This is a genomic window from Shewanella sp. FJAT-52076, from assembly GCF_019457455.1.
Classification (GTDB): Bacteria; Pseudomonadota; Gammaproteobacteria; order Enterobacterales; family Shewanellaceae; genus Shewanella; species Shewanella zhangzhouensis.
The window spans coordinates 1162229-1392914 of the sequence record NZ_CP080415.1 but is presented as its reverse complement, the minus strand read 5'-3'; the positions used below and the strand labels follow the sequence as shown (position 1 = coordinate 1392914).

Below are 230686 nucleotides of genomic sequence, written 5' to 3'. Positions count from 1 at the left end.
GCCTTCTCAAATACCCCAAAGCTGCCGGCCCTGTCTTCGTGCCAGTGGGTCGCGAGCACGGCTTTTACGGTTAAGCCTTTAGCCTTTGCCCATTGAAGCAAAGCCTCAGCATCGGCATCCGTCCAGGGCGTATCCACCACAAAGGCCTCTTTGCCCTCCACGAGTACCAGGCCATTGGCGGAGACCTTGCCAAAGCCTTCCACCTCATTCTCACTCTGGTGCAGGAAAAGCTGCTCTGACAGGGGCGTGATTTCCAGTGCCTGGGCATTGGCAATGGCCCCTATCATCAACGCAGCACACCCGCGTATCGCAATTCTCATGGACACTCCTTTATCAGAAAAACAGCGCCGCACGAGGCGGCGCTATTCAAACATCATTGGGTTAACAAGCGGTGTCGGCTCAAAACGTCTTATCAGGCGTCGACATGCTCACTGCCATTATGGCTATGGTGCGTCTGGGTTAAGCGGCGCATCAGCGGCAATACCGCCAGTGCAATCAGGGTACAACCCAGGGCCGCAAATCCCAGCTTATTAAACAGGCTGGTGTAGATGGTAAGGGTTTCCAGCGGGTCAGTAATCCCCTGGGGCACGCTGGCAAAGTTGGCCACCACACCGCCCAGATATTGGCTGATACCCGTTGCCACAAAGTAGGCGCCCATCATAAAGCCGCCCATGCGCTCGGGCACATAGCGGGCAATCATGGCAAGGCCCAGTCCACTCACCAACAGCTCGCCCAGAGAATAGGCGCCGTAGCCCCAAATCATCACCCAGCTGGAGGTCTTGCCGTTTACAGCAAACTCACCGGCCACACTATAGATAAAGAAACCCGCGGCCACCACGGCAAACCCGAGGGCAAACTTGGCCGCAATGGACAGGTCTTTGTTGTTTTTGCCGCCCCAGGCATACGCCCAGGCAAGGATGGGGCTTAACACCATGATCCAGATGGGATTAAGCGCCTGAAACTGTGCCGGAGACCAGGTCCACAAATGCTGCCCCATCACCACAAAGTCCCAGTCGACGTTTCGCAGCGCAAAGAGCGCCAGCGAAGTGGACATCTGCTGGTAAAAGATAAAAAAGAACACGGATTGCAGCGTCAGTACCAGCGCGGCCAAGAGTCCTGCCCGCTCGCTCTCTTCACTGGTGCGGATAAGGTGGATAAAGATGCCCAGCACAACCAGGCCCGCGCCGTACACAAATACCCGGGCGATATCTTCAAATTCGAGGATAACCGCTGACACAACCACCGCCAGCAATGATGCTCCCAGCACTGCCGCAAGCTTGCTTTTGTCCACCGGCAGCAAGTCTGGCTCAGAGCCGTAATCATCCAGGGTGTGGCGCATCATCATGTAGTTGCCAATACCCACAATCAGGCCCACAAAACACACGGCAAAGGCGGCGTGCCAACCAAAGCCGTCGCCATAGTTGGCGTTGACGTAGTCTTTAATCCAGGGGGTGAGCAGCATGGAGAAGGTCGAACCTACGTTGACCGCCATGTAATAGATGGTGAAGGCGCTGTCGATTTTGGAGTCGTCGCCATCGTAAATTTTACGTACCAGGTTACCCGCATTGGGTTTGAATAAGCCGTTACCCACCACGATAACCCCGAGGGCAGAGAACAAAAACCAGGTATTATCGGTCGGCACGGCCATCAGGGCGTAACCCAGCGTCAATATCCCCGCACCCAGCAGCATGGTGCGCTTGGTGCCGAGCACCTTGTCCCCTACCCAGCCACCGATGGCGGGCGCCACATAAATGAGTGCGGCGCAGGCGCTCCACACCAGATTGGCGCGCTCATCGGCAAAGCCAAGGCGCTGCACCATAAAGTAAACAATCAGTGCCTGCATACCGTAGAAGCCAAAACGCTCCCACAATTCAATCAGCGACACCGTCATAAAGGAACGGGTCTTGGAGACCTGTATTTTCCCTGTTGTCATAGCCAAATTCCCATCTTGATTATTGTTGTGATCCAGCCCGAGTATAGGGGGAGCATGGCGGCAAACCAATCAGAATTTGTTCACTTGCACGGCAAACAAAGGTGACAAATGGCACAGATAAAAAAAGCGCCTGGTTGGCGCTTTTTTATGTGAAGAACTCTATTACTTTTTATGTTTCATCAGGGATTTAAGATCGGCGAAGGGATTGTACGTTGCCGCCTCTTGTTTGGCCTCCTGAGTGCTGCCATAGCGAATAAGCTCTTCAAAGCGAGAGTGCTCATTATCGTGGCAGTAAAGGCACAGGAGTTCCCAGTTGGAACCGTCGGGCGGGTTGTTGTCGTGGTTGTGATCCCTGTGATGCACTGTCAGTTCCGACAGGTTTTTATGGGTAAATTCACGCGCACAGCGGCCACACACCCAGGGATACAGCTTCAGCGCCTTTTCGCGATAGCCACCTTCACGTTTTTCACGGTATTCGCGCTCTGCGGCCAATACCTTATCGAGTTTACTTTGGGTCATAAAAGTCGGATTACAGCTTCTGATTGGCGCAGCATAACGCGCCAATCAGCCCGGTGCAATCGGTGTGCTTCAGCTATCCGGATTAACCGCTTCACTCACTGACAAATGCAGGTAATGCAGATACTTTTCATATTGAGTCACCGCATCGGCCTGCAACTGTTCAACCGTGTAGCCGAGCACGTCGTAGTGTTGGCCACCGTGCTCCAAAAACACTTCCACCCGGTAGAAATCTTCGTCCGTCTCTTCAACGCCATGGACCGGCACTTTGGAGTACTGCCTAAGCCGCAGACCATAAACAAAGTCGGGATGATTGTCGCTGGCAATCAGCAACCTGACCCTGTCGTCCTGCTGAACAACCCGGGCGTCTATTCCTTCGTTCACAAAAGCCGAAGCCACTTGCTTGAGTGCCTGGCGCGCCGGGCCACGGATAAAGGCACGGGCATCCTTCGCCGATGGCTGATTAACAAGCACCTTTAGCCGCTCCCGCCACTCAACATTGGCACTGGCATATTGCACGCTGGTGTGGTGCAACTGCACACTGGAGAGCTTAAGCCAGTCATCCTGAAGTGCCTTGAAGAGCCCAAGGCAAATCAGCAGCATCACCAACAAAAACGGCATGGCGCTGGCAATAGCTGCCGTTTGCAGCGCCTGCAATCCACCGGCCAGCAAGAGCACAGAAGCCACCACCCCCTGCATCAGCGCCCAAAACACTCGCTGCCACACAGGCGCCGACATATCACCGCCGGAAGTAAGGTTATCAATCACCAGACTGCCGGAGTCGGAAGATGTCACAAAGAAGGTCACCACCAGACACAGGGCCACCGCCGATAGCAAGGATGTGAGCGGCAGTTGCTGGAAGAACACAAACAGCGCCACAGATACATCACTGGAAACCGCCTCGGCCAACACACTGTTACCCTGATGCAAAATCTGATCTATGGCCGAATTGCCAAATACCGTCATCCACAAGAAGGTAAAGCCGCTGGGCACAAAGAGCACCCCCAGCAGAAACTCACGAATAGTACGGCCACGGGATACCCGGGCGATAAAGGTGCCCACAAAGGGCGACCAGGAAATCCACCACCCCCAGTACAGCAGGGTCCAGCCACCCAGCCAGTCGTTTTTCTGCTGATAGGCGTATAGGTTAAATGTTTTCCCAACAATATCAGAGAAGTAGGCACCGGTGTTTTGTACAAAGGCCTGCAGCAGCGCCACAGTTGGCCCCACCAGGAGCACCACCAGCATCAGCAGCACCGCCAAGAAGAGATTCAGCTCGCTGAGTCGCTTAACCCCCTTATCCAGCCCGGAGAACACAGACACTGTGGCTATCAGGGTAATGACCACTATGAGCCCCACCTGCAGGGGCGCACTCACCGGGATTTGGTCACCAAAGAGAAAATTAAGCCCGGCATTTACCTGCAGCACCCCAAACCCCAGGGACGTAGCGACACCAAACATGGTGCCAAGTACCGCAAAAGCATCCACCGCATGGCCGATAGGGCCGTGAATACGTTCGCCAATCAAGGGATAAAGCGCGCTTCTTGGCAGCAGCGGCAATTTATGCCGATAGGCGAAGTACGCCAGACTCAGGGCCACCACAGCATAGATGGCCCAGGCATGGATACCCCAGTGGAAGAAGGTGATTTTCATCGCCTGCCTGGCGGCCTCGATAGACTCAGGCGCAGCATCCGGGGGGGCTATCAGGTGCATGACAGGCTCTGCCACCCCAAAAAACATCAGCCCTATGCCCATGCCCGCCGAAAACAGCATGGCAATCCAGCTCTTGTAGCTGTAGTCGGGCTCGGCATGATCCGGGCCAAGCTTGATATCACCGAAGCGGCTGACCATCACGAAAACGATAAAAACCAGAAAGACGGCCACCGCGAGCACGTAAAGCCAGCCGGCTTTGACTTCAAGCCAGTGCTGCACTGCGCCAAACCATTGTTGCGCCTGTTCAGGCCAGATGGCACCAAGGGCCACCAACAGAGTGATAAGAAAGAGAGAGCCGAAAAAAACCGGCGGATTAATACTGTATTTGAGTGCCATTGTAGCTCCCTTGGCTAAGACAGAACGTCGTCCCTGGTAACACTGATAGAAATAGCTGAAATGTCGGGCCAGGTCCTGCACAAATTGCTGGAGAGGCGACGCAGGATACCACAAAAGCCCCTAAAAAGGCGGCCATAACCCGCTTTTAACGCCAACACAGGATATGAGTCACGCTCTTCCCGCCATCTAAAAAGGTAGCGCGTCAGGGATATTTTCGCTTGCTGCCCCCCATTGACTTTCCCTGACAAGGCAAGAAATACTGTCAAATAAATAAAACAACATGTTCAATATCAATCCAAGCTCGCCGGAGTTCTGTGGTATCCCCAAGCTGCGATTGCTCAATCCGAGGCCGCTATGCTCTTTGCCAATCCACAGGAAGCGATAGACTTTCTAGATAAACATCCCCAGGTTCAGCACGTCGAAGTGTTTATCATTGACCCCAACGGTATTCCCCGGGGCAAGCTCCTGCACCGTCAGGAAGTGCTGTCTATGTATCGTCACGGCCGTCCTCTGCCCAGCACTATTCTGGGACTGACGGTTCAGGGTGACGATGTTGAAGATACCGGGCTCGTTTGGGAAGTGGGTGACGCCGACTGTCTGGCATTTCCCATTGAAGGCGGTTTGCTGATGCAGCCATGGCGCAACCAGCCCACCGCTCAGGTGCATCTGGCTATGCATCCCGACGCCGGATTGCCGGCAGCGGTGGCCGATCCCCGCCTGGTGCTGTCCAGGGTAATAGCATCCCTGCAAGCGGATGGTTTTTATCCTGTAATGGCGGCGGAGTTGGAGTTTTTCCTGCTTGATCAGCGCTTTGATGCCAATGGCAAACCCCAGCCAGCAATGCAAAGCGATGGTCACAGACCAACCCAAACTCAGGTGTATGGCATTTTGGAGCTGGAGCGACTGCAACCCTTCCTGGATGACCTTTACCACGCCTGTGAGGTGCAGGGCATTCCTGCCCGCACGGCCATTTCAGAGTACGCTCCCGGTCAGGTGGAAATCACCCTTGAGCACAGATTCGATGCGCTGCAGGCCATGGATGAAGCGGTGCGCTACAAGAGATTGGTCAAGGGTGTGGCTGCGAAGCACGGCATGCAGGCCTGTTTTATGGCCAAACCCTTTGGCGAGCTGGCGGGCAGCGGCATGCACATGCACGTCAGCCTGGCCGATGCCGATGGCAATAACCTGTTTGCCAGCGACAACCCCGAAGGCACACCGGAGTTGACCCAATCCATTGCCGGTATGATGGCCACCCTGGAGGATGCACAGCTGCTGTTTTGCCCCAATGCCAACTCCTTCCGCCGTTTTCAGAGCGCAAGCTACGCCCCCATCGCCAAGACCTGGGGCGTGAACAATCGCACCGTGTCCTTCCGGGTCCCCGGCGGCCCGGCGGCAAGTCGCCATGTGGAGCACAGGATCTGTGGCGCAGACGCCAACCCTTACCTGGCCGCTGCGGCAATTTTGGCGGCTTGCCACCATGGTATTCGTCATAGGTTATCCCCCGGTGAGGCGATTGTGGGCAATGGTTATCAGGGCGAGCACCAGACCCTGCCCACCGACTGGTTGTCGGCGCTGACCAATTTCGAGCGCTCCGGGTGGATGAAGTCCGTCTTGGGTGAGGATTTTCACCGGATTTACGGAAAAATTAAACGCGCCGAATATCAGCAATTTATGGCAGAGGTTGGCCAGCAGGACTGGCAGTGGTACTTAACCCACGCCTGATAATGGCTACCTAAAAAGCAAAAAGCGCCCTCGGGCGCTTTTCTATTGGGGGCTGTGTCAGTCCCACACCAGCTCGCTGAAGTGCTTGCGGCACATGGACTCGTAACTCTCGTTACCACCAATGGCCACCTGAGCACCATCGCGCACCGGATTACCGGCACCATCGCGGCGCACCACCATATTGGCCTTGCGGCCACAAAAACAAATGGTTTTCAGCTCCACCAGCTTATCGGCCCAGGCCAGCAGATACTGACTGCCAATAAAAAGCTCGCCGCGGAAATCACTGCGAAGGCCATAACAGAGCACAGGAATATCGAGCTTATCCACCACATCAGTAAGCTGACGCACCTGGGTTTTAGATAAAAACTGGCTCTCGTCCACCAGTACGCAGTGCAACTGCTGCTGGCTGTGGTGAGTGGCAATCAAATCCATCAGGTTATCTTCACTGCCAAACGCAGTGGCATCGGCCTGAATACCAATACGTGAGGCTACCTTGCCCACGCCATATCTGTCGTCGATGGCAGCGGTCAGCACCAGGGTGTTCATGCCCCGCTCGCGGTAGTTATAGGAAGACTGAAGCAGCGAGGTGGATTTGCCGGCATTCATTGCCGAGTAATAAAAATAGAGCTGAGCCAACGCGAAGATCCCCTGATAAAAATGCCGGGCTATCTTAGCGCAGCCCCAGCCCCAGTGCCAGTTCCGGCAACAATTCAGACTTATTTAAGGCCGCCTCGTTAGCCTAGCCAGTCATCAAAAAACCACAATCACAACAACAAGCAGGAAGAAACCATGCATAAAAGCCTTATCGCCCTTGCCGTAGGCGGCGCGCTCTTGTTGGGCGGCTGCGCCCTTGGTCCATCCCAAAGCGCCGTTAACAGTGGCGATGTAGCCACCGCTGTAGCAGGTATCAGTGCCGACAACCCCTTCTTCGCGCCAAGCGCATTGCAATATCAGGCGCCCGATTTTACCGCCATCAAGGACAGCCATTTCGAACCGGCACTGCTCCAGGGCATTGCCGAGCACAAGGCTGAGATCCTCGCTATCGCCAACAATCCAGCGCCTGCCAGCTTTGAAAACACCCTGGTGGCCATGGAAAAAAGCGGCGCCCTGCTGACCCGCACCTCCAAAGTGTTCTATAACCTGGCGGGCACCGACTCCAACCCCAGCCTGCAAGCACTCCAGGCCAAGATGGCACCACTGATGTCTGCCCATTCTGACGACATCAACCTGAACCCCACCCTGTTTGCCCGTATCGAGAGCCTGTACAACCAGCGCAATGACCTTGGGCTGACCAAAGAAGAAGTGCGCCTGATTGAGGTGTACCATCAGCGCTTTGTGATGGCCGGCGCCAAGCTCACCGAAGCGCAGAAGACCCAAATCCGTGCTCTGAACGAAGAACACTCCAAGCTTACCGATGAATTCCAGCAGCGCCTGCGTCGTCTGACCAAGGAAATTGCCGTGGTTGTTGACAGCGAAGCCGAGCTGGCCGGTCTGTCTGACAGCGCTATTCGTATGGCAGCCGCCGATGCCAAGGCCGCAGGCCATGACGGCAAGTTCTTACTGTCTATCACCAACACTACCCGTCAGCCGGTGCTGGCACAGCTTGAAAACCGCGAGCTGCGTAAGCGTGTATTCGAAGCCTCAGCCAACCGTGGCCTTGAAGGCGAGAACGAAACAGCCTCTCTGGTTGCCCGTCTGGCGCAGCTTCGTGCCGAGCGTGCTGCCCTGCTGGGCTTTGACAACTGGGCCAGCTACCGCCTGGCGCCACAAATGGCCGGCAGCCCAGAAGCCGTGTACGAGCTCTTTGGCACCATGGTGCCAAAAGTCGTGGCCAACACCCGCAAAGAAGCCGCCGACATTCAGGCGATGATTGATAAAACCGGTGGCAATTTCGAGCTCAAGCCATGGGACTGGGCCTTCTACGCCGAGAAAGTGCGTCAGGAAAAATACGCCCTGGATGAAGAGAGCCTCAAGCCTTACTTCGAATTCAACCGTGTACTGGAAGATGGCGTGTTCTACACCATCAAGGAACTGTACGGCCTGACCATGAAGCCGCGCCCGGATCTGCCGGTGTACCATCCGGACGTGAAGGCCTATGAAATGTTCGATGAAGACGGCACCAGCCTGGCCATCTTCTACGCCGACTACTTTGCCCGCGACGGCAAGCGTGGCGGCGCCTGGAAGAGCTCCTTCGTGGATCAGTCCGGCCTGCTGGGTAACAAGCCAGTGGTTGTGAACGTGATGAACATCAAGAAGGCACCGGACGGCGAGCCGACCTTTGTCAGCTACGATGAAGTGACCACCATGTTCCACGAAATGGGTCACGGCACCCACGGCATGTTGTCCAAGGTGAAATACCCAACGCTGGCAGGCACCAAGGTTTCCCGCGACTTCGTTGAGTTCCCCTCCACCTTCGAAGAAGACTGGGCTGCCCATCCCAAGGTACTGGCCAACTACGCCCGTCACTACCAGAGCGGTGAGCCACTGCCCAAGCCATTGCTGGACAAGCTACTCAAGTCCCGCAGCTTCAACCAGGGCTTTGACACCCTGGAGTACATGGCCGCGGCCCTGGTGGATCTGGAATGGCACTCTCTGAAAGCCGGTGACAGCCTCAAAGATGTTGCCAGCTTCGAAGCCGCAGCGCTCAAGAAGCACGGTGTGGACATTGAAGCCGTGCCGCCACGTTACCGCTCTACCTACTTCGCCCACGCCTTCCCGGGCGGCTACAGCGCCAGTTACTACGCCTACATGTGGTCTGAAATTCTGGCAGCCGACGCCTACGCCTACGTGCAAACCCAGGGCGGCCTGAACCGTGAGATAGGTATGAAGTACCGCAAGGCCATCCGTGAAGTGGGCAACAGCGTGCCGCCGATGGAAGCCTACATCAACTTCCGTGGTCAGGAACCGACCACCGACGGTCTGCTGGAACGCCGTGGCCTGAAGTAAGCCGTGGCCTGAAATAAGCAACCTGAAATAAGCAGCGGCCTGATTTGCGCCGCGCTTTGGTAAGCGAAACCTCAGCCACAAAAAAAGCCGCTCAATTGAGCGGCTTTTTTATTGTTAAACGTCTTGCCAAATCACTGATACTCAGCCCTTACCGGCCTTGATTCTAAGACCAATCACTGCCAGCACAAAGAGGACTGAAGTCGTGCCAAATCCGGCCCACACCGACTCGGTAAAGCCCATCACCGTGTAACCCACCAAACTGATGACAGCCACAATCAGCGCGTAGGGCAGCTGAGTCACCACATGGTCGATATGATGGCAGCTGGCGCCGGTAGACGACAAAATCGTGGTATCCGAAATGGGCGAGCAGTGGTCACCAAATACAGCGCCAGCCAACACGGCGGCAAGCATTGGCAACATCATGGCGGTGTGGCTGCCCATGGCCATGTCGGCGGCAATCGGCAGCATAATGCCGAAGGTGCCCCAGCTGGTACCGGTGGCAAAGGCGGTAAGCCCCGCGAGGATGAACATCGCCGCTGGCAGCAGCGCAAAAGGAATATTGCCGCTGGCAAGACTTGCCATAAACTTACCGGTTTCCAGCTCGCCGATAATGCCGGCAATGGTCCAGGCAAACAGCAGGATATAGATGGCAGGCACCATGGAGCGGGCGCCCTGGGTGAGCGCTGTGATAATCAGCTTGCTCTCAACCTTTTGCATGATGGCCTGCACCAGCGTTACTCCGAGGCCCACCAGCGCACCGAAGAACAGCGAACCGCCCACATCGGTTTTCTCAAAAGCGCCAATCAGCGAAAACGGCAGCTTTTCGTCAGCGAGAGCCGAAGCGCCGCTTTGGATCATAAAAAACAGGGTGGCAAATACCAGAGTGCCGATGGGCACGAAGAGCCCCGCGATACGGCCGCTGTCAGCCTCCGGCAGTTCGGCACTGGCGCCCGGTGGCGTGCCCTTGGCTTCATCGTACAAATTACCGCGCATGGCGTTTTGCTCATGGGTCTTCATCGGGCCCACATCCAGCCCCATAAAGGCCACACACAGCAGCAGCAAGAGCGCGAAGATGGCGTAGAAGTTCATGGGGATCATCTGGATAAACACCGACAGATGGCCCGCATCAGCCATGCCGTGGCTGGCGAGGATGCCGCCAATCAGCGCAATGATGTAGGCGCCCCAGCTGGAAACCGGTGAAATCACGCACACAGGCGCGGCGGTGGAGTCCAGCAGATAGGCCAGCTTGGCGCGGGAAATATAGTAACGGTCTGTCAGGGGACGGGAAATGGAGCCCACCACCAGACTGTTGAAGTAGTCGTCGATAAAGACCACGCAGCCCAAAAACATGGTCAGCAACTTGGCATCGCGCTTATTGCGGATGCGTTGTCTGGCCCAGTCGGCAAAGGCTCGGGCAGCACCGGATACGGTAATGAGGGCGGTGATCATCCCCAAAAGCAGCAAAAAGCCGAGAATATATAGGTTCCAGCTATTGAGCGCGCCATCGCTCCACACCAGATTGGTAACCCGGTGGGCCAGAAATTCGCCACTGGCAAGGGGGGCAAAATCATTCAGCAGCAGCGCGCCGACCAGAATACCCAAACCAAGGGACAAGAGTACTTTGCGGGTCAGTACCGCCAGTACAATAGCCACAACCGGCGGCAGCAGGGAGAGCGCCGAGTCGGCATAACTTATCAATGTCATTGAAATATCTTCGCTTTAAACGAATGGAGGGCGACTGAACTGGTGGGAAACGGCAAAGATACCCAAAAACACCTGTCCTATCAGTAGCGCTCCATAGTAATTACTACCTCTGTCATCCCGACAGAAAATACTATGGCAGTGCCGTTTCTTTCGATAACGGCCCCAGCGGAAGGCGGTGATACACACATCCACTTCGGCGCCAATGCCCTTTCACAGCCCGTCAACGGCATCACCCTGTTGACTGTTACTGATGCTTGGCGCACCTCTACTCAGGACGCCTGTGTGCAGGCGTGCGGCACATAAAAACACAAGCGGCCCGGGGGAAGCTACCCCCAGGCCGCATATCGTGACCAAAATCACAAATTAAAGCAAGTCTATCAGCTTGGGCACGGCCTCAAACAGGTCGGCTTCCAGGGCATAATCCGCCACCTGGAAGATAGGCGCTTCGGGATCTTTGTTGATAGCGACAATCACCTTGGAGTCTTTCATACCCGCCAGATGCTGGATGGCACCTGAGATACCCACGGCAATGTACAGCTGAGGCGCCACAATCTTACCGGTTTGACCCACCTGCAGATCGTTGGGCACAAAACCTGCGTCAACCGCGGCGCGGGATGCACCCACGGCGGCGCCGAGTTTGTCGGCCAGTTTTTCCAGCAGAGCAAAGTTTTCACCGCTGCCCATGCCGCGGCCACCGGAAACGATAATACCGGCGTTACCCAGCTCAGGGCGCTCAGAAACCGTCAGCTCCTGGGATACAAAGGCACTCTTGGCAGTGAATACCTTGTCGATGGCTTCGATAGCAGCGCTGCCACCATTGCCGGCGGCATCGAAGGCACTTGGGCGAACTGTCATCACCTTCTTGTCATCGAGGCTCTCTACGGTTGCCATGGCGTTACCGGCATAGACAGGACGCACGAAGGTATTGGCATCAACCACTTTTACCACTTCAGATAGCTGAGCCACATCGAGCAGTGCCGCAACCCGTGGCAGCGCATCTTTACCCGTGGAGCTGGCGGCAGCCAGAATGTGGCTGTAATTGCCAGCCAAATCCAGCATCAGCGCGGCCAGGTTTTCACCCAGATGCGCAGCATAGGCAGCATTGTCGGCAACCAACACTTTGGCCACACCGTCGATGGCGGCAGCGGCGTCAGCAACAGCGCCACAATTGTGGCCTGCTACCAGCAGATGAACCTCACCACCGATGGCCTTGGCGGCACTCACAACCTTGGCGGTATCCAGTTTCAGGCTGGCGTTATCATGTTCTGCAAGGACGAGAATGCTCATATCAGATCACCTTTGCTTCGTTTTTCAGTTTTTCCACCAGCTCTTCGACAGAAGACACCTTGATACCAGCCTGACGGGTTGCAGGCGCAGCCACACTCAGCAGCTTTTGATGCTGTTTCAGGGTCACACCCAGATCGGCAGGGCTCACGGTATCCAGCGGTTTACGCTTGGCTTTCATGATATCGGGCAGTTTGGCGTAACGAGGCTCATTGAGGCGCAGGTCCGAGGTCACGATGGCTGGCATAGGCAGTTTGAGGGTTTGCAGGCCGCCGTCCACTTCGCGGGTCACCAGCAGCTCACCGCCTTCTACCACCACTTTGGAAGCAAATGTTGCCTGAGGGGCATCCATCAGCGCGGCCAACATCTGACCGGTTTGGTTGTTATCACCGTCGATGGACTGTTTACCCAGCAGCACCAGTTGTGCCTGCTCTTTGTCCTGTACGGCTTTTAAAATCTTGGCAATGGAAATGGCAGGCAGGTTGTCGTCGGCTTCGACGTGAATGCCACGGTCAGCACCCAGGGCCATGGCAGTACGCATTTGCTCCTGCACTGCCTTGCTGCCCACGCTCACCACCACGATTTCGCTGGCATGACCCGCTTCTTTGAGGCGAACTGCTTCTTCAACGGCAATTTCACAAAAGGGGTTAATCGCCATTTTGAGGTTAGCCGTGTCCACGTCTGTGTTATCGGCCTTCACCCTCACTTTCACGTTGGCATCCACCACGCGCTTTACAGGCACCAGTATCTTCATAGGGTTTCCTTCCTGCACCTTCTTTGTTGGGGACGTGATGCACGCCACTGTATGGGTGAGCATCACACAATAGCGCAACTTTAAGTGCTGTTAACGTAAACGTCAACCTGTCTCAAACGAGCGTTTGCGAGTTTGATTGGTTTATCACTGGCCAGATTTATGAACACACTCTATGTCGGCCTGCTCTTTGCGTGGCCGCGTTTGAGGGTAACGGATGATGACAACAAGATATGACGGCCTGATGATGGAAGGCGGCGGTTTATCGGGCGTAATTCACTTTGTGCTTCACTTTCTACTTCTCTGTGTACTTAGCTCTACTTAACTCTGTACCTCACGGCTACCTCACAATGAGGCTCTGCAGTAAATGGTCCGGTCTCTTAATAGGGACCACACGCGCACAAGCGAGGCAATATCACTGGGTTGGGGAATTGAATTTTACAGCGGGGGTGTGCTCCCTCCCCCTGAAAACGGATATAAAGAAGCAATTCGCTCACAATTACTCGTGCGTTCTCGTGCATTCTCGTACGTGGTTCCCATACGACTTTAGGGATAGCGTACCTTATCTCATCCGGTAAACCCGTCGCCTTTATTATTGGCTGTATTGGCTGGACCAAGATGCCAGATACATTTGCAACGGACAGTTTTCACGCTTTACCACTGCTGCAAAATGGCAAAGAACACATTTCCCAGGATAAAAATAATCCTTTTGACAAACATCACTTAATAATTTCAGTTTTTTAATTGCAGATTGAATTATTTATTTCTATTATTTCATTCGATGTGAAAATTAACTTGTTATTTAAATTGGGAAGCGAGTTTACCATGAGCGAATTCCTCGAAATTTTGACCCACGGTCGTCGTCTGAAAGCAGCTGTTAAAGATTTGTCTTTGGATGAGCTGCGTGATCTTGGCGCCAAACTCGAAAAAATCATTGCTGAGCGCGAAGCCGAAGCCGAAGAAGATTTGAAAGCCAACGCCGAGCGTATTGCCAAAATTGAAGAAATCCGCAAGCAAATGGCCGAAATCGGTCTGTCTGTTGAAGATTTGGGTGTGACTGCTGCAAAACCTGCCGCGAAGAAACGAGCCCCCCGTCCACCAAAATATAAGATTGTGGTTGATGGTGAAGAAATCACCTGGACCGGTCAGGGCCGCATGCCAACGGTATTCAAGAACGCCGTTGAAGGTGGTGCATCCATGGATGACTTCCTTATCTAAGCTGTCATCCAAATTAAAGGCCGATCCCCATCGGCCTTTTTTATTACCTTAAGAAAACCTTTTTACATTTCTTCGCTGCCATTCTGCCGCAAATTCCGCTAACCTTTCAGCTACTTTTGCCTAAAATAACTGCGACGCTTTCATAATGATAAATAACAATAATTTGGCAGTGCTGCTGATAGGTTTGACGCTTGTCGCCACCGACAGTCACGCAAAAACATTACTCACCTCGGACCCTACTCCCCTCATTGCACTGCAAGGCGCCAAATTACACCTGGCTCCAGGGCAAATCCTGGAACAAGGCACACTGCTGATTGAAGACAACCGTATTAAAGCCGTGCTGACAGGAAACGACATTCCTGCTGGTGCACGGGTAGTAGAAATGGCTGGCCTGGATATCTATCCTGGGTTTATCGATCCCTTTACCCAATATGGCATTAGTTTTGATTATCCCACTGAAACCAAAAGTACGCCGGTATATGAAATAAAACGCATCGGGGGTAATGCCGCCAACGGTGCCGTGCACGCAGAGAAACAATGGTCGCAGTATTTCGCCCCTGATAACGAGGCGGCATCAAGCTGGATAAATAATGGTTTTACCAGTGTGCAATCGGCGAAATTGGACGGAATTTTCCGCGGTCAGGGTGTCCATGTTTCGCTTGCCGATAAAATTGCCAACGATCTGGTGTATCGCGCCCAGGGTAATCATTATCTCTCTTTCGATAAAGGCAGCTCAGCTCAGGACTACCCAAGCTCACTGATGGGCGCCATGGCCCTTATCCGCCAGACCTTTATGGATGCGGCCTGGTATAATGAAAATCGCAGTAAACTCTCAGCAGCGGCATCAGCGAGCCAGCTCGAATTTAACGCAGCCCTGCAGGGACTGGGAAACACTCAAGCACAATATTTTATTTTTGATACGCCCGATCTGAATAATCAGCAGCGCGCATCGGCGCTGATGCATGAATTCAAATTAACAGGTGCGTTATTGGGAAATGGCCGGGAATATGCCCGGATTGATGAAATAAAAGCAAAAGGTTACCCGCTGATATTGCCACTGAATTTTCCAGCTGCACCGGATGTCAGCCAGCCCGGTCGGGAATATCAGTTAAAACTGGCAGATTTACGCCATTGGGAAAGAGCCGCCGGCAATGGCCAGGCTCTGGAGCAAGCCGGTATTGGTTTTGCGCTCACCCTTCATGGTATCGAAGACAAAAAGGATTTCTGGCCAAGATTACAAAAAGCAATCAAAGCGGGGCTGAGTGAACAAACCGCACTGGCGGCACTCACCACCCAGGCAGCCAGTATTGCCGGCATAGCCGATACTGCAGGCAAACTGAGCCCGGGCTTTGTGGCAGATCTCGCCATTTATCAGGGCAATCCCTTCAGTGACGGCAAGCTGGTGAGCGTGTTTTTGCAGGGGCAGGAAAAAGTCATTGTCCCGCGGGAGCAACTCGCAGTGACCGGCGACTACACGGTCACAATTAACGACCAGACAGTGCCAGTCGAGGTGTCTTATGACCAAGGCCTGAAACTCAAGGTTGCGGATAAATCGGCGCCATTAACGGGCACAGGCTCGGCGTTCACTACCCGCATCGAACTGCCGGGACTCGATGGCAAGCCCAGACTTACTCTCGATTTTCACGCGCTTAAAGCAGTTGCCTACGCCAACGACGGCAGCCAAACGCCTCTGATGCTGGTCAAGATAGATAACAACAGCGACACCGACTCAGAGCCTGCTGTATCCGAGCCCAAAGCAAGCAGCTATGTGGGGAAACTCACCTTCCCCAACGTTGCCTTTGGCCGCGATTCTTTGCCAGAGCAAGACAAGGTGCATATTCAGGGGGCAACAGTCTGGACCTCTGAGTCCCAGGGCGTGCTCGAAAACGCCGACATCATCATCAGCAAAGGTAAAATTCTCTCCATCGGCACTGACTTGATGACGCCACCCGGCTACCAGCGCATCGACGGCACAGGCAAACATGTGACAGCCGGTATCGTAGATGAACACTCACACATTGCCCTCAATGGCGGCACCAACGAAGGCACAGATGCGGTCACCTCAGAAGTCCGTATCGGGGATGTATTGGATCCGGAGGACGTGTCGCTGTATCGCTCCCTCGCTGGGGGCGTAACCACGGCGCAGCTCCTCCACGGCAGCGCCAATCCCATCGGCGGTCAGAGCCAGTTAATTAAACTGCGTTGGGGCGAAAACGCCGAAGATCTCAAGTATCAGGGGGCCCAGGCCAGTATCAAGTTTGCCCTGGGTGAAAACGTTAAACAGAGCAACTGGGGGGATGAATTCACCATTCGCTTCCCCCAAAGCCGCATGGGTGTTGAGTCTGTGATGGCTGATGCCTTCGATGCCGCCCGTGAATATCAGCGTGACATCAAGGCCTTTAATGCCCTGGATAAACGCAGCCGGGCAGAACGTATCAGCCCGCGCCCCAACCTCAGACTCGAGGCTGTGGCAGAGGTGCTGGATAAAGGGCGAGACGTCCATATTCACTCCTATGTGCAATCAGAGATCCTGATGTTCCTTCGTCTCGCCGAAACCTACGGTTTCAAGGTGAAGGCCTTTACCCATGTGCTCGAAGGGTACAAAGTGGCCAAAGAACTCGCCGCCCATGGCGCAGGCGCATCCACCTTCTCCGATTGGTGGGCCTATAAGTTTGAGGTGTACGACGCCATAGTGCAGAACGCCTGCCTGATGCATCAGGCAGGAGTACTGACCAGCCTCAATTCCGACAGCTTTGAAATGCAGCGCCGTCTCAATCAGGAAGCGGCCAAGTCGATGATGTACTGCGACATGTCTGCAGAAGATGCCTGGAAGATGATCACCATCAACCCCGCCAAGCAGCTGGGTATCGATAAGGAAACCGGGTCGCTCAAGGAAGGCAAGGTGGCCGACCTGGTGCTCTGGGATGCCAACCCCCTGTCAGTCTATGCCCGCACCGAAGCCGTGTGGATTGATGGCAAACGCTTTTATGACAGGGAAACAGACAAACAAATGCAGGCAGCCCAGGCAAGCGAGCGCCAGGCATTGGTGGCAAAAATCCTGTCACTGGATGAATCCGAAAAAACCGGTGAAAAGTCAGAACAAAAACAAGAGCCGTTATGGCATTGCGATAGCCACTACATCGCCTTTGGTACCCGCGCCACTCATCTGGGTAACCAACATCAGCATCAAGGAGCACACTAATGAGAATCCTGACCCTATCCCTGCTCCTGACAAGCGTTTGCGCCCTGGCCCACGATATGGTGCCGGGTACGGCGCAGCAGCAAGCCATCCTGATTACCCATGCCACAGTGCATACCGCATCCAATGGGGTGCTTGAGAACACCAACGTCTTGGTTGAGAACGGCCGTATCACAGCCATGGGCGAGCAAATTGAGGCTGCCGATGCCAGAGTGATAGATGCCACTGGCAAGCACCTCTACCCCGGGCTGATTGCCCTGGATACCCAGGTGGGTATGGTAGAAATTGAGATGGTGCGTCCCACAGTGGACACCCAGGACGTAGGCCTTAACAATGCCGAGCTCAAGGCCTCGGCGGTGTTTAACCCTGACTCAGAGATTATCCCGACCCTACGCAAAAACGGCATTACACACGCACAAATCGTGCCCCGTGGTGAGCTGCTTGCCGGGCAAAGCGCTCTGGTGAATCTTGACAGCTGGACAGTGGAAGATGCCCTAATCGACTCGCCCAGGGCGCTGCACCTCTACTGGCCCGAGCTTGGCAATCTGCCGGTAAAAGATGAGGATCGCAGCAAGGCACTCGCCGCCCACGGCGAGGCCCTGGCGAAAGTCGATACCCTCTTTAGTGAGGCCAGCGCCTTTGTCGCCCGTAAAGCCGCAGAGCCCAGCCTTACCCACAGACGTTTTGAAGCCATGGCACCGCTCTTTCGTGGCGACGCGACCTTGTTCCTCCATGCCAATACCGCTGGCGCCATCGGCGAAGCCCTCGCCTTTATTGCAAAGTATCGACTCAAAGCCGTGTTGGTGGGTGGTTATGAAGCCTGGCACCATGGCGATGCCATTAAGGCCGCGGGCATTGCCGTGGTATACCCATCGGTATTCAGCCTGCCCAGATACCGGGACGACAATATCGACGAAGCCTTCAGCATTCCGGCCCGCCTGGCGGATGCCGGTATCGATTTTGCCATTGGCTACAGCGGCGATTGGGATGCACGCAACCTGCCCTATGCCGCAGGCTACGCCGCAGCCCATGGTTTAGGGAAAGAAGCGGCGCTCAAAGCGGTCACCCTCAATGCCGCCCGTATCCTGGGTGTCTCTGATATGGGTGCCATCGAAGTGGGCTACAGAGCCAACCTGGTGCTGTCGGCCGGTGATATTCTCGACCCCCTGAGCAGCCGTATTGAGCGGGTATTTATCGATGGCCGTGAGATAACCCTGAAAACCCGCGCCGATCAGCTTTATCAAAAGTATCTGAAGCGATAGAATTTTGGCATTCAAGGCGGGGCAGGAATGTCTCCGCCCCGCTCCCGAAAGGACCCCATCATGACCCCACACCCGTTGAAAGCCGCCGCAGCCATCGCGGTTGCCCTGTTAATGTCTGCCTGCGCTTCTGATTACCAGTTCTCCAGCAACCTGGACCCCAAAGCGTTCAATGAGTATTTCAAGGCTGGTGAAGTGACGCTCTTTGAAGGTGAAAACCAACCCTCAGGACGTTATGAAATTCTGGGTCTGGTGGATGGTGAAGCCTGTCAGGCCACGCCTCAGGACATGCCCGCGACCCTGGCGGATGCCCGCACAGACGCCAGACGAAAAGCCGCTGATAAGGGCGCCAACGGTCTTATCATCAAAAACTGCACCCTCATCACCGAAGCAGGTGGTGGCTGCGAAACCCGCAGTCTGTGTGTGGGACAGGCCATTCGTCAGGCAGCGCCCGCCAACTAAGCTATGAAAGCCTTTGAAAATACCATTCAGGCCGTGGCAGTGTGCCATACCCCGTACCGGCAAAAATTCGGTATCCCACGGCAACCCGGGCTGGTGAATGCCCACGGGTTTGTGGAGCTGTTGCCCCCCTTTAACGACCCGGACACAGTGCGCGGGCTTGAGCAATACTCCCACCTGTGGCTGCTGTTTTGCTTTCACGAAAATCTGGCCCAGGGCTGGAAAAATACCGTGCGGCCACCGCGCCTTGGTGGCAATGAAAAGCTGGGTGTCTTTGCCACCCGCTCCACCTTTCGTCCCAATGGCATAGGCCAATCTGTGGTGCGTCTGCATGGCATAGTCAAACGTAAAGGGAAATTGTGCCTTGAAATCAGTGGGATGGATTTGCTTGATGGCACACCCATCATAGATATCAAGCCCTATATTCCCTTCTCGGATGCCATTGTGGATGCCCGTGGCGGCATGGCGCAGGACGCCCCGGTACTGATTGAAGTAAGCTACAGCGAGCTTGCCAACATACAAATCGCTACCCTCGGCCAAGGCGATGCCCGCCCGGATTTGGCGGCATTGATTGACGGGGTACTGGCCCAGGACCCTCGCCCAGCCTACAAAAAGGCCAAAGACGATCCCAAGTTGTATCAGGTCGCCCTGTACGATCTGGACATCTTCTGGTGTATTCAGGACGGTAAGGCCCATGTGCTTGAGCTCAAACCCACCAAGGTTGGCCAATCCCATGACTGCTGATGATTTTCGTGAGCAGCATAAAAAGCGGCTCTCCTGGATGCCCTGGCTGTATTTTTCACTGAAAGAGAAACACAAGGCCTGGGCTCTGCCCTGGCAGGCGGATATTCAGACAAGGCTGATGCAACTGGAAACCGTGCACATCGGCAGCCAGTGTTTTGTGGCCCCGGAGGCCGAGCTCTTCGCCGAGCCCGGCCGTGATATCCGCATCGGGAACCAATGTATGATTGCCGCGGGCGTGTTTATTCACGGTCCGGTTGAGATGGGCGATGAAGTGGCCATCAACCACGGCAGCTCGCTGGATGGTGGCCGTGTGGGCATCAAAATTGGCAGCAGAACCCGTATCGCCAATAACGTGACCATCTATGCTTTTAATCACGGCATGGCCCCCGATGAGCCCATCTACACTCAAAAGGTCAGCTCCAATGGCATTGTGATAGGCGAAGATGTGTGGATTGGCGCCCAGGCTGGCATTGTGGATGGCGTGACCATAGGCAATCATGCCGTAGTGGGTATGGGTGCTATAGTGACAAGAGACGTTGCGCCTTACAGTATAGTCGCAGGCAATCCCGCCAGGCCAATTGGCGACAGGCGCGACAAAAAGTGAACTAATCAAGGATGACGCAGTGAACAAGGATGAACAGCTTGCCCAAATCCCCTCCTCAAAACCTTTGCCCGCCATGCGCAGACGCTTGTGGCAGAGTTTTATGTGTATTGCCCTGCTTGGCATCCTCACAGGGATAGTTGCCCTCGGCGCCATCCATCAGCAGGCCAGCGAGTTTACCCAAAGCCAGCTCGGGTTGGCCCATTCACGTTATCTGGTACGCGATGCCTTAATGCAGCAGTTGGGGCTTGAAAATCTTGGCCGTGACTGGCACACCCTGCCGCCTTCGTCCCGTTCGCAATTACTCGGCGAAATGCGCGCCCGTCAACAGGGACTGGTCGGCGCCCTCGCCAACACCCCTGGTACGGAGCGAGACATGGCCATCCGGGTATTGCAGGGGCTTACCAGCCTGCAACCCGAGGGGCAAAACACCCCCGTTATCGGCGGCCTTGCAGAGCTCAGCCGGGATTTAGCCATCAGAGTCAGCTCCCTGGATGTCGGTAAGGCACAGCAAGTGCTGACGGACATAGAGCAGCGGCGCTGGCAGTTAACCATGACTGTGATGTTTTTATCACTGCTGTGTATCCTGCTCACCCAGTTTTTGGCCTGGCATCTGCTGGGCAGGCACTTTATCCGCCCGCTGATAGAGCTTGGCAGGCAGATAGACAACCTCTCGGCACATCGCAAAAATAATACTGCCCAGGTTGAGCCCGCCAATCAGGAAGTTAAAGATATCTCTGAAAACCTGCGCCACATCCATCGCCAGTTACAACACCAGCAACAGAACCCCAATGTAGACCAGCGCACAGGCCTCGCGTCTCGCAGTGCACTGAACCATCATTTGCAGCAGGAATGGTTGCGGGGCTTAAGACGCAACGAATCTGTGTCCATGTTGCTGCTGAGTGCCGATCCCGTGATGCTGCAAAACGGCCACGAACTGGCCGAACTGCCGCCCAACAGCCTGACACAACTGGTAAGTATCGCGGTCGAACACACAGCACGGGCGCAGGATTATCTGGCTCACTACGAAGGCAATAAACTCGCCATAGTGCTGTCCTGCACCGACCTTGAGCAGGCCATTAAACTTGCCCACCAGCTTTGTTATCGCGTTCATCAGACCCACATCCCTACCCCCATGCTGGCCACCCATCCCTGGGTGACTCTGTCAGTGGGCGTCGCCTCGCGCATCCCACGCTCCACCCATGGCTGGGATATATTGCTGCAGGAAGCGGAGGAAGCACTACTGCAGGCAAGGGCTCAGGGTGGGAATCAGGCCCTGGTTGCGCCCTGTCTTTTACCCGACAGCAGTTGGCTGGCCACTGAGGCAATTTATTGAGGTAATACCGGCGTCAAACTCGCGTCTGGTCAGGGTTTTTGCTGCATGCTGAGCGTGACAACACAGATGCAGGTGATACAATGCAGGCCATTCTTTTCAACTATGGACACCGGGAATGCGAGTCAGCAAATACCTGCTATCGACACAGAAAGAAACCCCAGCCAATGCCGAGGTAGTCAGTCATCAACTCATGCTGCGTGCGGGCATGATCCGCCGCAATGCGTCAGGCCTTTACAGCTACCTGCCCACAGGTTTGCGGGTACTGCGCAAAGTAGAAGCCATTGTTCGTGAAGAAATGAACAAGGCCGGCGCCATTGAGATCCTGATGCCCATGGTGCAGCCGGGTGACTTGTGGGTCGAAACAGGTCGTTGGGATCAGTTTGGTCCCGAGCTTTTGCGCTTTACCGACCGCCACAATCGCGACTTCGTACTGGGCCCAACCCACGAAGAAGTGATCACCGACCTTATCCGTAAGGAAGTGAGCTCGTACAAGCAGCTGCCGCTGAACCTGTACCAAATCCAGACCAAGTTCCGTGATGAAGTACGCCCACGTTTCGGCGTGATGCGCTCACGTGAATTCCTGATGAAGGATGCCTACTCCTTCCACCTGACTCAGGAAACCCTGGACGAAACTTATCAGGCGATGTACACCGCCTACAGCAACATCTTCAGCCGCATGGGTCTGGCATTCCGCCCCGTGCTGGCCGATACCGGCTCCATCGGTGGCAGCGTATCCCACGAATTCCACGTACTGGCCCAGAGCGGTGAAGACCTGATTGCCTACTCTACCGGCAGCGACTACGCCGCCAACATCGAGAAGGCCGAAGCCCCGCTGCCAACCGAACCCCGCGCCGGTGCAACTGAGGCGCTGCGCACCGTGGACACTCCCAATGCCAAGACCATTGCCGAGCTGGTCGAGCAATTCGGCGTGGCCATTGAAAAGACTATCAAGACATTGATTGTCAAAGGTGCTACCGAAGACGCCCCACTGGTTGCCCTTCTGGTCCGTGGCGACCATGAGCTCAACGAAATCAAGGCCGACAAGCTGGAACTGGTTGCCTCTCCGCTGGAGTTTGCCGGTGAAGCGGAAATCCGCGCCGCCGTGGGTGCCGGTACAGGTTCTATCGGACCTGTTAATCTTAAGATGCCCATCATCGCCGACCACAGTGTGCTGGTGATGAGTGACTTCGCTGCCGGTGCCAACGAAGATGGCAAGCACTTCTTCGGTATCAACTGGGAGCGCGATCTGCCGCTGGTTCAGGGCGCCGATATCCGCAACGTGGTAGAAGGCGAGCCGACTCCCGATGGTAAAGGCACCTATGCCTTCGCCCGTGGTATCGAAGTGGGTCACATCTTCCAGCTGGGTAACAAGTACTCAGAAGCCATGAACGCCACAGTGCTGGACGAAAACGGCAAGTCACAGATCATGCTCATGGGCTGTTACGGTGTGGGCGTAAGCCGCATCGTCGCTGCTGCCATTGAGCAGAACAATGACGACCGCGGCATAGTATGGCCCGAAGCTATTGCACCGTTCACCGTAGGCATTCTGCCAATGAACATGCACAAGTCTCATCGGGTTACCGATACCGCCGAAGCCCTGTACAAAGAACTGACCGAAGCCGGTTTCGAAGTGCTGTTTGACGACCGTAAAGAGCGCCCTGGTGTGATGTTTGCCGATATGGAGCTGCTGGGCATCCCCCACACAGTGGTCATCGGCGATCGCAACATAGACACAGGTGTCTACGAGTACAAAAATCGCCGCACCGGTGAAAAGAGCGAAGTGCCATTTGCAGAGCTCGTGAGCTTCCTCAAAGCCCAGTTTCAGCACGGCTAAGGCTTGAAACATTCAATAAAGGCACCCTGCGGGGTGCTTTTTTTTTGCCTGCAGCATTGCCAACACTGTCGACGAACGGCTTTAATTAGCCTAAGGGAAAGAGTTAACTATCAAGCTATTGGAGAACGCCTTGCCGTCATCGACTGCGCTGGTTTTAGGGGGAGGTGGTGCCCGCGCCGCATATCAGGTGGGGGTACTGAAGGCTATCGTGCAGTTTTACCCGCGAAATCACGGCATTCCCTTTCGTATTGTCTGCGGCACCTCGGCAGGGGCCATCAATGGCACCTCTATTGCCACCCACGCGTCCTGTTTTCATTTGGGTGTAAGAAAGCTTGAATGGGTCTGGCGCCACTTTGAAACTTCCAAAGTTTATACCAGTTCAATCCCCGGGGTGATGAAGCATCTGGGCCGTATGGCACTCAAGGGCCTGCAACACGACAAGGTCAATACCGACGCGGGCAGTCTGCTGGACAATGAACCCTTAAGGCGGCTGTTAAACGAGCTTATCGATTTTGGCCGCATCGACAGAAACATTCGCTCGGGGGCACTAACAGCCCTGTCGATAGATACGTCCTGCTACAACAACTCCCGTTCAGTGACCTTTTTTCAGGCATCAAGAGATCTGGACAATTGGTATCGCGCCAGACGCAGTGGAGAGCGCACCCGGCTCAATACCGAGCATCTGCTCGCAAGCTCCGCCATTCCCATGGTGTTCCCGTCCATAAAGCTCAAACAACATTACTATGGCGATGGCTCGGTGCACCAATTGGCGCCGTTGGCAAGCCCCATACATTTAGGGGCAGAACGTATTCTGGTGATAAACCTCGACAGTCCCCACAAGCAAGACACCCGCGAGCTTGAGCATCATCCGAAAACCGCCACCATCGCAGGCCACCTGCTGGACACCATCTTTTCGGACACACTCAACAGCGACCTTGAGCGTCTGGAAAGGATTAACAACACCCTGAAGCTGATTCCGGCAGAAAGCCGGGACAGATTACAGCTCAAACCCATACACACGCTGGTTATCAAGCCCAGTGAAGATCTCACCGTACTTGCTGCCCGCTATTATCGTGAAATGCCTTTCGCTGTCAGAACCCTGCTGGGGCTTATTGGCATCAACGAAGACTCAGACTCCAGTATCGTGTCCTATCTGCTATTTGAGAAGGCCTATACCAGTGCCCTGATAGACCTCGGCTACCAGGATGCCATGTGCCAAATCGATGAAATAAAGGCATTTTTCAATATCAGCTGACCGCTGCCAATAAGCGCTGGCGAAGGGCGCTTTAGGCAGCACCCACAGCAGATTGAGCTTCCTGTGGCGTGCTTCTCGCCTTCAACGCTGTAAGCCACTTGTTAAATAGAACCACGCGGTAGCCTGAAGACAGAAATCCCCTGCTTGTGCCAATAATCGGCAAGCAGCGGGCTTAAAAAAGCTGCCTATCCGCACCAATCATCAGCCCTGAAGCAGCAGCGCCTCGGCCTTTTCCACCCGCCTGGGTTTACCAAGTAAAATCAACACGTCACCGGCACGAAGCTGCCAGTCCTCGCTCGGACTGTCGAACTCCTCTCCCCCACGGCGAATGGCTCTGAGTTCGACCCTGAGCTTGGCCCAGGGGATGTCACCGAGGCGCTGCCCCACCACACTGGCGCCCCTTGGCAGCGCGACGGCATGCAACAGCTCCAGGGTAAAGTCGGTTTCTGTGCCCGAGAAAAAGCCATGCAGGTACTGATAGTGATTGCGCCGCTCAAATTCGAGCCGCTTTAAAATCCGCGTTAGAGGAACACCACACTGATACAGCACCTGACTGACCAGCATCAGGCTGCCCTCCAGGGTCTCTGGTATCACCTGGCTGGCGCCGGCTTGTTCCAGGAGTTTGAGTTCACTGTCATCCCGGGTGCGAACCAGAATCTTCGCCGTAGGCGCCAAAGTGCGGCACAGGTGTATCACCTCATCCACAGCGCGGCTTTCACAGAAAGTGAGCACTATCATCTTTGCCTGACTGATGCCTGCCTGCTTTAAAATGGCACGCTTGCAGACATCACCAAAATACACAGGCTCGCCGGCACGCTTGGCTTCCTGCACCCGGGTGGGGTCAAGATCCAGCGCCAAAAATGGCACAGCTTCGGCCTTCAAAAAGCGGGCGATGGTTTGGCCAACCCGGCCATATCCCAGGATAAGTACCAGTTCTGTACCCTCTTCCACCTTGGGAAGATGGGGATCGTCTTTAACCGAAGGTTTTAACCCCTGCAGCCATTTGCTGATGTTCACCGCATGGCGCACCAGGGTTGGCGCCAATGCCATGGAGATCACGGCGACCATCACCAGCACTGTGCTGACCTCGGGCTCCAGCAGCTGATAATTCACCGCCAGTGCCAGCACCACAAAAGAAAACTCCCCCACCTGCGCCAAAATAAGGGCCGACACCGAGGAGATACGGAATGGTTCACCGGCAAGCTTCAGGAGCCCATGAACCACCAGCGCCTTGCCACTGATCACTGCCAGCAGCACCAGCAGGATTTGCCACCAGTAAGCCATCACTAACTGGAAATCCAGCAGCATGCCGATGGAGATAAAAAAGAGACCCATCAGGAGATCCCGGAACGGCCTGATATCGGCCTCCAGCTGGCGCCTGTACTGACTCTCCCCGAGCAGCATGCCTGCCATAAAGGCACCCAGCGCCATAGAGAGCCCAAGCCATTGGGTAAAGGCACCTGTGAGCAGCGCCACCACCAGCGCTGAGAGCACAAAGAGCTCATTGGAGCGGGAACGCGCCACCTCATCAAATACCTTGGGGAGTGCCCACTTACCAAACGCCATCAGAGCAATAAAGGCCACTGTGCCTTTGAGCAAAGCAAACATCACATTATGAAGGGCAAGCGTGCCATCAGCCTCGCCAAGCAAGGGGAGCAGGATGAGTAATGGCACCACAGCCAAATCCTGAAACAGCAGCACACTCACGGATAACTCGCCATGGCGTCGCCGCAGCCATCCCTGTTCATTCAGGAGTTTAAGTACTATGGCCGTGGAAGACAGCGCTATGGTTGAGCCAATTACCAAGGCCTGTACCGGCTGCTGCCCGAGGGCCATGGCTATCAACATGGTGATAAGCGTGGTGACCAGCACCTGAGCGCTGCCAAGGCCAAATACGGTACGGCGCATGGCCCAGAGTTTAGGCACTGAAAATTCCAACCCCAGGGTAAACATCAGGAGCACGACCCCAAGCTCGGCCACCGAATGCATCTGGTGCTGGCTGAACCAATCAAATCCGCCGGGGCCGGCAACCACACCGGTGAGCAGGTAAGCAAGAATGGCGGGCAAACCCAAACGTCTCAAGAGCGCGATGGCTGCAATGGCGATAAGCAGCATCAACAAAATCTTGAGAAGTATGCCCTGTTCCATGAAGTTTCCTTGTCAAATTACCGGCACGGGAAAATTTGCACTGCCATAACAAAGATTAACTGAGTGACATACAAAGACAAATTTATTTAACAGCTTTTACGGCACAGATTTTGCTTTATTTAAATCAGATGAGTCCTGAACCGCCGGAGTAATAAATATGGACTTTGGTATTGCCGCACAAGTATATCCCGATGACTACCACTTTGGCCGCAGCGCCGCCGTGGCCGACATCCATGATGGCCCCGATCAGCTTGCTCTGGTCACCATAGTTCAGCAGCTTCATGCAAGCCTGGATCCACGGACCGTTTTTGCCTGTTTTGGCAAAGTCCTGGGCCAGTATTTGCCGCTTGCCGGCGTTCAGGCGCAATTTGCCGAGATGCAGCTCAGCTGGGGCAAACGCATTGGAGTGAGTTTGAAACGGCATCTCAACACTGAATCCTGCCGTGGTGCCGTGCTGGATTACCGTCTCGATACCCCGCTGACACCGGCACAAATTCGCGTTTTACAAACGCTGGAGTCGATGCTCATCCAACCGCTGCTCAATGCGATTCAATACCAAAAGATGTCTGAGCAGGCCATGTTTGATCCCCTGACAGGCCTTGGAAACCGTAACTTTTACGGCCAGGCCATCAAGCATGCGGTGGCAAGGGCAAGCCGTCATCAGGACAAGTTATCCCTGATCATTCTGGATCTGGACAACTTCAAACAGCTCAATGACACCCACGGCCACCAGTTTGGTGATGCCGTGCTCAGGCAATTTGGCGCCCTTATCAAGTCCGCCATCCGCAATACCGATCAGGCCTTTCGTATCGGCGGCGATGAGTTTGTGGTGCTGGTGAGGGGCGAGCTGGACTCGGCGACTTTGCTGTGTGAGCGCATATTAAGCAAACTGGCCAAAGGCAGTTTCTTTTCCCGCAACCGGATACACACCAGCCTCGGTGCTGCAGAGATTCAGGCGGGAGAAAACCAGGATAACCTTTACGAACGGGCCGACAAGGCCTTGTATCAAGCCAAGGCCGCCGGCCGCAATTGCTATCGCCTCAGTCTTCAACACCCTGTCAAAGACTGACAATAAGTTGACAGTGGTCGCCCAGGGATGGGCAAGATGCTCCTTCCAAATGACTTAAAATCCCCGTAACTGAATACGCCGCAGAAATTCGGTCATCACCCTGTCGTAAAGCAAGTCTCCGAGGTATTTATCTTCCACGCCGTGATCAACGCTGGGATTGTCATTTACTTCAATCACATAGGCTTTGCCGTTCACTTCTTTCAGGTCGACGCCGTAAAAACCACTGCCAATTAAATTGGCCGCCTTTACTGCGGCATCCACCACTTGACTGGGGACAGACTTCATGTCCAGGGCATCGAATCCGCCGCTGCTTACCCGTCCACTCTTGTGGTGCTGGTAAATTTGCCAGTGACCACGACTCATGTAGTAACGGCAGGCGTAGATAGGCTGACGGTTAAGTACCCCAATACGCCAATCAAACTCGGTCGGCAGGTATTCCTGGGCCAGGATCAAACTGCTGTGCTGGAAGATACGCAGCGCCTCTGCTTCCAGCTGTGCCCGCTCTTTCACCTTAACGACACCGAGGGAAAAGGCGCCATCGGGCACCTTAAGTACAGCAGGCAAGCCGATTTCAGCGATGAGCGCATCCTGCCAGCCTTCATCGGATGCTTTAAAAATCATGCTCTTTGGCGCAGGGACCTTGTGGCTGGCCAGGAGCTCGGATAAAAACACCTTGTTGGTACACTTCATGATGGACTCGGGATCATCCATCACAATAAGCCCCAGTTGCTCGGCGCTTTTGGCAAAACGGTAGGTGAAGTTACTGATATTCGTGGTGGAGCGAATAAAGAGGCCGTCAAACTCTCCCAGCCTTGTAAGTTCATGTGGCCCAATCAGCTCAAGCTCCATCCCCAACCGGTTGGCGGCCTTGATAAAGCGGTTCAGTGCCCCCTTGTTGGAGGGCGGCATTTTTTCCCGCTCGTCCACCAGCATTGCCATCTCGTAGCGAAACTTACGTGAACGCCGGGGCTTACGCCACACCTTCTGTGAAAACACCTCAAGAGAGTTGGCAAAAGCATCTTGCTCTGCATCGCTCAGCGCTTGGTAGGGAAATGGCTGAATACTGTCGACCTGCCACTTTTCCTGTAACTTCACCAGTTTCACTTCCAGCACAGGCACGGTAAAACGTTCAAAGATCTTGCGGCCTATGCGCTCGAGGGCGGGGATATCGCAGTAACCAAAAAACAGTTTGAAGCTGAGTTGGGTCAACTCGGCACTCAGTTTTTCAAGCCCCCCCTGAGGCAGGCTGAAAAAACGGTCCTGAGACAAGTCATTGATGGTCATGACTCTGGGTAAGACCCTGTGGCCGCGGGCTTCGGCCAGCAGCGAGCAATAATAGCCGTTGGAGAGGTAGTCGTAGTTGCGGCACAGGTTCAATACCTGCACATTCTTGCTGTTGCCCCAGGCCCCCATGGCCAGATACTCATTCACCGTCACCATCTGCTCGCTGGGCAGATAGGGGCGCCAGTCCTCCTTGTTATCCGTCACTATCAACAGCTGCGCCATAATTGAACTTGCCTCCTGTCACTGAACTGGATTTAATGAGCCTATCCTATTGTGGATGGCCATCACCATGGAATATCGCCTCGCGAGCCTAGCCCAACTCGACGCCCTTAATGCCCTCGAAAACAGTGCTTTCGAAGGAGACCGCATTTCGCCAAGACAGATGCGCCGGTTCATACAATCCCCCCATGCCTGCCTGATGTTGGCCCTCGATGGCAGCACACTGGCGGCCTACGCACTGGTGCTTTTTCATCGTGGCACTCACCTTGCCCGGCTCTACTCACTTGCAGTCAGCCCCGATTATCGCGGCAGGGGATTGTCCCGGGAACTTCTTGGCCGGGTTGAGCAAATTACGGTGGAAAAAGGCTATATCACCTTACGCCTGGAGGTACGAAATGACAATCTGGCGGCCCGGAATCTGTATCAAAAAATGGGTTATAAGGTGCTGAAATCCTTGGTGCATTATTACGACGATCTCGCCGACGGTGTGAGAATGCACAAGCGATTGGAGCCGCCCGGCCCAAGCACTACTCTGTCCATGCCACTCTACGTACAAACCACTCCGTTCAGCTGTGGCCCCGCTTGTTTGCAAATGGCGTTTGCGGCACTGCGCCACTCATTTCAGCCCAGCAGACTGTTGGAGCTGCAATTGTGGCGCGAGGCCACCACCATTTACATGACCAGCGGCCATGGGGGCTGCAGCGCCGAAGGGCTGGCATTGGCAGCGGTGAATCGGGGCTTTGACGTTACACTCTTCAGTCAGTCTCATACTATTCCTTTTATCGACAGTGTCAGGGATGAGAACAAAAAGGCCATTATCAGCCTGGTGCATGAGGATTTTGTTGGGCAGCTGGCACAAAAAGGCGTGAGCGCCTTGCCGCGGGCACCGACGCTGGAAGAGCTTGAGGGCTATTTGCAACTTGGGGCCGCAGTGCTTCTGCTTATCAGCACCTACCGTTTCAACGGTGAAAAGGGACCACACTGGATTGCCCTGAGTGGCTGCAACCCTGAGTATTTTTTCTTTCACGACCCCTTTGTCGAGCATCAAAAGGATGCTGTGTCCGCCGCCTATGTGCCCGTCAGCCGGGCAGAGCTGGCGAAAGTGATGGGATTTGGGCGCAAAAAACAAACCGCCTGCGTGGTGCTTTACCCAGACAAACAGCACTGAACACTGCTCGGTGTCAGAGTCTGAGGTTTCGGCGGGGAGATATTCACTGTAGCAAGAACAGTCAGTTACGTAAAAGCCTGATGGTCAGCCAGTCTTCATTGTCTTGCGGCTGTGACTTCTCAAGGGCCGTCTTTTCAACCCATACCCCGGCAGCTGCCACCAGCGCCCCGTCGCAGCAGAGCATGGGGATGGATGTTCTGAGCCAGGGCGGTACGTCAAACTCCTGCCAGAGCTTCTTTAATTCCCGCTGCTTACCCCGGCCCACCGGCCAGGCCTTGGTGCTGCCGGGTAAAGCATATACCAGCGTCAGGTTGCCTGTGAGAGCCCCTTGAGGCACTCTGGCTTGCCAAAAACACCCGTCCAGCCCTTCATTCTCTGCGCCTGTTGGCAGCAACTGCAGCTTACCCAAAGGGGTAGCAATACCCTCAGCCAACATCTGCTGCGTGACTGGGGCTTGCACGGCAGACGTTTGGATGACAGACGTTTGAGTGACACAGGCTAGTGAATGACTGCCGTTATCAGCTTCAGTATCGGCGTAAAGCCAGCACTGAAACCGTCTTAAGCGGGTGTGACCAAAACGCAGCGAGACAGCGGCATCCGCCTTGGCGGCAAAGAGCTGGGTTAGTGCCTCTTCCAGTTGAATTTTTGATGGTGGGGGAAGAGCCGCAGCCTCAAGGAAACCACGGACCAATTGCGCCTGCCAGGCTTTTGATAAGGCAGCCGCTGGCTCCAATGCCAACCTGTATACGTCAGTTAAAGGGCAGCGGCTGATAAGCGGTGTCAGACGCTCACTGACCTCTTCATCCAGGAGCATTTGGGTTTGGGCGCACAGCTCAGCGCTGCGACTTGCTGTCGCGCCTATGGCACTCCAGCGGGATTTGAGTCGCGGAATAATGTCCGCTCGCAAAAAATTGCGGTCGAAACGGGTGTCCTGATTGCTTTCATCTTCGATGTGGCTAAGGCCAAGCGCCGACGTAACTTCCTCAAGGAACTCACGGGATACCCCCAGAAAAGGCCTTACCTGAAATGCGCCGCCATCGAGGGACTGTTGTTGCCCCATGGCCGCAAGTCCCCTGGGGCCCAAACCCCGGGCCAGTGCCAGAAGCAGGGTTTCCAACTGGTCGTCCTGATGATGGGCGGTAAGGAGCACGTCGCCTTCGGCCAAATGGGACATTAAGGCAGCATATCTGGCGCTGCGGGCCTCGGCCTCCAGGCTTAAGCGGGCACCTTGCTTTACCCTGACCTTTTCCAGCACAAAATCCAGTCCATAGTGCGCGGCGCGACTCTCGCAGTGGCGGGCCCAGACATCGGCATTGGGGCTTAAGCCATGGTGCACATGCACCAGTAGGCACTGGGCGCCGGGATGGATTTTTGCGTAATGGGAAAGGGCGCAGGCCATAAGCTCTGAGTCCAGCCCGCCGCTGTAACCCAGCACCAGTTTGGAAGGACTCATGCCAGCAAGCGCGGCCTCGATTAACGAGACCAGCGAATCAAGCTTTGCAATTGCTGGCAACGAGCTTTGCATGCCTTTCATCTTAGAACTGGATCCGAATTTTATCCGGGCCTATCAGGGTTTGCAGTGCCAGCACCAGGTCATCGGAGGGGTTAACCCGCCACTCATCGCCCAGTTGCAAGCGGCCGCTGGCATCAGCGCGGCTGAAGTTCACAATCAGGGGCACGGCGCCGCCCTTCCAGGGCGTAATCACGTCAAAAAACTTGTCCAGCATGGGCTCAGTGGCCTGCTGTGACGTCAAATCGACCTCAAGCGCCTTGGCGAAATGGCTTCGGGCCTCGCTGATATCAATGATATTGCGGGCGGTCATGCGGTTGCCGCCGGAGAAGTCATCGAAGCTCACTTCCCCTTCGCAGATAAGAATGCGGTCTTTTTCCAGCAGATGACCAAACTTTTCAAAGGCTTCAGTAAAGAGCATCACCTCAAGGCGGGCGCTCTTGTCATCCAGGGTCAGAAGCCCCATTTTGGAGCCCCGTTTGGTGAGCATCACCCGGCTGGCCACCACCAAACCGGCGGCCTTGACGGTTTTGCCCCGCTCGGTGGGGTGAATATCCTTCAGCCTGCCCGAGGTGTAGTTCTTCAGCTCTTTCAGATACTGATTGATGGGGTGGCCCGTGAGATACAGCCCCAGGGTTTCCCGCTCACCTTCGAGCCAGATTTTGTCCGGCCAGGGGGTGCACTCAACAAATTGCTGCTTGGCGTCTTCCTGATGATCGTTCAGGAGACCAAACATATCGTGCTGGCCTGTGGCCTGGGCCTTGGCGTGTTGATCCGCCGCCTGCATGGCATCTGGCAGTGTCGCCATCATGGAGGCCCGGTGCGGCCCCAGGCTATCCAGTGCCCCAGAGTAAATCAGCTTTTCAATCACCCGCTTGTTAAGTTTTTTCAAGTCGATACGGGCGCAGAAATCGAACAGGTCGTTGAAGGGGCCGTCTTTGCGGGCCTCGAGAATGGCCTCCACCGGCCCCTCACCCACACCCTTGATGGCACCGATGCCATAAACGATGTTGAGGTCTTCATCCACGGTGAACTTGAACAGGCCCTTGTTCACATCCGGCGGAATGATTTTAAGCCCCATGCGATCGCATTCATCCACCAGGGTTACAATCTTGTCGGTGTTGTCCATATCCGCCGACATCACCGCTGCCATAAACTCAGACGGGAAGTGGGTCTTGAGCCACAACGTCTGATAGGACACCAGAGCATAGGCGGCCGAGTGCGATTTGTTGAAGCCGTAACCGGCGAACTTTTCCACCAGGTCGAAGATCTTCATGGCGAGCTCGCCATCCACGCCATTTTGTACCGAGCCGGCTTCAAAGCCTGCTCGCTGCTTGGCCATCTCTTCAGGCTTTTTCTTACCCATAGCCCGGCGCAGCATGTCGGCGCCGCCCAGGGTGTAGCCCGCCAGCGTTTGGGCAATCTGCATCACCTGCTCCTGATAGAGGATGATGCCGTAAGTGGGTTCGAGTATGGGTTTGAGGCTCTCGTGCTGCCAGGTGGCATCCGGGTATGAAATCTCTTCGTGGCCGTGCTTACGGTCAATAAAGTTATCTACCATGCCCGACTGCAGTGGGCCCGGACGGAACAGGGCAACCAATGCAATCATGTCTTCGAAGCAGTCGGGCTGCAGACGCTTGATAAGGTCTTTCATGCCGCGGGATTCAAGCTGGAATACCGCTGTGGTCTCATAGCGTTTGAGCACGCCAAATGATTTGCTGTCATCCAGCGGAATAGCGGCAATATCCACCGGCGGCTTACCAAGCTTAGCCAGTCTGGGGTTAATCATCCCCAGCGCCCAATCGATAATGGTGAGGGTTCTGAGCCCCAAAAAGTCGAACTTTACCAGTCCGGCGTATTCCACATCGTTCTTATCGAACTGAGTAACCGGGTTTTTGCCCTCGGAGTCACAATACAGCGGCGAGAAATCGGTGATTTTGGTGGGCGCAATTACCACGCCACCTGCGTGTTTACCGGCGTTTCGGGTCACGCCCTCAAGCTTACGCGCCATGTCGATAAGGTCTTTCACTTCCTCATCGGCGTCGTAGGCCTCCTGAAGACCGGGCTCGACCTCGAAGGCCTTGGCCAGAGTCATGCCCGGCTCGGGTGGGATCATCTTGGAAATACGGTCTACAAAGCCGTAGGAGTGCCCCAGCACCCGGCCTACGTCACGCACCACCGCCTTGGCGGCCATGGTACCGAAGGTAATGATCTGCGACACAGCCTCGCGGCCGTAAAGCTCGGCCACGTGGTCAATCACCTCATCGCGTCTGTCCATGCAGAAGTCGACGTCGAAGTCGGGCATGGAAACCCGCTCGGGGTTCAAAAAGCGCTCGAACAGCAGGTCGAATTCCAACGGATCAAGGTCGGTAATTTTCAGGGCATAGGCCACCAAAGAGCCCGCGCCCGAGCCCCGGCCCGGTCCCACCGGAATGCCGTTATCCTTACCCCACTGGATAAACTCCATCACGATAAGGAAGTAACCGGGAAATCCCATCTGGTTAATTACCTGAAGCTCAATATCGAGGCGCTCGTCGTATTCCTTGCGCTTCTCGGCTCTAACCTCAGGGTCGGGGAACAGGAATTCCAGCCGCTCTTCAAGGCCCTCTTTGGAGCGCTCCACCAGAAAGTCTTCGGTACTTAAATCACCGGTGGGGAAGTTCGGCAGAAAGTATTCACCGAGGCGCACGGTCGCGTTACAGCGCTTGGCGATCTCCACCGTGTTCTCAATGGCCTCGGGAATATCGGCAAACAGCTCGCACATTTCGTCTTCACTGCGAAGATACTGCTGCTCACTGTATTTTTTAGGGCGGCGATTGTCAGCCAGAGTAAAACCATCGTGAATGGCCACCCGGATTTCGTGGGCTTCAAAGTCTTCCGGACTCAAAAACACCACCTGATTGGTAGCCACCACGGGCAGTCCCACCTCGGCAGCATGCTTCACCGCCATGTGCAGATAGGTTTCTTCGTCGGCCCGGCCAGTGCGGATAAGCTCGATAAAATACCGGTCAGGAAAATGCTGCTGATAAAACTGCGTTAAGCTGGTGGCCTGGGCTGCATTGCCCTTGATAAGCGCCTTACCCAAGTCCCCTTCTTTGGCGCCGGAGAGCAACAAAATGCCACTGTTGTAGGTCAGCAGCCATTCCTGGTCGATTGCCACCCTGCCCTGGACCTGGCCCCGCAGATAAGCCTGACTGATAAGCTGAGTCAGGTTTTGATAACCCTCGTTGTCCATCGCCAGCACTGTGACGGCACAAAACTCGTCTTCAAACCCAGGCACCAGCATCCAGAAGTCGGCACCAATAATGGGCTTAATCCCTTTGTCATGGCAGGTGCTGTAAAATTTCACCAGACCACAGAGGTTATTCTGATCCGTCAGCGCGATTGCCGCCATGCCTTCGGCCTCGGCCTTGCCTAAAATGGGCTTAACCTTTGCCAGACCATCGGTCATGGAAAAATCTGAGTGAACGCGCAGATGAACAAAACGGGGTTGTGACATGAATATTGGGCTTTGGGTTTGCTCTGAAATCAATAGGGAAAGATAACATGGCAGTTAAGGTCAACAAAAGGCTTAACTGGTGGTTTGAATTGACGATGGGGCCTTTTTATACGGGCTAATCAAGATCCACAGTCAATGACCATAGCCCATTTTGCCACTCCCACTGAAATGCCCACGGCGATACTTGAAACTCCTCCTGTTCCCCCCAAAAATGCCAGCAACTGCTTCGCTGAACCTATGATACTCGCATCCAATTGATGGATATCCGGCGCATCCTGAGTGACAAATATTTGCGTATGCCAGATTGAAAAGTCCTCAACCAACGACAGTAAAATCTCCAAGAGCATAGGGTCAATAGCGCTTCCCCTGCGTTGCATCAGTTTGTTCGCCAGATGGCCCACGACGGTTGAAATATCGATGAATTCATCCATTAAGAACAAATGACTGGCAAGATCACTTAAATCCTGAATGACGTTTTGAAAAGATTGAGGATTTGATGTTCCAAGCTTTAGCAACTCAATGTTGATCTTACAGTCATTCAAAATTGCTGCGAGATCACGAATGTCATCCATTGAGATGCCGTGTATCACAGCAAAATCGCGGGCAGAGATGTGTTTGATGTCATGCCTTTTTGGCAGTACGCCTACATCCGAGTCAGAAAAATCGAATAAATCATCTTCCCCAAACAAGGCTATATCTTCTTCTTTTCGAAGCTCAGGACAAAACAGCGTCGCATTTTGGATGAGTTGTAGAGTCGCATCCTGGGAGGTTTTCTTGAGTCTTTGACGCTCGCCTTCTGACTGCTCTTCCATCAATCCGGTGAAGACTTTAAGGAGACTTCTGAAACTCTCAGTGGTGTTTTCAAGCTGTCCCAACTTACTTCTCATCACTGACAAGTCACGCATGGTGACCATAAAGAACGAGACATGGCCTTCTTTCGCCATAACAGGATGAATCGTCCATACGACCTGAAATGTTGAGCCATCTTTACGATAAAAGGTGGTTGCACCTCTGCAGTATCTCGCCGTTGCAATGCACTGATTAATTCTGTCAACGAACTGCTGATTGGTACGCTCACCTACCAGCCGAATAGCCGGCATTCCCATTAACTCGCGAAACTCATAACCCATTAAATTGCACGCTGAAGTATTGGCGTATACAAAGTGTAAATCTTCAGGGTCACCTGCCAACATACAAATCGCATCAAAACTTTGCTCGAAAAGTTGATGTATCAAGCCCAGCGGGTCGACGTGACTGACCAAATTTTCAAGACTGACTTTTTGCATGACATAACTCCGAGGCGGTCATCATAATCTTCCAAGTATGGATGCTCCGGGTTATCTGTAAATTTAAGTCCGGAATGAGATATGCCAATCTGGACAGCCTTGCTGGACAAGGGGATAAATAGCAGGCTAGTTTCCTTAAACGCACGTAGCTGCCCAAACACACTATTACCGCCGCAGCGTAAGGACACTCCATGGCAAATCAGGAAATAAGCAAGTTAAAACAGCTTTTTATCAGCCGCCTCCAGGTGCTTTCACACATACTGAATACGGCAGAAAAACACCTTGGAACCCTCGATGACGCTGTGAAACAGCGACTGGCGCCGGACATGCATCCATTGGCGGTGCAGGTAATCTTTGCCTGTAATCAGCCGAGGGGATTTTCGCAGTGGTGCAAGGGACTTACCGTGGATAATCTGCCGGCAGGAGAGTACAGCCCAGCTGAGCTTAAGCGACTGATTTCAGAAACTGCGGCCATGGTGGAGCAAATCCAGGTTGATGATGCCCGGCTGGACGAAATCAAGCGCATCGGGTTGGGCCCGGGGCGTTACTGTGAATTGCCGGGGTGGGACTATGTAAGTGACTATCTGCTACCCAACCTCTACTTTCACATCAACACCAGCTACGCCATCCTGAGGCACCTTGGGGCGCCGCTGGGCAAAGCTGACTATATGGCGTTTTTGCTGCCCCATGTAAGGCAAGAATGACGCCCTCTTAAGGCAATCCGTTAAATCGAACGGGAAAGCTGAACGCTAAAGCAATGCCAGAATGACGTTCCACACCACTTGAGCCAAGCAGTAACAAAAAAAGCAGCCCGGGCTGCTTTTTTTGTATGTCTGATTAGCTGTTGGCTTCAAGCCACTCCCGCACCGGGCGAAAACTGCGCCTGTGTTCGGGCAACACACCATGGGCACTGAGCGCCTCAAAGTGTGCCTTGGTCGGGTATCCCTTGTGCCCCGCGAAGCCGTACTGGGGATATCTGGCATCCAGCTCTTCCATCTCACGGTCACGGGTGACCTTGGCAATCACAGACGCGGCGCTGATAGCGGCTATCAGGCCATCGCCTTTTACCACCGCATGGGCCGGTAATCCAAAATCCGGTGTGCGGTTGCCATCCACCAAGACAGACTCGGGGACTATAGCCAATCCGGCAACAGCACGCTGCATGGCGAGCATGGTGGCATGGAGAATATTAAGCTCATCGATTTCCCTTGGACTGGCGCGGCCTACCGAGACCGCCAGCGCCCTATCCATAATTTCAAGATAAAGGGCATCACGCTTTTTTTCCGACAGCTTTTTGGAGTCATTCAGGCCGGCAATGGGCTTGCTTGGATCCAGAATAACGGCGGCAGTCACCACATCGCCTACCAGCGGACCACGGCCCACTTCATCGACGCCGGCGACCCGTCCCTGTTGCAGCAGCAATGCCTGCTCAGCACTTAGGTTTTTATACACTGCCATCAGAGCACCTCTGAAGTGCTGCCCAGCGGCGCTTTGGTACCCATCAGCGCATCGACCGCATCCGCTGCCCGCTCGCTGGCGTTTTGCCTGAGGCTGCGATGCATGTCGGTAAACTCAGCTATCAGAGCCCTGTTATCCCGGTTCATCATGGCAACCACCTCAGAAGCAATCTTCTCTGGCGTGCAATCGGCCTGAATAAGTTCCGGCACCAGATCTTTACCGGACAGGAGGTTGGGCAACGAATAACGTTTAATCAGCATCATGCGGCTGGCAATGCTATAGGTCAGCGGCGCTACCCGATAGGCGACGACCATGGGGCGCTTAACCAACATGGCTTCCAGGGTGGCTGTGCCGGACGCCAGCAGTATGCCGTCACTGGCCGCCATAATTTCACGGCTGTGGCCATCAAAGAGCTGAATTTCGAGCCCGGGGGCATGGGCTTCGAGGGCGGCGAGGAACTGCTCGCGGCGCTTCTCATTCACCAGAGGGGTGATAAAACGCACATCGGGTAGCGCCTCTTTAATGGCAACAGCGGCCTTGATAAAAGGCTCACTGAGCATCTTGAGCTCACCGCCGCGGCTGCCGGGGAGTATCGCCAGATATTCGGCGTCCCTATCGAGCCCCAGGATGTCGCGGGCATCATCTTTATTCAGCTCAAGGGGAATATCATCCGCAAGAGTATGCCCCACGAAGGTACAGGGCACCTGATGCTTGTCGTAAAAGGCTTTCTCAAACGGCAGCAAGGACAACACCATATTGGTGGCCTTGGCTATCTTGAAGATACGCTTGGGACGCCAGGCCCACACGGAGGGGCTGACGTAGTGCACCGTCTTGATGCCCTGTTGCTTAAGCTTAAGCTCGACACCAATATTGAAATCCGGCGCATCTATACCAATAAAGCAATCGGGTTTAAGTGCGAGGAGCTGAGAGACCAGAGAGGAGCGTACCTTCAGGAGTCTTGACAGGCGGGAGAGGACTTCGACTATCCCCATCACGGCCAGCTCTTCCATGGCGAACAGGGACTCGAATCCGAGCGCCTCCATACGGGGACCGCCGATACCGACAAAGCGGGCGTCGGGATGTCTGGCCTTGAGGGCTTTAACTAAACCGGCACCTAAAATATCGCCGGAGAGTTCTCCGGCGACCATGGCAAATACAAGTGGCTTGGATTGGCTCATGTTTTCTCTTAACGACCCATAATCCGTTATCGAATAATGCCGCGGCTGGAGCTGGCAACGAAGTCCATCAGTTGCTTCACTTCCGGTACAGTGGCGATTTCGTCGGCCAGTGCCGCAGTGGCTTCTTCCACGGTCAGATTGCTGCGATACAAGGTCTTGTAGGCGCGGCGCACGGCAAGCTGGGCTTCTTTGGAGAAACCACGACGCTTTAGACCTTCGCTGTTCAAACCACGGGGAATCGCTGGCTGACCAGCAGCCATCACGAAAGGCGGCACATCCTGAAGCACCAGCGAGCAGCCTGCCGTAAAGGCATGGGCGCCTATGTGCACAAACTGATGTACACCGGTCATCCCACCCAGAATAACCCAATCACCCACGTGGACGTGTCCGGCGATAGACGCATTGTTGGCCATGATAACGTTGTTGCCCACCACGCAGTCATGGGCGATGTGAACATACGCCATGAACAGGTTATTGGAGCCGATGCGGGTTTCGCTGTTGTCCTGAATTGTGCCACGATGGATGGTCACGTTTTCACGGATGACATTGTTATCACCGATGATAAGCCTGGTGGGCTCGCCGGCGTATTTCTTGTCCTGACAGTCTTCACCGACAGAAGCAAACTGGAAAATCCGGTTGCCTTTGCCTATCACTGTCGGGCCTTTAATCACCACATGGGAGTGAATGATGTTGTCGTCACCGATTTCGACTCCGGGGCCAATATAGCTCCAGGGGCCAATGGTCACGTTGTTGCCAATTTTCGCGTCGGGATGGACGAAGGCTAATTCACTTATCACTTGCTAATCTCTCTGCGGGCACACATGATTTCTGCGCTGCAAACCAGCTCACCATCCACTTTGGCCTCACCATAGAACACACCAATCCCGCGGCGTTCTTTAATCATTTTCACTTCAAAGTGCAGCTGGTCGCCCGGCTCAACAACCCGTTTAAAACGGGCATTGTCGATACCGGCAAAATAATAAAGCACATCCGGCGATGGCTCGCTGCTCATGGTTTTGAATGCCAGAAGGCCAGTTGCCTGGGCCATGGCTTCAAGGATCAATACACCAGGCATCACGGGAGCGACAGGGAAATGCCCTACAAAAAATGGCTCGTTGATGGTGACGTTTTTGATGGCGTGCAAAGATTCACCAGCGGTGAAGTCCAGTACACGGTCAATGAGCAGAAACGGATATCTGTGAGGCAGATACTTAAGTATCTCTTTGATATCCATGGTGTTCATTTGATTAGACACGAATTTTGTTCCTCAGGATGCACTGGCTCGCAAGCGGCTGTGCGTTACTTTTCTTCTTGCTGTTTGCCTTCCAGCACCTTCACGCGCTGGAATAGCTCATCCAGTTGTCTGAAGCGCACTGTATTACGGCGCCACAGCTTGTTTTCCATGGCTACAGTGGCGGAAGAATACACGCCAGGCTCACGGATAATACTGGTAACGTTGGTAGCGCCACTGACATGGGTGCCATCGACGATACTCAGGTGGCCGGCAACGGCACTGTTGCCACCAAGTATACAGTATTTGCCAATAGTCACACTGCCGGCGATGGTGGTGTTGCCAGCAATCGCAGTGTGGGCGCCAATCACATCGTTGTGTGCGATTTGCACCTGATTATCGATAATAACGCCATCGTGAATTTCAGTATGGGACAGGGCGCCCCGGTCAATGGTGGTGCTGGCGCCGATTTCTACATTGTTGCCAATGCGCACACCGCCGGTTTGGGGGATCTTAACCCAATTGCCCCGCTCGTTGGCGTAACCAAAACCATCTGAACCAATAACTGCACCCGAATGAACGATACAGTCCATGCCCAAATGTACATCGTGGTAAACGGTGACGTTGGCCCAAAGACGGGTTCCTGAGCCTATGATGGAATCCTGCCCCACCACGCTGCCGGGACCTATCTGCACCTTGTCACCCAAAATCACATTGGCACCAATGACGGCATTGGCACCAATGCTGACTCCCTCACCCAAACGGGCGCTGGGGTCAATCACAGCTGAAGCATGGATACCTTCAGCTGCATTTGGGGTTGTATCAAGCAATTGCGCGACCCGGGCAAAACCGACGTAGGGGTCTTTGAGAATGAGGGCATTGCCTTCATAGGTGTCAGCATCTTTCGGGGCCAAGAGTACAGCGCTCGCTTTGGTTCCTTCCAGCTGAGCACGGTATTTACTGTTTGCCAAAAAGCTGATTTGTCCGGCACCTGCATCTTCAAGGGTGGCCACTGAGGAGATCAGTAAACTGCCATCGCCCTTGAGTTCTGCTCCCAAATGTTCGGCCAATTGGCCCAGAGTCACTTGCTTCATTTATTACTTGGCCTTGCCCAGCGCTTCTACTACCTTGCTGGAGATATCAAGCTGAGGCTTGGCAAATACCACGGCACCGCTCTGCATCACTACATCGATTTGTTCCTTTTCGGCGATATCTTTGATGACTTGCTGAACCTTAACCAGGATCTTGTTCTGCTCTTCGGCCTGACGACGACGCACGTCTTCCTGCAGGGCTTTGCCCTTCAGTTGCAGATCTGCCTGCAGAGCTTCCATCTTGCGCAGAGCCTCAGTTTTCTGAGTTTCGCTCATCAGCGCTGCATCACGCTGGTTTTTCTCCATCAGGCTGCGCAGATCACCCTGCAGCTTTTTCACTTCGGCTTCACGGTCGCCAAACTCTTTTTCCAGCGCCTTGCCAATCGCTTCACGCTGAGGCAGCTGTTCAAACACGGCACCCATATCAACGACAGCAATTTTCTCTGCGTTGGCAGCCAGTGGCGCGCCAATCAGCATCAGAGTTACGAGTGCACGGTTAAGCATCTTGTTCAAAATAAACTCCTTGTTGTGGTGTTTTGTCACAATCGTCGCCGAGTGTATGTGTTTTAGAAAGTTTTGCCAATATTGAAGGAGAAGATCTCGGTTTCGTCGTCTTCGTACTCTTTAATTGGCCACGCAAGGCTGAATACCATGGGTCCCATGGGTGACAACCACTGTACGCTCATACCCCATGAAGCCCGCAGGCGGCTTGGGTCACTGTAGTCTTCGAGCTTGGAAAATTCCTCAGCTGGCAAAGAGCGATACTTGTCGTAATCAAACTCGGTATCCCAGACGTTACCGGCATCCACAAAGAAGCTGGTACGTACTGAATTGGTGTAGGCCTCATCCAGGAATGGCGTTGGCACGATCAGTTCCAGACTGGCTGTGGCCACGGCGTTACCACCGATGGAGCGACCCTGGCTAACCTGAATTTGGTTAGGATCGCCCGGCAAGCCGCAACCATCTCCACTGGGGTCTGGAGAGCATGGCTCACTGCCACGTACTACGTAGAATGAACGTGGACCCACTGAGTTGGACTTAAAGCCTCGCAGGCTGCTGGAACCACCCGAGTAGTAGTTTTCCCAGAATGGCAGGATCTGGTCATTACCGTTGAAGTCACCGTAACCATTACCGTAACCGATGCGGGCACGGCTCAGCACCACAAAGCTGTGGCTTCGGGTCAGCGGGAAGTAGAAGTTGGTATCAAAGTCTGCCTTGAAGTACTGCAGATCCGAGCCCGGAGTCGACATCTTGCCTGACAAGCGCTGGCTGGAGCCATCAGTCGGGAAGGTACCGCGGTTCAGGGTGCTTCTGTACCAACCGGCGTTCAGCTCAAAGTTATTGAAGCTGAGGTCGGAGTTAGGATCGTCTTCATCACGGTAAATGTTATAGAAGCGCAGCGCCTGTTCGTACGCCGAAATTTCCGAAATGGTGTTGTGACGGAAACCAATACCAAAGTTCAGTCGGTTGTACTCATTCACCGGGAAACCGCTGCTAAGGGCAACACCGTAAGAGCTATTTTTATAACGCTCAAGGTTGGCCTCGTTGGCATCGAATTCGTTCCAGTAAATGTTTCCACCCAAACTCACACCGTCTTTAGTGAAGTAAGGATCTGAGTACGACAGGCTGACGTTCTTGGAATACTTGTTGGTATTGATGTTGATACCGGCCTGGTTACCCGTGCCAAGGAAGTTGCTCTGCTGCACACCAAACTGCAGGCTGATGCCCGACTCGGTGCCATAACCAATACCGGCGTTAAAGGAGCCAGATGGCTGCTCTTTCACTTTAAAGGCCACGTCTACCAGATCATCAGTACCGGGAACCTGAACGGTTTCAGTATCGACGGTTTCAAAGAAGCCCAAACGGTTCAACCGGTTTTTCGACAGTTCAACGTTGGCGGAGTTGAGCCAGGCGCCTTCCATCTGACGCAGCTCACGGCGCAGCACTTCATCCTTGGTCACAGTGTTACCGGTGAAGTTAACGGAGCGAACATACACACGCTTACCGGGGCGCACGTTCACATTGAGGGTCACCTCTTTGCTTTCGTCGTCAATTTCCGGATAGGTCTTCACTTCGGGATAGGCATAACCGAAACGCCCCAGATACTTGGAGTACATTTCTTCGGTAAAGGTCACGTCGGCGCCGTTGTACTGATCGCCCGCCTTGATAGGCAGAATGGCTCGCATCAGTTCTTCGCGGCCCATCAGATCGCCGGTGAGGTTAACTTCCTTCACCTTGTACTGCTCACCTTCATCCACGTTAATAGTGATGTACAGGCCCTTGCGATCGGGTGTCATCGCCACCTGAGTGGATGTCACATCAAAGCGGATATAGCCGTTGTTGTGGTAGTGGGTCTTGATGGTTTCAAGGTCCGCCTGCAGCTTTTGCTTCTGGTAGCGACGCTCACCAAAGAGATCCCACCAGGCCACATAGTCTTTGAGCTCCAGCATGCCAATCAACTCGGCGTCGGAGAACTTGCTGTTGCCCACGATATTGATCTGACGAATTTCGGCCGCCAGACCTTCGGTAAATTTGAATTTCAATTCGACGCGGTTGCGGGGGAGGTTAATCACCTGAGCCTCAACCTTGGCACCGTATTTACCCACACCGTAGTAGAAGTCCTGCAGACCTTTTTCGATACCGGACAGCATGGTGCGATCGAGGGCTTCACCCACCTTCACACCACTGCTATCAAGGCTTTCCTGCAGCTGCTCGTCTTTGATGTCCTTGTTACCTTCAAACGTCACCTCACTGATGGTGGGACGCTCTTTGACGGTCACAACGAGGACGCCGTCATCATTGGCAACCGAGACAGTATCAAAGTTGGTAGTGGCATAAAGGCTCTTGATGGCCTGCTGCAGTTTCAGCTGGTCAACGGTATCACCTACCTTGATTGGCAGGCTGAGCAAGGCAGCACCCAGTGCAACACGTTGCAAACCTTCTACTTGAATGTCGGTGACTGTGAATGGCGCAAAGGTCTCAGCCAGACCTGTCCCTGAATATGATGCGCCTAGCAGCATCATAGAGGCAAAAAGCTTATTCAATCTCATAGAGCACTTCTGATTATTTGTCTGTCCTTGCTCAGAGTCGGGCAAAATCATTGAAAAGGGCGATACTCATCAACATTAGCAGCAGGGCTGCCCCAAATCTGAATCCTATTTCCTGTACCTTTTCGGGTACAGGCTTCCCGGTGATCACTTCCACAAAGTAATACAGCAAATGGCCCCCATCGAGCACGGGTAAAGGCAACAGGTTAATGATGCCCAGGTTCACGCTGATAAGAGCCAAAAATCCCAAAAAGTACACCAAGCCGTAGTTGGCGCTATTCCCGGCGCCCTGAGCGATTGAAATTGGACCGCTCAGATTCTTCACCGACACATCTCCGGTAAAGAGTTTACCTATCATCTTCACACTCACCACAGTCAACTGCCAGGTCTTGTCGGCAGCAACAGCCAGTGAGTCTAACACGCCATATTTCAACTGAATACGCATGGATTCAGGCAGTTCGCTGGCCTGGGGTGTAATGCCAATTAAGCCAACGTCCTTACCCTGGGCGTCTTTACCGAGTTTCGGCGTGGCGGTCAGCTGTTTTTGCTCGCCACCACGTTTGATAGTGACTTGCAGCGGCTTGTTGGCTGAGGTCTGAATTGTGGCCACAAACCATTCCCACCCGCCATAGCTGACGCCATTGATACCGACAATCTCGTCTCCGGCTTTGATCCCCGCTTCATCGGCGGCGCTGCCTGGCGTCACAGCCGCCACTAAGGGCAACACCTGAGGCCTCAGCATACCCAGCCCAAGAGTGCTGATAGCCGACTCTTTTTCAGGGTCAAATTTCCAGTTGCGGGTATCCAGGGTGTAGGTGCGCTCGCCACCGCTCTGCCCTTCCAGGCGAGCCAAAGGTGCCAGTGTCAGGCTCAGGCTGTCATCCCCTATGTGGCCAACCAGGGCGAGGTTAACCTCTTCCCAGTTGCGCACCTTCTGTCCTGAGACCGCAAGGATTTGCATGGGTTCCGTGACTGTGATGACAGACGCCGAAGAATTTTGGTGGGTAGCATTAATCACCGGCTTTAAGGAGGGCACGCCAATCAGGTACATGATGTAGAGCGCAAACACGGCGAAAATGAAATTTGCCACCGGGCCAGCTGCCACAATAGCGATGCGCTGCCAAACGTTTTTGCGATTAAACGCTTGGGACTGGAGCGTTGCAGGCACGTCGTCAACGCGCTCATCCAGCATTTTGACATAGCCACCCAGTGGGATCATGGCGATGACATACTCGGTACCATCCTGGCCAACACGACGCCAGATGGGCTTACCAAAACCGATGGAGAAACGCTCCACCTTCACGCCACAGCGCCGGGCAATATAAAAGTGTCCGTATTCGTGCGCAGTGATCAGTAAACCCAGCGCAACGATGAAAGATGCGGCATTCCAGAGGATGTCGTACATGTCTCTCCTTCGAGTAAATTCCTATTGAACCCGGCTAATCAGTTGGTTCGCCAGTCGGCGCGCCTCCAAATCCAGCGCGAGTATGGCATCCAGTGAGTCCAGATGCGTCTTGGCTATCTTACCCAGACATTCGCCATTAATCACAGCGATATCAGTAAATCCAATCCGTCCGTCCAAAAACGCAGCCACCGCCACTTCGTTGGCGGCATTGAGCACAGTGGTCGCCTCCTGGCCTTGATGGCAGGCATCCATGGCAAGTTTCAGGCACGGGAAACGGCTGTAATCCGGCTCACAAAAGCTTAAGTGTCCGACTTTGAAAAAGTCCAAAGGTTCCACACCGGCTGAAATTCGCTGCGGATAGGCCATGGCATGGGCAATGGGAGTACGCATATCCGGGTTACCCATTTGTGCCAGCACGCTGCCGTCACGGTACTGGACCATGGAATGAATGACACTTTGCGGATGAATAACGACCTTGAGCTCATCTCTGGCGGTGTTGAACAGCCAACGGGCCTCAATAAACTCCAGCCCCTTGTTCATCATGGTGGCCGAGTCTACTGAGATTTTCGGGCCCATGGACCAATTGGGATGCTTACAGGCCTGAGCGGGCGTCATGGCGGCCAGCGTGTCCAGCGGCGATGTTAAAAACGGGCCACCGGAGCCGGTCAGTAAAATGTGGGAAATACCGGCTGCTGATAAATCACAGTAACCGATTTCTCGCTGTACCTGCTCTGGCAGGCACTGGAATATCGCATTATGTTCACTGTCCACCGGTAAGAGCTGGGCGCCGCTCTTCTTGGTTTCCTCGATAAAGAGTTCACCGGACATGACCAGTGCTTCTTTATTGGCAAGCAACACCCGTTTACCGGCACGAACCGCAGCGAGGGTTGGCAGAAGTCCCGCAGCGCCCACAATGGCGGCCATAACCGTATCTACTTCGGCGGCCGTCACCAGCCCAATCAGCGCATCATCACCGCTGGAAACCTCAATCCCAAGTCCCGTCGGCAAAGTATCGGCCAGGCGTTTTGCCGCTGACTCATCCACCATGTGGGCGTAACGAGGGCGATGCTCAATGCAAAGCTCCCGCATCCGTTCCACACTGGTGGCTGCCACCAAGGCAAATGCCCGATAACTCTCCGGGTTACGTTTGATGACATCCAGAGTACTTTTACCGATAGAGCCTGTGGCCCCGAGGATCACCATATTTTGCATGATTACATCCAGAAGGCGATGTAGATAAGGGTAAAGACCGGCAGCGCCGCCGTGAGGCTATCGATGCGGTCAAGCACCCCACCGTGACCGGGCAAAATGGTTCCTGAATCTTTAATGTTGGCCACCCGCTTGAACATGCTCTCGGTTAAATCACCGAGCGCCGAAGCCAGTGCAGTAAAGAGGGTCACGGCAATCACCAGTCCCAACTCCTGCTGGGGTGACAGACTCATCACAATAGCCACCACTATCATGGTGGTAAGCAAGCCACCCACCAGGCCTTCCACGGTTTTGGCGGGGCTGACATTGGGCGCAAGCTTGGTACGCCCCAGAGCCTTACCAACGAAGTAAGCCCCCGAGTCTGCAGCCCAGACTACCAACATCACCAAAAAGACCATCACACCACCGAAGTAGGGTGATGCGGCGGTACTCAGGGATTTAAGGGCAATGAGTGCGACAAAACAGGGCAGCAGCGTCAGCTGCCCAAACATGGATTTCAGCATATGGCTGCGCTGCCACAGGCGAGCGCTTTTGGGATAGGTCACGACCAGCGCCATGGCAATAACCCACCACAATCCGCCCAGCAATGTCACCGCCAGAAAAATGGGGTGCAATTGCCCCGAATGCCACACCTCGGATGCCGGCACCAATATATTCAGGGCCACCAGCAAAATGCCCAGGGTCAGCGTAAAGCTCCACTGGGTCATCTGACAACCGGCATCAATAATTCGTCCCCACTCTTTTGCGGCAATTAAAAATACGCCCACCAGCGCCCAGGCAAAAATGGATGAAGGCAAATAGAAGATGGCGCCAAATACCAGTGGGATAAGCCAGATTGCTGTTATTATTCGTTGTTTTAGCAAAAAACGTCCCTCGTAAAAGATGACTTAAGCACGCAAGGCTTCGATTTGACTTCCGGTCAAACCAAAACGGCGCTGGCGGCTCGCAAATAAAGCGATAGCCTCTTTGAAACACTGCTCGTCGAAATCCGGCCACAGGGTGTCAGTAAACACCAACTCAGCGTAGGCCGCCTGCCAGAGCACAAAATTGCTGATGCGGTAATCGCCACCAGTACGGATCATTAAATCAACTTCGCCCTGATTTTGCATGCATAAATGCTGACTTAATGCCTCTTCGGTAAACTGACTGCTGTCGATTTCACCAGATGCCAGCTTTTGTGCCAGCTGCTGTGCTGCCTGGAGTATGTCCCAGCGCCCGCCATAGTTGGCTGCAACGTTTAGGACAAGGCCAGTGTTCTTGGCTGTTTTCTCTTCGGCGTCGCGAATTTGCTGCTGCAGCCTGTCCGAGAAACGGCTGGTATCACCGATGATGTTCAACCTGACCCCATTTTTACTGAGCAGCTTGATTTCCCGTTTAAGCACAGTGAAAAACAGCTCCATCAGCAAGCTGACTTCCGCATCGGGGCGACGCCAGTTTTCGCTGGAGAAGGCAAACAGGGTTAACGACTTGATGCCCAATTGGCTTGCCGTACTCACAGCCCGGCGCACGGCCTTAACGCCCGCCTTATGCCCCATTACTCTGGGTTTGCCCTGTGCCTGTGCCCAACGGCCATTGCCATCCATAATGATGGCCACATGCTGGGGCAGAGACTGGTTGACCAACCCTGAGACATCACCGAGTTGAGCATCCAACGCCAAATCAGCGGCAATTTCCCTATTGGAAGACATCGATATACAACCCTATAAATAAACAAACGCCGTGTAGTATACCCCTACACGGCGTCTTAACTCTAGCTTGCTGACCGGAGGGTTAGACCTCCATCAACTCCGCTTCTTTGGCAGCCAGGATCTCGTCGATCTTCTTAATGTGCAGATCGGTGATTTTCTGAACTTCTTCTTCGGAGCGACGTACGTCGTCTTCGGTACACTCTTTCTCTTTTTCCAGCTGCTTGAAGCTGGAGTTGGCATCGCGACGTACGTTACGAATGGCTACACGGCCCTGCTCTGCTTCGGCGCGAACCACTTTAACCAGGTCACGACGACGCTCTTCAGTCAGTGGAGGCAGCGGAATGCGGATGGTCGCACCGGCAGACATGGGGTTCAGACCCAGGTCTGAGCTCATGATGGCTTTCTCTACCGCTTGAATGGCGCTGCGGTCAAACACGTTTACCGCCAGAGTGCGAGAGTCTTCAATGGTTACGTTACCCACTTGCTTCAGGGGCGTCATGGAACCGTAGTAGTTTACCTGAATGGTATCCAGCAGACTTGGGTGGGCACGGCCAGTACGGACCTTGGCCATTTGGGCCTTGGTGGCCTCTACACACTTGCCCATGCGATCCTGAGCATCTTTCTTGATATCTTCAATCACGTTAAATGTCCTTTTCGGTCATTAATGTTCGCAAACTTGTCGCTTATTTCTTGATGATGGTGCCTTCACCTTCACCCATGATAACACGGCGCAGGGCACCGGGCTTGTTCATGTTGAATACCAAAATAGGCATATCATGGTCACGTGCCATGGTAAAGGCAGATAAGTCCATCACTTTCAATTCTTTGTCGAGAACTTCAGCATAGGAGAGTTCATCGTATTTGACGGCTTCCGGGTCCTTCATAGGATCGGCGGAGTAGACGCCATCAACTTTGGTGCCTTTTAACACGACATCGGCTTCAATTTCAATGCCACGCAGACAGGCCGCCGAGTCGGTGGTGCAGAAAGGATTACCAGTACCGGAAGCGAATATCACCACACGTCCGGACTTGAGCAGGCTGATAGCCTCGGCCCAATTATAATCGTCACACACCCCTTTCAAGGGAATGGCAGACATCAGACGGGCATTCACATAGGCACGGTGCAAAGCATCGCGCATTGCCAGACCATTCATCACGGTCGCCAGCATACCCATGTGGTCACCCACCACGCGGTTCATACCTGCCTTGGCAAGACCTTCTCCACGGAACAGGTTACCACCACCAATCACTACCCCGACCTGGATCCCCAGTTCTACCAGTTCTTTGATTTCCTGAGCCATACGATCCAGTACGCTGGGATCAATACCGAAGCCCTCAGAGCCCATCAGGGCCTCACCACTTAACTTAAGAAGAATGCGTCGAAATGCTGGTTTTGGATTGGTGCTCATGATTTTTATCCTGATTATAACAAGACCGCAGCGGCTGCTGCGGTCTTGGGGTACTTACCTAGCGGCGATTAGGCCTTTTGAGAAGCAGCGATTTGCTTGGCCACTTCGGCCGCGAAATCTTCTTCTTTCTTCTCGATACCTTCACCCACTTCCAGGCGGATGAAGTTAGCAACAGTAGCGCCTTTCTCTTTCAGGAATTCGCCAACAGTCTTCTTAGGCTCCATGATGAATGGCTGACCGGTCAGAGAAACTTCACCGGTGAACTTCTTCATACGGCCTTCAACCATCTTCTCGGCGATTTCTTTTGGCTTGCCTTCGTTGATGGCGATTTCAACCTGAACTTCACGCTCTTTGGCAACTACTTCAGCAGGTACGTCTTCTGGGTTTACGTACTCTGGCTTGGATGCAGCAACGTGCATGGCCAGATGCTTCAGAGTTTCTTCGTCAGCGGTACCGGTAACAACTACACCGATACGGTCGCCGTGGCGGTAGGCAGCAACGTTTTCACCGTCGATGTACTCAACGCGACGTACGTTGATGTTTTCACCGATTTTGGCAACCAGTGCAACACGAGCTTCTTCAAACTGTGCTTTCAGGTCTTCAACGGATACTTTACCGGCAGCAGCCACTTCCAGAACCTGGTTAGCGAAAGCCAGGAAGTTAGAATCTTTGGCTACGAAGTCAGTTTGGCAGTTAACTTCCAGCAGAGCAGTGAAACCAGCACCTTGCTTGATCAGGATGGTACCTTCAGCAGCGATGTTACCGGCTTTCTTGGCAGCTTTTGCAGCGCCACTCTTACGCATGTTATCGATAGCAAGCTCGATATCACCGTTAGTCTCTTCCAGAGCCTTTTTACAATCCATCATGCCGGCGCCAGTGCGCTCACGCAGTTCTTTAACCAGGGCAGCAGAAATTGCCATTGTTAAATTCCTCTTTGAGTTTCGGCAATCATTTGCCGAGTAAGCAGGTATAAAACAGGGGCCCACGGGCCCCTGTTAACCAATCATAGATCTTGGTTAATAAGGGAGATGAAGCTCATCAACCTTATTATTCGGCTTCAACGAAACCGTCTTGCTCAGCTTGTACAGCCAGATCCTGACCACGGCCAGCTTTGGCAGCAGTGGCAGCAGCTTCGGTGTACAGGCGGATAGCACGCATAGCGTCGTCGTTACCTGGAACGATGTAGTTCACGCCGTCTGGAGAAGCGTTGGTATCAACCACAGCAACTACTGGGATACCCAGGTTGTTGGCTTCTTTGATGGCGATGTGCTCGTGGTCGGCACCGATCACGAACAGAGCATCAGGCAGACCGCCCATGTTCTTGATACCACCCAGAGACTTCTCGAGCTTTTCCAGCTCGCGAGTGCGCATCAGGGCTTCTTTCTTGGTCAGCTTGTCGAAAGTACCGTCAACAGACTGGGTTTCCAGCTCTTTCAGACGCTTGATAGACTGACGAACGGTTTTCCAGTTGGTCAGCATACCGCCGAGCCAGCGGTGATCAACATAGTACTGGTCACAAGAAACAGCAGCTTCTTTGATAGCTTCGCTGGCAGCGCGCTTGGTACCAACAAACAGGATTTTACCTTTCTTGGAAGCTACGTTGCTGATGAAAGCCAGAGCTTCGTTGAACATTGGTACAGTGTGCTCGAGGTTGATGATGTGTACACCGTTGCGGGCACCGAAGATGAATGGCTTCATCTTTGGGTTCCAGTAACGGGTCTGGTGACCGAAGTGAACACCGGCCTGGAGCATGTCGCGCATTGAAACTGTAGTCATTTTGAATACCTTAAAAAGTAAAAGGGGTTTGACCTCCACGCGTCCCATGACCTCGACCCCCGGCCTTTGACCGGAAGCACCCCGAGGCATGTGCCGACACGTGTGCGATTTAGTATTTACAGATTAGCCATGTATAATGGCAGCCATATTTCACTCACCACTGCCCGGGTTCTCCCCACGCGGTGTTTTTGAGAGTCAAACATAACGGCGCGCTTTATACCATAAATCAGCCCGCAACACAAATTTTTGCGGGCTGATTTATGGCACGTCAGCGCCCCAATTCCCTGTGATACTAGGTGAGAAAACAACTGCATGAGTATAGTCATCAAGACCGCCGATGAGATAGAAAAAATGCGCGCCGCAGGTAAGCTGGCCGCAGATGTTCTTGAAATGATTGCCCCCTTTGTCAAGGCTGGCGTCACCACCAATGAACTCAACGATATTTGCGCCAAATACACCGAAGAACAGGGTGCCATTTCCGCGCCGCTCAACTATCACGGTTTTCCCAAGTCTATCTGCACCTCTGTCAATGAAGTGATCTGTCACGGCATTCCTTCTGACCAGCCACTGAAAGACGGCGATATTCTCAATATCGACATCACCGTCATTAAAGATGGCTACCACGGTGACACCTCCAAGATGTTTTTCATCGGTGACGTGTCTCCCAAAGACAAGCGTCTGTGCCGCATCGCTCAGGAAAGCCTGTATGCCGCCATTCGCAAGGTTCGCCCCGGCATGAAGCTGGGTGAAATCGGCGCCACCATCGAAAAAGTGGTCAAGGGTGCCAAAACCGGTCTGGAGAAGTACAGCATTGTCCGTGACTACTGTGGTCACGGTATTGGTGCCACGTTCCATGAAGAGCCTCAGGTGGTGCACTACAAAAACACCGACAATACCCTGCTGCGCCCTGGCATGTGCTTTACCATTGAACCCATGATTAACGCCGGTCGCCACCAAACAGTGCTCGACAAAGACGATGGCTGGACTGTGACCACCATCGATGGCAAAAACTCAGCCCAGTACGAACATACTCTACTGGTGACTGAAACGGGTGTAGAAGTGCTCACCCTGCGCAGCGAAGAAGATTTCCCCCGTATTATCAATCACAAATAAGGTAATCCATGACGACGGCTCAGCAGGCCAAAGCCTCTTTGCAGGCGCTGAATCAGGAACTGGCGCTGGCCTTCGCGGCCCGTGAAGATGTAGTCGAACTGGTCAGGCGCCGCTGCCGGGTCGTCGATGAATTACTGCAAACCGCCTGGAGCCAACATGGCCTGGCCAACTTCCCCATCGCGCTGGTTGCGGTGGGGGGATATGGTCGTGGTGAGCTGCATCCCCACTCAGATATAGATTTGCTGATGTTGGTGGATGAAAAGCTCCCCAAAGAAGCGGAGTTTGTCCTCGGTTACTTTATTGCCTTTTTATGGGACGCGGGCCTGGAAATTGGCCACAGCGTCCGTACCATCAAAGATACTCTTACCCTCGGCCGGGACGATATCACCATCGCCACCAATTTGTTGGAGGCGCGCTTTCTCGCCGGCAAAGAGCCCCTGTTTGATGAGCTGTACGATGCCATCCGCACCCAGGATTTTTGGCCATCCAGCGATTTTTTTGTGGCCAAGCGGGATGAGCAGCATGCCCGACACACCAAGGCGAGCGCCTTCGATTTGGAACCCAACGTCAAAAGTTGCCCGGGTGGCCTTCGCGACATCCAAACCGTGGCCTGGGTTGCCATGCGTCACTTCAATGCGTCGCGCCTCGAAGAGCTGGTCGGTTACGGTTTTCTTGAGCCGATAGAACTTGAAGAGCTTCTGGAGTGTCAGCAATTTTTGTGGCAAATCCGCTTTGCCCTGCACATCGCCTCTGGACGGGACGAAAACCGCTTACTGTTTGACCTGCAGCGCCAGGTCGCTGAGCTCCTGGGCTACGAAGACAAGACCCAGCTTGCGGTCGAACAGATGATGAAGCTCTACTACCGCACGGTTCGGCGGGTGATGGAGCTCAATGAGATGCTGCTGCAGCTGTTCAAACGCGCAACATTGGGCCACACCAAAGCGTTGGAAATTGTGCCGATAAACGACAACTTTCAGCGCCGTGGCAGCTTTATTGAGGCCCTTTCCGCCAATCCGTTCGTGAAGCCGGAAGACATCATGGGGCTGTTTCTGCTGATAGCCCGCAACTCCAATATACGGGGTATCTACGCCCCTACCCTGCGCTCAATGCGCCAGGCACGCAAGGCGCTCACCCAGCCACTGATGGAATACCCAGAATGCCGCCAGGTGTTTATGGAAATCCTGCGCCATCCGCGGGGAATTTCGGCGTTTTCCCTGATGCACAAGCACGGTATTCTGTCGGCCTATTTGCCCGCCTGGCGCGCCATCGAAGGCCAAATGCAGTTCGACCTCTTTCACGCCTACACAGTGGATGAACACACCCACAGGCTGCTGCTCAATATCGAACGCTTTTCGCAGCCGGAGCAAAAAGATGAGTTCCCCCTGGGTTCTGTGCTGATTAACCAGCTGCCGAAAAAAGGTCTGCTGGTGCTCGCGGCCATCTTCCATGATATCGCCAAGGGCCGCGGCGGCGATCACAGCAAGCTTGGCGCCGTGGATGCGCTGGCGTTTTGCAAGTCCCATGGCCTGAACGATCACGATGGGCGCTTGGTGAGCTGGCTGGTTGAAAACCACCTGGTGATGTCGGTGACAGCCCAAAGGCGGGATATTTCAGACCCCGATGTGGTGGCCGACTTTGCCGGCAAGGTGCGCGATGCGGTGCACTTGAGTTATCTCTATTGCCTGACGGTGGCGGATATCTGCGCCACGAACGAAAAAACCTGGAACAACTGGAAAGGCTCACTGCTGCGGGACCTGTACTTTTCGACTCAAAGGGTTCTGGCGCGGGGGAAAGAAAAACCGGTGGATATCCGCGCCCGGGTGCGGGAATACCAAGCCAAGGCCAAAAAAGAGCTGCTTCGCCGTGGCGTGAAGGAAAAAGAGCTTGATGCCCTGTGGGCGAGATTCAAAGCCGATTACTTTTTGCGCCATCAGCCCAATCAAATCGCCTGGCATGCCGAGGGCATTCTCAAACACCGCCAGGATGAGCCGCTGGTGCTGATTTCCAAGCACACCACCCGGGGCGGCACTGAGTTATTTGTTTACTGCCGCGACAAACCCAAGCTGTTTGCCACAGTGATGGCGGTACTGGATAACAAAAACATCAATGTCCACGACGCGACGGTAATGACATCCAAGGACAACTATGCCCTGGACAGCTTTGTTATCCTTGAGCAGGATGGCGAACCCCTGATGCAGTTGTCGCGCATTCAGAGTATCCGCAAGGGCCTTGAAAAGGCACTTGCCAGTGAAAACCCCAGACCGCCAAAGTTCCGTAAGCTTTCCCGCAAGATGAAACCTTTTAACGTACCAACACAGGTCAGTTTTCTGCCGGGTAGCCGTCATGGTACAAGTATGATGGAACTTATCGCTCTGGATATGCCCGGCCTGCTCGCAAGAGTGGGTGACATTTTCTACCGCTGTGAGATAACCTTGCTGGCAGCAAAAATCACCACTATCGGTGAGCGGGCTGAAGACTTTTTCGTACTGCAAACCAATGACGGTCAGGCCCTCAGTGAAGAGGAGCAGCGACGGCTTAAAGAGGCACTGGTCAGTGCCCTGTCCCAGACAATTTTTTAACACCTTATCAAAACGGGAGAACCCACATGGAGGCTTTACGCCAGCGTATCGAGGCGGCTTTTGAAGCTCGCGCAACCATCACCCCAAGCAGTGTCGAGCCAGGCGTGCGTGCCGATGTTGAGACAGTCATCAACATGCTCGACAAGGGCGAACTGCGCGTGGCCGAGAAAATCGACGGCCAGTGGCATGTTAACCAATGGCTGAAAAAGGCCGTACTGCTGTCGTTCCGCATTTTTGACAATGGCGTTATCGAAGGCGGTGAAACCAAGTACTTCGATAAGGTACCCATGAAGTTTGCTGACTACGACGAAGCACGTTTCCGCGCCGAGGCCATCCGCGTTGTGCCCCCAGCTGCCGTTCGCAAGGGCTCGTTTATCGGCAAAAACACCGTGCTGATGCCATCTTACGTTAACCTCGGTGCCTATGTTGACGAAGGCACCATGGTTGATACCTGGGCCACCGTGGGCTCCTGTGCGCAAATTGGTAAAAACGTGCACCTGTCAGGTGGCGTCGGCATCGGCGGCGTACTCGAGCCGCTGCAGGCCGGTCCTACCATCATTGAGGACAACTGCTTCATCGGTGCCCGCTCTGAAATCGTGGAAGGCGTGGTGGTAGAAGAAGGCTCTGTGATCTCCATGGGCGTGTACATTGGCCAGAGCACCCGCATTTACGACCGTGAAACCGGTGAAATCCACTACGGCCGCGTTCCTGCCGGTTCAGTGGTGGTATCAGGTACCCTGCCCTCTTCCTGTGGGAAGTACAATCTGTACGCCGCCATCATAGTGAAGAAGGTAGATGAAAAGACCCGCGGTAAAGTCGGTATCAATGAACTGCTGCGTATTGTCGATTAAATAGTACACAATATAAAAAAGCAGACTCAGGTCTGCTTTTTTATTGTCTGAACTTATCCACCGCAATGTAATGGCGGTGCATTACACCAATCAATTTTCAAACACTTGCCAATCTGCATGCAAAAGTATCCCCCACCAGGCTCCATGGGGGATACAGCACGGTGGATAGTCACAAATTCATACAGAATGACATACTTTATGTGTCGATTTTGTGTAAGGAGAGAGCTGTAATCTAGGGGTGTCTGTACAACGAGGAGAGTACAAATGAAGATACAACACGCCTTTGCCGCACTGACTTTAGGATGTCTGAGTCTGGGTGCTACCGCCGCCATGAGCCCCGATGTGGAAAACAAGCTGATTGCAGTATGTAAAACCGGATTGAGTGACAGCCAGGTGCAATTCCATTCGACTATGAAAGAACACCGCATTAACGAAACCCGTGTGTTCCCCCGTTTGGTTTGCAACGGTGAAACCTTCTATGACTTCGCCGTATCCAACGGGTCAAACCGCACTGCCGAACGCATTGCCCGCTACCTGCCAGGTAAAGTCACCATCAAAGATTTGGCCATGAATCACGCCGATGAAATGCTTTATGTAGAGTTCGACAAGTAGCACAAAAAGGCGCCGAGGCGCCTTTTTGGTGGGTGCTGCGTTAAAACACCACGGTTTTGTTACCGTAAACCACGACCTTATCGGCCAGTACCAAACCCAGCGCCCGGCTCAACACCGATTTTTCCACATCCCGTCCTGCCCTTGCCATCTCCGCTGCACTGTAATTGTGATCAACGTGAATGACATCCTGCTTAATGATAGGACCTTCATCCAGACAATTATTCACAAAGTGAGCCGTAGCCCCGATTATCTTCACGCCACGCTCCCAGGCCTGCCGGTAGGGATTGGCACCAATAAAGGCCGGCAAAAACGAGTGATGAATATTGATGATGCGATTGGGATATCGCGCAACAAATTCCGGCGTCAGAATACGCATAAACTTGGCCAGCACCAGATAATCCGGGGCGTAAGGCGCAATGACCTCAGCCAGCGCCGCTTCATGTTGGTGTCTGTCCAGCCCTTCGTGGCTGACATAATGAAAAGGAATCTCAAATTTCTCTGTAAGCGGTTTGAGTTTGTCGTAATTACCCACCACGGCAGCAATATCCACGTCCAGAGCGCCATAATAGGCCTTCATCAATAAGTCACCCAGGCAGTGCGCCTCCTTGGTCACCAATACCACCACTCTTTTGCGCCCGGCCGGCTTCAGGCTGGTGTGATGGTGTGCCGGCAGCACCTCATCGAGCGCGCCAAGTAAGCCGGCTTCATCTACCAGGCCTTCGAGCTCGGTACGCATAAAAAAGCGCCCTTCGGTATTATCGACAAACTCGTCGTTTTTGATGATGTTGAGGCCATTTTCAAAACACACGCCCGTGATTTTGGCGATAAGCCCCTTGGCATCGGCACAATCGGTAATCAATACCCGGCGATCTGATGGTTGCAACACACACTTCCCCTATTCGTTGTATTTTGGGCAGCATGCCACAGGCACAGCATTAATAGCGAATTACGCTGATTTTTATCAGCTATCAGGCAAACACACGGGAGGAAACAGGGAAAAACGCAAAAAATTGGCAGTAAATTTCAAGATTTCACAACAGACGGCTTAGCTACGGGTATCCAGATAACGCTGCAGCAGCTTTCTTAAAGTCTCGGCCTTGGTGCCAAACACCAACTGAACGCCACTGCCCACCACGATGACACCTTTGGCTCCCAATGACATCAACCTTTGCCTGTCTACCTGGGTGGGATCGGCAACGCTGATCCTAAGACGGGTAAGGCACGCAGAGAGATCGGCAATGTTTCCGCCGCCGCCCAGTGCTGAAACGATGGCGAGCAAATTGCGCTGCTGGCCCGTATCGGCTTCAAAGCGGCCGGGAGTCTTCAGGTTAAAGGCCAGAATACAGGCCCGGAACAGGATGTAGTAAATCACAAATGTCAGCGGCCCCAGGAACCAAATCCAATGGGTATTACTCGATTGGGGAAACAGGAGTACGAAATCCACCAGACCATGGGAAAATACCACACTGTGGTGAATATCAAGCAAAATGGCGATGCTGTAAGCTAGGCCAGTCAGCAGGGCATGGCACAGGTACAGGAGTGGTGCCACAAACAAAAAGGCAAATTCTATCGGCTCGGTCACCCCGGTCAGCCAGCTGGCGGTCGCCGCCGATAACATCACCCCAGCCACCCGGTTGCGTTGATTCTTGTCGGCGCAGCGCCATATCGCCAGTGCGGCAGCGGGCAGTCCCCACATTTTAATCAGGTAGCCACCAGCAAGGTTACCCGCAGAGGGATCGCCGGCAAAATATCTCGCCATCTCCCCCCGTACAATGTCGCCATCACGGGCATACTGACCCACTTCCAGATAAAACGGCGCATTCCAGATATGGTGAAGCCCAAGTGGCAGCAATAACCGCTCAACCATGCCGTAAAATCCAAAAGCAATCGCAGGCTCCTGATACACGGCCCAGTCAGATAAACGCTCAATGAATAAGGCAAGTGGCGGCCAGATAAACGCCAGCATCACGGCGAGCAACATGACCAAGGGGATCATTATCAGCGGGGCGCTGCGTCTGCCTTCAAAAAACGAAAACACGGCAGGCAGCCTGAGTTTTTCACTGAGTCGCACCGCAACACAGGTGATCCCCCCCACCAACATTCCGCCGGCTATGCCGGTATCTATGGTGGGCGTACCCCAGACTATGTGGGAGGGCAAATGATAGACCTTGGCTGCCGCTGCCAGAGTAGACAGCAGCACGCCGTAACCAAAGGCAGCAGAGAAGGCGGCAATACCCTGATCGCGGCAGAAACCAATGGCGACGGCAATGGCAAACAGCATGGGCATGATGTCGAAGATGAGCTTGCCCACACTCAACATCAACACATTGAACACATCCGGAATAAAGGGCAAGGGATTGGTTGCAATCCCTATCATGACGCCCGCTGCCGGCAGTATGGCGATGGGAATAAGCAGCGTTTGCGACAGCCGCTGGGCAAACCTGAACCAATGACGGTTCAGGCGGGTTAGTCGTTCAGGCCGTGCTGAACTTGCTGGTGCCATTGCGTCAGCCACGTTTTGGCCTCTAATTCCGGTTCCATGGTTTCCATTGAATCTATGCGCAGCAGCGGCAGGACCTGTTTGGCCCCCAGCTCTGCAAAGAGTGCATCCAACTTTTCGCCGGCACCACAAAACTCGCTGTAGCTGGAATCTCCCAGGCCAATGACGCTGTAATGAAGACCGGGTAGATAGGGCGCGGTGGATAGGATGCGGTAATACCAGGATTGGATGTCTTCCGGTAAATCACCGCTGCCAGTGGTGGACGACACCAGAATCAATAATCCTTCATTACTGGGAGTGAAGGCGTTCAGCTCATGGGATTGCCATAGCCGCACGCCATAACCCAGAACTGCGAGTTCGTCTGCCAGGGTTTCAGCCACAAACTGCGCGCTGCCATAAACAGTACCGAATGCCAGGTCAACGTGTTTCATTTCGGGGTAAATCTCCCGGTTTAATTTAAAATAATCAGTAATATGGACTCAAACATACGCGAAAGCACCAATCACAGGCAAGTTATCATATTCATTGGCGACATTTCCGTTATTCGTGCTACCTTGTTAAGGGTTCTGCTTCAAGCCCTTTTCGGGGAAGGACAGATTTGAAGCACAGATAACCATGGACGGATGCTCATTTACGGGAAGCACGCCATGCAACCGAGCTGCCGCAAGAAACAGCACAAAGCCTGTCAGCACAGACGAAGCCGTTACTTTCAAAGTCAAAAAATCTGGCCCGATGTTCCCCATACTCAAGTGGCAGGTTTTGTCAGCCTTGCCGAAATCAAAGCAAGGCTGAAACAAACAGGCTGATCAGGCAATAAGCATGGATGGCGATAACGCCAAGGTTGCCTCGTCCCATCCCAGCCCGGAAAACACATCAAGCCACTCAGGCTCCAATTCAGTTTCAATGGCGATAGGCACCCCCGTAAGTGGGTGTGTCAGCTCCAGTCGTTTCGCAATCAGCCACAAGCGATTGACCCCAAAGTGCTCGCGGAAAAAGCGGTTTTGCTTGCCATCACCATGGGTTGTATCACCCACGATAGGATGGCGCAGATGCGCCATATGCCTGCGTAGTTGATGTTTGCGTCCCGTTTGGGGCTGCAGATGCATCAGGGCAAAACGGCTGCTTGGATAACGTCCGGATGAATAGGGAATTTCACTGTTCAGCAGTGGCCGGTAAGCCGTAATCGCCTCTTGGGCAGGCTTATCGGGGTCAACGTCTTTATCAGCTAGCTCATCAAGTTCTTCTTTGAGAGCGTAATCAAGTACGCCTGCGTCAAACATATTGCCGCGAACCAATGCCAGATAGTGTTTGCGGATGTTGTGGCTGGCAAACTGACCGCACAGGCTATTGGCCACCTCGCTGGATTTGGCAAAGAGCAATACACCCGATGTAGGCCGGTCAAGACGGTGAACCGGAAACACATGACAACCCACCAGATCCCGTGTCAGCTGCATCGCAAACCAATGTTCCTTTCGCGCTAGATATGTGCGATGCACAAGCAGCCCGGCAGGCTTATGAATGGCCACCATGGCTTCATCTTCGTAGAGGATTTCAATGGCAGGCGCCGTGTCGGCAAATGCCAACTCAAAAGTACCGGCCTGTACTGTTTCATTTTCCATTAACGGCATCATCCAGATTTGCAAGGATAATCAACAGGGTTTCTTTGTCTGCGTGAGTGCCCCAAACATGCTGGGCCATAGGCAATACGGACATCGCCGAGGGAAGAGCTTGTCCTGTCTCCAGAAGCGTGCGAAACCGTGGCAAAAAGATAAACTGCAGCCACTCTTCAAACGCCAATAAGTCACAACCGAATGGGGCCTGACTGGCCAGGGCTTGTGCGGTTGGCATCTCATCCCGCCACAGTAACGCGGCTTTGAGCGCATGCTCCAACTCGTCGAGCAGTGAAATCAGTTTAGTGTCGAACATGGGCAAACTGGCAGCGGACATGGGGAAAGACTCTGCTGAAAAGGGCAATTGTACCATCTTGCGCCACTTAACCCTATAATGACGCCCCATCGGAACACTCTCTTTTACAGGCCGCTTTCAGATGGCAGAAATCACCAGCATCAGTCAATTTCTTTCCACCGCCAAGACCCAGTTTCAGGTGTACGATCTGGGGCGCCGGGTGCAACATATCGACGCCATGGCCTTTGCCCAAATTGAAGCATTGCAGGCCCCCTACCCTTACCCCATTCAGGGGCACGCCAAAATGGCACTGGTATTTTGGGATGCCAGCGAACAGCACTTTGTGTGGTTTATCAGTCTGCCGCTGGATGAGCGGGGCCTGCTGAGCCCCGCACCGCGCAGCCAGTTCATTCAAATGATTTTGGAGGCGCTTGGTCAGGATTTGACCCGAACGCTGAGCGAAGATGAGCAGCAGAAGATGGCCAATCATCCGTTCAGCTTTAAACCCACTCAGGAGAAACTGGCTATTTTTAATGCGTTGGTGCGCCGTCATCTGGGACGTGCGGCCTCCAGTCAGTATGAATTTGCCGCTCAGTATCTGTCAGGCCAACTGCCGGCAGAGTCCTGGCCGAACGTGGGGTTTCAGGGGCTCGCCGACATCTGTGTCAGACTCGGTGAGTTGGACCATGCTGCCATAGTGGCCCGTGCCCTGAACAATGCGCCTATGGAAGTTCAGATAGCCCTCTGTCAGTGCCTCGAACATGTGCTGGTATCTGATGAAGTAAAAGACGCGCTCTTGGCGGGCCTCGAAGAATACAGGGATGCACGTCTCATCTATTTTTTGCGCGCCCTTGGCAGCCAATCTGATGCCTCTGTGCAAGCCATCGCCACCCTGACCGAGAAGCGGCTGCTAACCGAAGAGGTGCTGATCTGCATCGCAGGACGCAATTGGTTGGCGCTGCGGGATGATGTGTGTCGCAAAAACTTCCTGGAAGCGCTGGCCTTGATGCCGCAAGACTTTTTCAATCAAGTCTTTGCTGATATTGTGGCTATCCCGGCACTGCGCACGTCCATGCTGATGGCTATCCGGGACCCGAATCGCAGCGATGCCCTGTCTCTGGCCATCGGCGGACTCTTCAAGGCGACCAAATCATGATGACCGACTTGCTTTTACTCCTTGGCGTTGCTTTGATTGCAGCGTTTTTCTGGCAATTGAGACAAATGGCAGAAATTGCCCGCATGTTCGCCGAAAAAGAAGCAAAGCGCCAAAACGTGCAATTACTGGCAATTGCCCAGCTCAGTGCCAAACCAACTTTGGGAGCCAGTACCGGAATAGGTTGGAAAGCAAGTTATCTGTTTGAGTTCTCGACCGATGGCATCAATCAATATCGGGGCCAAATTCATATGCTGGGCAAAAAGATTCAGAAAATTGAATGGCCGATTTTTCCCGAACCTGAATGGCATCAGGCGCCTACAGCAAGGGGTTCATTGGGTGGGGGCTGCGGCAGCAAAAGTAATTGTAGTTCCGGAAGCTGTCGCTGAGTGTAAGCCTTAAGCCGCGCGAATGCCGCTATTTCCATAGGGAAAACAACCCTCATCGGAATGTCAGTCAGGAGTTCGTTCGCAGGTTAAATCGAATAACGCATCGAAGAGCGGGCACCGGCCCGCTCTATTTTTAGTGCCAGGAATGGCGACTGACATAACACCGATGCAAGCAATCGATTCCGGATAAGAGCGCGTTAACCAACACAAAGCGTTGCTCTTTACCAAGCTTTGCCTTCAATTGGCGACACGACTTGCCTCTAGCACTTAGCTTAGCCGCTCTCCCAGTGTAAGCCGCTCTCCTGGCGTAAGCCATTTCATCGTGTAGTGAATCAGTGCGCTTGGTTAACATCAGCGTAAGAGAGCGATAAGACGAGATGCTGAGATGCGGATAAGTTGAGACGTTGATGGAAAGCTGTCTCCAACCTGTCCGTACCTGATTAAACAGGCAAAACACAGAGGCTGAAAATAAGAAAGGGTGCGGCCCTTTCGGACCGCACCCATCTGTTTCCCTGTTAAGCCATCCAGCTATTATTGTGCTCCCTGCACCATCCATGCGTATGCGTTGCTTCCTGCGTCGTCCTTGGCTTTCCTTTGCTTGTCCCTGTACTTGCGTACTTTCCATCTCACTCGGTTATCCCTTGACCGAGCCTGCTCCATCCGTGAGCGTGTCCTGACTTCATCCCTGACGAGTTTCCATACTCAACCGTCCGTGTTTTGCGCCATCCGGGGCACTCAAACTTTCCTTCCTGGAGAGCTCTGGCGTCCTTTGCCGCTATTCCAACATCCTGTTGGCACATCCTGTGATTTACTTCCTTGTCCGATACATCCTGCATCGGTGCTCCGTTCCTGGAGACTTTCCTGTCATCGTCCTGATTTGGCATCCTTTGCCAGCATCATTCCCTCGACAATTTGAATTTTACTGATTGCAGCGAGTTTAGGGATGGGGTTTACACGATTGTGATCACTGACGCAAAAATGTCACAGGACGAAATCAAATCTATTTGCATGTTTTCATTCATTATTTAATTTCCATAAGGAAATTCATCCCATGCGCAAACCCGCATATCTTACATAAGGTGTGAGAAATATCTCACACGGCATGTAGTCAGTTTGTCTTAACCCCCGGACAGTACTCAGCAGTCTGACTATCGACAGCGCCAATTAACAGGCAAATGGAAAACTGACGCAAAGAAAAAGGGCGCGTCTTAAAGGCGCGCCCCATTTTTACCTTGTTAGCCATCCCGCTAAGTTGTGCTCCCTGCACCATCCATGCGTCTCGTTGCATCCAGCATATCCTTGGCATCCTGGCCATGTTCCCTGTACTTTCGTACTCAATCCTTTGACCGGTCGCTTCCAGCTACCGTTCCTGCTGCATCCCTGAGCGCTATCCTTATCGCGTCCTGCTTACTGATCCTTTCAGCACTGATTCCATTAACCGCTAATCCTTAACGGTGCTGTTCATCCTGAACCTGTCCTGAATATCCTGCTGTCATCCTGACTCAGGCATCCTGCCTGTCCTTACGGCCACTGCGTCCCTGACCTGCCTGATACCCTGCGCATCCTGCCGGGCGCGGCACCTTCATTGGCACCGATGGAATTGGAACATCCTTATTCAGCGTGTGAGTCATTCCCTGACTGCAAATAAAGTCTAACAAATACGGGGGAGGAACACGGTGTCACACCCAGGCACTGGATGCTGAATGATGGGCTTAAAACACCTACACATCTGGTAACTTGATGTTTTTAAAGGAGGCAGCCCCAAGCGGGTAGTCTATATCGGAGAGATTTAGCCATTTTGTCCTACGCCGCGTGTGAGATATGTCTCACACGGACTGTAGAGATCTGTATCAGTCACATGTGTTGCGTTTTTTGCCGGAAATAAAATCCCACAGCATTACCCAATCACCCAGAAAGCTGTACCAAGGATGACGAAATGTCGCAGGCCGGTTTTTTTCAATAAAAAAATGACCTATCCAGGCAAAGCCATATCCCACTACCGGCAATAACCAGGCCCACTGCCACTCACCTGAAATCAACAGAATAAGCAGAAGTAACAGCACCAAGGATGATCCCAGGTAGTGTAAGGCGCGGCAAAGCGGATGGGCGTGTTCACTGAGATAATAGGGGTAAAACTCGCTGAAACTCTGAAACTTAGGCTTCATTGGATGGCCTGCGATAAAACATCAACTCACCTTCCACTTTATCAAAGTGAATGGGACCAAGGCTTTCAAAACCATTGGATTGGAAAAGATGCTTATGCGATGGATGGCTGACAAATACCCCTATGCCATCCAACTCAGGTTGATCGTCACACCAGGACTGCACTGCTTTGAGCAGTTGCTGGCCGTGCCCTTTACCCTGCTCTGTTGGCGCCAGCGCAATAAACTGCAAAATGCCACAGGCCTTACCGGGCAGATGCTCCAAAATTTGGGCCTCTTTTTTCAAGATCATCTGGGTGGACTGCCACCCCGTGCCCAACAACATTTTCAGGCGCCAATGCCAATTTTTAGCTTCCCCCAGGGGCGCGTGTTGGCTAACCACGCAGGCAATACCTATCAGGCGGTCTTCATCAAACCAACCCACCAGGGTTTGCTCCTGTTGCCACAGCTCGTTAAGCTCTTCACGAATGGCTGCCCGGAGCTTTTGCTCGTAGGATACCTTGTCTTCGTACCCAAGGGTTTGCATGAAAAACGGGTCATCATGGTATGCGTTATAAAGAATTGAGGCGGCAACTCTCAAATCTTCGGCGGTGAGATAAACAGCGCGAAACCTTTCCTGAGTCTGGTGTTCCACTCTTGTTATTCCTTGATCCAGATCACACACAAACCAATGTAACAAGCCTTAAAAAAAGTGCAATTATTAATCGAGTTTGCCTTTTTAACGCGAGCAATCAATTATTAACCCATGGTGTCAGCCGGAGGATTAAGATGGATACAACTCCCGTGGATCTCAGTCATTTATTTGAACAGTTGGGGCTGGACAGCAATGATAAGGCCATCAGCCAATTCATTGATAATCACACAATAGGCGCCGACCTGGCCATCTGGCAGGCCGACTTCTGGACGCCGGCACAAGCCGGATTTTTAAAAGAATCGCTTGAAATGGATGCCAACTGGTCAGAACTCATTGACCTGTTGGACACCCGGCTACGTAAATAGATCAGCCCTTGCGATAGGCAGTTTCACCCCAGCCAACCAAACGGTTATCGTGCAGTACCACCGGTGTGCATTCTTCTTTGGTGGTGCTGCCATCACCGTGTAATCTGTGGGTGCGGTAAAAAAACACCTGCACTTCTTTACCATCGGCCTGCCAGGCTTCATGGAAATCCGCTTTACCCATCAATGTCAGTACCTGGGATTTATCCATCCCCAAGCTGAGCTGCGTCAGATGATCTCTGTTAACCTGCTGCGTTTTTTCCCAATCCTGATAACTGCTGACACCGTCACCCACATTAACCACGCAACCACCGAGCACCAGACTCCCGGCTAACATTAGCCCCAAATAAACTGCTTTCATTCCTTTTCTCCTTATGATGACCGCTGTGGTAAACTCACAGCCATAGCGGTCAAGGGTCAGCAAGAAACAAGCCAAAATATAAGCAATTGTTTTATAGGTAATTTAATTTTTTGCTTGTGGATCTATTAAGGAATTTCACTAACTATGAGTCAAATTGAGCAGGTGCTGGCAGTTGCCCGTTCTTTGGAACAGAAAGGCCTGGAGCCCAGTGTGGCCCTCATCAAGGCCAATCTGGCGCAGGCCGTCCCTATGCCGGTCATCATCAAGGGCTTGACTCAGTACAAGCAACTCAGTCATGCCGACAAAGCAAAACTGGCAACACCCATCAGCGAAGAGCCCAGAACAACAGCACCGTCTGAGCTGGATGCACTGCGTCAGCGGGTAGCCATGCTTGAGACCTTATGTCAGAACCTGAATGAGCGCCTCAAATCGCTCGAAGAGGGTAAACACTGATGTTCGTTTGCGAAGTGCGTTTTGAGTGTTTTGCAGACACCACCATCAGTGCAGCTCAGCATGCCATCAATCACCTGCTCGAAGCCTGGCGTGCCAACGGACAAATTCTCGGTCGCGAGTTTGCGGTCAGCTTTAACGACGGCGAGTTTAAGGCGCGCCTGATGTTGCCGGCACAGGATAGTCTGGCTAACCGCCATAACAGCCCGTGGGCCAAAGCAGCCTTAAAAGGACTCACTGATGCCAAGATACTGCCGCCAAGGGAAAAACTCTTAGGGCAGGACATCAATGCCAATGAAAGCGCCACCCACACACCCGAGTGGCAACTGCTGTACACCAGCTATGTGCACATGTGTTCACCGGTGCGCAGCGGCGATAACATGCTGCCAATCCCGCTCTACAAGCTGCCGGCAACCTTTAATGGCGATCACAAGCAATTGATCCGCTGGCAGACCGAGTGGCAGGCCTGCGACGAGTTGCAGATGGCCTCTGCTACCAAGGCGGAATTTGCGGCACTGGATGAGCTTTGTAGTGTCGGCAGCGATCTGTTTCGCCGCGGCTGGGATCTCCGTGGGCGCATCGAATACCTCACCAAAATCCCCACCTACTACTACTTGTATCGGGTAGGCGGCAGCAGTTTACAGGATGAGCTGGCGCGGCCCTGTCCCCGCTGTGGCAGCACAGACTGGCGTTTGGATGAGCCACTGCTCGACATGTTCCATTTCCGCTGCGAGCCCTGTCGTATTGTCTCCAATCTGTCTTGGGATTATCAGTAAACCGGATAGACATCAGGTAAATCTGCCAACCTTGACCAACAAAACGTGGCCAACAAAAAAGGCGCCAGAAGGCGCCTTTTTGATGCTTCGGATTTACTATTCAGCGGCCCGTCAGGTTTTGCCACATCCGCTTGAGACTGGCGAAAATGCCCGGATGCGAATTTACTGTAACCGCTGACTCCTGATGGCGCTGAGGCGGCGCTACCCTGGGGGTTAGCTGCAGCAAAAACGCTTCGAGACTCTCTGCCAATTGCTCATGGGGCTCCTGCCCTGCAACCTCACGCCAGACACTGCCATCGGCATTGTTTACCGAGACCATCTCATCCACGTCGCCAATCAAGCCGACAAACCAGGTCTGGGGCTGCTTGAGCTGCTTTTTCATCATCAGATGGCCGAGTATGTTTTGCTGCAACAACACAAAATCGTCTTCGTTCCAAATTTGAATGAGCTCCCCTTCGCCCCAGGGGGAATCGAACTGCAACGGACCGGCAAATACATGTCCATAAAAATCGTTGATATCGCGGTGTAATTCGATATCCATGGCATGGGATACGTTGTCGAACACCGCGACTTCTTGCCTTGAAACCATCTGCCAAGGCTGGGGCTCGTCGCTGACGGAAAGTGCGTCATCAGCCAGGCAAGGAGAGGGCCTGCCGTGGGTAAAACAACGGGGCAGTTCACCCAATCGCTCCACGAAGGCGACTTTATAGATTTCGTGAAATTTTGTCAGTGCAGCCAGACAAGACACTTAAGAACCGTCCAAACTAGGTTATAATGTGCCCCTATTTTGACACGGAAAGATGTTTGATGACACGAAATCACGATCCCTATAGTGGTGCCGCCGAGCTTGAGGGGCTGACCCTGGGTCAGACCACAGAGTATCAGGCCGAGTATGCGCCATCACTGCTGCAAGGGGTTCCCAGAAAACTCAATCGGGATGCCATCGCCCTCACAGGCACGTTGCCTTTTCACGGAACCGATCTCTGGACCGGCTATGAGCTGTCTTGGCTGAATGCCAAGGGCAAGCCCATGGTGGCCATTCTGGATGTTCAACTGGATGTAAACAGCGAAAACCTGATCGAGTCCAAGTCCTTTAAACTGTACCTCAACAGCTTCAACCAGACCCGCTTTGACTCAGTTGACGATGTCAGCCGTACCCTGGAAAAAGACTTGGCCCAGTGTGCCAATGGCGAGGTCAAGGTCAAGGTGATTGAGCCCAAACACTTTGGTCTGGCCCGGATAGTAGAGCTGCCAGGTACCTGTATCGACGATCTGGACATCGAAGTCGATAACTACGACTTCAATCCGGACTATCTTGAAAACAGCACTGACGACAAGCAATTGGTGGCAGAGACACTGAACTCCAACCTGCTCAAGTCAAACTGTCTTATCACCTCGCAACCGGATTGGGGCAGTGTGATGATCCGTTATCAGGGTCCCAAGATAGACAGAGAGAAATTGCTGCGTTATCTCATCTCGTTCCGCCAGCATAACGAGTTCCACGAGCAATGTGTTGAGCGTATCTTTACCGATCTTAAACACTATTGTGGTTGCAGTAAGCTGACGGTATTCGCTCGCTACACCCGCCGCGGTGGGCTGGACATCAATCCGTTTCGCAGTGACTTCGAGCACCTGCCGGAAAACAATCGTCTGGCACGCCAATAAGGCACGTAAGCGTTAAGGCAACAAATAAAGCAGCCATCTGGCTGCTTTATTATTGGGAAACGATTGAAGCTACGGCTTGAGCATGCTTTATAGCGGAATTCAAACATTAAAACGGAGCTTAAGCGTTAAAACGGAATGTGGGAATCGCACTCGCTCAGCAAGCTGTGTAATGAGCGCTGTGTCAGCGTCAGTTCTGTGCCAACTGCACTAAAGGCTCCGAGGGTAACGGCCACGCGATAATCACTGTCTATGTGTCCAAGCCAGGATTGCCACTTGATACCCCCTGTGTCCTGACCGACAAGTTTTGGCTCAAGACCTTGATAAAAATGGGTAAAGCCTTCCATCTCCGTTAGAGTTGCCAGTTCAAGGTCGAAGGCAAAGCTATGCAATCCCTCAGCGAGCCCCCTGCCGGTTGCCTTGATGTACGACTCCTTTAACGCCCACAAATCAAAAAAGGCATCCCGCTTACGGGCATTATCCAGTGACACCAGATAAGCCTGTTCCGGCGCCGAAAAATAGTGGCGGTAAATGGCGTTAATGTCGGTGTTGGTGCGTTTTCGCTCTATATCCACGCCAAGATACAAATCATTGTTATATTCGCTGCTGCCATCTTGCCCACTAATCACCCCCAGCAGCAGCCGGTCACCACTGTGGCTGAGGTTAAAGGCAAAGGGTCCGCCTTGTGTCCGTCGCAATTCCGGCTTGCCCTGAGGGCCGTAATCGAAACGAAAGGCGTCGGGAGCCGTCTGGGTCTGGCGCGCAAGCTCGGCTCTGAGACAGAGCCTCACCAGGCGTTGTCGCAGGGACAAACCGGGCAAGGTCGCTCTGCCAATGCGTGCCAGCTCATCATCGCTGAGCCAGTGACTGCAACGATGCGCCAACTGCTCAATCTCCTCCCCCACATCCTTAAGCCCGGGCAATGTCACCAGGGTCAGGGTCAGGGTCAGGGTTAAACCGCGGTTGGTAACAGAATTGGGCATTGGCTACTCGCGTGGGTGATAAAAAGGCATAAAACGGCCGACAGAGTATAACCGAGACCAACCGGGTTTCGGAGGCCTTTCACCTGAACCCAAGGCCCTTGTGTCCCGGATGTTCACCACCTGGCGCCATTCAGGATGTTCTACCCCGTCCCTGGCGCACAAACCCAAGACATAAAAAAGCGGCGCCGGGGGAGGTCCACAAAGCGCCGCAAAGGTTTGGGAGAGATGCCTGTAAACAGCTGCTGACAAACAGCAGACCTAGTCGTCTTTATCCTCTATGGTGCGCAGCAGGCTTTGCTGCACCGCAGGGGGAACGACCTCATAGCGGGCAAAGCTTAAGGTGAACTCCCCTTCGCCAGAGGTCATGGACTTAAGCCGGGTAGCATAGTCATCCACGGTGGACAGGGGCGCTTCGGCCAATACCTTTACCTTGCCATCACGGCGGGCTTCGGTGCCACACACCATGGCTCTGCTGGAGCTGAGGTGCCCGGTAATGTCGCCCACATCCTCGGCCCCCACCAGAATTTCCATGGATACCAGAGGCTCCAAAATCACCGGGTTTGCCTGCAAAAAGGCGTCATAGAAGGCTTTTTTACCGGCCATCACGAAGGCAATTTCCTTGGAGTCAACGCTGTGGTGCTTACCATCGAGCAGGGTAACCCGCACATCTTCCACTGGATATCCGCCAAGACGGCCCACCTTGAGTGCTTCCCGCACGCCTTTTTCCACAGCAGGAACAAACTGGGTGGGCACGGCGCCGCCAACTACTTTGGAAACAAATTCAAACCCTTGTCCCCGTGGCAACGGCTCAACGGTCAGCTCCACTTCACCAAACTGCCCGGCGCCACCGGACTGCTTCTTGTGTCGATAGCGGGCCGTTGCCGCTTTACACACGGTTTCCCGGTAAGCCACCGCCGGCTTACAGGTCTCCATATCGACCCTGAACACGCTCTGGGCTTTTTCCAGTGCAATCTGCAAATGCAGATCCCCTAAACCACTCAGCACCGTCTGGCCTTCCGCATCGTTTTGCGACACCGCCAGGCTGGGGTCTTCAGCAATCAGTTTGGCCAGCACCTCGGCAATTTTCTGCTCATCGCCGCGGCGTTTGGGCGATACCGCCAGACCAAAAATCGGCTGGGGCATTTTCAGCTCCCGCAGATGGAATTCATCTTCGTCGTGGCTGTCGTGCAGTACCGAACCCACTTCCAGCTCATCAATTTTGCAAAGCGCGCAGATATCGCCGGGAATGGCCTTTTCGACCTCAGTGGTTTCGGCGCCCTGAAGCTTGATAAGGTGAGCCACCTTCACCGGCTTGCGGTCGGCACCAATAAAGAGCCGCATACCCGCTTCCATCATCCCCTGATACAAACGGAACACGGCCACCCGGCCAAAATAGGGGTCTATACCCACCCTGAACACCTGTGCCAGCACATGATCGTCGGGGCTTTGGGTCACATCAACCGGCACGGCCTTGTCGCCGAAGCCTTTGATAAACTGTGGGGGATTGGCCTCCAGCGGACTGGGCATCAGCTTAACCATGATTTCAAGCAAAGAGCCGATGCCGATATCAAGCTCTGCACTGGTAAAGCAAATAGGCACCAGATGCCCCATTCTGAGCGCCGTCTCCAAAGGCTCATGGAGCTGTTCGGCACTGAGCATTTCACCCTGCTCCAAATACAAGGTCATCAGGGCTTCATCTTCTTCAAGCACTGTGTCCACCAGCTCATCCCGTGCAGAAGCAGCCTGGGAAAACAGCGTGGGGCGGGTATCTTCGCAGTGCAAGTAGCAGTCAACCACGTCGTTTCCATCGGCAGACGGCAGATTAACGGGCAGACAACGGGGGCCGAAGGTGGTTTGCAGCTCTTCGATAATGGCGGGCAACTTATCCAAATGCCCATCGATGTGGTTCACACAGATACACACCACCTTGCCCTGTGCCCGTGCGGCTTCAAATGCTCTGGCGGTAACCGGCTCTATGCCAGTGGCGGCATTCACCACCAGCAACACAGATTCAACGGCGGGCAATGGCAGCAGGGCGCGTCCGAAAAAGTCGGGTAATCCGGGGGTATCAATAAGGTTGATGTGGTGTTCGTCGAAATCGAGATTGAGGAAGGATGGTTCGAGACTATGTTGGTGGGCTTTTTCCTGGGCAGTGAAATCGGCATGATTTGTGCCCTTATCCACCCTGCCCCGCTGGTTTATTACCCTGGCACCATAAAGCAGTGCCTCAAGCAACGAGGACTTACCCGCTCCGGTATGCCCAAGCAAGGCAAAGTTGCGGATCCTCGCGGTCTGGTACTCAGCCATAACGGCCTCCTTGTGTCACATTCTACTTGGCTACAAAAGCAGTATAGTTCTGAGAATGAACACAGGATTTGACTGAGGTCACAAGACCAACCAGCAGGGTGGGAAGTTAAAGACTATTTTGTCTCTTCAGGAACCGTGCCGCGGATCACTTCATCGACATAAGATTGAGCGTTGTCTTTCTCCTGCTCACGCTGTTTGCGGGTAGTACAACGCTTGGACGGCAGGTTGGAGCCCGTCACTTTAACGGTATCGCATCTGTATCCGGCCTTACCCAGCGCTTCCTTACGCTGCTCAGCAAGCTGACGCTCTTCGTCAGTCAGACTGCTGTCTGAACTGGCGCAGCCCACCAAGGTGGCCGATGCCAACAAAAGCCCTGCAACAAATGCATTCCGTTTCTGTAAAAACATAATATCTCTCCCTAGAAAATGAATTTTGCATCAGTTCAGGACCGACGCGAACCCTAATAGCAACATACATAAAACACAAATACAACAAGCGGAACAATTAGAAACAATTAGACTTATGCCCGCACAATGAGTCCCGCCTGATTGTATCTTCTCTCTTCCTCAGGTAATCTGCTTCACCATTGAATTGCGCCAGCTGCACTGACGGGGTTTGTGCCAATTACCTACACTGCATACCGGGTCATGCCTGTATCCGGTTCCGGTAGATTATGCACTGAATGCAAAGTCCGCTTTACCGTCAGCAAGCAGATAAACACCATCCAGGGACAGTCAAAAACACGATGGGAACCACAGCCGCATGAGTGCGGATAAATCAGCGCCGCCAATCAAAACCGGCGCCAGGCACCGCAATGCCACCACCACGGTGGAGATGCGCCGTTTTATTCAGGAGTCGCCGCTGCCGGTGGCCGAACTCGCACGTTTGCTCAATATCACCCCGGCCACGGTGCGCAAGTGGAAAAACCGCGCCACGGTCGCAGACAGTTCCAATCTGCCCCACCATCTCAACACTACCCTGACCCCGGTGCAGGAGTACGTGGTCGTGGGACTCAGATACCAGCTCAAGCTCACCCTGGATAAACTGCTCGAAGTCACCCAGCAGCATATCAATCCCGGCGTGTCCCGCTCGGGGCTGGCCCGTTGCCTCAAGCGCCACGGTGTATCGCGCCTGGGTGATATCACCCCCGTCGATGCCCTGCCAGACAAGCACTTTGCCCTGTTACCCGTGTTTCGTGACAGCGGCACCGAAAACTATGCCCTGAATAGCCACACCCTGGCCCAAACCCTGGCACTGCCCGCCGAAGACGAGCATACCGTTGTGCAGGTAGAAGCCATGCATGTGCCCATCGAACAGGACGGCTCATATTCGGTGCTGATTGGCATGGCCACTGCCCATGACTGGGTGTACGTGGATATTTACCCGGACACAGAGGCCGACGCCGAATTCAAAGCGGCCGACCGTTACATGAGCCATGTGCTCAATCAGGGGCCATTCCAGCTGAAAAAGCTGCTCGCCCGCAATTATCAAACCTTCCTGGCGCGCTTTCCCGATGTCCGCGGCGCCAAGACCCGCAAAAAGACGCCGGAACGCCCGGCGCCAACAGGAGTTGCCCAATGAGCGAGTCCAAGACTCAGGACGCGCAGGATCTGCGCCTTAACAAGCGTCTCAAGGACACCCCCATTGCCATCGTCGGCATGGCGAGTCTCTTTGCCAACAGTCGTTATCTGAACGATTTTTGGGATCTTATCTGCGACAAAATCGACGCCATCACAGAGGTACCCGCCGATCGCTGGCAGATTGATGACTACTTCGATGCCGATAAACGCTCACCGGACAAGAGCTACTGCAAACGCGGCGGCTTTATCCCACCAGTCGACTTCAACCCCATGGAGTTTGGCCTGCCGCCCAATATTCTGGAGCTCACCGACAGCGCCCAGCTGCTGTCGCTGATTGTGGCCAAAGAAGTATTGGAAGACGCGGGCGTCAGTGAAAGCTCGGCCCACGATCGCGATAAAATCGGCATTACCCTGGGCATTGGCGGCGGCCAGAAAATCAGCCAGAGCCTCAATGCCCGGCTGCAATATCCAGTGCTGAAAAAAGTATTTCGCGAGAGCGGTATCAGCGATGCCGACAGCGAGATGCTGATTCGCAAGTTCCAGGACCAATACATCCACTGGGAAGAAAACTCCTTCCCGGGGAGTCTGGGCAACGTGATTGCCGGGCGCATTGCCAACCGTTTTGATTTGGGCGGCATGAACTGCGTGGTGGATGCGGCCTGCGCAGGCTCCCTCGCTGCCATCCGCATGGCCCTCACCGAGCTGACCGAAGGCCGCGCCGACATGATGCTCACCGGCGGCGCCTGTACCGACAACTCCGCCTACATGTACATGAGCTTCTCCAAAACCCCGGCCTTCACCGTGGATGAGCAAATCAAGCCCTTCGATGCCGACTCCAAGGGCATGATGATTGGCGAAGGTATCGGCATGGTTGCCCTAAAGCGCCTCGAAGATGCCGAGCGCGACGGCGATAAAATTTATGCCGTAATCAAAGGGGTTGGCGCCTCCAGCGACGGCAAGTTCAAGAGTATTTACGCCCCGCGTCCCGAAGGGCAGGCCAAGGCGCTGCGCCGCGCTTACGATGATGCCGGATTCCCGGCCCATACCCTGGGTCTGATGGAAGCCCACGGCACAGGCACGGCCGCCGGGGATGTGGCCGAGTTTTCCGGTCTGAGTCTCGTGATGGGCGAAAGCAGCGACGAAACCCAGCACATTGCCCTGGGCTCCATCAAGTCGCAGGTGGGCCACACCAAGTCAACAGCAGGCACCGCCGGGCTTATCAAGGCCGCACTGGCACTGCACCACAAGGTGTTGCCGCCCACCATCAATGTGAACAAGCCCAATCCCAAGCTTAATATCGAAGCTTCGCCCTTTTATCTGTCCACCGAAACCCGTCCTTGGCTGCCGCGCCCCGACGGTACGCCGCGCCGCGCAGCGGTAAGCTCCTTTGGCTTTGGTGGCACCAATTTCCATCTGGTGATGGAAGAATATCAGCGCGACCACGACCGCAAGCCCTATCGTTTGCGTGCCACCCAGGTGCCGCTGCTGTTTGCCGCCGCCACCCGCGAGGCACTCTGCGACGAGCTCAAGGCTCTCAGTGATCGCCTCTCAACCAGCGAAGAAACCTTCGAAACCCTGACCGCCCCTTTCACCCTCAAGGGCGAAGCCCCCAAGGCCGAATGGCCGCGTCTGGGAGTTGTGGCCGCCGATGCAAAGGCCCTGAAAGCCTGTTTGGACGATGCCATAGCAAGGCTTGCCATCCCATCAGATGACTGGCACACCCCGGACATGAGTTTCCGCGCCCAGGCCATGGCGAAACAGGCCAAGGTCGCGGCCCTCTTTGCCGGTCAGGGCAGCCAGTATCTCGGAATGGGGGGCGAGCTTGCCATGCTCTACCCCGAGATGCGCGCCGAATTTATTGCCGCCGATGAGATTTTCCACCAGCGCGGATATCCGGGCCGTTATGGTACTGGCGAGCTTTCAAGCCGCGTGTTCCCCATTCCCAAGTTCGATGCCGATGCCCGCAAGCAAGACGAAGCGGCGCTCACCAATACCCGCATCGCCCAAAGCGCCATTGGCGTTGTCAGCATGGGCCAATTTGAAATCCTCAAGGCCGCCGGGTTAACCCCGGATGCGGTGGCAGGACACAGCTTTGGCGAGCTTTCTGCCCTGCGCGCCGCCGGTGTGATTGACCAGGCCAGTTACTATCGCCTTGCCTTTGCCAGAGGCGATGCCATGGCATCAGTCCCTGAAGGCAAGGATGCAGGCACCATGGCGGCGGTGATCCTGCCGGATGCCAGCCACAGAAGCACCCTGGACACATTGCTTACCCAGCACGGGGCCGTGGTGATTGCCAATCACAACAGCCCCACCCAGCTGGTGCTCGCAGGCCCCACGGACGCGGTGAACCAGCTGGTGCAGGCACTTGCCGACAAAGGCATTCGCGCCATCGCACTGCCGGTGTCAGGCGCCTTCCATACCCCTTTGGTTGGCCATGCCCACGCACCTTTTGCCAAGGCCATCGACAAAGAAACCTTCAGAGACGCCGGTGCCGTACTCTATGCCAATGCCTCCGGCGACAAACGTCCCACCGATGGCAAAAGCCTCAAGCAGAGCCTCAAGGCCCAGATGCTGGAGCAGGTGCAGTTTGAGTCGCAAATCGAAAGCCTCTACCGCGATGGTGTGCGGGTCTTTATTGAATTTGGCCCCAAGAACACCTTAAGCCGCCTGGTGGATGCCATCCTTGGCGAGCGGGCAAAGGAGTGCCTGATTCTGTCGCTGGATGCCCAGGCTGCACTCAGTCAGGGCCGCGCCGACAGCAAGCTCAAGCTGGCGGCGGTTGAATTGGCCACCGCAGGATTTGCCATCACCAACCCGGACCCGTACCGCGAGCAGCTGTCCCACAAGGCCATGCCGAAGTCGCCGCTTACGGTAAAACTCAGCGCCAGCAACTACCTGAGTCCGGCCACTGCCGCGCGCATGCAGGCCTCCCTCAAGGACGGCCAAGTCAGCAAACAAACCCAGATTGTCGAGAAAATCGTGGAAAAGACCCAATACATTCCCCAGGCCAATCCCGTCCAGCCCACTGCCGCTGCACAGGCAAGCAATGAGAGCCACCCTGCCCAGGGTGCAGCCTCCCCGGTTGCCCCCACACAGCTTGCAGGAGCTCCGGTTACAGGAGCTTTGGTTACAGCAAGCGGCACTCTGGAAGCACTGTTTGCCGCCCAGCAGCAACTGGCGGCCCTGCATCAACAGTTTCTGACTATTCCTGCCCAATACGGCGAAGGGGTGCAGTCGCTGATGCAAAAGCAGCTGGAACTCGCCAGCGCCGGTCTGCCGGTCCCAGCCGCCACTGAACGCGCTCTGGAGCTGTTCCACCAGCATCAGGCCGACACCCTGAAGATCCACAGCGACTTTATGCGGGCTCAGGCCATCGGCAGTGAGCAGATGCTGAGTGCCCTCTCGGGGCAGACTCTGGTAAGCCAGACACCAACGGCCACTGTCACTCAGGCATCTGCACCTGTGTATTCAGCTGCCCTTGCCGCGCCTGTCACTGCCGCTGCGCCTGTCACTGCCGCTGCGCCAGTAACGGCCGCAACTGTTACTCCTGCACCTGTTACTCCTGCACCTGTTGCCCCAGCACCTGTAGCCCCGGCGAAAGTGGCCCCGGCGACAGAAACTGTGGCTGCCAAAGCTGCAGCGACAGCGGCCTCACAAATTCAGGACATCATGCTGCAGGTGGTGGCCGCCAAGACAGGCTACCCCACTGAGATGCTGGATTTGTCCATGGATATGGAAGCGGACTTGGGTATCGACTCCATCAAGCGGGTGGAAATCTTAGGCACAGTGCAGGATGAATTGCCCTCGCTGCCTGAGCTGGATGCCGCAACGCTTGCCGAGTGTCGCACCCTGGCCGATATAGTCGCGTACATGCATGCAGTGGCGAATGCGCACAGCGTGGCGGGCACATCAGGCCCTGCAGTGCAAGCTGCTCCCGCAGTGCAAGCGGCGCCAGCCGCCACTGCAGCCGCAACTGAAGTAGCAGGCAGCGATATCACCGCCGTGATGTTGCAGGTGGTGGCCGCCAAGACTGGCTACCCTACTGAGATGCTGGATTTGTCCATGGATATGGAAGCGGATTTGGGTATCGACTCCATCAAGCGGGTGGAAATCCTCGGCACAGTGCAGGATGAATTGCCCTCGCTGCCGGAGCTGGATGCCGCAACGCTCGCCGAGTGCCGCACCCTCGAAGATATAGTCGCCTACATGCAAAGCGTGGCTGGCACAACAGCGCCTGCAGCAGAAGCTGCTCCCGCAGTGCACGCAGCGCAAGCGCCCGTGTCAGCAACTGCAAGCGGCGATATCACCGCCGTAATGCTGAAAGTAGTGGCCGACAAGACGGGTTATCCCGCCGAGATGCTGGATTTGGCCATGGACATGGAAGCCGACCTGGGTATCGATTCCATCAAGCGGGTGGAAATCCTCGGCACTGTGCAGGATGAGCTGCCTTCGCTGCCCGAATTGGATGCCGCAACCCTCGCCGAGTGCCGCACCCTCGCCGACATAGTTGCCTACATGCACAGCATGACAGGCGCCGCCGAAGCCCCTATATCTCAGGCACCTGCGCAAGCGTCAAACCAGACCGTCCATAGCAGTCGCGATATCACCGCCGTGATGCTGAACGTAGTCGCCGACAAGACAGGTTATCCCGCCGAAATGCTGGAACTTGCCATGGACATGGAAGCGGATCTGGGTATCGACTCCATCAAGCGGGTGGAAATTCTCGGTACAGTGCAGGATGCACTGCCAACCCTGCCGGAAATTGACCCCAGCACCCTGGCTGAATGCCGCACTCTGGGCGATATCATTGCCTGCTATTCACAGGACGGCGCAAAGGAAACCAGCCTCGACAGCAAGGTAGCAGCCCAGCAACCAGCGGCTGACGCGGACACGGGTACTGAAGTGGAAGTAGACATCGCCGTCTCCGCACTGGCGGCTGCCCAGGACATAGTTGCCACCGCATCTGCCACCGCTTCCGATGCAGCTTCCGATAGAGCCGCTGCCGTTCCTGCCGCAGCGGCTGGGGCAACACTGCCGGCCCCAAGGCCACAACAAGTGCTCGACACCATGCTCACTGTGGTGGCCGAGAAAACCGGTTATCCGGTGGAGATGCTGGACCTGGCCATGGACATGGAAGCCGATCTGGGTATCGACTCCATCAAACGGGTAGAGATTTTAGGCACGGTGCAGGAGCGCCTGCCGGGTCTCGCCGAAGTGGATGCAGCCACCCTCACCGAATGCCGAACCCTGGGGCAAATCGTCGAAAGCTTCTCCCTGCCAAACCAATTTGTGGGCACAGATGCCAGTGCAGATACCGAGCTTGCCCCGCACACGGGGGTTGCCCTAAAAAAGCTGCCGGCGGCAGATAGACTCGAGGCCGCGTCGGCCGCAGAGCTGTTTGCCGCCAATGGTCGGGTCATCATCCTCGATGATGGTCACAATGCCGGTGTACTGGCTGGCCGCCTCGATGCCAAAGGGCTGGCGGTCACTGTCGTTCGAAGCGACAGCCTGGGCCACCAGTCGGTATTGGATGCCAGCATAGATGCCCGTACGCTTTCCCAAGAGGGCGACATGGACACCGAAATCCAGTCGCTGCTCAAGGAGCTTGAGCCGGTGTCGGCCTTTATTCATCTGCAGCCTGTCATGGCCGCAGATGAAGGCACTGCCGACGGTAAGACGGTTGCCCGCTTCAGTGACGAGGCGTTTTCTCAGGTATCACTGGCGTTTTTGTTCGCCAAGCACCTGGCCGCGGACTTTGCCGCGAACGGCGCCCACAGACGCGCCTTTATCACAGCCGCGCGCATGGACGGCAAACTGGGTCTGTCTGGTGCCGATGTGGAGCTGAATCAGGGCGCCCTCTTTGGCCTCACCAAAACCCTGGCCCAGGAATGGCCCCATGCCCACTGCCGGGCACTGGATGTTGCGGCCCAGTTGGATGCCACCGCACTTGCCGATGCCGTCATTGACGCCCTCTATGGCGCCGATGACCTGCTTGAATGGGGTATCGCCGCAGATGGCCGCTTCGGTGCTTTGGCAACCGATGCGCAGCAAATTTCAGCAAAAACAACGCTAAACAGCACAGATAAAATACTGGTGACCGGTGGTGCAAAAGGGGTAACCCTCGACTGCGCCCTGGCACTGGCCGCGCGTACCCAGGCCCACTTTATTCTGGCCGGACGCAGCAAGGCGCTGAGCCTCACTGAGTTCCCGGTTTGGGCAAGAGGGGTTGCGGCGACTGAGCTTAAGCAAGCTGCCATTCAGGAGCTGCTGGCCGGTGGCAAACGCCCCACGCCCAGGGAAGTGGATGCCCTGATTGCGCCCCTTGCCAGTGCCCTTGAAATTCAGCAGGCACTGCAAGCCTTCAGCGGCCTGGGTGCCAGCGCCGAATACCTTTCCATGGACGTGTCATCGGCCGAGTCCATCGCCAACGCGCTTGGCCCCATACAGGCACTGGCGCCTGTTACAGGCCTTATCCACGGTGCAGGCGTACTCGCTGACAAGTTTATTCAGGACAAGACCCTGGATGAGCTCAAGCGGGTGGCAGGCACCAAGGTAGAGGGTCTTAAGGGCCTTCTGGCAAACCTTGATGAGCTGAAACTGGTGGCGCTCTTTTCCTCCGCTGCGGGTTTTTATGGCAACAAGGGCCAGAGCGACTACGCCATGGCCAATGAAATCCTCAACAAGGCCGCCCACCGTTTGGCCCACGCCAGGCCGGATTGCCGCGTGGTGGCCTTCGATTGGGGCCCATGGGATGGCGGCATGGTGACCGACAGCCTGAAAAAAATGTTCCAGGAGAGGGGCGTGTATGTCATCCCCCGGCCACTGGGTGCAGCCCTCTTTGCCGAGGCCGTGCTTGGCCGCGCCGAATCCCAGATTCTGGTGGGCTCCAGCATGCAGGGCAATGCAGAGAAGGCAGGCGCCGACCTAAAAAAGCCTGATGGGCACAGCGGGATTACCCTCGGTCGCACCCTGCGCCGCCAACAACTGGCGATCCTTGAGGATCATCAGATTGGCGGTAACGCTGTGCTGCCTACCGTCTGTGCCCTGGATTGGATGCAAGCCGCTGCAACGCGCCACTTTGGCGGGCAGTGGCAGCCCCATGATTACCGACTGCTCAAGGGCGTGGTATTCGACAGCGATGAAAAAGCCCTGACCATGGTGCTGTCGGTGACAGACACAGGCCTGTCTGCGCTTATCAGCTGCGACGGCCGCCTCCAATACGAGGCAAGGCTTGAAGCCCCCAGCCCACTATCATTGCCAGCCGAAGCCCTTGCTGCCGATATCGGGCAGTCGTCGGACAAGCCGGTTGCCACAGGTGAGCAGCTCTATCTGGATGGCGCCCTGTTTCATGGGCCAGCACTGCAGATGATGGGGGATGTGAGCTGGTTTGATGATAAAGGGCTTGGCTGCTCAGTGACGCTGCCTGCCAATACCCTGTCAACAAATGCCGAACCGGGACAGGCTGCCATTGTCCAGCAGGATGCCTTGCTGCAGGCGCTGCTGGTGTGGGCGCGGCTTAAATACGATGCCGCCAGCCTGCCGGCGAGCCTTGGGCGCGCGGTGCAACACCTCGAGTTTGCCCCCGGTGAGCAGGGCCAGCTTCGCCTGTGGGTGAAGAGCCACTCATCGCGCCAGCTCTGTGCCGATGTCGCCCTCTATAATGCGCAGGGGCAGCTCGCCTCGGCGATGGAAGGGGTCAAGGTCACTATCAGCAAAAGCCTGAATCAGGCGTTTTTGTCCGCCAAAGGCCAGGAGAGTTAATGTCAGTGAAGACGCCCCCCCTGAGACTGGCGCTGTGCCGGGTGCAACGCTGCCCGTCCGATGCCTTGAGGGTTACCGCCAACGAACCCGATTGGCACGCCCTGATTGATAAGGCGCAAAAGGGTTCAACAATCGCACTGGGTGCAGACGGCACCCTGTTGATGCTGCCCGCACTGGAGGCCGCCAAACAGCGCCTGCACCCGCTGGCACTGCTGCAGGCGCTGGGTTCGGGCAAAAATGCCATTCACACCGCCCTCGCCCAGGCCGGGCGCGCCCCGGCGGATGCAGAAATCCTCTTTGAACCCGTTACACTGGAGTGCGTTATCCGCCACGCGGAGCAACTCGCCAGCCGTACCCATCCGGTGTACGGCAGCTATTGGAGCCACCCACGTTATCAGGCGCGGGTGGTGGCGCTGGTGAACACCCCGGACCAGTCCAGTAACGAACAGTCCAGTAACGAACAGCCCAGTAACGAACAGCCCAGTAACGACCAGGCCAGTGCAGACGAAGCAAGCAGCAAGTTGGCCAGCGGCGAAACCCTGGTACTTACCCAGGGCTCGGCGCGGCTGACGCTGGGTCTCAATGGCCCTGAAGCAGCCCCCACCAGCCCCAACACACAAGCGCAAAGTGCGCTGCCCTGGCTGCTGCCACTGGCGCTGCCCAGTGCCGACTGGTCCCATATTCAACGGCGGCTCACCCAGGTACAGGCAAGTCTCAATGCCCTCAAGGATGACTCGGCCAAGGGCCGGGCGGCGCTGGCCAAACTCATTGCCGATGCCTTCGATGAAATGACCCCGGGCTGCCGGGCGCTGGTGCTGGTTGGCGACAGTGCCAAGGCCCTGGCCGCCGAGGCCGCCACCCTGTCGTGGCGGATAGCCGAAAGCCTGCGGGACGACATTGAACTGGTCACCCCCGCAGGCAGCGTGTTCGCCCCAAGCCCGGCTACGGCCAACGGGCTCGCCTTCGCTTACCCCGGTGTGGGCGTTGCCTCTGCGTCCATGCTCTCAAGCCTGCACCTGCGCTTTGCCGAGAGTTTTGATGCCCTGGATCAGGAAAGCCGCGAGCACGGGCTTGACGGTCTCAATGCCCTGCTGCAACCAAGAGAGCTGGAAGATAACCCCAGCCTCGCCGAACAGGCAGTGGCCGGCGTGGGCGCCAGCTATCTGATGGCAAGGGTGCTGATGACAGAGCTTGGTATCAAGCCCGCCCTCGCCCTTGGCTACTCCATGGGCGAAGCCGCCATGGTGGCGAGCCATGGTCTGTGGCAAGACCCCTTTGCCATGGCGCAGGACACCCTCAGCAGCGAGCTCTTCAATGAGCAGATCTCAGGGGAGCTCAGGGCAGTGCGTGCCCTGTGGCAGCTCGATGAGGAATCAGCGGACGACAACCCGGCCCCCAAGGCGGCCAAATCCCGCTCCCGTAAAAAAGCCGCCGCCAGCAGTGCGCTCAAATGGCAAAGTGCCGTGGTCAGGCTCAGCGCAGACGACATACGCCCCCATCTGGCAGACTTCCCCCGGGTCAGCATCGCCATCGCCCAGGGGCCCAGTACTGTGCTTGCCGGAGACGAAACCGAGCTTAAGCGCCTGTGCAAGACCCTTGGCAAACGGCCGCTCACCACGGGACTGGTCACCGCCATGCACACCCCGGCCGCCGCCGCCATCAAAGCGCAGCTGCAGGCATTTTATCTGCGCCCACTGGCAGAACGGTCCGGCGAGGCCAGGGCAGCGTTGCCCGTGATGCTGAGCGCAGGCGCCGATGCGCCGCTGCTGTTTGCTGATAAACCCGAGACCAATACAGTCTCCGATGATGCCTCCAATGCTGTTTCCGAGGCTGTTTCCGAGGCCATTGCCGAAGCCATCGCCACTACCTTCAGCGAGCCGCTGGACTTCACCGCCCTGGTGCTTCGCGCCGCCAAGGCCGGTGCCAGACTCTTTGTGGAAGTGGGTGCCGGACGGCAAACCAGTGGCATCATTCAGGCCATTGCCGACGCCCGCCTGATGCGCCTCAGCGCCCACCCCTGCGATGGACAGGATGGCAAAGCGCTGCAAAAGACCCTGGCGCGCCTGATTGCCCACAGTATTCCGATGAATTTATCCCGCCTGCGCCCTGCTGAAGCAGAGGCGCCGCGCACCGCCCAAGAGACAACGCCTTGAGCCAACATACAAAAAAGAACACCCAGCCCCAACACGCACAAACAAGCAAAGGCGCCTGCCCCATTGCCATCGTCTCCATGGCGGGGCGTTTTCCCGGTGCTGACGACCTGGATGCTTTCTGGTCGCTGATAACCGAGGGCAAAGATGCCCACAGCCCAATTTGCCGGGACAAACTCGGCGCGCCTGTGGCGGCCTATCTTGGTGAACAGGGTAAGAGCGACCGCTTTTACTGCGACAAGGGCGGCTACCTGAGAGACTTTCGTTTTTCACCCGAAGGTTACGCCAAACCAGCGGCTGCCATGGCCGCCCTGGCATCCCAAGTGGACGAGCATCAGCTGTGGGCCCTGGATGTGGCGAAAATGGCACTGCAGAGTCTTGACTCCGGGGTGGATAAACGCCGCTGCGGCGTGGTGATGGGCACCCTGTCGTTTCCCACCAAGGCCTCCAACCGCGCCTTTTTGCCCCTGTACCACAAGGCGGTGGAAAATGGCCTCAAGGCCCGCTTGCCCGGCTTCCCGCCGCTGGAGCCCTTCGATGGACAAAGCACCCTTGGGTCACAGCCCTGGTTACAGGATACGGCCGCCGATGCCTCGGCCCTTATCAGCGACTGTCTGGGGCTTGAGGGCGTGAGCCTGAGCCTGGATGCGGCCTGCGCCAGCTCCGTGTATGCCATCAAGCTTGCCTGCGACTATCTGGCCACCGGCAAGGCCGATGTCATGCTGGCCGGTGCGGTGAGCGGCGCCGATCCCTTTTTCATCAGCATGGGCTTTTCCATTTTCCATGCTTTCCCGGAGCATGGCCTGAGCGCCCCCCTCGATAAGCACTCCGGCGGCCTGTACGCCGGTGAAGGTGCCGGGGTACTGGTGCTCAAACGCCTGGATGACGCCAAACGCGATGGCGACACCATCCACGGCATTATCCGCGGTGTTGGCCTGTCCAACGATGGCCGCGGCCAGTTTGTGTTAAGTCCCGCCAGCAAGGGCCAAATCAAGGCCTTCGAGCGCGCTTACGAAGACGCAGGCATAGCCCCCGGCGCCGTGGAAGTGGTGGAATGCCACGCCACAGGTACGCCCCTTGGCGACAAGGTGGAGCTGAGCTCCCTGGAAAGCTTTTTTGAGTCGCGCCTCGATGGCAGCACGCCGCCCCTTATCGGCTCGGTAAAGTCCAACCTGACCCATCTTCTCACTGCCGCAGGTATGCCCGGCATCATCAAGCTGATGCTGGCGATGAAGCATAAACTTCTGCCGCCCACGGTGCGCCTAACCAGCCCAATCAGCTCCCCCAAGGGGCTTTTTGGCGACGACCAGATGGTCACCTCTGCCCGCCCCTGGCCTGCAAAACCGCAAAATAATGCCGCCGTGGCCGGTTTGTCGGTATTCGGCTTTGGAGGCTGCAACGCCCACCTGGTGCTGGAATCCCCCGATGGAGCAGAAGCGCTTCAAGCATTGAGCAGTCCTGACGTCAGCCACTCAGCCAGCGACAGCTTTGCCATCGACGGCCTCGCCGGACACTTCGGCGCCGCAACCCATGTGGGCGAGCTTGCGACCCTGATAACAGACAACAAACACGCCCTTGTGCCGCTGCCCGAGGGGCGCTGGAAAGGCCTCGAGCACCTGAGCGCCGAGTCCCATGACTCTGCGACACTGCATGTTGGCGGTTTTATAGACGGATTCGAGCTGGACTTTTTGCGCTTCAGGCTGCCGCCCCACCCCGGCGACAGACTGGTTGCCCAGCAGCTTTTGCTGATGAAGGTGGCCGACGAGGCCATCCGCGATGCGGATCTTGCCCCCGGCAGCAAGGTGGCGGTGCTGGTTGCCATGGAAACCGAGCTTGAGCTGCATCAGTTCCGCGGCCGGGTTAACCTGCACACCCAGATTGCCGATAGCCTCACCCGGGCCGGCATAGTGCTCAGCGATGATGAATATCAGGCGCTGGAGCAACTTGCCATGGATGCGGTGCTGCCCTCAGCAAGCCTGAATCAGTACACCAGCTACATAGGCAATATCATGGCCTCCCGGGTGGCCTCCCAGTGGGACTTCAGCGGCCCGGCCTTTACCCTGTCGGCGGGCGAACTCTCGGTTGCCCGCGCGCTGGAGGTGGCCGACAACCTTTGCGCCACCCAGCAGCTGGACGCCGTGGTGGTGGCGGCGGTGGACTTGGCCGCCAGCGCCGAGAAGGTATGGCACTATGGCCAATCCTTAAGCGCCATGGGTCTGCCTCCCGGTGAAGGGGCAGGTGCCCTGGTATTGAAGGCAGGCAGAGCAGGCCGTTATGGCGCGCTCACGCCGCCAACATTCAGCCGCCCCAACCAGGCCGATTTGCAAGGCATCACAGAGCACAGCCCCAGCTGCAAGCTTGGCCGCATGCTTAACGTCAGTGGCCACAGCGCCAGTGCCCGCCTGGGCCACAGCTTTGCCGCCGCCAATATGGCGAGCCTGCAACATGCGCTCCTGTCTTTGACACTGAAAGGCCATGGGGCAGAGTCGATAGCAGCTGTACTGCTGGATGGCGCCATGCACAGCGCCCGGGTCGAGCTTCGCCAGACAAAGGCACAACAAGCTGCCCTCAGTCAGCGCCTCACAGAGGGGCTGCCCGCCCCCGCAGGCAAGCAGCTGCTGCAGCGCATACAGCTCGGCGGCAGAGATATTCGCGGCCACATACTCAGCGGCGAACTGCCCCATGAAGCTTCTATCCGCGCCAAGCTCGCACAAAACACTGCGCTTACAAGCAATGCGCAAATAAGCGCGGCGCCAAACGCCACTGAACAGCCGCCTTCGCAGAAAGATACTGAAGTACCAATGACACAAAATAAAACACCCCAGTCGCCCGGCTATCAGCCATCGAGCCCCGGCATCAGCGCCAATAACGGCTCCAATAGCGGCTCCAGTCTCAACATCAGCCAGACCGGACCTGTGGTCCAGAATCGTCTGGCAGCCATGGCGGCCCATCAGGCATTTTTGCAAAGCCGCGAAGCCGGGCTCAAGCTTGCCCGCGCCCTGATGGCCGATATCACCGGCGACGCAGCCGGTATCTGCAATGCCACCATCGCCGCAGCGGTGAGTGAGCAAAAGCCGCTCCAACTCACTTTGCCCAAGGCCCAGCGCAGCCTTCCCGAGGTAGAAGTCAGCCTTCCCAAGCCAGAGCTGGCAACACCAGCCGAAGTTGCACTAAAGCCGCCTCGCCAAGCGGCACAAAAACCATTAAGCCAGGCGGTTAAAGATTGCATCTGGGATTACGCCGATTTGGTTGAGTACGCCGAGGGCGATATCGCCCCGGTGTTTGGCCCCGATTACGCCATTATCGACAGCTACCGACGCCGGGTGCGCCTGCCCACCACCGACTATCTGCTGGTGTCCCGGGTCACCAAACTCAACGCCAAACTTGGCGAGTACAAGCCAAGCACCATGACCACAGAATACGATATCCCGGTGGACGCCCCCTATCTGGTGGACGGGCAAATTCCCTGGGCGGTGGCGGTAGAATCGGGCCAGTGCGATCTCATGCTTATCTCCTTCCTTGGCATCGACCTTGAAAACAAGGGCGAGCGGGTCTATCGCCTGCTGGATTGTACCCTCACCTTCCTCGGTGACCTGCCCCGTGGCGGCGATACCCTAAGGTACGATATCTCCATCAACAACTACGCCCGCAATGGCGACACCCTGCTGTTTTTCTTCTCCTACGAGTGCTTCGTGGGCGACAGGCTTATCCTCAAGATGGACGGCGGCTGCGCCGGTTTCTTTACCGATGCCGAGCTTGCCGATGGCAAAGGGGTTATCCGCACCGAGGATGAAATCAAGCAGCGCAGCGCCGCCATGGCTAATCCGCGTAGCTTCACGCCGCTGATTGCCTGCGATACAACCGCCTTTGGCTACGATAAGGTCTCGCGCCTGCTCGCCGCCGATGTGGCGGGCTGCTTTGGCCCAAGCCACGATCTGGGCTTCCATCAGCCATCCATCTGTTTTGCTTCTGAAAAGTTTTTGATGATTGAAGAAGTGAGCAAAGTGGATATCAAAGGTGGCGCCTGGGGCCTTGGTCTTATCGAAGGCCATAAGCAGCTGGAGCCGGATCACTGGTATTTCCCCTGTCATTTCAAAGACGATCAGGTGATGGCAGGCTCGCTTATGGCCGAGGGCTGTGGTCAACTGCTGCAGTTTTACATGCTGCATCTGGGGCTGCACAAGCTCACCAAAAACGGCCGCTTCCAACCATTGAAGGACGCGCCGCAAAAGGTGCGCTGCCGTGGTCAGGTACTGCCCCAGTCAAACCGCCTAAGCTACCGCATGGAAGTCACCGACATAGGTCTTACCCCCTCCCCCTGGGCCAAGGCCAATATCGAAATCATCCTCGACGGTAAAGTGGTGGTGGATTTTCAGAACCTGGGCGTGATGCTCAAGGAAGATGATGACTGCACCCGCTACGGCGCAACAAACCAAACAGCTGCCGTCAGCAACAACAAGGCACTGCTGGAAGGCCGTCAGGCGTCCATCCATGCACCGCTGATGACCCATGAGCCAGACCTGAATGCCACCCCCATCAAGGGTGTGGTGCCGGTGAAGCATATCGAAGCGCCGGTGACGAAAGACTATTCGCCAAAATCGGCAAATCGCATCCCGGATTCAGTGCCTTTCACCCCCTGGCACCTGTTCGAGTTTGCCACCGGCAATATCGAAAACTGCTTCGGCCCCGAGTTCGCTGTGTACCGTGGCTTGATTCCGCCGCGCACCCCCTGCGGCGATTTGCAGCTCACCACCCGGGTGGTGGAGGTTAAGGGCAAGCGCGGCGACTTCAAATCCCCGGCATCCTGCCTCGGCGAATACGAAGTGCCGCCAAAGGCCTGGTATTTTGCCGAAAACAGCCATCCGGCGCGCATGCCCTACTCTATTTTGATGGAAATCGCCCTGCAGCCAAACGGCTTTATCTCGGGCTACATGGGCACCACTCTGGGCTTCCCGGGGCTTGAGCTGTTTTTCCGTAATCTCGACGGCGAAGGCACCCTGATTAAAGACATCGACCTTCGGGGCAAGACCATCAGCAACGACTCGCGCCTCTTAAGCACTGTCATGTCCGGCACCAATATCATCCAGACCTTCAGCTTTGCGCTGGCGGCAGATGGCGAGCCCTTCTATGAGGGCAAGGCGGTGTTTGGTTACTTCAAGGCCGAGGCGCTCACCCACCAGCTGGGGCTGGATAACGGCAAGGTCACCACGCCCTGGATTGAGGAAAAGAACCTCAGCCCCGACATCAGCTATAACCTGCGCGACAGCGCTTGCACCCTGTATCGGGCCGCCCCCGGCAAGCCCCATCTGCGCCTGCCCGGCGGCCGCCTGAACTTTGTGGACAGGGTGGATATCGTCCGTGCCGGCGGCAAGGCAGGCCTTGGCTATGTGTACGGCGAGCGCACCATTGACCCAAGCGACTGGTTCTTCCGCTTCCACTTCCATCAGGACCCGGTGATGCCGGGCTCTTTGGGGGTTGAGGCCATTATCGAGCTGCTTTCAAGCTTCGCCCTGGATGCGGGTCTTGGAAATGAGTTCCAAAATCCGCGCTTTAATCACTGCCTGAGTAAAGTGAAGTGGAAATACCGTGGCCAAATCAGCCCTTTAAACAGGCAGATGTCGCTGGAGCTGCACATTACCGCCATCGAAAGGGAAACAGGCCGCGTCACCCTCAAGGCCGACGCCTGGCTTGCCAAAGATGGCCTGCGCATATACGAAATCAGCACACTGGCGCTGGCGATTGAAGAGGCCTGAGCGGCGATGAATACGCCGGGCCCTAAAATCTAGAATCTAGAATCTAAACGCTTTCCGCGCGGCTACGGCCGCCAACAAAACAAGAATGACCAGCGGTATAAACCGCCCAAACAGAGAATACAGATGAGCACACCTTTCAAGTGGCCCTGGGCCATAGACCCGGCCCTCAGCGTGAGTGGCGATGCAAACATCAAAGCGGCGCTGCTTGCACTGGATAAGCCTGTGTACATGGCGCGTCTGCCCGGCAGTGAGCTGGGCGTCAGCCACGAGGCAGCAGACCAAGGCAAAACGGGCTCCCTTGAGGTCGCCGCCTTTGCCGCGCCCTTTGCCGCCTTTGAACTTGGCAGTGCGGATTTTCGCCGCTGCCACGGGGTAAAATACGCCTACTACGCCGGCGCCATGGCCAACGGCATCGCCTCGGAAGAGCTGGTGATTGCCCTGGGTAAAGCAGGCATCCTCTGCTCCTTTGGCGCCGCAGGTCTCGTGCCCGCGCGGGTTGAAGCCGCCATCAAGCGCATTCAGGCCGAGCTGCCCCAGGGCCCCTACGCCTTTAACCTCATCCACAGCCCCAGTGAGCCAGCGCTTGAGCAAGGCGCGGTGGAGCTCTATTTAAAGCACGGCGTACACACGGTGGAGGCCTCGGCCTTTTTGGCGCTCACCCCGCACATAGTGCGTTACCGCGCCGCGGGCCTGAGCCGCGATAACGATGGCAATATTGTCATCAAAAACAAGGTCATCGCCAAAATCAGCCGCACCGAGGTTGCCAGCCACTTTATGAAGAGTGCGCCGAAAAAAATGCTCGATGCCCTGGTCGCCGATGGCCATATCAGCATTGAGCAGGCCGAGCTTGCCTTGCTGGTGCCCATGGCCGACGACATCACCGCCGAAGCCGACTCCGGCGGCCACACCGACAACCGTCCGCTGGTGACTTTGCTGCCGACTATTCTGGCGCTCAGAGACGAGCTGCAAACCCAGCACGCCTTTGCCACCCCCATCCGCGTGGGCGCAGGCGGCGGCATAGGCACCCCGGATGCGGCGCTGGCCGCCTTCAACATGGGCGCCGACTTTATCGTGACCGGCTCCATCAATCAGGCCTGTATCGAGGCCGGTGCCAGCGAGCACACCCGGAGGCTGCTCTCCACCACAGAGATGGCCGATGTGACCATGGCTCCTGCCGCCGACATGTTCGAGATGGGCGTGAAGCTGCAGGTGGTAAAGCGCGGCACACTGTTCCCCATGCGCGCCAACAAGCTGTACGAGATTTACAGCCGCTACGACAGCATCGAAGCCATTCCGGCCGACGAGCGCGCCAAGCTCGAAGCCCAGGTGTTTCGCGCCAGCCTCGATGATATCTGGCAAGGCACGGTGGAGCACTTTATGGCCCGCGACCCCAGCCAGATTGAACGCGCCCAGGGTAACCCCAAGCGCAAGATGGCGCTGATTTTCCGCTGGTATCTGGGGCTCTCCAGCCGCTGGTCGAATACCGGTGAGGCTGGCCGTGAGATGGATTATCAAATCTGGGCAGGACCCGCCTTGGGGGCCTTTAACGGCTGGTCGAAGGGGACGTATCTGGATGATTACCGCGAGCGCCGGGCTGTGGATTTGGCTTTGCACCTTTTGACCGGTGCGGCGTATTTACATCGGGTGAATACCTTGAAGTCTCAAGGAGTGGTGTTGCCAGCTTCGGTGGCACGGTATCGACCGTTGGAGGCTTTAGCCTAACTTCGTGGGGCTTAGTGCGTAAGCCAAACTAACGCTCAATGTGCATGGCGCCAGTCGGATAGTCGGTGGTCAGTTGCACTGGGCGGTATGAATGACAAAACCAGCCATAGCGCTGGTTTTTTGTTTCCTCGCATTTGCTGATGGGTGCAGGGGAAAACCTGCGTGTTTTTTATTAAATTAAGTCGCTTTGCAAGCGACTGGAAAGTCGTGGAGCTTCGCCCCACACCCGACCAAGAGGGGATCTACAGCAATCCCCTCTTGGATCTCCCCTGCCGCCCCGACGAAGCGGAAAGCCCCTTCGGGTTTATGCTGAAAATTGGCTAACGCGCCAGACGCTCATCCCTGATTCGACTGGCGCTGCTTCGGCATCCATGCCTCGCTACGCCATTTTCAGCAACACCCTCGGCCGCTTCAATGGGGTCAAGAACAGGTGCAACCGGCAAGCAAAGTGTTAAACCTGTACCTATTTTCGAATCCAGCGAGTATTCCTTGACAGTAAAATCAACCGTCTATTCGCTTCTTGAATTAGCTTAACTAATACTTAGTCATCCCTCCCAAAACCGCCAACAATTATCGGTGTCTTTGTTTTTCTGCTTGAATTCTAAGAATTACAACCATTCCTCAAGTGTTGACTCGAGTTTCTTAAAATAGAGTCGCAATTGCTGGAAATCATCTTCGTCAATGCACTTTGCATGTGCATCTGGTCTACCTTTGTTGTTAATCTCTTCAAGCATCAAGATTAGTTTGGTCTTATCTATCCCAAATACATTCTCGAAAGTTGCCCATTCCCTTTTAATCACATTGATTAATTCAAGGAAGAACAACGGAGAATTATCTCGATCAAGCAATCCAGATAGATCGTAGTTTAGCAGGACGGGTCTTCTCCCCTCAGGCACAGATGCAATTACAGCACTCTTTGATTTAATCGCGCCAAGAGATATCTTTAGCGAGTTTCTTACGAGAATTCGTAGTCCCTTCTCTAAGCGATTCCGCCTGATTGAGAGTTCTTGCACCTTTTCATCGTCGGTCAAGTTCAGCCTCTCATTTTGGTGCTTCTTGCGAAGCAACTCGGAGGCTTCTTCAAGATTGAATGAATAACCTGACGGTCCTTTCTGGATGAGTCCATATCCAATTAGATGCCGCGTGTAGGACGCATGCTCATTTGCAAATGCATTGAAGTTATCCATGTCCCCCTGAGCTAGGAAGCAGAGCATTTCATACTCATCCGGATACCACTCGGCCAAAACATGAATCATCATTTCCAAGTAGTCTTGAGAATGTGCTCTGAATTCAGCCTTGGACAGGTTATATAGCGCCTTGTCGATAACCACAGGCCGTTCTGTCGATGCCAACCGGTTGATTTGACTACATGCTTGGCGAATCAAGAACGGGTGTCCGCCATAATCTTCTGTTAATTTCGCGGCTATTAGCGCATCAAATTTCAACCCCATGTAGTCACCAAGGCGCGTTACCATTTGGCTCACTTGCTCGACCGTAAATGGAGGTACATATTGACTTGAAATTGAAGCATATATTGGGTTGTCATGCCCAACCAGTGATGGAGCCTCAATACAGCTTGGATTCGTTCCAACCAGCATGTAGCAAAATACAGCAGGATGCTTTTGGTAGAAGCCACGCATCGTCTGCCAGAAATATATAAAGTCCTCTCCTTCCCTCCATTGAATAGAGGCTCCTGTTTTTGGTGTAATCCTTTCTATTTCATCGAAAATAAAAATTGCACAAGCAGCCTTCTTTGATGTGTGAATTTTTAAGATATCCTCTTCAAAGCTATCCGCGGCAGATTTGGGGTCGTACCTTCCAGACGTATCAATTTTTACCTTTGATCCCTTTGCATCGCGATACAATCGAACAAGGCGTTCGAGTAGCTCGTTCCATCGCAGCCCATGAACCGATGGACTTTCACAATCTAATGAAACAACACAGTCTCCACTGGACTCCAAGCGGCGCTGAATTGCATACACAATCGACGTCTTACCACTCTTCCTAAGGCCAAAGAGACTTGTGTGCTCTCCGGATTGAAACCGATTGACGATCTCGTTTATAAGATTTGAACGACCAAAGAAATAGGTATCTTTCTTCAATGGTGACAAAAATGAGAATAAGTCCCGTGAATAGAAATGCTTCCTGAATCTATTCTCCAGCAGTGAAAGCGCATCATTATCCGTCATCTCGACGTAGCTAACCGGAATAATGATTTGGTGCTCAGGATCTGACTTCAGAAGACGCTCAACTTTTCTCTCTACATCATGAGCTCTGCTAATCAGAACTGCACAAACTGTCTCGGCCCGCATTTTCGGCAACCGCGTGTACACTTGTTCGAAGAAATCTAGTGACCTCGGTTCAAAGTTGTCATAGTCACTAAATACGCATACAACCTCCCGCTCGATATTGAACATCTCGGATGTCTTCAGAGTGGGTTTCATTAGGAAGTAATTGTAAGTTGACTGCGCGACACGCAACGCTTCACCAGAATTAGTTAGATACCAACCCCTAGAGAGCGATTTCAATATTCTTTGCTCTTCGGGATTGAATCGAGTCATATCGAACTGTTTATGGAAACCTGGATTAGTAATCGCCTTGTCAATCATTGAAATTTATCTCTTCTAATTAATACAAAACACCGATAGTGAGCCTAAAAATGTATCCATTCGAACTATCGAAATAGCCCAAACTTGCGGTCTCGCTCCCATCGGTCGATAAAGTAAATTCAATTCCCTTCGAAGCCGATTGGGATGTTGGGCTGAGTGAAACGGGCGAGCCAAGGCATGGATGCCGAGGCAGCGTCAGTCGAATCAGGGATGAGCGTCTGACGCGGTGGCCGTTCTCAGCCCATAAGCCCAAGGTGCTCGGATTCATTGGGGCGGCGCGGGCCTGCTTTCTAAATGTGTAAGAGGGGAGTCTCTGCAGATCTCCTTTCCCCGGGTGTAGGTTGGCGAGTGTCGCGCAGCGACTGGCTAACGAGCGAGAGCCATGCATGGCGAACTGGCCGTTGTGCATGGAAGCATTTGACCCACGACTTCCCGTCGCTTGCAAAGCGACAAACAAAAAGCCAGAAGCGGCGGCTTCAAAAAGTCCAATTTCGGGGGAGAGGGAAAACGGAAAGCGAGGTAAATCCCTTTGAAAGCGTATCGAATCGACGGCCATCATCCCTAATCAGCACCTTTGTCAGCATCAAAACGAAAACTCTGGTTACACACTTATATCAGCCATGCCTTAACCATTGTTTTCGCTTGATTATTCATCAATGGCATCCACTGTATAACATGCAGTAAAAAGCAGCAATACCAACCGTGCCAAAGTCCAGACAACTATACTTAACGGGATAGAAAGTGGTAGGAGCACAGCAAAATGAACACCTCATCCCATGGCCTGCGGGCCGTTAAAGTGATCGCCATCGCCGTGAACGACATGGCACGGGCAACCCATTTTTACAGCGAGGTGCTGGCGCTGGAACCGGCAATGGAAAAGGGCCAGCTGAGGGGCTATCGCCTCGGGGAGCTGGTATTGATGTTAAAGGACGAGTGGTATGGCACCCCCACCAGCGAACCCAATCCGCGCATCACCATAGAGTGTGACCATGCGCCGGACACCGAGGCCTATCTACGGGCGAGGAGCGTGACCATAGCCGACCCCGTCACTGTGGTGGAAGAAGGCTATCTGGTGGGCAGTTTTCTTGACAGCGAAGGCAACAAGCTCTGGTTCTGCTCGGCCAATGGCTAAGCACAGTGGTTGAATGCTGAAGGTTGAAGGTTGAAGGTTGAAGGTTGAAGGTTGAAGGTTGAAGGTTGAAGGTTGAAGCATCAGGAAAGACCAGAAAGCACATCAGGGCGAGCCTTTGGCTGAGATGGCCGCAAGGCTCGCCGCTTTTCTCTATACTCTGGCGCCAACCTCAGGCGCCGAGCGCCGCTATAAACTCACGCGCCGAGCGCGGCTATCCAGTCGTCGGGATTGGCCAGGATAAACTCATAGCTGTCGCCGCCGCTTAAGGTGATGCGCAGCGCATCCCGGGTCACGGGCAAAATGCCGCCGCCCTTGCCGAGGCACTTTTCCACCTTGGCGATATCCGTAACCGCCAGCTGATAAGGGCCCAAGCCAAACTGGCTGTTGTAGGGGGTAAAGGTCAGCGTTGAGTCAGCCAGGCTGAGCCTGCCATCGGCGCGGGCCACACCCCGCTGCACGGCGGCGGTGGCCGATTTGGTGGGGCTGATTTGCTGAGAAGAGTGATTCCTTTCCGAGTGGGGCATGTCTGTCTGAACCTCTGTGTGAATCTCTGACTGAACCTCTGACTGGATCATGGCGGCGGCCTCCTGATTGCCGGTGCTTTCGCTGTTCTACAAGAACACTTTTATACAAGCCCCTGTTATACAAGAGTTTGCTTTCCGTTTGGAGCCTTACGGCAAAAAACGCCTTTATTGGCGACTTTCGTTGGATGCCATTGGCCTGCCCTTGTCCGGGCGTTTACGCCCAGCTTTATGCCCGCCTTTATTTCCCGCCCGGCTGCGGTTCCTGTCTCAGGGACTATCATTAAAGGATGCCTGAAAGCATGCTTAAGAAAATGCCAGGAAGAAGTCATACAGGGCGCGCTGAACACTTTCGACTGTCAGGACCTGAGTCCTCTAACCGCCCGCGAAGCTTGGTCGTTCGGGCACTTTACCTTACCCGCCGTTGCCAGGAGCACGGCTAAGGAACAAGCCATGTCATCCCTCTCTTCCGAGACCCTGAACACGCTCAAAAGTAAGCTGCAAGGCCAACTGGTACTGCCGGACGACCCCGACTATGACGAGGTACGGGAAATCTGGAACGCCATGATAGACAGAAAGCCCGCATTGATAGTCCGCTGCCAAAGCAGTCAGGATGCCGCCGAGGCCCTGGCGGTGGGCCGGGACCACAATATGCTCATCTCCATTCGCGGCGGCGGCCACAACATTGCCGGTAATGCGGTGTGCGATGGCGGCATGATGATTGACCTGTCGCTGATGAAAGACATTGTGATAGATACCGCCAAGCGCATTGCCCACGTGGGGCCGGGCTGCACCCTGGGCGACTTTGACGCCGAGGCGCAAAAACACGGCCTGGCCACGCCCCTTGGCATTAACTCTACTACTGGGGTGGCGGGGTTGACCCTGGGCGGCGGCTTTGGCTGGCTTAGCCGCAAGTACGGCATGACGGTGGATAATCTGCTGGCGGCCGAGGTGCTGCTGGCCGATGGCCGTTTGGTACGGGCCAGCGAAACCGAAAACGCCGATCTCTTTTGGGGCCTCAGGGGCGGTGGCGGCAATTTTGGCATAGTCACCCGCTTTGAGTTTCGCCTGCACCCGGTGGGGCCGGACTTGCTGAGCGGCCTGATGGTGTTCCCCTTCGAGCACGCCAAAACCGTGCTGACCCGCTTTGCCGCCTTTACCCAAACCATACCTGACGAGCTCAGCGTGTGGATGGTGACCCGCAAGGCGCCGCCACTGCCGTTTTTGCCCGAGTCCGCCCACGGTAAAGAGATGGTGGCACTGGCCATGTGTTACTGCGGCGATCCCGCCGAAGGCGAGCGATTGATAGCCCCGCTGCGGGAGTTTGCCCCCATGATAGGCGAGCACATTGGGGTGCAGCCCTTCCAGGCCTGGCAGCAGGCGTTCGACCCCTTGCTGACCCCGGGCGCCCGTAACTACTGGAAGTCCCACAACTTTACCTCGCTGGCCGAAGGCGCCATCGACTGCATTCTGGAATACGCCGCCTGCCTGCCCTCACCCCAGTGTGAAATCTTTATCGGTGTGATTGGTGCCCAAACCGGCCGGGTGGCGGCCGATGCCATGGCCTACTCCAGCCGCGATGCCAACTATGTGATGAACGTGCACGGCCGCTGGGACAGTGCCGATGACGACCAGCGCTGTATCGGCTGGGCAAGGGAGTTTTTTGCCAAGTCCAAACCCTTTGCAAGCGCCGGTGCCTATATCAACTTCCTCACCGAAGAAGAAGCAGACCGGGTGGAATTTGCCTACGGCGAAACCTACCAGCGCCTTGCCAAAATCAAGGGCAAGTACGACCCCCATAATCTCCTGCGGATGAATCAGAACATCAAACCGGCATAAGCAGGACTTCCATCTCCCCGGCAGCCCCAGGTGCACTACACTTGGGGCTGCCCTTCACGCACTTCATATCATCTGCAGTAAAGCCAAGAATCTGGACAACCTCAAAAGCAGCGGAATGCACCATTCCCCCCTTAGAAGCCGCTTTGGGAGTTGGGCTGAGAGAAACGGGTAAGCCGAGATAGGGATATTGAGGCAGAAACCGTCGAGAAGGGGTGAATGTCGCGAAGCGACAAGCTTATGAGCGCGAGGCAAGGAAAGCCGAGCCGGGATGAATTTATAGGGATGTCAATTCGCGAGTCGGTTTCGGTGGTCGTTTCCAGTCCATAAACCCAAAGTGCTTGGCTTCGGCGGGGGCGTCATTCGGGATGCAAGGGGCTTTGGACGAGCAAGGTCCCTTACCCGGGTGAAGCCTGGAGGGCTTCGACCTTAAGTCGCTTACAAAGCGACAAAACCAGCTCTCGTCAGCTGGACTGACGTCCCTGAATACGTATGCAGCTTATGTCCCCCGACGCAAGCCTCCGCTAAGGTGGTCACAAATAAAAATGACACCTTACAAGGAATGATGAATGCGCTATTCACTGCTGCTGTTGGCCATGGCCGCCAGCCTGCCATTGCAGGCCAAAACCTTAATCCTCAAGTCCCCCAATGGCGAGATTGAAGTTAAGGTCAGCGACGATGACGCCCCCCACTATGCCGTGCTGTTTCAGGGTAAGCCTGTGATTGGCGCCTCCAAACTGGGGTTTGACTTCACCAATGCCGCCAACTTCCGCGGCGGTTTTGATATCTCAGACAGCCAAAGGGCCACAGTAGACAGCAGCTGGGAGCAGCCCTGGGGCGAGGCGCGCATCATTGAAGACAAGCACAATGAGCTTGTGGTGAGCTTTACTCACCCAGACAGCAAACAAGGCTACAAGGTGCGCTTTCGCGCCTTTAACGACGGTGTGGGCTTTCGCTACGAGGTGAATGCCGATACACCGCTGAACATCGGCCGCGAGCTCACCGAATTTGCCGTTGAGGAGGCCGACAAGGCTGAAGCCTGGTGGATCCCCGGCCGTGGCTGGAACCGCTACGAGTATCTCTATCAGCACAGCAAGCTTGCCGATGCCGCCCTGGTGCAAACGCCTTTTACCCTTAAGAACAAGGATGGAGTGCATATTGCCATCCACGAGGCGGCCCTGGTGGATTACGCCGCCATGACGTTGAATCAGCGCCGTCCCGGCACCTTTGTCTCTGAGCTGACGCCCTGGTCAGATGGGGTGGCAGTTAAAACCAACGGCAAATTCAACACCCCCTGGCGCACGCTGCAAATCGCGGCCAATGCCACAGGGCTGATTAACTCGCACCTTATTCTTAATCTTAACGAGCCCAACCAGCTTGGGGATGTCTCCTGGGTTGAGCCCGGTAAATACGTGGGCATTTGGTGGGGCATGCACATTAACCAAAACACCTGGGGCAGCGGCAGCAAGCATGGCGCCACCACAGATGAAACCAAAAAATACCTGCGCTTTGCCGCCGACAATGGCTTTGATGGGGTATTGGTGGAGGGCTGGAATATCGGCTGGGATGGCGACTGGTTCCACAATGGCGATCTGTTCAGTTTTACTGAGCCCTTTGCCGATTTTGATATCAAGGCCATTGCCGATTATGGCCGCGAGGTGGGCGCCAGACTCATAGGCCACCACGAAACCTCCGGCAGCGTCAGCAACTACCGTAAGCAGTGGGATGGCGCCTTCGGTTTGTACCAGAAGATGGGCGTCAGTCAGGTAAAAACCGGCTACGTGGCCGATGGCGGTAACATCAAACGCATCGATGAAAACGGCCTCGAGCGCTTCGAGTGGCACGATGGCCAGTTTATGGTGGGCGAATACCTGGATAACGTGAAAACCGCCGCCAAATACCAGATAAGCATCAATACCCACGAGCCCATCAAGGACACGGGGCTGCGCCGCACCTACCCCAACTGGCTCGCCCGTGAGGGTGCCCGTGGTCAGGAATACAATGCCTGGGGCAATCCGCCCAACCCACCCGAGCACGTTGCCATGCTGTCGTTCACCCGCATGCTGGCAGGCCCCATGGACTTTACCCCGGGTATCTTCGACATGGGCTTTAACGGCCTTGGTGACAACACCAATCGCCCACAAAGCACCCTCGCCAAGCAGCTGGCCCTGTATGTGGTGCTCTACAGCCCTATTCAGATGGCGGCCGACCTGCCTGAGAACTACTTAAAACGTCCCGACGCCTTTCAATTTATCAAGGACGTACCCACCGACTGGGAGCAGAGCATTGCCCTCGATGGCGAGGTGGGCGACTTTGTGGTGATGGCCCGTAAAGAGCGCAATGCGCGCCAGTACAGCGGCAACGACTGGTACCTGGGCGCAGTGACCGACGAGCAGGCCCGGGATGTGACAGTGAAGCTGGATTTCCTCGAGCCCGGCAAAACCTTTGAGGCGCAGATTTATCAGGACGGCAAAGACGCCGAATGGAAATGGCGCCCCTACGAGATTGACATCAAAAAGCTCAAGGTACGCAAGGGCGATACCCTCACCCTGCATCTGGCCGACGGTGGCGGCGCGGCGGTACGCTTAAAAGCGCTGTGAGCGACGGGCGCCTCGCGCTGAGCTGAAAAAAACGCCGCAGGCAAAACCTGCGGCGTTTTTTATTAAAGCGTTAACTCAGCCATTAAAAGCGGAAGTTCGCCCCTACATAAAAGCCGTCCTCCAGGTCACGATTTCTGTGGTCATCGTACTGGATGCGGATTTGGCGATAGCCCGCCTCAAAGCCAAGATTCGGGTTCAGCTCGTAACCCACCGCCGTGCTCCACTGATAGTGGCCATCGACACCGGAAAAACTCAGCACCGAGGGGCTGACAAAGCCGGTGGCCTTGAGTGACAGGCCGTTACCCAGAGCCAGTTGATACTTGCCCCCCAGGGACAGCATGCTGCCATTGGGGCTGTTATCCAGCCATACACGGGAGGCCATTGGGCCAAACTCAAACCGGTGCGGACCGGCGCTGTGGCTGAACAGCAGCGCACTCTGCAGCAGGTGATTATCACCGTCCACATACAGGTATTCGCCTTCGAGTCTGGCGCTGGGGGTAAGCTGGCCGCCAAGGGATACAGAGGCGCGATCGTCATTCAGCTCCATACCCATATCGATGGCATGGGCGGCGCTGGAAAGCACGCCGAGGCTCAGCAATAAGGGGGTGGCGATTGAAAAAGTACGTTTCAGGGTCATGGATGTCTCCTTTGCCTTGGGAAATACCCGGGCGCAGCCATGGCGCGGCGGGTTTGGCCCAAGTGTCGCGGCGACATCCTTAACAAAAGATGAATGAATGCCCTGTTTAATCTTTTATAAACAAGATATTACATTTAAACTTCAGCTAATTAACCCCGGCGTTAACAGGGCGTTCGCAAAATGGGCATCCCCGGCAGCCGGAGGCGCTGCCCCTGAAACTGAGTCCCTGAAGATCAGACCACGGCCACATCCTGCTCAGTAAGCTGCTCAACATTCTGCTCAACATTCTGCTCAACAGTGACAGTGCAGTCGATGCGGGTCACCTTGCCATCTTCAATGATGAAAAAGGCATCCTGGGGCAGGTCCTGACGCCAGCAGTCTTCGTAGCTTAAATCCAGCAACATGCCCCGCAGCGCTATGCCGGTAAGGGCATGGCTGACCACCACTATGTCGCCCTGTGGCGGCAACTGCGCCAGCCAACTGGCAAGCCGACTCCTCACCTCATCAAAGCTTTCGGCCTCGGGGGCGTGCAGGTACCAGTCCCCTGCCCCATCAAGCTCGGGGTGCTGACTCCTGATGCTGGGCACGGTTCTTTGCTCCCACAGCCCCAGGGAGAACTCCATCAGCCGCGGCTCTTTGATGATGGGCGTTTCGGCGCTGCCAAGGGCGGCGCGCACAATCTCGGCGGTCTGTACCGCGCGGCCAAGGGAACTGGCGTAAAAATGAAACTCTGGCCCCAGATAGGATTTCAGCGCCGTGCCCACCGCCCGGGCCTGGGCGCGGCCCTTGGGTGTCAGTGGCGAGTTGCAGTGGCCCTGCAATTTCTGCTCAACGTTAAAATGGGTTTCCCCGTGCCTTAATACAAAGAATCGTCTGCCCATGGTCGGCTCCTGCTACATCAACTGCTGCAAAAGTTAACCGAATCTGCGCAGCGGAACAAAAACCGGGTTTTGGGTCATTTCTGTCCCCACTGGGCCCATGCCATCGGCCAGGATGCGACCCTGAGCAAAATTGGCGCACAGACGGCGCAGGAATGGCAATAGAAACGGCACAAAGATGAAACCTGGGTGTTGCACTAAAAAGAGGCAAAGCTCCCGCTTGAGGTGCTTAAAAGCATAGTGACGACATTAAAAATCTATATCTATCAATACTCTGAATTCAGGCACAGCCTTTGCTTTGTCAATGTGGATGTCACTACTTATGGAGTATTAGGGATGAATATCAAGCTTGATGATTTAAGCCACCCGGCAGTTGCCAGATTGCTGCACGAGCATCTGGAGGACATGTACGACAACTCCCCCGCAGACAGCGTACACGCGCTGGATCTGGCCCGTCTCAAGCAACGTGATATCCGTTTTTATACCCTGTGGCAGGGCAATACCCTCGCCGCCTGCGGCGCCGTGAAGCAGGTGGACTTTCACAGCGGCGAAATCAAATCCATGCGTGCCACCCGAGCACTGCGCGGTCGCGGCTTTGGCCACGCCATGCTGATGCATCTGGAAAATGAGAGTCGCCGCCTCGGCTTCAAACGCCTGTATCTGGAAACCGGCACCGCCGATTACTTTCTGCCGGCCCAGCGCCTGTATCTGGCCCACGGCTTTGAACAGTGCGCCCCCTTTGGCCATTACCGCGAAGACCCCCACAGCCTGTTTATGACCAAGGCCCTGTGAACCAGATGAAAAGGTTCACCATGCCCTGACAAGAGTCAACAAGCCGCTGACAGGTTCACCAGGCCCTGACACGAGTCAACAGGCCGCTGGGGCTTGGTGAAACCTTATGCTATTCACTCAGTTAACCCGCCTTTTTGCCCGGCATCAGAGGTAAAGGCTTTTCCCGCCTTCATTAACAAGATACCCTTGCCGTTAACAATAACGCGTCTCAACTCATTGGCTCAAAGAGAACCTCTGGTGATCCGGCAGATCAGAATGCGCTGCAACTCGCGGCCCACAGCATCGTTTTTCAGTCGCTCAATGAGCACCAGAGTACGCCATGGCTGGTATCTGTTGGCGGTGGCGCTTATCTTCACCTTCAGTTTGCACGCCCATGCCATTGAACCCTCGCTCTTTACCCCACCGCTGTTTCAGGTAGAAGCCAATCACAAGCTGCAAAGTAAAGAAATCCTTAAACTGGAAACCGACCCACAGGGCTTTATCTGGGTTGGGACACGCAGAGGCGTGTTCCGCTTTGATGGCTATGAATATCTGCCCCTTGAGAGTGCAAACAATCCGGCACTGTCAAAGCTGCATGTACGCTCCCTGCTGGCCGATGGCCAATTTTTGTGGATTGGCACCATGACTCAGGGGGTCTACCGGGTCGATTTAAGCACCCGGCAGTCCACCCAATTTGCCCGCAGCCCCGAGACGCCGGGCAGCATAGGCGGTAATCAGGTCAATGCCATCAAAAAAGACCGCAATGGCAGACTCTGGTTTGCCCATGACCGTGGCCTGGACAGCTGGAGCGAGCAGAGCGCGCAATTCACCCCCTATCTTTCCCTCGATAAACCCGACGATCGTTATCACAACTACCTGCTGGATATCGAATTTGATGCCGAGGGTAAACTCTGGCTTTCCACCGCCATGGGACTGGCCTGGATGGACAAGGGCGCCGCCGGTTTCGCGCTGTTTGCCAGTGAGGGCGAGTTGCTGCACAAGGTGGTGCTGCGAAGACTGTACCTTGCCAGCGACAACCGCCTGTGGCTCACCAGCCAGAATCAGGGCACATACCTCTTAAGCCCGGCCACCCGGGAAGTGCTGCTTAGCGAAGGCGATGGCGATGAGACCCGCAAGGTCATCAACACAGGCATTGCCGAAACGTTTGAAGCCGATGGCAGTCGCCGTATCTGGCTCAGTGGCACCAGGGGCGTCGAAATTCGCGATGGCGAATCCGGCAGGCTTATCAAACATCTGCAGGGAAATCTGCTGGACCCTCAGGGGCTTGCCGGCGATTTGATTTACTCCATCACCAACTCGCCCTCGGGCACCCTGTGGTTTGGGGTATTGGGTGTAGGGCTGCAATATCATCCGCCCCAAGCCCGGGGATTCTCGTTGATTGACCGCTTTGCCCCAGCACTGAAAGACCTGTTTTCAACCAATATTCATCAGGTGCTTAACCTGGGTGAAGATGAGTTACTGGTGCTGACTGAGCAGCAGGCGAGTCGACTTAATCTCAGTAGCGGCCACACAGCGCCGTTCAGCGACGATGCGAAAGTTCAACAAAAACTGCTGGTTTCCGCCATCAAAGACAGCGAAGGCAACTTTTGGTTTGGGGGTGACAGCGGCAACCTGATAGCCACCACCGCCGATGGCCATTGGCTTAACGAACTGCAATTGCCGCTAACCAAAAACGACGGGGTGTTCGTGAAAAACCTCGCCCTTGGACAAGAGCCAGTACTCTGGGCCGGTAGCGACAGGGGGCTGGTCAGGGTGTCCCTCGACGATCTGACCATGTCACCGCTAAAAAATGCCGACGGCAGTCGCTTTATCAGCTTCGTTCGCTGCCTCTATCTGGATGGGCAAAATCGGCTCTGGGTAGGCACCCTGGGCGGACTGGGGTTGGTGGCTCCGGGTTCTGACACCGTCAATATCTTCAGCAACGAGCAGGCCACCGAAGGCAGTCTGCGCCACAATCAGATAAATCAAATCCTGAGTGACAGTCAGGGCAACCTGTTAATCACCCACCCCGAAGGCGTAGACAGGCTGAGCAGCGGCGAGCTGGAAAAACTCACCGCAACGTTTGCGCGCATGCCAGCACCCGGCTTTGCCGAGGAAGCTTCTGGCCTTGACAAGGCGGCACCAGAAAAGGATGCCGCGGTACTGAGATTCAGTCCCTTTGCCAAAGACATCACAGACCGGATGACAGTACCGGCCAGGTTAGTCGCACTGCCAACGGGAAACCTTTGGCTGGGTAACACACATTTACTCGATAAAAATGGCCTGCTGCTGGCGCAATTTGGTGAGCGTGAGGGCGCGCTCGACCTGGGCTGGAGCCGCAGCACACCGCGTCTTGGCAACAACAGCTTCGTCTATGCCACCAATAACAGTATGCAGCTGATAAGCACTGAGGCCCGCCCCCGGCCAGGCCATGACGCAACTGTCGCCATTACCCAGATACAGCTTGGCAGTGTCGATATTCCGTTCGATCTCCAGGCGCCGGGGTTAGTGGTGGGCGCTGACGACCAACGCTTCTCGGTACGCTTTGCAAGCCCCGACGCCAGTAGCCTTGGTAAGGTGGATTATCGCTATCGCCTCGATGGCTATGATAATGACTGGCTAACGGCCCCGGAAGATATGCGGCTGGCGCGCTACACAGGCCTGCCCCCCGGGAATTATCGTTTGAGATTACAAGCGAGGGTGCAAGGCGCAGACTGGGGGCCAGAGCTGCAACTGAAGGTCAGTAAAGCGCCCAAATACTATCAAACCCTGTGGTTTCAGCTGCCGCTGGCTGCCCTGTTGATTGCCATGCTATATGGCCTGTTTCGTTGGCGTCTTGCCCATGCCAGAAGGCAGCAGCTGGCCCAGTTTGAGCATCGCGATGCCTTAAGAAAAGCCCAGATGCTGTCGGAGTTGATGGAGCAAAAAAACCGAATGCTGGCTGAAGTTGGCCACGACCTTCGCACGCCGCTGGCCATGATTAAAGTGCAGTTGGAGGCCATGCAGGACGGTTTGCTGCAAAGCTCCGATGCCACCTTTGAGTCGATGGCAAATAGCCTGGGCAATCTCAATCGCATGGTGGGCGACATAGTGCAGCTGTCTGCAGAGGAAGCAACAAACCTTGCCATGAGTAAGGAGCACCTCAAGCTTTTGCCGCTGATTGAAGAGCAGATAACCAGCTTCCGCCCCCTGCTGGCACAAAAAGGGATCGGGGTTAGCTTCACCTGTGAGCCTGAGCTGCCCCCTGAGACGACCGTGTTTGCCGATAAGGCACGACTGGAGCAGGTTTTGGGTAACCTTATGAAAAACAGTTATAAATACACAAATCAGGGTGGCCAGGTACAACTGTCGCTGACGGTATCGCCGTCTCATGCCCCCCAAGAGGCACAGCCCGCTGACGCATCCCTTGATGCCTGGGTAACCCTCAGCATCCAGGATTCGGCCCCCGGCGTTGCCGCCGATGAATATTCCCGACTGTTTGACCGCCTTTACCGGGCCAGCAACGTTGGGGACGCCGATAGGGCAGAGACGGCCTCTGGTTCGGGGCTTGGACTGTGGATTTGCCAGTCGATTGTCCGCGCCCACGGCGGCACGATAACGGCTTCGCCCTCCCCTTTGGGTGGGGTCGCCATTGAAATACAATTGCCGCTCAGTATCCAATCATCGGCCAGGGATCCCTTTTTGCCTGCCACACCGTCCAAACCCAATGCGTCTGAGCACAGCGCTTAACACAGCTTACAGGTGACAAAAGACCGCCATGACCCACAAGGTGTTTATCGTAGAAGATGAAAAGAACATCGCCGAAGTGATGCAGATGTACCTGCAGGCTGAAGGTCTGCAAACCCGTGTATTTCATGACGGCAATGCCGTGGTCGAGGCGGTGAAAAACGAGGCTCCCAGTCTGATGCTGCTCGATTTGATGCTGCCCGGTAAGGATGGCCTCAGCATTTGCCAGGAACTCAGAGCCTTTTCAGAGCTTTACATCATTATGACCACCGCCAGGGTGGAAGAAGTGGACCGCCTGCTGGGGCTTGATACCGGCGCCGACGACTATGTGTGCAAACCCTACAGCGCCCGTGAGCTGACCGCCCGGGTACGGGCAGTGCTTCGCCGGCTCGATGGCAAACTCACTGCCGCAGGCCCCAGCCTCAAGGTGGACGAGGCCGGGTTGTCATTGAGCTTTGGTGGCCAGACTGTCGTCCTGACGGCGCTGGAATTCAGGCTGTTTAACCTGCTCTACAGCCAACCAAACCGCATTTATTCCCGCAGTCAGATTTTGGATATGCTCTACAGTGACTTCAGGGTATTGTCGGACCGAACCGTGGACAGCCATATTCGTAACCTGCGTAAAAAACTCGCAGGCCTTAATACTGAGCAGGAAATGATCCGCTCTATCTATGGTCTGGGTTATCGCTTCGAAGGCTAAAACACCGTACAGCCATTAAGGCAGTACCAATTGTGACGCCCGGCGAAAACTGCATAATTGCTGCACATTCCTGTGCTCTTATGTGGCATAACGGCATGGTCTCAGCCCTTAAAGGCCCGTGAGTAACCAAGGTGCGAAGCCGCAAAAGGTGTGGAGTCAGGGGTAAACATGTTCCAATTTTTACGCGATATCCGGTTATTCAGTGAGACCGAATCCTTAAATGGCATTGCCCTGAAACGTCGGCAACTGGTGCTCAATGGCCTGCTGCTGACCATTATTTTGCTGCTCAGTGTTTTCGCCATTTACAACCAGTTAAGGGGTATGGGGCAGATTGCCGCACTGGACTTATGCGCCCTGGCGGCCTGCCTGTTTGCCTACATTCGCCTGCACCTGAGCAACCGTTCACCCCGCCAGACTGTTGATACCGATGATCGCCAAGCTGCGGCGCCGGACAAACAACATAAAGCGGCACAACTTCGCATCCTCAAGTCCACGTCGCTGCTGGTCAGCCTCATTCTGATGCTGTTTTTATGGGCCCTGGCATATCAGGGGCAAGCCGAAAACTTCAGCCTTATCTGGACCTTTTTCCTGCCGGTATTCGTGTTTATGCTCAACGGCCGACTGCTGGGCAGCGCCTTGGTGGCGGTGTTTTATCTGGTGCTTTTTACCCTGGCTTTCAGTCAATTGGGACAATGGCAGGATGGCGACTGGAATCTTGTGAGCCTGACGCGGTTTGTTCTGGCCTCGCTGGTGATGGTGTTTACCTGCTTTTTCAGTGAATTAACCTTAAGCCGCGCCTATATTGAGGTGCAAAAATCCCACTCAGAAACCGAGCAACTGTTACAGGAGCGAAACCGCCTGATGCTCACCACCCTGGCAAAACAGGAAAAGCTGCTCAGCGACGTGTCCCACGAATTGAGAACACCACTCAGCGCCCTTCGCCTGCGTCTGGAAGCCATGAAAGATGGGATCATGGTGCCAAGCGGCGACAATATGGCGACGCTGCTTAAACAAGTGGATCAGCTGCAAACACTGATATCCGATATCACCACTGCCAGTAAGCTCAGCCAAATCACCCTCGATGCCAACGCCACCGAGGTGGCACTGGAGCGTTTCCTGCCGGGGGTGCTGGCCCCCTTTCAGCAGCGGGCCGCAGGACTTGGGCTCACACTGATGTTTATCCAAGACACTGGGACAACCACAAAGAGCAGAGAAAACCGCTCCGAGCCACAACCCACCTTCAGGGCCCGCCTCGATGAAGCAAGCTTTGCCATGGCGCTGGGGAAAGTACTTGAGAACTGCCTGCGTTATACCGAGGCACCGGGCAGCATCAGTGTGCGCCTAAGCACAGAGGATAAGCGGGTCTGTATCAGCATTGAAGACAGTGCCCCGGGTGTGGAAGATGCAAGTCACCCCCAGCTGTTTGAGCCACTGTTCAGATTGGATAGCTCCCGCAGCCGGGATACAGGCGGCGCAGGCCTGGGGCTGTCTGTGGCCAAATCCATCATTGTCGCCCATCAGGGCAGTATTTGCGCCAGCAAGTCGCCCCTTGGTGGCCTGGGTATTCTCATCTCTCTGCCCGCAATCTAAGTCCCCTCAGAGTGCGCTTATCTGCAGAGCCTAGGTGCTGCTCCAACGTCTGCACTTTTCAGTCAGTTCTGCATTTTTCCTGCACATTTGCCTGTTTTACTGCAGGGTAGATAATTCTATGCAAGGAAATGCAGCATGAAGCGCTTGTTAACCATGGCCCTGATCGTGGGCCTGTGCAGCTCTCACAGCCTGTTCGCCGCCAGCCTGACAAAACAATCAGTCAACTTTTCTGGTAATGCCAAAGATATCGGTGTAGTCAACGACGTCGATAATCTGGTGTTTCTGCAGGCGATAAATCCGTCCAAGCCGGGCTTTATTACTCAAGGCAACGGCGAGTGGGGCTTCGCCACTAATGACGGTTCCAACACACCAGATGTAGCTGCGATTGCTCTGCAGTTTAACGGTGCGCCGGCGCTGCTGGGGGTTCCGGCAGAGTCCGGCACCTTAACCATTGGTGCCAACAATGAGATTGCCGATCTCTGGACTCAGCGTATATATGCCCGCCCGGTGGTGTTTGTCAGCCTTGAAGACCCTAACCTCAACAACGGCGTCAGCATAGTGCCGACGGCGCCCATCACAGCCGGTAATCAGTTTTTATTTGACGTGCGCCAGACCGACGGTTTTGGCACCGATTTAACCGGCGCCAAGGTGCACTATCTGGTAGCAGAAGAAGGCTGGCACCGTCTGGCGGATGGCCGCATGCTGCTGATATCCAGTGCCGAAGTAAAACATACCGGCTTTAGTGGTAAGACGATTGAACTCGGCGCCAGCTTTACCGATGCCGTGACAGTGGCGCAGTTGCAGCGCCCTATGCTGTTTAAAAACAGTTTAGGCTTTCGTCAGTTATTCGATATGGCGGTGTACCAAGGGGCGACAGTCACCAGCGGTGTGGGCGACTTTGACAGTATTGGCCTGCGCTTGATGCAGCAAAATGGCGTGGAAGCCACGACAAGCGATACGGTTTATGCTGGCCGCATTGGTTTTATGGTGCTGGGTAATCTCACCGCCATAGAAAACGACTTTCATTATGTGGAAGACACCAGCACCAATATTCGCGGTGGCAGCTACCTGACCGTGCCAGCGACGAATTTCAATAACTATCCGCACAGTGCAGCCACCTCACCGTTATTTAATAAAGCGGCCTGCGCTGAAGACGATGATGTGCAAAACTTTTGTGCCTACCTCAGCATGCCGGTAGACATGTTCAGTCGCAGCACCTTTGAGACGCCGCGTATTCCTTATGTCAACGCGAATTACGATCCGCTGCAAATGGAGCGCACTCTGTACTCAGAATTTGAAGGCTGGGATTGGGAAAAGGTGCTGGAAGCCGACATTGTCCATCCAACGGTGGATAGCAGTGGTGCGGCTATTACAGGTGCACTGGCACAGATGCACCCCAATTTTGTTGCCGACCGGGGCTGGGATCACGTCATATTTGGCAGTGACAGCCATTGGCACTGGTTTGCACTCTACCATTACAACACCTGTACCTTTGATAGCGTGCACACGGCTTGTACCGACTATTTGCCGGGTGAGGGCATTATCGACAGTGACGACCTGCAGTGGGATGCGTCGATAGCTTACCAGGACCTTATTGATTACAGCGGCTGGGGTCATCTGCCTGAAGTAAAACTCCCTCAGGAACTCTTTATCAACCATGACTGGACCCTGCGTGACAGCAACTTTTTTGCTGAAAGCCTGACTGCTCCCAAATGGGCTTCAGAGCAAACGGTCGAGTATCTGTATCAAGACTCGTTGCCGACCGAAGATTACTCCTGGAACTCAGGATATTACGGTAGAAATTCATTATTTTATAACGCCTTTGAGTCAGGCCCAACCGCACAAACCTGGATGCTGCATGCCACCAACCTGATGGCCTATGCCACTGAATTTTGGTGCAGCGCCTGTGATGGCCCTATTCCCGAAGAGGTGGTGGCCTTTTTTAATCTGCCTTTCGGTGATAAGGGGAACTTTGAAACCATCAACAAAGCCATGATCAAAATGCCTTCACTCAATTCTGAATGGGACGGTTGGCGTGACATCGGCTTAAAACTATGGGTAAAACCCTTTGTCAGCCCGTTAACTAAACGACTGCGAGATGGTGACTATCTGTTTGCCAACGTAATCTGGGCAGCCGATGCGACGAATTTTCGCTGGGTTCGCTCCGCGACTGGCTCCATAGATGACGCCGTCACCATAGCGACAGATGTCTTTGGTTATCAGGCACAGCAAGCAGATGGGAACAACTATGTGACCATGTGTATGACGTATCGGGATATTGAACGCTGTGGTGATTGGCATTATGTCGGCAAACTGCCCTATGTAACCAACGTTCATATTAAAACTGAGCAGGGTGTAGCAGCGCCTATTGTCGGGCGTGCGTTAATTGGGAATTACACTTACTTTGCGCCAGGCAGCGGGAACTATGATGTTGAATCCCACAGCCTGTATCAGTGGCAGTATCGGGTAGATGGTCAATGGCTTGATTTATCCGGTACGACCGCTAAAGAGCAAATGTTAACAGACAATATTGAGGGTGGCACAGAGGTCCGTTTTTGCATCACCCCTCGCACGTTGGAAAACGTGCTTGGCTTTGAAGTGTGCTCTCCCGTCGTTACCGTTCAGGCTGATTTTGACGGTGATGGTATAGGAGATAACAGAGATAACGATGATGACAATGATGGCAAATATGACTGGGAAGATGCCTTTCCAAAAGATGCCAGTGAATATCTCGATACAGACGGTGATGGTATTGGCAATAATGCCGATACCGATGATGACAATGACGGCTTAACTGATGCGGACGAAATTACGTTGGGCTCAGACCCGTTAAATGCCGATACTGATGGTGATGGGGTAGTTGATAGTATTGACCCGCGACCAACAGTCTATGGTGATTTACCTGATTTTGATAATGACGGCATTGCCGATGAAGTGGATACAGATCGCGACAATGACGGTGTGCTCGATTTTCTTTATGCAGTTGAGAACAAACCTGGTCTGCAAACCAGTGTTGAAACAGGTGATGTGGTGGTGGCGACTTTCCGCTGGGATGATAACCCTTACCAGGCCTGTACTGCACATTCCATTACAGTAACCAGCAATGCTGACAGTGGCCCAGGAACGTTACGTCAGGCCATGGCCGACCTGTGCGCCAGCGATCCTTACGGTGATTTAAATAAGATTAGCTTCAATGGTGCCATGACCATTCAACTGGATAGTCCCTTGGTGATAACCAAAGGGATGCAAATCGATGGCGTAGGTGATGTTGTCATTGATGGTCAGAACGCCAGTAGCATCTTTGTTGCTGCTATTACCGACAGAATGCTCAATACCCAGTATCCAAATTTACGCGGCTTAAGGTTACGTAACGGCGTTGGTGAGCAATATAACGCAACATCCCATCTGAACGTTGAAAGCGAATTGGATATGCAACGCCAGGCCAGTGCTGTTCATGTACGTTCCAGTGCGTTTCTGATCATGGATCATGTGCTGATTGAAAATATGACTGCACCTGCCATCAGCGGTAAAAATATGCAGCTGTACTTGGAGAATAGCCTGGTGGCGAATGTAAGCGGTACTGCCCCTGCGCTGATCGCCTCAAATGGTCATATCGCCCTGTTCTCCAGCACCATAGTTAACAGTGAAGGCGGGACCATCAGCTTAGTGGGCGAAGGCAAAGCTCAGCTGCGCAATAGCTTGCTCCTTAAAGGTGCCAATGGCTCAACCGTGTGTAACGTGGAAATCTGGGAGCAGCTAAGCGCCAGCTGGGTAGAAGACAGCGAATGTGGCGTTATTTCCTCCGGCTATGTAGAGCTGGCGGACCCGGACAATGGCGATTACCGCCCGGTACCTGGCAGTGCCAATATCGATGCCGGTGAGAACGGCGAACTGCCACCAGACGCGGTAGACTTGCTCGGTAATGCCCGCGTAATGGGGGAATACAATCCGGATTACCCACCAGAGCTTGGCGGGCCGCTTTATCCCAAAATGGATATCGGTGCCATCGAATATGTCTTTAATGGCGACTTCGACGGTGACGGCGTGCCGGATGCCAGCGATGCTTTCCCAAGCGATCCTACTGAAACAGTGGATACGGATAGCGATGGGGTGGGCGATAACAGTGATGCCTTTCCCAATGATGCCAACGAGACCTTGGATACCGACTCAGACGGCATAGGTAATAACGCCGATAACGATGATGACGATGACAACGTTGCCGACAGCGAAGACGCCTTCCCGCTGGATGCTTCCGAGTGGCTGGATTCCGATGCCGATGGCATTGGTAATAACGCCGATACCGATGATGACAATGACAATGTCCCGGACAGCTCTGATGCCTTCCCGCTGGATGCCACCGAATCTGTTGATACCGACCTCGATGGCATTGGCAATAATGCCGATACCGACGATGACAACGATGGCGTGTTGGATGCCAGCGATGCCTTCCCGCTGGATGCCACCGAGGCAGTCGATACCGACCTCGATGGCATTGGCAATAATGCCGACACCGACGATGACAACGATGGCGTGTTGGATGGTGCCGATGCTTTCCCATTGAACCCAGCCGAGTCAATGGATACCGATCTCGACGGCATCGGCAACAACGCTGATACCGACGACGACAACGACGGCGTGCTCGACGGCGACGATGCCTTCCCGCTGGACGCGACAGAAAGTGTCGATACCGACTTCGATGGCATTGGTAACAATGCCGACACTGACGACGACAACGACGGCGTATTGGATGGTGCCGACGCCTTCCCTTTGAATGCTTCAGAATGGATGGACACGGATCTCGATGGCATAGGCAACAATGCCGACACCGACGATGACAACGATGGCGTGTTGGATGTTGCTGACGCCTTCCCTTTGAATACTTCAGAATGGATGGATTCGGATCTGGACGGCATTGGGAACAATGCCGACACGGACGATGACAATGATGGCGTGCTCGACAGTGACGATGCCTTCCCGCTGGATGCCACAGAAAGCGTCGATACTGACCTCGATGGCATCGGCAACAATGCGGATACCGATGACGACAACGACGGCGTGCTCGACAGTGACGATGCCTTCCCGCTGGATGCCAGCGAGGCTGTCGATACTGACCTCGATGGTATCGGCAACAACGCCGACACGGACGATGACAACGACGGCATAGTGGACACAGAAGATGCCTTCCCGCTGGATGCGGCAGAAAGTGTCGATACCGACAAGGACGGCATCGGCAACAACGCCGACACGGACGATGACAACGACGGCGTAGTCGACAGCGACGATGCCTTCCCGCTGGATGCGGCAGAAAGTGTCGATACCGACCTCGACGGCATCGGTAACAACGCCGATACCGATGATGATAACGACGGCGTGCTCGACAGCGACGACGCCTTCCCGCTGGATGCCAGCGAGGCTGTCGATACAGACGGTGACGGCATTGGTAACAATGCCGACCCCGATGATGATAACGATGGTATTCCCGATGAAGAGGACGCGGCGCCGCTCGACCCCAACATTGGCGATACCCAAAAGCCGGTGTTTGCCGAGCTTGCAGCACTGACCTTCGAAGCCACAGGCGTAATGACAGAGATTACGCTGCCCGAACCGCAGGTCACCGACAACATCAGCCCAACCCTCACCATCAGCTCTGATTTGGCGAGCGAACTGGCCCTTGGTGAGCACAAAGTGGTCTGGACGGCGACGGATAGTGCCGGTAACTCGGCTACTGCCGAGCAGTGGGTCACGATTGTGGATACCACAGCGCCGGAGTTTGAGGAATTGAGTCCCCTGGTAATCAATGCCAGCGGCCGCTTAACCGATATCAGCCCACTGCTGAACTACAGCGCCTTTGACCTGGTCGATGGCGAGGTTAGTGCAGCCCACAGCGGCAGCAGCGAGCTTGTCAGCGGCGCCCATGAGCTTGAACTGAGTGCAACCGACAGCTCAGGCAACACGGCGACTGCCATGCTCCGCTTACACATTTTGCCCAGACTTAAATTGGCGAAAACCATGACGGTTGAAGCAGGTGGCAGCTATTCAGTGCCGGTGCAGCTAAGCGGCGAGGCGCCTGCCTATCCGGTGACCATGGCCTACTCGCTTGAAGTTAATGGCGTCACCCAGCCAGCTCAGAGCGCCAGCATAGCATCTGGCACCAGCGGCGAACTGATGGTTAGCATCCCGGCGGGACTGGCGCTGAATACTGAACTTTTGGTGCGGGTGAACAGCATCAGCAATGCCTTTGTCGCCGATGACCACCTGACCGAGTTGCTGCTGACGGAGCAGAACCTGGCTCCGACTATTTCGGTGCAAGTGCTGCAACAAGGCGTGCCGACCCGAGTGCTGGCCCCGGCATCAGGCGAGGCACAAATACGGCTCAGTATCAGTGATGTGAACGTGAACGACTCACACCAAATCAACTGGCAGGTGCTCGACCTGGCCTTTAGCGGTGAGCTTTCTGCCGACGGTCTGACCATGAGCATTAACTCCGATGAGCTGAGCCAGGGGCGCTACGCAGTGGACGTGACCGTTACCGAAACGAATACGCCCGAGCAGCTTAGCAGCAAGCGTCGTATTCGCTTTAACGTCGCTGCGCTGGCGGAGTTGAGTGCAGCAACCGATACCGATGGCGATGGCATAGTCGATAGTCAGGAAGGCTATGGCGACAGCGACAACGATGGCATTGCCGATTATCTGGATAACGATGTCGATGGCAGTCGCTTACCGGTCAATAGCACCACTGAGTCGATGCAAACCAGCGCCGGTGTGCAGCTTAGCCTTGGCAATATCACCAGCGCCCTCATCAGCAGCGGTGCCGGTTTAACCATGACGGAACTCAGGAGTTCAGTTGCAGAGGACGCCGGCGCTGCAGACAGCGATGATGCTCACTTCAGCCAGGTAACCGCCGTGCTGGACTTTACCCTGAGTGGTCAAATTCAGCCCGGTCAGTCAGTTGCTGTGGTATTCCCTCTGCCCCGCGGCGCTGCATTGCCGGTTGATGCGGTATACCGCAAATACAACACAGTGCAGGGCTGGTTTAACTTTGTTGAAGATAGTCGCAACAGCTTAGGCTCTGCGCCACTGTTGGACGGCGAGTGCCCGGCGGTTGGCGCCGCAAGCTATGAGGCGGGTTTAGTCGAAGGTTATCAGTGCGTACAGCTGCTGCTGGAAGACGGCGGTCCCAACGATGCCGATGGCAATGCCAATGGCGTGATTGAAGATCCGGGCGTTATCGCGGTGCTGAGCCAAAACCAGCTGCCGGTTGCAAATCTGGACACAGCGTCCATTCTGGACACCCAGACGCTGGTGATTGACGTACTGGCAAACGACAGCGATGCCGATGGTGACAGCTTAAGCGTGATTGCTGCCAGTGCGGATAATGGCGCGGTGGAACTGCTCGCTGACAACACCCTGCGCTTCAGCCCAGGTTCGGGCTTCAGTGGCACGGCAATCATCCGCTATCAAGTCAGCGATGGCTTTGGTGGCAGCGCCCAGGGTGAAGTACATGTGACCGTGAGCCTTGCGCCAGTGGTGGAACCGGACACCCCTGCAACTGATACAGGCGGAGGCTCTATGCCCCTGTGGTCGCTGCTGCTTTTGGGGCTGGCATTCACAAGATATCGCCGTGCGGCCAAGCCACAGTAAGGCCTCCAGGTAAAACGTCGAAAACAGCATGAAAAAAGAGCGGCTAAGCCGCTCTTTTTATTTACACACTCTAAAGCTTAACGGCCATCTTTGGCGCGGCGGGCTTTGAAATCAGACTCTTCCAGCCACTTGGGCCACTCACTGCCGTTGGCGAGGCGCGAAAGGATTTGCTCAATCAGCAGAAGGTCCTGCTGCACGCCGCCGAGTTTCCACTCGGGTGAGTAATCGTCGGCGCCTTTATGGTACTTGTGGGCAATGTAGTCAGGGTCGGTATCGCCAAGGCTCATAAACAGCAGCCCGGGTACGCCCTGCTGGGCCAGGGCAAAGTGGTCTGAGCGGAACATCAGGCCGTTTTGCGGACGGGGATCGGCTTTCACCTGCCTGCCCTGGGCCTTGGCGGCATCACTGAGCATGGCCTCCAGCTCAGATACCCCTTCGCCGTAGCGCAGTATGTAATCCACGCCCTCACCCACATTCATGCCATCGATGTTCAAAAAGGCCACCAGCTTGGCGGTAGGCAGCGGCGGATTTTCAGCAAAATATTGGGCGCCAATCAGCCCGGTCTCTTCGGCGGTAAAAGCAGAGAAAATCATGTTGCGGCCGGGTTTGTCTGCCTCTGGCAGCGCAGCATAGTGCCTTGCCAGCGCCAGCACCCCGGCCACACCAGTGGCGTTATCCACTGCGCCATTGAGGATAATGGTTTTGCCCTCTTCCTCGATTTGGCCAAGGTGATCCCAATGGGCGTGCATGACCACGGCTTCGTCGGCCTGTTTGTTCCCGGGCAGCATGGCAGCCACATTATGGGACTCGGCGCGTTCGATATGGTTATTCAGGGTTAAATCGGCCTTCACCGTCAAAGGTACGGCTTTAAAGCCCGGCGTCATGGCGGCCGCTTTCAGCGCTTCAATATCCTGGCCCGATGCGGCAAGGATCTGCTTGGCTGCTGCATATTGCAGCCAACCCATCACCCCCACCTGACTTTGGTTGTTGTTGCCATCGACCAGGGTGAACTTGGTATTGGTGTTGGAGTTTTTCACCACTCCCCAGCCATAGGCGGCAGGGGCGTCTTCGTGAACGATAAACACAGCTTCGGCGCCCTGACGGGCCGCTTCTTCATACTTGTAGGTCCAGCGGCCATAGTAAGTCATGGCGTTGCCTTTAAAAACCTTGGGATCCTGGGTAGCAAAGCCCGGATCGTTTACCAGCAGCACCACGGTTTTGCCGCGCACATCCACACCGGCATAGTCATTCCAGCCGTATTCAGGGGCGTTGATGCCATACCCCACGAACACCATCTTGCTGCCACTTAGCTCTACCTTGGGAACCACCCGCTGGGTACGGGCAGTGAAATCCTCACCCGAGGTAAAGCTGAGCTCGCCAACCTTCAGCACCATGCTCTGATCGGCGGTGATCTTCGCCATGGGCACAGGCTGCAGATACTCGCCATTGAACGCCCCTTTCAGGCCCATCGACTTAAAGGCCTGGGTGAGGTAATCCAGGGTCTTTTGTTCTCCATCGGAGAGGGGCGCGCGGCCGCCAAAGGCGTCGCTGGCAAGGGTTTTCACATCTTCGCGAAATGCGTTTTCATCAAAACTCAGGGGGGCGGCAAAGGCCTGGGCAGACAGGCACAGCCCAAGGCCCAAAAACAGGCGGTAGGTTGGGTTCACGGGGTATCCTTCTTATTGACTGCAAGCAGCCATTGTATCGCCGGACCACCTCATTGCAATGCCGCAACGCCTCATTCGGCTTGCAGTTTTTTCACCATGTAAAAGCGCTGGCCACCGTCGAATGGATAGTCGGACTGACACCAAACGGTGTGATAACCGCGGTTTTGGTAAAACGCGGGCGCCTGAAACGCCAGGGTATCGAGCAGTAACCATCGACACCCTCTGGCAAGTGCTTCTTCTTCGGCCGTGGCCAGCAAGGCGCTGCCAACCCCCTGCCCCCGCAAACTGTCGCACACCCAAAAATTATCAATCAGGCACCAGTTACCAAAGGTGCGCCCGGCGATACCGGCAGCAAGCTCACCGTTGTCATGGAGCTGTTTGAAGCCTATGGGCCGACGTTGGCTGGCATCCCAGTGCCCGGCATTGAAGGCGGCAATCTTGCTTTTCACCACCTCGGCAAACGCCGGAGTTTCATCGGCAATAAAGGGCATCAGACTCGCTCTCCTGCAAAGCGGCGCAGCCGCGGTAAGCTGCCGGTACTGATGGCCGTACCAAGCAAAATGATGGCGGTGCCAATGAGGGTGTGCCAGCCGATATGTTCGCCCAGGAACAAGGCCCCCCACAGGATACCGAATACCGGAATAAGGAAGGTGACGGTTAATGCCGAGGTGGCGCCCACTTCATCGATTAGCCTGAAATACAAAAGATAGGCCACACCGCTGCACAGTACCCCCAGAGTCACCACAGCAGCCAGGGTGCCAGAGGATGGCATGGATTCTGGGGGCGCGGCAAACAGCAAGGTGGGCAACAGCCAGGCGCTGGCGGCCCACATGCAGCCGTGGGCATTGCTGTAGGCATTGCCATGATTGGATGCCTTGGTGTAAATGCTGGCAAAGGCGTAACAGACAGCGGCGCCAAGCCCCGCAGCCAGGGCCCAAAGCCCCTCGGCAGAAAGCGATAAACTCTCCACGCCCGCCAGCAGCACCACGCCACAAAAACCTGTGATAAGTCCCCCCAGGGCGGCACCCCTTGGCATGGACCTTTGCCAGATGGCAAGCAGCAACGTGCTCCACAGCGGCGCCGTGGCATTGAGCACGGACATCAGGGACGCAGCAAGCTCAGTGGCGGCAAAACCATAAAGCAGAAACGGCAGCGCGGTATTGATGCCGCCAAGAATGACGAAGTGCTTGAGGGGCGCCGAGCCTATAAGAGCCTTTTTCAGATAGATGGCGCCGCCGAGCAGGAATAAGGCAGCAAAGGTGACCCGCAGAAACATCAGCCACGCGGGCCCGAGCTCAGTCACCCCGATGCGGATAAATAAAAAAGACGCGCCCCAAATTGCCGACAGCAATAATAGTTTTAACCAAGCCCCCAAGGCCATGATTGGATCTCCCCCAACGAATGCGCAGCCAGTTTAGGGGTGGCCTGAAATACTGTAAAGGGATAGCCCCTGAGGCAATGGGAAGAAGCCCTGTCAGTCGAGCCTTTGCCAAACCTCTTCTTCTTTGAGAACACCATCTTCAAATCGCTTGGTATGCCACTGATTTCCAATCAATTCATAGTCAAAACTAAAGCCTTGTCCCTGAGGTACCTGAAAAGAATTAAAACTGGGGTATTCGGTGTAGCTCATCCCATCGATGCGATACTCACCGGCGCCGGCCGCCCAAAATTCCGGTTTGTTTTTCACTGTTTTCATGGTGGTAAAACTGAAGTGGCCGGCGGAAATAACCTTGATGGCGACCAGCCCGAGTGTGTTATAGGACACCCAGCGGCCTTCCCCATCCAGATAGCGCCCGGAAACCAGCTCCCAACTGCCAATCAGTGCCTGAGCGTCTGTTGCACCCATGGCCGTCGAATCTGTGCCCGTAATTTCAGCGCCCCTGGCCGTATCGCTCGCGCCGTCGGGACGCAGAGAATCGATAAGCTCTGCACCTTGCTGCGGCTCTGCATCTTGCTGCGGCTCGGCTGCTTTACTGACCTCGGTGCTCAGGGCGGCTTTCGAAGGGGCTGCGGTTAACCCAGTGGCCGTATCCGGCGCAGCTGACGCCATGGCGCTGATTGTCAGCAACAGGCTGAGGATAGCCATTCGTGCAACACCGTTTGAATAACCAATTCCGGGGATTTGTTTCATCATCAATTCCTCCCTGATGTTATGGGGTAAGAACACTTTCCCAGGCGAGTTTCCATTTATTACCGGGTAAAAGCCCTAAACTTGTCTCAAGACCAGGATTTACGGGGCTTGACCAACAGGCTGTCACCGCCCTGCTCTTATGGCTATAATGGCCGGCAGTACCAACCCAAGCAGCATGCCATGACCGATTTCAGCACTATCAATAAATCCAGCAGCCAATCTTTTAATGCCCAGAAAAGACTCATCAAAGATTTGCTCGCCGGCAAAACCATCCCCTGCAGTCACTGCGGCAAGCCCCTGGCAGCCAGCTTACCGGCTGCCGGTGAAACCCACTTGTTGGGCCATATCCGCTGCCCCAAGGGCTGTACCGACATTGAGCTTGAGGTAGAGTAACCTCAGTCGAGCGCCATCAATTGCCCCTGAGGGCTTATCTCAAACCGGCGCAAATCCAATAAACCGGGTGTCTCGGCCATGGCCTGATTGGCATCCCGAACCAGAAGCTCGGTGGTCACTGTCAGGGGTAAAAACTGGCTGGCCGCCACACTTATCCCCCGAAGCTCGATTCTGTCGCCGAGGAACACCGAACTCAGGTGGGTGACAGTGCCACTTTCGGCCTTAAGGCCAAATAACCCCAAATACCAGAAACTGCCTGAACCCTGATTGGTTACCACAAAGGGCGCCACCATCAGCTGTGCTCCCGCCAGCCTGGCATTGGTCATTTGCAAATCACGATATCCCAATAATACCTGCCCCCGCACAGGGCCGTCGCTGTAATCACCGCTCACCCAGGGAAGAGGCGTTTCAACAAAGGTGGATAAGCGGGCAACGGCTTCGCTCTCGGGTACCCACAGCGTAAAACCCGCCAGGGTTTTAATGGAAAAAAGCCTTAGCATCACAGGATCGGCCTGGGCAAGGCTAATGTCTTTTGGCGGCTCTGTACTCTTACAGCCCACGAGGGCGATGGAGAGGACTGCCGTCAGCAGCGCACTTAAGACAAGTCTCATTGCATGTCTCCAAAAGGTTGTGCAAGTGATTGAGATTATTAGCTACCATAGCATGAGCGCCCCCCGAATACCTATCCGGCACCCGGTTTTTGTCAAATGGCGACCATCGGCAGAAGACTTTCGGAGACACTGGTCAAACTCACCCATAAATCAGTCGCCCTTGGACTGGTGCCGCCCCCTGAAGCCCCCTATTCTGGTCAGGATTGACCTTCAGCAGCCGCAACCATAAGCCACCTTCATCAAGGAGTTAAGATGCCCAAGCCCTACATCAGTCTGCCTGCCCTGTTAATCTGTGCCGCCATGGGAGGCTGTGATAATGCGCCGCCGGCCCCAAGCGCTGACATTGCCACTCCCGAAACGGTAAAAACCGCCGCGGATGAGTCATCAAAGGTCAATAGTGCACAAGCCCCCACCCTGGCCAATCCGGCGGCAGAGTTTTGCGAAAAAATGGGCGGGCGATATGCATTGGCAGCCCCAGGCGAAGGAAGTCATGACGAAAAAGGGGAATGTCATCTGCCCAACGGCAAGGTAGTGGATGCCTGGACCCTATATCGCGCCCACGCAAAAGCCGTGACAGATTCGGCCAGTGCCGACGCGGGAAAACCGGTCAGCACAGCGCCTGTGTCCATGCCTAACCCCGCCGCCGAATATTGTGAAAAAATTGGTGGCAAATACCTTATCAAGCAGCTGGAGGGTGAGACAGGAATGTGTCAGCTTGCCGACGGCACCACAATGAACGCCTGGGATTTATTTAGATCCCACCACAAGGCGCAGTGACATCAAGCTATTGGGCGCTGGCGGGCATGGCCTGCAGCGCCGACTCAAATAAGGATTGTTCAAAGGCCTCGGTAATCACCCGCCGCAGCCTTTGCTCATCGATGTCCAGGCGGTGCTGGCGGCTTAAGGCAAATTGGATAACCCTGTCCTCCTGATATCGGTACTCAGATGCCTGCACTGCCTGGGCAAAGTTTGAAAACTCGCGACTGAGGAATGGAAGGGCATTTTCGGGGGCTATCACCACGTCAACCCTGTCTGCCAGCAACATTCTCACCCCCGTGACCAGGTCGCCTACCACCTCTTTTTTCAAGCGGTTATCATTATCAAAATCATCAAAATACATGGTATTACGACTTACAGCGATGCTGTGGTCCAGTAAGTCATCATAGCGGCTTACTGTGACACCGCCGGGCCGGGTCAGAAACAGGTAGCGACTGTCCCGGCGGTAAGGTAACAGAATCCATCGCTGTTGCCGCTCCGGACTGGCAATGACGCCAGCGACAATATCGGCATCCCCTGTATCGAGCATGCGCTGACAACGGGCAAAGTTCGGACTGGGCAAGAACACGGGGTCATGGTCTATAAGCCTGGCGAGCAGCCTCAATGCGGCAATGTTATCGCCATGGGGCTCAGGTATCAGGCTCTGATAGGGCGGAAACTCATCGATACAGGCTCGCAGCTCCCCTGCCGAGGCAAGGACGGCACAGAAAGGCAATGTCACAAAGAGAAAGAGCCTGACCATGGCAGCTCCGACTGAATACACTAATCGAAAGTATTACGTATTTTCGGGCGCCGCCCAAGTCATGTCAGGCTAAAAGATTGAAGGAGATAGGCTCAGTGTGCCGTCCAACTCACACTGGTTAACAGCTCATCACCACGGCGCAGCTCGGCGCGGTAGTGCCCTCCCGCCTGTAAGGGGCCAACACCCGCAGGGGTTCCTGTCATCAGAATGTCGCCATCTTCCAGAGTCATAAATGAGGCGACCTCCTCAAGCAGTTGCTCCGGTGAGAACAACATCAGCTCGCAGCCGCCCTGCTGCAACACGACGCCATCACAACTGAACACCAGACTAAGCCCTTCACTGCTCGAACAGGGCACAAACTCACCAAAGAGTGCAGAGCCATCGAAAGACTTGGCCCGCTCCCAGGGCAAGCCTTTGGCTTTCAGACGATTTTGGGTTGCTCGCTTGGTTAAGTCCAGGCCCACACTGACCGCGACCAATTGGCCGCCGGCCACCATAAAGCAAATTTCAGCCTCATAGTGGAGCACTTCGTCCTGGATGCTGTGCAGCACATTACCAATAGCGCTGGCAGGCTTAACAAAAACAACGGGCTCGGTGGGCACTTCGTTGCCGAGCTCCTCGGCATGGGCCACGTAGTTACGGCCAATACAGACCACCTTGGACGGCGATACCGCCCGGCCCGATAAAAACACCTGCTTCATCTTTGCTCCTTAGGCGTATTCCATCAAAAACTCATCCAGTTGCTCATTAACGATTTCAATTTCGTCACCGGCAAACTGAGCAATATGGTAGAGCCCCTCCCCCTCATTGGTAACCGGGATATTGGTGATGCCTATGACGATACCGTCGCTGGGGGAGCGAATGGGCAGGGTGTCCTGGCTGTGGGGGCTGGCCAGATACGCCAGAATATTCCCCTTGTTCACCCGCTGCCCCAGTTTTACTTTTTGCAGCACCAGGCCGTCTGCCTCGGAGCGTATCCAGTAGCTGCGGGCCGCCGCCACATCGGTGCCGCCTCGGGACAATCTGCCCTTTTGCATGCCCAGGTGGCGCAACAGGTTAACCGCGCCCTTGAGGCCCGTACGAATGGCCGCCTCGGAAAATCGCAGCGCTTCTCCTGCTTCATACAAAATACAGGGCACACCGGCTTTTGCTGCATACCCACGCAGCGAATTGCCCTTGGCATCGCTGTGCATAATCAGGGGCGCACCAAAGGCCCTTGCCATGCCCATCAGCACCTCATCATCGGTATTGCAGCGGATTTGCGGCAGGTTATCGCGGTGAATGGCACCTGTGTGCAAATCAAGAATATGGGTTGCACGGGATACCAGCTCCCGGGTGACCAGGTGAGCCAGACGACTGGTGAGAGCCCCCTTCTCTGAGCCGGGGAAACAACGGTTAAGATCGCGTCTGTCGGGCAAATAACGGGACTTTTGAATAAAACCAAACACGTTGACCACGGGCACCATGAGCACGGTACCGCTGAGAGCCTTGGGATTGATACGCCCCTGCAGACGGCGACAAATTTCGATGCCGTTGAGCTCATCACCATGGATAGCGGCGCAGACCAAGAGCACGGGGCCGGCCTTGTTGCCATGAAACACCTCGACCTGAAGGTCGACCGGCGTATCGTTGTAGAGTCGTGCCACCGGCAGACGCACCGTGGCTTGAGTGCCGGCAGCCACCTGAGTGCCGCCGAGTTCGAAGGGTTCACGTTTTCTGGCCATCATAGCTTCCCGCTGGCATTTTTAGCCATTGTAACTCAGGCAATTAGCAAAGGAAGCGCCGCGAGCGCCATGGCGTTGCACTGACTTTAATGGCACGACAATCCTGGGGATTGTATTACCAGCCTGGAGTCCGGCATCCGGGCATAAGCCATAAAAAAGGCCGCCCGAAGGCAGCCTTTTAACTGAATGCTCAGTGAACCGGCACTCAGGATTTCTTAACGTAGCAGCTCAAAATAACGATGCGGGTACCGTTTACCCGGCCTTCGATATGCTCGGGATTGTTTGTCAGGGCAATGTTACGCACGGCGGTGCCGCGCTTGGCCACAAAACTGGTGCCCTTCACGTTCAGGTCTTTGATGATCACCACGGTATCACCGGCGGCGAGCTGAGCACCATTGCTGTCCAGTGTGGGGGCTGCGTCGGCATCCAGCGCAGCTTCGGCGTTGGCCGCGTCTACCCAGGCCTGGGTGTCTTCATCCAGATACATCATATCCAGCAGATCCTGAGCCCAGGTTTCGCTGGAAAGTTCTTTCAGCATACGGGCGGCCATCACCTGCACGGCAGGTACAGTGCTCCACATGCTTTCGTTCAGACAGCGCCAGTGGTTTACATCCAGGGTGGCGGTATCGGCGATTTGCGCCTGACAGGTACCGCACAGGGCGATATCGTTGTCAGTGCGATCGCCACTGGCTGGCACTTCAAACAGGGAAAGTTCGGTTTCTGCGCTGCAGAGTTCACATTTGCCGCAGGCACGGCTGATTGCATCGGTCATCTTGATCTGTCACTTTTACCAAAACCAAGGATTCTATCAAAAACCTTACTCGCCGTCAGTGATCTTCCCCAAAAAGCGAGCCCGGTTCATGGAGTACATCATGTTCACCCAAGCGACCTTCGACTTTCTTGCCGCACTCGAAGGCAATAACGAGAGAGACTGGTTCAAGGCCAATCAGCACACCTATGAAGACCAGGTGCGCACCCCTGCCCTTGAGTTAATTGAAGCGGCCGCCCCCGGCATAGTGGCCTTATCACTCAGGCTCACGGCGGTGGCAAAGAAGGTGGGAGGCAGCCTGATGCGTCCCCAGCGGGACACCCGTTTTGGCCATGATAAACGCCCTTACAAAACCAATGTTGGTATTCAGTTTCGCCATTTTCAGGGTAAAGATGTGCATGCGCCCGGGCTGTATCTGCATATCGCCAATGATGGCTGCTTTATTGGCGCCGGCATCTGGCACCCCGAGCCCAAGGCGCTCAATGCCATCCGAAGCTGTATCGATGAAAACCCCGCCGCCTATCAAAAAGCGCTTAAGGCCGTGACTGACGGCGGTTTTGCCATGGACGGCGACAGCCTGTCACGTCCGCCGCGCGGCTTTGACAAGGGGCACCCATTAATTGATGAGCTGAAACGCAAAGACTTTATCGCCGTGAAATCCCTGGCAAATCACGAGGTGCTGCAACCCGGTTTTGCATCAAGGCTAACCGCCGAGTTTGAACACTGCCAACAGCTGATGCGCTATTTGTGCTTTGCGCTGGAGCTGGATTACTGAGTTGTTCTGACAAAATGGCAAGATGGGCTCAGGCGGGCGTTTTCCAGCGTTGGATTTCGCCTCTGAGTACCACCATGGCAGCATCGAGCAGCGCAAACTGCCCTGACTTGCCCAGCACTCGGATGCCCTGCAGCTGCATCACCAGAAAGGCCGCCAGTTCGGCGGCGCGCGCTTTGGTCTGATAGCGTGCAATCACCTTGCAAAATGCCTGCTCCAGCCCCTCAAACAGTTCATTGCCAAGACGCCTGACTTCTTCATCTTCCACGCATCGCTCCAGCAGGGCGTTTTGCATAAAACAGCCAAACTGCTGGTCTTTTTGCTTGGCGGCAAACTCTTCCACCAAATTCATCAGGGCGTCCATGTCGGCATCATCGGCTTGAAGTGGCCCCAGTCCGGTCAGGCCGCGGGTGTAGAGGTAACGGCGCAGCGCCTCACGGTACAACGTCAGCTTATCGCCAAAGCTGTTGTACAGGCTGAAACGGTTAATCCCCAAATGCTCGACCAGATCGGCCACTGAGGTCCCCTCATAGCCTTTTTGCCAAAACAGGTTCATGGCCTGTTCCAGCTTTTCCTCTTTGCAAAAATTACAGCTTCGCGCCATTGGGGAATATCTCGTCGCAAAAGTGAATATCAACTCACGATCTAATTATTGACCGTTCGTTCAGTTATGCAGTAGATTCTATCCTAACCGATCGTTCAGATAAAGAGAGACCTTATGAAAATCCTCGAGCTTGCCCCTACCCCCAGTGCCCGCCGTGTCGGCATTTTTCTGGCAGAACTCGGCATTGAGGTGCCAAGAGAGCAGCTGGATTTGCGGGGCGGCGACAACCTGACCCCTGAATTTAAACGTAAAAGCGTCAATGGCCGTATTCCAGTGCTGGCGCTGGACGATGGCACCCATATCTGCGAATCAGTCGCCATCTGCCGCTATTTCGATGCCCTGCACCCAAGTGACCAAAGCCTGTTTGGCAACAGTCCGCTGGAGCAGGCACAGGTGGAAATGTGGAACCGGGTGCTGGAGCTGAATGGCCTGATGGTGGCGTTTCAGGCATTTCGTAACCTCACCGGTTTTTTCAAAGACCGCGAACGCTTTGTTGAGGCCTGGGGCGCCGAATCCCGCGAGCGCATCATCGAGTTTCTGCCAACCCTGGAAGCACGCCTCGAAGGCCGTGACTTTGTTGCCATCGACCGCTTCAGCATTGCCGATATCACAGGTTTTGTGCTGATTGGCTTCCTGCCAAGGCTCGAGCTTGAACTGACCGATGCCATGCCCAACATCCGCCGCTGGCACGCTGCCATTGCCGCACGTCCCGCAGTGGCCTCCCTGCTGGCAAGCCAGCAATAAAAGGAGCACACCATGATTGAGCTTTATACCGCCGCTACCCCCAACGGCCATAAAATTTCCATCGCCCTTGAAGAATTGGGGCTCGAGTATCGGGTGCATGCCCTCGATCTCATGACCCTTGAGCAAAAAAAGCCAGAGTTTCTGGCCATCAACCCCAATGGCCGCATTCCGGCGATTGTCGATACCGATAACGACGACTTTGCGGTGTTTGAATCGGGCGCCATCTTGCTGTATCTGGCCGAGAAAACCGGCAAGTTACTGCCAACCGAGCCCAAGGCACGCTCGCAGGTTATCCAATGGCTGATGTTCCAGATGGGCGGCGTTGGCCCCATGATGGGTCAGGCGAACGTGTTTTATCGCTACTTCCCGGAAAAAATTCCGGCCGCCATTGAGCGCTATCAAAAGGAAGGACGGCGCCTGTTTGAGGTGATGAATACCCAGCTTGAAAAGCATGCGTATCTTGCCGGTGAAGAGTACAGCATTGCCGATATCGCCACCTTCCCCTGGGTGCGAATCCATGACTGGAGCGGCGTGGATATCGGTGGTTTGGATGCACTGCAAAACTGGCTCGAGCGAATCGCCGCCCGGCCCGCCGTAGCGAAGGGCCTTGCGGTGCCGCCACCAAGCGAGAAATCTGCTGAAGAGCGCGCCAAAGACATCGCCAGGATGGTAACCCGCTGAGACACCAGTCCCGGCAATCGAGTTTCAGCCTTCCCAGATGCGCCCCCGCGGCGCATCTGCTACAATCGGCGCCGGTTTTTTCACGCAGGCAAGCCCATGTCACATCCAGCACCTCTCTCGTCGGCCGAGCGCCGCGCCATCAGTTATGCCAACACGCTACATCTGCTGGTTTCGCATATTTTTAAGCAGCGCGAAGGTGCCGACCGGGTACTGGCCAACTATTTCCGTGAGCATAAAAAGCACGGTTCCAAAGACAGAAAGCTTATCCGTGAGACCCTGTTTGGCCTGTTCCGTTGGTGGGGCTGGCTGAAAAACCTGCCTGCGGCCGATGACGCAAATGCCAATATTGAAGGTTTGGGCGAGGCCCAGAGCCCGCGTTGGTTTACCCAGTTAAGCCTGGTGGCCGCCATTGAAAATCACCCCTGGCAGGATATCCAGAGCGGCTGGCTGTCACAGGCCAATCTGGCTAAGTTAGAAATACCTGCCTTTGGCGATTCGCCAGAGGGCCTTAACGCCCTTTGCGCCGCCTTAGGTAAGCAGTTTGGCGGTGAATTCGCCCCAACGGATCTGCTGCCTGAGTGGGCCTGGGAGCACATCAGCCTGGCCGAGGGTGACAAACTCGCTTTTGTCGATGCGCTTTGCCGCCGCCCGCCCCTGTGGACCCGTGCCCAGGGCGAATCCCGCGAGCAGGTGATAAAGCAGCTTGAGGCAGATGACATCTGCGCCGTTCCAAGCACAGTATTTAATGATGCCATTGAGCTTGCCAGCCAAAGCATCAATCTGGATGCGGTGGCGGCCTATAAATCGGGCAAGCTTGAAGTGCAGGATTTGGCCTCACAGGCCATTGGTGAAGTGGCAGCTCCCAAAGCGGGCGAGCGTTGGTGGGATGCCTGCGCCGGCGCCGGCGGCAAGAGCCTGCAGCTTTTCTCACTGATGCAAAAACGCGGCGGCGTGGGTGAACTCATCGCCTCCGACATTCGCCCCAAGGCACTGGAAGAGCTGCTGCGCCGCGCCGATAAAGCCGGTTTTGCGCCGATTCAAATCAGCCCCTGGCGCAGTGACAAACTGCCGGTCAAGGCAGACTATTTTGATGGCGTGCTCGTGGATGCGCCCTGCTCCTGCACCGGCACCTGGCGCCGCAACCCGGACATGCGCTGGATTGACGATGCCAACACCATTTTGGATAAGCCAGCTCTGCAGCTGGATATTTTGCGCCGCGCCAGCGCCGCTGTGCGCAGTGGCGGCGTGTTGGTATATGCCACCTGCTCCCTGGCCCGCGCCGAAAACGAAGCCGTGGTCGAGGCCTTTTTAGCCTCAGATGAAGATTTTGAGCTCGATGCCACCGTACATCCCTTCAGTGGTGAACACAGCGCAGTTCTCACCCTGTGGCCACAGCAGGCCAATGCCGACGGCATGTTTGTCGCCCGCGTGCGTCGCCGCTGAAACAGGTTTACGGCCTTCATAAAACCGAACATAAACGAATCGCCCGGGGCTGGGATTTAAGGCTGGTTTCAGACTGTGACCGCCTCGCCGCTTCGGGCAATTTTTTTCACCATAAAACAATAAATTTTTCGCTTTAGCTTGTCATGACCATTGGGTAAAAAGATCCTGTGCCAGAGTGGCACAAGTGTTCAGCTGGAAAAGGTCATGTCACACTCCTACGAATTTGAAGACGAAGACTCGCCATGGGGCGATAACGTCAAAGGGAAGCAAAAGAACAAGCGGGTCAAACAGCGTAGACGCGATACCAAGCGCCGCTACTTTGACGAAAATGCCGAGGTGGAATATCTCCAAAGCAAGTGGCGCTGAAGCTCCCCAACCAAATACTCTCAGGCAAGCCGTTTGGCTTGCCTTTTTCTTTTCCTGCTCCCGGAAAATTCGCTTTTGAATAGAGGTGGATACTGCGGCCTTGGCGAGCATGCACAGTGCAAAATGCGTTAGCCCTTGGTCATCGGGTTGCCAAACCTGTGTCGGGCATTAACAAAGCGGCCTTCAGACCGCCTTTTTATCCATTACGGGTAATCAAAACAGATTGTCACCCACACGCCCCAAGACTTATGCCTCCATGGCATCGACGGCCAGCTCGCGCCTTTTTTCGGCTTTAAAGGTGTACATACTGGTGTCAGCGGCCCTTAACCATTCGTGAGATTTTTGCACCTCGCTGTCCAGGGCATATCCGAAGCTGACACCGGCATCGGTAAAGCCCTGCTGGGCAAAGATGGTTTCTATATTCTCCAGTTTGTCGGTGACCAGAGATAAGAATGCCCCATCCAAAAAGAGCGCAAACTCATCCCCCCCCACCCGAAAGAGTTTAAGTTTGGGAATATCCAGCGACTTTAGCTCCTGCACCAGGACTCTCAGCAGTTCATCCCCCACCTGATGACCGAGGGTATCATTGACTTTCTTAATGCCATCGACATCCAGCAGCACCAGGGCCGTGGGTTTTGTTACCGCCACACCAAAGGTATTGCAGGTTTGCAGATATTCATCGAAGGCGTAGCGATTGCCTATCTGGGTGAGGCTGTCGACCCGGGCCTTTTCCCAGGCGGAGCTGAGCTCTTCGATATAGGCCTTGCGCTCTTCAGACAGCAACTTGAGCTTATTGGCCAACGCCAGAGAGAGCAGCAGGGCGTCGGCCGTGCCGCCTGCCAGGGTGGCAAACTCGGCGTATTCAATAATATCCGATGTCAGCCCCATGTTACCGGGCAGAATCAACATGGCAGGCAACAGCAGGCAGCTAAACGCCATGATGAAATAACGCGCCGGTGAGAAACCCTTCATCAGGCACACATTACCCGCCACAATGGCCAGCACTATCCAGGCACCAATCAATACCGAGGCAATAATGGCAGTGTAGGAAATCAGCAACCAACTGGTGGGCAGCGCCAGAATACAGGCCCAGAGCAGATACTGGCTGAGACGCCACAAACGGGGTGAGTAGCTGGGAAGCTGCAAAAAATGTTTATAGAACAGAATATTAAAAATTGGCAGTCCGATAAAAAACACGTGATGCACACCAATCCCATGAATGCCCAAAAGATGTGCGGGGACATGGAAGGTAAAGGCCCAACCAAGCAAATACACGATGACATACAGCCCGTAATACAGGAACGCCTTGTCCCTGGTGGAGCCGTAAATCAGCAAGTTATAGAAGGCAATAAACAGCAGCCCTCCCAGGCAAAGCAGCACGGCCACCGCCAGTCTATCGGTTAGCTGCCGATGCTCCGGCACAGGGTTGATTTCGAGTTTGGGAAAGGATGAGAAGTAGCGCGACTCCACCCGCACCAGCAGCCAATATTCCACCCCGTATCTCAGGGTGACATTACGGCCGTAATCGAAAAGATATTGATAAGGCGCGTAATAGCCGCTGCTCGAGAGCTGACGACTGCCATCGCGCCCAAGCACCAGATAATCCACCTTTTCAGCGATGGAGTTATGCAGATTGACCACCCAGTCGCTGCGGTTTTCATTCACCATAAAGGGCACGGCAAAATAAAACTGGCCACCACTTAAAGGGAGTTTTTTGATGTCTTTGTGCTTATCAAGCCAATCGGGCACGGCTTCAAAGGCCGTGGGCAATAAATCATCGTCGGCAGCCACAAACTGGTAAGGCGCATCCAGAGCAACCGCGGCATTGGCCTTCACTGACCAGAACAGGGGAAGGAACAGGGTAATGCCTAGTATCGCTGCAAGTATTCGAGCCATGATTTGTATTGTGATTCTCGGTTGCTCAGACGGGGCTACAGGTGCGCATTCCCTGATAACAGGACATCCCAATGAGGATGGGCAGGCAGCAAGCTGCAACTTTATTGCTACAAACACATTTTTTCAATTGTAGCGGCTCATTTTCAGCAAGACGGCTTATGTGTACGGTGGTATTTTAGGCGGCCTGACCTGTGATGTGTGGGTTTCAATGCAAGCTCTGCTGATGATACTGCTGGCCCAATGGCTGATTGCCACCGGCAGCCTGTTAATCAAACTTCTCGACCCGAACACGGGGGTATTTCAGCTGGTGCTCTATCGCCAGCTGTTTGCCACCCTGCTGGTGCTGCCGTTTGTCTGGCGGCTTCAGGGAGGGCTGCGCATCAGTCCCCTGTACCGGGTACACATGGTGCGGGCACTGCTGATTGGCCTTGGCAATGGGCTGTTTTTCATTGCCATTATGAACCTGCCACTGGCCTCAGTGACCGCCGTGCTATACCTGTCACCGCTGATGCTGCTGGTGATGTCAGCCGCGTTTTTAAAAGAAACCATAGGTTACAGGCGCAGTGTTGCAGGCATTATCGGTTTCTGTGGCATCCTGATGATAAGCCAGCCAAGCAGCCTCAACCCTTACCTGCTGCTGGCGGTATTGGGCGCTCTTATCAGCGCCAGCAATAACCTCATTTTGAAGCGCTATTCCGCCGCTGAGCATCCCTTCAGCACCCTGTTCTGGTCCAATGCTTTTGCCATGGTGTTTTTGATCCCCGCCGCGGCATTTGAAGGAGCGCCTCTGGTTTGGGATGCCTCCATCGTGGGTATGCTGCTGGCACTCTTCTATTTGGGCATGACCTATCTGGTGATCCATGCCTATCGACGAGCCGATGCCAGCCAGCTGGCCCCGGCGGAGTACACGGGACTGGTGTTCGCCACTTTGCTCGGATTATGGTTCTTGGATGAGGTGCCCAATTGGCTGAGCCTGGTGGGCATTGGGCTGGTGATGTGTTCGGCTGTGCTGCCTGTGTACCCGGAACTTAAAGGGCTGTGGCGCCAGCGTGTCAGTCGGGCTCCCCGCTCCCCTGAATGACGGGTGTCCTGTTGCCAATGGGGCCCGCCATTAAAGCCTGGATATCGAGTCCTTGCTTGAGCGGCAACACATACCAGCCTATGGTATTGCCCGTGCCGCGGATACTGAGGTAATCCCCGTAAAATTGCCAACCGGCCTTGAGCAGATTGTCACGACTGGCCTGGTTTTCCGCTCTTACCGTCGCCCACAGGAGTTTTATCCCCTGTGCGCTGGCCCAGTCAATGCGGGCCTGGGTGAGCCTGGCACCAATGCCGAGGCGGCGATAACCCGAGGCCACCACCAGATAGCCTAATTCCGCCACCTCACCCTCGCCCGCCTTAATGGCACCGCAGCCCACCAGGGTATCATCGAGCCACGCCAACAGCAGCAATCTGGCCTTGGCCAGTGCTGTTCTGTCGAGGGGATGATGGTTATCATCCCGGCTGTCAATCAGGTCCGCAGCGGCGGCGAAGTCTGCATCGCTGGTGGCTTGGCTGATGGTGAGGATTGGCGTCATAGAAAGAGTATGGTCGCAAGGCCAAGGAAACTGAGAAAGCCAATCACATCTGTCACTGTGGTCAGAATCACCGACCCCGATAGCGCAGGGTCCTGATCCATTTTTTGCAGCACCATGGGCACCAGCACACCGGCGCCCGCTGCCACCAGCATATTGATCAGAATGGCGCAGCCAATGGCTATACCAATGATTTCATTGTTAAACCACCAGCCAGACACAGCGCCAATGACAATGGCCCAGAGCACGCCATTTACTGCCCCTATGCCCAGTTCGTTTTTCATCAGTGACCAGAGGTTACCGGCCGAAATCTGCCCCATGGCCATGCCGCGGATCATCAGCGTCAGCGACTGGCTGCCGGCAATACCGCCCATGGAGGCAACGATGGGCATCAATACCGCAAGGGCAACCACCTGCGACAGCACATCTTCAAACAAACCGATGGTGGCAGACGCGAGGAAGGCCGTGAGCAGGTTAATACCCAGCCAAACGGCGCGGCGCCGCGCACCTTTCATAATGGGGGCAAACAAGTCGTCGGTTTCATTCATACCGGCGCTCGCCATCAATTGGGCTTCGTAGTGCTCCCGAACCAACTCGGTTGCTGTTCTCAACGTGACCCGGCCAATCAGCCCGCCTTCGTCGTCCACCACCGGCAGCTCGACATCACGGCTGTGTTCGAGCAGTTCAGCCGCTTCCATCAGGGTCGCATCGGCGCTGATGGCGCGACTGTCTTCGTCCATCAGACTCAGTAATGGCTCATCGGGATTACTGCGAAACACCTCGTAGCGACTCACGGCACCCCGGAAGTGGTCTTCTTCGTCCACCAAAAACAGCGAGTCGTTACAGTCGAGCTCGATTCGGCGAAAAAAGCGCTGCGCCTGACCTATGGTTGCCTTGGTGGAAAGCACCAACATCTGGTGGTCGGCATAACGGCCTATCTCGTTTTCGGAATATTGATTATAGAGTTCGAAGTGCTGGCGCTGGCGCTCACCCATTTGCGCCAATGCCCTGTCGGTAAAGCTCTCGGGGAGATAATCACTCCACTCAATCAGATCTTCAGGACTTAACTGGGCAAACAGGAGGTCGACTTCGTCGTCTGGCATGCGCCGCAGGATGCCCATACGCGGATCGGCGCGCATCAGGCTGAGCACTTCTACCCGATCAGCGAACTCCACTTGCTGCCACCGCTCGTAACGCTCATCCAGCGGCAAGGCTTCCAGCAACAGTGCGACAGTGCCTGGTTCGGCGTCTTCGAGAATTTCTGAGAACACCTCGGCCTGTGCCTGGCCCTCAGCGCCGGTTAACTGTTGTACAACCAGGCCCACTTCATTCTGTGGGGCCAGGTTGGGTTCCTGTTCTGGCAAATTTTCTGTCACGGCGGCGTCCGTTGGTTACATCTTGTGGCTGACTATATTGAGATTTTTATGTCATATCAACCGAGCAATTAAATTGCACACAATTTAATTGCGCACCTAAATAAATACATCTAGAATGTGTTTGTTCATTTTCTACCCGGAGCATTTTTATGACGGATCTTTATCAATTTGCCGCCACCACCATCAAGGGCGAGCAGCAGCCATTGGCCAACTATCGCGGTAAGGTCTTATTGATAGTCAATACCGCCAGCAAATGTGGCTTTACCCCGCAATATCAGGGGCTGGAAAGCCTCTATCGCAAATACCATGAGCAGGGTCTGGAAATACTCGGCTTTCCCTGCAATCAGTTTGGTGCCCAGGAGCAAGGGAGTGAGTCAGACATTCAGAGTTTCTGTGAACTCAATTTTGGTGTGACCTTCCCGCTGTTTGCCAAAATCGATGTCAATGGCGACAAGGCCCACCCGCTGTTCACTCACCTTAAGCGGGAAGCGCCGGGCCTTCTGGGCAGTAAGGCCATCAAGTGGAACTTCACCAAGTTTTTGGTCGGCCGTGACGGCAAGGTGAGAGGCAGGTTCGCCCCCACCACAGATCCCCAAAAACTGGCAAAGGATATCGAGGCACTGCTGAACGAAGCCGCGAAATAAACAATTTTGGATCAGGGAGATAGTAAAAACTCTGCCGTTTTCGCTATTTTTTGCGCCCGGGCTTGGAACTTTTTACCGAACGCATGACTCAAACATAGTGAACATTGAAATGGGTTTTCGTGTTCATCATTCTCCCTGGGACTTACTAGCGCAGTCCCCTTGGTCCACTGAAGGATCACATGGCAACCTCCCCAGGTTGCCTTTTTTTATGCCTCCAATGCACAGCGACAGGCAATATTCGCCGCCGGGACGGCCACTGGGATAATTGGTTTTGCACCGGGAAAAAATTTTTTTGAATTTTTTACGCCGACGATGAACTTCTTGAAAAAGGCCCGGTCTGAATAAGTGAACCGAATTTTTGCAGTCGACATGAGTCGACAGCTGCATGGGTAAAGTTCATCATCATTCTCCCTTTCAGCATAGGCTTGTTGCTGGCGCATTGAACAAGCACTTGTGACTGACTTGAACATCTCTGGCAACCATTGGTTGCCTTTTTTTTATCCAGCCTCCAAGCGCTCGCCCTCCTTTCTTTCAAGGCTATCTTAATTAAGCAGGGCAATCTCGATGGAGAAGGCCTTTGACACAAGCGTGAATTTGCTTTGCCAATAAAAAAGGTGCCTTAATCAGGGCGCCTTTTTAGAAAGCTGAATCAAGTCAGGCCGCTGTTACCCGTTAAACAGCATACGGTCCAGTTGTACCCGCAGTGAAGGGTGATAGCTCTCGCGGGCCCTGTGGTAGATGGCTTCAAGCTCGCTTCGATAACCGGCAATCTGCAGCTCTAAAAACAGCGGGCGGACAAATTTGGCACGACCAATTCGGCACAGAAACGCCTCGACCTGCTCAAGTACCGGGTCGTAATGGTTACGGATAGCGACCCTGAACCAATCGCAGGCAATTTCGGCGTTACCGGATGCCCCCAAGGCAAAGCGCTCATCCAGCTCAAGCAGCTGCTCCTGGGATATCTGCTCAGGCAGATTATTCAAAAAGAACTGCCAATGCTGAACCCGCCAGCCAAACAGGCGCTCTGGTGTCAATGGGTGCCCTTCCAGCCACTCTGTCATGGATTCAACTACCCACCCCAAACTCTCAGACATGGGCGGCATAAAGGTCGCAGGCAAGCCTTCGCCATAAATCCATTCCCTGAGCTCTGCCTCAGTCACCTTATCTGCGTGGGTGTGCAGCAAGGTGCCTTTGGCATATTCGATAAAGTCTTCGGTAGTGATGGCCACAAAGGCATAGTGCTCGATATAGGACCGCAAAAAGGCGTCAAAGTCGGTTCTGCCGAGGCGTGCCTCGAGAAAATGCACAAACATGGACGCTTTATCGTAAGTAAAGCGATTGAAGGCGGCGTTGGGATCTTCCTGCTGCAAATTGGCCGGCAGGGTTTGCCGTGGCAGTGGCATACCCGCCATTTCTTCTTTCAGCCTGCCGTACTCCAGTATGAGTTCAAGCTGAGCCTGCTCCCGGCCGTAAACGGCTTCCACAATCCGATTGGTAAAGTAGGTGGTAAAACCTTCGTTGAGCCAGAGATCGCGCCAGGTCGCGTTACTCACGAGATTACCGGTCCAGGAATGGGCGAGTTCATGGGCCACTGTGGACACCAGACTCTTGTCGCCAGCGATAAGGGTCGGGGTCAAAAAGGCCAGACAGGGGTTTTCCATGCCACCGAACGGAAAGCTCGGCGGCAGAATTAACATGTCGTATCGCTCCCAGGCATAGGGCCCAAGAATCGACTCAGCCATCTGCATCATGGCTTCGATATCTTCAAACTCCCGGGCGGCCAGACCTGCCATGGCAGGCTCGGCAAATACGGCACTGCGTTCACTCACAGGCACCCTGTCTATCTGACCAGCGGCAATGGCAAGCAAATGGGTCGGCATGGGTTTATCCATCACAAACTCAAACACGCCGTCTGCGGGCATATCGGCCTGATTGAGCGCACTCATCACCACCCTGCAGGTCTCGCTGGCACGCACTCTGGCATCAAAGGTCACCCGGGCCTTGGGGGTATCCTGAAGCGGGATCCAGCTGCGGGCGTTGACGGGTTGTGATTGTGAAAACAGATAGGGTTTGCCGCTTTGAGTTTGAGGACCATCGAGCCACTGCAGGCCCTCGGCATCCTCCGTGGTGTGATAATGCACCAACACACTGGCAATGCCATTGGGCAGCATAATTTCGAGTGCCTGCCCAAGGATCTCACTGGCCTGCCCCAGCCCCCAGTCCAGCGGCTGCCCATGCAAATCGGTAATGGACTCAATGGCCAGTGCACGGGTATCCAACACCAACACATCGGCAGCGTCACCCTCAGTTCTGACAAAGTCCAGGCGCACACTTCCCTGCAGGCATCTGGTATCAAAGTCGATGGCGAGGTCGAGTGACAGGTGCGTCACCCTGATGCTGTCGGTATTGGCGAAAGAGTGATAGTCGTGCCGGTTGTCCCACTGGTGCATAACGAAGTCCATAGTGAAAAATCTACACTTAAGTATGCAGTTACCAGGCGCTCCAACCAAGGGGCCAGGCGCTGAAAGATTGACAACACCTGTAAATCAATCAATATTGCATACAATATTCACAAATAATACTGAGAGATCGAATGCGCCTGTCACTCCTCGCCTTAAGCCTGCTATCCGCTGTAAGCCATGCCCAAAGCCTGCCCTCTGTCGAGACCATACTGTCCATAACCCACCAGTGCAGCCCTACCCTGATTATCCGCGCCCAGGCGCTCACGCCATCACAAATCGACGAAGCCTGTACCCTGTTAAGCACTCAGGAACAGAGATTTCATACACTCCTCGATACGCACAACAGGCCGGTAAGGGACGACAATAATGTGGCCATGAGAGCCAACATCTATGCCGATGCAGAAGCTTACCGAACCTATGTGACCGCCCATTTCGATGTGCCAAGTGACAATGGCGGCATGTATCTGGAAGGACATCCGGCGCGTCCCGGCAATCAGGCCGAGTTTGTGGCCTATCAAAAGCAGGGCAGAATCTGGAATCTGCGCCATGAATATGTGCATTATCTCGATGGCCGCTTTAACCTCTACGGCGACTTTTGTGCCTCATTGCACGACTCCCACAGCGCCCCCGAGTATTGCCCCAAGCCAGCGCCTTTGCTGCCCCATCTGGTGTGGTGGTCCGAGGGACTTGCCGAGTACCTGGCCTGGGGGGATGACAATGCTGCAGCCATTGAACTGGCTGCCAGAGGCAGCTATCGCCTCAGTGAAATCTTCGACACCAGTTATGAGCAGAACGGTGGCAGTGAACGGGTTTACCGCTGGGGCTATCTGGCGGTGCGGTTTATGATGGAGCACCACAGGGACAAACTGGAACAGATGCTCGGCTTCACCCGCAACGGCGATTATCCCCGCTATCAGGCGCTGGTGCGACAGTGGCATACCAGCATGGATGAGGAGTTTTCCCTGTGGTTAAAAAAAATTTCAAAAAATTTGCCAATGGCGGGAACCAATCCAAAAATGGCCGGTCTGAATAATTGAACCGAGTTATTCATCGTTCATCATCCTCCCTTTTTGATGGTTTCTAGCGCGACCATCCTTAGTTTGGAAAGACACTTGTTCGGCTCCCATTGGGAGCCGTTTTTTTTGCCTGTTTCGCAAAATCTGTTATCGCTTTAAAACAAAAACGCCTCCCGAAGGAGGCGTTTTGATTGGCGAGGACTGTTACAGGCGGATACCGGCCTTTTCCAGGTCCTTGGCAATTACGCTGGCTGGCAGCGGAATGTAGCCGTCTTTCTCAACAACCATCTGACCTTGCTTGGACAGCACGTAGCGGATGAACTCACGCTCCATTGGGGCCAGATCCTTGTTAGGATGCTTGTTCACGTATACGTAGAGGTAACGTGACAGTGGGTAAGTACCGTTGGCAGCGTTCTCTACGCTGGCATCGATAAACTCGTTACCTTTCTTGGCCAGAGCAACGGCTTTCACACCGGCAGTCTTGTAACCAATGCCTGAGTAACCGATGGCATTCAGTGACTGAGACACTGACTGCACTACAGAGGCAGAGCCAGGCTGTTCGTTCACGTTGGCCTTGAAGTCACCCTTACACAGACCTTTCTCTTTGAAGTAACCGTAGGTACCGGATACAGAGTTACGGCCGTAGAGCTGGATATCTTTGGCAGCCCAGCTGCTCTCCAGACCCAGGTCACCCCAACGTACTACGTCGTTGCCACCACACTTGTGGGTAGAAGAGAAGATGCCGTCCAGTTGCTCGATGGTCAGGCCCTTGATTGGGTTATCCTTGTGCACAAACACCGCCAGGGCGTCGATGGCAACACGGATTTCAGTTGGCTTGTAACCATAGTGCTTTTCGAAGGCTTCCACTTCGTTTGGCTTCATCTTACGGCTCATAGGGCCGAACTGAGAAGTGCCTTCAGTCAGCGCTGGTGGCGCAGTAGAAGAACCGGCAGCCTGAATTTGAATGTTCACGTTAGGGTAGATGGTTTTGAACTCTTCAGCCCACAGGGTCATCATGTTGGCCAGAGTATCAGAGCCTACAGACGACAGGTTACCAGACACACCACTGGTTTTTTCGTAGGTGTGCAGGGCTGGGTCCAGTGCAGCCGAGGCGGCGGCGGTGAATAAACCGGCGGCGGTCAGGGTCATGGCGCCGACAAGCTGTTTCAGTTTCATAATTGCTCCAGTGTTGAACCATTTTTTCTTAAGACGCAGCCAGTATCAACTGCCACAATGACAAGTCTATGACTCTGATGTGACACTTAGATGACACGACACATTTTTTTCAAAAAAGCTAAAACACAATATTTATCAAAAAGAAAAGACAGGCTTAAGCCTGTCTTTACGCGTCAGGAACCTGTTTATGCGCCCTTTTGGGGCTCAAGAAGATGTGATGGGATGACAAACCCGAAGATACTGCCCTTGCCCAGTTGGCTGCTGACATACAGCTCAGTATGGTGGTGAGCCAGCGCGTGCTTCACAATTGCCAGCCCCAAACCACTGCCTCCGGTCGCCCGGGAACGGGCACTGTCGACCCGGTAAAAGCGTTCGGTCAGGCGGCCAATATGCTGCGGCGCTATCCCCTCACCCGTGTCTTCCACCTGAAACCGGCCTCCGGTCGCTATCTGACGCCAGCTGACCTTGATGATGCCCCCGGGCGGTGTGTAGCGAATAGCATTGGACACCAGATTACTGCAGGCGCTTCTCAGCAGCACCTCATTACCATGGGCATTCAGCCCCTGCTGCACATCAAATTGCAAGGTGTATTCACCCTGTGCCAGGGCTTCAGCCTCGTCTTTGATGGCGGCCATCAGCAGTGCCATGTTGACGGTTTTTTCCAGATCCACATCGGCAGCATCTTCGATGCGCGACAGAGTAAGCAGCTGCTCCACCATGGACTGCATGCGCCGGGTCTGCTGCTGCATCAGTGCCAGCGGCTTGGCATTCATGTCGTCCGGCTCTGTCATCCCCTGCATCATTTCCAGATACCCCTGCAGCACTGTCAGCGGTGTCTTGAGCTCGTGGGAGACATTGGCAACAAACTCTTTGCGCATACCTTCGAGCTGACGGATACGGGTAATGTCACGGGCAATCAATAACATTTGCCTGTCGCCGTATTTCATCAGCCTGAGTTCAAGCAGGCGTTTATCAGAAACCGGTGAAGGCAGCTCCAGTGGTTCTTTAAAATCGTGGGTTTTGAGGTAAGCCGAAAAATCCGGATGGCGTATAAGGTTGTCGATTCGCTGACCATTGTCCTGGGGCCATACCAGCCCAAGCATCAGCTGAGCGAGTTTATTGCACCAAAGGATATTTTTATCGGAATCGAGCACCACGGCCGCATCGGGCAGCGCTTCAGCACCCTGCCTAAAGCGGCCAAGCAACCCCGCCAGCTGAGATACCCGGCGACGATTTTTTCCCTGGAGGCGGTAGAGGCCGTTGAAAATCCCTTCCCAACTACCGCTGCCCTGGGGAGGAGTCAGACGTTTGTCATACCACAGCCAGTGGGTCAGTCTGCCAATTTGACGATAATGCCAAAACAGCAGCACCACACAAGCGGCCAACAGCGTCAGGCTAAGCTCACCAATGAGCAAACCGAAAGCCAGGGTGACAAGCAGGTAAATCATCAGCCTGGAGGCCAGGCGATACCCTGAATAAGAGTCAAACATAGCTATATCCAGCTGAGGGTTGTGTCTGGGGGCACAAGATAACCTATCCGGCTACCTGTGCCTATCCCGAACTAAACCCGAGTGGAGAAACGGTATCCTGCGCCGCGGACGGTTTGAATGAGGCGGTCATGCCCCGAAGGCTCAACGGCCTTGCGCAAACGACGAATGTGCACGTCTACGGTTCTGTCCTCTACGTACACATTGGTACCCCAGACGTTATCCAGCAGCTGTTCACGGCTGTAGACACGCTCAGGGTGCGTCATAAAGAAATGCAGCAGACGAAACTCGGTGGGGCCCATGTCCAGCACTGTATCACCGGCAGTAACACGGTGGCTGACAGGGTCCAGGGTCAATCCCTGCACATCGATGGTTTCTTCAAGGCGGGTTGGCGCTGCGCGGCGCAGTACGGCCTTGATACGGGCCACCAGCTCCTTGGGAGAGAAGGGTTTGGTGATGTAGTCGTCGGCACCCACTTCCAGACCCTTGACCTTGTCTTCTTCTTCACCACGGGCGGTAAGCATGATGACCGGGATCTGGCGGGTAAACTCGTCTTGCTTGAGGCGTTTGGCAAGCTGGATGCCACTGCCGCCCGGAAACATCCAGTCCAACAGAATAAGGTCTGGATAGGGTTCCTGAAGCTGTCCCAATGCCGAGTCAAAGTCTTCGGCAACCGAGGTAGTGAAACCGTGTTGTTCCATCACGAACGTCAGCATCTCGCGGATGGCCAACTCATCTTCAACAATCAAAATCCTTGCAGTCATAAGCGGTTTTCTATCAGTGAATGTCCACGATGGCCATTATTGGTCAGTTTTGTGACAAATTTATGATCGCCGGGGTAAATGATGGCACATTTCAGCAGAAATTGTCATATTCAGACGAATTAACTAGCTGTTTATAAATATGAAAAAAGGAGGCTAAGCCTCCTTTTTTCTGTCACACAGTCCGATTAGAACTTGTGTTCGATACCCACACCGATGTAGTTGTCGGTGTCATCGGCAGATTCCATATCACGGCTGGTGTAGAAGGCGAAAATCTTGGTTGGCTTGCCCAGCTTGTAGTCGGCACCGATAGACCAGGAGTCACCCTTGTCTTCCATGTCCTGGAACTGACCTTTCAGGGTCACGTCAGCGATGTTGTAAGCGGCGCTTACCAGGTAACCTGTCTTGCTGTCACCATCAACTGACTTCTCTTCCTGCTGGTACATACCACCCAGTACCAGACCAGCCAGTTTGGCTTGCACAGTGGCACGCAGGATGTCGTAGCCTTTCACTTCGCTGTCATAGGCAACAGAAGCGTAGAAAGCGGTTTTCTTCAGGCTGGAATCACCGTACATGGCGGCCAGAGAGAAACCGTCTTCACCGGCCTGAGACTTGGCACCTTCAGCGGCGTAGGTAGCACCCACTTTGAAACCACCGAATTCTGGTGACAGGTAAGTCACGGTTTGCTCGATACGGTTTTCACCTTTGAACAGGCTCTTCAGGTCGCCTGACAGGTCGTTGAACTGGTCAACTTTACCCTGGGCGATTTTCAGCATGGTGTCGTTACGACCCACAGACAGCGCACCGAAATTGCCTTTCAGACCCACAAACTGGTTACGGGCCAGGAAGTTTTCCTTGGCATCACTGCCGGCATCCACTTCATACTCGATGGTGTAGAAGGCTTCGAGAGAAGAGCTCAGTTCGAAAGCACCTTTAACACCCAGACGAGAGGCGTTGCTCTGTACTACGGTTTCGGAATCACCGGCTTCGTCGTTAGACTGTACTGTTACGTTCAGTTTGCCGTAAACAGTTAAAGGTTCAGCCGCTTGGGCAGAAGCCAAAGAAGCAGCGGTCAGCGCGGAAACAAGCAGAGTTTTGTTAAAAGCGTTCATCATTTAATCCTTTGCGACGTTCAGTGCGTCTGGTTATTGGTTTGGAACGAGCGCAAGTTTGCAATCTGAGTGTTTCAGTTTTATTTCAGCATCCACTTAAGCGGTTACGAATCATTCACCCGCCATCCTTGAATTTCACATATCCATTTAAAATCAATCACTTTACACACATGCAGTGACAGATGACACTTTTGTGAATTTGCAAAACCGCAATCTGACTGTCATGAATTTTCCGGTTTGCCCGCTTACCAGAGATGGCTTACACTCGGGCTTTTGTTTCTGGCCGAGTGCAATTATGTGGTTTAAAAATCTCACCCTGTATCGCTTCAACAAGCCTGTCACCATAGACGCAGATTCACTGGAAAAGGCCCTGGCCGATTTCTCCTTCAGCCCGTGCTCCAGTCAGGACATCAGTAAATTTGGTTTTTCCAAAGCCCTAGGCAAGCACGGCAGTGCCCTGGTGCACAGTGCCAACAACCGTCATTTGATTTGCGCCACCAAAGAAGAAAAAATCCTGCCCGGTCAAGTCATTAAAGAAGCGCTGGAAGAAAAGGTGGGGCAGCTTGAGGATGAAGAAAACCGCAAGCTGACCAAGAAAGAAAAAGATGCGTTAAAAGACGAAATCACCACCAGTCTGCTGCCACGGGCATTTTCCCGTCGCAGTCAGATCCATGCACTGATTTTACCTGAAATCGACATGATCCTGGTGGACAGCTCCAGTGCCACCAAGGCCGAAGAGCTGCTGGCGCTGCTGCGTAAAGCCATGGGCTCACTGCCGGTGATCCCCGTGTCTTTCAATGTCCCGGTTGAGCACACCATGACCGAATGGCTCAAGGCCGGTGAAGCTACTGCGCCCTTTATCATGCAGGATGAGGCTGAGCTTAAATCGGCCGCCGAAGAAGGTGGCATAGTACGCTTCAAGCAGCAGGTTCTCACCGAAGATGAAGTGCTGGCTCACCTGGAAACCGGCAAAGAAGTACACAAGCTGGCACTGCATTTTGGCCAGTCCATCGCGCTCCTGCTCCAATCCGATGCCAGCCTCAAGCGTCTTAAGTTCTCTGAGGAGTTCCGTGCCGGCAACGATGATTTGGGCAACGATGACCCCATGGCCCGCCTCGATGCCGATTTCGCCCTCATGGGCAGCGAGCTCGTTGCCCTGATGCATGCGCTGGTTGAGGCGCTGGGCGGACTGCCCAAAGACGAGTAATTCAGTGCAATAAAAACAGGGTGCCACGGCGCCCTGTTTTTTTATCTGTCCTACACTGAAGCCAAACGATTTGAAATTGTTTGGATTATCAATGCAGGACGACAAGACAGACTCCTTTTCAGAGCAAACATCAGTGACGAGCGGGCAGTTCAGGCTGCGCCTGTATAGTAAATTGCCGCCCGCGCTGGCAGCAAGTTACAGCGATGAGCAATTGGAAGGGATCCGTATTCTCCTTGGCGACCGCACCTGGGGACACCACAGTATCGACAGCAGGGGCACCTTCTCACTGCCTTTTGTGCGCTGGCGCTTTTACTGGGTATTTTTGCTTGGCAAAAACCGCCGCGCCTATACCCGCACTGAAAAGCACCTGTCGCTGGCCTTGTTACTGGGCTGCGTCATACTCTTTGTGCTTATGTTGGCACTTCTTGGTTTACTGGTACTCTACTTGCTCAAATCCATGTGGGGTATCGATTTGTTTTCGGAGACCTCGCTTGGTCTCTGGGACTGGTTTAAGGGTTGAAATCACTTGCAACTCTGCTAAAAACAGGGATATTAACCTTTTCCTGATATATAGATAGGCCAAAGGCATAGGTTGACACTGCATGTCCAAACTTTCACGGGATGAAAATCCAACGGACCTCGCCCATTGGCGTCAGATTATCTTCCGTCGCCTGTTCGGCGCCATGGCGATCATTTGCGTCCCTGTTTATATCACCAGTGTGTATTTGTGTATGAAACAGGGCCTCTGGTCCATGGTAGTGGTGGATACCCTCGCGTACCTGACACTGATTGCACTGCTGCTGTTTCCGGAGCTGGAAGATAAGCAGCGTTACCTGATGGGCAGCCTGCTGTGTTATGGCATAGGGTTAGCCTTTATTTGGTCTATAGGTCCCACGGGCGCGGGCTTTTTTTGGCTGTTTATGTTTCCGCTGATTGGGACCCTGTTGCTCGGACGACGGTTCGGTATCTATTGTCTGGTGCTCACTGCCGTAACGCTCACCATTATGGGATTGGGTTTTAAGGCCGGATGGGTACCCTGGCCGAAGCTGCCCGACTACAGCCTGGAAATATACCTGGTGGTGGTGCTTAATTTTTTGACCATTAACGTGATGTTATGCCTGGCGACAGGTTTTCTCACCGACAAACTCTCCGACTCACTTGAGCGAACCCACGCATCGCGCAGGGCAACAGTCCTCGGTCTTGCCCGGCTTTCCGGCTTTAAGGATGCCGACTCTGCCAGGCACCTGAATCGTATCGCCAAAGCCAGTGAACTTCTTACCCTGGCCCTGCTGCGTTCGCCCCATCGCCCAGACGAATTAACCCCGGAATTCGCGGAAAATATTGGTCTCAGTGCCACCTTGCATGACATAGGCATGATAGGTGTGGCCGAAAATCTGCAAAGTAAACAGCTCACCATGACACCGGCTATGGAAAGCGAGCGTTATAAACACACGCTTATCGGTGACCGTTTGCTCGGCGATTTGTTACGGGAAGCACCGGACTGTGTGCTACTGGCGATGGCAAGAGACATTGCAGCCTACCACCATGAGCGTTGGGATGGAGAAGGTTTCCCCGGTAAGCTCAAGGGAAAATCCATTCCCCTTGCTGCAAGGGTTGTGGCACTGATAGACACTGTGGATGACTTGCTTTGTCATCCCGACCCCAGATTCCGGATGACCTATGAACAGGCTCTCACCCACATCAAAGGACTCAAAGGCAGCATTCTCGACCCCTTGTTGGTGGATGCCTTTCTCAGCGAGCCTGCCATGCGAGAAATATGGCACTGACGCACATATCGAGGATTAAACTCAGTCAGCCAAAATCCAAATAGGCTCATCCGAGCCTTTGGACTGTTGTGACACACCTTCAATACGGCTTAACGATATTTGCTCCCACTTAAGGAGCAAGGTGGCAATTTCACCATCCTCGGCCGCACCGCGAATAGCATCATTGAAAGCCCTGACTTTGGCGTCGTCGAAAGTTAATCGGCTGAACATCAGGTGTATATCGCTTTCGGTCAGGCGAAGCGGATGGCGAAACAGATGGACTTTTTCCTGTTGGCTGGCAATGAAGGGCAATGAAAGTGCATCACCAATGGCGAGCTCTGCACGGCCCCTCGACAACATTTGTACGCTCTTGAGCAAGTCAGGGCTTTCAACCAGCTGATTGTGCATCGCCAAGCTGCGTTTTGAACTCTCATAGGCCTCTCCGTACCAGCCCGCCTGAGGCACCAGCAACTTGAGACTGCTGTCGAGCACCTGCTGCCAACTGCCCAGCGATGCAACGCCGCCATCATCAATACTGAAAAGCCCCACCTGCTCCAGTCGATACGGTACTGAGAAATGCGCATATTCCTCCCGCTCCGCCGTTTTACTGGCCCCCATCATGATATCTACCTTCCCCAGGTGCATCAGCTGATGGGACCGACGCGCCGGCATTTTATCAAACTCGAGTGCACAACCTACGCGGCGGGCAAACGCTTTCAAAAGGTCAATATCCAGCCCCAGTGGCTGACCACCTTCATCGGACCAGGAATAAGGAGGCCAATCGTTGTAGGCAACATGCAGCGGCGTTTGGCAAAGCGTCTGCGCCTGGACCACCGATGGGAGCCAGGAAAACAGTAACAGGACCAGTCCAAATTTTACTGCCTGCATACTTGCCCCCTTCACTGAAATTAAGGCTGTGACTGTGGCTCAGTCAGCCAACCGGGATAGAAGCTGGTCAAATCTCGCCCGCTGCTGCGCAGTTAACTCATACTCCCTGGCAATAAACGCCTCGATTACTTGCTGGGTCTGCTGGCTGTCTCCCCCGGCGAGCGTGTCTTCCAGGAATGCGAGCAGCAAGTCAACGTCGTCTGTATCCGCCAGACCATCTGGTCGTAATACCAGTGGCTCCGATGCCGATGTCTTCGCCGCTGATTTGAGTATGGCAGTTGTCGCCACATGCGGCTCGGCCGTCACGTCCGTGGAGGTTGGCGGGGCAGACAACGCCGCCGGAGCGCTGCGGGTCTGCTCCCCAAGCATTTGACGCAGTTCACTCTGGGCAGGCTGCGCGCCTGATTCAGACTGGCTGACTGCCATTTGCGGCGCAAGGCCTGCGTCATAAACCGCGGTGGCATTCACCTCCATGCTCCCGACAATATCGCTTTCTGCCGTGGGGGCCACCAGCATATCCGTCTCAGGTAACACAGTGTCGGCATTGAAAAACACCTGCTGCGGGTTGAGCAGCACCAGACCTACCAATAACATCAGCGAAGCCGCGCTGGAAATGGCATAGGGAAAACGCCTGATCCCACGTCGCACCACGACCTCAGGCTTTGGGCTGGCGAGGTGGGCACCGGCCAGTGCCAGTATTTCCGCATCCAGCGCTTCAGGCGGCTCTTCATTGGCCCCTTCTCGGTAAAGCGCGTCAAGCGTCTGCTTGAGCTCCGAGTCCACCAGCTGGCTATCTTTCATCGCTATCCTCCCCCAATCGCTTGGTCACGCAGGTTTTGAGGCTCTGATAGGCATAACGGATACGGCTTTTGGTCGCTTCCAATGATACCGAGGCAATCTCACTTATCATCAGCGCAGTAAACCCCATCTCGCTGGAGAGCAGGAAAGCTTCTTTCTGCACCTGGGGCAGAAGGCCAACGCAATGTTTAAGCGCCTGTATCTTAAGCTCATGTTCATGGCTTCGCGCCGGCGTGAGGGAATCGGTCAGCCCCAATCCTTCTTCATCCAGTGTGTCGGCTTCGTTCAAAGGTTTCACGGCACGCACATGATCGATCAGCAGGTTATGGGCAATACGGTAAAGCCAGGTGGTAAACTTGGCGCTGATTTCGTAAGCAGGCGCCGCCTTTATCACCCTGCCCCAGGTTTCCTGATAGAGATCTTCCGCCAGCTGGCTGTCGCCAATCTGGCGTAAAAAGTAGCGGTATAACCCGCCTTTGTGGCGACGATAAAGGGTGTCGAAGGCCTGAATATCCCCGGAGGCGTAACGCTGCATCAGCAGTTCGTCGTCCTCACCACCCACCAATGAAATGGATTGCGTTGCTGTCATGATTGCCCTGATGGTTGAGACAAAACAGCGGCGTTCAGCCCGTATTTCCCAACCTTGATTGCACCTGTACTCAGTGTGCACAGCCACCGCCGCAAAGTCCATATTCCCTCCCAATCTGCCCCTATATCCCTATAAACGGAGAAAAAAGCGAAAAGGGTCAGGGCTTGCAAAAATTTGCCAAAGCTCACACATTGGTAACTGAGCGCTCACTAAAATACCCAGCTTTGGCCGCCCACGCGGCAGGACTCCAGGATGCCACATCGCCATCACCTGACTTCTCTTATTCCGGCCTTTGCCCTGCGTCAGAGTCTGCTGGGAGAACGCTATTCCCGTGCCGATTTATTGGCTGACTTACTCGCCGGTATTACCGTGGGAGTTATCGCTATTCCGCTTGCCATGGCGCTCGCCATCGCCAGTGGTGTCGCCCCCCAATACGGCCTCTATACGGCCATTATCGCCGGTATCATCATCGCCATCAGTGGTGGTTCGAAGCTGTCGGTGTCGGGGCCGACCGCCGCCTTTGTGGTACTGCTTGCCCCCATTTCGGCGCAGTATGGTCTCGGTGGCTTGCTGCTGGCGACCGTGATGTCCGGCGTCATCTTGTTGCTGATGTCACTGATGCGCCTGGGCAGACTTATTCAATATATTCCTGAGCCTGTGACCTTGGGTTTTACCGGCGGTATTGCCATCGTCATCGCCATGTTGCAGATAAAGGACATCTTTGCCCTGCCTATCGCAGCACTCCCTGAGGATTTTTGGCACAAGGTCTCGACCCTGTCCCATGTCATGCCCCAGGCCCAGTGGCCCAGCATCCTGGTGGCCACAGTCACACTGTCTGTGTTGGTGTTCTGGCCCAAACTCACTCAAAAATTGCCGCCCCATTTACCGGCGATACTGGCAGGCACCCTCTGTGCCCTGGCGCTTGGCGGTGTTGGCTTTGATGTAGAGACCATTGGCTCACGTTTTTCATTCACCCTGGATGACGGCACCCTGATGGCAGGGATCCCTTCGGTACTGCCTTCTTTTCTGCTGCCATGGGAGCTGCCCGGCGTGGGAGGCGAGCCGCTGACGCTCAATTGGCAACTGGTCCAGAATCTGCTGCCCTCCGCCATGGCCATCGCCATGCTGGGCGCAATCGAATCCTTACTCTGCGCCGTGGTGGTGGATGGCATGACGGGGAATCGTCACAGCGCCAACAGTGAGCTCTTTGGCCAGGGGCTTGGCAATCTTATTGCGCCCTTTTTCGGTGCTATCCCCGCCACCGCGGCCATCGCCCGCAGCGCCGCCAACGTGCGTGCCGGTGCCAAAAGCCCCTTGGCCACCGTGTTCCACGCGCTAACCGTGCTGCTGGCGCTGGTGTTATTGGCGCCCGTGCTGGCCTATATCCCCATGGCGACCATGGCCGCGCTGCTGTTGGTGGTGGCATGGCACATGAGTGAAGCCAAAAAGAGTCTGCACCTTATCCGCCGCGCCCATGTGTCGGACGTGGCGGTACTGCTCACTTGCCTCATACTTACGGTTGCCTTCGATATGGTGATAGCCATTGGCGTTGGCATAGTGCTGGCGTCCTTGCTGCTGATGGGGCAACTTGCGGCGTCCACCCGACTGGTTGCACTGGACTGCGGCAGTGACACCGTCAGCCCCGATATCGAAGCCTTTCGTATCGACGGCCCGCTGTTTTTTGCCGCTGCGGATAATCTCTTCAGCGAATTGATGCACCGCCAGAATGGCGCCCCCATATTGGTACTGGATTGGCAGAATGTGTCGCTGCTGGACGCAGGTGGCCTCAGTGCGCTGGAGCGCACCGTGGCCTGGGCGCAAAAGCAGGGGCGGGAAATCCGCATCGTGTCTGTTCCCTTCCAGGCGCTGAGAGCCCTGGTCAAGGCGGGCGTTCAGGAGAAGCCGGGAGTCCTCTCCTTCTATCCAGATATGTCCGCCGCCTTGAAAGATACTGTCGCAAATACGGATTAACATTTTGATAGTTTTAGGGTTTGGGTCTTGCCAAAATGCATGACCCAAACTGAACTTCCCTGTAACATGTGCAACCTTCAGCTAAATCGCCTTTCAACGACAAGGACAAGACAAGGAAGCACCATGGAAGAGTCCACCATTTCCCGCGCACGCAAAGCCGTTTCCCCCAAAAGTATTTTTATCACCTTGGGCGCCATAGGTGCACTGGCAGTGCTGAAAAGCTCCATTTTGATGACGGATGCCGGTTACACCTATGTGCATCAAAACAACATCACCGGGGCACTGGATGTATTTACCGAGCCGGGCATCCATGTGCGTATGCCGTTTTTGTCCAAAATAACCCGCTACGATCAAGTGATTACTGTCTCCTTTGGCAATAATCAGGGCGAGGCGTTCTATCAGCGTTTGCCGTCGCTGCAGGTGCGCTTTGCCGATACCTACACGGGCCAGGTGCCTGCTACCTTCCGCTTTAAGTTGTCCCACTCCCCGGAGCAAATTATCCAGATGCACCGGGAGTTTCGCTCCAACGACAACCTGATTGAAACCATGCTGATTAAAAACGCCCGCAACGTTACCGTGATCACCGCCACCCAGTACACCGGCGAAGAGTTTTTCCAAGGCGGTCTGAACCAGTTCAAGGCGCAGCTGGCCGATCAGCTCAGCAACGGTATTTACACCACAGAGCGCCGTCAGGTGGAAGTGGAACAGGTTGATTTGGTGCCCGTCGGCTTCGACCAGGATGATTCAAACAAGCTGCAGGCCACCAAGCAGCTGGTGTGGAAAACCATCCCAGTGACCGATAAGAGCGGCCAACCGATACGCCAGGACAATCCCCTGAGCCAGTACGGTGTGACCGTTACCCAGGTGACTATTGGCGATCCTTCTCCTGAAGATCAGCTGGATAAACTGCTGACTGACAAAAAGAAACTGGTCGCAGAGCGCATCCGTACCATCCAGGAGCAGGAAACCTCCAAGGCCCAGGCCAAGACAGAGCAGCTGCGCAAAGAAATCCAGCGTACCCGCGAAGTCCAGGACGCCCAGCGCGCCAAAGAGCTGGCGGTAATCTCCCAGCAAAAAGAAGTGGAAATTGCCCGCCAGATTGCCGAGCGTGAACTGGTTGAAGAGCGCAAGAAGAAAGAAATTGCCGCACTTTCCAAGGCCAAAGAACTGGAAATGGCCCAGGCCAACCTGGAAATTCAAAAGGCCAATGCCGCTGCAGCCTCCTTTGAAGCCAAAGCAATCCGCGAAACGGGTATCGCAGAAGCCGAGGTATTGGCCGCCAAATACAAAGCCCTGGGTACCTACGAGAAAATTTATACCGCCGAGATGAACCGTGATGTGGCCAAGGTGCTGTATCAGAATCTGCCCAACTTCAAGGTGGAAATGCCGCAAAACTACATCGGTGGCAATGGGGGCATGACCTCTAATCTGGACGTGATAACGGGGTTCTCCGCGTTGGGGCTGATGGAAAAAAGTCAGGCGCTTGGCAATAACACCAAGCAATAGCCCGCAGGCAGGCCAGGAACCATTGCCACCAAACCAAACGTACGCGCCAAACTACCGGCCAAACGATGGGCCAAACGAGTAGCCACACAACAAACAGCGCCAGCCGGCGCTGTTTTTTTTCATCATGCTTTGGCATGCTTGGGAGCAACTTCACGAAAGTGCCCCACAGGAGGAGCCGATGACATCGGTCAAAAAAGGACATGCCACCCCACACCGCTCGCTCGTACTGACGGCTTCCTTAGCCGCCGCGCTCTTCATCCCCTGGCAGGCAGTCGCCTACAGCGACGCCGAAAATCAGGCGGTGCTCGACCTTATCAAGCTGCCCGCAGGTTTTCAGATTGAGGTGCTGCACCATGGCTTTAAAAACTATCGCCAGATGGCCGTGACTGAGTCAGGTCTTTTGTATGTGGGCTCACGTAAAGAAGGCAGGGTGCACTATCTGCCACTGCCGGGCTCAGAGGCCGAAAAGGCCGGTGTGCGCGCCGGACAGCTTGCGATGAAATTCACCATGCCATCGGGCATTGCCTACCGGGATGGCAAACTCTATATCGCCGATGTGGGTAACCTGTACCGTGTGAATGAGGCCCAAAGCCCGGGCAAGGCCGCGCCAGCCCTGATTTACGACAAGTTACCCAAGGATTTACACCACGGCTGGAAATACCTGAAATTCGGCCCGGATGGCCGCCTCTACATCCCCATCGGCGCCCCCTGTAACATCTGTGATGCGGGAAAAGAGTACAGCAAAATCATCAGCCTGGAGCTGGAAACCCTGACCACAAGGGATGAAGCCCTCGGCGTGCGTAACAGCGTCGGTTTCGACTTTGCCCCCGCCACCGGCGAGCTTTGGTTTACCGACAATGGCCGCGACATGATGGGGGATGATATGCCCTCCGATGAGTTGAATCGGCTCAGAAGCCCGGGCCAGCACTTCGGTTACCCCTATGTGCATCAGGGTGACACCCTGGACCCGGAGTTTGGCCAAGGCCACAACATCAAAGACTATGAAGCGCCCAAGGCCAGGCTTGGCGCCCATGTGGCCAGTCTTGGCATGACCTTCTATACCGGAAAACAGTTTCCACAAAAATATCAGGGTGGCATTTTTATCGCCGAGCATGGTTCCTGGAACCGCAGCGAAAAGGTCGGTTACCGGGTGCGCTTCGCCAAGCTTAACGGCAATGACGTGGAATACCTCGAAACCTTTGCCGAAGGCTGGTTGCAGGGCGATGAGGTCCATGGTCGCCCCGCCGATGTGATGATGCTGCCCGACGGCAGTTTGCTGGTCAGCGACGATGGTCGCGACCGGCTATATCGCATCCGATACACAGGCCAGGCGGGCGCTGATAAAGGCAACTGAAAAGGCAGCGAAACCACATCCATCATGCTATCATTGCGCCCCATCTCGCCCTGGCAACGACTACCGAGGGGACTCCCCCGCAGCCAGGGCTAAAAGTACCCTCGCCTGAAAACAGGCAAATATAATTAAAATCAGTCGTTAAGGAGTTATCATGCACGCCCTCGTTGCTGTCGTAATGGGTTCCAAGAGTGATTGGCCCACCATGGAAGCCGCCGCAGAGATCATGGATAAACTGCAGGTGCCTTACCATGTTGAGGTGGTTTCCGCCCACAGAACCCCGGACAAGTTAATGGACTTCGCCGCCACAGCAGCTGACAAAGGCTTTCAGGTGATCATTGGTGGTGCCGGTGGCGCCGCACACCTGCCGGGCATGCTGGCTTCCAAGACCCGTCTGCCGGTACTCGGCGTACCCGTGCAGAGTAAGGCCCTGAACGGCATGGACTCCTTGCTCTCTATCGTGCAAATGCCAAAGGGCATTGCCGTGGGCACCCTCGCCATAGGTACTGCCGGTGCCTTTAACGCAGGTCTGCTGGCTTGCCAAATCCTCGCCAACAACGACGCTGCCCTCGCCGAGCGCCTGGAAGCCTTCCGCGCCGAACAGACCCAGAGCGTACTGGAAAACCCGGACCCGAGGGGCGCGTAATCATGGCAAACACAAAGCGCGTTTGGGTACTGGGCAATGGTCAGCTCGGTGCCATGCTGTCCCACGCCGGTCAGCCACTGGCGATTGAAGTGCTGCCGGTGGATATTATGGCCCCCAGCGATGAAAAACTGCCGCTGGCGGACGATGACATCATCACCGCCGAGCGTGAGCAGTGGCCCGAGTCGAGCCTGAGTCTGCAACTCTCTACCCACAAGAATTTCATCAACGGTCCTGTGTTTGGCCGCCTGGCCGACCGTTACACCCAAAAGTCGCTGCTCGATGAGCTGAATGTTGCCACCGCCCCCTGGGAGCTGGTGGATGAAAGCACCGACGTCAACGCCCTCTATGGCAAGTATGGCGAGCGGGTGCTGATGAAGCGCCGTACCGGTGGTTACGATGGCAAGGGCCAACATTGGCTCAAGCAGGCCGAGAATGGCCAGATCCCCGCCGACTGGCGCGGTGAAGCCATTGCCGAGCAAGCCATTAATTTTGATGAAGAAGTGTCTGTGGTTGGCGTACGCACCCACAGTGGTGAATGCTTCTTCTATCCACTGACCTTGAACCTGCACCAGGATGGCATCCTGATGGCCTCCATTTCGCCGCTGCCGCGCCTGGCGCCGCTGCAGGCCGAAGCCGAAGCCATGCTGGGCACCATCATGCAAGGCCTCGAATATGTGGGTGTGATGGCGATGGAGTGTTTCCGCGTTGGCGACCATCTGCTGGTGAACGAGCTGGCACCTCGGGTACATAACTCAGGCCACTGGACCCAGGCCGGCACCCATATGGACCAGTTCCAGCTGCACCTTCGCGCCCTGTGCGACCTTCCTATCCAGCAGCCCCAGGTGAACTTCCCCTGTGTGATGGTTAACCTTATCGGTATCGACAAGGACGATCGCTGGTTGAGTCTGCCCAACGCAGAGCTTTTCTGGTACGCCAAAGACGTGCGTCCGGGCCGCAAGGTGGGTCATTTGAACCTGTCTGTACACAACCCTGCCATGCTCGAAGGCAGCATCAGTCAGCTTAAAAACTGGATGCCGACACAATATCAGGCGCCACTTCAGTGGATCCTCGATAACGCCGACTTCTAAGCAACGTCATCATCAAAGCCCCGAAAATTCGGGGCTTTTTTATGGCCTCTGTCGCGCTTTTAGCCAGTGCAAGAGCTGGATTTCACCCGTATAATGGTCCGGCCAGAGATTCGATATGGATATTTTCAGTGAAGCAATGGGACAGTCTCAAACACAAGCGAATTGATACCCTCGGCCTGCGTTACCACCTGATGTTGCTGCTGACGCCTCTGTCAGTGTTCGTCGGGATTTTTTATCTGTTTTCACCCGCAGGTTCTCTGCCGTGGATGATTTTGTTGCTGGTGTGCCTGGTGTATTTGATGGGATACAGCCTCAGCTATTACCTGCATCAGGGCCGGCTGCAACGCTTGTGGGATCACCTGGAGCAGGTGGTGTCCATCAACGAAGCCAGCATGGAGCTCATCCACCTCTCCAGCCAATACCAGAACGAACATGCCTTTTTGGATGCCTTGCTCAACAAGGCGGTTTCGGTCATCAACGGCGCCGAGATGGGCAGCATTATCCGCGTCGATCCCGATACCCATAAACTGATGTTTGAATCTGCTGTAGGCCTGGATCTGTCCCGGCTCAGAACCATCGATTTTTCCCTGGAGCAGTCTTTTGAATATCGAATGACCAAGGGTCGCTGCGATAAGGTGGTGGTAATCGATGATATGCAACATATCAATGCCCAAAGCACCCTGACCCCGGCCGAGCAGCAAATTTTGCTCACCGCCGCCAAACAGCCCATCCGCTCCACCCTCTCAAGCCCCATTCATATCGACGGCAAACTCTACGCCATGCTCAATCTCGATAGCAGCCATCTGGCGGCTTTCAGCGATTACGACCGCAATCTCGTGGCGATTTTGACCCACGAAGCCGCCAGCGCCATCGCCTTGTATCAAAAGTCGCGGGAAATTCAGCGGCTGGCCAATTTCGACATCCTCACCGGACTCCACAACCGGCAGTATTTTGAATCGCAGGTCAGCCGGTGGCCCAAAAACCGTATCGGCAGCTATCTGGTGGTACTGGATTTGGACAACCTCAAGGTACTCAACGACAGCCAAGGTCATCAGGCCGGTGACAAGGCCCTGGCGACACTGGCCGATGCGTTAAAGATGACCTGGCCGCAAAACTGCCTTATCAGCCGTTTTGGCGGTGATGAGTTTGTTATCCTCACCCAGAGCAGTGAAGAACAACTGCTTGAGCGATTGGAGCAGCTGAAACACACCATGGCCAGCGCCGAGGCACCAGTGCTCTTCAGTGCCGGGTTCGCCCCATTCAATGGAGACTTTGCCGCCAGCTTCAAACTCGCCGATGAGCGCATGTATGCGCAAAAGCGCGGCAGACAAAAAGTAACCAGCAGCCAATCCGCCTGAACCTGAGTTACCCCTGGAATTACAACAAGGACGTGTAGATGTATCCAATCCTAAGGGCAAGCCTGCTTGCCAGCAGCCTGCTGTTTTCAATCTTCCCGACATTCGCCAAAGAACAGCTCTCCCAACAATTGGTGGATGTTCGCACCCGGGAGGGAGTGTCCCAGTATTTCAAACGCACCAATGGCCTGCCACTGCAGGGGGAGTTTGTGCTGGCCCGCGAAGATGGCAGCTTTACCCAGGCCGGGTTTGACGCTGGCCTGCCCCACGGCCAATGGGAAACCTACTACGGTCCGTCCCAACCCATGACCAGGGGGCAATTTTTACGGGGTAAGCAGCAGGGGGAGTGGCAAACATTCAGCCGCAGCGGCGCCTTGGTGGAGACACAGCACTTTGATAATGGCCTGGCGGAAGGCAACTGGCAGCAGTTTGACGTCACGGGTCAGATAGTAGAGCAGCGCCGATACGCCGACGGAGATCTGATACTCACGGAGCGATTTTTCAGCACGGGGCAATTGGCCGAAGTGGAGCGCTACCGGCAAAATTTTCGCCACGGCCAGTGGCAAAAATTCCATGAAAACGGCCAACTGGCGATGAATGCCCAGTTTGCCGACAACCTGCCAACGGGGGAGCTTACCCATTACTATGCGTCCGGCGAGCGTAAGCTGCAGGGGCAATACGATACCAGGGGGCAACGTACGGGCAAATGGCAGGAATGGGACAGTCAGGGGCGGCTTAGCCTGGACACTGAGTACAGCGAGGATAAGAAAAATGGCCTGGAGCAGCAGTTTTATCCCGACGGACAACCCGAAACCCAGTGCAACTTCCTCGGCGGGAAGCCCCATGGCGAATGCCTGAGCTTCAGCAGTGAAGGACTGCCCCGGGTAAAAGAGCAGTATTACAAAGGCAAGCTGGAAGGTGAGCAGCTGTATTATGACGACGAAGGCAGCCTGAGTGCCAAACTGCAGTATCAGGGCGGTAACAAAGCGGGCATTCAGCAGCGTTTTCACCCCAACAGCCAGTTGGCAGAGCTTGAGACACTGGCGATTGACCTCCCCGCCGACAATGGCCAGTATCCCCTCCATGGCAAGCAGGAAAGCTATAACAGTGACGGGCTGTTGCAGCAATCCAGTGTCTACCAGCACGGTCTGCGCGAGGGTGAGTATTTGCGCTATCAGGGCGATACCCTTATCGAATCGAGCCATTGGCTGCAAGGCGTTCGCCACGGCGATGTGCGTACCTTTTATCCTTCAGGTAAACCCAAAGCATTTGATCAATATGTAAATGGCACACTCGAGGGCACATCAGAGCGCTACTACGACGATGGCAAACTGCAAACCAGAGGCGAAATGCACGATGGGCTTTGGGTAGGCCGCTATGAGCGCTTCTATCGGGATGGCACACCTCAGGAGCTCAAACATTACGCCAAGGAAAAGCCAGCCAATGCCAATCAGTATCCCCTCGAAGGCGAATACAGCCGCTGGTATGCCAATGGCGACCTGAACGAGACGGGCTACTACGACCAGGGCAAGAAAACCGGCCTGTGGCGCCTATACCAGAAAGGGCAAATAAGCAGCGAGCAGGAATATCTGGCCGGTAAACTGAACGGTAAGTACATCCAATATTATGAGGGCCGTCGCCGCACCAGTGGCGAGTACAGAGAGAACCAAAAAGAAGGGGAATGGGTCGAGTATCGCTACGAAGAGAAAGACCCCACCTTTGGCCCCATCCCTGAAGGTAATGTTTACAGCAAGACCCGATACCATGCCGGTAAGCGCCATGGCACAGAAGAGCTGTTCTCTTTCAGCGGTGTGCGTTATCGCCTGACCACCTTCGACATGGACGCCAAAACCGGCGACTATCACACCTTTTACGTCAGTAATGGCCAGATGGAACTGAGTGGCAAGCTCATCAAGGGCAATAAAACCGGACAGTGGCAATCCTGGTACGAAAACGGCCTGCCCAAATGGGTTGCAACCTATGATGACGACAAACTGCATGGCCCCCACAAGACCTTCTACGACGACGGTCAGCCCAAGTCGGAAGGGGATTACCAGCATGACGAGCGGAACGGTAATCACAAAGAGTACTACCCAACAGGCATCCTCAAGGCCCAGGAGTCATGGCTGAACGGGCGCCGTGAAGGTCAAGCCCGTTATTTCCACCCCAATGGCAAACTCTCTGAGCAGGGCAGCTTTATCAAAGACAGGAAAGAAGGCCTGTGGCTGAGCTTTTGGCCTGGTGGAGAGAAACGTATTGAAGGCAACTATATCGCCAACCGACAATCCGGTGACTGGCAGTTCTTCGACCAGTTCGGCAAGCTGATTAAAACCGAGCATCACAACTGATACAGGCCTGCGGGCAAAGGGCAAAAAAGCAAAGGGCATTCCACGTGAATGCCCTTGTTGTTATCCGCCAATAACGAGAGTCTTTACCCGCCAGGAACCGGACTCTTCAATCACAGATACCGGGTTTGCTCAACGACCAGAAATTGCGTCAGCGTATTGCTGCCTTTTCAAAAGAGGCCTCAACCAAAGAAGAGGCGGTACAGCCAGGAAGAATCCAGCTCTTCCTTGCAGCCCTTGTACTGAGCGGCGTAGCGACGGGAGCGCTCGTCCACCTTGGCCGCTACCTTGATAAGCCATTTTTTGGATTTATGGGTTCCGCGGCGATAGCCCCCCCAACCTTCGTGATAATTGAGATATTGGGCGCGGGCGTCCCACTTGGATACGCCATTGATCTTGTGGGTTTTGGTGATAAACCAACCCATAAAGTCCATGGCATCATCAAAATCACTGCGACTGGACCAGCTGTTACCGGTTTCCCTGACATAATCATCCCAGGTCATGGTCTTGGCCTGGGCATAGCCGTAGGCATCACTGGCGCGGCCAATGGGGATAAAGCCCAGAAAATACTCCATGGGCGGCGCCGCATCATGCTTGAATGAGCTTTCCTGATACATCATCGCCAGCGGAACATGCACAGGAACGCCCCATTTCTCCTGCGTATCGATCGCGGCCTCATACCAGCTGCGATGCTCCCTGAAAATGGCGCAGATATTATCGGGATCTTTGGGCGGGGCGCTGGCACAGCCACCAAGAAGTGCCAGCAACAGCAGTGGCGTCAGGGCCTTGTACATATCAACTCCTACAACAACCAGTGGGTCGAGTTTCCCATGTCATTGATTAAGATGCAATTCGTACAAGGCTAAGGGTGACGGGCGTCGTCCTGGGTCGATAAAACGCTAGTTGGCAAAGGTGCACTCTGCCGCTTCGCTTTGCCAGATAACCGGTTCCCAAAAGTCGGGATTATTACCGAAGTAACGTCTGTCATCTTTATAACGGGCAGCAAAGTGATAGCGCATCCCTGCTGCGACCTCTATGGTCAGCGTTTTTCTTTGATGCGCATCCGGCGTCACTTTCAAATCCGGCGCGTCAATCAGCTCCACCAGCGAAAACTCATACCGCCCTGGGGCGAGCTGGTAGTTGGGGCGGGAAATCACTGGCGTGCCGTTCACATCGGTGACAACGGCACGATAGAGACGCTCTGCCTCCGGCGGGTCCTGATAGCCAGAGACCCAGCCGCATTGATTGACGTCTTCCACATTGCTGGCGCACGCCGTAAGTCCTGCACTGAGTGACAGGATCAGGAGAGCGCGCATGGCACACCTTTGAAGTAGCCCTTGAGATACTCATCAAAGCTTTCTTCATCACTGGCTTCAATCTCAGCCTGAGCGGCAAGAGAAGATGCAGCTTCGGCCTGGAAACCCGCTTCCACCCCGGGAGACAGCGGATACGACAGGAAGAAATCCTGATATTTGGCAGCCAGCCCCATCACGAAATCGCCATGATTCATGCCCTGCTCCACCACGGCGGCGTGTACCCTGCCGGAAAGCGTAAGGGCGGGGTCTTCAACTGCGAGGCGCCATTGGGCCAGCGCTTCGGCATAATCGCTGCCGTCTATATCCAGCAAACTGGCGAGCTTATCAAACTCATCGAAGAGTTCCAGCAGCCAGGTTTTCAATGCCACAGGCTCGCCCTGACGACTGAGTTCCAGTCCGGGTTTGCGCCCTTCGTGGATAACAGCTCTGAGGTTGGCGGCGATTTCAGCTTCAGTGGCGGCATCGCTCTTTGGCGAATCGGACAGCAGGCAATAAAGCAGGAACAGATCGAGGAAGCGCAACTGTGAGGACTCAACCCCAACCGGGCTGAAAGGGTTGACGTCCAGCGCCCGCACTTCAATATACTCTACCCCGGCACGAGCCAGCGCCTCGGAGGGCTTTTCCCCCTTGCGGGTAACCCGCTTGGCACGGATGGGGGCGTAAAACTCGTTTTCAATCTGCAGCACATTGGCATTGAGCTGGCGATATTCGCCATCCACCTTCACGCCAATTTCGGCAAACTTGGCCGATGGCAAGCAAATCGCCTCGCGGATCCCCTGCAAATAGTCATGGAGGGAGTCATAGCTGATGTTAAGGCTGGCCTGCTCTTTGTTGGTGTAGCCAAGGTCACTCATCCGCAGTGACGTCGCGTAGGGCAGATACAGGGTACCACCGGCTGTTTTTTCAAACTCGAGGCTGGTTTTCTGCTCCTTGAGGAAAGAGCCGCAAATAGCCGGTGACGCGCCAAAGAGATACGGCAATACCCACACCAGACGGCGGTAATTGCGGATAAGGCCAAAGTAAGATTCAGAGATAAACTCATCCAGCGTCAGGCTGCTGCCAGAGAGCACATGCAGTCTTGGCCACAAGTCGCTGGAGAGCGAAAAGTTAAAATGCACCCCGGAAATAATCTGCATCAGGGCGCCGTATCTGTAGGTCAGCCCCTTGCGATAGAGGGTTTTCATCCTGCCGGTATTGGAGCTGCCATATTGGGCAATGGGAATGTCTTTCACATCGCCCACATAACAGGGCATGCTCACCGGCCACAGCTTCTGACCATCCAAATGCTTAAGCGTATAGGCATGGGTCTCAGTCAGGCCTTCCAGCAAGTCTTCAATGTTGCCACTGACCGGCGTAATAAACTCCAGCAAGGCTTCGCTGTAATCAGTGGTGATCCTGGAGTGGGTCAGCGCCGAGCCCAGCGCCTTGGGATGAGGGTCCATTGCCAGCTGGCAACAGCTGGTGATACGCAAAGCCTCACGCTCCAAACCCCGTCGCAGCCCGGCAAGTGCCTTGCGTCCTTCTGCATCGGAGAGAGCCCCGAGTCTGTCATTGAATGCTGTCAATTGATTCTTCTCTGGTTGCTATGGCGCGCTGCGCCGCCGTACACAGCAAGACCTGTGGCGACCCTCGGGTCTTTCGGCTTTTGTCCAAAATAATGCCATTTGCCTATGGCGGCAAGGGAGAAAGATAAGAAGGGTGGCTCAGTCGCCACCCTTGCTTGTCAACGATATGGGGATTGCACCGTGATATTACAATACCAAGTCTTTCACCGGATACCCGAGCGCCTTGAGTTCAGGCAATATGCTGGCCTTGTCACCCACAACAAAGATTACCATCTCGTTGATATTCAGATGTTTCTTGGCGAGAGCGTCGATTTCGTCTTTTTGAATACCCGCGATGATTTTATCCTGTTCGGCGGTAAAACCATCATTGAGATTGTAACGCTGGATCATCCGCATAAAGCCAGCCTTCTGGTATGGGGTTTCATAATCCAGTGCCTGGCCCTGGGAGATGGAGCTGCGCATGAAACTCAGCTCATCGTCACGGATACCTGTGGCGTTATAGGTGGTGATCTCTTTAATGAACTCAGATACCGCAGGTGCCGTCACATCACTGCGTACACTGGCGGTAGCCAGGAACTGACCCACTTCGCTGCCACCGCTGAAACGACTGCGGGCGCCATAGGTGTATCCCTTGTCTTCACGCAGGTTCAGGTTAATACGGCTGTTGAAAGCACCACCCAGCGGGTAGTTCATCAAACCGGCTTTAAAGTACTCACCGGTGGCATCAAATGGCAGCGCAAGCTTACCAATGGAAATCACTGACTGGGCCGCGCCGGGTTTATCCAGCACATAAATGGTGCCGCCGCTTAAGTCTGGCAGTTGTCCAAGCGCTGGCATAGCAGTGGCCTCCCCCTGCCAGCTGTCGAGGGTCTTCAGTGAAGAGAGCAGTGCCGCTTTAGGTGCGCTGGACACAGCCACAACCTGGGCGTTGCCGGCTTTGTACTGTGTCTGGTAGAAGGCTTTGATGTCGTCCAGGGTCAGGGCGGCAACTGTGTCTACCGTGCCGCTGGCATCCACGCCCAGGGCATTTTTATCACCGTAAAGCAGCTTGGCAAAACCTGTGTTTGCCAGATAGTTGGGGTTAGACTGGGAATGTTTAAGCCCCTGCAGGGTTTGCTGTTTCACTCGCTCGAAGTCTTCCGCCTTAAAGCCCGGCATCAGCAGCTTCTCTTTCAAAACCGCAAGCGTGTCATCCAGCTTTTCGGTGAGAGCTGAAAGCTTGATTTCGCTCTGATAGTCGCTGGCAGAAAACTGCACCGAAGCCCCCAGGAGTTCCAGCGCCTGGGTCAGTTCCTCACTGGAGCGTTGGCTGGTTGACTCGTTGAGCATTGCGGCGGTGAGCTGAGCCACACCGGCCTTGCTCACATCGGCCAGGCGATGACCGCCGGCAAGGTAAATCACGATTTCCGTGGTGGGGGTCTCGGCACTCTGGGTACCCAGCACTTCAATGCCATTGCCCAAATTGTCACGCCACAGCGTGGGTACCTTGAGGACTGGTGCTTTGCCACTTTGTGGCATCACACTGCGGTCAAAGGACGATTTGGCCTCACTTACGTTTAACTCACCGGCCACCGCATTGGCTGCCACCAGTGGCGCCGGTGCAGTAAAGTTGTCGGCCGCAGCCACCAGTGCCGAGACCCCCTCAGGCACCACACTCATGATGACCATGGGCTTGTCTTTCACGTACCGGTTGAATACGCGAATAACATCCTCTTTGGTCACGCTGGCATAGCGCTGCAAATCGTTGGCAATCATATTGGGGTTGCCATAGAAGGTCTCGTTGGCAGCGAGCGCAGAAACCTTGCCACGAACACTCTGCAGACCAAAGATGGTATCGGCCTCGAATTGTACCTTGACCTTTTCCAAATCTTCATCGGTCACGCCACGGCGCTCGAACTCGGCGATGGATGCACGAAGTTTACCTTCCAGCTCTTTGAGGCTGCCGCCCTTGGCGGGATTGGCCAGGGCAAAAAATGACATTTCACAGGACAGCTCGCGGCAAGGATGGCTGGCACTGGCCTGCACCGCATAGCCTTCTTTAACCAGGTTTTTGTACACCAGCGAGGTTTTACCACCGCCAAGAATGTTGGCGAGCAAATCCAGTGCGGCTTCATCCTGATGGCTGGCATACACGGTTGGCAATGCCATACGAATAAGTGGCAAATGCACCTTGTCTTCCATGGACAGGTATCTGTCTTGATCCAGGGTGACCTGGGTTTTGGGCAGCGCCTCCACTTCCGGACCGCGTGGTATATCACCAAAGTATTTGTTCACCCAGGCCAGGGTCTGCAGCTCGTCAAAATCGCCGCCAATGGTCAGGGTGGCATTGTTTGGGCCATACCAGCGCTGGAAGAATTGCTTCACATCCGCAAGCTCGGCGCGGTTCAAATCATCCGGCCAGCCAATCACAGGCCAGGAGTATGGGTGACCGGCAGGATACATGGCCTGGCTGAAGCGCTCGTACATACGGCCATAGGGCTGGTTATCGATACGCTGGGCACGCTCGTTTTTCACGGTTTCGCGCTGCACCTCAAATTTCTCTTCGGTGAGCGCAGGCAGGAAGAAGCCCATGCGGTCAGACTCGAGCCACAGCATTTTTTCCAGCTGATTGCTGGGCACCGTCTCAAAATAATTGGTGCGGTCGGTATTGGTGGTGCCGTTGAGGGTACCGCCTGACTCCGTGACCACTTTAAAGTGCTGCTCATCAGCAACGTTTTCAGACCCCTGGAACATCATGTGTTCAAACAGGTGGGCAAAACCGCTGCGACCGGGCAGCTCTCGGCCCGAGCCCACGTGATAGGTCACATCCACGTGCACCAGAGGATCTGAACTGTCCTGGTGTAATATCACTGTCAGACCATTGGCCAACTGGAACTTCTTGTAAGGAATACCGACGCCGGTACTGTCCACGGCAACGGTCTCAACCAGGGTGACCCCTTCCGGCAGTGCCAGAGAGTCAGAAGAGTGCTGGGCGCAGCCCGCGAGCGCTGCCGAAATGGCGGCAGCCAGAATCCACTTTTTCATTAGCTATCCCTTGTTTTACTTGTAGTTTGTTAACCAATAACAACGCCCGACTATATCAGACTCAGAAACAGGCCCATCAGGCTTTTGCCAGGAGTGTTGTAATAAAAAATGTCAAAAGGCCTGCATCATCAATAAGAGCAAACCATAGCGGGCACCTTTTCCAATTAAAATCAGAATAATAGACATTAGTAACGGCAGTCGGAGCCAGCCTGCCAGCACACAAAGAATGTCACCGATGACGGGGGCCCATGACAGCAGCAGACTCCAGATACCGTACTTTTCCACCAAGGCCAGGGCACGGCGCTGGGAAAGGGACAAGTGTTCAGGCTCCCAGGCAACCCGGCCAAGCCGGCCCAGTCCAAGGCTAGTGAGTGCCCCGAGGGTATTTCCCAGGGTTGCCACCACAAACAGGGAAAACCACAGCTCCGGGTTGGAGTTCACCAGCGCCAGCAAAAGTACCTCAGAACCACCGGGCAACAGAGTGGCCGCCAGAAAGGCGCCGGAAAACATCAACCACAGGGGCTCCATCATTTGACTCCCAAAAACCAGGTTAATAAAAATAGATAACTTTAACGCTATAAAAACAAACCCTGATATCACAATAAGTTATATCAAAAACGGTTTGTTTTGCATCTCAATGTGTTTATACAATGCCTTTTCGGCTGTATTTTCCCACACTGCTGTTATGTACGGGCTACCGCGGTTTTGCCCCGTTGTCTTTTTTGGGCAAGGTAGCCTCGCTGTGGGCCACTGATTTAGTAAATTCGGAAACTCAATGATAATTCAAACATTAAGTAAAATTCCCTTCTGGCAGAAAGTGCTGGCTGGTTTTGCGCTGGGGATACTCACAGGGGTATTACTGGGGGAATCGGCGACCGTGCTCAAGCCCCTTGGCGATCTCTTTATTGCCGCCATCAAGATGCTGGTTGCACCTCTGGTACTGTGCGCCATTGTGGTCAGTATCACCTCCCTTGGCAGCTCAACCAACCTTAAACGCCTGAGTTTCAAGACGCTGGCACTCTTTATGCTGACCGGCACCCTGGCCTCCTTGATTGGTCTGGCGGTGGGCAGTAGCTTCGATATGGGCGGCAGCATGCAGCTTGCCAGTACCGAAGTGCGCGAACGCGTCGTACCGGGCTTTTCCCAGGTGTTGCTGGATATGATCCCGGTCAATCCCTTCGCCTCTCTGACCAACGGTAAAGTGCTGCAAATTATTGTGTTTGCTGCCCTGGTGGGGATTGCCATCAACGCGGTTGGCGAAAAAGCCGAGCCACTTAAAAAAGTATTCGACGCCGGTGCCGAGGTCATGTTCCAACTGACCCGCATGGTACTCAAGCTGACCCCTATCGGTGTATTTGGCCTGATGGCCTGGGTGGTGGGCGAGTATGGCCTCTCTACCCTACTGCCGCTGGGCAAATTTATCGTGGCCATCTACGTGGCTGCACTTATCCATATCCTGTTTGTTTACGGTGGTTTGGTGAAATTTGCCGCCCGCTTAAGCCCGGTACAGTTTTTCCGTAAGGCCATGCCGGCCCAGCTGGTTGCCTTCAGTACGGCTTCAAGCTTCGGAACCCTGCCAGTGACCACCAAGTGTGCCGAGTCCATGGGCGTCTCCAAGCGTTACAGTGCCTTTGTGCTGCCCATGGGCGCCACCATGAACATGGATGGCTGCGGTGGTATTTACCCCGCCATTGCCGCCATTTTCATTGCGCAAATCTACGGTATTCCGCTGGATATGACCGATTACATGCTGATTGCTGTGACGGCCACAGTGGCCTCAGTAGGCACCGCAGGTGTGCCCGGCAGCGCCATGGTGATGCTGACAGTCACCCTGGGCGTGGTGGGTTTGCCTCTGGAAGGTATTGCCTTTATCGCCGCCATTGACCGTGTGATTGATATGATACGGACCTGCACCAACGTCACCGGCGATATGATGACCGCCGTGGTGGTTGGCAACTCCGAAGGTGAGCTGGACCGCGAGCGTTTTTATAAGGTAGAAGAAGATAAAATGGTCGAAGGCAACGCCTGAGCTGCTCATCGGTAACTGAGTTACCTGTTCTCTGAAAGGCCATTCCCAGGGGGATGGCCTTTTTTGTTTACTGTTGGCCCTTGTTTACCTTGGTTCGCAAAGCACCTACACTGACCCTAGTGATATCAATAATAACAAGCCGTTGCCATGACCAAGCTCTTTCTGTTTCCCATCATCCTTTGCCTGTTGTGGACAATTTTTTTACGCTTTAACGGTATTCCGCTGTCAAAAGGCAAAACCGGTTATATCTATATCATCGCCATCAGTGGCACCCTGATTGTCCTGATGACGCTGCTGCTGTGGCTAACCCGGGTCCAATAATCCCCCACAATAAAAAAAGCGCCCTCAGGCGCTTTTTTTATTGGATTGACCGCTACCCCAATACCGCGAGCAAGATACCGGCAGCCACAGCACTGCCGAGCACCCCGGCCACATTGGGGCCCATGGCGTGCATCAAAAGGTAATTGTGCGGATTGGCCTCAAGCCCCACCTTATTGGCCACCCGTGCCGCCATAGGCACGGCCGAGACACCTGCCGCGCCAATCAGCGGATTGACCTTGCCGCCACTGAGCTTGCAGAGCACCTTTGCCATCAGCACGCCGGCCGCTGTGCCGATAGAGAAGGCAACGGCGCCGAGCACCAGAATCCCCAGAGTCTCGACCCGCAGGAACTGCTCGGCCGAGAGCTTGGAGCCCACCGCCAGCCCCAGGAAGATGGTGACTATGTTGATAAGCTCGTTTTGCGCCGTGTTGGACAGACGGTCCACGACACCGGACTCACGCATCAGGTTGCCAAGGCAGAACATACCAACAAGTGGTGTTGCTGCCGGCAAAAACAGAATGGTCAGCCCCAGTACCATTAACGGAAACAGCACCTTTTCTTTTTTGCTCACTTCCCGCAGCTGCTCCATCTTGATAGCGCGCTCTTCCTTGGTGGTAAGCGCGCGCATAATTGGCGGCTGGATAATGGGTACCAGTGCCATGTAGGAGTAAGCGGCCACCGCAATGGCGCCCAGAAGCTCAGGCGCCAGCTTGGTGGAGAGGAAAATAGCCGTGGGGCCATCGGCGCCACCAATAATGGCAATGGCGGCGGCATCTTTCATGGAAAACTCAAACCCAGGCACCAGATTGAGCGCAATCGCTCCCAGCAAGGTGGCGAAAATACCAAACTGGGCCGCGGCCCCGAGCAGCAGGGTCTTGGGGTTGGCAATCAGGGCGCCAAAGTCGGTCAATGCCCCTACACCGAGGAAAATCAGCAGCGGAAAGATGCCGGTCTCGAGTCCCACGTGATAGAGGTAATAAAGTAAACCGCCTTCCTCGGTAAACCCGGCATTGGGGATATTGGCAAGCACGGCGCCAAAACCTATAGGCAACAGCAGCAGCGGCTCAAATCCCTTGGCAATGGCAAGATACAAGAGCACCAGGCCCACTGCCATCATCAGTAGCTGCCCCAGGGTAAAGTGGGCAATGCCCGTTTCGGCCCAAAAGGCCATCAATCCTTCCATCATGCCTCCTTAGGCCAACGACAACAGCTGAGCGCCAACGGCAACGGAGTCACCTTCTTTCACCCAAAGACGGGCAATGACACCGTCGGCCTGGGCACGGATTTCGGTTTCCATCTTCATGGCTTCGAGGATTATCACTACATCCCCCGCCTTCACCGTATCGCCAGGCGACACATGGATTTTGAAGATATTGCCAGACAGAGGCGCGCTCATTTCCAGTTTGATTTCGTGGCTTACAGGTGCAGCCGCTGCGGCGGCAGGGGCAACTGCGGCGCTGGACTGACTTGCTCCCTGTGGCTGGATTTGACTGATTTCACCGCCGGCGGCAACTTCAACCACGTAGGTTTGACCATCCACCTTCACTGTGTAGGTTTCTGGCCCCGAGTTCGCCCTGACTGGGGCTAACGAGGCCTGAGCCACGGCCACAGGCGCTGGCTCAAAGGCATCGGCATTGCCACGGTTTTTAAGGAACTGCAGGCCAATCTGCGGAAACAGTGCATAGGTAAGCACATCATCATCGAGATCTTCACTGAGCTTGATGTTCTCGGCTGTGGCCTTTTGGACCAGCTCGGTGCGAAGACGCTCCACCTCTGGAGTCAGCAAGTCGGCAGGGCGACAGGTGACAGGCTCAGCTCCCTTAAGTACCCGCTGCTGCAGCTCGCTGTTCACCGGCGCCGGGGTGGCACCGTATTCGCCCTTGAGTACTCCCTCGGTTTCCTTGGTGAGCGACTTGTAGCGCTCGCCGGTGAGCACGTTGATCACCGCCTGGGTACCCACAATCTGAGAGGTCGGTGTCACCAGCGGCAAGAAGCCCAGATCTTCGCGTACTCTGGGAATTTCATCGAGCACCAAATCGAGTTTATCGCTGGCGCCCTGCTCTTTAAGCTGGCTCTCCATGTTGGTGAGCATGCCACCTGGCACCTGGGCGCGCAGAATTCGGGAATCAATGCCCTGCAGCGCGCCTTCAAATTTGGCATACTTTTTACGCACCTCACGGAAATAGGCGGCAATCTCTTCCAGCAGCGCCATATCCAACCCCGTGGAACGCTCCGTGTCCTCCACCATGGCCACCAGTGTCTCGGTGGCGCTGTGGCCGTAGGTCTGGCTCATGGACGAAATCGCGGTATCCAGTACATCGATACCGGCCTCAATCGCCTTCTGGTAGGTGGCGGTAGAAAGCCCGGTGGTGGCATGGCTGTGCATGGCCACCATCAGCCCGGTTTGCGACTTAAGCCTGCTCACCAGCTCAAAGGCTTCCATGGGACGCAGCAGACCGGCCATATCTTTGATACAGAGCGAATCGCAGCCCAGATCCTCAAGGCGCTTGGCCATGTCCACCCAGGTGTCCAGGTTATGCACCGGGCTGGTGGTGTAGGAAATGGTGCCCTGTGCATGGGCGCCCACCTGCTTGACCGCACGCACCGCCTCTTGCAGGTTGCGCACGTCATTCATGGCATCAAACACACGGAATACATCCATGCCGTTTTCGTGGGCGCGCTCAACGAATCTGTGCACCAAATCGTCGGCATAGTGGCGATAACCCAGCAGGTTCTGCCCCCGCAGCAGCATCTGCATCGGGGTCTTGGGCATGGCTTGCTTGAGCAGCCGCAGCCGCTCCCAGGGGTCTTCCCCCAAATAGCGGATACAGGCATCGAAGGTCGCGCCGCCCCAGGTCTCCAGCGACCAATAGCCCACCTGATCCAACTTGGCGGCGATGGGCAGCATATCTTCGATACGTAAACGGGTGGCAAGCAGAGATTGGTGCGCGTCACGCAGCACCACATCGGTAAGGGCCAAGGCTTTGGTCATGAACGTCCCTCCTGGGCTCGGTATTGTTGTATGGCGGAGGTGATAGCGGCCACCAGACGAGGATCCAGCCCCTTGGACTGAGCGGACGCCACGGGTGTTTCTGGCCGTTTCTCATTGTCTTCGGCCTTGGGTGCATATCGATTGGCAATCAGCTTAAGTCCAAGGATCAAAATCCCCAGAAACGCATATACCAGCACCATGCCCAGTACCATGATCCACAGGGCCTCGCCCATTTGATCCATAACTGATGTCATGACTTTCCCTCAAAAGTTTGTTGGCTTGAGCCGCATAAAAATGCGGAAAATCGCTCACTTCACTCAACCCAATCGATACCAAAATGTAACGACAGGCAAAAATAGCACCCCGAAAGATAACCTTTTATTAACGATAAAGGCAACGACTTGTAAATTGGTCTTACCAATATTTATTGATTAAGTAGGACTGATTTAAATAATTCTCAAAAATATAGCCGTGAAATTAAATTAAGGAGAATCTGAGGCGGGAAAAATCACTGATATAAAATTGGTACTTGAAAACGCAGACTATGCATTCGTAGTCACGGACAATATGCCAACGGCAGTTAAGGCGAACTGAAACTTATGCAGTGAGATAAACCGAAATGAGCGGAAAAGAAAAAGCCCCTGAGTAATCAGGGGCTTTTAATATGGCGCGCATGGAAGGAGTCGAACCTCCGACCGCCTGGTTCGTAGCCAGGTACTCTATCCAGCTGAGCTACATGCGCAAATTTTGTGACTCTTAAGGGCAAGCTTAAAGAGTATAGTAAAGAATGGCGGAGAAGGAGGGATTCGAACCCTCGATGGGATATAAAGCCCATACTCCCTTAGCAGGGGAGCGCCTTCGGCCACTCGGCCACCTCTCCGCGAATTTGGCGCGCATGGAAGGAGTCGAACCTCCGACCGCCTGGTTCGTAGCCAGGTACTCTATCCAGCTGAGCTACATGCGCATTGAATTCGTTCAATCTTTAAAGACTTTTGGCGCGCATGGAAGGAGTCGAACCTCCGACCGCCTGGTTCGTAGCCAGGTACTCTATCCAGCTGAGCTACATGCGCGTTTCAAAAAGTCTGCTGCAGTAATCTGATATCTGAGAGTGGCGCGCATGGAAGGAGTCGAACCTCCGACCGCCTGGTTCGTAGCCAGGTACTCTATCCAGCTGAGCTACATGCGCGTTGAAACTATCAGATAAACAGAAGAAAGAAGTGGCGCGCATGGAAGGAGTCGAACCTCCGACCGCCTGGTTCGTAGCCAGGTACTCTATCCAGCTGAGCTACATGCGCGAATTGTTTTCTTTACTGCTAAAAGCGATAAAAGCTGGCGCGCATGGAAGGAGTCGAACCTCCGACCGCCTGGTTCGTAGCCAGGTACTCTATCCAGCTGAGCTACATGCGCACACTTTTATCGCTTTAAGAAAATGGCGGAGAAGGAGGGATTCGAACCCTCGATGGGAGATAAAGCCCATACTCCCTTAGCAGGGGAGCGCCTTCGGCCACTCGGCCACCTCTCCGTCTTTTCTTGGCGCACATATTACTGTTTGAAGAAAATAAGTCAAACCCTTTTTCCCAAAGCAGATCTGATTGCCCTGTTTTTAATCACATGCTTGAAACCCAAGCACAATCAGCCTTTGCGCGCAGTCACAAGTTGTCGTCCTTAAGTTACAGGCAATAAAAAAGCCAGCCCTTGGCTGACTCTTCTACTGTCCGTCCTGGACGCCCCTGCTGGAGCCGTAAAACAGGCTCAGTAGTTACCGCCCTCGGGCGAACCTGTTTTTTCAGATTGAATACGCTGGTAGATCTCTTCGCGGTGAACAGACACTTCTTTAGGTGCATTCACACCGATGCGCACCTGATTTCCCTTTACACCCAGCACTGTCACCGTGACTTCGTCACCGATCATCAGTGTTTCGCCAACACGACGTGTCAAAATCAGCATTCGCTTGCTCCTTTAGTCCCATTCCATACGCCAGGACAGACACCTGGACGTCACATTATTATAAAGTCAGCTTAGTACAAATTATAGTATTGAATACCAAAACGCTTGGATATTCATACTTTATTGAGGTCGAACGCTCTGTGCAAACTTCTGACGGCATGCTGCAGATGTACCTCATCAATTACCACCGACAGTTTGATTTCTGATGTCGAGAGTAACTTAACACGAATGTTTTGTGCTTCCAAAAGCTCGGTGACACGCGCCCCCACCTCAGCCATGACAGCTTTACCGGTGCTGACGAGGGATACCTTTGCCAGTGGCGACTCATGACGGACTTCCGCCAGAGGCTGCTCAAGTGCCAACCTGTCTATCAGGGTCAGCACTCTATCGAGTGCACCCTGCGCCAGGGTAAATGCCAGCGCTTTTTCGTCCGCCAACTGCACCACAAGGTCAGTATCCACCGAAGCGTTTGCAAGCGCCTGAAACAGTGCCACTTCCGCCTGCGGTTGATCCACCAGACCAGCAACTGACACCAGGCCTTGTCCGCGGGTAACGGCAATGCCCACTATGCCCGAGCCGGAGTGTTCAGGCTCATCGAAGCGGATCAGGGTGCCACTGCCGGACTCGAAACTCGACAACACCCTCAGCACAACACCATGACGGCGGGCACAGGCAACGCTGTCCGGGTGCAATACCTTGGCCCCCTGCCGTGCCATTTCATACATGGCTTCGAAACTGATGCTATCGAGTTTCTGGGCATCGGGATCTATGTTGGGATCTGTGGTAAAGACACCGGTCACATCAGTAAATATTTGGCACTCAGCGGCATCAAGCGCGGCGGCAATGGCAACGGCAGTTGTATCTGAGCCGCCACGCCCAAGGGTTGTCACATCGCCCTGCTCGTTGACCCCCTGAAACCCGGCGATAACGGGTACAGCGCCGTCGTCCAGCAACTGCATCAACAACCCTGTATCAACGGACTCAATACTGGCTCTGCCAAACTGGCTGTTGGTGCGCACCTTGACCTGGCTACCCAGCAAAGATCTGGCATTAATGCCCCGTCTTGCCAGTGCTATGGACATTAAAGCAATACTGACCTGCTCACCGGCGCTCACCAACATGTCCAATTCCCGGGCGGGTGCCAGAGGGTCTATGTTGGCGGCCATGGCATAAAGCCTGTTGGTTTCTCCGGCCATAGCTGAGAGCACCAACACCTGTCTCTCACCTTCAAAATGCGCTTTGGCGATGGCATCTGCCACCGCCTCAATGCGTTCGAAGGTACCCACAGAGGTGCCTCCGAACTTCTTTACATAAATTTTTGTCACAAACAGCCTGCTACTACTCAGACCCGTCCGTTGTTACAGACGCTCATTAAGCCAAGGCACAACACTGGCCAGGGCACCGTCGAGCTTGGCAGGTTCGCTGCCACCAGCCTGGGCCATATCAGGGCGACCACCGCCCTTCCCGCCGACCTGAGCAGCCACCATGGCAACCAGTTCACCGGCCTTCACTTTGCCGGTCAGATCCTGGGTCACACCGGCAATCAGGTTCACCTTGTCACCACTGCCAATGGCCAGTAACACAACGCCTGACTTGAGCTTCTGCTTGAGTTCATCCTGCAAACCGCGCAGTGCGCCGGCCTCCACGCCTTCAAGACGCTTAACCAGCACCTTAACGCCATTGATGTCCAGGGCGTCACCGGCAAGGTCGGCACTGGCAGCGGCGGCCAGCTTATCTTTCAACTGGCCATTCTCTTTCTCAAGCTGACGGGCTTTGTCGAGTTGGGCCTTGAGCTTGGCGACCACAGAGGCAACGTCACCTTTAAGCAGTGCGGCGGCTTCTTCAAGCTCGGCCTGCTGCTGAGCGACATAGGCCATGGCGGCTGCACCAGTCACGGCTTCGATACGACGGATACCTGCGGCGATACCACCTTCAGAAGTGATCTTAAAGAGACCAATATCGCCGGTACGGCCCACGTGGGTACCACCGCAAAGCTCGATGGAGAAGTCACCCATGGTCACAACGCGCACCTTGGAATCGTACTTTTCACCAAAGAGTGCCATGGCGCCTTTTGCCTTGGCTGCTTCGATATCCATTTCGGCGAAATTCAGTTCGTGGTTTCGACGAATTTGGGTATTCACCAGATCTTCGACCGCCTTAAGCTCTTCGCGCTTAACGCCTTCGAAGTGGGAGAAGTCGAAACGCAGACGCTCAGGGTCAACCAGAGAGCCTTTCTGGGTCACGTGAGTCCCCAGCACCTGACGCAGCGCAGCGTGCAGCAGGTGAGTTACTGAGTGGTTAAGTTCGGTGCGATGACGCAGCTTCTTATCCACCATGGCTTTGAGGCTGTCACCAACCTTGATGCTGCCGCTGGCGAGTTGGCCCTTATGACCAATGCCCTGACCGAACTTTTGGGTATCGGCAACGACGAATTCAACACCTTCGGCCAGCAGCTGACCTTTGTCACCAACCTGACCACCGGACTCGGCATAGAATGGGGTGTTGTCGAGTACGACAACCAGATCGGCGCCTGCTTCTGCTGCTTCTGCCGCATCGACAGATTCACCATCACGGTAAAGCGCAACGACTTTACTCTCGGCAGCAAGCTCGGTGTAACCACAAAAATCGGTGGCCGTATCGATTTTCAGCGCGGCGTTATAGTCGGCACTGAACTGACCAGCGGCCTGGGCGCGGCTGCGCTGCTCGGCCATGGCGGCATTAAAGCCTTCTTCGTCGACTTTAAGGTTACGCTCGCGGCACACGTCGGCGGTTAAATCTACCGGGAAGCCGTAAGTATCATAGAGTTTAAATACGGTTTCGCCGTCCAGGGTATCACCCTTGAGGTCGGCCAGCGCGGCATCAAGCATGCCAAGACCACGCTCCAGAGTCCGGGCGAACTGCTCTTCTTCGGCTTTGAGGGCCTTTTCCACAATGGTCTGGGTGGCCTTAAGTTCCTTGGCAGCATCCCCCATAGCCTCTATCAGTGTAGGCACCAGTTTGTAGAAGAAGGTGTCGGTAGCGCCCAGTTTGTTACCGTGGCGCACAGCGCGGCGGATAATGCGACGCAGCACATAGCCGCGGCCTTCGTTGGATGGCATCACGCCATCGGCAACCAAGAAGGCACAGGAGCGGATGTGGTCAGCGATAACGCGAAGGGATTTATTTTCCAAGTCGGTCACACCGATGATTTCGGCGGTCTTGGCTATCAGTTTCTGGAAAATATCGATTTCGTAGTTGGAGTGAACGCCCTGCATGATGGCAGAGATACGCTCAATACCCATACCTGTATCCACCGCAGGCTTGGGCAGCGGGTCCAGCGTACCGTCGGACTGACGGTTGTACTGCATAAATACGATGTTCCAGATCTCGATAAAGCGGTCACCGTCTTCTTCCGGACTGCCGGGACGGCCACCCCAAATGTGCTCGCCGTGATCGTAGAAGATTTCGGTACAAGGTCCGCAAGGACCGGTATCGCCCATCTGCCAGAAATTGTCTGATGCGAATGGCGCCCCCTTGTTATCACCGATGCGAATGATGTTTTCAGCAGGAACACCGATTTGCTTGTTCCAGATCTCAAAGGCTTCGTCGTCGGTGTGATACACAGTGACGCACAGCTTCTCTTTAGGCAGTTTCAGGGTACCGGTGAGGAATTCCCAGGCAAAGCGGATGGCATCTTCTTTGAAGTAATCGCCAAAGCTGAAGTTACCCAGCATTTCGAAGAAGGTGTGGTGACGGGCGGTGTAACCCACGTTGTCCAGGTCGTTATGCTTGCCACCGGCACGTACGCAGCGCTGCGCAGTCGCGGCCCGTACGTAGCTGCGCTTCTCCATACCGAGGAAACAGTCTTTGAACTGGTTCATACCGGCGTTGGTGAACAGCAGTGTTGGATCATTACCGGGAACCAGAGAGCTGCTGTCTACTACCTGGTGACCCTGCTGCCTGAAATACTCGAGAAAAGCACTGCGAAGCGCGGCTGTGGTTTGATACATGAAAACGTCCTGAGTTGGATAAGCCTGATACGACAAGCCGCAGCCACTTCCACGGGCTGCCGACAAAAATTTGGGGCTCATTATAACCTCAAGACTTTCGAAGAAGATAGCGCACAGGCCGCGAAATCCGAGGCAAACAAAGGACAGAGCCACTGTGAAAAATGGCCAGAGTGAAGCGAGAGGCAAATATAAAAAGACCGCAACAGTTGCGGTCTTCATTCCATATCGTAAGGGTCAAAATCCAGAGCGTGGGCAATCTCATCAAAACTGAATCCTTGTCCGGCGAGATAGCGTATGCGCTTTGCCCTGTCTTTGGCATCGGCAGGTTTGGTTGCGCCAAATTTTTTCAGCGCCTTCGCCCGTGCCTGGGCGTACCAATCCACTTCGCAGCCTTCCAGATTGCTTTGAATAACCTCTTTATCCAATCCCTTGGCTATCATGGCCTGACGCGCTCTGGCGGCGCCGTGGCCCTTCAGTACCGATGAGCGAACGACTGATGCGCCATAGCGACTGTCGTTCAGATAACCTTTGGCTTCACACTCATCCAGTACCCGCTCAATCTCAAGGGCATCGTGTCCCTTGGCGAGCAATTTAAGCTTGAGCTCATTGCGGCTGTGATCACGCCTGGCAAGTGATGCCAGCGCGTGATTCATCAGTTCCTGACTCAGAACACTTCTCCAGTTTCGAAGTCGATGTTTTCATCGCCTTCTACTTCATCGGCGCTACCGGAAGATGAGCTGTGTGACAGCAGCATTTCACGCAGTGTTTTTTCAATTTCGGCTGCAATTTCAGTATTTTCAGCCAGGAACTTGGTGGCGTTGGCGCGGCCCTGACCGATCTTGTCGCCCTTGTAGCTGTACCATGCACCGGACTTTTCAATCAGCTTGTGCAGTACACCCAGGTCTACCAACTCGCCGGTACGGTTAATGCCCTGACCATAGAGGATTTGGAAATCGGCCTGGCGGAAAGGCGCGGCAATCTTGTTTTTAACCACTTTCACGCGGGTTTCGTTACCCACCACTTCGTCGCCTTCTTTGATGGCGCCGGTGCGGCGGATATCCAAACGCACGGATGCGTAGAATTTCAGAGCGTTACCACCTGTGGTGGTTTCAGGGTTACCGAACATCACACCAATTTTCATACGGATTTGGTTGATGAAAATCAGCAAAGTATTGGACTGCTTGAGGTTACCAGCAAGCTTACGCATGGCCTGGCTCATCATTCGGGCCGCAAGACCTACGTGAGAGTCACCGATTTCACCTTCGATTTCGGCCTTGGGAACCAGCGCCGCTACCGAGTCCACAATGATTACGTCAACGGCGCCACTGCGGGTCAGAGCATCACAGATTTCCAGCGCCTGTTCACCGGTGTCTGGCTGAGAGCACAGCAGGTTATCAATATCTACACCCAGCTTACGGGCATATACAGGGTCGAGGGCGTGTTCGGCATCGATAAAGGCGCACACTTTGCCTTCACGCTGAGCCGCAGCAATCACTTCGAGGGTCAGAGTCGTTTTACCTGATGATTCAGGACCATAGATTTCTACGATACGGCCCATTGGCAGACCGCCTGCACCAAGAGCCACGTCCAGAGACAGCGAGCCGGTGGAGATGGTTTCCACGTCCATGGAGCGGTCTTCGCCCAGCTTCATGATGGAGCCTTTACCAAATTGTTTTTCAATTTGGCCAAGAACGGCGGCAAGTGCTTTCTCTTTATTTGGATCGATTTTCATTGTTCCCTCTCACACACAGCAAGCGCTGTGAAGACGCAACGGTTAATGCGGTTCAGGCAAAAGCCCTGTGTATTTGTACATAATGAAAGCTAGTATACTGTACAATCATACAGTATCAACCCCTGTGTGAAATAATTTTCAACAGCATCGAAATAGGCTCTTTCATCGCCTTGAATTGAAAAGGATCACTTTGTCGAAAAACTTGGTAGACTGAGCGCCCATAGGCTTTACCCCGGTCCTGTACAGGCTTTGACCTGACAAGTCCCATCGCAATTACAGAGTGGCAATGAACAGCACAGACCTGCTTGATCTCGAAAAACACACTCCCATGATGCGTCAATACCTGACCATGAAGGCAGCACACCCGGATATGCTGCTGTTTTATCGCATGGGTGATTTTTATGAACTCTTTTATGACGATGCCAAGCGTGCCTCAGAAATGCTGGCCATCTCGCTGACCGCGCGTGGCAAGAGTGGCGGGGATCCTATTCCCATGGCCGGGATCCCTTATCATGCGGTAGAGGGGTATCTCGCCAAGCTGGTTCAACTTGGGCAATCGGTTGCCATTTGTGAGCAAATTGGCGATCCGGCCACCTCAAAAGGTCCGGTAGAGAGAAAAGTCGTTCGTGTAGTCACGCCGGGAACCCTTACCGATGAAGCCCTGCTGCAGGAACGGCAGGACAACCTTCTGGCGGCGGTTTATCAAGGCAAGGTGGGTTATGGTTTTGCCACTTTGGATGTGGCATCCGGCCGTTTTGTGATTGCAGAATTGCCAAGCCGTGAAGCGCTGGAGGCAGAGCTGCAGCGCACCAGTCCGGCAGAGCTGTTATACAGTGAAGACTTCGCCGATATGGGGATGATTAACCATATCAAGGGAAAGCGGCGCCGCCCCGAGTGGGAGTTTGACTACGATACCTGTATCAAGTTGCTGCTTGAGCAGTTCGGTACCCGCGATCTGCGTGGCTTTGGCATTGCCGATGCGCGCCTGTCGCTGCAGGCCGCAGGCTGTTTGATGCAATATGTGAAAGATACCCAGCGCACCGCCCTGCCCCATATCAATTCCATCGTGCGCTTCAATCAGGGGGACAGCATCATTCTGGATGCCGCCACCCGTCGCAATCTGGAGCTGACTGTCAGCCTGTCAGGTTCCCGCGAAAACACCCTTGCCAGCGTGCTGGATAATACAGTGACTGCCATGGGTAGCCGTATGCTGCAGCGGTGGATACATCAGCCACTGCGATGTCACGATACCATTCGCGGTCGCCAGCAGGCAGTGCAGGAATTGTTGGAGACAGGCCTTTACGAGGACCTTCGCGCAGAGCTTAAAGCCCTTGGCGATATAGAGCGTATTCTGGCGCGTCTTGCACTGCGAAGCGCCCGCCCGAGAGACTTTGCCCGGTTAAGAGATGCCCTCGGCATTCTGCCCCTTATCCGCGAACGCGTGCAGCGCTGTGAGTCACGCCATCTTAAGTCACTCAATATTCTTCTGGGGGCCTTTCCCGAAGAGTATGAGCTGCTTTGCCGCGCAATTGTGGATAATCCACCAGTCCTTATTCGTGATGGAGGCGTCATACGCGAAGGCTATCACAGCGAGCTCGATGAATGGCGCAAGCTCAGCGATGGTGGCATCGATTATCTGGAGCAGATGGAGCAGCGCGAAAAGGAGCGCACCGGTATCGCCACTCTCAAGGTTGGCTATAACCGGGTACATGGCTACTACATTGAGGTCAGCCGCGCCCAATCGGCATTGGTGCCCATTGCCTATCAGCGCCGTCAAACCCTTAAAAATACAGAGCGCTATATCACCCCTGAACTTAAAGAATACGAAGAGAAAGTACTGTCCAGCCAGGGCAAGGCACTGGCGCTTGAAAAGCAGCTGTGGGAAGAGCTGTTCGATTTGATATTGCCCAAGCTTCAGGAATTGCAGGACTTTGCCCGCGCCGCCTCTGAACTTGACGTGCTGGCAAACTTTGCCGATAGGGCCGATCTCTTCAACTATCACTGCCCTGAGCTTAGCGACATTACGGGCATTTTAATTGAAGCAGGCCGTCACCCCGTGGTTGAGCGGGTCAGCCAAAGCCCCTTCATCCCTAACCCTGTGGAACTGTCCAATCAGCGCCGTATGTTGATTGTGACTGGCCCAAACATGGGCGGTAAATCAACCTATATGCGGCAGGTTGCGCTTATTACCCTGATGGCCCATATCGGCAGTTTTGTGCCCGCAGAGCGCGCCCTGATTGGCCCGGTTGACAGAATATTTACGCGCATCGGTGCCAGTGATGACCTCGCTTCCGGCCGCTCAACCTTTATGGTGGAAATGACCGAAACCGCCAACATTTTGCACAATGCGACAGCCAACAGCTTGGTGTTAATGGATGAAATTGGCCGCGGCACCTCGACCTACGATGGTATGTCACTGGCCTGGTCGGCGGCGGAATATCTGGCACAGAAACTCGGTGCCATGACCTTGTTTGCAACCCACTATTTTGAGCTGACCCAGCTGCCAGAAATGCTCCCCGGGGTTCATAATGTCCATCTGGATGCCATTGAGCATGATGATACTATTGCCTTTATGCACGCAGTACAGGAAGGCGCAGCCAGTAAGAGTTATGGTTTGCAGGTGGCCGCACTTGCAGGGGTTCCAGCCAACGTCATCAAGGCTGCCAAACACAAGCTGCATCAGCTGGAAAGCCGCGATCACGGGGTCGATATGAGCAAGCAGCAAGCGTTGCCATTGACTATGACACCTGAGCCTTCTGCCGCAGAGTTTCGTCTTAAGGCAATAGATCCAAACGATTTAAGTCCGCGTCAAGCGCTGGAACTCCTGTTCGAGTTAAAACGTTTAGTCTGAAAGCCAAGCATTAGCTGACGCGAGCTGAATATTTTCGGCTGTGAGGTAAAGGGCAGTGATGCTCAGGGCAGTGATGCTCAGGGCTGTGATGCTTAGGACTCTGAAACCATAAAACAAAAACGCCTCATTTATTGAGGCGTTTTTTATTGCCAGTATCTTTTAGGTTCTGAACAGGGCTTCTACCGACAGCCCCTGAGCACTCAAAATGTCTCTTAAACGCTTAAGCGCTTCTACCTGAATTTGCCTTACACGTTCACGGGTCAGACCGATTTCGGCACCCACATCTTCCAGCGTTGATGGCTCATAACCGAGCAGACCAAAACGACGTGCCAACACTTCCCGCTGCTTGGTGTTGAGCTCATTGAGCCAATTCACCACCGAATTTGAAATGTCCTCGTCCTGCACCTTATAGTCTGGGCCAACAGAGTCATCATCGGGTAATACATCCAACAGCGCCTTATCGTTGTCACCACCCAGGGGCACATCCACAGAAGTAATTTTTTCGTTGAGCTTGAGCATGCGGCTCACTTCAACGCTGGGGAGGTTCAGTTTGGCCGCAATTTCCTCAGCGGTAGGCTCATGATCGAGCTTATGCGCCAATTCACGGGCGGTTCTCAGATACACATTGAGTTCTTTAACCACGTGAATGGGCAAACGAATGGTGCGGGTTTGATTCATTATGGCCCGTTCAATGGTCTGGCGTATCCACCAGGTGGCATAGGTCGAGAAACGGAATCCACGCTCAGGATCAAACTTTTCAACGGCCCGGATCAGGCCAAGGTTACCTTCTTCAATTAGGTCGAGCAGAGCAAGTCCACGATTGTTGTAGCGACGCGCTATTTTCACTACCAGCCGCAGGTTGCTTTCTATCATGCGATTACGTGACTTTTCACAGCCGCGCAATGCTTTGCGGGAATAATAAACTTCTTCTTCTGCAGTCAGCAGAGGGGAAAAACCAATTTCACTCAAATAGAGTTGAGTAGCATCAAGGTTACGTTGTAAATCGTCCTGAACCTGCTGTTCCAGCTCCAGGTCTTGAACCAGACTGACTTCTTCACCGTCCATATTGGTGTCGCAATCTGCTTCTTTTCCGGAAAAATCTACAAGCTTTTCGGCAACAAGCGTATTGTTTTTCAAGCTCATAATATTGTCTCCCAAACCCAAAATTTGTTGATGACTTTAAATCACTTTTTTATCCTCCAAATGCCAAAATTGGCTGCCGTAAATTATTTCTTCGGCAAATACTTAAGTGGATTGACTGATACACCATGATCACGGATCTCGAAGTGAAGCATCACGTGTTCAGCGTCAGTATTCCCCATGGTCGCAACTGTCTGTCCTGCACTGACCCGTTGCTTTTCTGTCACCAGGATCTTGTCCAGATGGGCATAAGCACTGAGGAAGTCCTCACTGTGCTTGATAATGACCAGGTTGCCGTAGCCTCTCAGTGCGTTGCCAGAATACACCACTCGCCCTTCGGCGGCGGCTCTGACCGGATCCCCGCGTCTTCCCGCTATTTTGATCCCTTTACTCCCCTGCTCTCTGGCAGAGAAAGTCCCAATCAAGCGTCCTTTTGCTGGCCAGAGCCAGCGTGCTACTTCACTCGGTAAACCGTCAGTGGCAGCCGCTACCAGGTTATCGCCTTGTTGTGAACTTGTTACAGCGTAATCAGCTTTATTTTTCGGATCAAGTGTTTTTTTCTGTGCTACTACGGATGATTGACCGCTGGACACAACTGGGCTAGCGCTTTGTTTTCTATCATTTTTGGCTGTTACCGACTTGGTTTCCGGTTTCGAGGACGCCGTTGTGGTTTGCTTTGTTGGCTTGGTGTTTTTAGCCGTCGATGACAGCTTTAAAACCTGCCCGGGAAAGATAGTGTACGGTTTATTTAGTTGATTAATCTTGGCTAATTCGTGGTAATCCGTGCCAGCTCCCCAGGCAATTGAGTAGAGGGTATCGCCCTTTTTTACTTTATAAGTTGAACTGGTCAGACTTCCCTTGGGGTGTGCGGGCTTTTTTTTGGAATTCAGGCTTTCGACTGGTGCAGGCGAGTGCGCCTGCATGCTGCAACCAGCCAACAGGAGCAAACAAAGGCAGCAAGTTGTCAATCTCAACATGAATGAGCAGCTCCCGAAGTCAGCATGATTTACGCCAGGTTTCCATTGACCAAGGGCACAAACTTTACTGACTCAATGACCTCGGAAGCATAATCCTGCCCTGCACGGGTGATGGCCAATAATTGCTGGGCATCCTCACCCACCGGGATAATGAGCCTCCCGCCTTCAGACAATTGCTCAAGTAAAGCGGCTGGCACGCTGGCAGCTGCAGCAGTCACCATGATGGCATCGAAGGGGCCACGGTTGGGCCAACCCTGCCAACCATCACCGTATTTAAAAGACACATTGTGCAAATCGAGGCGCTTAAGACGTTGCCTTGCCTGAATTTGCAGTGCCTTGATACGCTCGATTGTGCAAAGCTCTGGTACCAGCTTCGCCAGGATAGCCGCCTGATAGCCAGAGCCCGTACCCACTTCCAGCACCCTTTGAGGCCGGTTTTGCATTACCAGCTCTGTCATGCGGGCAACGATATAGGGTTGGGAAATGGTCTGCCCCTGACCTATGGGCAGCGCGGTGTTCTCATAGGCTTTGTGTGCCAGTGCGGCATCAAGAAACATTTCCCGGGGCGTGTTGGCGATGGCCTGCAAAACGAGGTTGTCGCGGATCCCCGCGTCATACAACTTCTTTGCAAGGTTGATAGCCACCGTCGAGCCGGTCTGGTTCATATCTTTTCTATCCAGTTTGCCAGTGCGTTAAGTTGACTGTGTGCGGTCAGGTCGACGGTTAACGGCGTGATGGAAACATAGCCTTCGGCTACGGCGCCAAAATCGGTGCCTTCGCTGGCATCCAGCTCCTCACCCGGAGGACCAAGCCAGAAAATTTCCCGACCCGCCGGGTCGTTGGTTCTTACCACCCCTTCGGCCCTGTGACGCGCCCCAAGGCGAGTCACCTTGATGCCCTTGATTTGCTCAAGAGGCAAATCGGGCACATTCACATTAAGAATTTGGTCCGCTGGCAATGGGTGAGCCTTCAATCCTTCAACGATACGCACTGCAATTTGCGCAGCCGCATCATAGTGATCTGGATTTCTGGCTGACAGGGACACAGCAATGGCCGGCAGGCCCTGAAACCGCCCCTCCATGGCCGCAGCCACTGTGCCGGAATACAGGGTATCATCCCCCATATTAGCCCCAGCGTTGATCCCCGACACCACCAGCTCAGGCTCTTGGGTGCATATCTCGCGAATGGCGATGTGCACACAATCCGATGGTGTACCGTTAACCGCAATATATCCGTTGTCTAACCTATTAATTCTCAATGGATTAGTCAAGGTCAGCGAATTACTTGCAGCGGAGCAGTTTCTGTCTGGCGCCACCACATCCACATGGGCTATGGTCTTTAACGCCTCGGCGAGCGCCTTGATACCCGGGGCATGCACCCCGTCATCGTTACTCACCAACAGGCGCATTGGCTGCCTCCTGAGCCTGACGCTCGGCCACCGCCCGGCGCCACTCCAGCTCTTTCACGTCTGTGTATTCGCAAAGCTCTCTGAGCACACTGGTGGCAAAAGCACCGGCAGGCAGGCAAAAATCCAGGGTCAGGGTATCGCCATCCACTTTAAAACTAAGCTGCTCAGGACGGAGCAGCAGTGCACGGCGCTCTTGGGTTAGGCCTTCTTTTTCAAGGCCATCGCGCTCGAGTGCATACGGCGCCAGCACCTCAGACTCAAACTCGCCGGCCTCGCCCCTGGCGAGCATCTCACCGCGGCCCCACAGGGGCGCCGACAACTGAATGTCCTGCTCGGCAAGACGCTTACTCAGGGTGTCATCCCAGCTTTCAGCGGTAAAAAAGCTGCGTGAGCCAGAAAGCATTACACAATCACCCTCGATGGGCGCAGCGCCAAAACGCGCCAGACGCGCGCTGGCCACCTGATTGAAAAGCTCTGAGCGCACCGCTGAGAGATACAGGCTGCGCTTGTTTCTGTCTTTGACCTTGCGGCCTTCGAACATCTGCCGCGCCTTAACCAGATTGCCACCGTCATGGCCAAAACGTTGCTCGCCAAAATAATTGGGCACACCGCCAGAACGCACCTGCTCGAGCCTTGCAACCAGCGCCTCAGGGTCGGAAACATTACGCAGTACCAGGGTAAAGCGGTTGCCTGAGAGCGCGCCGGTGCGCAGCTTCTTACCATGGCGGGCAAACGACAGCACCTGCATCTGCTCATTGCTCATGGCGGCCCAGTCAGGGGTTTCCTTACCGGGAATACGTACGCCAAACCACTGCTCTGTGATGGCGTTTTTGTCCTTTTGGCCGGCAAAGGTCACTTCTTTGGGATGCACCTTGGCAAATTTGGAAATCATCTCCGCCACCTGAGCTGTGTTTAACCCATCTTTACGGATATGGAGCAGGTGGTGCTCGCCCTCACCTTCGGGCAGGAACGGCAGGATTTCCTTTACCTGGAAATCGCTGTTGTGGGTGCGGATATCGGCGCTTACAGCCGGCTTGCCGTAGAGATAAGTCAGCTCAGTCATTTCACATTCTCCATCAACACCACAGCTTCCACGGCGATGCCTTCTTTGCGACCGGTGAAGCCAAGCTTCTCGGTAGTGGTCGCTTTTACGTTGATATTATTAAGCTCAGTTTGCAGATCGTCCGCCAACACAGCACGCATGGCCTCTATGTGGGGTAACATCTTTGGGGCCTGGGCGATGATGGTCACATCCAGGTTGCCAATGGCAAAGCTTCGCTCACGGGCAAGCTTAAAGCAGTGACGTAACAGCACACGGCTGTCGGCCCCTTCATAGGCAGCGTCGGTGTCGGGAAAGTGCTTGCCGATATCACCCAGTGCCATGGCACCCAGGATGGCATCGCTGATGGCATGCAGTACCACGTCGCCATCGGAGTGGGCAATAAGTCCTGTTTCGTAAGGCACTTCGACGCCGCAGAGAATGAGTGGACGGTCTGCGCCAAACTTGTGCACATCAAAACCGTGGCCAATCCTGATTTTCATGGAAATTCCTTAAGTATTTTGCTGCTGGGCCTGAAGAACCTGCTGGGCTTCTAAAAATAGGGCCGCCAGCTGTAAATCATCCGGGTGGGTAACCTTGATGTTGTCGGCACGGCCACTGACCAGCCCCGGATGCACTCCGGCCCACTCCATCGCCGACGCCTCGTCGGTGATAGAAACACCGGCGGCCAGTGCCTGCTCCAGATTCTGTTTCAAGCTCGCTGCCGGAAACAGTTGCGGCGTTAATGCATGCCAGAGGGCTTCTCGGCAGACTGTGGCGTCTATGCTGCCATCCTTCGCCGCCCGCTTCATGGTATCCCGCACCGGCATGGCGAGTATCGCCCCTTGTGGGAAGTGCTGCCGACTCTTAAGCAGCGCATCTATGTCACCATGGGTCAAACAGGGCCTGGCTGCATCGTGCACCAGCGCCCAAGCATCGCTGTTATCCGGCAATGCAGAAAGGGCTGCCAATACCGAATCGGCGCGCTCTTTTCCGCCCTGTACCCGGGTAAGCTTGGGGCTGTGCGCCTCAGCCAAACTGTCAAACCAGCTATCTTCGGCCGACAGGGCGACTATGACCTTATCAATGGCCGGATGGGAGAGCAGCCTTTGCAGGGTATGAGCCAGAATAGGTTTATCCAATAACGGCAGGTATTGCTTGGGGATAGTGGCCCCCATACGGCTGCCAATACCGGCCGCCGGAACTATGGCGACAATGCTGCCGCTGGAGGTTGCTTTAGAATTCATTGACTGTCCTGTGACTGTTCCTCAGAGCGGGTACTGCGACTATCGTTACCCACAACCCGGAAGAAAGTTTCACCCTGTTCAATCAGCCCAAGTTCATTACGGGCCCGCTCTTCCAGCGCCTCTGTACCACTTTTCAGGTCCTGAATTTCTTCTTTCAGTACCTCATTGCGTTCCAGCAACTCGGCATTACCGGATTGCTGATGGCTTATCCTGTCTTTCAGGGTGAAGTACTCGGTAAGGCTATTTTCGCCAAACCACAGCCGGTACTGGAGCAACGCCAGCAAGGCAAAGAGAACCAGAACGAATGGCTTCATGGATGAATTGCAGTGATTGGGTGAATTTGGGGAGATATTACAACAAAAAAGGCCACCTTGGGGGTGGCCTTTTGCGCATTCAATCAAATTTTATCAGGCGATTAGCCCTTGGCATTGATTTCGGTCAGACCGCGGTATGGCGCTTTCTCACCCAGTTGCTCTTCGATACGCAGCAGCTGGTTGTACTTGGCAACGCGGTCAGAGCGGCACAGTGAACCTGTCTTGATTTGACCGGCAGCGGTACCCACAGCCAGATCGGCAATGGTCGCATCTTCGGTTTCGCCTGAGCGGTGAGAGATAACGGCAGTATAACCGGCTTCTTTGGCCATGCGGATAGCGGCCAGAGTCTCGGTCAGAGAACCAATCTGGTTGAACTTGATGAGGATTGAGTTACCGATACCCTGCTCAATACCGCGGCTCAGGATCTTGGTGTTGGTTACGAACAGGTCGTCACCTACCAGCTGTACCTTGTCGCCGAGGATTTTGGTCTGGTAAGCCCAGCCATCCCAATCAGACTCGTCCAGACCGTCTTCGATAGACACGATTGGGTACTGCTCGGTCAGTGACTTAAGGAAATCAGAGAAACCGTTTGAGCTGAATACTTTGCCTTCGCCAGACAGGTCGTACTGACCGTCTTTGTAGAATTCAGACGCAGCGCAGTCCAGCGCCAGGGTCACGTCGGTGCCCAGCTTATAACCGGCGGCTTCAACGGCTTCTTTGATTACAGCCAGCGCATCGGCGTTGGAAGCCAGGTTAGGGGCAAAACCACCTTCGTCACCCACGGCGGTGTTCAGACCCTTAGACTGCAGCACTTTCTTCAGGTTGTGGAAGATCTCGGCGCCCATACGCAGGGCTTCACGGAAGCTCTTGGCGCTCACTGGCTGCACCATGAACTCCTGGATGTCCACGTTGTTGTCAGCGTGCTCACCACCGTTAAGGATGTTCATCATAGGCACAGGCATGCTGTACTGGCCTGGGGTACCGTTCAGCTCAGCGATGTGGGCGTACAGTGGGATGCCTTTTGCAGCGGCGGCGGCCTTGGCAGCGGCCAGAGACACAGCCAGAATGGCGTTGGCGCCCAGCTTGTCTTTGTTCTCGGTACCGTCCAGAGCGATCATGATGCCGTCGAGCTCAGCCTGAGCGGTGGCGTCTTTACCCAGCAGGGCTTCACGGATAGGGCCATTTACGTTGTCAACGGCCTTCAGAACGCCTTTACCCAGGTAACGGGCCTTGTCGCCGTCACGCAGTTCCAGCGCTTCGCGGCTACCGGTAGAAGCACCTGATGGCGCAGCTGCCATGCCCACAAAGCCACCTTCCAGGTGTACTTCGGCTTCCACAGTTGGGTTGCCGCGTGAATCCATGATTTCACGACCGATCACTTTGATAATCTTAGCCATAATGTCCTCGATTTAGTCTTGAATTAAAGGTTAAGTTGAAAAGAAAAACCCATACCCATCTCAGCGCTACATGAGCTCATGAACCAAATTGAATGCACCCTGATATGGGTATCTGATTTTTCTTATGTTTTTGTGCCATCGCTTATTTAGTGACGGCGAATAATTAACCACAAGGAACAAAAAGGCCGGTACTGCCATCGCGGTACCGGCCTCTTGGCATTAGCTCAGGCTGCGCTTTTGATGCGCTCTGGCTGCAGCCACAAAACCTTCGAACAGCGGATGTCCGTCACGGGGTGTTGAAGTAAACTCCGGATGGAACTGACCAGCCACAAACCATGGGTGGTTTGGCAGTTCAATCATTTCCACCAGTTTGCGGTCAGAAGACAGGCCGCTGAATACCAGACCGGCTTTTTCCAACTGCTTCACATAGTGGTTGTTCACTTCGTAGCGGTGACGATGACGCTCAATACAGCTCTCGGAGCCGTACGCTTCGGCAGCCTTAGTACCGGCCTTGAGGTGACACAACTGTGCGCCAAGGCGCATGGTGCCGCCCAGATCGGACGCTTCGTCGCGCTGCTCAATATTACCTTCTTCGTCGATCCATTCTGTGATCAGACCCACAACCGGATGCGGAGTTTGCTTGTTGAACTCGGTAGAGTGCGCATCTGTGAGGCCTGCCACGTTACGGGCGAACTCGATAAGGGCTACCTGCATACCGAGGCAAATACCGAAGTAAGGCAGGTCGTTTTCACGGGCATACTTGGCGGCCATGATTTTACCTTCCACGCCACGCTCACCGAAACCGCCGGGTACCAGAATACCATCGAGGCCCGCCAGGGCTTCTTCGCCTTTGGCCTCTACGCTTTGTGAATCGATGTACTTGATGTTCACAGTGACGCGGTTTTTCAGGCCAGCGTGCTTGAGCGCCTCGTTCACTGACTTATAGGCGTCTGGCAGCTCGATGTACTTGCCCACCATACCAATGGTGATTTCACCGTTGGGGTTGGCTTCCTGATAAATCACGTTTTCCCACTCAGACAGGTCGGCTTCTTTGCATTCCAGGTGGAAACGCTTGCAGACCAGGTCGTCCAGACCCTGAGAGGTCAGCAGAGCCGGGATCTTGTAGATGGAGTCAACGTCTTTCAAAGAGATAACAGCGCGCTCTTCCACGTTACAGAACAGGGAAATCTTGGCTCGCTCGTTGGCAGGAATGGCGCGGTCACCGCGGCAAACCAGAATATCCGGCGCAATACCGATAGAACGCAGTTCTTTTACTGAGTGCTGGGTTGGCTTGGTTTTGACTTCGCCGGCAGCACCGAGGAATGGCACCAGAGTCAGGTGCATGAACATGGAGCGGTCACGACCCAGTTCAACGCCCAGCTGACGGATAGACTCGAGGAACGGCAGCGATTCGATATCACCCACGGTACCGCCAATCTCAACGATGGCCACGTCATGGCCTTCGCCGCCTTCCAGCACCTTGGCCTTGATGGCGTTGGTGATGTGTGGAATAACCTGGATGGTGGCGCCCAGATAGTCACCGCGGCGCTCTTTACGCAGAACTTCTTCGTAAATACGGCCGGTGGTGAAGTTGTTACGGCGGTTCATCTTGGTACGGATGAAACGCTCATAGTGACCCAGGTCCAGATCCGTCTCTGCGCCGTCCTCAGTCACAAACACTTCACCGTGTTGTGTCGGGCTCATGGTACCTGGGTCAACGTTGATGTAAGGATCCAGCTTCATGATGGTCACGTTGAGGCCCCGTGCCTCGAGAATGGCTGCCAATGATGCTGCTGCAATGCCTTTGCCCAGCGACGAAACCACGCCGCCAGTCACGAAGATATACCTTGTCGTCATGCTGAACCTGAGAAAATATGAGTGTGAAAATATGTGCTTGTAAGAAAGCACCAGGACGGGGCGACAGTATATCAAAGCCCTGTGCTTTCGACAAACCTCAACGGGGAGATTTTTCCTGCTCTTTTACCTGATCCCAGAAGCCATCAAGCTCGGCAAGGGAATAATCAGTCAATTGTCTGCCTCCCAGGGATGCCAACTCCTCCACGCCGCGAAACCGGCGTTCAAACTTTTGATTCGCCCGGCGCAGCGCCTGCTCGGGCTCGACGCCCAGATGGCGCGCCATGTTCACCACGGCAAACAAAAGGTCGCCCATCTCGCTGGCAACCCGCTCTGGGTCGGGATTATCCACCTGCACTTCGGCCAGTACCTCGGCAATTTCTTCTTCCACCTTGGCCACCACCGGCGGCAGCTCGCCCCAGTCAAAGCCCACCCGGGCAACCCGTTTCTGGATTTTGGCAGCGCGGCTTAGGGCCGGCAGGCCAACCGGCACATCATCCAGCACCGAATGTTTGTCTTTTGCTTTGCGCTCAGAGGCCTTGATGGCTTCCCAGTTATCTTTGACCTCGTTGCTGGAGCTCACTTCAAGATCGCCAAACACGTGCGGATGGCGGGAGGTGAGTTTGGCGCAGATGCGTCTGACCACCTCATCGAAATCAAACAGTCCCTGCTCTTTGCCAAGCTGGCAATAAAACACCACCTGAAACAAGAGATCCCCAAGCTCGTCCGGCAGCTCATCAAGATCCATCCGCTCTATGGTGTCAGCCACTTCATAGGCCTCTTCCAGGGTAAAGGGCACTATGGTTTCGAAGCGCTGCGCCTTGTCCCAGGGGCAGCCATGCTCCGGGTCGCGCAATTTGGCCATAATGACCAGCAGCGGATTGATGTCAGCATTTGGCTGTTCATTTGCACTGATTTCGGTGCTCATTTGCATTCCCTTCTGCTGTGCATTCTGCGCAGCTATGATTTAAAACACGTTAAAAACAAAGGCTGCGACGCAGCCCTTGTTTGAAAGGTTTAGGATTCATCGACTCCGGCGTTAGAGGCGGCGTGCCTCAATCACGCCATCCACCTGACCGAGCTTCGACAGCACCCTCGAGAGGCCATCGACGTTGTAAAGCTCGAGTTCCAGCTCAATCGCGGCGGTCTGGTTTTTGATATCCGATGAGCTGCTCATGGCAAGCACGTTGGATTTCTCGGCCGCCAGCACCGAGGTTAAATCCCGCAGTAAACCGGTTCTGTCGTTGGCGAGTACCCGCAGGCGGATTTTGTAGCCACCTGAGTAGTTTTCTCCCCAAACCACGTCCACCACCCGCTCGGGATGGGCGCGCATCAGCTCTTTTACCTGCTCACAGTCGGCGCGGTGCACAGAAATACCGCGGCCCTTGGTGATAAAACCGAAAATTTCATCACCGGGCACCGGGCGACAGCACTGGGCGATATGGCTTAGGAGATTACCCACGCCGTTGACTTCAATCTGATCCCGGGTCTTGGCAATGGGTTTATGCTGGCCTTTCTTAACCAGATCTTCCACCGCCTCTTCGTCGGAAATCTCATGCACCCGCATCCGGCTTTGAATGTGGTTTACCACCTGATTGAGGCGCACATCACCGCCACCGATGGCCGCCAAGAGGTCGTCCATGTTGGTCATGTTGAAGCGCTCTATGGCGCTGGCAGCATCTTTTAACGTCAGGCCCACACGGCCAAGTTCAACCTCCAGCATTTCGCGGCCGGCCGCCAGGTTTTTGTCCCTGTCCTGCTGCTTGAACCAATGCTGGATTTTGCTGCGGGCACGGGATGTCCTGATATACCCCAGGTTGGGATTCAGCCAATCGCGCTTGGGATTGGGGTGCTTAGAGGTGATGATTTCAATCCGCTCACCGGTTTCCACCTGATAGGTGAAGGGCACGATGCGGCCATCCACCTTGGCGCCAATGCACTTGTGGCCAACCTGGGAGTGGATGTAATAGGCAAAGTCAAGCACGGTACTGCCTGCGGGCAAGTCCACCACTTCGCCGGAGGGGGTGAATACATACACCCTGTCCTCAAACACCTGGCTGCGAATTTCTTCCACCAGGTTGCCACTTTCCACCACGTCTTCCTGCCACTGCAGAATTTTACGCAGCCAATTAATTTTCTCTTCGTAGCCGCTCTGCTTGCCGGCATGGCCCTCTTTGTATTTCCAGTGGGCAGCAACACCAAGCTCGGCGTCCTGATGCATGGCTTCGGTACGAATTTGAATTTCGACGGTTTTGCCTTCAGGCCCCACCACCACAGTGTGGATGGACTGATAGCCGTTGGGTTTGGGGTTGGCGACATAGTCGTCAAACTCCCGGGGAATATGATGGTAGAGGGTGTGCACCACACCGAGGGCGCCGTAGCAGTCCTGCAAACGGTCGGTGACAATACGCACGGCGCGCACATCAAACAGCTCATCGAACTTGAGGTGTTTACCCTTCATCTTGCGCCAGATGGAGTAGATGTGTTTGGGACGGCCATAGACCTTGGCGCGAATGTGCTCTTCATCGAGCTTGGCCTGCAGGTCATTCACAAACTGCTCTATGTAGGTTTCGCGATCGATGCGTTTACCGTCGAGCTGCTTGGCGATTTCCTTGTAGGTTTCTGGGTGCAGATAGCGGAACGAAATATCTTCCAGCTCCCACTTGAGCTGGCCAATCCCCAAACGGTTTGCCAGCGGCGCGTAAATATCGGCGATTTCTCGGGCCAGCAGCACCCGGGTTTCTTCGTCGGCATTTTTTACCGCCCGCAGCAAACACACCCTTTCGGCAAGCTTAATCACCACGGCGCGTACATCTTCCACCATGGCCAGCAGCATCTTACGGATGTTGTCGATTTGCATTTCGGCCGAGCGCGACTGTTCACTCAGTTTCAGGCTGCCGATGGCATTCATGGTCACCACACTGGCCACCAGGTTGCCCAGCTTGTCACCAAACTTTTCGATGAGTTTTTCCTGGGGTAAGAGCCCCGCTTCCTGCACCGAAAACAGCACGGCCGCCTGCAGGGTCTCCAGATCCATATTCAGCGGCGCCAGGATTTCAATCATCTCTCTGGCGCGGGACATCAGGGCATCGTGGGCCTTGGCGTCCTTTACCGGCATCGCCTGAACAGTACGCAGCAGCTCAAGCAGCACCCTGGCATCCTCGGCGTCGTCCACATAACGAACCACCCAGTCTTCCAGATTGAAATCGACATCGTTGAAATGTGCTTCGCGGACAGACACCATAGGCTTAAGGATCCCTCTTCCCACTCTGGGCCAAACAAGTTAAAGACTTTATCTTCAGGATTGGCACGCGCTTGTCAAACCCAAGCGGACCGATTGTCCATTAATTTTGCTACATCCAGCAAAATTCATCCGTTAATTGACCAATTCGAACAAGGCCATGCCTTCGCTGTGATGGGTCTGGGGGAACATGTCCACCAGACCAAGGCGGGTCAATTGATATCCGGCCTCAAACAGCAGCACTGAATCGCGGGCTAGGCTTGCCGGGTTACAGGACACATAAAGCACCCTGGAAGGTTTCATTTTTTTAAGCCACTTCAGGCTCTCGTATGCACCGGCTCGGGCCGGGTCCAGGAGCAGCTTATCGATTTTGCCAAGCCAGGGTTCGGCGACCAAATCTTCACTGAGGTCGGCGCAGTAAAAACTGAGGTTATCCAGACCGTTAATGGCGGCGTTTTTCTTCGCCTGCGCCACCATTTCCGGCACACCTTCAACGCCAATCACTTCAGCGCCCTGCTGTGCAAGTGGCAAACTGAAGTTCCCCACGCCGCAAAAGAGGTCGAGCACCCGCTCACCGGCCTGCACGTCGAGCCAGTTTATGGCCTGTTTGACCATGGCCTGGTTGACCTCGCCATTGACCTGAATAAAGTTGCCCGGCGCGAAAGCAAGCTTAAGCTCATCCAATTGGTAATAAGGCAATTCATGGCTGTTGGAGAGAAACTCAAGCTCCCCCTCATTGCCCTGCAACAAGAAGGCAATTTGCCGCTCATCGGCGAAGGCCGAAAGCAGTTTTTTATCGCTTTGGGCCAATGGGGCCGTAACCCTCAGCACAGCAAAAAGCCCGTTGGCGGCCAGTGTCAGCTCAAGATGCCCCAACCGCTGCTTGCCTTTGAGACGGTTAAGGAGCGTGGCAAATGGCGATATAAGGTCAGAGAGAGGCCCGGCGAGCACAGCGCAGCTGTCGATACCCACTACCGATTTACTGCCCTCTTCCCGGAATCCCAGCGCAAGCTTGTTGGTGTCCTTATCCAGCAAGGTGGCCAACCTGGCCCGGCGACGGTAATGCCAGCTGTCACCGCTCAGGTCATCGCAGTTCACAACCACAGGCTGGGCTGCCGCGCGGCTGACAATATCACCCAGTGCCTGGCGCTTGTATTCAAGCTGACGTGGCAGCGACAGATGCTGTAAGTCGCAGCCACCGCATTTGCCATACCAGGGGCAAGGCGGTGTTTGCCGGTCAGGGCTCGCCTCAGACACCCGCTGCAACTTGGCATGGGCATAGTTTTTCTTCTGCTCAGTGAGCTGCACTTCGACGGTTTCGCCCGGCAAAGCGCCCGGAATAAACACCACCTTGCCCTGATGTTCGGCAATGCCAGCGCCCAAATGATCGAGTCTTTGCACTGTGAGTGCTATCTTTTGGGAGAGCTTTTTCGCTTGATTGGGTTTCGCTTTGAAAAACTGCGCCATTGTGGCCTCATACAAGAAAAATCTGTTAAGACAGCCGGGTTTCTGGCAGTCTTAGTACATTCAAACTCAAAGGAAATCAGGGACAACCCAGCACATGAATACCGCGCACAATATGACAAAATACAGTCTGCGGTCCTGGGTATTGGTGTTGGCGCTCGCGCCCACTATCCTCGTTGGTATCCTTTTGGGCAGTTACTTTACCATAAACCGCTTCTATGATCTTGAAGACACGCTCAAGGATATGGGCAGTAACATCATAGAACCTCTGGCCATTTCGGCTGAGCAGAGCCTGTCGACCAATAACCGCGAAATCACCAAAATCCTCCTGGCTCGGGCTCAACTCAACAAGTCGACACTGGTCAAATCCATTGCCATTTTTGACATTAACAATCAGTTATTTGTCACCTCGCACTATCACAAAGACTTTGAGGTGATGCGCTACAAAGAAGCGCTGGAAAGCCTCAAAGAAACCCAATTCGAACATGAAGGAGACACCCTGATTGTTCGCACCCCCATCTTTGCCATCAGCGACAAACAGCCCATGGGCGACAGCAGCGATGAAGGCGGTGGCCGCTTCAGCGAAGCCGTTATCATGCCGGACAACTCCAACGCGACCCTGCTCGGCTACGTCTCCATGATGCTGAACAAGGAAAAAGCGCTGCTTGAGCAGCACAGGGCCGCCGTTGCCGCCTTTATCATTGTGCTGATTGGCGTGCAGTTGAACCTGCTGTTTACCTTCCGTCTGGTAAAAAACGTGACCCAGCCCATCACCGACATGGTGAAACTGGTGGGCAAAATCCGCGAAGGTAAACTGGATGCACGGCTTGAAGGCAATCTCATCGGTGAGCTGGACCTGCTCAATCGGGGTATTAACGCCATGGCGGCATCGCTGTCGGAATACCATGATGAGATGCAGCAAAACATCGACCAGGCCACATCTGATCTTCGCGAAACCCTGGAACAGATTGAAATCCAGAACATAGCACTGGATCGCGCCAAGAAAGACGCCCAGGAAGCGAGCCGCATCAAGTCTGAGTTTTTGGCCAACATGTCCCACGAACTCAGGACGCCGCTCAACGGGGTGATTGGTTTTGCCCGGCAACTTCTTAAAACCCCGCTGCATTCCAGCCAGATGGAATACATCAAAACCATCGAGCGCAGTGCCACCAGTTTGCTTCAGATAATCAACGACATCCTCGACTTCTCCAAGCTTGAAGCCAATAAGATGGTGCTCGAAACCATGCCCTTTGGCCTGCGCGCATCACTGGAGGACACCATCAACCTGCTGGCAGGCAGCGCCCACGCCAAAGGGCTCGAGTTTGTGGTGGATGTGGATGCCAACGTACCGGAAAACCTGAGTGGCGATGTGATGCGCCTCGGACAGGTAATGACCAACCTCCTGGGCAACGCCATCAAATTTACCGAGGAAGGCAGTGTCCATCTCAAAATTAGTCTTGCCAGCCTGGAAGACAACAACCTGACCCTGCGCTGTGAAGTGACTGACACAGGCATAGGTATTGACCCCGAACAGCAGGAACTCTTGTTCCAGGCCTTTGGTCAGGCCGACTCCTCCATTTCCCGTCGCTACGGCGGCACAGGTCTTGGGCTGGTTATCACCAAGCGTTTGGTGGTGCAAATGATGGGCGGCCGCATAGGCTTTAATTCCGAGGTCGGCAAAGGCTCCAGCTTCTGGTTTACCGTGCCGCTGCAGCTCAGCCCCTTCCCGGTACACGATACCCTGCCGCTGGAAAAACTCATCGGCCACTCGGTACTCTTGTTTGAGCCCCGCAAACTCACCCGCGAGTCCATTGCCCGTAAGCTAAAGGACTGGCACATGATGGTGACACTGGCGAGCAACGAAGATGAACTGGAGCGGCATTTGGACGACAGGCACTACGACGCCATCCTGTTATCTGGCCAAAGCTGCGAATCGTGCGAAGATCTCCAGCGGCACCTGTCGCAGGTGAAAGACCATACAGGCTCGCTGCTGCTGCTTAACGACTGTCTCGACCCTGAGGTGTACACCCAGGAGATGGAGCCCTTTGTGGATTTGGTGCTGCAGCTGCCTGTGAGTGAGCTGAAACTGGCGCAAAACCTGATTTTCCCACCGGTGAAGAAAAACGCCGCGCCCAAACCGGCGCTGGCCACCAAACCCAGCGCCCGCCATCCCCTCAATGTGTTGGCAGTGGACGATAACCTGGCAAACCTCAAGCTTATCGACACCTTGCTGAAAGAGCTGGTTGCCAACGTGGTGGCGGTCAGCAGTGGCGATCAGGCGGTGGCGCTGGCCAAGAGTCGCTCGTTCGACCTCATCTTTATGGATATTCAGATGCCGGGCACCGATGGGGTCACAGCCACCCGGCTTATCCGTCAGGACTCACTCAACCGCAATACCCCGATTATTGCCGTTACCGCCCATGCCATTAACGAAGAACGTGAGCGCATTCAGGCAAGCGGCATGGACGGTTATCTGCCCAAGCCCATCGATGAAGCCGCCCTTAAAGGGGTGATTTCGCGCTGGCTAACCCGGCCCAAATTCACCCATTTCGACAGTAACACTCTCAACTGGGAGCTGTGCCTGAGCCAGGCCAATCAGAAAGAAGATCTGGCCATCGACATGTTGAAGATGATGCTGGAGTCCTTGCCCGGTACGGTTAACGATATCGAGCTTGCCATGGCCCGCAGCGATAACGAGTCTATGCTGTATACGGTGCACAAACTTCACGGGGCCAGTTGCTATTGCGGCGTGCCCACCACCCAAAAACTCTGCCAGCAAATTGAGTCTGCGCTGAAGCGTGGCGCCGATGTGGCGGATGTTGAACCGGAAATCCTTGAGTTACTTGATGAGCTGACTAAGGTAGAATCGGCGGCAACCCAAGTAATTTCCCAGATGTCAGCGGAAGTACCCAATGAGTTCTAAACCCGGATTTTTCAAGCGTCTTAAAGCGCTGTCTTTGCCACAAAAGCAATTATTCGCCGTAGCCCTGTGCCAGCGCATGTATCCCAACTATCAGCTGTTTTCAGAGGTCTGTGAATATGGCGATCCCAAGGTGCTGGACACCGTGCTTAACCTGTTGTGGCAGTCGCTCTACGACAGAAAGCTGAAGTTAAACCTGGAGCTGCACACCAACAAACTCGAAGAGGTGATCCCTGAGCCGGAAAACTTTGATGTTTATGGCGTGTACCCTGCCATGGATGCCGTGGTCGCCCTGATAAGCCTGCTCAGCGGCATCGAGAGCAAAATCGAAGAAGACATCACCAATATCAGTAAGCTGTCTTCCGCTACCGTGGCCAACTATATTGAAGCCATCATCGATGTGGAGTTGGAAGACGAGGCGCTGGATGACTTTGTCTTTGCCCATGAAGCCATGGTCGCAGAGCGTGAGCTGCAAGGCACATTATTGGAGCTGATTGAAGACAATCCGGATATGTCGGCGGATTTTATCAAGGCACTGCGCAAAGAACTGGTATCCAGCGGCGTGTCCAATATTGGTATCAGCCTGCAGGAATCCTGAAACGGCTATTCAGAGGTGACATGTGAGAACCTTACTTTATCAAGGCTTTATACTCACTAATCTCGACGGAAAAACCGACAGCTGGCGTTTAACCATAGCCGATGAAGTGCGCATCGGCTCTTTGTTTGAACTTCGCCGTCAGGTGGCGTTTTATCAGGAGCTGGGCGTCCTCCCTCCGGTGAAGGACTATCCGGCTCCCACTTCCACATCCCCCAAGCGCAAACCAGGCCACCCACCCAAGGGACGCAAAAAACAGTTGGGTTAAGCGTCCATCGCAAATAACCCCGGCGCCCGCGACTTCATAAAATCGATAAAGGCTTTCACCTTGGCAGGTTGTTGCTGCCGCTGGTGACACAAAATCGAGATCCGCCGCGTTTCTCCCCGCCAATCCGGCAATACAGGCAGCAGCAACCCGCGTTGCAGCTCCTGCTTAAAGAAGAGTTCCGGCCCATACAAGATACCACCATCATCCACACAGGCGCTGATAGCCCCCTGCAGATCGGTCAGCGTCAGGCTCGCGGGTCCGTCATAATAAAAAGCCTCTCCCTGAGGATGCCTCAGCGACCAGTTATATAAAGGCCACACCTTGATAATATCGTGAGCGGCAAGGCTGCTGGGATGAGTTGGCATACTGCGGCGCTGCAGATAGTCAGGTGATGCCACCAGGCGGTAATCCAGCGTCCCAAGCGGTACCGCTATCCAGGAGGAGTCCGGTTGAATACCGCCCACGATGGCGATATCGATGCCTTTGTCGATAAGGTCGACTACCTCGTTTTTTTGGGTGATATGCAGCCTGATACCCGGATATTCCCGCCGAAACTCGTTGATGGTTTTCATAAAAATCATCGAGATGATGGAGATGGGGGCAGCAATACGCAACGTGCCTTCGAGCGGGTCTTCGCCATCTCCATAAAGCGCATCCACTGCGCTCACCAGGGATTTGTAGCGCTCGTAAAGCGCCATTCCTTCCTCGGTGAGGCGAATTTTGCGGGTACTTCGCATCAATAGCTGACGACCGCGGTTTTCTTCCAGGCGGGATAATTTGCGGCTGACGGTTGCCACAGGCATCGAGAGACGATCCGCCACCGCAGACAGGCTACCGGCATCCACCAACTGCACAAAGAGGTAAATCAATTCAAGTTCGCTACCCGGATGCTCTCTCATGCCGTTTCCCGCCGTTAATCATGGATATGCCTGCGACCAAGGACCAATGGTCAGCTCGCATCATGATATGCTAATTTGCCTGCCGAGCCCCACTGCAAAGGGGGAAATTGTGATCTGCCGAGGCCCCTGCTGTGATGTTCAACCTCCTCATTCCGCTGCTCGCTGTTGTTGCCGTGATGATTGCGGGCGCTGCCAGCTCCAGACTCCTTCCAGGCTGGTTAGAGCGTTTTCTCAATCAATACGTGTATTACCTGGCATTTCCGGCCATCCTGTATGTGAGCCTGGCCAATACTCCCATTGAAGAAATTCTCAACCCCGGATTTGTGCTGGGTTATCTGCTTGCCATGGTGGTGACCTATGTATTGGTGCAGCTGTGGTCACTGAAACATGAACAGGGACAAACCCGTCCCGCGAGCCTGCGAGCCCTGTCGGCCACCTTCGGCAACACCGCGTTTATCGGTATCCCCGTGCTGGCGATGCTGTTTCCGAATAATCCGCAGGCACTGATGGCTGCTGCGCTGGCAAGCCTTTTATCAGTCTTGATGTTTGCCGTTACCGTGGTGCAATTAAGACTCGCGACCCAACCTCTGACCGGCATGGCACGGTTAAGCCTTGCGCTGCGGGTGGTGAGCAGAAATCCCGTGGTCATCGGCTGTGCCCTCGGGGTATTGGCCTCGGCGATGCAGTTTTCACTGCCTTCGATACCGGATACCCTGGTGACATGGATAGGTAAAAGCTCCAGTCCCTGCGCGCTCTTTGCCATTGGCATAGCGCTGGCCCGCTCCATGCGAGAGCCTGAACAAACTCAGACGGGCGTGCCCTTCTGGCACGTAAATCTGGCGAAACTGGCTTTGCAGCCACTGCTGGTATGGCTACTCTTCAGTTGGTTGGGGGTGAGTGCGCAGCTGACCGTGATGGGCGTGCTGCTTTCCGCCATGCCCACTGCCGCCAGCGTTTACCTGCTGGCCTATCAGGATAAAACCCTGGAAAAGCAAATCGCCCGGGGCATAGTGGCAGGTACGCTGCTGACGCTTTTCAGCCTGCCTCTGCTGACGATGGGATTAAACCTGATAACTCAGTAGCCAAAAATTTTTCATGTCGGGGTTGCGGGACGATTTACTGTACAAAAAATCAGTATATACTGTTTATCAATACAGTACTTTGATTGCTAATCACACAGGATTGCCGTCATGCTTTGTCAGCTCAGCATCAATAACTTTGCCATTGTTCGCTTTCTGGAATTGGACTTCCGTCCGGGTATGACCAGTATTACCGGTGAAACCGGTGCCGGTAAGTCCATCGCCATTGATGCCCTGGGGTTGTGCCTGGGTAACCGCGCAGACGCCGGTGCCGTGCGCCCCGGTGCCAGCAAAACCGAGGTCAGCGCCCGCTTCTCTCTGGATGATGTGCCCCTGGCCCGACGCTGGCTGGAGGATAACGATCTTGAGCTGGACGACGAATGTATTCTCAGGCGCACCATCACTGCCGATGGCCGTTCACGGGCCTACATCAATGGCAATCCTGTTCCCCTGTCACAGCTCAAATCCCTTGGGCAATATCTGGTGGGGATCCACGGCCAGCATGCACACCACGCCCTCTTAAAAAACGAACACCAACTGACACTGCTGGACAGCTACGCCAACCACCGCATGCTGCAGGAGTCGGTCGCCAGCGCCTACCAGCGCTGCCGTCAGGTCGAAGCCGAATTAAGGCAGCTCGAGCAAAGTCAGCAGGAACGCATTGCCCGCAAACAGCTGCTGCAGTATCAGGTTGAAGAATTGGACGAATTTGCCTTGATGGAAGGAGAGTTCGAACAAATCGAGGCAGAACACAAACGCCTCGCCAATGGCACCGCCCTGATTGAAGACTGTCAGCACACCCTGTCGCTGCTCAGTGAATCCGATGAAGGCAATATTGAGTCGCTGCTAAACCGAGCCTTATCCCTTGCTGCAACCCTGGAGTCGCTCGACCCAACCCTGGCCCCCATAGGAAATATGCTCAATGACGCCCTTATTCAGGTGCAGGAAAGCAGCAGCGAACTTGGCCGTTACCTGTCCAACCTGGAGCTGGACCCGGAACATTTTGCCTATCTCGAAGAACGACTCTCCAAAGCCATGACCCTGGCACGAAAACACCATGTTGCTGCCGATAAACTGGCTGCACATCATCAAGAGCTTGCCAGGGAACTGACTGGATTGGACTCCGATGAGGCACAGCTGGATGAACTGAAGCAACAGGTGCAAACCAGCAGGGAAGCCTATCTCAGTCACGCGCAGAAGCTCAGTCAAAGCCGTCTTCGCTATGCCAGGGAGCTGGATAAACAGGTCACCGCCTCCATTCAGGAACTCAATATGCCAAAGGGTAAGTTCACCATTGAGGTGAGCTTCAACGACAAGCAAATGAGCGCAAATGGCAGTGACAGTGTAGAGTTTTTGGTGACCACCAACCCAGGCCAGCCTCTGTCTCCATTGGCCAAGGTTGCCTCGGGAGGTGAACTGAGCCGCATTGGACTGGGCATTCAGGTGATTACCGCGAAAAAGGTCTCAACCCCCACACTGATTTTTGACGAAGTAGATGTGGGTATTTCAGGCCCAACTGCGGCTGTGGTTGGACGTATGCTCCGCTCCCTCGGTGAAGCGACACAGGTATTTTGTGTCACCCACTTGCCCCAGGTTGCCGGTAATGGCCATCAACATATGTTTGTGAACAAATCCACTAAGGGCGGACAAACAGAAACCTCGATGAAGCCGCTGGACAAAGACGCCCGGATACAGGAGCTGGCGCGCTTGCTGGGTGGCGATACCATTACCGAGAATACTCTCGCCAATGCCCGCGAGCTACTGCAAGGAACGTAAGCAAGACTTTCCAATAAATATCACTAACTAATCAATTGGATAGCCTTTAACACTCACCATAGTGTCACGCCCGGATGACAGCGAGTTATCCGGGCAGATGCACCGCAAATGATCCACATCAACATCCGAAAGCCGTCTCGGTCCTAAGCTGCGAGCATTTGTTGGGCAATCGCCTTGCCCCTTCGCGGCGGATAACTTATGACTTCTATTTCTCAAAATCTGGGCCAGGCATACAGTGAACAACTTCCCAGCCTGGGACAAAGCCTTTGCGACATCCTGTGTTTTTTTGGTTTGAAGCGCCTCTATGGGGTCGGCGGCGATTTTGTGGCAAACCTTATCAATGCCCTCGATGGTCCCCTGCAGGTACTGCCTTCCAGTAACGAAATGCACGCCGGATTCAGTGCCTGTGCACAGGCTGAGCTGACCGGTTTGGGAGCCTGCCTCACAACCTACACAGTGGGAAGCCTACCTTGTGTCAGTGCCGCGGCTCTCGCCCGTACCGAGGGCCTGCCGGTGATTTTCTTATCCGGCGCCCCCGGTGAAAATGAAATACACGGCCATGCCCTGCACCATACGGTGCACCCGGGGTCTGGCTGGCATACCGACCTCAATGCGGCGCTCAATGCCTTTAAGGCACTGGGAATTCGAGCCGAGCGGCTGCAGGGACAGCGCCATCAGGGACAGCCCAACGTGGCAGCCGCGCGGTTTTTTGAACTGGTGTGCGAGGCGGTGCAAACCCGCCAGCCCGTGTATATCGAAGTGCCGCGGGATCTCGTCAGGCAACCGACGCAGAGCCTGCGACTTCCCCAGGATCTTGATGAGTTAAATGCGACGACCCGGCTGGATCTGGCAGGCGCAGGACTCATCGCCGACGATATCTGCAGTCGTCTGGTGAGAGCCAGGCATCCCTTGGTATATCTGGGGGAGCGCCTGCGAATGAACACGGCTTTGCTTCAGCGTATTGTGCATTTTTGCCAGCGCCTGGGGCTGCCCTACGCCACCAGCTGGTTTGCCAAAGGCATGGTCGATGAGTCTCATCCCTTGTGCATGGGGGCATATAATGGGGTATTCAGCCAATGCCGTGGCCAGGCATATATCGAAGCAAACGTGGATTACGTGCTTGAGTTTGGCACCGCCATCTATGACTCAGACACCAACAATGCCTTCGCCAGCGGCACCCATGCCATCGACACACATCCAAATAAGACGCTGCTGAAGGGTACTGCCCGCTGGGAGCTGGATTTACAGGCGGTGATGGACGCACTGGAGATGGCTAACCTGCCGATACGTAACCTGGCTCTGTTCAATCAGGATAAAGACCTTTTCGAAGCACTGGCTCCTGATACCTTATCGCCCCTGGGATATGCCAACCTTGCAGAGGCCATCAACCAATTTCAGCGCGCAGCCGGGAAGGACTTTATTCTGGTACCTGAGGTGGGTAACGCTCTTTTCGCGGCCTTTGCTTTGGAAGCCAGGGGCTCAGATGTGGGCCGCAGTTTTCTCGCCAACCCCTGGTATGCAGCTATGGGCACCAGCCTGCCCTACGCCCGAGCCATCGCTGACGAACTCAATGCCAAAGGAAGCCCACAGCCGATACTCTTGCTCACCGGCGATGGGGGTTTTAATTTTCAGTGTAATGAGTTGATTAATCTTCAAAAACAGAATGCGAACCTCATCATTTTGTATATGCGCAACAATGTCTTTCACCTCGGTAAGTGCGGTGACGCCCCCATTTACGCCTGCAACGATCTCAGGTTTGATGTGGCAAAACTGATTGGCGCATACGGCGGCGAATATCATCAGTGCCAGTCTGTGGACCGCCTCTATGAGGCGCTGGAAGTAGCCACCCGTGGTGGGTTGCATCTCATAGAAGTGCCTACCTCCACGGAGCCCGAGCAGCAAAGCCCCATCGCCATCAAGTTGAATACCTATATCAGCGCCAAAAACGGCAATCCTGAGGCCCTGATCAGCTGGAATACACTCTGCGGCAATCTACCACCAACAGACGCTCAGTAGTTTATTGCGGCGTCTTTGACGATGTTAACCCGCTGAGATGATTGAGCAGTTCAATCGGCAGGGGGAAGAGTATGGTGGAGTTATTTTCGCCGGCGACTTCCGTCAGGGTTTGCAGATAACGCAGCAGTAAGGCGTTCGGCTCCTGGGATAACTTGGCCGCAGCGGCAACCAATTGCTCCGATGCTTCAAGCTCACCCAGGGCATGAATCACCTTGGCGCGCCGCTCCCGCTCCGCCTCGGCCTGGCGGGCGATGGCCCGGATCATGGTTTCATTGAGGTCGACATGTTTAATTTCCACATTGGCGACCTTAATCCCCCAGATGTCCGTATGCGAGTCCAATATCCGCTGGATATCGGCATTCAGCATGTCGCGGTTGGCCAGCATCTCATCCAGTTCATGCTGCCCCAAGACCGATCTCAGTGTGGTCTGGGCGAGCTGACTGGTCGCGCTCAAAAAGTCTTCCACGTTGATAATGGCCTTCTTGGGATCCACAACCCGGAAGTAGAGCACCGCATTCACCCTCACAGACACATTGTCGCGGCTGATGACATCCTGAGATGGCACATCCATCACCACGGTGCGTAAGTCGACCCGCACCATTTGCTGGATCACAGGGATAACTATGATGAGCCCGGGTCCTTTGACACGGTAAAAACGCCCCAGCATAAAGACCACAGCCCGCTCATATTCCCGCAGGATGCGAAACATCGAAATAATTAACAGCACTAACAGCAACATCAGAAGGCTGAAAGAAACCTGCAGACTTGAGATAACCTCATTCATCTTGTTTCTCCTTAGATTCATCCAGCGGACCAAGCTCCAGCAAGAGCCCGGTGATTGACTCTATCCGGGCTGCAGCGCCTGCTCACTGTGGCCCTGCCAACGCTCTCCCATAAAAAGCACCTGGCCTTTACCGGGAAAACCCTCCAGCACCTGTGCCCTGGCACCCAGCATGGCCTCAGTCCCACTGACCACAGCACTGTGGCGCTGTTTAAAGAGCAGGGATAACAGCAAAGCAAAGAACAGCGCACTCGCCAGGGCCAGTGCCAGGATCACCGGCCAGGCTATGCGAAAAGCATCCAACTCACTGTCGATAAGAAAGAGTGAACCGAGCACGAAAGCCACTACCCCACCAAATCCCAGGATGCCAAAACTTGGCACCAAAGATTCGGCCACCAACAAACCAATCCCCAATAACAGCAGTCCCGCTCCGGCATAATTTATTGGCAGCATTTGCAGGGCAAACATGGCAACCAGCAAACAGATAGCCCCCACCACACCCGAGATACCAATGCCCGGGCTGTAAAATTCCAGCAGCAAGCCATAGATACCCAGCATCATCAGCACATAGGCCACATTGGGATTGGTAATAGTGCTTAAAAAAGTCGCGCGCCAATCGGGCCTGGTATCCAGCACCTCAGCCGTGCTGGTATTCAATACATGGCGTGTGCCATTTATCATAAACTGTCGACCATCAATGGCCTCAAGCAAGGCTTTGGGGTCGGTGGCAATCAAATCTATTACCCCCAACGTCAGCGCCTCAGACGCTGTGGCAGTAGCGGCCTCGCGCACCGCCAGCTCGCCCCATTCAGCGTTTCGCCCTCTCAGCTCTGCCAGCGTCTTGATATAAGCCACTGCATCGTTAAGCACCTTGCGCTCCATATCCGATGCTCCCGACTGTTCACCTCCCTTATTCTTCTCTTCGCCCCCCATTGGCGGCCCGAGTTGTACCGGAGTCGCGGCCCCCAAACTGGTGGTGGGCGCCATCGCTGCCAGATGACAGGCGTACAGCATATAGGTTCCTGCACTGGCTGCACGGGCACCGGCGGGATACACCAGGCAGGCTACCGGAATGTCAGAGGCGAGTATGGCCTGATTAATATCTCTGAGGCTTGCCACCAGCCCCCCGGGGGTATCCAGGGTGAGCAAGAGTAATTGGGGAGGAACGGCCTGCTTGTGCGCCTTGGTCAGGGTACGGATAAGATAGTCGGCGACCCCGGGCCCAATGGCCCCTTTTACCTCCAGCAGCCACACAGGCGCCACAGCCCCATTGAGGTCCTGGGCTCCCGCATTTGGGTGTGAAGCAAGTTGAGCGACGAAGTCAGCAGAATGGTTTGAGTCGATGCCGCGACCTGATACAGGCGTGATACCTGCAATGTTGGCGATATTGGCGTCGCTTAAGATAAATCCGGAGGAAAAAGCAGCAGGAGGGCGTGCCGCCACAGCAGAGCTCAAACCGCCGAGCAGCAGAGCGAGCAATAATATAAACAGCCCGATTATCGAGGCCCCAAGCCGGACAATCGAGGTGACAGACCGGGCAATCGAGGCCTGAAACCGGAATACCGCGGGGCTGAACAACCTATTGAACATAAGCGACTCCCAAGGCTCAGTGTCTGGAGTGCTTACAATGTCAGTCCTTTAGAAGCGCCTGAGCCTGTTTGTCCACTGTCTTTTAAAACCAGTGCCCTTTAAGCATAGCCCGGATGGCATCAAAAAGAGAGAAAGGCGCGAGCTCGCAGAGCCGCGGTGCTCAACCCGCAGAGCCGCGGTGCTCAACCTGCAGAGCCGCGGTGCTCAACCTGCAAACAAATAGGCAAGCCCCTGCAGGCAGCACAGGGCAAATAGTCCGGCGAGCACGTCGTCGGCCATGATACCCAAGCCGCCGTGCACCCTGGCATCCAGCACACGGATAGGCCAGGGTTTCAGTATGTCAAAGATGCGAAACAGGATGAAACCTGCCACCAGCCAGACGATACCAGCGGGTGCCGCAATCATGGTGATAAGAAGACCCGCCACTTCATCCCAGACAATGGCGCCATGGTCATGCACGCCCATGTCTTTGGAGGCCCTGTCGCAGATGTAAATACCGGCAAACACCGCTATCAGGGTGGCAAGTAAGTACCAAACCAGCGGCAACGGGCTTAACAGCAGGTACAGAGGTATGGCGGCCAGGGTGCCAAAAGTGCCGGGGGCCTTTTTGGCCAAGCCACTGCCAAAGCCAAGGGCGAGAAAATGCCAGGGATTCTTTAATGACAGGCGCGACAGCGCCTCATCTTGACTGCGCCAACCCATCAGAAATGCTCAAAACCTTTGTTCATCGGTGTAAATGGCTCACCGTTATGGGTCAGCTTGAGGTTGCTGCCCGCAGTGATTTGTCCGATGCGGAAAAACTTCACCCCGGCATTGGCCAGTGCAATTTCAAGTGCGCCGCGCTGCGCCTCTGGCACGGTAAAGAGCAGCTCATAGTCTTCGCCACCGGTGAGCGCATAGCCCAGCGCCTGCTCGAGCGGCACCGAGTCCTTCATCGCCTTTGATAACGGCAATTTTTCCACTTCAATGTAGGCACCCACGTTGGACGCCTTGAGCACATGACCAAGATCAGACATCAAGCCGTCAGACAGGTCGATGGCACTGGATGCCAGGCCACGCAAAGACTGGCCGGCAAGCACCCTGGGTGTTGGTCGGTAATGACGTTCAATCAGGTACTCACTGTACTCGGGGCGACTCTGCTGACGTCCTCTGAGGATATCCAAACCCAACGCCGAGTCACCAAGAGAACCTGTGACATAAATCCAGTCACCGCTGCGGGCACCATAGCGTGTCAGCGCCTTGCCTTCCGGCACCTGCCCATTAATGGTAACGGCAATGACCTTCACCGGGCTTTGGGTAGTATCGCCGCCAATCAGCGCGATGCCATAATATTCGGCGGCTTCAAACAGGCCTTCGCTGAAGGCAGCAAGCCAGCTTTCATCCACAGAGGGTAAACTGAGCCCCAGAGTAAACCAGGCCGGCTCGGCGCCCATGGCGGCCAGGTCTGACAGGTTCACGGCAAGGGCCTTGTAGCCCAGAGCCCAGGCAGGCATATCGTTGAAGAAATGCACCCCTTCAATCAGGGTGTCGCAGGAGATGGCAATCTGCTTGTGCTCAGCCGGTTGAACCAGGGCACAATCGTCGCCAATACCGTGTTTTACATCCCGACGCACCGGGCCACGGCCACAGAAATACTGATCGATAAGTTGGAATTCTTTCACTGTCACTCCGGCGTCGGCCTTTAAGTCGGCACGCCAGCCCATTGAAAAATGAACACCCGAAAATGAAAAACGGCACCCTCAGGCACCGTCTGTCATTTAGTTGCGTGCAACCAGCTTATCCAGAATACCGTTAACGAACTTGTGTCCGTCTTCGGCACCGAAGGATTTGGCCAGCTCGATGGCTTCGTTGATCACCACCTTGTAAGGCACGTCCTTGCGGAAAGTGAGCTCGTAGACAGCCAAGCGCAAAATGGCTTTTTCTACTGGCGACACTTCCTCGAGAGGACGGTCGAGCAGGGGGTTCAGCTTTTCATCCAGCTGTGCAGTTTTGGTTGCAGCGCCAGCAAACAATTCCCGGAAGTAAGCAACATCGACACCGTCCAGCTCTTGTTCGGTCAGGAACTCGTGCTCGACATCGGCAACGTTATTGCCGCTCAGTTGCCAGGAATAGATGGCTTGGACCGCCAGGCGACGGGCCTTACGGCGCTCTGAAGGCTTCATGATTTTTCCTACTAATTACAGCTCTTTATCAATAGCATTAAGTACATTGACCATTTCCAGCAGGCCCAGAGCAGCTTCACCGCCCTTGTTGCCGGCCTTGGTACCTGAGCGCTCAATGGCTTGCTCAATGGTATCTGTGGTCAATACACCGAAAGACACTGGAGTGTTGAATTCCAGAGAAACCTGGGCCAGTCCCTTGTTGCACTCACCGGCAACAAAGTCAAAGTGAGGAGTACCACCACGGATCACGGCGCCCAGCGCAATGATGCCGTCAAACTTGCCTGAGGCAGCAACTTTCTTGGCAGCGAGCGGCAATTCGAAGGCGCCCGGAACGCGCACTACAGTGATGTTGTCTTCGCTGACCTGACCAAAACGCTTGAGCGTATCGATGGCGCCTGACAGCAGGCTCTCAACCACAAAACTGTTGAAACGTGATACCACAATCGCCACCTTGGCAGATTTGGCTTCGATATGACCTTCTACTATGTGCATTCTCTCACCTGGTTTAACTTAAGGCACCCGGCTTGGTGCAATCCGCCCGGACGGACCGGGACAAAAAGTGGCGCTATCATACCACAGGCTTTTGCCCCAATCCCTATGCTATTTAACTGAAATCGTGAATTACTTACTCGCCCGCGACGTACTCGGTCACTTCCAGACCAAAGCCCGACAGTGAGTGGTACTTCTTGGGTGAACTCAGCAGGCGCATCTTGTGCACCCCGAGGGAGGCCAGAATCTGTGAGCCCACACCCACGCGGCGGGACGTCCCCTGCCACTTGGCGGGCGCAGCGGCCTGCCCCTGATCTTCGGCTTCAAAGGCTTTCACCTTGGCCAGAATGTCACTGTCATGTTCATGGTTACCGAGGATTACCAGCACACCACCTTCACTGCCGATACGGGCCATGGCCTTCTCGAGCGGCCAGGAGCGCTCCTGATCCCGCTCTGAGTGCAGGATATCGTTGAAGGTGTTGGTCAGGTGCACCCGCACCAGCACGTTGTCATTGACGTCACCTTTGACCAGTGCATAGTGCAGCTGATTGTCGATGGTGTCGCGGAAGGTGTGCATCATAAACTCGCCGAAACGGGTCGGCAGTTTACAGCTGGCTTCACGTACCACTGTGGTTTCAGTGTTGTTGCGGTACTCAATCAAATCGGCGATGGTGCCAATCTTGATGCCGTGCTTCTCGGAGAATTTTTCCAGGTCCGGACGACGGGCCATGGTGCCGTCTTCGTTGAGGATTTCCACAATTACGCCGGATGGCTCAAGACCGGCCAAGCGCGCCAAGTCGCAGCCCGCTTCGGTGTGGCCGGCGCGGGTCAGCACGCCACCTTCCTGGGCCATCAAGGGGAAGATGTGGCCGGGCTGCACCAAATCAGCGGCCTTGGCATCTTTGGCCACGGCGGCCTGGATGGTTACGGCGCGGTCATGGGCACTGATCCCTGTGGTCACGCCCTTGGCGGCCTCGATGGATACGGTAAAGTTGGTGGTGAACTGGGCGTTGTTGTTACTGACCATCAGCGGCAGATTGAGCTGCTGGCAACGGGCACGGGTCATGGTCTGACAAATCAGGCCGCGGCCATAGGTGGCCATAAAGTTAATGGCTTCCGGGGTCACCAGTTCGGCGGCCATGATGAGGTCGCCTTCGTTTTCCCTGTCTTCATCGTCCATCAGAATAACCATTTTGCCCTGACGAATGTCTTCGATGATTTCTTCGATACTGTGTAGCGCCATTGTAAGACCTTTATTTTCTTTTAAGAGTGTTGTGAATTTTAGCGGCCTGCGAGCCAAAAAACAGGGCCGGACGCACAAAGCGGTGCTTTGACTGACCGGCGCATCAGCCCTCAGCGCATAAAACCGCTGCGGGCAAGCAAGTCCAGGGTTACACCGCCGGACGCGGTTTCTTCGCCACGTTGCATCAAGCGCTCGAGGTAGCGGGCTATCTGATCGACTTCGAGATTCACCTTATCGCCTACAGCCAAATCAATCAGGGTGGTTTCACCGGCTGTGTGGGGCACTATGGTCAGACGAAAACGACTGCCGTCTACCTCGTTTACGGTGAGGCTCACCCCATCGATGGTGATGGAGCCCTTGTGGGCGATATAGCGGGCAAGTTCGGCGGGGGCTTCGAGCCAAAACTCGATGGCTTTGCCCAGGTGGCTGCGACTGACGACAATCGCACGGCCATCCACGTGGCCGCTGACCAGGTGTCCACCAAGGCGGGTGGTTGGGGTAACCGCCTTTTCCAGGTTCACCGCCTGACCGGGGCGATACTCGCCAAAACCGGTGAGCTTGACCGTTTCGGCTGAAACATCAGCCACATAACCATCGGCAAAGCATTCCACCACAGTCAGACACACGCCATTGGTGGCAATACTATCGCCAAGGCGCACATCAGATAAATCCAGCTTGCCACTTGCTACCGTCAGGCGAATATCATCGCCCTTGCGATCGATTCGTCTTAAATGGCCTACGGCTTCAATGATCCCGGTAAACATAAATCCTCTTTAGGCTCGATGCAGCGGCTGCTGACGCTCAGGCCACAGTGAAGGTAAAGCGCCAATCCTGGCCCAGTTTGCGCTCATCAATAAGCTTAAGACCCGGCAACTCGGCCATGGTCTGATAATCAGGCAGCTGCAGCATATCGCGGCCATGGCTGCCAAGGAGCTTGGGTGCCTGATACAGCACCAGCTCATCACAAAGTCCTGCGGCGATAAAAGCGCCGGCGAGGGTACCGCCGGCTTCCACAAGCACCCGGTTGCAGTTTTCACCGAGGTGTTTAAGCAGCGCGGCAAGGTCAATACGGCCATCACCACCCGGCAGGGTCAAACAGGTGACAAAGTCCGGCAATGAATGCAAAAAATGGGCATCGTAGGGCTCAGCGGATACCAGTAAAATCGGGCCGGCAATACCGAACAGTTTGGCATCGGCGCTCATGCGCCGCTGGCTGTCGAGCACAACCCGGATAGGCTGGATAAGCTCGGCTTCCGTCAGGCTTGCCGCCAGACTGCCAAGCTCACCATGGCGCACATTGAGGCTGGGGTCATCCAGCAGTACGGTATCGATGCCGGTGATCAGAGCACAGGACATGGCGCGCAGCCTTTGCACGTCACGGCGCGCCTCGGGCCCGGTGATCCATTTGGACTCACCGCTGGAGAGCGCGGTTTTACCATCAAGGCTTGCCGCCACTTTTACGCTAACGAACGGGCAGCCACGCTCCATTCGCGATAAAAAGCCCGGGTTCAGTGCCCGCGCTTCGGCTTCCATCAAGCCGTGGGCCACCTCGATACCGGCGTCCTGGAGCAGCTTAAGCCCCCTGCCCGCCACCTGCGGATTCGGGTCGGTCATGGCGACAACAACACGTCTTAAACCATTATCAATCAGCGCCTTGGCACAGGGCGGAGTGCGGCCATAATGGCTGCACGGCTCGAGGGTGACATAGGCTGTGGCGCCTTGGGCGCGGTCTCCGGCTTGTCTCAGTGCATGCACTTCGGCGTGGGGGCCACCGGCGCGGACATGCCAGCCTTCACCTACGATATCACCGGCGTCATTCACTATCACGCAGCCCACATTGGGATTGGGGCGGGTGGTGTACTGGCCACGTTTGGCCAGCATGATGGCGCGGGCCATCATGGCATGGTCATGTGGAGAAAACTGGCTGGTGACGGATGTGCTCATGGATGATTGCCGCGCTGCTGTCTTTTCTGAAACCCTGATTGTTGCTGATGTGCTTATTTCTGCAGTCTGGCGATGGCTTCACCAAACTCAGATACGTCTTCAAAGGCGCGGTAAACTGAGGCAAAGCGGATATAGGCCACTTTATCCAGCTCAATCAGGCTATCCATCATCAGGTTGCCAATCATCTCTGAGGGGATTTCCCGCTCGCCGGTGGCGCGCAGGGTCGACTTAATCTTGTTCATCGCCTGGTCAATCTGATCGATGGACACGGGGCGTTTTTCCACGGCTTTGAGCATGCCGCTGCGCAGCTTTTCATCATCGAATGGCTGACGGGTACCATCACGCTTAATCACCCTTGGCATCACAAGTTCTGCGCCTTCAAAGGTGGTAAAACGCTCGTGGCATTCGGTGCACTCCCGCCGACGCCTGACCTGATGCCCTTCTCCCACCAGACGGGAGTCGATCACCTTGGTGTCGGTTGCGTTGCAAAATGGACAGTGCATGGGGCCTCCTGGCGTGCTGATTGAAGGGCAAAATGGAACCGCAATACAAATAAAAATGGCCGCTATTGCAGCGGCCATGAGTGTATCCTATTCAGGTTAAAAGGTTAACCGTAAACAGGGAAACGAGCGCACAGTTCCAGTACCTGACCTTTCACGCGTGCAATCACGCTCTCATCTTTGGCATTGTCCAGTACATCACAGATCCAGTGTGTCAGCTCACGGGCTTCAGCTTCTTTAAAGCCGCGGCGGGTGATGGCTGGAGTACCGATACGGATACCGGAGGTGATGAAAGGAGAACGAGGATCGTTCGGCACTGAGTTTTTGTTCACAGTGATGTTGGCAGCGCCCAGAGCCGCGTCGGCTTCTTTACCGGTCAGGTCACGGCCAATAAGGTCAACCAGCATCAGGTGATTGTCGGTACCGCCGGATACAATCTTATAACCGCGCTCGAGGAACACTTCCACCATGGCTTTGGCGTTGGTCACAACCTGCTGCTGGTACACCTTGAATTCAGGCTCCAGCGCTTCTTTGAAGGCTACCGCTTTACCGGCGATAACGTGCATCAATGGGCCGCCCTGACCACCTGGGAATACCGCTGAATTCAGCTTCTTGTACAGGTCTTCGTCATTGGCAGCAGACAGGATGATACCGCCACGTGGACCGGCCAGGGTCTTGTGAGTGGTAGAAGTCACAACGTGAGCGTGTGGAACCGGGTTTGGATACACACCGGCGGCCACGAGACCAGCCACGTGGGCCATGTCCACGAACAGGTAAGCGCCAATCTTGTCGGCGATTTCACGCATGCGGGCCCAGTCAACGATGCCAGAGTAGGCAGAGAAACCGCCAATCATCATCTTTGGCTTGTGCTCAACGGCCAGACGCTCCATTTCGTCGTAGTCAATCTTGCCGGACTCGTCGATGCCGTAAGGAATGATGTTGTACAGTTTGCCAGAGAAGTTTACCGGTGAGCCGTGGGTCAGGTGACCACCGTGGGCCAGGTTCATGCCCAGTACAGTGTCGCCTGGCTGCAGCAGGGTCATGTACACGGCGCTGTTGGCCTGTGAGCCGGAGTGTGGCTGTACGTTGGCGAAAGTGGCACCGAAGAGTTCTTTGGCGCGCTCGATGGCCAGGGTTTCCACGATGTCGACATACTCACAACCACCATAGTAACGCTTGCCAGGGTAACCTTCGGCGTACTTGTTGGTCAGCTGTGACCCCTGAGCCTGCATCACGCGGGGAGAGGTGTAGTTCTCGGAGGCAATCAGCTCGATATGCTCTTCCTGGCGAAGGGTTTCGTCTTCAATCGCCTTGAACAGCTCGGGATCATAGTCGGCAATATTCATGGTCTTCTTCAGCATTGGTCACTCCAGCTGGCAAATCTTATAGGTAGGGTTGCGCGGTATTCTACTCTGCAATTGATCACAATCCCAGCCGCAATATGATGAAAATCCCTCTCTGTGCCGATGACTGTGTTTCATCATCAAAACAACCCGTAACGGGATGGGATTTCACATCGCCATCTGGAGAATAGTGCCCCGACTTGGTAAACTTCGGCCAATTTTCAGCGCTTAATTCTATTTGTAAATCGCAGAGAGACGACATGGCTCAGTTTGTTTACAGCATGCTGCGGGTTGGCAAAATCGTGCCGCCCAAGAAGCAAATCCTTAAAGACATCTCCCTAAGCTTCTTCCCCGGCGCCAAGATTGGTGTTCTGGGTCTGAACGGCTCGGGTAAATCCACATTGCTGCGCATCATGGCCGGTATCGACACCGAAATCGAAGGTGAAGCCCGCCCCATGCCCGGTCTTAAGATTGGCTACCTGCCCCAGGAGCCACAGCTTGACCCGAACCAGACAGTGCGTGAAGCCATCGAAGAAGCCGTTGGCGAAGCCAAGCGCGCCCTGACCCGCCTCGATGAAGTGTACGCCGCCTATGCCGAGCCGGACGCCGACTTCGACGCCCTGGCCAAAGAGCAAGGTGAACTGGAAGCCATCATTCAGGCTCAGGATGCCCATAACCTGGACAACATCCTCGAGCGCGCCGCCAACGCCCTGCGTCTGCCGGAGTGGGATGCCAAGATTGAAGTGCTGTCGGGTGGTGAGCGCCGCCGTGTGGCCATCTGCCGCCTGCTGCTCGAAAAGCCCGAGATGCTGCTACTTGACGAACCCACCAACCACCTGGACGCCGAGTCTGTGGCCTGGCTTGAGCACTTCCTGCAGGAATACTCAGGCACAGTCGTGGCCATTACCCACGACCGTTACTTCCTCGATAACGCCGCTGGCTGGATTCTGGAACTTGACCGCGGTGAAGGTATCCCCTGGCAGGGCAACTATTCGAGCTGGCTGGAGCAGAAAGATGCCCGTCTGAAGCAGGAGGCCGCCACCGAGAGCGCCCGTCAAAAGACCATCTCCAAGGAACTTGAGTGGGTGCGTCAGGGTGCCAAGGGCCGTCAGTCCAAGGGCAAGGCGCGTATGAACCGCTTCGAAGAGCTGAACAACTCTGACTACCAGCGCCGCAACGAGACCAACGAGCTGTTTATTCCGCCCGGACCACGTCTCGGCGACAAGGTAATTGAGGTGCGTAACCTCACCAAGAGCTACGGCGATCGCATCCTTATCGACAACCTGTCCTTCACCGTGCCCAAGGGCGCCATTGTGGGCATTATCGGTGCCAACGGTGCCGGTAAGTCGACTCTGTTCCGCATGTTGAGCGGCGCCGAGCAGCCAGACAGCGGCGAAATCGACATAGGTGAAACCGTGAAAATCGCCTCGGTTGAGCAGTTCCGTGATTCCATGAACAACAAGGCCACCATCTGGGAAGAAATTTCCGGCGGCCAGGACATCATGCGCATCAACAACATGGAAATCCCAAGCCGTGCCTACGTGGGCCGCTTTAACTTCCGTGGCGCGGATCAGCAAAAAATCATCGGTACCCTCTCCGGTGGTGAGCGCAACCGCGTGCACCTGGCCAAGCTGCTGCAGGCCGGCGGCAACGTGCTGCTGCTCGACGAACCAACCAACGATCTGGACGTGGAAACCCTGCGTGCCCTCGAAGAAGCCCTACTGGAATTCCCCGGCTGCGCCATGGTGATTTCGCACGACCGTTGGTTCCTCGACCGTATCTGTACCCACATCCTCGACTACCGTGATGAGGGTCAGGTGAACTTCTACGAAGGTAACTACACCGAGTACTCTACCTGGCTGAAGAACACCTACGGCACCGATGTGGTTGAGCCGCATCGCCTCAAGTACAAGCGCATGACCAAATAAGTCCGGCATAAGCGCATGGCTTGAACCATCAAGGAGACCTTCGGGTCTCCTTTTTTATTTATTCATACTTATCATTAACTTGCAAAAATTCTGGCCTTGTCGTTTTTAGCTCGTTTCTTTCTCTATTCGCTCCGACGGCTCCTTTTTCGGAGTTATACTGCGGCCCATTGGCAGCAAAGGTGATGCTATTGGGGCATCGCTTGAATCCATTCCCGAGGTATCGAGTGAAGTCTGTACTGACCCGGTTTTTCTCCCACCAGAGCAGGAGCTCCCAGCGTGCCCACAGCTTTGGTGCAGGCTTAAGTAGCAGTGGCGCAGGCTCGATTAGTGCCGCCTTGATGGCCGTAACAATGTTGGTGCTGCCGATTGCATCTCAGGCGATGGCCAAAATGCCAGACCTTAGGCAGGCAGAAATGGGCTCTGATGCCGACACAGACTTTCATGATGGCCCGTACGTCATCAATGATGCGCACCAAAAGCAGGCCCATTGGATTTGTCACCGCCGACTGATAACGACAGAGGCTGGCACCAGGCTGCAGCGCCCCGAACATTGCGGCGCCCTGCCCCAGCCCACCCTGTTTGGCCCCTATGCAATCGATGAGGATCAGGTCAACGGCGTGAAAACCCTGGTTGCCCTCAGTGATGTCCATGGCCAGTATCAGGTGCTGATAAACCTGCTTCGCGCCCACAGGGTCATCGATGAAAACAACCGCTGGGCGCTGGGGGATGGCCATCTGGTGATGACAGGAGACATGTTTGACCGCGGGCCTGAGGTCAACGAGGTGCTCTGGTTGATGTACGAGCTCGACCGGGCAGCTCGCGCCGCCGGTGGCATGGTGCACCTCTTGATGGGCAACCACGAGCAAATGGTGCTTCAGGGCGACCTGCGCTACGTCAACGATCGCTACCGTGTCAGCAGCGCCCTTATCGGTCGCTCCTACGATGCCCTCTACGACAGGGATACCGAAATCGGCCAGTGGCTCAGAAGTAAAAACACCCTGGTAAAAATAAACGATATGCTGTTTATGCACGGCGGCATCAGCCCCGAGTGGCTGGAGCGTGGTCTTTCCATCGGCCAGGCCAACGATCTGTACCGCAAACATATCGACGATGAAAAAGCCGCTCTGAAGACAGACCCGTTACTGAACTTCCTGTTTTATAAGGGTGGGCCTACCTGGTATCGGGGTTACTTCAAGTCGGAGCTGGATGAATCGCAAATCGATGCCCTGCTTAAACACTTTGGTGTCAAGCACATAGTGGTTGGCCATACCTCACAAACCCGGGTCCTGGGTCTTTATGACAACCGCATCATCGCCATCGATTCTTCCATCAAACTGGGTAACGCCGGGGAATTGCTCTGGGTGGAGGGGGATACGCTGCTTCGGGGTAAGTACGATGGCAGCAAATCACCGCTTATCAGTGACTAATCCAACTATTCCAATCTGTTTCTCAGACGCAGCCAGAGGCAGGAGAAACGCGGCGTACTATACTCAAAAGCAACGCCGCCTTTCCCGCCGCTGGAACCCGCTTTATGTCGCCGAAGCGCTTAACCTTGCTGATATTTCTGCTACTGCCGCTCTGGGTTACAGCGCAGGAGCCCAAAACCCTGACACTGGTGGCTACCGACCTTCCCCCTTTCTATGCTGAGTCACTGGACCATTACGGACCCGTAGCGGTTCTGGTGCAAGAGGCACTGCAGCGCCGGGGCTATCAGGTAGAGCTTAAGTTCTATCCCTTTATTCGCGCCACAGCCCTCATCAAAGCCGGCAAAGCCGACGCCATTATCGGACTCTGGTATAGGGCCGAACGGGAAAGCTGGGCCTATTATTCGCGGCCTCTGCAGGGAACGGAAATTGCCTTTTTGGCCAGGAAGCAGGACCAGATTGGGTATCATAAGTTGTCAGAACTCCAGGGCAAACGGATTGGAATAAGCCGGGGCTATGCCAACCCGGCGGCTATTGCCAGCAGCAAATTACATACAGAAGAGGCCGACTCGGATGAAACGAATCTGCGTAAGCTGCTGGTAGGCAGGGTGGATTTAATCGTAATAAGCCGCAATGTAGCTCAGTATCTTATCGCCCACGGCCCGGCGGAATATCAGGGGCAATTTGAGTTTGTGGGTGAACCTCTGGCAAAGGAGGTATTTCATCTTGGGGTGTCGAAAACGCGGGAGGGAAACCTTCAACTCCTTGACGATTTCAATCAGGCCATTGTGGGTATGGAAGAAGACGGCAGCATGACGGCCATCCTCTCCCCTTTGAGTATAACGCTAAACTAAGCCCAGTGCAGCAATGCGCCTGGGCAACCAGCACCAAAGTGCTGAAGCCCAGTGCTTAGCGTGCCATTGCCTCATCCAGTGTCCGGGCCTTCTGGGCTGCAAAATCACGGTCCTGGGGCACACACTCGTGAACTTCACCGGCGTAAACCCGGATACCTTTGGCTCTCATGGCAGAGTTGGCCAGTCGCTGCCCCACAAGCTCAGCCATGTTGCGCGCGGTATCGGCCGCGTACCAACTGAAGTCGTATACCCCATCACCCACGTTGGTGCTGATAAAGCACTTGAACGACTCGCGTTCGGCGTGCTCCGGAGCTTCTGTCGCGGCCGATGCCGTGGAAGATAAACTCAACGCCAATAAAAAGGCGACAACAGGGATGTCAGTTTGCATAGTAATAAATCTTCCTGGTATTCATGCCACCGCCGATGCATTTCTCGTCCCCCGGCGGACAGCCATCACAGTGTTCGTTGTTATCTTCACAGCGGGTTTTCACCATCAATTCAGGCGCCTTGCCTATACCAATCAAGTACATGGCTTTACTGCTTGGCACCACAAGCTGCGGCGTATCAGGCACACTTTCGCCCATTTCCAGATAGGTTTGATTGTAAGATCGGGTCCCCTTATGCAAATCAAAGCCATAGAGATAGCCCTTACCAGGGATGAGGCATTGATTGGTACCCGGCGCACCGGCACTTCCAGGCACGTAGGAGGTAAAGAACACCCTTCCCCTGATAATGGAGCCCGCCGACAGGCTTTTTTCACCTTTTCGGGTGAAGTTGTAATACCAGCCACGCAGCTTTCCAAAACGCACTTCTTCCTCTTTGGTGGTTGGTGGTGCGCTGGTGACATCATATAGATCCGCCAGGGTCAGAGCCGATGGAGGCAGCCTGTCCTTGTTGCTGCCATCGAAGGACCTTATTCCAATATTGCGGTCCTGCAGGGTGAAAAACATGTCTTCGCGCTGATCATCCTGAGGGGCCGGGCGAATACCGCTGCCCACCACCACAGCATCATAGGGAATGGTTTGGACAGTGGTGACTGTGGTGCTGCGACCTTTCTCGTGGCTGGTGAATTCCAGGGTATTGTTCAGTGCGGTTTGGGCCACCACAGGTGCGGCAAAAAATCGCCTGTCGGAGCCTGTCGTCATGCCACCAAGGGAGGCGAACTTAAAGGCAGACCAACGCCTGTTGGCATCTTTGGGGGTGGTCCCAGGCATATCCATCCGCCACACATTACCGCCGGTATCTGTGGCGTAGATACGGTCTGTGAGGCCATCGTTATTGGCATCGAGCACGGCCACTTCGTTGGGGATACTGTCTTTGATGCTCGGCATCACCGTCATGTTACCGGCGTTATTGGGGCCAAAGCTGTGCACCAGAGCGCCCGTGGCTGCATCAACAATAAACACTGCCGTACCCAAATTATCCGGCGTACCCACGCCTGGGATATCTTTATTTGACGGGCTGTAGCCACCACCAAAAATCAGTACAGGGCTTGATTCCCTGCCTGGGATAAAAGTCACCACAGGTTTGGACCAGCTTTGGCCGAGCAAATCCATCCCCGGGCTGTTGCCATCAATGCGCCACATAAAACGTGGCGTGTCTGGGTTGGTGATATCCAGGGCGTAGTAGGCATCGCCGCCACGGCGAAGCCCGAAAAACAGCCAGGCTTTTTGAATGCCGGAAGCGCCGCTTTTCACCCAGGCGACGGGTGAGCCATCAATGCCGTACACAGAGTGGCGCCCCGACGGCAGATTTTCCCGCAGTGCGGCCTGCTTTGGCAGCATTTCCCAAGGCAGATAGGCCCAGGATTCAGACACACTTGCACCTTCATCCTTAAACATGTGCAGCACACCTTGGTTGGTACCCACTATCACCCGAATGTCCGGTGAACCCTCGCTGCCGAAGTTAATGGCAAGGGGTTTGGAGTGCAGGGGGTCGCCCATGATATCGGCGCGCATCTCAGTGAGATTGCCATTGTCATTGTCGTCATCCACATCCACACCACGGGCCCAGTCAATCAGGTTCGCCACCTCAGCCTCATCAACCCCGAGCAAGGCAGCAAGGGCGACATTTCCACCGGCCTTGGTGCTGGCGGCACTCAATGTAAGTGGTTTAAGCCCGCCGACATCCGACAACAGATTGCGGTCCTTGGCCTGCATTCGCTGCAGCATACCGGCAGCGCCGCCACGGCGCACATCGTTGCCATCACCGGCACTGCAATCAGCGCTGCTGCTCCAATGGGAACAGGCGGTCTTGGCGATGTTGCCATCACCATCAATGACCTTGGCTTTGTTGGCATCGATGATGTCGCCACCGTCAGTGACCTTGAATTTTTTCAGGTTTCCGCTCCAACGGGGACCGCGGTTTGGCAAAAACATCGAGTAGTAGACGGAATCGAAGGTCTGGATACGGTTGAAGTTGTTGCTGGCAACGGCCGGGGCCGTAAAGCTGGCATTCTTCTCCAGGATGTTTTTAAACACCTGCATCAACGACTTTTGCAAGTCATCCACATTGGTAGCGTCATAATACTTGCCACCACCCTTCTCCGCGGTATGACGCAACAGGCCAGCCGCGGAAGCGGCTCCCTGACTGAAACCAATGGTGTAAGTAGACACACTCTGCTTCCCAGTCATATTAGGGTTAACATCATTGGTGTTCATCCATGAGGAAAGCGAGCTTAAGTAACTGGATGGTGAATCTGTGTACGCATCGACACCACCTGTCAGCCCCAGTACCAGATCGTTGGCATTGGTATCTCGGGTGGGCTCGCCATCGGTGACATACACAACGTATGCGCGATTTTGACAATCTTTAAAAGGCGATTTGTAGTTTTTGCCTTCGATGGCATCCTTGTCGCGATAGGGTTTAAGAGTGGGGTCATCATCACCAAACCAGACTTCACCGCCGGAAAAATAGCGATACGCCTCATAGAGGGTTTCGCACAGCGGCGTCCAGGTCGTCCCGTCAAGCAAATCGACGGCCTCAATCAAATCCTTTTTATAGCTGGCGGTGGCAGGTTTAATACGGGCGATAATACGTCCGCCATCATCATATCCCTCGTAAACGTTACTGTTAAAGATAGCCAAACCAAAATCCACACCGGGTGTGGTTAACAGCACGTTGGTTATTGCTTCTTTGGCAATGTCGATACGGGTACGATTGACCTGCTTTTTCTTGCTGTGATACCAGGTGAGGTAGGTCTTGGTGTACAGAGTAACGACTCTACCTGTACCAAACCCGGTATTTTTCGCCTTGGACATCGCCAGCTCTTTGGTCGCCTCTCTGCTGCCACTGGAGACCCGATAAAAGGGTGAAGGGCTGCCCCGACGCCCCTCACCGTCTACCGGAAGACCATCTTTGGCCACGCTGCCGTTGTCGTAATTTTTATCCTGAATGTCTTCAAAACACTCCACCATGCGAATGCTGGCGCCATCGCTGCGGGGAAATTCCTCCCAGCTGCCGGTTTGACCGCTGTAAACGTAGTGGCGCATAAAACCCGTGAAAACGCCTTGTTCTTTCAGGAATTCAAAAGAGCTGGCACAAGCGTTTCGCTTGTAGGTAAAGAAGCGCTTTTCCGCAGGATTAGCCGGGTTCGGCGGGGTTTCTGCTGCATCAAGACTGTAATAAATCTGCTCACCGTCTGATAAATCTCCGCTTGTATTGGTAAACGACGGATTCACACCATATACGGTGGTGTCCATGCTGCCGGAGTTATCAAAGATGACGAGCACCTGGGGCCGTTCATCGGAGCGATTTGAGGACTCATAAACGTACAAAGACGTGTCATCGGCAGACAGGGGCGCCGACGAGAGGCAAGCCATCACACTGATAAGACCCGTCATTATCTGTCGGGCCGATGGCCGGAGTCGCGCGCAAGCCCTGAGGCCCGCCGCCAAGGTTGATGGTGGAAGTTCGTTACTCATAGTCAATCCAGGATAAAATTATCAAGCCACCCCTGACTGCGCAGAGGTCTGATGTCAGCATTCAAACGGGAGGCTGTAATTATTTTTGAAAGACTGTACCAACCCGCGATGTGGCCTCACTATTTTTGACCACAAATGCAATACCTAACAGAGTGTCCTACATAAGTTTTATCAGGTAAAATTTTTAATATTGAAATTTATTAAATAAATATAAAACAAAAACTTAAATAAATTAAAAAATACTTTTATCGAACAACATCCAAAATACAATCCAAACCAACTAAAGTGCACTTTTCAGTACGGCAGACTGCAAAATCTTCATGACCATCCTGTCTGTTGCTTTGCCATCACATAACGTACAATAGCCCGCAAAACAGGGAGTTCCATCAGAGGGAAGCAAATGAACCGGCCGTGTCTAAGTTCAGTCATTTTTGTCGTCTTTTTGCTGTTATCCACCATAGCCAGTAGCAACGAAACCAGCATCAGACTCGCCGCCGAAGACAGCTGGCCTCCTTTTGCCGATGCCGCCGGGGAAGGGTTATCTCACCGCCTGATAGCCAAAGCGTTTGCCCTCGAAGGTATCGAGGTTGACACCCTGGTGGTACCGTACAATCGGGGCTTGATCCTGACCGAACAAGGCAAGGTGAATGCGGTGTTTAACGTTGCGATGCAACAGAACACCCGCGAGCGTTTTCTGTTCGGTGAAGAGCCCCTGTTTGTTGCCACAGCATCTTTCTATCAGCTAAGCCGCAAAGCGCCCGTGGCAGCAGACAAATGGTCGCTGCCCGAAGACACCCGTGTGGGTATAGTCAGGGGCTATGAATATGGCGATGAGTTCGATAGCCTGCCCAACATGGTGCTGAAAATCGTCGATAATCAATATCAGCTGATTAATCTGCTGCTGACCGACAAGGTCGATGCCGTAGTAATGTATGACAGAGTCGCAGCCCAGTTTCTCGATACCATGGGGGTTAACAGCGAGGTTCGTGCCGTGATTGCCAATCACAGCAGCGAGCTGTTCGTGGCATTTGATAAAAATAATCCGAACTCCCCGGCTCTGGCTGGCGCACTGGATAAAGGCCTCAAACAACTGAAGGCCAGCGGCGAATACCACAGCCTGATTCCCGGTGTCACATCCGCCCCGCAGGGTTTAAGAAAAACCGCCGGCGGGGTAAACTGAGCCGGATTTTCATACTGCGAGTCCTTCATGTCACAACCAGATTTCAGCCACGCCAAATGTCACAGTTATCCGGTGCAGATTTTTTACGAAGACACCGACTTCTCCGGCGTGGTCTATCATGCCAATTTCATCAAATACTTTGAGCGGGCCCGAGAACAGGTCATAGGCGCAAATGAACTTCGCCGACTGTGGCTCGAGCAGGGATTGGGGTTTGCCGTGTATCGCTGCGACATGGTGTGCAACGAAGGCGTGGAATTCGCCGACATCGTTGAGGTCAGAAGCCGGGTATTGATAGAAAGTAAGTACCGCACCCTGTGGCAACAGGAAATCTGGCGCGAAGGAAGTGCCCGCCCGGCTGTCAGCGGCTATATCGAAATGGTGTGCCTGAATCAGCAGCGCCAGCTCACGCCCATGCCGGCAAAGCTGATGACTGCCTTACTGGAAGCTTAATCAGGCGCGTCTGGCGATGCCCAGACGCCGCAGATCCATTTCCAACTCCAACGCCCGCATCGGTCTGGCGAAATACTGCCCCTGAATATTATCGGCCCCCATGGCGGCCAACATCTTGCGCAGGGCGTCCGACTCCACCCCTTCTACAGTGACCTCAAAACCAAGACGCTTGGCCAGCTGGATACTGGTGGTCATGATATTGCGGGCGCGTTCCTGTTCCATGATCCCATCGAGGAACGCCCGGTCGATTTTCACCTCATCGGCAGGCAAGTCTTTGAGGTAGGCCAATGATGAGTGACCTGTACCAAAGTCATCGATAGCAACTTTTACGCCCATGCCCCTCAGCTTGACGATATTGTCTGTGGCGCGGGCCAAATTGGACATCAGGGTACTTTCAGTGATTTCCAGCGCCAGCACCTCGCCGGGCAGATTGTAACGGGCCAGTGCGGCCTCCACCATCGATGGCAAATTGCCTTCCTGCATATCCTCCACCGACAGATTCACCGCCACCCGTATATGTATGCCTTCGGCGCGCCAGCGCACCTGCTGCATCAGCACTTGCTCCAGCGCCCAGGCACTGACCAAATCTATCATTCCCGCATATTCCGCCAGCGGAATAAACTCTGCGGGAGAAATCAGTCCCAGCTCAGGGTGCTCCCAACGGATAAGCGCCTCAACCTGCTCACAGCCTCCATGGTGCAGCGATTCTTTGGGCTGGTATACCAGATACAGTTGATTGTGCGCCAACGCCTTGGGCAAGTTATTGATAATAAATAGCTCACGGCGCTGACTGATATCATCATCCTGTTGATAAGCCGCCAACATATCTTTGTCGCTGCGGGCGCGTTTCAGTGCCAAATCGGCGCGCCTGAGCATTTGGCTGACATCGGCATGGTGCTCAGCCAGTTGTACATACCCCATTTGTAGTCTGACCGAGACAGGGGTGTCCTGAATGCTGAAAGGCTGCTGCAACAGTTGCTTGATTTCAAGCAGCCCCTTGGCATCCAAACAGGTATCGAAATACAGCAAAAACTCGTCACCATTCATGCGCGCCATTTGACGGGGCTTTTTCGGCATCAAACGTAAACGGTCGGCGAATAATTGCAGCAGGGTATCGCCAAAGGCGAATCCGAAGAGGTCATTAACGTAGCGGAAACGATAGAGATCAATTAATACCAGGGTGCCGGATGTGAGCGGCATGGAGTGGGTAATGGCCCGTTTGAAACCAACCCGATTGGGCAAGCCGGTAAGCTTGTCCTTGGTGGTATGCAAAGGAGCATGCAGCAATACATGCTGAATGGCCTGAACCAGGGCTGAAAAAGACTCGGGGATATCGGTCAGCATCAGAGGCTGGCGCTGCTCTCCTTTACTGAGCAACTCCTGGGTAAGACTATGAAGAAACAGCTCTGAACGGCGTGACTGACGATACCAAAGCCAAACCAGCAAGCAGAGGCAGGCAGCCAGGAAGGCAATCAGATAAACCATGGGGTAGACCTTAACACTGAGCCTCCTTAGCGCGAGAAAAGAACGGGTCCTGTTCCATGGCAGGGTTGCCCCTGCCCCGGACCTTGATTACTCGTAACTTTCCTTGATGGAGTGATAGCTGTCAAGAAACGCGTCGCTGCCCAAATCTTCCGGACTTACCGGCAAGCCACGTTTAACGAACACATCCAGACGCTGTTCAAGCTCATTGCCCGCCCTGAGTTCACCCGTGTAGAAGGCTGCCGCACGGATAAAGTCGAGATAACTGACATGATCGCCCAGATAAGGCAAGTCCGCCCAGCGTTCGACCACTTCCATCACTTCAGGCGCAAAGTCCCAACTTTTAAGCACAGCACGGCCGATGGGGCCCTGCATCTTGCGCACCAGTGAGCGCAGGTGCTCTATGGTGGTAAACATCTCAGGATGGGCTTCCGCCTCGGTCAGCACCGGCAGGGCACCAATATTGTGCACCAACCCGGCCAGCGTCAGGGTATCGTAATTCAGACCACTGCCCGGATGCTTTTTGTTGTAAATCTGCAGCAGCGAACAGGCAGCAGCAGTTACATCGATGGAGGTGCGCCACACTTCATCCATCACTTCCCACACCATTTCATTGGTGGAGATAAACAATTGCTCCATGGCAACGGAAGTGGCAATGGCTTTGATTTGAGTCAGACCGATGCGGGTAACGGCTGAATTGATGTTTTCTGCCGGTACACCACGGCTGTAAAGGGCGCTGTTGGCCACTTTAATGATACGGGCAGATATGGCAGCATCCTGGCCAATAATTTCTGCAACCTGTTTAAGACTGGAATCGGGCCTTCCCACCACTTCCTGAACTCTCATGGCGACTTCAGGCAGGGTTGGCAAAATCAGGGCATCGTCCTTCAGCTTTTTCAGCAATCCGACCAAAAGCTGGTGCTCGTTCGACATCTTGGCTCCCATCAAAAGGTTATTCTATTTATTGGTGCAGTATACCAGCCCAAACTAACAGGCGAAGTGCAAAATAACATCATACGACGACAAACCCGCAACATTTTAGTCTAACCCACCCGGAATATCCGACCTATGCACTCAGATTTGCACTGAGGGGCTATGATTGAGTAAAATGCCGCCCCCGCGAGTCGCGTCCACTTTTATACTTTCTTCGGGAATGAATATGTTTAAACCTGAGCTTCTGTCGCCGGCAGGCACACTGAAAAACATGCGCTACGCCTTTGCCTATGGCGCAGATGCCGTGTATGCGGGTCAGCCCAGATACAGTCTGCGCGTACGCAATAACGACTTTAAACTGGAAAACCTGAAGACAGGTATCGAAGAAGCCCACAGCCTTGGCAAAAAACTGTACGTGGTGAGCAACATTGCTCCCCACAACGCCAAGCTGAAAACTTACCTGGATGACATGGCCCCCGTGGTTGCCATGAAGCCGGACGCCCTGATTATGTCAGACCCGGGTCTGATCATGATGGTACGCGAAGCCTTCCCTGATCAGGTAGTGCACCTGTCGGTACAGGCCAACGCCATCAACTGGGCATCGGTTAAGTTCTGGCAGTCTGTTGGCATCAAGCGGGTGATTCTGTCCCGCGAATTGTCGCTGGATGAAATCGAAGAAATCCGTCAGCGCTGCCCGGACATCGAGCTCGAAGTGTTCGTACACGGCGCCCTGTGCATGGCCTACTCAGGCCGCTGCCTGCTGTCTGGCTATATCAACAAGCGTGACCCCAACCAGGGCACCTGCACCAACGCCTGCCGCTGGAAGTATGACGCCCACGAAGCCACCGAGAACGAAGCCGGTGACGTGGTTGCCATCCACACCCCGGAGAGCGCCGTACAGCTGGAAACTCCAACCCTGGGCAATGGTCCTGCCACCGACAAAATTTTCCTGCTGCAGGAAGAAAACCGTCCCGGTGAATACATGCCCGCCTTTGAAGATGAGCACGGCACCTACATCATGAACTCCAAAGATCTGCGTGCCATCCAGCACGTGGAGCGCCTGGCCAAAATCGGCGTGGATTCATTGAAAATTGAAGGCCGTACCAAGTCCTTCTACTACGTGGCCCGTACCGCTCAGCTGTACCGTCAGGCCATTGAAGATGCCGTGGCCGGCCGTGGTTTCGACCCTCACCTGATGACCCGTCTCGAAGGTCTGGCCCACCGCGGTTACACCGAAGGCTTCCTGCGCCGTCACGTGCACGACGAGTACCAGAACTACGACTATGGCTACTCCATCAGCGACAGCCAGCAGTTTGTGGGTGAATTTACCGGTAAGCGCAACGAAGCGGGCCTCGCCGAAATCGATGTGAAAAACAAATTCATCGTGGGAGACAGCGTTGAGCTGATGACACCCCAGGGCAACATCAACCTGACCGTAGACACTCTCTACAACCGTAAGGGCGAGGCTGTTGAGGCCGGTCTGGGTTCAGGCCACATGGTGTACCTGCCGGTGCCGGCCGAAGTGGATGTGAACATGGGCGTACTGCTGCGCAATCTGCCAAACGGCAACAACACCCGTAACCCACACGGCGAAGCAGAAGTGATCCCCACCAAGGTGGAATAATCCCCGCCATGCAATAAAAAAGGCTGCGAGTTTCGCAGCTTTTTTATTGCACCAATCTCAATGGATAGATGAACTGGCAGCTCCCACAACCACCCCGGCGCTTTCATGGGAGCAGTAAAATGCGGCGTGCTGAAGCTGCCAATAGAGCAGTTAGAGTTCAAAGCGCTGTTTCAGCGACTGCAACAGGGTTGCCGACCCACAAAGGCGCCATTCGAGCCAGTTGTCCCATTCCAGTTTCAGGGTATCACCGGCTCTTACCAGCTCGTAGCTGTCATAATCGATGCCTTTATCAAAGGCAAAGGGGCTGTATTGGGCCTTTACACGCCACCCCTCGGCCTTGAGGCTTTCAATGACCTGGTTTCCCTTATCTGTCGCTACCCATTCGAGCATCATGGCATTTCTCCTTTGCCTGCCAGCAAATCTGCTGCATCCAGAACACGTTCAGACTCACCCGGTTTGACTGCGTCCCCTTTCACTGGGCCTCAGGTAATAACCTTGGTCAGTACCTGTATAAAAAAGTAGCACAGCTCCATGACACTTTGTATGCAACTTTCGCCGATACAGTGACTTGAATGGTTTCACAATGGAGGAGAACGGCCGGCGCGACAAACCGTCCCATCTGATTCAGTATCCCATGATACCGGGTTAGGTTTTGCCACGCCCCCATGGTAGAATCGCGCCTCCCCGGTGGCCTCAGTGCTAAAATAAGCAGTACAGGCACATCGTTAAAAATCGGGATTGGCCATAGGCCAGCAATGTTGAGTGACGCAGCCGTTTACGGCAGATAAATTTTGAGGTTTTTCAAGGCTATGGCCTTAATAATTGACGACAGCTGTATTAACTGCGATATGTGCGAACCCGAGTGCCCGAATCAGGCAATTGCCATGGGCGCTGAGATTTATGAAATCGATCCGGACCGCTGCACCGAGTGTGTGGGCCATTACGACAAGCCTACCTGTGTGTCTGTTTGCCCCATCAACTGCATCGACCCCGACCCGGCGCACCCTGAGACTCAGGATGAGCTGCTGATTAAGTACGCCCGTCTCACCGGCAAGCTCTGACTCAATCCAAGCCCATTTTAGCGGGCTTGGTCGCACGACTGCCGGTGCGCATCACTCCAAGACCAGACAGCATCCCCAGCAACATCACCCCCAATAAAACGGCCAGTACCACGGCCCCCAATCGGGTCAGGGACGAAGTGAGGGAGCTGGAGCCATCGTGGCTGATGACCTGATAAACCAGCATCACAAAGCTGCTCATCAGCAGCTGATACTCTGCCATTGAAGCCTTGTGCTCCAGCGCCATTGCGCTGCCCCACAAGGCCAGAGCAATGGCAAACAGCATCAACAGCCACCAGTGCATATCCAGCCAAAATGCCAGCAGTAAGGGGAGAGTCAACAGTACGCCCACCGCAGTGGTCCACAGTCTTTGCCGTCCATTGTGGGTCCCGGCCATGGGGTTGGGGTCTTTGACGAGATTGGCAAGGGTGATGGCAATCAGCAGACTCTGGCTGTTATCCGCATCAATCAGTAAAAATATCACCAACAATAAAAACAGTGACTTAACAAAAACCTTAAGCCAATGACTGGGAGTTAGCTCCCAGGCGGTGTCGGCTTCGGCGCCCAATTCTTCCCCTGGAAACAGCCAAAACACCAGATACACCATCACAATGGCGCCCACGAAATTGGCCGCCAGAACCAGCGGCAAATTGGATACTGTCATCGCAAATTGCCAGTGCAATATGGTGACCATGATCCCCAGGATCATCATCATCAACCCAACGATATCCTTGGGGTTCAGGTGGATTCTCGACAGGCTGTAGAAGAGCACCGCAAATAAAAACAGCCATGAGCCGGTGCCTGTTCCCGACAACAGAATGCCGGCCGCATGCTGCACCATGGCGGCGACCACCACCACCATGCTGAGTTTCGACAGCACCTGCAACGAAGGCCGTCCCGGCATCAAAGTGAGCATGATCACCGCAAATACCGACACCAACATGGGCAATGGATTTTCCAGATACTGGAGCACAAAGAGCGGCACCAGCGCGGCAACGGCAATTCTGAGGACTGGATTAGCCCTGCTGGAAAAGCCTTTGAAATACCAA

The 230686-nt window shown here is 54.7% G+C and carries 183 protein-coding genes, 8 tRNA genes, 2 pseudogenes and 1 riboswitch (2 of these 194 cut by a window edge); of the genes and pseudogenes, 75 read left to right on the top strand and 118 right to left on the bottom strand.

Going from position 1 to position 230686, the window contains the following annotated elements:
- From bla to K0H79_RS06020, 4 genes are all read right to left on the bottom strand, one after another.
- Positions 1-320 carry the 5' portion of a subclass B1 metallo-beta-lactamase gene (bla, locus tag K0H79_RS06035; RefSeq protein WP_220077650.1) on the bottom strand. The gene continues 397 nt to the left of window position 1, outside the view, so the window shows 320 of its 717 coding nt (coding positions 1-320); it begins with the start codon at positions 318-320; the stop codon falls past the left edge of the window.
- Positions 321-412: 92 nt separating this feature from the next.
- The gene (locus tag K0H79_RS06030) at positions 413-1933 is read right to left on the bottom strand and encodes a peptide MFS transporter (RefSeq protein WP_220077649.1); all 1521 of its coding nucleotides are present in this window, start codon (positions 1931-1933) and stop codon (positions 413-415) included.
- A gap of 162 nt (positions 1934-2095) precedes the next feature.
- Positions 2096-2452, bottom strand: coding sequence for a YajD family HNH nuclease (locus K0H79_RS06025; RefSeq protein WP_220077648.1), 357 nt, complete (start codon positions 2450-2452; stop codon positions 2096-2098).
- A gap of 69 nt (positions 2453-2521) precedes the next feature.
- Positions 2522-4498 carry a BCCT family transporter gene (locus K0H79_RS06020; RefSeq protein ID WP_220077647.1) on the bottom strand — a complete coding sequence of 659 codons (1977 nt, stop codon included), beginning with the start codon at positions 4496-4498 and terminating at the stop codon, positions 2522-2524.
- Between the two features lie 354 nt (positions 4499-4852).
- Here K0H79_RS06020 and K0H79_RS06015 point away from each other — a divergent pair, with 354 nt between their 5' ends.
- On the top strand, positions 4853-6220 hold the full coding sequence (locus K0H79_RS06015) for a glutamine synthetase family protein (RefSeq protein ID WP_220077646.1): 1368 nt from the start codon (positions 4853-4855) through the stop codon (positions 6218-6220).
- A gap of 57 nt (positions 6221-6277) precedes the next feature.
- On the opposite strand, the gene K0H79_RS06010 is transcribed toward K0H79_RS06015, so the two are convergent.
- Positions 6278-6856, bottom strand: coding sequence for a thymidine kinase (locus K0H79_RS06010; RefSeq protein WP_220067216.1), 579 nt, complete (start codon positions 6854-6856; stop codon positions 6278-6280).
- Positions 6857-7009: 153 nt separating this feature from the next.
- Between K0H79_RS06010 and K0H79_RS06005 the strand changes: the two genes are divergently transcribed.
- A complete protein-coding gene (locus tag K0H79_RS06005) occupies positions 7010-9166 on the top strand; it encodes a M3 family metallopeptidase (RefSeq protein WP_220077645.1) in 2157 nt (718 codons plus the stop codon).
- A 141-nt stretch (positions 9167-9307) separates the two neighbouring features.
- Here the strand turns inward: K0H79_RS06005 and K0H79_RS06000 are convergent, their stop codons facing one another.
- From K0H79_RS06000 to K0H79_RS05990, 3 genes are all read right to left on the bottom strand, one after another.
- The gene (locus K0H79_RS06000) at positions 9308-10870 is read right to left on the bottom strand and encodes a Na+/H+ antiporter NhaC family protein (RefSeq protein ID WP_220077644.1); all 1563 of its coding nucleotides are present in this window, start codon (positions 10868-10870) and stop codon (positions 9308-9310) included.
- 76 nt (positions 10871-10946) lie between these two features.
- A riboswitch (Lysine riboswitch) is annotated at positions 10947-11146 on the bottom strand.
- Positions 11147-11233: 87 nt separating this feature from the next.
- Positions 11234-12157, bottom strand: coding sequence for an electron transfer flavoprotein subunit alpha/FixB family protein (locus tag K0H79_RS05995; RefSeq protein WP_220077643.1), 924 nt, complete (start codon positions 12155-12157; stop codon positions 11234-11236).
- Between the two features lies 1 nt (position 12158).
- The gene (locus tag K0H79_RS05990) at positions 12159-12908 is read right to left on the bottom strand and encodes an electron transfer flavoprotein subunit beta/FixA family protein (RefSeq protein WP_220077642.1); all 750 of its coding nucleotides are present in this window, start codon (positions 12906-12908) and stop codon (positions 12159-12161) included.
- 822 nt (positions 12909-13730) lie between these two features.
- Here K0H79_RS05990 and K0H79_RS05985 point away from each other — a divergent pair.
- From K0H79_RS05985 to K0H79_RS05945, 9 genes are all read left to right on the top strand, one after another.
- The gene (locus K0H79_RS05985) at positions 13731-14123 is read left to right on the top strand and encodes an H-NS family nucleoid-associated regulatory protein (RefSeq protein ID WP_220067211.1); all 393 of its coding nucleotides are present in this window, start codon (positions 13731-13733) and stop codon (positions 14121-14123) included.
- 145 nt (positions 14124-14268) lie between these two features.
- The gene (locus tag K0H79_RS05980; RefSeq protein WP_220077641.1) at positions 14269-17325 is read left to right on the top strand and encodes an amidohydrolase family protein; all 3057 of its coding nucleotides are present in this window, start codon (positions 14269-14271) and stop codon (positions 17323-17325) included.
- The gene (locus K0H79_RS05975; protein WP_220077640.1) at positions 17325-18584 is read left to right on the top strand and encodes an amidohydrolase family protein; all 1260 of its coding nucleotides are present in this window, start codon (positions 17325-17327) and stop codon (positions 18582-18584) included. Before K0H79_RS05980 ends, K0H79_RS05975 begins: the two co-directional genes overlap by 1 nt.
- 60 nt (positions 18585-18644) lie before the next feature.
- Positions 18645-19043 (top strand): Rcs stress response system protein RcsF, encoded by a 399-nt coding sequence (rcsF, locus tag K0H79_RS05970; RefSeq protein WP_408733370.1) that lies wholly within the window; start codon positions 18645-18647, stop codon positions 19041-19043.
- A gap of 3 nt (positions 19044-19046) precedes the next feature.
- A complete protein-coding gene (tsaA, locus tag K0H79_RS05965; RefSeq protein WP_220077639.1) occupies positions 19047-19784 on the top strand; it encodes a tRNA (N6-threonylcarbamoyladenosine(37)-N6)-methyltransferase TrmO in 738 nt (245 codons plus the stop codon).
- Positions 19774-20388 carry a DapH/DapD/GlmU-related protein gene (locus tag K0H79_RS05960; RefSeq protein ID WP_220077638.1) on the top strand — a complete coding sequence of 205 codons (615 nt, stop codon included), beginning with the start codon at positions 19774-19776 and terminating at the stop codon, positions 20386-20388. Before tsaA ends, K0H79_RS05960 begins: the two co-directional genes overlap by 11 nt.
- A gap of 19 nt (positions 20389-20407) precedes the next feature.
- A complete protein-coding gene (locus K0H79_RS05955) occupies positions 20408-21721 on the top strand; it encodes a GGDEF domain-containing protein (protein ID WP_220077637.1) in 1314 nt (437 codons plus the stop codon).
- 115 nt (positions 21722-21836) lie between these two features.
- On the top strand, positions 21837-23555 hold the full coding sequence (locus tag K0H79_RS05950; RefSeq protein WP_220077636.1) for a proline--tRNA ligase: 1719 nt from the start codon (positions 21837-21839) through the stop codon (positions 23553-23555).
- Positions 23556-23685: 130 nt separating this feature from the next.
- Positions 23686-24810: a patatin-like phospholipase family protein gene (locus K0H79_RS05945; RefSeq protein WP_220067204.1), complete on the top strand. Its 1125-nt coding sequence runs from the start codon at positions 23686-23688 to the stop codon at positions 24808-24810.
- 201 nt (positions 24811-25011) lie between these two features.
- Here K0H79_RS05945 and K0H79_RS05940 read toward each other — a convergent pair whose 3' ends face one another.
- The gene (locus K0H79_RS05940) at positions 25012-26958 is read right to left on the bottom strand and encodes a monovalent cation:proton antiporter-2 (CPA2) family protein (RefSeq protein WP_220077635.1); all 1947 of its coding nucleotides are present in this window, start codon (positions 26956-26958) and stop codon (positions 25012-25014) included.
- Between the two features lie 157 nt (positions 26959-27115).
- On the opposite strand from K0H79_RS05940, the gene K0H79_RS05935 reads away from it, so the two are divergent.
- Positions 27116-28027: a GGDEF domain-containing protein gene (locus tag K0H79_RS05935; RefSeq protein ID WP_220067202.1), complete on the top strand. Its 912-nt coding sequence runs from the start codon at positions 27116-27118 to the stop codon at positions 28025-28027.
- Between the two features lie 54 nt (positions 28028-28081).
- On the opposite strand, the gene K0H79_RS05930 is transcribed toward K0H79_RS05935, so the two are convergent.
- Positions 28082-29533 (bottom strand): RimK family protein, encoded by a 1452-nt coding sequence (locus tag K0H79_RS05930; RefSeq protein ID WP_220067201.1) that lies wholly within the window; start codon positions 29531-29533, stop codon positions 28082-28084.
- A 67-nt stretch (positions 29534-29600) separates the two neighbouring features.
- On the opposite strand from K0H79_RS05930, the gene K0H79_RS05925 reads away from it, so the two are divergent.
- Positions 29601-30698, top strand: a complete 1098-nt coding sequence (locus K0H79_RS05925; RefSeq protein ID WP_258405483.1) for a GNAT family N-acetyltransferase/peptidase C39 family protein — start codon at positions 29601-29603, stop codon at positions 30696-30698.
- 61 nt (positions 30699-30759) lie between these two features.
- Here K0H79_RS05925 and tilS read toward each other — a convergent pair whose 3' ends face one another.
- The 3 genes from tilS to K0H79_RS05910 all read right to left on the bottom strand — a co-directional run bounded on the left by tilS (position 30760) and on the right by K0H79_RS05910 (position 36993).
- Positions 30760-32151: a tRNA lysidine(34) synthetase TilS gene (gene tilS / locus K0H79_RS05920; protein ID WP_220077633.1), complete on the bottom strand. Its 1392-nt coding sequence runs from the start codon at positions 32149-32151 to the stop codon at positions 30760-30762.
- Between the two features lie 82 nt (positions 32152-32233).
- Positions 32234-35707, bottom strand: a complete 3474-nt coding sequence (gene dnaE / locus K0H79_RS05915; protein ID WP_220077632.1) for a DNA polymerase III subunit alpha — start codon at positions 35705-35707, stop codon at positions 32234-32236.
- Between the two features lie 119 nt (positions 35708-35826).
- Complete coding sequence (locus tag K0H79_RS05910; protein WP_220077631.1) at positions 35827-36993, bottom strand: PAS domain-containing protein; 1167 nt, start codon at positions 36991-36993, stop codon at positions 35827-35829.
- A 191-nt stretch (positions 36994-37184) separates the two neighbouring features.
- Between K0H79_RS05910 and K0H79_RS05905 the strand changes: the two genes are divergently transcribed.
- The gene (locus K0H79_RS05905) at positions 37185-37697 is read left to right on the top strand and encodes a DUF1993 domain-containing protein (RefSeq protein ID WP_220077630.1); all 513 of its coding nucleotides are present in this window, start codon (positions 37185-37187) and stop codon (positions 37695-37697) included.
- Positions 37698-37830: 133 nt separating this feature from the next.
- Here the strand turns inward: K0H79_RS05905 and rnhB are convergent, their stop codons facing one another.
- From rnhB to rpsB, 15 genes are all read right to left on the bottom strand, one after another.
- Positions 37831-38451 carry a ribonuclease HII gene (gene rnhB / locus K0H79_RS05900; protein WP_220077629.1) on the bottom strand — a complete coding sequence of 207 codons (621 nt, stop codon included), beginning with the start codon at positions 38449-38451 and terminating at the stop codon, positions 37831-37833.
- Positions 38451-39629 (bottom strand): lipid-A-disaccharide synthase, encoded by a 1179-nt coding sequence (lpxB, locus tag K0H79_RS05895; protein WP_220077628.1) that lies wholly within the window; start codon positions 39627-39629, stop codon positions 38451-38453. The genes rnhB and lpxB overlap by 1 nt, the downstream gene beginning before the upstream one ends.
- Before the next feature lie 26 nt (positions 39630-39655).
- Positions 39656-40426: an acyl-ACP--UDP-N-acetylglucosamine O-acyltransferase gene (gene lpxA / locus K0H79_RS05890; protein ID WP_220077627.1), complete on the bottom strand. Its 771-nt coding sequence runs from the start codon at positions 40424-40426 to the stop codon at positions 39656-39658.
- On the bottom strand, positions 40423-40884 hold the full coding sequence (fabZ, locus tag K0H79_RS05885; protein ID WP_011759266.1) for a 3-hydroxyacyl-ACP dehydratase FabZ: 462 nt from the start codon (positions 40882-40884) through the stop codon (positions 40423-40425). Before fabZ ends, lpxA begins: the two co-directional genes overlap by 4 nt.
- Positions 40885-40928: 44 nt before the next feature.
- Positions 40929-41954: a UDP-3-O-(3-hydroxymyristoyl)glucosamine N-acyltransferase gene (gene lpxD, locus K0H79_RS05880; protein ID WP_220077626.1), complete on the bottom strand. Its 1026-nt coding sequence runs from the start codon at positions 41952-41954 to the stop codon at positions 40929-40931.
- 3 nt (positions 41955-41957) lie between these two features.
- Positions 41958-42455 (bottom strand): OmpH family outer membrane protein, encoded by a 498-nt coding sequence (locus tag K0H79_RS05875; protein ID WP_041410172.1) that lies wholly within the window; start codon positions 42453-42455, stop codon positions 41958-41960.
- 62 nt (positions 42456-42517) lie between these two features.
- Positions 42518-45001 (bottom strand): outer membrane protein assembly factor BamA, encoded by a 2484-nt coding sequence (bamA, locus tag K0H79_RS05870; RefSeq protein ID WP_220077625.1) that lies wholly within the window; start codon positions 44999-45001, stop codon positions 42518-42520.
- A gap of 31 nt (positions 45002-45032) precedes the next feature.
- The gene (rseP, locus tag K0H79_RS05865) at positions 45033-46403 is read right to left on the bottom strand and encodes a sigma E protease regulator RseP (protein ID WP_220077624.1); all 1371 of its coding nucleotides are present in this window, start codon (positions 46401-46403) and stop codon (positions 45033-45035) included.
- 21 nt (positions 46404-46424) lie between these two features.
- Complete coding sequence (gene ispC / locus K0H79_RS05860) at positions 46425-47615, bottom strand: 1-deoxy-D-xylulose-5-phosphate reductoisomerase (protein ID WP_220077623.1); 1191 nt, start codon at positions 47613-47615, stop codon at positions 46425-46427.
- A gap of 2 nt (positions 47616-47617) precedes the next feature.
- The gene (locus K0H79_RS05855; RefSeq protein ID WP_220067189.1) at positions 47618-48475 is read right to left on the bottom strand and encodes a phosphatidate cytidylyltransferase; all 858 of its coding nucleotides are present in this window, start codon (positions 48473-48475) and stop codon (positions 47618-47620) included.
- A 24-nt stretch (positions 48476-48499) separates the two neighbouring features.
- Complete coding sequence (locus tag K0H79_RS05850) at positions 48500-49300, bottom strand: isoprenyl transferase (RefSeq protein ID WP_220067188.1); 801 nt, start codon at positions 49298-49300, stop codon at positions 48500-48502.
- Between the two features lie 82 nt (positions 49301-49382).
- Positions 49383-49940: a ribosome recycling factor gene (frr, locus tag K0H79_RS05845; protein ID WP_220067187.1), complete on the bottom strand. Its 558-nt coding sequence runs from the start codon at positions 49938-49940 to the stop codon at positions 49383-49385.
- 43 nt (positions 49941-49983) lie between these two features.
- Positions 49984-50709 carry a UMP kinase gene (gene pyrH / locus K0H79_RS05840; protein ID WP_220067186.1) on the bottom strand — a complete coding sequence of 242 codons (726 nt, stop codon included), beginning with the start codon at positions 50707-50709 and terminating at the stop codon, positions 49984-49986.
- 68 nt (positions 50710-50777) lie between these two features.
- Positions 50778-51629 carry a translation elongation factor Ts gene (gene tsf, locus K0H79_RS05835; RefSeq protein WP_011759256.1) on the bottom strand — a complete coding sequence of 284 codons (852 nt, stop codon included), beginning with the start codon at positions 51627-51629 and terminating at the stop codon, positions 50778-50780.
- A 127-nt stretch (positions 51630-51756) separates the two neighbouring features.
- Positions 51757-52485: a 30S ribosomal protein S2 gene (gene rpsB / locus K0H79_RS05830; protein WP_041410171.1), complete on the bottom strand. Its 729-nt coding sequence runs from the start codon at positions 52483-52485 to the stop codon at positions 51757-51759.
- A 312-nt stretch (positions 52486-52797) separates the two neighbouring features.
- Here rpsB and map point away from each other — a divergent pair, with 312 nt between their 5' ends.
- The 4 genes from map to K0H79_RS05810 all read left to right on the top strand — a co-directional run bounded on the left by map (position 52798) and on the right by K0H79_RS05810 (position 57640).
- On the top strand, positions 52798-53598 hold the full coding sequence (gene map / locus K0H79_RS05825) for a type I methionyl aminopeptidase (protein ID WP_203326461.1): 801 nt from the start codon (positions 52798-52800) through the stop codon (positions 53596-53598).
- Positions 53599-53606: 8 nt separating this feature from the next.
- Complete coding sequence (glnD, locus tag K0H79_RS05820) at positions 53607-56177, top strand: bifunctional uridylyltransferase/uridylyl-removing protein GlnD (protein WP_220077622.1); 2571 nt, start codon at positions 53607-53609, stop codon at positions 56175-56177.
- A gap of 26 nt (positions 56178-56203) precedes the next feature.
- Positions 56204-57028 carry a 2,3,4,5-tetrahydropyridine-2,6-dicarboxylate N-succinyltransferase gene (dapD, locus tag K0H79_RS05815; protein ID WP_220077621.1) on the top strand — a complete coding sequence of 275 codons (825 nt, stop codon included), beginning with the start codon at positions 56204-56206 and terminating at the stop codon, positions 57026-57028.
- A 264-nt stretch (positions 57029-57292) separates the two neighbouring features.
- Positions 57293-57640, top strand: a complete 348-nt coding sequence (locus tag K0H79_RS05810; protein WP_220067183.1) for a DUF3718 domain-containing protein — start codon at positions 57293-57295, stop codon at positions 57638-57640.
- 40 nt (positions 57641-57680) lie between these two features.
- On the opposite strand, the gene purU is transcribed toward K0H79_RS05810, so the two are convergent.
- The 5 genes from purU to K0H79_RS05785 form a co-directional block, all read right to left on the bottom strand.
- On the bottom strand, positions 57681-58526 hold the full coding sequence (purU, locus tag K0H79_RS05805; protein ID WP_220077620.1) for a formyltetrahydrofolate deformylase: 846 nt from the start codon (positions 58524-58526) through the stop codon (positions 57681-57683).
- Between the two features lie 159 nt (positions 58527-58685).
- Positions 58686-60143 (bottom strand): PTS transporter subunit EIIC, encoded by a 1458-nt coding sequence (locus tag K0H79_RS05800; RefSeq protein WP_220077619.1) that lies wholly within the window; start codon positions 60141-60143, stop codon positions 58686-58688.
- On the bottom strand, positions 60107-60571 hold the full coding sequence (locus K0H79_RS05795) for a flavodoxin (protein WP_220077618.1): 465 nt from the start codon (positions 60569-60571) through the stop codon (positions 60107-60109). Before K0H79_RS05795 ends, K0H79_RS05800 begins: the two co-directional genes overlap by 37 nt.
- A gap of 375 nt (positions 60572-60946) precedes the next feature.
- The gene (gene truC, locus K0H79_RS05790) at positions 60947-61759 is read right to left on the bottom strand and encodes a tRNA pseudouridine(65) synthase TruC (RefSeq protein WP_258405482.1); all 813 of its coding nucleotides are present in this window, start codon (positions 61757-61759) and stop codon (positions 60947-60949) included.
- Positions 61749-62123 (bottom strand): YqcC family protein, encoded by a 375-nt coding sequence (locus K0H79_RS05785; RefSeq protein WP_220077617.1) that lies wholly within the window; start codon positions 62121-62123, stop codon positions 61749-61751. Before K0H79_RS05785 ends, truC begins: the two co-directional genes overlap by 11 nt.
- A gap of 64 nt (positions 62124-62187) precedes the next feature.
- Here K0H79_RS05785 and K0H79_RS05780 point away from each other — a divergent pair, with 64 nt between their 5' ends.
- Complete coding sequence (locus tag K0H79_RS05780; RefSeq protein ID WP_220077616.1) at positions 62188-63201, top strand: DUF3549 family protein; 1014 nt, start codon at positions 62188-62190, stop codon at positions 63199-63201.
- Complete coding sequence (locus tag K0H79_RS05775) at positions 63198-63587, top strand: DUF3301 domain-containing protein (RefSeq protein WP_220067178.1); 390 nt, start codon at positions 63198-63200, stop codon at positions 63585-63587. The genes K0H79_RS05780 and K0H79_RS05775 overlap by 4 nt, the downstream gene beginning before the upstream one ends.
- Before the next feature lie 1850 nt (positions 63588-65437).
- Here K0H79_RS05775 and K0H79_RS05770 read toward each other — a convergent pair.
- Both K0H79_RS05770 and K0H79_RS05765 read right to left on the bottom strand, forming a co-directional pair.
- A complete protein-coding gene (locus tag K0H79_RS05770; RefSeq protein WP_220077615.1) occupies positions 65438-65752 on the bottom strand; it encodes a DUF962 domain-containing protein in 315 nt (104 codons plus the stop codon).
- Entirely contained in the window at positions 65742-66383 is a 642-nt protein-coding gene (locus tag K0H79_RS05765; protein WP_220067176.1) for a GNAT family N-acetyltransferase, read from the bottom strand. Before K0H79_RS05765 ends, K0H79_RS05770 begins: the two co-directional genes overlap by 11 nt.
- A 134-nt stretch (positions 66384-66517) precedes the next feature.
- Here K0H79_RS05765 and K0H79_RS05760 point away from each other — a divergent pair, with 134 nt between their 5' ends.
- Positions 66518-66748 (top strand): DUF2789 domain-containing protein, encoded by a 231-nt coding sequence (locus K0H79_RS05760; protein WP_220077614.1) that lies wholly within the window; start codon positions 66518-66520, stop codon positions 66746-66748.
- A 1-nt stretch (position 66749) separates the two neighbouring features.
- On the opposite strand, the gene K0H79_RS05755 is transcribed toward K0H79_RS05760, so the two are convergent.
- Positions 66750-67106, bottom strand: a complete 357-nt coding sequence (locus tag K0H79_RS05755; RefSeq protein ID WP_220067174.1) for a DUF3192 domain-containing protein — start codon at positions 67104-67106, stop codon at positions 66750-66752.
- A gap of 144 nt (positions 67107-67250) precedes the next feature.
- Between K0H79_RS05755 and K0H79_RS05750 the strand changes: the two genes are divergently transcribed.
- Together K0H79_RS05750 and K0H79_RS05745 are read left to right on the top strand one after the other, a co-directional pair.
- The gene (locus K0H79_RS05750) at positions 67251-67559 is read left to right on the top strand and encodes a hypothetical protein (RefSeq protein ID WP_220067173.1); all 309 of its coding nucleotides are present in this window, start codon (positions 67251-67253) and stop codon (positions 67557-67559) included.
- Positions 67559-68332, top strand: a complete 774-nt coding sequence (locus K0H79_RS05745; protein WP_220077613.1) for a Zn-ribbon-containing protein — start codon at positions 67559-67561, stop codon at positions 68330-68332. Before K0H79_RS05750 ends, K0H79_RS05745 begins: the two co-directional genes overlap by 1 nt.
- A 100-nt stretch (positions 68333-68432) precedes the next feature.
- Here the strand turns inward: K0H79_RS05745 and syd are convergent, their stop codons facing one another.
- Positions 68433-69080 carry a SecY-interacting protein gene (syd, locus tag K0H79_RS05740; RefSeq protein ID WP_220077612.1) on the bottom strand — a complete coding sequence of 216 codons (648 nt, stop codon included), beginning with the start codon at positions 69078-69080 and terminating at the stop codon, positions 68433-68435.
- A 59-nt stretch (positions 69081-69139) separates the two neighbouring features.
- Between syd and queF the strand changes: the two genes are divergently transcribed.
- Entirely contained in the window at positions 69140-69997 is an 858-nt protein-coding gene (queF, locus tag K0H79_RS05735) for an NADPH-dependent 7-cyano-7-deazaguanine reductase QueF (RefSeq protein ID WP_220067170.1), read from the top strand.
- 125 nt (positions 69998-70122) lie between these two features.
- Here queF and K0H79_RS05730 read toward each other — a convergent pair whose 3' ends face one another.
- The 3 genes from K0H79_RS05730 to K0H79_RS05720 form a co-directional block, all read right to left on the bottom strand.
- Positions 70123-70977, bottom strand: a complete 855-nt coding sequence (locus K0H79_RS05730) for a 4'-phosphopantetheinyl transferase superfamily protein (protein ID WP_220077611.1) — start codon at positions 70975-70977, stop codon at positions 70123-70125.
- Between the two features lie 258 nt (positions 70978-71235).
- The gene (fusA, locus tag K0H79_RS05725; RefSeq protein ID WP_220077610.1) at positions 71236-73284 is read right to left on the bottom strand and encodes an elongation factor G; all 2049 of its coding nucleotides are present in this window, start codon (positions 73282-73284) and stop codon (positions 71236-71238) included.
- 113 nt (positions 73285-73397) lie between these two features.
- Positions 73398-73691, bottom strand: coding sequence for a hypothetical protein (locus K0H79_RS05720; protein WP_220077609.1), 294 nt, complete (start codon positions 73689-73691; stop codon positions 73398-73400).
- A 355-nt stretch (positions 73692-74046) separates the two neighbouring features.
- Here K0H79_RS05720 and K0H79_RS05715 point away from each other — a divergent pair, with 355 nt between their 5' ends.
- The 7 genes and pseudogenes from K0H79_RS05715 (at position 74047) to K0H79_RS05690 (ending at position 92574) form a co-directional block, all read left to right on the top strand.
- Positions 74047-74865 (top strand): transcriptional regulator, encoded by an 819-nt coding sequence (locus tag K0H79_RS05715; RefSeq protein ID WP_220067166.1) that lies wholly within the window; start codon positions 74047-74049, stop codon positions 74863-74865.
- Positions 74862-82625 (top strand): type I polyketide synthase, encoded by a 7764-nt coding sequence (locus K0H79_RS05710; protein WP_220077608.1) that lies wholly within the window; start codon positions 74862-74864, stop codon positions 82623-82625. Before K0H79_RS05715 ends, K0H79_RS05710 begins: the two co-directional genes overlap by 4 nt.
- Positions 82625-84778, top strand: coding sequence for a PfaB family protein (locus tag K0H79_RS05705; RefSeq protein ID WP_220077607.1), 2154 nt, complete (start codon positions 82625-82627; stop codon positions 84776-84778). The genes K0H79_RS05710 and K0H79_RS05705 overlap by 1 nt, the downstream gene beginning before the upstream one ends.
- A 77-nt stretch (positions 84779-84855) precedes the next feature.
- A complete protein-coding gene (locus tag K0H79_RS05700; protein WP_220078101.1) occupies positions 84856-90528 on the top strand; it encodes a beta-ketoacyl synthase N-terminal-like domain-containing protein in 5673 nt (1890 codons plus the stop codon).
- Positions 90529-90651: 123 nt separating this feature from the next.
- A pseudogene (locus K0H79_RS19380) lies at positions 90652-90792 on the top strand (hypothetical protein); the annotation flags it as partial.
- A gap of 75 nt (positions 90793-90867) precedes the next feature.
- A pseudogene (locus K0H79_RS05695) lies at positions 90868-92250 on the top strand (PfaD family polyunsaturated fatty acid/polyketide biosynthesis protein); the annotation flags it as partial.
- 162 nt (positions 92251-92412) lie between these two features.
- Positions 92413-92574: a hypothetical protein gene (locus K0H79_RS05690; protein ID WP_220077605.1), complete on the top strand. Its 162-nt coding sequence runs from the start codon at positions 92413-92415 to the stop codon at positions 92572-92574.
- Between the two features lie 284 nt (positions 92575-92858).
- Here K0H79_RS05690 and K0H79_RS05685 read toward each other — a convergent pair whose 3' ends face one another.
- Entirely contained in the window at positions 92859-94859 is a 2001-nt protein-coding gene (locus K0H79_RS05685) for an ATP-binding protein (RefSeq protein WP_220077604.1), read from the bottom strand.
- A 760-nt stretch (positions 94860-95619) separates the two neighbouring features.
- Here K0H79_RS05685 and K0H79_RS05680 point away from each other — a divergent pair.
- A complete protein-coding gene (locus K0H79_RS05680; protein WP_220067158.1) occupies positions 95620-95991 on the top strand; it encodes a VOC family protein in 372 nt (123 codons plus the stop codon).
- A 194-nt stretch (positions 95992-96185) separates the two neighbouring features.
- Here the strand turns inward: K0H79_RS05680 and K0H79_RS05675 are convergent, their stop codons facing one another.
- Positions 96186-96566 carry a hypothetical protein gene (locus K0H79_RS05675; RefSeq protein WP_309304487.1) on the bottom strand — a complete coding sequence of 127 codons (381 nt, stop codon included), beginning with the start codon at positions 96564-96566 and terminating at the stop codon, positions 96186-96188.
- A 399-nt stretch (positions 96567-96965) separates the two neighbouring features.
- On the opposite strand from K0H79_RS05675, the gene K0H79_RS05670 reads away from it, so the two are divergent.
- Positions 96966-98351, top strand: coding sequence for an FAD-binding oxidoreductase (locus K0H79_RS05670; RefSeq protein WP_220077603.1), 1386 nt, complete (start codon positions 96966-96968; stop codon positions 98349-98351).
- Positions 98352-98917: 566 nt separating this feature from the next.
- A complete protein-coding gene (locus tag K0H79_RS05665; protein WP_220077602.1) occupies positions 98918-100948 on the top strand; it encodes a glycoside hydrolase family 97 protein in 2031 nt (676 codons plus the stop codon).
- Positions 100949-101030: 82 nt separating this feature from the next.
- On the opposite strand, the gene K0H79_RS05660 is transcribed toward K0H79_RS05665, so the two are convergent.
- On the bottom strand, positions 101031-101585 hold the full coding sequence (locus K0H79_RS05660) for a YfaZ family outer membrane protein (protein ID WP_220077601.1): 555 nt from the start codon (positions 101583-101585) through the stop codon (positions 101031-101033).
- 233 nt (positions 101586-101818) lie between these two features.
- Positions 101819-102466: a histidine phosphatase family protein gene (locus tag K0H79_RS05655; protein ID WP_220077600.1), complete on the bottom strand. Its 648-nt coding sequence runs from the start codon at positions 102464-102466 to the stop codon at positions 101819-101821.
- Between the two features lie 333 nt (positions 102467-102799).
- Here K0H79_RS05655 and K0H79_RS05650 point away from each other — a divergent pair, with 333 nt between their 5' ends.
- The 5 genes from K0H79_RS05650 (at position 102800) to K0H79_RS05630 (ending at position 116891) form a co-directional block, all read left to right on the top strand.
- Positions 102800-103255, top strand: a complete 456-nt coding sequence (locus tag K0H79_RS05650) for a GNAT family N-acetyltransferase (protein ID WP_220067149.1) — start codon at positions 102800-102802, stop codon at positions 103253-103255.
- 300 nt (positions 103256-103555) lie between these two features.
- On the top strand, positions 103556-106963 hold the full coding sequence (locus K0H79_RS05645; protein WP_220077599.1) for a two-component regulator propeller domain-containing protein: 3408 nt from the start codon (positions 103556-103558) through the stop codon (positions 106961-106963).
- A gap of 28 nt (positions 106964-106991) precedes the next feature.
- Entirely contained in the window at positions 106992-107660 is a 669-nt protein-coding gene (locus tag K0H79_RS05640) for a response regulator (protein WP_220077598.1), read from the top strand.
- Positions 107661-107828: 168 nt separating this feature from the next.
- Positions 107829-109250 carry a cell wall metabolism sensor histidine kinase WalK gene (locus tag K0H79_RS05635; RefSeq protein WP_220077597.1) on the top strand — a complete coding sequence of 474 codons (1422 nt, stop codon included), beginning with the start codon at positions 107829-107831 and terminating at the stop codon, positions 109248-109250.
- A gap of 135 nt (positions 109251-109385) precedes the next feature.
- Positions 109386-116891, top strand: coding sequence for an Ig-like domain-containing protein (locus tag K0H79_RS05630; RefSeq protein WP_220077596.1), 7506 nt, complete (start codon positions 109386-109388; stop codon positions 116889-116891).
- Between the two features lie 77 nt (positions 116892-116968).
- On the opposite strand, the gene K0H79_RS05625 is transcribed toward K0H79_RS05630, so the two are convergent.
- From K0H79_RS05625 to K0H79_RS05610, 4 genes are all read right to left on the bottom strand, one after another.
- Positions 116969-118540: a M28 family metallopeptidase gene (locus K0H79_RS05625; RefSeq protein WP_408733383.1), complete on the bottom strand. Its 1572-nt coding sequence runs from the start codon at positions 118538-118540 to the stop codon at positions 116969-116971.
- A gap of 89 nt (positions 118541-118629) precedes the next feature.
- Positions 118630-119049 carry a GNAT family N-acetyltransferase gene (locus K0H79_RS05620; protein WP_220077594.1) on the bottom strand — a complete coding sequence of 140 codons (420 nt, stop codon included), beginning with the start codon at positions 119047-119049 and terminating at the stop codon, positions 118630-118632.
- Positions 119049-119939, bottom strand: coding sequence for a DMT family transporter (locus K0H79_RS05615; RefSeq protein WP_220077593.1), 891 nt, complete (start codon positions 119937-119939; stop codon positions 119049-119051). The genes K0H79_RS05620 and K0H79_RS05615 overlap by 1 nt, the downstream gene beginning before the upstream one ends.
- Positions 119940-120032: 93 nt before the next feature.
- Positions 120033-120692: a hypothetical protein gene (locus K0H79_RS05610; RefSeq protein WP_220077592.1), complete on the bottom strand. Its 660-nt coding sequence runs from the start codon at positions 120690-120692 to the stop codon at positions 120033-120035.
- A gap of 105 nt (positions 120693-120797) precedes the next feature.
- Between K0H79_RS05610 and K0H79_RS05605 the strand changes: the two genes are divergently transcribed.
- Positions 120798-121082 carry a hypothetical protein gene (locus tag K0H79_RS05605; RefSeq protein ID WP_258405481.1) on the top strand — a complete coding sequence of 95 codons (285 nt, stop codon included), beginning with the start codon at positions 120798-120800 and terminating at the stop codon, positions 121080-121082.
- A gap of 2 nt (positions 121083-121084) precedes the next feature.
- Here the strand turns inward: K0H79_RS05605 and K0H79_RS05600 are convergent, their stop codons facing one another.
- A complete protein-coding gene (locus K0H79_RS05600) occupies positions 121085-121693 on the bottom strand; it encodes a hypothetical protein (RefSeq protein ID WP_220077591.1) in 609 nt (202 codons plus the stop codon).
- Positions 121694-121945: 252 nt separating this feature from the next.
- On the opposite strand from K0H79_RS05600, the gene K0H79_RS05595 reads away from it, so the two are divergent.
- Positions 121946-122470 (top strand): DUF333 domain-containing protein, encoded by a 525-nt coding sequence (locus K0H79_RS05595; RefSeq protein WP_220077590.1) that lies wholly within the window; start codon positions 121946-121948, stop codon positions 122468-122470.
- A 7-nt stretch (positions 122471-122477) separates the two neighbouring features.
- On the opposite strand, the gene K0H79_RS05590 is transcribed toward K0H79_RS05595, so the two are convergent.
- From K0H79_RS05590 to K0H79_RS05575, 4 genes are all read right to left on the bottom strand, one after another.
- Positions 122478-123212, bottom strand: coding sequence for an ABC transporter substrate-binding protein (locus tag K0H79_RS05590; protein WP_220077589.1), 735 nt, complete (start codon positions 123210-123212; stop codon positions 122478-122480).
- Positions 123213-123304: 92 nt separating this feature from the next.
- Complete coding sequence (locus K0H79_RS05585) at positions 123305-123913, bottom strand: fumarylacetoacetate hydrolase family protein (protein ID WP_220077588.1); 609 nt, start codon at positions 123911-123913, stop codon at positions 123305-123307.
- Between the two features lie 9 nt (positions 123914-123922).
- Positions 123923-124936 (bottom strand): succinylglutamate desuccinylase/aspartoacylase family protein, encoded by a 1014-nt coding sequence (locus K0H79_RS05580; RefSeq protein WP_220067136.1) that lies wholly within the window; start codon positions 124934-124936, stop codon positions 123923-123925.
- Positions 124937-125141: 205 nt separating this feature from the next.
- Positions 125142-125708, bottom strand: coding sequence for an alkylphosphonate utilization protein (locus K0H79_RS05575; RefSeq protein ID WP_011759207.1), 567 nt, complete (start codon positions 125706-125708; stop codon positions 125142-125144).
- A gap of 100 nt (positions 125709-125808) precedes the next feature.
- On the opposite strand from K0H79_RS05575, the gene K0H79_RS05570 reads away from it, so the two are divergent.
- Entirely contained in the window at positions 125809-126480 is a 672-nt protein-coding gene (locus tag K0H79_RS05570; protein ID WP_220077587.1) for a DUF2461 domain-containing protein, read from the top strand.
- 28 nt (positions 126481-126508) lie between these two features.
- Here K0H79_RS05570 and K0H79_RS05565 read toward each other — a convergent pair whose 3' ends face one another.
- Positions 126509-127081, bottom strand: a complete 573-nt coding sequence (locus K0H79_RS05565) for a TetR/AcrR family transcriptional regulator (RefSeq protein WP_220077586.1) — start codon at positions 127079-127081, stop codon at positions 126509-126511.
- A gap of 114 nt (positions 127082-127195) precedes the next feature.
- Between K0H79_RS05565 and K0H79_RS05560 the strand changes: the two genes are divergently transcribed.
- From K0H79_RS05560 to K0H79_RS05545, 4 genes are all read left to right on the top strand, one after another.
- Positions 127196-127825, top strand: coding sequence for a glutathione S-transferase family protein (locus K0H79_RS05560; RefSeq protein ID WP_220077585.1), 630 nt, complete (start codon positions 127196-127198; stop codon positions 127823-127825).
- A 12-nt stretch (positions 127826-127837) separates the two neighbouring features.
- Positions 127838-128506 carry a glutathione S-transferase family protein gene (locus tag K0H79_RS05555; protein ID WP_220077584.1) on the top strand — a complete coding sequence of 223 codons (669 nt, stop codon included), beginning with the start codon at positions 127838-127840 and terminating at the stop codon, positions 128504-128506.
- 96 nt (positions 128507-128602) lie between these two features.
- Complete coding sequence (locus K0H79_RS05550; RefSeq protein ID WP_220077583.1) at positions 128603-129949, top strand: RsmB/NOP family class I SAM-dependent RNA methyltransferase; 1347 nt, start codon at positions 128603-128605, stop codon at positions 129947-129949.
- Positions 129950-130153: 204 nt separating this feature from the next.
- Entirely contained in the window at positions 130154-130315 is a 162-nt protein-coding gene (locus tag K0H79_RS05545; RefSeq protein ID WP_011759201.1) for a hypothetical protein, read from the top strand.
- A 246-nt stretch (positions 130316-130561) separates the two neighbouring features.
- Here K0H79_RS05545 and K0H79_RS05540 read toward each other — a convergent pair whose 3' ends face one another.
- Complete coding sequence (locus K0H79_RS05540) at positions 130562-132211, bottom strand: diguanylate cyclase (protein ID WP_220077582.1); 1650 nt, start codon at positions 132209-132211, stop codon at positions 130562-130564.
- A gap of 208 nt (positions 132212-132419) precedes the next feature.
- On the opposite strand from K0H79_RS05540, the gene K0H79_RS05535 reads away from it, so the two are divergent.
- On the top strand, positions 132420-133292 hold the full coding sequence (locus K0H79_RS05535; protein ID WP_220067129.1) for a DMT family transporter: 873 nt from the start codon (positions 132420-132422) through the stop codon (positions 133290-133292).
- On the opposite strand, the gene K0H79_RS05530 is transcribed toward K0H79_RS05535, so the two are convergent.
- Positions 133264-133788, bottom strand: a complete 525-nt coding sequence (locus K0H79_RS05530; protein ID WP_220077581.1) for a GNAT family N-acetyltransferase — start codon at positions 133786-133788, stop codon at positions 133264-133266. The genes K0H79_RS05535 and K0H79_RS05530 overlap by 29 nt on opposite strands.
- On the bottom strand, positions 133785-135161 hold the full coding sequence (locus K0H79_RS05525) for a magnesium transporter (RefSeq protein WP_220067127.1): 1377 nt from the start codon (positions 135159-135161) through the stop codon (positions 133785-133787). Before K0H79_RS05525 ends, K0H79_RS05530 begins: the two co-directional genes overlap by 4 nt.
- A gap of 149 nt (positions 135162-135310) precedes the next feature.
- Between K0H79_RS05525 and K0H79_RS05520 the strand changes: the two genes are divergently transcribed.
- On the top strand, positions 135311-135805 hold the full coding sequence (locus K0H79_RS05520; RefSeq protein WP_220077580.1) for a glutathione peroxidase: 495 nt from the start codon (positions 135311-135313) through the stop codon (positions 135803-135805).
- 206 nt (positions 135806-136011) lie between these two features.
- Here the strand turns inward: K0H79_RS05520 and K0H79_RS05515 are convergent, their stop codons facing one another.
- Complete coding sequence (locus tag K0H79_RS05515; RefSeq protein WP_220077579.1) at positions 136012-136245, bottom strand: hypothetical protein; 234 nt, start codon at positions 136243-136245, stop codon at positions 136012-136014.
- A 225-nt stretch (positions 136246-136470) separates the two neighbouring features.
- The gene (locus K0H79_RS05510) at positions 136471-138255 is read right to left on the bottom strand and encodes a M1 family metallopeptidase (protein WP_258405480.1); all 1785 of its coding nucleotides are present in this window, start codon (positions 138253-138255) and stop codon (positions 136471-136473) included.
- A gap of 143 nt (positions 138256-138398) precedes the next feature.
- Here K0H79_RS05510 and K0H79_RS05505 point away from each other — a divergent pair, with 143 nt between their 5' ends.
- Positions 138399-139304 carry a collagenase gene (locus tag K0H79_RS05505; protein WP_220077577.1) on the top strand — a complete coding sequence of 302 codons (906 nt, stop codon included), beginning with the start codon at positions 138399-138401 and terminating at the stop codon, positions 139302-139304.
- A 183-nt stretch (positions 139305-139487) separates the two neighbouring features.
- Here the strand turns inward: K0H79_RS05505 and K0H79_RS05500 are convergent, their stop codons facing one another.
- The 4 genes from K0H79_RS05500 to K0H79_RS05485 all read right to left on the bottom strand — a co-directional run bounded on the left by K0H79_RS05500 (position 139488) and on the right by K0H79_RS05485 (position 143822).
- Complete coding sequence (locus tag K0H79_RS05500) at positions 139488-140459, bottom strand: PstS family phosphate ABC transporter substrate-binding protein (RefSeq protein WP_220067122.1); 972 nt, start codon at positions 140457-140459, stop codon at positions 139488-139490.
- A gap of 185 nt (positions 140460-140644) precedes the next feature.
- Positions 140645-141949, bottom strand: a complete 1305-nt coding sequence (phoR, locus tag K0H79_RS05495) for a phosphate regulon sensor histidine kinase PhoR (RefSeq protein ID WP_220067121.1) — start codon at positions 141947-141949, stop codon at positions 140645-140647.
- Positions 141950-142020: 71 nt separating this feature from the next.
- Positions 142021-142710, bottom strand: coding sequence for a phosphate regulon transcriptional regulator PhoB (phoB, locus tag K0H79_RS05490; RefSeq protein WP_011759190.1), 690 nt, complete (start codon positions 142708-142710; stop codon positions 142021-142023).
- 185 nt (positions 142711-142895) lie between these two features.
- A complete protein-coding gene (locus K0H79_RS05485) occupies positions 142896-143822 on the bottom strand; it encodes a porin (protein ID WP_220067120.1) in 927 nt (308 codons plus the stop codon).
- 292 nt (positions 143823-144114) lie between these two features.
- Here K0H79_RS05485 and rdgC point away from each other — a divergent pair, with 292 nt between their 5' ends.
- The 3 genes from rdgC to K0H79_RS05470 all read left to right on the top strand — a co-directional run bounded on the left by rdgC (position 144115) and on the right by K0H79_RS05470 (position 146813).
- On the top strand, positions 144115-145026 hold the full coding sequence (gene rdgC, locus K0H79_RS05480) for a recombination-associated protein RdgC (RefSeq protein WP_220067119.1): 912 nt from the start codon (positions 144115-144117) through the stop codon (positions 145024-145026).
- 91 nt (positions 145027-145117) lie between these two features.
- Positions 145118-145546: a hypothetical protein gene (locus K0H79_RS05475; RefSeq protein WP_258405479.1), complete on the top strand. Its 429-nt coding sequence runs from the start codon at positions 145118-145120 to the stop codon at positions 145544-145546.
- Between the two features lie 82 nt (positions 145547-145628).
- The gene (locus tag K0H79_RS05470; protein ID WP_220067118.1) at positions 145629-146813 is read left to right on the top strand and encodes an HD-GYP domain-containing protein; all 1185 of its coding nucleotides are present in this window, start codon (positions 145629-145631) and stop codon (positions 146811-146813) included.
- Between the two features lie 21 nt (positions 146814-146834).
- On the opposite strand, the gene K0H79_RS05465 is transcribed toward K0H79_RS05470, so the two are convergent.
- From K0H79_RS05465 to K0H79_RS05455, 3 genes are read right to left on the bottom strand one after another with little or no spacing between them, the layout of a single operon-like run.
- Positions 146835-147680 (bottom strand): ABC transporter substrate-binding protein, encoded by an 846-nt coding sequence (locus tag K0H79_RS05465; protein ID WP_220077576.1) that lies wholly within the window; start codon positions 147678-147680, stop codon positions 146835-146837.
- A 39-nt stretch (positions 147681-147719) separates the two neighbouring features.
- Positions 147720-148481: a hypothetical protein gene (locus K0H79_RS05460; RefSeq protein WP_220077575.1), complete on the bottom strand. Its 762-nt coding sequence runs from the start codon at positions 148479-148481 to the stop codon at positions 147720-147722.
- Entirely contained in the window at positions 148471-149067 is a 597-nt protein-coding gene (locus K0H79_RS05455; protein WP_220077574.1) for a sigma-70 family RNA polymerase sigma factor, read from the bottom strand. Before K0H79_RS05455 ends, K0H79_RS05460 begins: the two co-directional genes overlap by 11 nt.
- Positions 149068-149319: 252 nt before the next feature.
- On the opposite strand from K0H79_RS05455, the gene dauA reads away from it, so the two are divergent.
- From dauA to K0H79_RS05420, 7 genes are all read left to right on the top strand, one after another.
- Positions 149320-151038, top strand: a complete 1719-nt coding sequence (gene dauA / locus K0H79_RS05450; RefSeq protein ID WP_220077573.1) for a C4-dicarboxylic acid transporter DauA — start codon at positions 149320-149322, stop codon at positions 151036-151038.
- A gap of 123 nt (positions 151039-151161) precedes the next feature.
- Positions 151162-152544 carry an SPFH domain-containing protein gene (locus K0H79_RS05445; protein WP_220067113.1) on the top strand — a complete coding sequence of 461 codons (1383 nt, stop codon included), beginning with the start codon at positions 151162-151164 and terminating at the stop codon, positions 152542-152544.
- A 178-nt stretch (positions 152545-152722) separates the two neighbouring features.
- Positions 152723-153898, top strand: coding sequence for a sorbosone dehydrogenase family protein (locus K0H79_RS05440; RefSeq protein ID WP_258405478.1), 1176 nt, complete (start codon positions 152723-152725; stop codon positions 153896-153898).
- Between the two features lie 151 nt (positions 153899-154049).
- Positions 154050-154541: a 5-(carboxyamino)imidazole ribonucleotide mutase gene (gene purE / locus K0H79_RS05435; RefSeq protein ID WP_220077572.1), complete on the top strand. Its 492-nt coding sequence runs from the start codon at positions 154050-154052 to the stop codon at positions 154539-154541.
- Positions 154542-154543: 2 nt separating this feature from the next.
- Positions 154544-155629: a 5-(carboxyamino)imidazole ribonucleotide synthase gene (gene purK, locus K0H79_RS05430; RefSeq protein WP_220077571.1), complete on the top strand. Its 1086-nt coding sequence runs from the start codon at positions 154544-154546 to the stop codon at positions 155627-155629.
- Between the two features lie 128 nt (positions 155630-155757).
- Positions 155758-156987, top strand: coding sequence for a diguanylate cyclase (locus K0H79_RS05425; RefSeq protein ID WP_220077570.1), 1230 nt, complete (start codon positions 155758-155760; stop codon positions 156985-156987).
- Positions 156988-157025: 38 nt separating this feature from the next.
- Entirely contained in the window at positions 157026-159332 is a 2307-nt protein-coding gene (locus K0H79_RS05420; protein ID WP_220077569.1) for a toxin-antitoxin system YwqK family antitoxin, read from the top strand.
- A 179-nt stretch (positions 159333-159511) separates the two neighbouring features.
- Here K0H79_RS05420 and K0H79_RS05415 read toward each other — a convergent pair whose 3' ends face one another.
- The 5 genes from K0H79_RS05415 to K0H79_RS05395 all read right to left on the bottom strand — a co-directional run bounded on the left by K0H79_RS05415 (position 159512) and on the right by K0H79_RS05395 (position 165762).
- Entirely contained in the window at positions 159512-160123 is a 612-nt protein-coding gene (locus K0H79_RS05415; protein WP_220067109.1) for a hypothetical protein, read from the bottom strand.
- Between the two features lie 105 nt (positions 160124-160228).
- Positions 160229-160645 (bottom strand): hypothetical protein, encoded by a 417-nt coding sequence (locus tag K0H79_RS05410; RefSeq protein ID WP_220067108.1) that lies wholly within the window; start codon positions 160643-160645, stop codon positions 160229-160231.
- Positions 160630-162210 (bottom strand): glutamate--cysteine ligase, encoded by a 1581-nt coding sequence (gene gshA / locus K0H79_RS05405; protein ID WP_220077568.1) that lies wholly within the window; start codon positions 162208-162210, stop codon positions 160630-160632. The genes K0H79_RS05410 and gshA overlap by 16 nt, the downstream gene beginning before the upstream one ends.
- Before the next feature lie 186 nt (positions 162211-162396).
- The gene (locus K0H79_RS05400) at positions 162397-165234 is read right to left on the bottom strand and encodes a pitrilysin family protein (RefSeq protein WP_220077567.1); all 2838 of its coding nucleotides are present in this window, start codon (positions 165232-165234) and stop codon (positions 162397-162399) included.
- Between the two features lie 111 nt (positions 165235-165345).
- Entirely contained in the window at positions 165346-165762 is a 417-nt protein-coding gene (locus K0H79_RS05395) for a YqaA family protein (RefSeq protein ID WP_220078097.1), read from the bottom strand.
- A 247-nt stretch (positions 165763-166009) separates the two neighbouring features.
- Here K0H79_RS05395 and K0H79_RS05390 point away from each other — a divergent pair, with 247 nt between their 5' ends.
- Both K0H79_RS05390 and K0H79_RS05385 read left to right on the top strand, forming a co-directional pair.
- Complete coding sequence (locus tag K0H79_RS05390) at positions 166010-167263, top strand: dicarboxylate/amino acid:cation symporter (RefSeq protein WP_220067105.1); 1254 nt, start codon at positions 166010-166012, stop codon at positions 167261-167263.
- Positions 167264-167410: 147 nt separating this feature from the next.
- Positions 167411-167584 carry a hypothetical protein gene (locus tag K0H79_RS05385; protein WP_220067104.1) on the top strand — a complete coding sequence of 58 codons (174 nt, stop codon included), beginning with the start codon at positions 167411-167413 and terminating at the stop codon, positions 167582-167584.
- A gap of 52 nt (positions 167585-167636) precedes the next feature.
- Here K0H79_RS05385 and K0H79_RS05380 read toward each other — a convergent pair whose 3' ends face one another.
- The 16 genes from K0H79_RS05380 to recA all read right to left on the bottom strand — a co-directional run bounded on the left by K0H79_RS05380 (position 167637) and on the right by recA (position 178244).
- Positions 167637-168767, bottom strand: a complete 1131-nt coding sequence (locus tag K0H79_RS05380) for a sodium ion-translocating decarboxylase subunit beta (protein ID WP_220067103.1) — start codon at positions 168765-168767, stop codon at positions 167637-167639.
- Positions 168768-168776: 9 nt separating this feature from the next.
- Positions 168777-170576 carry a sodium-extruding oxaloacetate decarboxylase subunit alpha gene (gene oadA, locus K0H79_RS05375; protein WP_220077566.1) on the bottom strand — a complete coding sequence of 600 codons (1800 nt, stop codon included), beginning with the start codon at positions 170574-170576 and terminating at the stop codon, positions 168777-168779.
- Positions 170573-170830: an OadG family protein gene (locus K0H79_RS05370; RefSeq protein WP_220077565.1), complete on the bottom strand. Its 258-nt coding sequence runs from the start codon at positions 170828-170830 to the stop codon at positions 170573-170575. Before K0H79_RS05370 ends, oadA begins: the two co-directional genes overlap by 4 nt.
- 411 nt (positions 170831-171241) lie before the next feature.
- A tRNA-Arg gene (locus tag K0H79_RS05365) sits at positions 171242-171318 on the bottom strand.
- Positions 171319-171364: 46 nt separating this feature from the next.
- Positions 171365-171456, bottom strand: a tRNA-Ser gene (locus K0H79_RS05360).
- Between the two features lie 7 nt (positions 171457-171463).
- A tRNA-Arg gene (locus K0H79_RS05355) sits at positions 171464-171540 on the bottom strand.
- 29 nt (positions 171541-171569) lie between these two features.
- A tRNA-Arg gene (locus K0H79_RS05350) sits at positions 171570-171646 on the bottom strand.
- Positions 171647-171685: 39 nt separating this feature from the next.
- A tRNA-Arg gene (locus K0H79_RS05345) sits at positions 171686-171762 on the bottom strand.
- Between the two features lie 32 nt (positions 171763-171794).
- Positions 171795-171871: transfer RNA gene (locus tag K0H79_RS05340), tRNA-Arg, on the bottom strand.
- A gap of 35 nt (positions 171872-171906) precedes the next feature.
- A tRNA-Arg gene (locus K0H79_RS05335) sits at positions 171907-171983 on the bottom strand.
- A 23-nt stretch (positions 171984-172006) separates the two neighbouring features.
- A tRNA-Ser gene (locus K0H79_RS05330) sits at positions 172007-172098 on the bottom strand.
- A gap of 230 nt (positions 172099-172328) precedes the next feature.
- Positions 172329-172523: a carbon storage regulator CsrA gene (gene csrA, locus K0H79_RS05325; protein ID WP_011759166.1), complete on the bottom strand. Its 195-nt coding sequence runs from the start codon at positions 172521-172523 to the stop codon at positions 172329-172331.
- 113 nt (positions 172524-172636) lie between these two features.
- Positions 172637-173848 carry an aspartate kinase gene (locus K0H79_RS05320; RefSeq protein ID WP_220077564.1) on the bottom strand — a complete coding sequence of 404 codons (1212 nt, stop codon included), beginning with the start codon at positions 173846-173848 and terminating at the stop codon, positions 172637-172639.
- A gap of 33 nt (positions 173849-173881) precedes the next feature.
- A complete protein-coding gene (gene alaS / locus K0H79_RS05315) occupies positions 173882-176512 on the bottom strand; it encodes an alanine--tRNA ligase (RefSeq protein ID WP_220077563.1) in 2631 nt (876 codons plus the stop codon).
- A gap of 215 nt (positions 176513-176727) precedes the next feature.
- The gene (locus tag K0H79_RS05310; protein WP_220077562.1) at positions 176728-177165 is read right to left on the bottom strand and encodes a regulatory protein RecX; all 438 of its coding nucleotides are present in this window, start codon (positions 177163-177165) and stop codon (positions 176728-176730) included.
- 11 nt (positions 177166-177176) lie between these two features.
- Entirely contained in the window at positions 177177-178244 is a 1068-nt protein-coding gene (gene recA / locus K0H79_RS05305; RefSeq protein ID WP_011759162.1) for a recombinase RecA, read from the bottom strand.
- A gap of 286 nt (positions 178245-178530) precedes the next feature.
- On the opposite strand from recA, the gene mutS reads away from it, so the two are divergent.
- Complete coding sequence (gene mutS, locus K0H79_RS05300) at positions 178531-181095, top strand: DNA mismatch repair protein MutS (RefSeq protein ID WP_220077561.1); 2565 nt, start codon at positions 178531-178533, stop codon at positions 181093-181095.
- Positions 181096-181254: 159 nt separating this feature from the next.
- Here mutS and rpoS read toward each other — a convergent pair whose 3' ends face one another.
- From rpoS to rlmD, 13 genes are all read right to left on the bottom strand, one after another.
- Entirely contained in the window at positions 181255-182238 is a 984-nt protein-coding gene (gene rpoS, locus K0H79_RS05295; protein ID WP_220067096.1) for an RNA polymerase sigma factor RpoS, read from the bottom strand.
- Positions 182239-182321: 83 nt separating this feature from the next.
- Positions 182322-183212 (bottom strand): peptidoglycan DD-metalloendopeptidase family protein, encoded by an 891-nt coding sequence (locus tag K0H79_RS05290; protein ID WP_220077560.1) that lies wholly within the window; start codon positions 183210-183212, stop codon positions 182322-182324.
- A gap of 29 nt (positions 183213-183241) precedes the next feature.
- Positions 183242-183877 (bottom strand): protein-L-isoaspartate(D-aspartate) O-methyltransferase, encoded by a 636-nt coding sequence (locus K0H79_RS05285; RefSeq protein ID WP_220077559.1) that lies wholly within the window; start codon positions 183875-183877, stop codon positions 183242-183244.
- Positions 183874-184620 (bottom strand): 5'/3'-nucleotidase SurE, encoded by a 747-nt coding sequence (gene surE, locus K0H79_RS05280; RefSeq protein WP_220077558.1) that lies wholly within the window; start codon positions 184618-184620, stop codon positions 183874-183876. The genes K0H79_RS05285 and surE overlap by 4 nt, the downstream gene beginning before the upstream one ends.
- Positions 184601-185683: a tRNA pseudouridine(13) synthase TruD gene (gene truD, locus K0H79_RS05275; protein WP_220077557.1), complete on the bottom strand. Its 1083-nt coding sequence runs from the start codon at positions 185681-185683 to the stop codon at positions 184601-184603. Before truD ends, surE begins: the two co-directional genes overlap by 20 nt.
- Positions 185680-186162, bottom strand: coding sequence for a 2-C-methyl-D-erythritol 2,4-cyclodiphosphate synthase (gene ispF / locus K0H79_RS05270; protein ID WP_220077556.1), 483 nt, complete (start codon positions 186160-186162; stop codon positions 185680-185682). Before ispF ends, truD begins: the two co-directional genes overlap by 4 nt.
- Positions 186163-186171: 9 nt before the next feature.
- Positions 186172-186906, bottom strand: a complete 735-nt coding sequence (ispD, locus tag K0H79_RS05265; RefSeq protein ID WP_220077555.1) for a 2-C-methyl-D-erythritol 4-phosphate cytidylyltransferase — start codon at positions 186904-186906, stop codon at positions 186172-186174.
- Positions 186903-187220, bottom strand: coding sequence for a cell division protein FtsB (gene ftsB / locus K0H79_RS05260; RefSeq protein WP_220077554.1), 318 nt, complete (start codon positions 187218-187220; stop codon positions 186903-186905). The genes ispD and ftsB overlap by 4 nt, the downstream gene beginning before the upstream one ends.
- A gap of 101 nt (positions 187221-187321) precedes the next feature.
- A complete protein-coding gene (eno, locus tag K0H79_RS05255) occupies positions 187322-188617 on the bottom strand; it encodes a phosphopyruvate hydratase (RefSeq protein ID WP_220067088.1) in 1296 nt (431 codons plus the stop codon).
- A 219-nt stretch (positions 188618-188836) separates the two neighbouring features.
- Positions 188837-190474 (bottom strand): CTP synthase, encoded by a 1638-nt coding sequence (locus K0H79_RS05250; protein WP_220077553.1) that lies wholly within the window; start codon positions 190472-190474, stop codon positions 188837-188839.
- 97 nt (positions 190475-190571) lie between these two features.
- Positions 190572-191399: a nucleoside triphosphate pyrophosphohydrolase gene (gene mazG / locus K0H79_RS05245; protein ID WP_220077552.1), complete on the bottom strand. Its 828-nt coding sequence runs from the start codon at positions 191397-191399 to the stop codon at positions 190572-190574.
- A gap of 111 nt (positions 191400-191510) precedes the next feature.
- A complete protein-coding gene (relA, locus tag K0H79_RS05240) occupies positions 191511-193715 on the bottom strand; it encodes a GTP diphosphokinase (protein ID WP_220067085.1) in 2205 nt (734 codons plus the stop codon).
- A gap of 132 nt (positions 193716-193847) precedes the next feature.
- A complete protein-coding gene (rlmD, locus tag K0H79_RS05235; protein ID WP_220077551.1) occupies positions 193848-195179 on the bottom strand; it encodes a 23S rRNA (uracil(1939)-C(5))-methyltransferase RlmD in 1332 nt (443 codons plus the stop codon).
- A gap of 94 nt (positions 195180-195273) precedes the next feature.
- On the opposite strand from rlmD, the gene barA reads away from it, so the two are divergent.
- The 3 genes from barA to K0H79_RS05220 are packed head-to-tail and all read left to right on the top strand — an operon-like array spanning position 195274 to position 198959.
- Positions 195274-198099 carry a two-component sensor histidine kinase BarA gene (gene barA, locus K0H79_RS05230; RefSeq protein ID WP_220067083.1) on the top strand — a complete coding sequence of 942 codons (2826 nt, stop codon included), beginning with the start codon at positions 195274-195276 and terminating at the stop codon, positions 198097-198099.
- Positions 198089-198694, top strand: coding sequence for a YjaG family protein (locus tag K0H79_RS05225; RefSeq protein ID WP_220077550.1), 606 nt, complete (start codon positions 198089-198091; stop codon positions 198692-198694). The genes barA and K0H79_RS05225 overlap by 11 nt, the downstream gene beginning before the upstream one ends.
- A gap of 22 nt (positions 198695-198716) precedes the next feature.
- Positions 198717-198959 carry a DUF3319 domain-containing protein gene (locus K0H79_RS05220; protein WP_220077549.1) on the top strand — a complete coding sequence of 81 codons (243 nt, stop codon included), beginning with the start codon at positions 198717-198719 and terminating at the stop codon, positions 198957-198959.
- Here the strand turns inward: K0H79_RS05220 and K0H79_RS05215 are convergent.
- The gene (locus tag K0H79_RS05215) at positions 198956-199858 is read right to left on the bottom strand and encodes a LysR family transcriptional regulator (RefSeq protein WP_220077548.1); all 903 of its coding nucleotides are present in this window, start codon (positions 199856-199858) and stop codon (positions 198956-198958) included. The two genes, K0H79_RS05220 and K0H79_RS05215, sit on opposite strands and share 4 nt — an antisense overlap.
- Positions 199859-199992: 134 nt before the next feature.
- On the opposite strand from K0H79_RS05215, the gene K0H79_RS05210 reads away from it, so the two are divergent.
- The 3 genes from K0H79_RS05210 (at position 199993) to K0H79_RS05200 (ending at position 204729) form a co-directional block, all read left to right on the top strand.
- Positions 199993-200940 carry an AEC family transporter gene (locus K0H79_RS05210; RefSeq protein ID WP_220078096.1) on the top strand — a complete coding sequence of 316 codons (948 nt, stop codon included), beginning with the start codon at positions 199993-199995 and terminating at the stop codon, positions 200938-200940.
- Between the two features lie 108 nt (positions 200941-201048).
- On the top strand, positions 201049-202713 hold the full coding sequence (recN, locus tag K0H79_RS05205) for a DNA repair protein RecN (RefSeq protein WP_220077547.1): 1665 nt from the start codon (positions 201049-201051) through the stop codon (positions 202711-202713).
- 198 nt (positions 202714-202911) lie between these two features.
- Positions 202912-204729, top strand: coding sequence for a thiamine pyrophosphate-binding protein (locus tag K0H79_RS05200; protein ID WP_220077546.1), 1818 nt, complete (start codon positions 202912-202914; stop codon positions 204727-204729).
- 1 nt (position 204730) lies between these two features.
- Here K0H79_RS05200 and K0H79_RS05195 read toward each other — a convergent pair whose 3' ends face one another.
- The 11 genes from K0H79_RS05195 to glyA all read right to left on the bottom strand — a co-directional run bounded on the left by K0H79_RS05195 (position 204731) and on the right by glyA (position 214799).
- Entirely contained in the window at positions 204731-205513 is a 783-nt protein-coding gene (locus K0H79_RS05195) for a slipin family protein (RefSeq protein WP_220067077.1), read from the bottom strand.
- A 60-nt stretch (positions 205514-205573) separates the two neighbouring features.
- Positions 205574-207100: a nodulation protein NfeD gene (locus tag K0H79_RS05190; RefSeq protein ID WP_220077545.1), complete on the bottom strand. Its 1527-nt coding sequence runs from the start codon at positions 207098-207100 to the stop codon at positions 205574-205576.
- Between the two features lie 204 nt (positions 207101-207304).
- The gene (locus tag K0H79_RS05185) at positions 207305-207802 is read right to left on the bottom strand and encodes a phosphatidylglycerophosphatase A (RefSeq protein ID WP_220077544.1); all 498 of its coding nucleotides are present in this window, start codon (positions 207800-207802) and stop codon (positions 207305-207307) included.
- On the bottom strand, positions 207802-208761 hold the full coding sequence (gene thiL, locus K0H79_RS05180; RefSeq protein ID WP_220067074.1) for a thiamine-phosphate kinase: 960 nt from the start codon (positions 208759-208761) through the stop codon (positions 207802-207804). The genes K0H79_RS05185 and thiL overlap by 1 nt, the downstream gene beginning before the upstream one ends.
- A 96-nt stretch (positions 208762-208857) precedes the next feature.
- Positions 208858-209262 (bottom strand): transcription antitermination factor NusB, encoded by a 405-nt coding sequence (nusB, locus tag K0H79_RS05175; protein ID WP_220067073.1) that lies wholly within the window; start codon positions 209260-209262, stop codon positions 208858-208860.
- A 15-nt stretch (positions 209263-209277) separates the two neighbouring features.
- Complete coding sequence (ribE, locus tag K0H79_RS05170) at positions 209278-209754, bottom strand: 6,7-dimethyl-8-ribityllumazine synthase (RefSeq protein WP_011759135.1); 477 nt, start codon at positions 209752-209754, stop codon at positions 209278-209280.
- Between the two features lie 133 nt (positions 209755-209887).
- Complete coding sequence (gene ribBA / locus K0H79_RS05165; protein ID WP_220077543.1) at positions 209888-210994, bottom strand: bifunctional 3,4-dihydroxy-2-butanone-4-phosphate synthase/GTP cyclohydrolase II; 1107 nt, start codon at positions 210992-210994, stop codon at positions 209888-209890.
- 110 nt (positions 210995-211104) lie between these two features.
- Complete coding sequence (locus K0H79_RS05160) at positions 211105-211758, bottom strand: riboflavin synthase (RefSeq protein WP_220077542.1); 654 nt, start codon at positions 211756-211758, stop codon at positions 211105-211107.
- A 37-nt stretch (positions 211759-211795) separates the two neighbouring features.
- The gene (ribD, locus tag K0H79_RS05155) at positions 211796-212938 is read right to left on the bottom strand and encodes a bifunctional diaminohydroxyphosphoribosylaminopyrimidine deaminase/5-amino-6-(5-phosphoribosylamino)uracil reductase RibD (RefSeq protein WP_220077541.1); all 1143 of its coding nucleotides are present in this window, start codon (positions 212936-212938) and stop codon (positions 211796-211798) included.
- A gap of 53 nt (positions 212939-212991) precedes the next feature.
- Positions 212992-213441 (bottom strand): transcriptional regulator NrdR, encoded by a 450-nt coding sequence (nrdR, locus tag K0H79_RS05150; protein ID WP_126166148.1) that lies wholly within the window; start codon positions 213439-213441, stop codon positions 212992-212994.
- A gap of 104 nt (positions 213442-213545) precedes the next feature.
- Positions 213546-214799, bottom strand: a complete 1254-nt coding sequence (glyA, locus tag K0H79_RS05145; RefSeq protein WP_220077540.1) for a serine hydroxymethyltransferase — start codon at positions 214797-214799, stop codon at positions 213546-213548.
- 242 nt (positions 214800-215041) lie between these two features.
- Here glyA and ettA point away from each other — a divergent pair, with 242 nt between their 5' ends.
- The 3 genes from ettA to K0H79_RS05130 all read left to right on the top strand — a co-directional run bounded on the left by ettA (position 215042) and on the right by K0H79_RS05130 (position 218987).
- Complete coding sequence (gene ettA, locus K0H79_RS05140; RefSeq protein ID WP_220077539.1) at positions 215042-216709, top strand: energy-dependent translational throttle protein EttA; 1668 nt, start codon at positions 215042-215044, stop codon at positions 216707-216709.
- Positions 216710-217098: 389 nt separating this feature from the next.
- Positions 217099-218136, top strand: coding sequence for a metallophosphoesterase (locus tag K0H79_RS05135; protein WP_220078095.1), 1038 nt, complete (start codon positions 217099-217101; stop codon positions 218134-218136).
- A 104-nt stretch (positions 218137-218240) separates the two neighbouring features.
- Positions 218241-218987: an ABC transporter substrate-binding protein gene (locus tag K0H79_RS05130; RefSeq protein ID WP_220077538.1), complete on the top strand. Its 747-nt coding sequence runs from the start codon at positions 218241-218243 to the stop codon at positions 218985-218987.
- Positions 218988-219042: 55 nt separating this feature from the next.
- On the opposite strand, the gene K0H79_RS05125 is transcribed toward K0H79_RS05130, so the two are convergent.
- Both K0H79_RS05125 and K0H79_RS05120 read right to left on the bottom strand, forming a co-directional pair.
- Positions 219043-219375 (bottom strand): TapY2 family type IVa secretion system protein, encoded by a 333-nt coding sequence (locus K0H79_RS05125; protein ID WP_220067066.1) that lies wholly within the window; start codon positions 219373-219375, stop codon positions 219043-219045.
- Positions 219365-222910: a pilus assembly protein gene (locus K0H79_RS05120; RefSeq protein WP_258405477.1), complete on the bottom strand. Its 3546-nt coding sequence runs from the start codon at positions 222908-222910 to the stop codon at positions 219365-219367. Before K0H79_RS05120 ends, K0H79_RS05125 begins: the two co-directional genes overlap by 11 nt.
- Positions 222911-223310: 400 nt before the next feature.
- Between K0H79_RS05120 and K0H79_RS05115 the strand changes: the two genes are divergently transcribed.
- The gene (locus K0H79_RS05115) at positions 223311-224090 is read left to right on the top strand and encodes an ABC transporter substrate-binding protein (protein ID WP_220077537.1); all 780 of its coding nucleotides are present in this window, start codon (positions 223311-223313) and stop codon (positions 224088-224090) included.
- Positions 224091-224117: 27 nt separating this feature from the next.
- Positions 224118-224540 (top strand): thioesterase family protein, encoded by a 423-nt coding sequence (locus K0H79_RS05110; protein WP_220077536.1) that lies wholly within the window; start codon positions 224118-224120, stop codon positions 224538-224540.
- On the opposite strand, the gene K0H79_RS05105 is transcribed toward K0H79_RS05110, so the two are convergent.
- Both K0H79_RS05105 and K0H79_RS05100 read right to left on the bottom strand, forming a co-directional pair.
- A complete protein-coding gene (locus tag K0H79_RS05105; protein ID WP_220077535.1) occupies positions 224541-226025 on the bottom strand; it encodes a bifunctional diguanylate cyclase/phosphodiesterase in 1485 nt (494 codons plus the stop codon). It lies immediately after the preceding gene.
- 87 nt (positions 226026-226112) lie between these two features.
- A complete protein-coding gene (locus tag K0H79_RS05100; protein ID WP_220067062.1) occupies positions 226113-226955 on the bottom strand; it encodes an HDOD domain-containing protein in 843 nt (280 codons plus the stop codon).
- Positions 226956-227181: 226 nt separating this feature from the next.
- Between K0H79_RS05100 and yegQ the strand changes: the two genes are divergently transcribed.
- Positions 227182-228579 (top strand): tRNA 5-hydroxyuridine modification protein YegQ, encoded by a 1398-nt coding sequence (gene yegQ, locus K0H79_RS05095; RefSeq protein ID WP_220067061.1) that lies wholly within the window; start codon positions 227182-227184, stop codon positions 228577-228579.
- Positions 228580-228729: 150 nt separating this feature from the next.
- Here yegQ and K0H79_RS05090 read toward each other — a convergent pair whose 3' ends face one another.
- A complete protein-coding gene (locus K0H79_RS05090) occupies positions 228730-228972 on the bottom strand; it encodes a hypothetical protein (protein WP_011759119.1) in 243 nt (80 codons plus the stop codon).
- Between the two features lie 416 nt (positions 228973-229388).
- On the opposite strand from K0H79_RS05090, the gene K0H79_RS05085 reads away from it, so the two are divergent.
- Entirely contained in the window at positions 229389-229640 is a 252-nt protein-coding gene (locus tag K0H79_RS05085) for a YfhL family 4Fe-4S dicluster ferredoxin (protein WP_203326332.1), read from the top strand.
- Between the two features lies 1 nt (position 229641).
- Here K0H79_RS05085 and K0H79_RS05080 read toward each other — a convergent pair whose 3' ends face one another.
- Positions 229642-230686 carry the 3' portion of a DUF2955 domain-containing protein gene (locus K0H79_RS05080; RefSeq protein WP_220077534.1) on the bottom strand. Its footprint extends 32 nt past the window's final position, so 1045 of the gene's 1077 nt are visible here — the last part of the coding sequence; its start codon lies off the right edge, out of view; the stop codon is at positions 229642-229644.

Coding starts and splice junctions, on each gene's coding strand:
- K0H79_RS06030 (WP_220077649.1), bottom strand. CDS start 1,933: ATGACAACAGGGAAAATACAGGTCTCCAAGACCCGTTCCTTTATGACG.
- K0H79_RS06025 (WP_220077648.1), bottom strand. CDS start 2,452: ATGACCCAAAGTAAACTCGATAAGGTATTGGCCGCAGAGCGCGAATAC.
- K0H79_RS06020 (WP_220077647.1), bottom strand. CDS start 4,498: ATGGCACTCAAATACAGTATTAATCCGCCGGTTTTTTTCGGCTCTCTC.
- K0H79_RS06015 (WP_220077646.1), top strand. CDS start 4,853: ATGCTCTTTGCCAATCCACAGGAAGCGATAGACTTTCTAGATAAACAT.
- K0H79_RS06005 (WP_220077645.1), top strand. CDS start 7,010: ATGCATAAAAGCCTTATCGCCCTTGCCGTAGGCGGCGCGCTCTTGTTG.
- K0H79_RS06000 (WP_220077644.1), bottom strand. CDS start 10,870: ATGACATTGATAAGTTATGCCGACTCGGCGCTCTCCCTGCTGCCGCCG.
- K0H79_RS05995 (WP_220077643.1), bottom strand. CDS start 12,157: ATGAGCATTCTCGTCCTTGCAGAACATGATAACGCCAGCCTGAAACTG.
- K0H79_RS05990 (WP_220077642.1), bottom strand. CDS start 12,908: ATGAAGATACTGGTGCCTGTAAAGCGCGTGGTGGATGCCAACGTGAAA.
- K0H79_RS05985 (WP_220067211.1), top strand. CDS start 13,731: ATGAGCGAATTCCTCGAAATTTTGACCCACGGTCGTCGTCTGAAAGCA.
- K0H79_RS05980 (WP_220077641.1), top strand. CDS start 14,269: ATGATAAATAACAATAATTTGGCAGTGCTGCTGATAGGTTTGACGCTT.
- K0H79_RS05975 (WP_220077640.1), top strand. CDS start 17,325: ATGAGAATCCTGACCCTATCCCTGCTCCTGACAAGCGTTTGCGCCCTG.
- rcsF (WP_408733370.1), top strand. CDS start 18,645: ATGACCCCACACCCGTTGAAAGCCGCCGCAGCCATCGCGGTTGCCCTG.
- tsaA (WP_220077639.1), top strand. CDS start 19,047: ATGAAAGCCTTTGAAAATACCATTCAGGCCGTGGCAGTGTGCCATACC.
- K0H79_RS05960 (WP_220077638.1), top strand. CDS start 19,774: ATGACTGCTGATGATTTTCGTGAGCAGCATAAAAAGCGGCTCTCCTGG.
- K0H79_RS05950 (WP_220077636.1), top strand. CDS start 21,837: ATGCGAGTCAGCAAATACCTGCTATCGACACAGAAAGAAACCCCAGCC.
- K0H79_RS05940 (WP_220077635.1), bottom strand. CDS start 26,958: ATGGAACAGGGCATACTTCTCAAGATTTTGTTGATGCTGCTTATCGCC.
- K0H79_RS05935 (WP_220067202.1), top strand. CDS start 27,116: ATGGACTTTGGTATTGCCGCACAAGTATATCCCGATGACTACCACTTT.
- K0H79_RS05930 (WP_220067201.1), bottom strand. CDS start 29,533: ATGGCGCAGCTGTTGATAGTGACGGATAACAAGGAGGACTGGCGCCCC.
- K0H79_RS05925 (WP_258405483.1), top strand. CDS start 29,601: ATGGAATATCGCCTCGCGAGCCTAGCCCAACTCGACGCCCTTAATGCC.
- tilS (WP_220077633.1), bottom strand. CDS start 32,151: ATGAGTCCTTCCAAACTGGTGCTGGGTTACAGCGGCGGGCTGGACTCA.
- dnaE (WP_220077632.1), bottom strand. CDS start 35,707: ATGTCACAACCCCGTTTTGTTCATCTGCGCGTTCACTCAGATTTTTCC.
- K0H79_RS05910 (WP_220077631.1), bottom strand. CDS start 36,993: ATGCAAAAAGTCAGTCTTGAAAATTTGGTCAGTCACGTCGACCCGCTG.
- K0H79_RS05905 (WP_220077630.1), top strand. CDS start 37,185: ATGGCAAATCAGGAAATAAGCAAGTTAAAACAGCTTTTTATCAGCCGC.
- rnhB (WP_220077629.1), bottom strand. CDS start 38,451: ATGGCAGTGTATAAAAACCTAAGTGCTGAGCAGGCATTGCTGCTGCAA.
- lpxB (WP_220077628.1), bottom strand. CDS start 39,629: ATGAGCCAATCCAAGCCACTTGTATTTGCCATGGTCGCCGGAGAACTC.
- lpxD (WP_220077626.1), bottom strand. CDS start 41,954: ATGAAGCAAGTGACTCTGGGCCAATTGGCCGAACATTTGGGAGCAGAA.
- K0H79_RS05875 (WP_041410172.1), bottom strand. CDS start 42,455: ATGCTTAACCGTGCACTCGTAACTCTGATGCTGATTGGCGCGCCACTG.
- bamA (WP_220077625.1), bottom strand. CDS start 45,001: ATGAGATTGAATAAGCTTTTTGCCTCTATGATGCTGCTAGGCGCATCA.
- rseP (WP_220077624.1), bottom strand. CDS start 46,403: ATGTACGACATCCTCTGGAATGCCGCATCTTTCATCGTTGCGCTGGGT.
- ispC (WP_220077623.1), bottom strand. CDS start 47,615: ATGCAAAATATGGTGATCCTCGGGGCCACAGGCTCTATCGGTAAAAGT.
- K0H79_RS05850 (WP_220067188.1), bottom strand. CDS start 49,300: ATGTCTTCCAATAGGGAAATTGCCGCTGATTTGGCGTTGGATGCTCAA.
- pyrH (WP_220067186.1), bottom strand. CDS start 50,709: ATGAGCACCAATCCAAAACCAGCATTTCGACGCATTCTTCTTAAGTTA.
- tsf (WP_011759256.1), bottom strand. CDS start 51,629: ATGGCAATTTCTGCTGCCCTGGTTAAAGAACTGCGTGAGCGCACTGGC.
- rpsB (WP_041410171.1), bottom strand. CDS start 52,485: ATGACTACAGTTTCAATGCGCGACATGCTCCAGGCCGGTGTTCACTTC.
- map (WP_203326461.1), top strand. CDS start 52,798: ATGAGTATAGTCATCAAGACCGCCGATGAGATAGAAAAAATGCGCGCC.
- glnD (WP_220077622.1), top strand. CDS start 53,607: ATGACGACGGCTCAGCAGGCCAAAGCCTCTTTGCAGGCGCTGAATCAG.
- dapD (WP_220077621.1), top strand. CDS start 56,204: ATGGAGGCTTTACGCCAGCGTATCGAGGCGGCTTTTGAAGCTCGCGCA.
- K0H79_RS05810 (WP_220067183.1), top strand. CDS start 57,293: ATGAAGATACAACACGCCTTTGCCGCACTGACTTTAGGATGTCTGAGT.
- K0H79_RS05800 (WP_220077619.1), bottom strand. CDS start 60,143: ATGGCACCAGCAAGTTCAGCACGGCCTGAACGACTAACCCGCCTGAAC.
- K0H79_RS05795 (WP_220077618.1), bottom strand. CDS start 60,571: ATGAAACACGTTGACCTGGCATTCGGTACTGTTTATGGCAGCGCGCAG.
- truC (WP_258405482.1), bottom strand. CDS start 61,759: ATGGAAAATGAAACAGTACAGGCCGGTACTTTTGAGTTGGCATTTGCC.
- K0H79_RS05785 (WP_220077617.1), bottom strand. CDS start 62,123: ATGGTACAATTGCCCTTTTCAGCAGAGTCTTTCCCCATGTCCGCTGCC.
- K0H79_RS05780 (WP_220077616.1), top strand. CDS start 62,188: ATGGCAGAAATCACCAGCATCAGTCAATTTCTTTCCACCGCCAAGACC.
- K0H79_RS05775 (WP_220067178.1), top strand. CDS start 63,198: ATGATGACCGACTTGCTTTTACTCCTTGGCGTTGCTTTGATTGCAGCG.
- K0H79_RS05770 (WP_220077615.1), bottom strand. CDS start 65,752: ATGAAGCCTAAGTTTCAGAGTTTCAGCGAGTTTTACCCCTATTATCTC.
- K0H79_RS05760 (WP_220077614.1), top strand. CDS start 66,518: ATGGATACAACTCCCGTGGATCTCAGTCATTTATTTGAACAGTTGGGG.
- K0H79_RS05755 (WP_220067174.1), bottom strand. CDS start 67,106: ATGAAAGCAGTTTATTTGGGGCTAATGTTAGCCGGGAGTCTGGTGCTC.
- K0H79_RS05750 (WP_220067173.1), top strand. CDS start 67,251: ATGAGTCAAATTGAGCAGGTGCTGGCAGTTGCCCGTTCTTTGGAACAG.
- K0H79_RS05745 (WP_220077613.1), top strand. CDS start 67,559: ATGTTCGTTTGCGAAGTGCGTTTTGAGTGTTTTGCAGACACCACCATC.
- queF (WP_220067170.1), top strand. CDS start 69,140: ATGACACGAAATCACGATCCCTATAGTGGTGCCGCCGAGCTTGAGGGG.
- K0H79_RS05730 (WP_220077611.1), bottom strand. CDS start 70,977: ATGCCCAATTCTGTTACCAACCGCGGTTTAACCCTGACCCTGACCCTG.
- fusA (WP_220077610.1), bottom strand. CDS start 73,284: ATGGCTGAGTACCAGACCGCGAGGATCCGCAACTTTGCCTTGCTTGGG.
- K0H79_RS05720 (WP_220077609.1), bottom strand. CDS start 73,691: ATGTTTTTACAGAAACGGAATGCATTTGTTGCAGGGCTTTTGTTGGCA.
- K0H79_RS05715 (WP_220067166.1), top strand. CDS start 74,047: ATGAGTGCGGATAAATCAGCGCCGCCAATCAAAACCGGCGCCAGGCAC.
- K0H79_RS05710 (WP_220077608.1), top strand. CDS start 74,862: ATGAGCGAGTCCAAGACTCAGGACGCGCAGGATCTGCGCCTTAACAAG.
- K0H79_RS05705 (WP_220077607.1), top strand. CDS start 82,625: ATGTCAGTGAAGACGCCCCCCCTGAGACTGGCGCTGTGCCGGGTGCAA.
- K0H79_RS05700 (WP_220078101.1), top strand. CDS start 84,856: ATGGCGGGGCGTTTTCCCGGTGCTGACGACCTGGATGCTTTCTGGTCG.
- K0H79_RS05685 (WP_220077604.1), bottom strand. CDS start 94,859: ATGATTGACAAGGCGATTACTAATCCAGGTTTCCATAAACAGTTCGAT.
- K0H79_RS05680 (WP_220067158.1), top strand. CDS start 95,620: ATGAACACCTCATCCCATGGCCTGCGGGCCGTTAAAGTGATCGCCATC.
- K0H79_RS05675 (WP_309304487.1), bottom strand. CDS start 96,566: ATGATCCAGTCAGAGGTTCAGTCAGAGATTCACACAGAGGTTCAGACA.
- K0H79_RS05670 (WP_220077603.1), top strand. CDS start 96,966: ATGTCATCCCTCTCTTCCGAGACCCTGAACACGCTCAAAAGTAAGCTG.
- K0H79_RS05665 (WP_220077602.1), top strand. CDS start 98,918: ATGCGCTATTCACTGCTGCTGTTGGCCATGGCCGCCAGCCTGCCATTG.
- K0H79_RS05660 (WP_220077601.1), bottom strand. CDS start 101,585: ATGACCCTGAAACGTACTTTTTCAATCGCCACCCCCTTATTGCTGAGC.
- K0H79_RS05655 (WP_220077600.1), bottom strand. CDS start 102,466: ATGGGCAGACGATTCTTTGTATTAAGGCACGGGGAAACCCATTTTAAC.
- K0H79_RS05650 (WP_220067149.1), top strand. CDS start 102,800: ATGAATATCAAGCTTGATGATTTAAGCCACCCGGCAGTTGCCAGATTG.
- K0H79_RS05645 (WP_220077599.1), top strand. CDS start 103,556: ATGAGCACCAGAGTACGCCATGGCTGGTATCTGTTGGCGGTGGCGCTT.
- K0H79_RS05640 (WP_220077598.1), top strand. CDS start 106,992: ATGACCCACAAGGTGTTTATCGTAGAAGATGAAAAGAACATCGCCGAA.
- K0H79_RS05635 (WP_220077597.1), top strand. CDS start 107,829: ATGTTCCAATTTTTACGCGATATCCGGTTATTCAGTGAGACCGAATCC.
- K0H79_RS05630 (WP_220077596.1), top strand. CDS start 109,386: ATGAAGCGCTTGTTAACCATGGCCCTGATCGTGGGCCTGTGCAGCTCT.
- K0H79_RS05620 (WP_220077594.1), bottom strand. CDS start 119,049: ATGCCCTTTATTGCCGATGAAACTCCGGCGTTTGCCGAGGTGGTGAAA.
- K0H79_RS05615 (WP_220077593.1), bottom strand. CDS start 119,939: ATGGCCTTGGGGGCTTGGTTAAAACTATTATTGCTGTCGGCAATTTGG.
- K0H79_RS05610 (WP_220077592.1), bottom strand. CDS start 120,692: ATGATGAAACAAATCCCCGGAATTGGTTATTCAAACGGTGTTGCACGA.
- K0H79_RS05600 (WP_220077591.1), bottom strand. CDS start 121,693: ATGAGACTTGTCTTAAGTGCGCTGCTGACGGCAGTCCTCTCCATCGCC.
- K0H79_RS05595 (WP_220077590.1), top strand. CDS start 121,946: ATGCCCAAGCCCTACATCAGTCTGCCTGCCCTGTTAATCTGTGCCGCC.
- K0H79_RS05590 (WP_220077589.1), bottom strand. CDS start 123,212: ATGGTCAGGCTCTTTCTCTTTGTGACATTGCCTTTCTGTGCCGTCCTT.
- K0H79_RS05585 (WP_220077588.1), bottom strand. CDS start 123,913: ATGAAGCAGGTGTTTTTATCGGGCCGGGCGGTATCGCCGTCCAAGGTG.
- K0H79_RS05580 (WP_220067136.1), bottom strand. CDS start 124,936: ATGGCCAGAAAACGTGAACCCTTCGAACTCGGCGGCACTCAGGTGGCT.
- K0H79_RS05575 (WP_011759207.1), bottom strand. CDS start 125,708: ATGACCGATGCAATCAGCCGTGCCTGCGGCAAATGTGAACTCTGCAGC.
- K0H79_RS05570 (WP_220077587.1), top strand. CDS start 125,809: ATGTTCACCCAAGCGACCTTCGACTTTCTTGCCGCACTCGAAGGCAAT.
- K0H79_RS05565 (WP_220077586.1), bottom strand. CDS start 127,081: ATGGCGCGAAGCTGTAATTTTTGCAAAGAGGAAAAGCTGGAACAGGCC.
- K0H79_RS05560 (WP_220077585.1), top strand. CDS start 127,196: ATGAAAATCCTCGAGCTTGCCCCTACCCCCAGTGCCCGCCGTGTCGGC.
- K0H79_RS05555 (WP_220077584.1), top strand. CDS start 127,838: ATGATTGAGCTTTATACCGCCGCTACCCCCAACGGCCATAAAATTTCC.
- K0H79_RS05550 (WP_220077583.1), top strand. CDS start 128,603: ATGTCACATCCAGCACCTCTCTCGTCGGCCGAGCGCCGCGCCATCAGT.
- K0H79_RS05545 (WP_011759201.1), top strand. CDS start 130,154: ATGTCACACTCCTACGAATTTGAAGACGAAGACTCGCCATGGGGCGAT.
- K0H79_RS05540 (WP_220077582.1), bottom strand. CDS start 132,211: ATGGCTCGAATACTTGCAGCGATACTAGGCATTACCCTGTTCCTTCCC.
- K0H79_RS05535 (WP_220067129.1), top strand. CDS start 132,420: ATGCAAGCTCTGCTGATGATACTGCTGGCCCAATGGCTGATTGCCACC.
- K0H79_RS05530 (WP_220077581.1), bottom strand. CDS start 133,788: ATGACGCCAATCCTCACCATCAGCCAAGCCACCAGCGATGCAGACTTC.
- K0H79_RS05520 (WP_220077580.1), top strand. CDS start 135,311: ATGACGGATCTTTATCAATTTGCCGCCACCACCATCAAGGGCGAGCAG.
- K0H79_RS05515 (WP_220077579.1), bottom strand. CDS start 136,245: ATGCGCCAGCAACAAGCCTATGCTGAAAGGGAGAATGATGATGAACTT.
- K0H79_RS05510 (WP_258405480.1), bottom strand. CDS start 138,255: ATGCACCAGTGGGACAACCGGCACGACTATCACTCTTTCGCCAATACC.
- K0H79_RS05505 (WP_220077577.1), top strand. CDS start 138,399: ATGCGCCTGTCACTCCTCGCCTTAAGCCTGCTATCCGCTGTAAGCCAT.
- K0H79_RS05500 (WP_220067122.1), bottom strand. CDS start 140,459: ATGAAACTGAAACAGCTTGTCGGCGCCATGACCCTGACCGCCGCCGGT.
- phoR (WP_220067121.1), bottom strand. CDS start 141,949: ATGTTTGACTCTTATTCAGGGTATCGCCTGGCCTCCAGGCTGATGATT.
- phoB (WP_011759190.1), bottom strand. CDS start 142,710: ATGACTGCAAGGATTTTGATTGTTGAAGATGAGTTGGCCATCCGCGAG.
- K0H79_RS05485 (WP_220067120.1), bottom strand. CDS start 143,822: ATGATGAACGCTTTTAACAAAACTCTGCTTGTTTCCGCGCTGACCGCT.
- rdgC (WP_220067119.1), top strand. CDS start 144,115: ATGTGGTTTAAAAATCTCACCCTGTATCGCTTCAACAAGCCTGTCACC.
- K0H79_RS05475 (WP_258405479.1), top strand. CDS start 145,118: ATGCAGGACGACAAGACAGACTCCTTTTCAGAGCAAACATCAGTGACG.
- K0H79_RS05470 (WP_220067118.1), top strand. CDS start 145,629: ATGTCCAAACTTTCACGGGATGAAAATCCAACGGACCTCGCCCATTGG.
- K0H79_RS05465 (WP_220077576.1), bottom strand. CDS start 147,680: ATGCAGGCAGTAAAATTTGGACTGGTCCTGTTACTGTTTTCCTGGCTC.
- K0H79_RS05460 (WP_220077575.1), bottom strand. CDS start 148,481: ATGAAAGATAGCCAGCTGGTGGACTCGGAGCTCAAGCAGACGCTTGAC.
- K0H79_RS05455 (WP_220077574.1), bottom strand. CDS start 149,067: ATGACAGCAACGCAATCCATTTCATTGGTGGGTGGTGAGGACGACGAA.
- dauA (WP_220077573.1), top strand. CDS start 149,320: ATGCCACATCGCCATCACCTGACTTCTCTTATTCCGGCCTTTGCCCTG.
- K0H79_RS05445 (WP_220067113.1), top strand. CDS start 151,162: ATGGAAGAGTCCACCATTTCCCGCGCACGCAAAGCCGTTTCCCCCAAA.
- K0H79_RS05440 (WP_258405478.1), top strand. CDS start 152,723: ATGACATCGGTCAAAAAAGGACATGCCACCCCACACCGCTCGCTCGTA.
- purE (WP_220077572.1), top strand. CDS start 154,050: ATGCACGCCCTCGTTGCTGTCGTAATGGGTTCCAAGAGTGATTGGCCC.
- purK (WP_220077571.1), top strand. CDS start 154,544: ATGGCAAACACAAAGCGCGTTTGGGTACTGGGCAATGGTCAGCTCGGT.
- K0H79_RS05420 (WP_220077569.1), top strand. CDS start 157,026: ATGTATCCAATCCTAAGGGCAAGCCTGCTTGCCAGCAGCCTGCTGTTT.
- K0H79_RS05415 (WP_220067109.1), bottom strand. CDS start 160,123: ATGTACAAGGCCCTGACGCCACTGCTGTTGCTGGCACTTCTTGGTGGC.
- K0H79_RS05410 (WP_220067108.1), bottom strand. CDS start 160,645: ATGCGCGCTCTCCTGATCCTGTCACTCAGTGCAGGACTTACGGCGTGC.
- K0H79_RS05400 (WP_220077567.1), bottom strand. CDS start 165,234: ATGAAAAAGTGGATTCTGGCTGCCGCCATTTCGGCAGCGCTCGCGGGC.
- K0H79_RS05395 (WP_220078097.1), bottom strand. CDS start 165,762: ATGGAGCCCCTGTGGTTGATGTTTTCCGGCGCCTTTCTGGCGGCCACT.
- K0H79_RS05390 (WP_220067105.1), top strand. CDS start 166,010: ATGATAATTCAAACATTAAGTAAAATTCCCTTCTGGCAGAAAGTGCTG.
- K0H79_RS05385 (WP_220067104.1), top strand. CDS start 167,411: ATGACCAAGCTCTTTCTGTTTCCCATCATCCTTTGCCTGTTGTGGACA.
- K0H79_RS05380 (WP_220067103.1), bottom strand. CDS start 168,767: ATGGAAGGATTGATGGCCTTTTGGGCCGAAACGGGCATTGCCCACTTT.
- oadA (WP_220077566.1), bottom strand. CDS start 170,576: ATGACCAAAGCCTTGGCCCTTACCGATGTGGTGCTGCGTGACGCGCAC.
- K0H79_RS05370 (WP_220077565.1), bottom strand. CDS start 170,830: ATGACATCAGTTATGGATCAAATGGGCGAGGCCCTGTGGATCATGGTA.
- csrA (WP_011759166.1), bottom strand. CDS start 172,523: ATGCTGATTTTGACACGTCGTGTTGGCGAAACACTGATGATCGGTGAC.
- alaS (WP_220077563.1), bottom strand. CDS start 176,512: ATGTATCAAACCACAGCCGCGCTTCGCAGTGCTTTTCTCGAGTATTTC.
- K0H79_RS05310 (WP_220077562.1), bottom strand. CDS start 177,165: ATGAATCACGCGCTGGCATCACTTGCCAGGCGTGATCACAGCCGCAAT.
- recA (WP_011759162.1), bottom strand. CDS start 178,244: ATGAAAATCGATCCAAATAAAGAGAAAGCACTTGCCGCCGTTCTTGGC.
- mutS (WP_220077561.1), top strand. CDS start 178,531: ATGAACAGCACAGACCTGCTTGATCTCGAAAAACACACTCCCATGATG.
- rpoS (WP_220067096.1), bottom strand. CDS start 182,238: ATGAGCTTGAAAAACAATACGCTTGTTGCCGAAAAGCTTGTAGATTTT.
- K0H79_RS05290 (WP_220077560.1), bottom strand. CDS start 183,212: ATGTTGAGATTGACAACTTGCTGCCTTTGTTTGCTCCTGTTGGCTGGT.
- K0H79_RS05285 (WP_220077559.1), bottom strand. CDS start 183,877: ATGAACCAGACCGGCTCGACGGTGGCTATCAACCTTGCAAAGAAGTTG.
- surE (WP_220077558.1), bottom strand. CDS start 184,620: ATGCGCCTGTTGGTGAGTAACGATGACGGGGTGCATGCCCCGGGTATC.
- truD (WP_220077557.1), bottom strand. CDS start 185,683: ATGACTGAGCTGACTTATCTCTACGGCAAGCCGGCTGTAAGCGCCGAT.
- ispF (WP_220077556.1), bottom strand. CDS start 186,162: ATGAAAATCAGGATTGGCCACGGTTTTGATGTGCACAAGTTTGGCGCA.
- ispD (WP_220077555.1), bottom strand. CDS start 186,906: ATGAATTCTAAAGCAACCTCCAGCGGCAGCATTGTCGCCATAGTTCCG.
- ftsB (WP_220077554.1), bottom strand. CDS start 187,220: ATGAAGCCATTCGTTCTGGTTCTCTTTGCCTTGCTGGCGTTGCTCCAG.
- eno (WP_220067088.1), bottom strand. CDS start 188,617: ATGGCTAAGATTATCAAAGTGATCGGTCGTGAAATCATGGATTCACGC.
- K0H79_RS05250 (WP_220077553.1), bottom strand. CDS start 190,474: ATGACGACAAGGTATATCTTCGTGACTGGCGGCGTGGTTTCGTCGCTG.
- mazG (WP_220077552.1), bottom strand. CDS start 191,399: ATGAGCACCGAAATCAGTGCAAATGAACAGCCAAATGCTGACATCAAT.
- relA (WP_220067085.1), bottom strand. CDS start 193,715: ATGGTGTCTGTCCGCGAAGCACATTTCAACGATGTCGATTTCAATCTG.
- rlmD (WP_220077551.1), bottom strand. CDS start 195,179: ATGGCGCAGTTTTTCAAAGCGAAACCCAATCAAGCGAAAAAGCTCTCC.
- barA (WP_220067083.1), top strand. CDS start 195,274: ATGAATACCGCGCACAATATGACAAAATACAGTCTGCGGTCCTGGGTA.
- K0H79_RS05225 (WP_220077550.1), top strand. CDS start 198,089: ATGAGTTCTAAACCCGGATTTTTCAAGCGTCTTAAAGCGCTGTCTTTG.
- K0H79_RS05215 (WP_220077548.1), bottom strand. CDS start 199,858: ATGAGAGAGCATCCGGGTAGCGAACTTGAATTGATTTACCTCTTTGTG.
- K0H79_RS05210 (WP_220078096.1), top strand. CDS start 199,993: ATGTTCAACCTCCTCATTCCGCTGCTCGCTGTTGTTGCCGTGATGATT.
- recN (WP_220077547.1), top strand. CDS start 201,049: ATGCTTTGTCAGCTCAGCATCAATAACTTTGCCATTGTTCGCTTTCTG.
- K0H79_RS05200 (WP_220077546.1), top strand. CDS start 202,912: ATGACTTCTATTTCTCAAAATCTGGGCCAGGCATACAGTGAACAACTT.
- K0H79_RS05195 (WP_220067077.1), bottom strand. CDS start 205,513: ATGAATGAGGTTATCTCAAGTCTGCAGGTTTCTTTCAGCCTTCTGATG.
- K0H79_RS05190 (WP_220077545.1), bottom strand. CDS start 207,100: ATGTTCAATAGGTTGTTCAGCCCCGCGGTATTCCGGTTTCAGGCCTCG.
- K0H79_RS05185 (WP_220077544.1), bottom strand. CDS start 207,802: ATGGGTTGGCGCAGTCAAGATGAGGCGCTGTCGCGCCTGTCATTAAAG.
- nusB (WP_220067073.1), bottom strand. CDS start 209,262: ATGAAGCCTTCAGAGCGCCGTAAGGCCCGTCGCCTGGCGGTCCAAGCC.
- ribE (WP_011759135.1), bottom strand. CDS start 209,754: ATGCACATAGTAGAAGGTCATATCGAAGCCAAATCTGCCAAGGTGGCG.
- ribBA (WP_220077543.1), bottom strand. CDS start 210,994: ATGGCGCTACACAGTATCGAAGAAATCATCGAAGACATTCGTCAGGGC.
- K0H79_RS05160 (WP_220077542.1), bottom strand. CDS start 211,758: ATGTTTACCGGGATCATTGAAGCCGTAGGCCATTTAAGACGAATCGAT.
- ribD (WP_220077541.1), bottom strand. CDS start 212,938: ATGAGCACATCCGTCACCAGCCAGTTTTCTCCACATGACCATGCCATG.
- nrdR (WP_126166148.1), bottom strand. CDS start 213,441: ATGCACTGTCCATTTTGCAACGCAACCGACACCAAGGTGATCGACTCC.
- glyA (WP_220077540.1), bottom strand. CDS start 214,799: ATGCTGAAGAAGACCATGAATATTGCCGACTATGATCCCGAGCTGTTC.
- ettA (WP_220077539.1), top strand. CDS start 215,042: ATGGCTCAGTTTGTTTACAGCATGCTGCGGGTTGGCAAAATCGTGCCG.
- K0H79_RS05135 (WP_220078095.1), top strand. CDS start 217,099: ATGCCAGACCTTAGGCAGGCAGAAATGGGCTCTGATGCCGACACAGAC.
- K0H79_RS05130 (WP_220077538.1), top strand. CDS start 218,241: ATGTCGCCGAAGCGCTTAACCTTGCTGATATTTCTGCTACTGCCGCTC.
- K0H79_RS05125 (WP_220067066.1), bottom strand. CDS start 219,375: ATGCAAACTGACATCCCTGTTGTCGCCTTTTTATTGGCGTTGAGTTTA.
- K0H79_RS05120 (WP_258405477.1), bottom strand. CDS start 222,910: ATGAGTAACGAACTTCCACCATCAACCTTGGCGGCGGGCCTCAGGGCT.
- K0H79_RS05115 (WP_220077537.1), top strand. CDS start 223,311: ATGAACCGGCCGTGTCTAAGTTCAGTCATTTTTGTCGTCTTTTTGCTG.
- K0H79_RS05110 (WP_220077536.1), top strand. CDS start 224,118: ATGTCACAACCAGATTTCAGCCACGCCAAATGTCACAGTTATCCGGTG.
- K0H79_RS05105 (WP_220077535.1), bottom strand. CDS start 226,025: ATGGTTTATCTGATTGCCTTCCTGGCTGCCTGCCTCTGCTTGCTGGTT.
- K0H79_RS05100 (WP_220067062.1), bottom strand. CDS start 226,955: ATGTCGAACGAGCACCAGCTTTTGGTCGGATTGCTGAAAAAGCTGAAG.
- yegQ (WP_220067061.1), top strand. CDS start 227,182: ATGTTTAAACCTGAGCTTCTGTCGCCGGCAGGCACACTGAAAAACATG.
- K0H79_RS05090 (WP_011759119.1), bottom strand. CDS start 228,972: ATGATGCTCGAATGGGTAGCGACAGATAAGGGAAACCAGGTCATTGAA.
- K0H79_RS05085 (WP_203326332.1), top strand. CDS start 229,389: ATGGCCTTAATAATTGACGACAGCTGTATTAACTGCGATATGTGCGAA.